Here is a 228,285-nt window from a genome sequence, read left to right as displayed (position 1 = left end):
GCCGAGGCGCTGGTCGGCGAGCACCTGGCCGCCTGTGTCAATCGCGTACCCGGAATCGGCTCGACCTATCGCTGGCAAGGCGTGGTGACCACCGACAGCGAGGAGCTGCTGCTGATCAAGACCACCGCCGCATGCTTCGACGCATTGAGAGCCCGAGTGCTGGAATTGCACCCCTACGACCTGCCGGAGCTGATCGCCGTACCGGTGGAACGCGGCCACGAAGCCTATCTGGACTGGGTCCGCACCAACGCACACGCCTGACGGCAACGCCACGCCACCGGCGCGGCGTAATGAGGCAAGGCCGCGGTCCCGATGCCGATCCTGGGCCATAATGCCGGCCTCCCTGGTCCCCGCAGGTTTTCGCCGCTGGAGTCGTGATGCGACCGTTGTTTACCGGCCGAATGGCCGTTCGTCTGCTTGTCTGGCTGAGCCTGCTGCTCGGTGCGCTGCCTGCGTTCGCACAGGACACCGCCGACCTGCTGCCGGTGACCGAGGCGTACAAGCTGAGCGCCGACGCCGCCACGCCCGGCGTGCTGAAGCTGCACTGGACGATCGCGCCGGACTACTACCTCTACCGCGGCCGCATGAAGTTCAAGGGCGGCGACGGCGTCACCCTGGGCGAGGCGCAACTGCCCGACGGCGAGAAGCACCACGACGAATACCTCGGCGACGTGGAGACCTACCACCACGGCGTCGATGCCAGCGTCCCGTACACCGTCGCCGCCGGTACCACGCGGTTGCAATTGAGCGTGCAGTACCAGGGCTGCCACGAGGTCGATCCGAAGATCTGCTACCCGCCGCATACCGAGAAGCTGGATCTGCCGCTGCCGGCCAATACCGGCGTCGCGGCCACGCCGGCGGCCGGCAACGCGTTGGGCGCGGCGCTCAGCCAGCTCGGTAGCAACACGGGCACCGGCACGACCGGAGCGCCGCTGCCGGCCGAGCAGGCGTTCCGCTTCGAGGCGCTGGCGCAGGGTCCGCAGCAGTTGCTGCTGCGCTGGACGATGCCGAAGGGTTACTACCTGTACCGCGACCAGACCACGCTGAAGCTCCAGGATGCTGCCGGCCTCGCGTTGAAACCCGCGTGGCCGGCCGGCACCGCGCACCACGACGAACACTACGGCGACGTCACCGTGTACTTCGACCAGGTCGAGCTGCCGGTGACGCTGGAAGGCGATCTGGCCGGCCGCCAGCAGCTCACCCTGCAGGCGAGCTTCCAGGGTTGCCAGGACGGCGGCCTGTGCTATCCGTTGATGACGCGCACGGTGAACATCGACCTGGACAGCGGTGCGGTGGCGTCCGGTGCCGTGGCGCCGGAACTGCCGCCGGCCGATCTCGCCGGCGGCCCGCTGCAGGTCAGCCTGATCGCCGCGCTGCTGCTGGCGCTGGGCGGCGGGCTGGTGCTGAATCTGATGCCGTGCGTGCTGCCGGTGCTGTCGATCAAGGCGGTCAGCGTGCTGGAAAGCGGTGGTGACCGCGCCACGGCACGCCGCCACGCGCTGTTCTATACCGCCGGCGTGCTGTGCAGTTTCGCTGCGCTGGGAGTGGGCATCCTCGCCCTGCGTACGGCCGGCCACGCACTGGGCTGGGGCTCGCAACTGCAGCAGCCGCTGCTGGTCGGCGCGCTGGCCTGCGTGATGCTGGCGGTCGGCCTGTCGATGTCCGGCGTGGTGCAGTTCGGCGCCTCGCTGGGCAATACCGGCGCCGGCCTCGCCGCGCGTTCGGGCCCGGCGGGCGACTTCTTCACCGGCGTGCTGGCGGTGGTGGTGGCCAGCCCGTGCACCGCGCCATTCATGGGCAGCGCGCTGGCGTATGCGTTCGCCGCGCCGATGCTGTCCGCCCTGCTGGTATTCCTTGCGTTGGGCGTGGGGCTGGCACTGCCGTTCCTGCTGATCGGTTTCGTGCCGGCGCTGGCGCGCCTGCTGCCGAAGCCGGGGCGCTGGATGGAAACGTTGAAGCAGGTGCTGGCGTTCCCGATGTATCTCACCGCCGCATGGCTGGTATGGGTGCTGGCGAACCAGCGCGGTGCCGACGCGGTTGGCCTGGTGCTGGTGGCGATGGTGCTGCTGGCGATGACGCTGTGGTGGTTCGAGCGCAGCCGCTCGCGCGGCGCGCCCAGCAAGGTCGCGGTGGCGGTGCTGGCGCTTGCCACCCTGGTGCCGATGTACCTGCTCGCCCACGTGCCGCCGCCGTCGAGCACGGCCGCGGCCGAGGAAGGCGTGGTTGCCTACAGCCCGGAAAAGCTCGCCGAACTGCGCGCGGCCGGCACACCCGTTTTTGTCGACATGACCGCCGACTGGTGCGTCACCTGCAAGGCGAACGAGCACGCAGTGCTGGACACGCAGGCGTTCCGCGACCTGCTGCAGCGTACCGGCGCGGTGTACATGAAGGGCGACTGGACCGACGTCAACCCGACCATCAGCGCCTTCCTCAAGCAGTACAACTCGCCCGGCGTGCCGCTGTACGTGGTGTTCCCGAAAAACGGCGGCCCCGGCAGGCAGCTGTCCACCGTGCTGACCTCCTCGATGGTCGAGCAGGCGCTGACGGAAGCGGCGCGCTGATGCTGAGCCGCAGCAACTGGCTGATCCTCGGCCTGGCGGTGCTGGCCGCGGCGCTCGGCGGCTATGCGCAGCACCGCAGCCAGCAGCCGGCGCCGATGGGTACGCCTGCGATCGGCCAGCCGCTACCGGCGATCAGCCTGCCCGATCTCGACGGCAAGCCGCACCTGCTGGGCGACTATCGTGGCCGCCGGGTGCTGCTGAATTTCTGGGCCAGCTGGTGCGTACCCTGCCTCGCCGAGATGCCTGCATTGACCAGGGCGCAAGAGAAGTTCGGCGAACATGCACCGATCGTGATCGGTATTGCGATGGACGAATCCGCTCACGTTCGGGCATTTTTGGCCGCACATCCGGTGAATTACCCGATCTTGATCGGCCAGATGAGCCCGCCAAGCACCTCGTTGCAACTGGGCAATATCCATCAGGTTCTCCCATATAGCGTGCTGATCGGTGCCGATGGGCACATCTTGGCGACACACGCCGGCCCGCTGTCTGCGGCCCAGCTGGAACAGTGGCTGGCGCCAGGGCACGAGCAGCGCTAAGCCCGCGCCGACATACGCTTACGCACGGAAACCCGACGCTTCTCCGGCAAACATCGCCGATCTGCGGCGAACTGGACAAGATTCCCGACTGCGCGCACACTGCGCCGGGTTCCGGGACCTCCGGACGTCGGCTGGACGATTTCGTGGCGAAGATCCTGGTCCTGCATGGACCCAATCTCAACCTGCTGGGTGCACGCGAGCCGCAGATCTACGGCCGCGAGACGCTGGCCGACATCAACCAGCAGCTGGCCGAGCGAGCGCAGGCGGCCGGGCACGAACTGGTCTGCTTCCAGTCCAACGCCGAGCACGAGCTGGTCGGGCGCATCCATCAGGGCCGCGACGACCGCACCGCGATGATCCTGTGCAACGCCGGCGCGTTCACCCACACCAGCATCGCGCTGCGCGACGCGTTCGCCGCGACGGCGATCCCGTTCATCGAGGTGCATCTGTCGAACGTGTTCGCCCGCGAGCCGTTCCGCCACCACTCCTACCTGTCCGACATCGCGCTCGGCGTGATCTGCGGCTTCGGCGGCGACAGTTACCGGCTGGCGCTGGACGCGGCGCTGCAACGGTTGCAGGCAAGCGCCGCACCCTGACGCCCCGGCCCGCGCGGCCACACCCCATTCACCCCCGGCCACCCAAGCGGTGGCATGACTGACCAAAGGCTGATCCGATGGATTTGCGCAAAATCAAGAAGCTGATCGACTTGCTCGAGGAATCCAACCTCGCCGAACTGGAAATCAAGGAGGGCGAGGAAGTCGTCCGCCTGTCGCGCGTGCCGAAGAACACCGCACCGGTCGCCGCTGCACCGGCGGCCCCAGTCGCCGTGGCCGCCGCCCCGGTTGCTGCCGCGCCTGCAGCCGTCGTCGAGGCGCCCGTCGCGAATGCGCTGCCGGCAGGCCACGTGGTGAAAGCGCCGATGGTCGGCACGTTCTACGCGTCGGCCACCCCCGGCACGCCCGCCTTCGTCAAGGTCGGCCAGCAGGTCAAGGCCGGCGAAACGCTGGGCATCATCGAGGCGATGAAGATGTTCAACCAGATCGAGGCCGACGTGGCCGGCACCGTACAGGCGATCCTGGTCGAGAACGGCCAGCCGGTGGAATTCGACGAACCCATGTTCGTGATTGCCTGAAGGGCCGGGATTCGGGAATGGGGATTCGGGATTCGTTCAAGCGGCCGCATGAAGGCCTGCAGGTCTGGCAAGATGCCATGGATCTCGTCGAAGCCATTTATCGAATCAGTACTGATTTCCCGGACTCCGAGCGCTTTGGTCTCACTTCGCAATTGCGACGCGCAGCCATCAGCATCCCGTCGAACATCGCGGAGGGTGCGGCTCGAAAATCCACACCCGAGTACCTTCGATTCCTGTCCATGGCCCGCGGCTCGCTGTCCGAGCTGGATACACAACTGCAGATCGCCGAACGACTCACTTACGTCTCCGACACACGAGGTGTAACCGAACTGGCCAATCGGGTCTTCGCCAAACTCAACGCGCTGATCCGATCCATCGAATCCAAGAGAGGCAGCTGATGCAACGCCAGATCCTGCTCTTACAAATCCCAAATCCCGAATCCCGAATCCCATGCTAGAAAAAGTCGTCATCGCCAACCGCGGCGAAATCGCGCTGCGTGTATTGCGCGCCTGCCACAGCCTTGGCATCAAGACCGTGGCGGTGCATTCCACCGTGGATCGCAACCTGAAGCACGTCGGCCTCGCCGACGAGTCGATCTGTATTGGCCCCGGGCCGTCGGTCGACAGCTATCTCAACATTCCGCGGATCATCGCGGCGGCGGAGATCACCGACGCCCAGGCGATCCACCCCGGCTACGGCTTCCTGTCCGAGCGCGCCGACTTCGCCGAGCAGGTGGAGCAGTCCGGCTTCATCTTCATCGGCCCTACCGCCGAGGTGATCCGCCTGATGGGCGACAAGGTCGAGGCGATCCGCGCGATGAAGGCCGCCGGCGTGCCGTGCGTGCCCGGTTCCGGCGGCCCGCTCGGCGAAGACGTCGACACCAACATCAAGATCGCGCGCGAGATCGGCTACCCGGTGATCATCAAGGCCGCCGGCGGCGGCGGCGGCCGCGGCATGCGCGTGGTGCGCACCGAGGCGCACCTGGGCAACGCGATCACCATGACCAAGGCCGAAGCGAAAGCCGCGTTCGGCAACGAACAGGTGTACATGGAGAAGTTCCTGGAGAATCCGCGCCACGTGGAAATCCAGGTGCTCGCCGATGGCCAGGGCCACGCGATCCACCTGGGCGAACGCGACTGCTCGATGCAGCGCCGCCACCAGAAAGTGGTCGAGGAAGCGCCGGCACCGGGCATCACGCCCGAGCAGCGCGCGGCGATCGGCAAGGTCTGCGTCGACGCCTGCCTGCGCATCAACTACCGCGGCGCCGGCACGTTCGAGTTCCTGTACGAGAACGGCCGCTTCTACTTCATCGAGATGAACACCCGCATCCAGGTCGAGCATCCGGTAACCGAGTTCATCACCGGCGTCGACCTGGTGCGCGAGCAGTTGCTGATCGCCGGCGGCGAGAAGCTCACGCTGCGGCAGGAAGACATCGTCGTGCACGGCCACGCGATCGAGTGCCGCATCAACGCCGAGGACCCGGACACCTTCATGCCCAGCCCCGGCACGGTGAAGCGCTTCGAGGCGCCCGGCGGCCCCGGCGTGCGCGTGGATACCCACCTGTACGACGGCTACCGCATCCCGCCGAACTACGATTCGATGATCGGCAAGCTGATCGTGCACGGCCCCGACCGCGAGACCGCGATCGCGCGCATGCGCCTGGCGCTGGCCGAGACGGTGATCGAGGGCGTCAAGTGCAACATCCCGCTGCAGCAGCGGATCATGGCCGATGCCGGTTTCCACCATGGCGGCCAGAACATCCACTACCTGGAGAAGCGGATGGCCGAGCAGAAGGAAAAGAATGCGGCAACGAGCGGGGAGCAGTGAGAAGCACGTAAGCGCGTCACCACCCACCCTTCTCACTCCTCATCATTCGTTCCTCGCCCATGCCCTTCCTTGAACTCTCCCTGATCGTCCGCACCGAGCAGCAGCCCGGCGCGGAGGAAGCGCTGGACGATCTCGGCGCACTGTCGATCACCCTGCAGGACGCCGATGCGGAGACGCCGGACGAGCAGGCGATCTTCGAACCGGGCGTGGGCGAGCTGCCGTTGTGGCCGACGATCACCCTGCACGCGCTGTTCGACGAACACGCCGACCGGCGCGGCCTCAGCGCCGCGTTGGGCGAGCTGCTGCCATGGCTGGAACCCGACCAGCTGAGCTTCGCCGAAGTCGCCGACCAGGACTGGGAGCGTGCATGGATGGACCAGTTCAAGCCGATGCCGTTCGGCCGCCGGCTGTGGATCTATCCGTGGAACATCGAGCCTCCCGTCGACGATGGCCTCGTGATCGTGCGCCTCGATCCCGGCCTCGCCTTCGGCAGCGGCACCCACCCCACCACCGCGCTGTGCCTGGAATGGCTGGACGGCCTGAACCTTGCCGGCAAGACCATTACCGACTACGGCTGCGGCTCGGGCATCCTGGCGATCGCCGCGCTGAAGCTCGGCGCGGCCAGCGCGGTCGGTGTCGACAACGACCCGCAGGCACTCACCGCCTCGGCCGACAACGCCGAACGCAACGGCGTGGCCGACCGCCTTGCACTGTTCCTGCCCGAGGATGTGGAAGCCGAACAGGCCGACGTGTTCATCGCCAACATCCTCGCCGGCCCGCTCGGCGAACTGGCGCCGACCTTCGCCGCCGCGGCGAAACCCGGCGCGCCGTTCGCGATCTCCGGCATCCTCGCCGGCCAGCAGGACGAACTGCTGCAGCGCTATGCCGAATGGTTCGACGAGTTGCGCGTGGACAGCCGCGAGGACTGGGTGCGCATCAGCGGCCGTCGCCGCGGCTGAGGCCACCGGACCGCCGGCTTGCCCGCGCGATCACCCTGCTAAGCTTGCCGGACACCGATTCAAAGCGGCCTGCATGTACACACAATGTCCCGAATGCCTGTCCGTGTTTTCGCTGGATGCGCAGACGCTAGCGAAAGCGCACGGCCACGTCGTGTGCGGACATTGCGAGGCCGGCTTTGACAGCCTCGCCACGCTCACCGAGCAATTGCCGCCGGAACCGTTCGCCGAGCTGCCGGTCAACGAACCCGCGTTCGAGCCGCCACTGCTCGACCTGGTGGTCTATCGGCCGCGGCCTGATCCGCCGGCGGTGGTCGTCGCCGACGAGATGGTGACGACGGCGGCACCCCGGCCGGCCGTCGAGGACTTCTCGCAACTGGTCTTCGCACCGCGTTTCGCCCGCGAACCACAAACACGCCAGCATGAACGACCGACCCGGCGCGAGCGGCGGCGGCACCGGCGTTCGTCCGGCGAACGGCGCTGGCCATGGGTCGCGGCGTGCCTGCTGCTCGCACTGCTGCTCGTCGCCCAGCTGGCCTGGGCCAAGCGCGACGACCTGATCCGCAACCCCACCGTGGGCGGCTGGCTGCGCGGCAGCTGTGCCATGCTCGGCTGCGAGCTGCCGCTGGTCGCCGCGCCGCAGCAACTGCGCCTGCTGGCCAGCAACGTGCAGGCGCATCCCAGCGTCGCCGGCGCGCTGATGATCAGCGCCAGCGTGCGCAACGACGCCACCTTCGCGCAGCCCTGGCCGGTGCTGACGATCACCTTGTCGAACGCACAGGGCCAGCGCATCGCGATGCGCCGCCTGCAGCCGGCCGAGTACCTAGACGACGCCACGATCCTGCGCCATGGCCTGGCGCCGGGCGGCAGCGCCGTGCTGCTGCTGGAAGTGGAGGACCCGGGCGACAAGGCGGTGGCGTTCGAGATCGGTTTCGAATAACGACGCCCGCGGTACTTAAAATTATCCGCCCGCGCGGGTAGACTCGGTCCCTCGCGCTGGCATGCCGTACGGCATGCGATACACGCCGCGACCCGCAAGATCAGTCATAACCATGAGCAGCGGCCTATGCAGTCGTCGCTTCGTACGTGAGGGAAGATGCCCGTGAATGCCGTAAGACTGCCTGCTGCCGAGGCCGCAAAACAGACCTCGTCGCAAAGCGCAGGCTCGTCCGGCGCCGGCTCCCAAGGCCAAAGCGCGCTGAGCGAATGCGTCACCCGCACGGTGCGCCGCTACCTTGCCGACATCGGCGACACCGAATGTTCCGAGGGCCTGCACGCGCTGGTGTTGCGCGAAGTCGAAGTGCCGCTGCTGCGCGAGGTGCTGGCGTTCCACGACGGCAACCAGAGCCGCGCCGCCAGCGCGCTGGGCATCAACCGCGCCACCTTGCGCAAGAAGCTGGCCGCGCACGGCCTGCTGTAACCCACCTCGCGCATTCGTGCAAAAGCCGCCCACCATCCGGGCGGCTATAATGAGCGGCTTTCCCCTTCTGGAAACCCGCTCATGTCCGCTCCCCAGCTCGTCCCGGTCCGTCGTGCCCTGCTCAGCGTCTCCGACAAGGCCGGCCTGATCGATCTGGGTCGGCGCCTCGCCGCCAAGGGTATCGAGCTGCTCTCCACCGGCGGCAGCGCGAAGGCGCTGCGCGAGGCCGGCATCGCGGTCACCGAGGTCAGCGACCTCACCGGTTTTCCCGAGATCATGGACGGCCGCGTGAAGACGCTGCATCCGAAGGTGCATGGCGGCCTGCTCGGCCGCCGCGGCACCGACGACAAGGTGATGGCCGAACTCGGCATCGCGCCGATCGATCTGCTGGTGCTGAACCTGTACCCGTTCGAAGCCACCGTGGCGAAACCCGGTTGCACGCTAAGCCAAGCGATCGAGAACATCGACATCGGCGGCCCGGCGATGCTGCGCTCGGCGGCGAAGAACTGGAGCGACGTCGGCGTACTCACTTCGCCGGACCAGTACGCCAATGCGCTGGCCGAGATCGAACAGCACGGCGGCCTCGGCCGCGCGACGCGCTTCAAGCTGGCCGTGGCCGCGTTCAACAACGTGTCCAGTTACGACGGCGCGATCAGCGACTACCTGTCCGGGCTGGAACTCAACGACGCACACGACGCGATCGCCGGCCACGCCGCCTTCCCGGGCCAGGTCAACGGTCGTTTCGTCAAGCTGATGGACCTGCGCTACGGCGAGAACCCGCACCAGCAGGCGGCGTTCTACCGCGACCTGTACCCGGCGCCGGGCACGCTGGCGACCTTCCGCCAGCTGCAGGGCAAGGAGTTGTCGTTCAACAACATCGCCGACGCCGACGCGGCGTGGGAGTGCGTGCGCAGCTTCAAGAAGCCGGCCTGCGTGATCGTCAAGCACGCCAACCCGTGCGGCGTGGCGGTGAGCCTGGACGGCATCGGCAAGGCCTACGACCTGGCCTTCCAGACCGACCCCACCTCGGCGTTCGGCGGCATCATCGCGTTCAACCGCGAGGTCGACGGCGCCACCGCGCGCGCGATCGTCGAGCGCCAGTTCGTCGAGGTGGTGCTGGCTCCTGGTTATGCGGACGACGCCCTGAAGGCGTTCCACAAGAAGGGCAACGTGCGCGTGCTGGTGATTCCGCTGCCGGCTGACGGTGCACTGCACCAGGCGCATCCCGGCAACAGTTCCAAGCGGGTCGGCTCGGGCCTGCTGATCCAGAGCGCCGACACCGGCATGATCAGCGCCGCCGACCTGAAAGTCGTCACGCGCAAGGCGCCGACCGAGGCGCAGATCCACGACCTGATCTTCGCCTGGAAGGTGGCCAAGTTCGTCAAGTCCAACGCCATCGTCTACGCGCGCGACCGCCAGACCATCGGCATCGGCGCCGGCCAGATGAGCCGCGTCTACAGCGCGAAGATCGCCGGCATCAAGGCCGCCGACGAGAAGCTCGAGGTGCGCGGCTCGGTGATGGCCAGCGACGCGTTCTTCCCGTTCCGCGACGGCATCGACGCGGCCGCCGAAGCGGGCATCAGCGCGGTGATCCAGCCCGGCGGCTCGATGCGCGACGCCGAGGTGATCGCTGCCGCCGACGAGCACGACATGGCGATGGTATTCACCGGGATGCGCCACTTCCGGCATTGAGTCTCGGCCTGCAGAGGCGCACGCTCGACATCCACCCTTCGCCCCGGGGGCTGCCATGCATTACGAGCTGTACTACTGGACCGGCGTCCAGGGCCGCGGCGAGTTCGTGCGATTGGCGCTGGAAGATGCCGGCGCCGGCTACGACGACGTGGCGCGCATACAGGGCGACGACGCCCTCGTGCGCTACCTCGACGGCGTGCACGAAGGCGCGCTGCCGTTCGCGCCGCCGTTCCTCAAGGCCGGCCGCTTGCTGATCGCGCAAACCGCGAACATCCTGCAATACCTCGGCCCACCGCTCGGCCTGGTGCCGGAGAGCGAGAGCCGGCGCTTGTACGCGCACCAGCTGCAGCTGACCCTTGGCGACCTCGTCGCCGAGGTGCACGACTCGCACCACCCGATCGCCGGCAGCCTGTACTACGAGGACCAGCGCGTCGAGGCGCGGCGCCGTGCGGCCGACCTGCGCGAGACGCGGCTGCCGAAGTACCTGGACTATTTCGAGCAGGTGCTGGAACGCGGCGGCGGCCATCATGCCCTGCACGAGCACTCCTACGTCGACCTTTCGCTGTTCCAGCTGATGAGCGGGCTGGAGTACGCGTTTCCGCGTGCAATGCAGCGCCTCGGGCACGAGCTGCCGCTGCTGCGCGCGCTGAGGCAACGGGTAGCGCAGCGGCCGCGCATCGCCGCCTACCTCGCCTCGCCGCGGCGGCTGCCGTTCAACGAGAGCGGCCTCTTCCGTCACTACCCGGAACTGGACGACCCCGCGTAACCGCGCTCAGAACAGCGCGATCACCATCGCACCGGCCACGATCAGCGCGCCGCCGACCAGCAGCGGCCAGCTTTCACGCAGTTGCATCGCGCCGCCCTCCGCCTGGATACCGGCCTGGCGTCGTCAACGCACCCGGCGCGGCCACGCGGTCAACACCCGACTCAGTGGCCGCCGTCGTCCGGCGGTGTCGTTTCGTTCGACCCGGCGGCGGGCGGGCGGCTCTTGCCCCACTCCAGCACCTTGTACATCACCGGCCCGACCGGCTTCATGCCGTGCTCGTCGACCAGCCGGCCCTGCGGATCGACCATGTAGGTCTGCGCGATGCCGCTCTTCGGGGTGATCACCACCATGTAGACGCGGCCGCTGCGGCTGTATTCCTGGATGCTGTTGTCGCCTTCCTGGCGAATCCGCACTTCCGGCGGCGGCTGGTCGCGACCGGTCTGCACGCTGCCTTCGTCGTGCATCGCCGGCAGCGCCTGCGGATTCAGGTTCAGCGGGTGACTGGAAGAAGACGGCGCGGCGTGGGTCGACCGGTGTTTGACCGCCGGTTTGGTGGCCGGCTTGGCCACCGGCTTCACCGCTTTCACGCCCGGGTCGTTGATCCCGGGCGGCGGCGGCACGCTCGTCGACGGAGCGGACTGCGCCAACACACTCGATGTGAACAGGACGCTGGCGGCAACCAGCAAGGTAGCGGTTTTCATGGCGGCAACCTCGTTCGGGGAGCGCAGCATAACAGCGCCTTCGCCGGGCTTTCGTGAAGCGCGACGTTTCGCCGTGCATGCGCGCCGTGCATGCGAGAATGAGGCATGCCCAAACTCATCCTGATCGACGGCTCCTCCTACCTGTACCGCGCGTTCCACGCGCTGCCGCCGCTGAGCAACGCCCACGGCGAGCCCACCGGCGCGCTGTTCGGCGTGGTCAACATGCTGCGCGCCACGCTGAAGGCCCGGCCCGACTACCTGGCCTTCGTCAGCGACGCGCCCGGCCCGACCTTCCGCGACGCGCTGTACGAGCAGTACAAGGCGAACCGCCCGCCGATGCCGGACGACCTGCGCTCGCAGGTCGAGCCGATGCTGGCGATCGTCGGCGCGCTGGGCTTTCCAATCCTGCGCGTGCCCGGCGTCGAGGCCGACGACGTGATCGGCACGCTCGCCCTGCAGGCACAGGCGCTCGGCATCGAGGTGGAGGTTTCCACCGGCGACAAGGACATGGCCCAGCTGGTCGGCCCGCACGTCACCCTGGTCAACACCATGAGCAACACGGTGATGGATCGCGACGGCGTGATGGAAAAGTTCGGCGTGTGGCCGGGGCAGATCATCGACTTCCTCAGCCTCACCGGCGACGCCATCGACAACATCCCGGGCGTGCCCAAGTGCGGCCCGAAGACCGCCGCGAAATGGCTGGCCGAGTACGCCACGCTGGACGGCGTGATCGCCAACGCCGACAAGGTCGGCGGCAAGATCGGCGAAAGCCTGCGCGCCGCGCTGCCGCAGTTGCCGCTGTCTCGCCAGCTGGCGACGATCAAGACCGACGTGGCGCTGGAGCTCGGCCCCACCGAACTGGCCCAGCGCGAAGCCGACACCGCGCTGCTGCGCGAGTTGTACACGCGCTACGGGTTCAAGGCCGCGCTGAAGGACCTCGATGCCGCCGAGCCGGGATCCGGGGCCCGCGATTCGGCATTCGAAACACCGCCCGCCACGGCTGCTTCGCCCGCGCGTGTCGCTACAGCCGATGCGCCCGCGGCGGCACTGTCCGCTCCCGGCGAATACGAGCTGATCACCACCCAGCCGGCCTTCGACGCCTGGCTGGAAAAGCTGCGCCGCGCCGAACTGATCGCCTTCGACACCGAGACCACCAGCATCGACGCGATGCGCGCGGATATCGTCGGCATCAGCTTCGCGGTGGAAGCGGGCAAGGCCTGCTACATCCCGCTCGGCCACGATTATCCCGGCGCACCGAAGCAGCTCGACCGCGACACCGTGCTCGCCGCACTCAAGCCGATCCTCGAAGACGCGGCGAAGCCCAAGCTCGGCCAGCACGCGAAATACGACATCAACATCCTGTCCAATTACGGCATCGTGGTGCAGGGCCTGAAGCACGACTCGATGCTCGAATCCTACGTGTGGAACGCCACCGCCACGCGCCACGACATGGATTCGCTGGCGAAGAAATACCTCGGCTACGAGACGGTGAAGTACGAGCAGGTCGCCGGCAAGGGGGCGAAGCAGATCTCGTTCTCGCAGGTGGATCTGGACACCGCCTGCCGCTACGCCGCCGAGGATTCGGACATCACCCTGCGCCTGCACCTGGCACTGTGGCCCAAGCTCGAGAGCGTACCGGCCCTGCGCAAGGTCTACGAAGACATCGAGATCCCGCTGGTGCCGGTACTGGCCGCGATGGAGCAGCGCGGCGTGCTGATCGACGGCGACGAGCTGCGCCGGCAGAGCCAGCAGCTGGGCAAACGCATGCTGGAACTGCAGCAGCAGTCGTACGCGCTGGCCGGGCGCGAATTCAACCTCGATTCGCCCAAGCAACTGCAGGCGGTGCTGTTCGACGAACTCGGCCTGCAGGCAAAACTGAAGACGCCGACCGGCCAGCCGTCGACCAACGAGGAAGCGCTGGAAGCGATCGCCGACAGCCATGAACTGCCGCGGCTGATCCTCGACTACCGCGGCCTGGCCAAGCTGCGTTCGACCTATACCGACAAACTCTCCGGCATCGTCAATCCGCGCACCGGCCGCGTGCACACCAGCTACCACCAGGGCTCGGTGGCGACCGGACGGATCTCCTCGTCCGATCCGAACCTGCAGAACATCCCGGTGCGCACCGAGGAAGGCCGGCGCATCCGCCAGGCCTTCATCGCGCCGCCGGGCTGGCAGGTGCTGGCCGCGGACTATTCGCAGATCGAGCTGCGCATCATGGCGCACCTGTCCGGCGACGAAGGCCTGCTCAAGGCGTTCCATGAAGGCGGCGACGTGCACCGTGCCACCGCCGCCGAGGTATTCGGCCTGAAGCCTGAGGAAGTCAGCGCCAACCAGCGCCGCGCCGCCAAGGCGATCAACTTCGGCCTGATGTACGGCATGAGCGCGTTCGGCCTGGCGCGCCAGCTCGGTGTCGACCGCGGCGAAGCCAGCGACTACATGGCGCGCTACTTTGCCCGCTATCCCGGCGTGCACGCGTTCATGGAAGCCACCCGCGAACGGGCCCATCGCGACGGCTACGTCGAAACCATCTTCGGCCGCCGGCTGTACCTGGAGAACCTCACCTCGCGCAACCAGGGCCTGCGCCAAGGCGCCGAGCGCGCCGCGGTGAACGCGCCGATGCAGGGCAGCGCGGCCGACATCATCAAACGCGCGATGATCGCCGTGGCGGCGTGGCTGAAAAACCGCGACGACGCCCACATGCTGATGCAGGTGCACGACGAACTGGTGTTCGAGGTGCGCGCCGACGCGGTCGACGCGGTGCGCGCCGCGGTGGTCGAACGGATGTCCGGCGCGGCGGAACTGGCGGTGCCGCTGCTGGTCGATGTGGGTGTGGGCGCGAACTGGGACGAGGCGCATTGAACGCGAGCCGGGGAATACCCTCTGCGCAACAACGACTTGGTGGTTAACTTTCCATGAGAATGAATCGTTTTTAAATTTCTTTGGAAATCCTGCAACTTTCCTCGCCAATCACGCACTAACACTACGGATGCACGCAACGGCATCCGCGGCGGGCTCACCTCCCTGAGCCGCCACAGGCGCGAACCTCTCCCCTGGGTCTTCGCGTCTGGCCCCCGCCCCGGAGGCTCCCCCTAGCCTCCGGGGCTTTTTTTGTCCGCGATCCGTGCGGCCTGTACATTCCATGCACGACGGCACCCGGCATACTCGATCCACATCCACCGAGGGGAGCATCCATGCGCGCAGGACTTTTCATCGCCGGCATCATCCTGCTGGTCGCCGGCATCTGGGTCATTGCAGGCAATGGCAGCTACAGGCAGACCGAGACCCTGGCCCAGCTGGGTTCGGCCAAGATCGAAGCCACCCACACCAAGGCCGTGCCCCAGTGGATCGGCATCGCCGGCATCGTGGTCGGCGGCCTGCTGATCGTCGGCGGCATCGCCAGCAAGAAACGCTGAGCAGCACCCGCCGCTCCGGAAACCGCCGCTTTCGCGGCGGTTTTCGTCTGCGCCCACTACAATGGACGCGATGGATGTCTCGTACCTGATCGACCCGCTCAACGAAGCCCAGCGCGAAGCCGTCTGCGCCCCGCCCGGCCACTACCTGGTGCTGGCCGGCGCCGGCTCCGGCAAGACCCGCGTACTGACCCACCGCATCGGCTGGCTGACCCAGGCCGAACGGGTGCCGCCGTGGGCGATCCTCGCCGTCACCTTCACCAACAAGGCCGCCGGCGAAATGCGCGCGCGCCTGGAAGCGCTGATTCCCGGCGGCACCCAGGGCCTCACCGTGGGCACCTTCCACGGCATCGCGCATCGGTTGTTGCGGCGGCACTGGCGCGAAGCCGGCCTGCCGGAAACCTTCCAGATTCTCGACGCCGACGATCAGCTGCGGCTGGTCAAGCGCGTGGTCGCCGGACTGGGCCTGGACGATGCGAAGTATCCGCCGCGCCAGGCCTGCTGGCAGATCAACAGCTGGAAGGACGAGGGCAAGCGGCCGGACGGCATCGAGCATCGCGACCATCCGGTCACGCACACCTTCGTGAACATCTACAAGGCCTATGAGGATGCCTGCCGCCGCGCCGGGCTGGTCGACTTCGGCGAGCTGCTGCTGCGCGCGCACGAACTGTGGCTGAAGAACCCGGCCGTGCTGGAGCACTACCAGCAGCGCTGGCGGCACCTGCTGATCGACGAATTCCAGGACACCAACACGCTGCAGTACGCGTGGATCCGCGTGCTCGCCGGCGCCACCGGGAAAGTCTTCGCGGTCGGCGACGACGACCAGTCGATCTACGGCTGGCGCGGCGCCAAGGTCGAGAACATGGCGCAGTTCCTGCGCGACTTCCCCGGCGCGCGCACGATCAAGCTGGAACAGAACTATCGCTCCACCTCGACCATCCTGAAGGCCGCCAACAGCGTGATCCAGCGCAACGGCAGCCGCCTCGGCAAGGAGCTGTGGACGGCCGGCGACGACGGCGAACGCATCGCTCTGTACGCCGCGTACAACGAGCAGGACGAGGCGCGCTTCGTGATCGAGCGCATCCGCGAATACATCGACGAGCACGGCCAGGCGAAGGATTGCGCAATCCTGTACCGCTCGAACGCGCAATCACGCAACTTCGAGGAACAGCTGGCTCAGCGCAACATCAAGTACCGCGTCTACGGCGGCCAGCGCTTCTTCGAGCGCGCCGAAGTCAAGGACGCGCTGGCCTACCTGCGGCTCACCGCGAACCGTCACGACGACGCCGCGTTCGAGCGTGTGGTGAACACCCCGCCGCGCGGCATCGGCGACCGCACACTGGATGCGCTGCGCCGCCGTGCCCGCGGCGAGAACATCTCGATGTGGGAAGCGGTGCTCGTCGAACTGAGCGGCGGCAGCGAGCTGGCCGGGCGCGCGAAGAATGCGGTGAAGGCGTTTCTCGTACTGATCGACGAGATGGCGCGCGCCTTCGCGGGAATCGGGAATCGGGAATCGGGAATCGCCAAAACAGAAGCTGCGACGGAGCCGGATGCGGTTGCCCTTGCGATTTCCGCCCTCACCCTCGCCGAACAGATCGACCACGCGATCACCCACACCGGCCTGCGCGACTTCTACGAGAAAGATTCGCGCGGCAACGCCGAGTCGCGGGTGGAGAACCTGGACGAACTGGTCAACGTGGCCAGCCGCTTCGAGCGCACCGTCGAGGACATCGACGCGGGCTTGAGCGAACTCTCCGCGTTCCTGTCGCACGCCACCCTGGAAGCCGGCGAGAACCAGGGCGAGGCCTGGGACGACTGCGTGCAGCTGATGACCCTGCACTCGGCCAAGGGGCTGGAGTTCCCGGTGGTGTTCCTGGTCGGCATGGAGGAAGGCCTGTTCCCCAGCCAGCGCTCGGTCGACGACGAGGGCCGGCTGGAGGAGGAACGCCGGCTCGCCTACGTCGGCATCACCCGCGCCCGCGAGAAGCTCATCGTCACGCATGCCGAATCGCGCCGCATGCATGGCGCCGAGATGCTGGCGCGGCCGTCGCGCTTCCTCGGCGAGATGCCGGCCGAGCTGATCGACGAAGTACGCCCGCGCGTCCACGTCACCCGTCCGCTGTACGCCGGCCGGCCGCACGAGATCTCGCCGTCGCTGGAAGAATCGCTGCCAGTGAAACTCGGCCAGCGCGTCAGCCACCCCAGCTTCGGCGAAGGCGTGGTACTCAGCGCCGAAGGCAGCGGCGCGCACACCCGGCTGCAGGTGAACTTCGAGGCCGCCGGCAGCAAGTGGCTGGTGGCGGCGTACGCGAACCTGACCCCGCTGTAGGCAACCTATTCGCGCAACCGCGGCACGCCATGCACGTCGCGTTCCTCGATCGCGATCGGGTGCGTGTCGGGTTGCAAGGGGTTGGCCGTCTGCGCCAGCGGGGTGACCGCGTCGCCGCGGGCGGACGCCAGTGCGTTGCGATAGCAGCGCTGCGCCTGTCCCGCATCGCCCTGGCCGGCGAACGCGTCGCCCAAGGCTTCCCAGGCGGCGCTGCCTGGCGCCAGCGCCAGCGAACGCTGCAGGTACTGCTTCGCCTTGCCCCACAGTTTCAGCCGCACGCACATGCGGCCGAGCGTGAGCAGCAGGTTCGCGTCGTTCGGGTGCGCGTCGAGCCAGCCTTCGGCGCGGCGCAGGCGCGCCTCGACGTCGTCGCCGGCCAGGGTGCCGTAGGTTTCGATCAAGAGCGGCGACCACTCGCGACGCAGCGCGGATTCCACTTCGTCCATCGCCGGCAGAGTCAACCCGAACGCGGCCGCGCGGCGGGCGTAGGCGTCGATCACCGCGGGCACGCGGCGCTGTGTCTTCGGCAGTTGCGACCACAGTGTGTTGAGGCTGACGCCGTCCGATGCGGCCTGGATGGTGGCGGCCAGCACCTGCGCTTCCAGCGTGGCATACGCGCGGTTGCCCAACGCGCCGCTCTTCTGCAACGGCGCCAGGGCTTCGCGGGCGCGCCGGATGTCGCCGTTCGCCATTGCCGCCTGCACCAGCTCGCGCCAGCCGCCCGGGGTCAGCGTGCCCTTGTCGGCTTCGGGAACCAGCAGCGCCAGCGCTTCGGCCGACTTGCCTTCGCGGCGCAGCACGCGGGCGCGCAGCACGCGGGCCGCACGCGGTGCGGATTGCGCAGCCTGGTCCAGCGCCTCCAGCGCGCGGCCGGGTTCGCCGCGACGCGAGGCCGCCTCGGCCGAGGCCAGCAAGGCCGGGCCGCGCAGGCTGTCCAGCCGCGAGGCACGGTTGAGGTCGCGCTCGGCGTCGCCGTGGCGGCCTTCCATCAAGGCGATCAGGCCGGCGCCAAGACGCTGCTGGCTGAGCCGCCGATGCCGCCGCGAGAACGCGCCGAACGGCCAGCGCGCCAGCCGCCACAACACGGTGAGCAGCGCCCACGCCAGCAGCAGGATGACCAGCGCCGCGACCACCGTGGTCTCCACCCGCCAGCCACGCAGGCGCAGCAGCACATAGCCGGGATCCTCAGCCACCCAGTGCCAGCCGAACGCGGCCAGCGCGGCGGCGACCACCAGCAAGCCGATCCCGTACCAGAGCCTCATGGCCGGACCCCGCCCGGCGCCGCGGGACCGGCCGGCGCGGGACTGAGCGCATGCACCGCGCGCAGGTTGCGCAGTTCGGTCAGCGCGGCACCCAGCTGCACCGGCGCGTTCGCCGGCAACTGGCTGGCGAGTTGCTTCAAGGTCCCGCGCGCCTGCCGTACCGCCGGCGCGCTGCCGTCGAACTGGCTGGCCAGCGCGGCATCCACCCGCTGCAGCGCGGCCGCATAGCCCTTGCTGTCATAGGCCAGCAGCGCAGCCTGCGCCTGGGCCAGGTCGAGCGCGGCCAGCTCGCGCGCGAAACGCGCATCGGCGACCGCCAGCGGCGCACCGTCGTCGCGCTGCACGCTGACCACGCCGGCCAGCGCGCGGCGGATGCGCGACCACGCGTCGGTGGCCTCGGTAGTACTGCTGTCGAGCGGCTTCAGCGGCAGGTCGGCCAGATTGCCGCGCAACGTCACCAGCTGCTGCAACGCACCGGCCTGACTGGCCGGCTGGCTCTTGGCCAGCGCTTCGCGTTCGGCGTTGACGCTCTGGCGCAGGCCGCTGAAGGCGCCGTCGTTGACCGCGGCCAGGGTCTGGTCGGCCAGCGCGTACGCGGCAGCCGCGCCTTGCGCGTCATGGAACAGCGTGTAGCGTTCGCCGGCCATGCGCAGCAGCGATTCGCTCTCGTCCAGCAGCATGCCGTCGCGGCCGCTCAGACTCTTCTCGGCGAGCTTGGCCACCGCGTCTTCGAGATGGCGCGTGCGCTCGGCCTGACCGAGCAGTTCCTCGCGCAGCGAACGGTTGACCTGGGCCGCATCGTCCAACCGCTGGTTCAGGCTGCTGCGCTGGTCGCCCAGGGTGATCAGCGTGGTTTCCAGCGTGGCCACGCGCTGCTGCAGGCTGGCGACACTCTGGTTGTCGGCGGCGCTGCCCTGTTCCTGCTGCCACTGGCGCCAGCCGATGTAACCGGAAGCACCCACCGCGATCAGCGCCAGCAGCACCGCCAGCGCCAGGCTGCCACCGCCGCGCGGACGCGGCGCGGGCCGCGTGGGCGCGGTACGGGTCGCGCGCACGGACGGTTCGATCAGCACCGCATCGGGCGCAGCGGGATCGGGACGGGCGCCCTCGGGCGCGGCGGACGCATTCGGCTTGTCTACGTTGCTCATGCGCGCATGCTAACAGCCCATACGGCCGCGTTCGTAGCACGCGGATGTGAAGAGCGCTCAGTGCGCCGACATGGCCGCAGCCAGCAGATCCGCCGACAACGCCGAGGCGGCCGTAGCGATGCGCTGGAAACCCGCCGCACGCGCGGCGATCGCCAGCCGTTCGCTGCTGACTACTGCAGTCGCCGCGCACAACCGCGCCCACGCCGCTGGCGGCAGCAACTGCTGCAGGTTGTGCAGCGCTTCGGCGCTGGACAGCAGCACCTGCGCCGAGGCCGGCAATTGCAGCAGCGCATCGACATGGCGCCGGTCCAGCCGCGGCGGTACCCGCCGGTAGACATGCAGTTCGTGCAGTTGCGCGCCGCGTGCGGCGAGCTGTTCGCGCAGCACGCCGCGGCCGCCGGGCGCGCCGATCAGCGCCACCCGACGACCGCGCAGGTCATGCAGCGCAGGATGTTCGAGCAGACCTTCGCTGTCCTGCCGGCGCGGCGCCAACGGTGCGGCAATGCCATGCCGGCGCAACGCCCGCGCCGTGCCCTGGCCCACCGCCAGCACGGTCGCCGCCGTCTGCAGCGGCGACAGGGCCGCGGCGTAACGCACTGCGGCGGGGCTGGTGAAGACGATCAATTCGGACGTCAACACCGCACGCAGGCCCGCACGTGCAGCGGCGGCGTCCGCCACGCCACGCAAGGCCAAGCCCGGCAGCAGCAGCGGCACGCCACCGAGCGCGCGCACCCGGCGCGCCAACGCCGACGCGGTACCAGCCGGGCGGGTGATCACCACGGTTCGACCGCGCAAGCCCTGGTTGTCCCGAGAGGGTTGTTGCTGCATCCGCGCACCGCGTCCGGTCACTGTCATGGCCCCAGTGTAGCGGTGGCCCTACACTGGGGGGTCTCCCTTCCCCGCGGACCCTTAACCACGTGAGCACGACCGACGACGCAATATCGCACGCGCAGCAACTGATTCAGTTCATCCGCGACGAAATCCCGCTGGCCCACGCGATGGACCTGCAACTGGCCGGCTGCGACGACGCCAGCCTGAGCCTGCGCGCGCCGCTGGCGCCGAACGTCAACGACAAGGGCTGCGCGTTCGGCGGCAGCCTGGTCAGCCTGATGACCCTGAGCGGCTGGGCGCTGGTGGAACTGGCGCTGCGCCGGCGCGGCCATGACTGCGACGTGTTCGTGGCCGAATCCAGCGTGCGCTACCTGGCGCCGTTGTGGCAGGACTTCCGCAGCGAGGCGCGGCTGGCCGTGGACGCGGGCTGGGACACGTTCTTCAACACGCTGGGCGCACGCGGCAAGGCGCGCATCGGCGTCGACTGCGTGGTGCCCGGCGAGCACGGCAAGCCTGCCTGCACCTTGAGCGCGCGTTTCGTCGCCAAACGCCGCGGCTGAGTCGTCCGCTTCCGCTTGAGGCAGAATGGGCGGGTATCCATCGGGGGAGGAACCACCATGCGCCGTATCCTGAGCATCCTTGTCGTGCTGTCCGTGTTGTTGCTGGCCGGCTGCGCCACCAAGACCCGCAGCGACGCCCTGACCACCACGCTCAAGGCCTACGGCAGCGCACTGCGCTGGGGCGATTTCCAGAGCGCCGCGCAGTTCATCGACCCGGTGGTACGCGCCGCGCATCCACTGAGTTCGCTGGAACTGGCGCGCTACCAGCAGGTCCGCGTGAGCGAATACGACGACGGCGCCGGCCCGGTGCCGAGCGGCGACTTCGACGTGCAGCAGACCGCCATGATCAGCCTGGTCAACATCCACACCCAGTCCGAACGCAGCATCGTCGACCACCAGACCTGGCATTACGACGAGAAGGCCAAGCACTGGTGGCTGACCAGCGGCCTGCCGGACATCACCCAGGACTGAGCGCCGGCCGGTGATCGGCAGGTGCCCCGCGTCGATCACCGCATACCCGTATAATCGCCGGTTTACCCGAGCAGATGCCATCAGGGCACAGTGGACTGACGATGAACGATTTCCTGCACAAGCTGCCCGAATTTATCGGCAACCATGTGGCCTTGTCGGCCCTGTTCGCGGTTCTGCTGGTGGCGTTGATCGTCATGCAGCTCAGCACCCTGTTCAGCAAGATCAAGGAACTCAGCCCGACCGGCCTGACCCAGCTGATCAACCGCGAAAGCCCGCTGCTGATCGACCTGTCGGCGATCGCCGAGTTCGAGAAGATGCACGTCCCCGGCGCCAGGCATGTGGCGATGAGCCAGTTCGACCCGGAACACAAGGAGCTGGCCAAGGCGAAGGAATTGCCGGTGGTGGTGATGGACAAGGACGGCCGCGGCAATTCGCTGAAGGCCGCGCAGCGGCTGGTCAAGGCCGGCTTCGGCAAGGTCTATACGCTGGGCGGCGGCGTGCTGGCATGGCACGCGGCGCAATTGCCGGTCGCCAAGGGCTCCAAATAGGCAGGAGCGAGTGGAGAAAAGTGAGAAGCGCCGCTGCTCAGGCTCTTCCCGCGCTTCTCACTCCTCTCCACCCACTTCCCTGCGGTCGTGAATGCCGGCGCGCCCGGCCATGATCGCCGCCAGCACGTCCGGCGCGTACTCGAACGAGTCGTAGTACAGCCGCTCTTCCGGCAGCCCGGCGTCGAGGAACAGCTGATGCCCGGCGTCGATCATCGCCGGCGGACCGCTCATGTACAGGTCGTGGCCGGACAGGTCGGGCTGGTCTTCCAGCACCGCTTCGTGCACCAGCCCCGTGCGCAGGCCGGCGGCCTGCTCCGGGTCGGACACCACGGCGTGAAACGCGAGGTTCGGCACCTCGCGTGCCCAGTGTTCGGCCAGCGCGCGCAGGTACAGATCCGCCGCGCTGCGTGCGCCCCAGTACAACTGCATCCGCCGGCGCGTGCCCAGCGCGATGAAGTGCTCGACGATCGCCTTGACCGGGGCGAAGCCGGTGCCGCCGGCCATGAAGATCATCGGCCGCTCGGAATCCTCGCGCGGCACGAAGGTGCCCAACGGCCCCTCGACGCGCAGGCGGTCGCCGACCTCGAGCACGTCGTCGACCCATGAGGTGAAGCCGCCGCCGGCGACATGGCGCACGTGCAGTTCGATCGTGCCGTCCGGTTGCGGGCGATTGGCGATCGAGAACGGCCGGCGCTTGCCGTTCTCCAGCAGCACGTCCAGGTACTGGCCCGGCAGCCGCCGCAGCCGACGCTCGCCGTGATCCGGGCGCAGACGCAGGCCGATCACGTCCGGCGTCAGCCGCCACTTGTCGACCACCACCACGCCGAGCTGGCGTCGCGCGATGTCCTCCACCGAGGCGACTTCGCGCGCCTCCAGCAGCAGGTTGCTGGCCGGCACGGCTTGGCACAGCAGCACCGCGTGCTGGGCCAGCGCGCTGGCGTTCAGTGCCAGTGGCGGGTTGCGCGGATACTCGCAGCGCCCTTCCAGCAGGGTCGCCTTGCAGCTGCCGCAGACGCCGGCGCGACAGGAATACGGCAACGCCACGCCCGCGCGTTGCGCCGCTTCCAGCACGGTTTCGCCGGCCGCCACCGGAAACTGGCGGCCGGTAGATTTGAGGGTAACGGTAAACACCAGGTGCATTGTCGCGGCGATCGCAGCGGACAACAATGCGGGCTCGCATCACGGGAATCAATGATGAGCCTCTGGAAACAACCCGCCGACCTCGCCCGCCTCAACGGCTGGAGCGCCAACACTATGATGGAGACGCTGGGCATCCGTATCACCGCGGTCGGCGACGACTGGCTGACCGGCAGCATGCCGGTCGATCAGCGCACCCACCAGCCGTATGGCCTGCTGCACGGCGGCGCCTCGGTGGCGCTGGCCGAGACCCTGGGTAGCACCGCGGCGATGCTCACGCTGGACCCGGAGAAGGAACTGGCGGTAGGCCTGGACATCAACGCGAACCACATCCGCGGCGTGCGCAGCGGCACGGTAACCGGCACCGCGAAGGCGCTGCACATCGGCCGCACCACCCAGGTGTGGGAGATCCGCATCGAGAACGAAGAGGGCGCGCTGGTGTGCATCTCGCGCATCACCATGGCGGTGATCCCGGCGCGCGGCATGGGCGTGCGTTGAACAACACGCCGTACGCCAGCCTCACCCCCGACCTGGTGCTCGACGCGGTGAGCGCCTGCGGCCTGTGGCCGGACGGCCGCCTGCTGGCGCTGAACAGCTACGAGAACCGGGTGTGGCAGGTGGGGCTGGAAGACGCAACACCCGTGATCGCGAAGTTCTACCGGCCCGGCCGCTGGAGCGACGCGGCGATCGCCGAGGAACACCGCTTCACGCAGGAGCTGGCCGACGCCGAGTTGCCGGTGGTGGCGCCGCTCGCCTTCGGTGGTTGCACCCTGCTGCATCACGCCGGCTTCCGCTACGCGCTGACGCCGCGCCGCGGCGGTCGTGCGCCGGAGCTGGAAGCCATCGACCAATTGCAGTGGCTGGGCCGGCTGATCGCGCGCATGCACCTGATCGGCGCGCGTGCGCCGTTTGCCCATCGCGGCAAGCTCGACCGCGACACGATGGTGCAGCAGCCGATGCACGCAGTGCTCGGCGCATCCCTGTTGCCGGTCTCGCTGCAGACGAACTACCGCGCCGCCGCGACGCGGCTGGATGCGGCGATCGCCGCACGCCTGGAGGCCATCGGCCCGGTGCGCCAGCTGCGCCTGCATGGCGACTGCCACCCGGGCAACGTGCTGTGGACCGACGCCGGCCCGCATTTCGTCGACTTCGACGACGCGCGCACTGGTCCGGCGGTGCAGGACCTGTGGATGCTGGCGAACGACGCGCGCGCGATGGAAGCCGTGCTGGAGGGCTACCAGCAGTTCCGCGATTTCGACCACGCCGAGCTGGCGCTGATTCCCGCATTGCGCGCGATGCGCCAATTGCACTACGCCGGCTGGATCGCCGCGCGCTGGCACGACCCGGCGTTCCCCGCCGCCTTCCCGTTCGCCGCCGAATCGCGCTGGTGGGAACAGCACATCGCCGACCTGCACGAACTGGCCGACGAGCTGGAATGAGGGGGCGCTGCGGCATTCGATCGCAAGAACTTCCCTCCCCACGCGCAAGCAGGCATGCTTGGCCGGATATCTTGCCGAGCGTGCCCATGAAACGATCCCGCACCGCCGCCCTGCTGCTGATGAGCACGGCCCCGTTGTTGCTGACCGCCTGCGACCGCAGCGAAAGCGCGTCGCGCGAAGGCCTGTACACCTCGGTCGAGGCCTGCGTGGCGCAGACCAACGACAGCAACACCTGCCAGCAGGCATTCGCCAAGGCGCAGCAAGATGCAGTGGCCACCGCGCCGCGCTTCGCCAACCGCGAGGAATGCGAAGCCAGCTACGGCAAGGAAAAGTGCGCCGAGCGCAACGATGGCGCCAGCCATTCGTTCTTCGGCCCACTGATGACCGGCTTCTTCCTGTCGCAGATGATGTCGCGCAACGGCGTGGCGGCCAACGGCTTCAACAGCGCGCCGGCGTTCCGCGACAACAACGGCGGCTGGCAGCGCCCGGCCACCGGCGCCGGCGGCGTCTATCGCGGCGGCGCCGGTACCGCGATGGTGCCGGTCAACGCCACGCCGAACCGCGCGGTCACCAGCAGCCGTGCCGGCTTCGGCACTTCCGGCAGCAGCCGCGGCATCGGCGGCTGATGCGCCGGGTCGCCACGGCCGAGCGCCCCGACTGGCGCGCCAAAGCCGCCGCGTGCGGCTTCGGTTTCCACACCATCGACGACGCGCCGTACTGGGACGAGTCGGCGTACTACGCGTTCAGCCTGCGCGAGATCGAGAACGACATCGAGGCGCCCAGCGAAGAGCTACACGCGATGGCACTGGACATGGTCGAGCGCATCGTCGGCAGCGAGCAGCACATGCAGCAGCTGGCGATCCCGGAGCCGTACCGCGACTGGATCGCGCAGAGCTGGCGCGAGCGCCAGCCGCACCTGTACGGCCGCATGGATTTCGCCTACGACGGCACCGGTCCGGCCAAACTCTATGAGCTGAACTACGACACCCCGACCTCGCTGTTCGAAGCCGCGTTCTTCCAGTGGCAATGGCTGGAAGACCAGCTCGCGCGCGGCCGGCTGCCGGCCGGCAGCGACCAGTTCAATTCGATCTACGAATCCCTGGTGGAAGCGTTCGGCACGATCGCGCGCGGCATCGCGCGGCCGTTCCACTTCGCCGCGGTGCGCGACTCGGTGGAGGACCAGGGCACGGTCGCCTACCTGCGCGACTGCGCGCTGCAGGCCGGCATCGACTGCGGCGCGCTGGCGATCGAGGACATCGGCATCTCCGCCGACGGCCGCTTCACCGACCTCGACGACCAGGTGATCGGCTGCCTGTTCAAGCTGTATCCGCTGGAGGACATGTTCCGCGAGTCGTTCGGCCAGCATTTGCCGCATTCCGGCCTGCAGCTGATCGAACCGCCGTGGAAGGCGCTGCTGAGCAACAAGGGCATCCTGCCGCTGCTGTGGGACGCCCATCACGGCCACCCCAACCTGCTGCCGGCCGAGTTCGACGCCGGCGGTGAGTTGCCGCGGGGCTGGGTACGCAAGCCGCTGCACTCGCGCGAGGGCGCCAACATCGCGATGCACCTGGACGACGGTCGCGAGCTGCGCACCGACGGCCCGTACCGCGATGGCCCGTGCATCCGCCAGGCCTGCCACCCGCTGACCGGTTTCGACGGCCACTATCCGCTGATCGGCAGCTGGGTGGTCGGCGACCGCGCCTGCGGCATCGGCATCCGCGAAGACAGCTCACTGGTCACCCAGGACAGCGCCCGCTTCGTGCCGCATGCGATCGTCGAGGAAGCGCGCGGCGTGCTGATGGCCTGACGGCTCGGCTAAGCTTGCGTCTTCTCCGAACGAAGGACCCCGCGTGCGCAACTTTCTCTTCCGCTTGATCGGCATTTTCGAAGTCGCCGGCGGCCTGTACGGCGTGACCGTGATGCTGCGCCGCCTGCTGCCGCTGGGCTCGACCCACGACAGCATCGTCGCGCTGATCGGCCTGCTCCTGTTCGGCTTCGTGCTGGTCGCCGGCGTATTGCTGCTGGAAGGCAGCGAGAGCGGCGTGCGGCTGTCGCGCTGGGCGCAGCTGCTGCAGCTGCCGCTGATCGCCACGCCGGTATTCAGCTACGCGCTGCACAGCGGCGCCTTCGTCAACGTGTTCGCCACCTTGCAGGCCGCGCCGCGGCTGGGCATCGACTGGCACTTCGGCACGCAGGGTTTTGTGCTCGCCGTCGCCGGCCCGGCCGTATCGCGGCTGGGCATCAACCTGCTGGCGCTGCTGTCGTGGCTGGTGCTGCGCCTGCGCTGATCGCTCGCTTTGCTCCCTCCCCTGCTTGCAGGGGAGGAGCACGGGCACCAGCTATCATGCGCGGATGAATATTCCCGCAGCCCTTCCCGTCATCCGCCTGAAATCCGATCGCAACCCCGGCCACCCGTGGGTGTGGTCGGCGCAGATCTACAAACCGGAGTCGAAACTGCCGCCGGGCAGCGTGGTCGAGGTGCAGGACGCCAAGGGCCGCTTCGTCGGCCGCGCGTTCTGGAACGGCCACGCGCGCATCGCGCTGCGCCTGCTCGACACGCATCCGGACGCCAGCATCGACGCCGACTGGATCGCCGCGCGGATCGCCCGCGCCGTGCAGTTGCGCCGCGACTGGCTGCAGCTCGACGCCGTCAGCGACGCCTGGCGCGTGGTGCACAGCGAGGGCGATGGCCTTTCCGGCCTGATCGTCGACCGCTACGCCGACATCCTGGTGATCGAATACTTCGCCGCCGGCATGTGGCGTTTCCGCGAGGCGATCCACGCTGCCCTGCTGACCCACTTCCCCGGTACACAGCTGTACTGGTTCGCCGAATCGCACGTGCAGAAGCAGGAATCGTTCGACTGCCGCAGCCCCGACGTGCCCGCCGCGTTCGAGGTGCACGAGCACGGCCTGCGCTTCCACGCCGCGCCCGGCTCCGGCCACAAGACCGGCTTCTTCGCCGACCAGCGCGACAACCGCAAGCGCTTCGCCGAACTGGCGAAGGGCCGCCGCGTGCTCGACCTGTGCTGCAACGCCGGCGGCTTCGCCGTGCACGCGATGGCGGCCGGCGCGCGCGAGGCGGTCGGCGTCGATCTCGATGCGGGCATCCTGGAAGTCGCCCGCGCCAACGCCGCCGCCAACGGCGTCGAGGCCAACTTCGAACAGTCCGACATCTTCGACTGGGTGCGCGCGGCGGTGGCGCGCGGCGAGCGCTACGACGCGGTGATCCTCGACCCGGCCAAGCTCACCCGCGATCGCAGCAAGGTGATGGACGCGCTGAAGAAATACTTCGCGATGAACCGCATGGCGCTGGACATCATCCCGCCCGGCGGCCTGCTGCTGACCTGCTCGTGCACCGGCCTGGTCGGCGAAGGCGAGTTCCTGGAGATGCTGCGCCGGGTGGCGCTCAACGCCGGCCGCGAAATCCAGGTGCTGGAAGTGCGCGGCGCCGGCGCCGACCACCCGTTCCGCACCGACGTGCCGGAAGGGCGTTACTTGAAGGCGGTGTTCTGCCGGGTGGATTGAGACTTCCGCTCACCGCGCAGGAGCCCGCTGGCGGGGTTCAGCTGCGCGGCAGCCGTCCGCGCAGCGACGCTGCGTCGAACGGGCCAGGTTGCGCGATCAACTCGCGCGCGGCATCCACCTGATCCCACGTGTTCCACAACAACACGCCGCGCACGCGGCCGGCTTCGAGGTAGTACACCACGCCCTCGCGGTTCGGCTCGCGCCAGTCCTCGACCACCTCCAGTCGCGTATCCAGCAGGCCGACCGCTTCATAGCCGAGATCGAACAGGTCGGAATAGAAGAACGGCAGCGTGGTGTACGCCCCCTCGACACCGGCCATCGCGCGGCCGGCGAGCCGGCCCATGCTGACCGCCGCATCTTCATGCTCGACGCGCAGGCGTCGATCCAGCGCCGCGCTGCGGAAATTCGCCACGTCGCCGGCGGCCCAGATGTCCGCATCGCTGCTGCGCAGGTGGGCGTCGACCACGATGCCGTTGTCGACGGTGAGGCCGGCCTGTTCGGCCAGCGCGGTGTCGGGCGTCACGCCGAGGCCGGCCACCACCGCTTCCACCCGCAACACCTCGCCGTCGGACAGCTTCAATTCCACGCCGCCGTCGGTCTTGCTGCCGCCAATCACCTTGATGCCGCTGCGCACATCCACGCCGTGGCTGCGGTAGTAGTCGTCGAGGTAGCTTGTCAGTCCGTCCGGATAACGCCCGGCACCGATCGCCGCGCCGGGAAACAGCATCGTCACCTTGCAACCCAGGCTGCTCAACGACGCTGCCAGCTCGCTGCCGATGAAGCCGCCGCCGACCACGGCGATGTAGGCACCGGGTTTGGCATAGCGGCGCAACGCCTGGTAATCGTCCAGCGTGCGGAAATGGATCACCCGCTCGCCGCCGTCGAACGGCAGCTGCCGCGGGGTGGCACCGGTAGCCAGCAGCAGGCGGCGGTAGCGGTAGGTATCGCCGTGGTCATCGCGCGCGGTGCGCGCCACCCGGTCCAGCGATTCGATGCGGCGGCCCAGGTGCAAGGTCGCGCCGCTTTGCGCGGTGGCCAGGTCGATGTCGGCGGGCGATTTGTCGCCCTTCCACAGCGCCTTGGACAGCGGCGGCCGCTGATATGGCGGCGGCGCCTCGGCGCCGACGATGCCGACGTTCGCCGCAGCATCGACCTCGCGGATCGCCTTGGCCGCCGCATCGGCAGCCATGCCGGCACCGATGATCAGGTAATCGTGAACATGTTCCATGACGCTCTCCCAGGCCAACGTATCAGCCCATGATGCACCGCCGCTGGCAGCGGTAACGTGAAATCCAGGCGCAGCCGATGAGACCGCCCGACGTACACTGGATGCATCGACCCGGGAAAACGTTCCATGCCACTCCATGAAATCCTGCTGATCGCCCTCGTCATCCTCGCCGCGCTGGTGCTGCTGTTGCAGGTCGCGGCGCTGCTGCGCGGCCGCGGCGATCCCGGCCTTCACTCGAAGCTGGACGCGCTGAAAGACGACAGCGCCCGCGTCGAACGCACCCTGCGCGAGGAGCAGCGCGCCGGTCGCGAGGAACTGCAACAGGGCTTCGACCGCTTCCGTGGCCACCTCGGCGAACAGCTCAACGGCATGTCGCAGCAGCAGGCCGAGCGCATCGACGGCTTCGGCCAGCGCCTTGCCGCGCTCACCGACGGCACCAGCCAGGGCCTGCAGACGCTGGCCCAGCAACTCACCGAGGACGCACGCAAGAGCCGTGCGGAAACCACGCTCGCGCTCAACCATTTCGGCGAGCAGCAGCAACAGCGCTTCGCCGCACTCAGCGCCGAGCACGAAAAACGCATGGGCGAAGTGCGCGCCACGCTGGAGGCCAAACTCGGCGCAATCCAGCTGGATAACGCGGCCAAGCTCGAACAGATGCGCGCCACCGTCGACGAGAAGCTGCACGCCACCCTCGAAACCCGCCTGGGCGAGTCTTTCAAGCTGGTTTCCGAGCGGCTCGAAGCGGTGCAACGCGGCCTTGGTGAAATGCAGAGCCTCGCCACCGGCGTGGGTGACCTGAAGCGCGTGCTCGGTAACGTGAAAACACGCGGTGTACTGGGTGAAACCCAGCTCGGAGCGCTGCTCGAACAGCTCCTGACGCCCGACCAGTACGCCGTCAACGTGGCCGTGGTGCCCAACTCCGACGCACGGGTTGAATACGCCATCCACATGCCCAACGGCGTCGATGGTGCCCCGCTGTGGTTGCCGATCGACGCCAAATTTCCGCTCGAGGACTACCAGCGCCTGCAGGAGGCTCAGGAAAACGCCAACGCCGCAGCCGCCGCGGACGCCGCCAACGCACTGGAGCGGCGCGTGCGCGACGAGGCCAAGCGCATACGCAGCAAGTACGTGGCACCGCCGCACACGGTGGACTTCGCCATCCTGTTCCTGCCCACCGAGGGCTTGTTCGCCGAGGTGCTGCGGCGGCCGGGCCTGTTCGAGTCGCTGCAGCGCGACCACCACATCACGGTCGCCGGACCGACCACGCTTGCGGCGATCCTGACCAGCCTCAAGGCCGGCTTCCGCACGCTGGCGATCGAGAAACGCAGCAGCGAGGTATGGCAACTGCTGGGTGCGGTCAAGACCGAGTTCGGCAAGTTCGGCGCGGTGCTGGACAAGGTCAAGAAGAATCTCGACCAGGCTAGCAATCAAATCGACGCGACAGGCCAGCGCACCCGTGCGATCGAACGCAAACTGCGCGGCGTGGAAACCGCGCCGGGCGAAGTCACCCAGCAATTACTGGGTGACGACGTACCAGCGCCGGACGACAGCGACGACCCGGAGGTCTGAGCGTCCCGCCACGCCCACGCCTGCACCGGCTTGACGCTGCCGTTAAACTGACCCGACCCGCAATCCCAAAGGCATCCGCATGAGCGACCAGCCCCATCCGAACGACGTCAGTCGCGAACAGGCCGAAGAAGCCGTGCGCACCTTGCTGCGTTGGGCCGGCGAAGACCCGGCGCGCGAAGGCCTGCTGGACACGCCCAAGCGGGTGGTCAAGGCGTACCGCGACTGGTTCTCCGGCTACGCCTCCGACCCGGCCGAGTACCTGCGCCGCACCTTCAAGGAAGTGGCCGGCTACGACGAGATGGTGGTGTTGCGCGACATCGAATTCGAAAGCCATTGCGAACACCACATGGCGCCGATCATCGGCCGCGCCCACGTCGGCTATCTGCCGACCAATCGGGTGGTCGGCATCAGCAAGCTGGCCCGCGTGGTGGATGGTTTCGCACGCCGCTTCCAGGTGCAGGAGAAGCTCACCGCGGAAATCGCCCAGTGCATCCAGGAAACCCTGCAACCGGCCGGCGTGGCGGTGGTGGTCGACGCCAGCCACGAATGCATGACTACCCGTGGCGTGCACAAGCGCGGCGTGTCGATGGTGACCAGCCAGATGCTGGGCACGTTCCGCGACGACGCACGCACCCGCGCGGAGTTCCTGCAATTCATCGGCATCCACGGCAGCAACCGCTGAACGTGCGGCTGGCCGCTGCACTGGCGCTGCTGCTGGCGGCGTCGGCCGCACTGGCGCAGGAAACGCGTTCGCAATACCTGCAGATGTTCGACGGCGATGGCGACGGTCGGGTCAGCGAGGCCGAATACCTGGCATACATGGATCGGAGCTTCCGCAGCATGGACAGCAACGGCGACGGCATCCTCGAAGCCGAGGAGCTGCCCGGCAACCGCGGCCGGCCGATCACGCTGACCGGCTTCCAGGACAACCTGCGCAGCCAGTTCCACAAGCTCGACCGCAACCACGACGGTTATCTCAACGCCCGCGAACTGACCGCGCCACCGCGCTGAGTGCCGTGCTTCCTCCCCTGCTGGCAGGGGAGGGTTGGGGTGGGGTCGCTCTCGCTCAGGCCGAGATCGCCAGCTTCTCGGAGCGGTACAGCTGGATCGTCGCCAGCACCGCAAGCAGCCCCGCGGCCAAGCTGCCGGCCAGGCACAGGCCGAGCTGCTCGCCGGTGACGCCGTCGCCGCGCAGCAGCTGCATGATGCCGAGGTTCTGGCCCAGCAGCGGCACCGCGTACATCCATGCCTGTGCCTTGATCGGCATGAACGACAGCAGCAGGCTGGGGATGATCGGCACCAGCATCAGCAGCGAGATGTAGGTCTGCGCCTCGCGGTAGCTCTTGGCGAACGCGGCCACCATCGACTGCAGCGCCGCCAGCAGCAGCACCAGCGGCAGCATCAGCAGCAGCACGTAAGTGGCGAAGTGCAGGCCCAGGTCCAGCTCCATGCCGATCTTTTCGGTGGGAATGAACTGCCCCACCACGGCGAACGCCAGCAGGGTGATCAGCAGGCTCGCGGCGGAGAACGCACAGATCGCCGCCAGCTTGCCGCACAGGATCTTCCAGCGCGGCACCGGGTTGGCGAACAACGGTTCCAGCGACTGCCGCTCGCGCTCGCCGGCGGTGAGGTCGATCGCCAGGTACATGCCGCCCATGAAGATGGTGATCACGAAGAAGTACGGCAGCATCGCGAACATCAGTACCGCGCGCGACTGCGGCGTGGCCTGGTCGCGCTTGGCTACCTGCAGCGGCCACGCCGTGCCCGGCGACATGCCGCGCGCAACCAGCCGCATCGCCCCCTGTTGCCGCGCGTAGCCTTCGACCAGCTGGGTCACCCGCTCCACCGAGGTATTGGCATCGCGTTGCGAGGAGTCGTAGAACAATTCGACCTGCACCGGCTCGCCCTGGCGCCAGGCTTTGCCGTAGTCGGCGGCGATGCGCAGCACCACGTCGGCGTCCTGCTTGCGCACGGCCTGTGCGGGGTCGGCCACCGCCGCGCCCGGCACCACACCGCCTTCCTTCAGCGCATTGAGCAGGTTCGGCGCGTACGCGGCGCCGATCACCGGCACCGACAGCGGCTTCTCGGCCTTCTCCAGTTCGCGGCTGAGGGTGAGGTTGAGCAGCATCACCAGCAGGATCGGCCCCAGCAGCGGGCCGGTGAGGAAGGCGCTCATCAGGGTGCGGCGGTCGCGCAGATTCTCCTTCACTTCCTTCAGGAACACGGTGAGGAAGGCGCGGCCGCGCCGGGTTTTCGCAACGGCGGTATTCATGCGGCCAGGCCCTCGTCGGTGCCGATGATTTTCACGAACGCATCCTCCAGGTTGGTCGTGCCGGTCTGCGCGCGCAGCGCGTCGGGCGATTCGTCGGCCACCACGCGGCCGTGCGCGATCACCACGATGCGGTCACACAGCGCGGCGACCTCTTGCATGATGTGGCTGGAAAACAGCACACAGCGACCTTCGCCCTTCAGCCGCAGCATGAACTGGCGCAATGCGCGCGTGGCCATCACGTCGAGGCCGTTGGTCGGTTCATCGAGGATCACGTTGCGCGGGTCGTGCACCAGCGCGCGGGCGATCGCGGTCTTCACCCGCTGGCCCTGCGAGAAACCCTCGGTACGCCGGTCGGCGATGTCGCGCATCTCCAGCGCCTCGACCAGCGCCTCGCGCCGACTCGCCAGCAGGTCCTCCGGCAAGCCGTGCAGGCGTCCGAAGTAGTCGATGTTCTCGCGCGCACTGAGCCGCTTGTACAGGCCGCGCGCATCCGGCAGCACGCCAAGCTGGCGGCGCACGCCGAGCGGGTCGACCGCCGCGTCGATGCCGTCCACCAGCACCTGACCGCGATCGGGCGTCATCAGCGTGTAGAGCATGCGCAAGGTGGTCGTCTTGCCGGCGCCGTTGGGGCCGAGCAGGCCGGTGATCTCGCCGTCGCGGGCACTGAAGCTGACGCCGTCGACGGCTTTCACCGTGCCGAACGCCTTGTGCAGGTCCTTCACTTCGATCATGGTGTGGCTCCGTTGAAGTCGATGAAGATCGGCGTGGGTTGCAGCCGGTCCAGGCAGCTCGCGTCCAGCGTCTTCGGGTCGAGCTTCTCGACGAAGTGCTGGATCAGCTGCGGCGCGCAGCCGGCCGCCATCACGCTGTGCGCCTGGCCCTTGAGCACCAGCACGCGCGCGTTCGGCAGGCCCTTGGCCACCTCGTCGGCGTAGCGCGGTGGGGTCACCGGATCGTACTGGCCGGCCAGCAGCAGGACCGGCTTGTCGGTCTTCAGCGGCTGATGGAAATCGGTCGGGCGCGTGCCTTTCGGCCACACCGAGCAGACCGCCTTCAGCGCGTCGACCATGCGCGTGCCCAGGATGGTGTGCGCATCCTGCGGGCGCGCCGTGAGCAGGTCGGCGTCCTCGCTGCAGATCACCGAGTACTGCATGCCGCTGCCCATCAGCTCGGACAATTCGCCGGACAGCAATTTGGCCTGGCCCAGCAGCGGACCGACGTCGCCATGCGCGGCCGCGTCGATCGACAACGGCAGCAGCGCGGCGGTGGCCGGCGTGTAGGCGAACATGCGCACCACGCTGGCCAGCGAGTCCTCGTCCAGCATCCGCTTCACCGTCTGGTAGCTCTGCGGGTCGCGGAAGCTGACCTCGTGCGGGTTCGCCCGAAGCGCATCGCGCAGCTGGTACAGGGTCTGGTCCGGGTCGCCGAACTGCTTCTTGCAGGCCGGTTCGGCGGTGCAGCGGGCGAACTGCGCCTTCAGCGCGTCGTCCAGGTTGCGCGCGAAATCCTCGCCCAGCGCCAGCGAATTCGGCACCGCGCTGTCCAGCACCACGCTGCGCACGGCATCCGGGAAGCGCATCAGGTACTGCTGCGCCATCCGCGTGCCGTACGACACGCCGACCAGGTCGAGCGGCGGCGAGCCCAGCGCCTTGCGCACATCCTCCAGGTCCTGCGCCGCGATCGTGGTGGTGTAGTAGCGCGGGTCGGCGCGGCCGGCCAGCTGCCGCAGGCAGTCGGTGGCGGCGGCGCGCAGCTTGTCGGCGTCGAACGTGCTGTCGTCCGCCGGCGTGACGGTTTCGGCGGGCTCCTTGCAGCTGAGCGCATTCGAACCGCCGGTGCCGCGCTGGTCCAGCAGCACGACATGGCGATGCGCCAGCAGCGGCTTCAGCACCGACGCCACCAGGCCCGCCGAGTCAGTCGCCGCCTGGCCGGGGCCGCCGGCGAGGAACGCCAGCATGTCGGGATTCGCCACCTGCGCGCGCGAACGCAGCACCGCCAGTTTCAGTTTGATCGTGCGGCTGTGCGGGTCGGCGCGGTTTTCCGGCACCGGGAAGTCGGCGCACCACGCCGCCGTACTGAGCCCGCTGTTCGGCTGCGCCAGTTCGCACGCGGCCAGCGTCAGCGAGCCCAGCCGCCAGGTCGGCGCCTTCGCGGGTGGCTGCGACGTGGCCGCGACCGTCGAAGCGGGCGCCGATGCGGCAGGCGCCGTGGCCGGCTCCCTGCCGTGCATCTGGTTCCACGCCAGGAAACCCAGGCCCACGACCACCGCACCGATGCGGATTGCGGTACGTCCATTCAATGCCATGCCTTACTCCTCACCCGGTACGAAAATCGATTCAATTGGACGGCCAAACAGTTTCGCGATCCTGAACGCCAGCGGCAGGCTGGGATCGTACTTGCCGGTCTCGATCGCGTTGACCGTCTGCCGCGACACGTCCAGCCGCTCGGCCAGATCCGCCTGCGACCAGCCGTGTTCGCCGCGCAGTTCGCGCACGTGGTTGTTCATCGATAGCGCCGCGCGGTCAGCGGGCTCCTCGTCACGGCAACTCCTCGCCGTGAGAATGACGCCGGCGCCAGCGCGCGATGCCCAATATCAGGCCGAGCACGGCGAACCCCACGGCGATGCCGCACAGCGTGCCCAGGCCGCTGTCGTCCAGCGATCGCCGAAACCACAACGCAAGCACACCCAGCATGATGGCCATCAGCAGGAAGCGCTGATACAGCGGCACGCGGCTTTCGTCGTCGCAGGACAGGCTCACGCCATAGCGGCGCGCCACCCACCAGCGCGTGAAGCCGTAGCAGAACATCAGCGCCGGAAAGACCCAGATCAGGATCGTGCCGTCCACATGCCAGACCCGGGCCGACGCGAGAAATCCGCCGATCATGCTGAGCGCACCCACCAGGCCCGTGGCCGCGCCCAGCGCGATCAGGTGCGTACGCTGCTCCAGTTCGTCGCTGTCGCGGATGCGCCGCGCCATCAGCCCGATCATGTAGAGCATCGGCAACACCGGCGCCAACGCCAGCAGCATCTTCAGCGGCAGCCCGGTCACTGTGCGCACCAACGGCCACACTCCCAGCATGACGGCGACGTAGGCAGTCATCGCCAGCATCGACTGCCGCTGGTACTGCTTGTCGGAAAGACGAGGCATCGCGTACTCCTTCAGAGCGACTTCAGAAAGTCATCCGGCGCTTGCCGGAATTTCGCCGGCTGGTCGAGCCTGCAGCAGCGAGGCAACGGTACGGCCAAACAGGTTGCTGCCCGTGCCAGGCCCAATGCCGGCAGCGGGGAAATCATTCGACGCGGCCACGTGTTCACGGCGACCCTCCTTGCCAGTAAATGTCAAGCAAACTTGACAAATGAAAGGTAGGGAAGATAACGCCACATGTCAAGCAAGCTTGACTAAATTCGTGAAAACTGCGTGATATGCTCGTCAGAATAGAGTGACGCAGTTCGCACTTCTCGGTGCCGAAATTCGTCAGGGATTGCCTACACGCCGCGTGCAAGCATTGCCCTGACTCAATCCTTGTCCAGCTGTGACAGGCCTAGCACCTAAGGTAACCGTTTGCACACCTTATTTGGCACGTGTATTGCTTAGTGCCAATCAGCCGCAACGGAATTCGCGGCAAACATTCCGTCCGGGGGGACTTTTCAAGGCGCGACACGCGCCGGGCCAAAGCCTGTCGATCCAGGCAACCGCCCGCCTCCCTCCGCCAGCAGCGCAAGCCATCACCAACCAACACCCATCAAGGACACCCGCAATGAACAAGACCCTGCTTTCCACTGCGCTGGTCGCCATCCTGGCCGCCGCCGGCTTCGCCCCGACCGCCCAGGCCGTCGACGGCACCATCAACATCACCGGCCAGGTGGTGGGCCAGACCTGCAAGGTCGAGAACACGACCTACGGCACCCAGGCCAGCAAGAACGTGACCCTGCCGCTGGTGCTGGCGCCGGTGCTCGGCACGGCGGGCAACACGGCCAACAAGACCCCGTTCACCCTCAACATCAGCGGCTGCGATTCGGCCCTGAGCACGGTGCAGACCCAGTTCTCCGGCGCCAACATCGATTCCGTCACCGGCAACCTGATGCTCACCGGCGCTGGCGCCGCCACCAACGTGGAAATCCAGCTGCTGAACGCCAGCGACGTCGTGATGCCGTTGAACGCAGCCAACGCCACGGCGCAGAACTCGCAGGTCGTCTCGCTCTCGGGCGGCGCCGCCACCATGAACTACTCGGCGCAGTACGTCGCCGTCGGCGGCGCGGCCGGCGCGGGTTCGGCGAATACCGCCGTCGAATTCACGATGAACTACCTGTAAGCCGCTTGCAGCCGCGGCCGGCAACGCCGGTCGCGGCCTTACTCTCCGGACCCGCCATCCCATGAACAAGTTCGTCTGCGCTCTCGGCGCGGGGCTGCTGACGCTTTGCCTGGCCCTGACCAACGCCCACGCCAGTGTCGTGATCGCCGGTACCCGCGTGGTATTCCCGGCCGCGAACGGCGAAGTCACCGTGCGCCTGAGCAACGATGGCGGCCAGCCGGCGCTGGTCGAAGCGTGGATCGACGATGGCAACCCGGCGTCGACGCCCGATACGGCGAACGTGCCGTTCCTCATCACGCCGCCGCTGTTCCGCATGAATGCGGGCAAGGGCCAGAGCCTGCGCATCGTCTACACCAACCAGCCGTTGCCGAAGGATCGCGAATCGCTGTTCTGGCTGAACGTGCTGGAGATCCCGCCCAAGCCCGCGACGAAACCGGGCGAGGCGCAGAACACCCTGCAGTTCGCCGTGCGCTCGCGGCTGAAGCTGTTTTTCCGTCCGGCCGGACTGGTCGGCGATTCGCTCGACGCCGCCAAGCAGGTCACCTGGACCGTGGCCGCCGACGGTGCGGGTTACGCGCTGGTGGCGCACAACCCCACGCCGTACCACATCACCTTCAGCCAGCTGTCGCTGAACGTCGACAACGTGGCGTACGCACCCGGCAACGGCATGGTCGCGCCACTGTCGACGCTGCGCCTGCCAATCAAGAACCTGCGCCACGCACCGGCGGCCGGCACCATGGTCGCCTACACCGTACTCAATGATTTCGGTGCCGCGACCGCCTACCAGGGCACGATCGCGCCGTGAAGCCGGGGCGCGCCAGCGCCGCGCTTGCGGACGGGCGCCAACCCGTCGCCCATCGCCGGCTGCTGTCCGCAGTGATCGGCCTGGCGCTGTGCGGTTGGGGCGGCCATGTTGCCGCCGCCGCGACGAATGCGGATGCCGGCGCGCCCGCCGTCGACGCCATGGACGCCAGCTTCGACCGCAGCCTGCTCTCCGGCGCGGGCCAGAACACCACCGACCTGGCCCGCTTCGAACACGGCGATTTCATCCCTGCCGGCAGCTATAGCGTCGATATCTTCCTCAACGGCGGTGCGGTCGGCCGTACCGACGTGCGCTTCGCCGCGACATCGGCCGACGCCAGCGCCACGCCTTGCGTGACCCCGGCGCTGCTCGACCGGCTGGGGCTGCATCCGGACAAATTGTCGGCGCGCGTCAGCGCCGGCCTGGCCGACGAGCGCGTCTGCGTCGACATCGCCAGCGTGATTCCCGGCGCCAGCATGAGCTTCGCGATGTCCGACCTGCGCCTGGACACCAGCGTGCCGCAGGCCTACCTGGGGCAGCAGGCGCGCGGCTACGTCGATCCGAAGTACTGGGATGCCGGGGTGAACGCCGGCCTGCTCAACTACAACTTCAACAGCTACCGCACCCGCAGCGGAGGCTTGACGCAGACCTCGTCGTACCTCGGCCTGAACGCCGGGCTGAACCTGGGCCGCTGGCACCTGCGCCACAACTCCTCGCTGAACTGGCAAACCGGCGCCGACGGCATGCGTTCCGGCCGCCACTGGCAGAACATCGCCACCTACGCGCAGCGCGACCTGCCGCAGCTGCACGCGCAGCTGACCCTGGGCGACGCCTGGACCAGCGGCGAAATCTTCGACAGCTTCGGCCTGCGCGGCGTGCAACTGGCCACCGACGACCGCATGCTGCCGCAATCGCTGCGCGGCTACGCGCCCACCGTGCGCGGCGTCGCCGACAGCAACGCCAAAGTGACCGTGCGCCAGAACGGCATGCTGATCTACCAGACCACGGTAGCGCCCGGCCCGTTCGCCATCGACGACCTCTACGCCACCGGCTACGGCGGCGACCTCGAGGTCAGCGTGGCCGAGGCGAACGGCCGCGTGCACACTTTCTCGGTGCCGTACGCCTCGGTGCCGCAGCTGCTGCGTCCGGGTGTGATGCGCTTCGGCGTGGCCGCCGGCCAGCTGCGCGACGAGACGATCGAACACAAGCCGAACGTGGTGCAGGTCACCGTGCAGCGCGGCTTCACCAACCTGCTGACCGGCTACGCCGGCGCGGTGGGCTCGGCGGGCTACGGCGCCCTGCTGCTGGGCAGCGCGCTGAATACGCGTTATGGCGCATTCGCCATGGACGTCACCACCGCACGCACGCGCATCCCCGGCCTGGACACGCTGTCCGGCCAGAGCGTGCGCCTGAGCTACAGCAAGACGCTGGCGCAAACCGGTACCTCGCTGAGCGTGGCCGCCTACCGCTATTCGACCAGCGGCTACCTCGCCCTGGGCGATGCCGCGCGGGCACGCGACTACGCGCGCCGCGGCCTGCCGGTGTTCGCCGCCGGTCGTGCCGTCCAACCGCTCACGATCAACGGCGTGCCGGTGTCGGACCTGCTCACGCCGGCACAGCAGGCCGCGCTGGCCGGCGGCGACTACCGCGACTATCTGGTGCCGACTGGCGTGGACCGCCAGCGCAACAACTTCAGCCTCACCCTCAGCCAACGGCTGGGCAGCCGCGGCGGCTCGCTCTACGTCAACGGCTCGGCCCGCGACTACTGGAACCGCGGCGGCACCGACAGCCAGTTCCAGATCGGCTACAACAACTCGATCGGACGGATGAACTACAGCCTCTCGGCCAGCCGCGAGCGCGACCTGTTCGGGCGCAGCGACAACCGCTACATGCTCAACCTCACGATCCCGCTGGGCAGCAGCCAGCACACCCCGAACCTCACCGGCACGCTCACCCGCGACGGCAACGGCGGCGTGCAGGAACAGGCCACGCTGGGCGGCACCGCCGGTGTCGACGACCGCTTCAACTACGGCGTCACCGCCACGCACGACAGCGGGCAGACGGCCGGCGCGGGCAGCACCGGCAGCGTCAACGCCGGCTACCGCGGCAGCTACGCACAACTCAACGCCGGCTTCGGTGCGGGCAGCGGTTACTCGCAGGCTTCGCTGGGCGCGACCGGCGGCATCGTCGCGCACCCGGGCGGCGTCACCTTCGGCCAGCCGCTGGGCGACACCGTGGCGATCGTGCAGGCGCCGGACGCCGCGGGTGCGCGCGTCGGCAACGCGGCCGGCGTGCGCATCGACCACGCCGGTTACGCGCTGGTGCCGTACGTCACGCCCTACATTCTCAACACGATCAGCCTCGACCCCACCGGCCTGCCGCTGGACGTGCAGCTGGACAGCACCAGCACCGAGGTGGCCCCGCGCGCGGGCGCCGTGGTGATGGTGAGGTTCAAGAGCGAGAGCGGGCATTTCGTGCTGATCCAGGCACACCTGCCGGACGGCGCAACGCTGCCGTTCGGGGCGGAAGTCACCGACGAGCAAGGCCAGCCGATCGGCGTGGTCGGCCAGGCCGGCCGCATCATGGTGCGTACCGCCCGCGAGGCCGGACGCCTGAACGTACGGTGGCAGGATGAGCAGACCGCCGGAACCTGCTCGTTCCCATACCACCTGTCGCCACGCGGCAAGAGCCGGCACGGCATCGGCGCCATCGAACAGATCGACGCGACCTGCGAACAACCCCACGACGCGACGCAGGTCGCCGGGAGCGGAACATGATGCGCACTGCGATCTTGTGGACGACGCTGCCGGTGCCGGTGCCGCCGGGGGCTCGCGCCGAATGCCGTTACGACGTTGGCGGCAACACCCCGGCGACATTCAATCTTCCTTCGACCATCACGATCCCGGCGAACCATTGCCAGACGACGTCCCCCACCAGAAATACCGCTGTCGGCGATCACCGGCAGATCAAGAGCGTCTGCGTGCAGCCTGACACCGTCCGATCCGGCGGGAGTTCCATGTGAAGCATCAACCCTTCATCCATTTTCCCCGAGCGCTGGCCGGTCTCTTGCTGCTTGCTGGCTTGCTGGGCTGGGCGCCGAATGCCGCCGCAGATGGCAACGGAAATGGCACGACGCAACCATGCACTCCGACACCCACGGCAGCTTTTCTCCCGGCCATTTCCAACTTCGCGGTCTCCTCCACCGCGTACGGCCCGATCGGTTCACCGGTTCGGGTATCGATTACCTTTAACTGCGGCAACAATGTGTTTGCCGGACAGGTCCAGCAGATCAGCATCTTTGCGCAACCGGCGGCCGGCGGAATCGTCGACCCCACCTACGGGCTACTGTTTCCGACCAGCGTAAGCAACATCTATCTGCAGCTGACCGCGCTCGCGCCGGCCCACCCGCTCACCAACCAAAAATCGGCGCTGATCGACGTCGTAAAGAGCAGTCCATCGGCCACCGTGCGGTTCCAGGCCCAGTACATCAAGCTCGGCATCGGCGCGGTCAATTCAGGCACGCTATCGACCATCAATCCCGTCATCACCAGTTTCAACAATGCGGACACTGTCAGTCCCGGCGGCAGCAGCACTTACGGCTCCCTGAATGTGGCTGGCAGTACCACCGTGACGTCCGTGTCATGCACCGCGACGAGCCCGACGGTAGTACTTCCCACAGTTTTGAAGAACGCTCTGGCAAGCGCCGGTGCCACCTCCGGCCGCACGCCATTCGCGATCAACATCAGCGGTTGCCCTACGGGCGTCCAGGTAGCGATCTCCCTGTCCGGAACCCCCGCCAGTTCGTCCGGCACGCCGTTGCCTGCGGCCTCCGGCATTGCGCAGTCGTCGGGTTCGGATCCCAACGTCGCGGTGCAAATCCTCGACGGCGATACGCTCGCTCCGGTGGATATCAGTGGCACGCAAACCAAGTCGCTCGGCACCACGCAATCGGGCGTGACCCTGGTCAGCCGCTACTACGCACAGTATTACGCGGTACAGCCAGCAGCCGGGGGGACGGTCGCCTCGCACCTGACGTACACCTTGTCCTATCCGTGACAGCGCGGGATTCATCCCGGCAAATGCCCATGGCGACGAACAGTCCACGCGACCGGCATCGCGGACGCGTCTGCAAGGAACGGATGACGATGTGTAAAGGTCCCTACTGTCGCAGTATTTCCAGACCGCGCCGACAGTCACCAGCGGGCCGGTGAAGGCTACGGTGACCTTCGACGTTTTCTACCAATAACCACGCGGCCCGCGCTGCACCGGGGCGGTATCCCGCGGCGACTATTCGTAGGTGTACACGATGAGCCTTGCTTGTGTCCCGCCGGCATTTGCAGCGTTTGCATAGCTGGTGAAATAACCGAGCAATCGATCGCTCGCGATGGCTGCGGCATCGAGACTGATCACGGTGCGTGAATAGGACCGACCGGGGTCGGCTGCCGTCTGGCCACAGGTCAGATGACGCGGCACAAGTTCATCGACTGAACCCGAAGAGGTACCCGCGCCAAGCACGACATCAACGGTGGAACAGGTCGGCTCCACGACGGCGCCCGAGAACACGACACGGCCGGTTTCCGCATTCGCGCTCGACATGCTCGCGAGCATGGCCAACGCGATCCATGCACAACCTGCCAACCTGGTGCCAAGCGGACTTGCCATTCCATTCACCTCTTGAGGCACCCCCGACCATATATGGGGTTCCTTAGATGGCTTTCGGCGCGCTCCGCCTGGGCTTTACCGGTTTGAACCAGCCCATGCCGCGAAACGTGATGCGCGTCACACTAAGTGACGCATCGGGACCGGACTTCGCCGCAGCCACCTATCCAGCCCGCTGATTTACCCCTCTTGTTGTGAGCCGCGCGTGAGATGACACGCACGAGGAACAAGACCGCCCTGGCTCGTACCCATGGCGTGATGCCGAGCCAGACGTCGTATCGGCCTGAAAGCGGCAACCTTGATATCAGCGCGACGAGATGTACTTCTCGCGCCGGATCTGCGGCACCGGCAAGCCGAACTCCTTCAGCGCGGTGAAGGCCGCGTCGACCATGTTCGGGTTGCCACACAGGTAGGCGATGTCGCGCTCGGCGTGCGGTCCGAGTTCGGCCAGCACGTGCTGCACGTGGCCGCTGCGGTCGGTGGGACGCGGGGTGGCGCGCACTTCGCGGCTGAGGCAGCCGTGGAAGATGAAGCCGGGGTGGGTTTGCGCGAACGCCTCGAACTCGTCGCCGTAAAGCAGCTCGGCTTCGCTGCGGGCGCCGTACAGCAGCACCACTTCGCGATCGCCCTTGGCCAGCAACTTCTCGATCTGCGGCAGCATCGCGCGGTAGGGAGTGACGCCGGTGCCGGTGGCGAGCAGCAGGTAGCGCGGATGGCTGTCGGTTTCCTGCAGGCAGAAACGGCCGTACGGACCGCTGGCATCGACTACGCCGCCCAGCGGCAGTTCGCCGAGCAGTTTGGTGGCGGCGCCGCCTTCGACGTAGCTCACCGCGATCTCGACGCGTTGCACCGGCGAGTGGCCGTCGCCGATGGTGGCCACCGAATAGCTGCGCTTGGTTGCCGTGCCGTCGTCGTAATGGAAATGCACCTGCAGGAACTGGCCGGGCTGGAACGTCAGCGGCTGGCCGTCGGCGCGCTCGAACACCAGGTGGCGCACTGCGGGCGCGAGCATGCGGCTGTCGACGAGACGTAGCTGGAAGTGGTCGGCCATGAAAGATTTCCGGAAACAGTGTGTGCCGTCGGACAGGGCCGAACGGCTGGGCGTGGCCCGCTATAATAAGGGCTAACCCCCTCGGTGCAGCCCATGTCTCCGCAGTATCCAGATACAGCCCCCGCGCTTGTCGTCGACAATCTGCGCAAAACCTACAGCAACGGCGTCGAAGCGCTGAAGGGCATCAGCCTCACCGTGCAGCCCGGCGACTTCTTCGCCCTGCTCGGCCCGAACGGCGCCGGCAAGTCCACCCTGATCGGCATCCTGTCCTCGCTGGTGAACTCCACTTCCGGCGACGCGCGGGTGTTCGGCGTGTCGGTGAACCGGCAGCGCAGCGCGGCAATGCGGCTGATCGGCCTGGTGCCGCAGGAGATCAACTTCAACCAGTTCGAGAAGCCGTTCGACATCTGCGTGAACGAAGCGGGTTTCTACGGCATCCCGCGGAAGATCGCCGCCGAACGCGCGGAGAAGTACCTCAACGAGCTGCGCCTGTGGGACAAGGCGCAGATGCAGGCGCGCACGCTGTCCGGCGGCATGAAGCGGCGGCTGATGATCGCCCGCGCGATGATGAACGAGCCGAAGCTCTTGATCCTGGACGAGCCCACCGCCGGCGTCGACATCGAGATTCGCCGCTCGATGTGGCAGTTCGTCAGCGGCATCAACGCCGCCGGCACCACGGTGATCCTGACCACGCATTATCTGGAGGAGGCTGAGTCGCTGTGCCGCAACATCGCGATCATCGACCACGGCGCGATCATCAAGAACACCAGCATGAAGCGCCTGCTGGCGACGCTGGACGTGGAGACCTTCGTGCTGGACGTGGCGGCGATGCCGGGCGAACTGCCGACACTGCCGAACGTCACCCTGCGCCGCCGCGACGAACACACGCTGGAAGCCGAGATGGCCCGTTCGCATGACCTCAACTCGCTGTTCGCGACTCTGTCCACGCACGGCATCATGGTGACTTCGATGCGCAACAAGACCAACCGGCTGGAGGAGTTGTTCGTTCGGCTGGTCGAGCATGGCCGCCAGGAGCTGGACCACCACGGCGTGGAGCGCGCCGCATGAGCAACGCCGCCGCCAACCTCGTCGCGCTGAACACCCTCATCCGCCGCGAGATCGTGCGCATCGTGCGCATCTGGACGCAGACGCTGATTCCGCCGGCGATCACCATGACGCTGTACTTCGTGATCTTCGGCAAGCTGATCGGCAGCCGCATCGGCAGCATCGAGGGCGGCTTCAGCTACATGCAGTACATCGTGCCGGGCCTGGTGATGATGAGCATCATCACCAACAGCTACGGCAACATCTCCAGCTCGTTCTTCGGCGCCAAGTTCAGCCGCGCGGTGGAGGAAATGCTGGTGTCGCCGATGCCGAACTGGGTGATCCTCGCCGGCTATGTCGCCGGCGCGGTGGTGCGCGGCCTGGTGGTCGGCATCCTGGTGCTGCTGATCGCGCTGTTCTTCACCGACCTGCACGTACTGCATCCGCTGATCACGTTCGCCTCGGTGCTGCTGGGCGCCACGATCTTCTCGCTGGCCGGCTTCGTCAACGCGGTGTACGCGAAGAAGTTCGACGACATCGCGCTGGTGCCCACCTTCATCCTGACCCCGCTGACCTACCTGGGCGGCGTGTTCTATTCGGTGAACATGCTGGGCGAACCGTGGCAGGCGATCTCGCGCGCCAACCCGATCCTGTACATGGTCAACGCGTTCCGCTATGGCGTGCTCGGCATCAGCGACGTGCACGTGGGCTGGGCGTTCGTGGTGATGATCGGATTCGTGATCGCGCTGTCGGTCGTGGCGCTGCAGCTGCTCAAGCGCGGCGTCGGCTTGCGCTCGTGAAAGCCGGGAATCGAGATTGGGGATTCGGGATTCGCAGAAGCCGCAAGCTCGCGGGAACGCGCCTTGCCGAATCCCTAATCCCCAATCCCCAATCCCGGCCCTGACCCATGCGCGTCAACAAATACATCAGCGAAGCCGGCCTGTGCTCGCGCCGCGAGGCGGACGAGCTGCTAGTCGCCGGCCGCGTCACCATCAACGGTGACGTGGTCACGACCGGCGCGAAAGCGCTGGACGGCGACGAGGTGCGCGTCGACGGCGAGGTCGTACGTGCGCGCATCCTGGCCGCCACGCCGGCGGCAAAGAAGGCCATCTACATCGCGCTGAACAAGCCGGTCGGCGTCACCTGCACCACCGACCACGGCGTGGACGGCAACATCGTCGACTTCGTCGACCACCCGCAGCGGATCTTCCCGATCGGCCGGCTGGACAAGGATTCCGAGGGCCTGATCCTGCTCACCAGCAACGGCGACATCGTCAACGAGATCCTGCGCGCGGAAAACCACCACGAGAAGGAATACCTGGTCGGCGTGAACAAGGCGGTCACCGACGAGTTCCTGGCCGGCATGGCCAAGGGCGTGCGTATCCACAACCAGATGACCAAGCCCTGCCGCACCCGCCGCATCGCCAAGTTCGGTTTCTCGATCGTGCTGACCCAGGGCCTGAACCGGCAGATCCGCCTGATGGCCGCCGCGTTCGGCTACCGCGTGACCCAGCTGCGCCGCGTGCGCATCGACAACGTGAAGCTGGCCCACCTGAAGGTCGGCCAGTGGCGCAACCTCACCGAAGCGGAGTTGAAGGGACTGTTGCCCGCACGCACGCAGTGGTGAGCGCGCGCTAGGCGGCAGGCAGGCTTTGCAGATCCCAGCGCGGGCGCACCTGCACGGTCTCGTCCTGATGCTGGCCGCTGGCCAGCCGGATCGCGCCGGCCAGCGCGATCATCGCGCCGTTGTCGGTGCAGAAGTCCAGCCGCGGGAAATACACCTGAAAACCGTCTTTCTCGCCGGCCCTGGCCAGCTCGCTGCGCAGTCTTCGGTTCGCACCGACGCCGCCGGCGATCACCAGCCGCTGCGCGCCGCTGGCCTCGAGCGCGCGCCGGCACTTGATGATCAGCGTATCGACGATCGCTTCCTCGAACGCGCGGGCGACGTCGGCGCGGGTCTGCTCGCTCTGGTCGGAATGCTGCCAGGCCAGCAGCACCTGAGTCTTCAGGCCGGAGAAGCTGAAATCCAGTCCCGGCCGGTCGGTCATCGGCCGGGAGAAGCGGAAGGCGCCGGCGCGACCCTGTTCGGCCAGTTTTGCCAGCGCCGGGCCGCCGGGATACGGCAGGCCCATCATCTTGGCGGTCTTGTCGAACGCCTCGCCGGCGGCGTCGTCCAGGGTGTCGCCCAGGATCGTGTACTGGCCGATCGCCTTCACCTCGACCAGCATGGAGTGCCCGCCGGACACCAGCAGCGCCACGAACGGCGGCGCGGGCGGGTTTTCCTCCAGCAACGGGGCCAGCAGGTGGCCTTCCATGTGGTGCACCCCGATCGCCGGCACCCCCAGCGCCCAGGCCAGCGCGCGCCCGGCGGAGGCGCCGACCAGCAAGGCGCCGACCAGGCCCGGGCCAGCGGTATAGGCCACCCCGCCCAGGTCGTGCACGGTCAGCCCGGCTTGGGCCAGCGCCTCGCGGATCAGCGGCAGCAGCTTGCGCACATGGTCGCGGCTGGCCAGCTCCGGCACCACGCCGCCGTAATCGGCATGCAGCTTGATCTGGCTGTACAAGGTGTGCGCCAGCAGGCCGCGGCCCGGTGCGGCCGGCTCCCAGCGCAGCAGGGCCACCCCGGTCTCGTCGCAGGAGGTTTCGATGCCCAGCACCGGCTTGTTCGCCGGCTTTGAAAATTCTGTGATATCCACGGTATAATTCGCGGCTCGCCCTATTTGACAGTCCCGTACCAGCGGGCAGATTACCACTCGGAGTTTCCATGCCCAACGTAAAAGTTCGCGAGAACGAGCCGTTCGAGATCGCACTGCGTCGTTTCAAGCGTACCTGCGAAAAGGCCGGCGTCCTCGCCGAAACGCGCAAGCGTGAGTTCTACGAAAAGCCGACCCAGGAGCGCAAGCGCAAGCGCGCGGCCGCGGTGAAGCGTCACCTGCGCCGTCTGTCCCGCGACGTCTCGCGCAAGGTCCGTCTGTACTGAGTTTCCCCGATCCGCCGCCCGGCGGTGGATCATGCGGCGCCCCGGCGCCGCGCATCGAAGGAAACACGGTCGGCGCGGGTTCTCGCAGCCACCGCAAGCTCTCGGATTCGACATTGGCCGGTGTTGTCCCAAGGACAACGCCGGCTTTGTCGTTTCCGTAGAATCAATATCCCACCTCAGAGGCCCCACCCATGACCCTCAAGCAGCAGCTCACCGAAGACATGAAGACCGCCATGCGCGGCGGCGACAAGCAGCGGCTGGGCGTGATCCGGCTGATGCTGGCGGCGATCAAGCAGCGCGAAGTGGACGAGCGGATCGAGCTGGACGACATGCAGGTGCTCAGCGCGCTGGAAAAAATGCTGAAGCAGCGCAAGGACTCGGTGAGCCAGTACGCCGCCGCGAACCGCGAGGATCTGGCCGACGTCGAGCGCGCCGAGATGGTGGTGATCGAGACCTACCTGCCGGCCAAGCTCGGCGACGACGAGATCGACGCCCTGATCGCCGCCGCGATCGCCGAAACCGGCGCCAGCTCGCCGCGCGACATGGGCAAGGTGGTGGCCGCGGTGAAGGAAAAGGCCGCCGGCCGCGCCGACATGGGCGTGGTTTCGGGTCGGATCAAGGCACGCCTGGCCGGCTGAGGGGCGAACCCTCGCCGCAGTACCAGCAGACCCGCGACGATCCCCGGCGCGATGCGCCGGCGCAATCCCCCGCACCGCCACTGGCAAGCGGCACGATGCATCGCGTTCACGCCCACCCCGCTACAAACGGCGTGACCCGCCGGGCACCCCGCCGCGCGGGCGATCATCGCTGCGGGAGAAGTACATGCTGAAGTGGGCCATCATCTTCGCCATCATTTCGCTGGTCACCGGCTGGCTCGGTTTCGGCAGTGTCTCCGGCGCCACCGCCACCATCGCCAAGGTGCTGTTCGTGTGCTTCGTGATCCTGTTCCTGCTGGCCGTGCTGGCGGTGATCGGCGTGATCAGCCTGTTCTAGCCGCGATTCAAGCCGACGCCTGCCATTGCATGCGCCGGTGATCCGGCACTCGCCCGAGCGCATTGGCCAGTGTCGAGCGGCGTTCGCCGATCACCGCAAAACCCAGCCGCCGGTACAGCCGCTGCGCATCCGGATTGGTCGCCGCCACATCGAGGATCACCGGCCCGCCTGAACCGGCGGGCCGAGCCGCCAGCAGATGATCGACCAGGGCCGAGCCGACACCCTGGCCGCGCAGCGACGGCGCCACCCCCAGGTGCCCCAGGTAGTACATCGCGCCGGCCGGCGGCGGGATCACCGACTCCACCTTCAGCCCGCGCGCGATCACCGCCGCCGCATGGCGCCAGCCGTAGTGGCCGAGGATCTGCCGCGCCGCCGCCAGCGTGAACCGCCACTTCATGGCGCCGCCGTAACCCGCCCCGACCGCCACCACCGCGCCGTCCAACTCGCCCACCACATGGTTGCGCCAACCGAACTCGCCCGCGCCGTCGACGAACGCCCGGCGCAGGAACGCCTGCGCATCACCCATCCCCGGCAGCGCAAACACATAGTCGAACGCGGCCGGGCCGGAGCTGTGGATCATCGGCACGGCAGCCGCCACGTCCGCCGCCGACGCGGCGCGAAAGCTCAGTCCAGCGCGGTTCATCGCCCCTCCCCTGTGACATTTCGCCTCAGAGTAGCGCAATCCGCCCGAGCCTCCCCGGCGGCGACCGACTAGACTAGGCGGTCTATGCGCGGCCTGATTCCCGACAGCTTCATCGATGAACTGCTTGCCCGCGTCGACATCGTCGACGTGATCGAGCGGCGCGTGCCGCTGAAGAAGGCCGGGCGCGAATGGACGGCCTGCTGCCCGTTCCACAACGAGCGCACGCCGTCGTTCTACGTCAGCCCGGCCAAGCAGTTCTTCCACTGCTTCGGCTGCGGCGCGCACGGCAGCGCGGTGAAGTTCCTGATGGACTACGAGCGGCTGGAGTTTCCGGACGCGGTGGAGGAGCTGGCGCAGACGGTGGGCCTTACCGTGCCGCGCGAGGGCGGCCGCGACGCGGCGCCGCGCGAGGACAAGACCGACCTGTACGCGCTGCTCGACGCGGCCGCGCTCTGGTACGAAAGCGAGTTGCCGCGCAACGCCGATGCCCAGGCTTATTGCAAAAAGCGCGGGCTGGACGCGGAGACGATCAAGCGCTTCCGCCTCGGCTGGGCGCCGGCCGGCTACGACGGCGTGATCAAGGCGCTGGGCAACACGCCGCGGCGGATGGAGCTGCTGAACGAGGCCGGCATGGTCGCGTCGAGCGAGCGCGGCAGCAAGTACGACCGCTTCCGCGAGCGGCTGATGTTCCCGATCCTCGACCGCCGCGGCCGCGTGATCGCTTTTGGTGGACGCATCATTTCCAGCGCGCCTCCTGCGCGCGAAGATCAAGAAGCGGGCATCCCTGCCCGCACTTCTCAACAAAGCCCGGGTCCAAAATACCTCAATTCCCCAGAGACCCCGCTGTTCCACAAGGGCCGCGAGTTGTTCGCGCTGTGGCAGGTGAAGCAGGCCAACGCGAACCTGGTGCGGATCGTGGTGGTCGAGGGTTACATGGACGTGATCGCGCTGCACCAGGCCGGGTTGCCGATCGCGGTGGCCACGCTGGGCACGGCGACCACGCCGGAGCACACCGAGGTGCTGTTCCGCGCCGCGCCGGACGTGGTGTTCTGCTTCGACGGCGATCGCGCCGGCCGCGCTGCGGCGTGGAAGGCGCTGGAATCGGCGCTGCCGCGCCTGCGCGACGGCCGCCAGGCGTACTTCCTGTTCCTGCCCGACGGCGAGGACCCGGATTCGCTGGTGCGCAAGGAAGGCCGCGAGGGCTTCGAGAAGCGCATCAAGGAAGCGATGCCGCTGTCCGACTACTTCTTCAACGAGCTGTCGCACGACGTCGACATGGCCAGCCTCGACGGCCGCGCCCGGCTGGCCGAGCGCGCGCGCCCGTTGATCGCGAAACTGCCCGACGGCGCGTTCCGCGACCTGATGGCGCAGGAACTGGAGAAACGCAGCGGTGCGCGCGCCATGCTGCAGGCCGACCCGGCCACGCACCGCGCCGTGCAGCGCCCCACCGCCGTGCAGCGCAGCCTGGTGCGCAGTGCGATCTCACTGCTGCTGGGGCAGCCGGGCCTGGCCGACCAGGTCGAGAAACCCTATCGCTTCCTGCGCCTGGACAAACCCGGCGTGGACCTGCTCGCCGAACTGCTCGACATCGCGCGCGCTCGCCCCGGCATCAACTCCGCCACGCTGGTGGAGCACTTTGCCGAGCGGCCGGAGTATCCGTCGCTGCAGAAACTGATGGCGGCGATGGCGGTCGGCGAGCTGGAAAGCCAGCGCACCGAGTTCTTCGACGCGCTCGCGCGGATGGAGGATCAGGCGATCACCCAGCGCCGCGATGCGCTGACCGCGAAGAGCCGCGAAGGCGCGCTGGACAGCGCCGAGAAAACGGAATTGCGCGAACTGCTGGCCGCCCGCGCGCGGCCGCCGGTAGCCTCGGCCTGACCGCGATGACGTGCTGCCTGCCCATGGACGCCCCGCGTCATCCTGCCTGGCTCGACCGCCATCCGACTGTGGGATCATGCCCGGCTGCGGCCGGGCAGGTTTCGCAAGACGCGCAAGGACACTGATGGATCTGCTGCAACAACTGATCACGATCTTCGCCGAGAACGGCTACGTCGCCGTGTTCATCGCGCTGATGATCTGCGGCGCCGGCCTGCCCTTGCCGGAAGACATCACCCTGGTCGCCGGCGGCGTGATCGCGGGACTCGGCTACGCCAACGTGCATGCGATGGTCGCGCTGGCGATGTTCGGCGTGCTGCTGGGCGATTCGGCCATCTTCCTGCTCGGCCACCACTACGGCGCGCGCATCCTGCAGTGGCGTTTCGTGGCCCGCGTGCTGACCCCGGAACGCTACGTCAAGGTGCAGGAAAAGTTCGACCAGTACGGCAACCGCATGTTGTTCTTCGCGCGTTTCCTGCCCGGCATGCGCACCACCGTCTACCTCACCGCCGGCACCACCCATCGGGTGTCGTTCCTGCGTTTCCTGCTGATCGACACGCTGGCGGCGCTGATCAGCGTGCCGTTCTGGGTCTACCTGGGCTTCTTCGGCGCCGACAACCACGAATGGCTGGTGAAATGGCTCCATCGCGGCCAGAGCAGCCTGTGGGTGCTGGTGGGGGTCCTGCTGCTGACCGTGCTGGTGCTGTGGTGGAAACACCGGCGCCGCACGCGCTGCGGGCTGGATTGAGCCGGCCGCATGTCGCTGCGTCGCGTTCGCCCGGACAACTTCACCCTCGCCCTGCTCGCCACCGTGCTGCTGGCCTCGCTGCTGCCATGTCGCGGCGGGACCGCGCGGGTGTTCGACGGGATCACCGACGCGGCGATCGCGCTGCTGTTTTTCCTGCACGGCGCCAAGCTGCCGCGCACGGCGATCGTGCAGGGCCTGACCCACTGGCGGCTGCACCTGACCGTGTTCGCCGGCACCTTCGTGCTGTTCCCGCTGCTGGGGCTGGCGCTGCAGCCGGTCGGGCATGCGCTGCTGACGCCCGAGCTTTACCTCGGCGTGCTGTTCGTGTGCACGTTGCCGTCCACCGTGCAGTCGTCGATCGCGTTCACCTCGATCGCCGGCGGCAACGTGTCGGCCGCCGTGGTCAGCGCCTCGATGTCGAACCTGCTCGGCATCGCGCTGACCCCGCTGCTGGTCGGCCTGCTGCTGGCCAGCCATGGCGGTGGCGCCTCCTGGCAGGGCGTGCTGGACATCATGCTGCAGCTGCTGCTGCCATTCGCGCTTGGCCATGTAGCGCGGCGCTGGATCGGCGGCTTCGTCGACCGCCACAAGCCGCTGCTCGGCTACACCGACCAGGGCACGATCCTGCTGGTGGTGTACACCGCGTTCAGCGCCGCGGTGGTCGAGGGCCTGTGGCGCGACACGCCGATCTCCGCCCTGCTGTCCACCCTGGCGATGTGCGCGCTGCTGCTGGCGCTGGTGATGCCCACGCTGACCTGGGTCGCGCGCCGGCTCGGCTTTTCGCGCGAGGACGAGATCACGATTGTCTTCTGCGGCTCCAAGAAGAGCATGGCCAGCGGCATCCCGATGGCGAAGATCCTGTTCGCCGGCCAGCTCGGCGGCCTCGGCGCGCTGGTGCTGCCGCTGATGATCTTCCATCAGTTGCAGCTGATGGTATGCGCGGTGGTGGCGCGCCGGTACGCGCTGCGTGGCGGGCGCGCTGTCGCTGAAGACAACCGCGAAGCCGACTGAGACAGGCCAACCCGACTACAGCCAGCGGCCGTAGCGGCGGATGTAGATGACCTTCATCAGCTGGGTCAGCACGCAATAGCTCGCCAGGGTCAGCGCCAGCCAGGCGAAGTACAGCGGCGGCAGCGGCACCATGCCGATCTTCGCGCCCAGCGCACTGAACGGGATCAGCATGCCGATCACGATGATCGCCAGAGTCAGCCCCAGCACCGGTGCGGACGCCACACTCTGCAGGAACGGGATGCGCCGGGTGCGGATCATGTGCACGATCAGGGTCTGCGACAGCAGGCCTTCGATGAACCAGCCGGAGTGGAACAGCGACTGCCGCGCCGGCGTGTTCGCGCCGAACACGTGCCACATCAGCCAGAACGTGGTGATGTCGAAGATCGAGCTGACCGGGCCCACCCACACCATGAAACGGCCGATGTCGCCGGCGTCCCAGCGGCGCGGCTTGCTCAGGTATTCCTCGTCCATGCGATCGAACGGGATCGACAGCTGCGAGATGTCGTACAACAGGTTCTGCACCAGGATCTGCATCGGCAGCATCGGCAGGAACGGCAGGAACGCGCTGGCCACCAGCACGCTGAACACGTTGCCGAAGTTCGAGCTGGCGGTCATCTTGATGTACTTCATGATGTTGCCGAAGGTGACGCGGCCTTCCAGCACGCCCTCCTCCAGCACCATCAGGTTTTTCTCCAGCAGGATGATGTCGGCCGACTCCTTGGCGATGTCGGTGGCGGTGTCCACCGAGATGCCGACGTCGGCGTCGTGCAGCGCCGGCGCGTCGTTGATGCCGTCGCCGAGGAAGCCGACGGTGTGGCCGATCCGCTGCAGCGCGCGTACCACGCGCGCCTTCTGCAGCGGCGACATCTTGGCGAACACGGTGACCCGCGCCACCAGCGCATCCAGCGCGGCGTCATCCAGTTCCTCGATCTCGCGGCCCAGCACCGAGTGGCTGACGTCCAGCCCGACTTCGCGGCAGATCTTGCGGGTCACCACTTCGTTGTCGCCGGTGATTACCTTCACTGCCACGCCGTGCTGGTGCAGCGCGCGGATCGCGGTGGCGGCCGAGTCCTTCGGCGGGTCGAGAAAGGCCAGGCAGCCGACCGCGACCAGCCCGCCCTCGTCGGCCACGCCGTAGGCATGCTCGTGCGCGGCCTCGCGCCGCACCGCCACCACCAGCACGCGCAGGCCGTCCTCGTTGAGCCGGTGCGTCATCGCCCTGATCTCGTGGCGACGCGCCTCGGTCATCGGTTCGATCGCCTCGCCGGTCTTCGCGAACGCGCAGATCGACAGCATCTCCTCGACCGCGCCCTTGCAGATCAGCAAGTGTTCGCCGTTGCCGCTGGTCACCACCACCGACATGCGCCGACGCTGGAAATCGAAGGGAATCTCGTCCACCACCCGGTAGCACGTCGCCGCGGCTTCCAGGTCGCGATGTTCCAGCACCGCCTTGTCCATCAGGTTCTTCAGGCCGGTCTGGAAGCGGCTGTTGAGGTAGCCGTATTCCAGCGCCTCGTCCGACGCCTCGCCGTCGAGGTCGAGGTGGCGCTCCAGCACGATCTTGTCCAGCGTCAGCGTGCCGGTCTTGTCGGTGCACAGCACGTCCATCGCGCCGAAGTTCTGGATCGCGTTGAGCCGCTTCACCACCACCTTGCGCCGGGACATCGCCAGCGCGCCCTTGGCCAGGTTCGCGGTGACGATCAGCGGCAGCATCTCCGGAGTCAGCCCGACCGCGATCGACAGTGCGAACAGGAGCGCCTCGGCCCAGTCGTGCTTGTCCAGCCCGTTGATCAGGAACACCACCGGCACCATCACCGCCATGAAACGCAGCAGCAGCCAGCTGACGCTGCTCACGCCGCGGTCGAAGCTGGTCTGCACGCGCTGGCCGCTCATGCTGTGCGCCAGCGAGCCGAGATAGCTGCGCGCGCCGGTTGCCACCACCACCGCGCTGGCACTGCCGCTGACCACGTTGGTGCCCATGTAGCAGACCGTGGGCAGGTCCAGCGGATTGGCGTGGCTGTCGTCGGCAACGCTCGCGCGGGCAGGCGCGAACTTCTCCACCGGCAGCGACTCGCCGGTGAGGATCGCCTGGCTGACGAACAGGTCCTTCGCGCCGAGCAGGCGCAGATCGGCCGGCACCATGTCGCCCGCGCCCAGGTGCACGATGTCGCCGGCGACCAGCTCGGCCACCGGCACCTCGATCCGCTCGCTGTGACCGTCGGAGGCACGCCGCGTCACCGTGGCGGTGTTGCGCACCATCGCCTTCAATTTCTCGGCGGCGCGGGTGGAACGGTATTCCTGGGTGAAGCTCAGCAGCACGCTGATCGCCACCATCACCGCAATGATGATCGGCCCGGTCAGATCATTGCCATCGGTGAACAGCTGCACGCCGGCCAGCACCAGCAGCACCACGATGAACGGGTTCCTGAAGGCGCGCAGCAACTGCAGCGACCAGTGCGGCGGTTTCTCGTGCGACACCTCGTTGGCACCGTCGCGATGCAGCCGCGCGCCGATCTGCGCCGCGTCGAGACCGCGCAGCGACGTATCCAGCCCGGCCAGCAGCGCCTCGGCCGGGCAAAACGCCTGCCCGGCCACGACCACCGGTCGCGGCGTCGCCTTGCCCGCCAGCCTGGCGGCGGGAGTTTGAAAAATCTTGCTCATGCTTCGCTTCCGTGAGGCGGAATGCCGATGCTGCGAAGCGCTGGTGGCGTCAGGCCACCATCACGCTAGCCCGTGCGGCCGCAGACGCGGCCCGTGCCGGCGGACGCTGGCGGAGGCCAACCCTTGCGCGGGATCACGGCAGCCATCAGCGAGCGGAGCCCAGCCGCCGATGGCGCGGCGCTTTCAGGAACGACGCCGGCTCACGCCGCACGGGCGCGGCAGTGACGCGCTCGACGCCGCCACTAGCCGGCTCGGCCAGCGGTGCGGGCACGGTCACGCTGAATTCGGGCGACACGGCGGCGCCGCGAACGGAGGCGGTGCGCGGGCCTGCAAGGCGCAGGCGGAAAAAATCGTGAAGGAGCTTCATCAGCCCATCTCCTCATGACGACGCCGTCGGCGTCCTCAGGAGTGGGCCGGACTTTCCCTAGCGGAAAGCACCAGCCGACCGCAGGCGGTCGCCGCAGGCGTTCAATTTGTTATGCGGCGCCGGCACCCGAAGCGGGCGGATGTCGACGTTGCGACTAGGGTAAACGTCCATATGCCTTGGTTAGTCAGGACAGGAAGCCGGCCGACGCAGCGCGCCGGAGGGCGCGCGCATTGTCGTGCGGCGCCGCGAGAGTGTCAACGTTCAAGCTGAATTTTTCCGCACCCGCGTGACGGCGGCACGGGCCGGTCAGACGACCGGCTGCAGCGCCAGCCCCTGCTGCACGATCGGCTCGACCAGCCAGTGGTCGACGAGCAGGAACGCGAACAGCGCCATCAGGTAGACGATGGAGTAGTTGAACACCTTCATCGCGTACAGCTCGTCCGGCGGATTCAGCAGGCGCACGGCGTAATACAGGAACGCCCCGCCCAGCACCGCGGCGCCGCCCAGGTAGACCAGGCCGCTCATCCCGGTCAGCGCCGGCAGCAGGGTCACCAGCACCAGCAGCACGGTGTAGAACAGGATGTGCCAGCGGGTGAACACCACGCCGTGGGTCACCGGCAGCATCGGCACCTGGGCGCGCGAGTAGTCGTCACGGCGGAAGATCGCCAGCGCCCAGAAGTGCGGCGGCGTCCACACGAAGATGATCAGGCACAGCTGCAACGCGTACGGGTGCAACGCACCGGTGACCGCGGTCCAGCCCAGCACCGGCGGAATCGCGCCGGCGAGGCCGCCGATCACGATGTTCTGCGGCGAGGCGCGCTTGAGGAACGCGGTGTAGATCACCGCATAGCCGATCAGCCCGGCGAACGTCAGCACCGCGGTCAGCGTGTTGACCAGCAGCACCAGCACCAGCATCGAGGCGATGCCCAGCAGCAGCGCGAACACGAAGACCTGGCGCGCATTGAGATGGCCGGTGGCCAGCGGCCGGTGTGCCGTGCGCACCATCACCTTGTCGATGCGCTGGTCGATCAGCTGGTTGAACGCGGCGGCCGACGACGACGCCAGCCAGATGCCCAGCGTGCCGAACACCAGCGCGCGCCACGGCGGCATCCCGGGTACGGCGAGGAACATGCCGATCACCGCGCAGAACACCAGCAGCGCGACGATGCGCGGCTTGGTCAGTAGCAGGTACTCGTGAAAAACGCTCATCTTCAGTGTCGCCCCAACGACAGGAACATCGATTCGTCATGCCGCCGCTGCGTGCGCGCCAGCGTGGCCAGCAAGGTGCACAGCAGCAGGGCCGCCACGCCATTGTGCGCGGTTGCCACGGCCAGCGGCAGGCCGAAGTACACGTTGCTGATGCCCAGCAGCACCTGGCCCGCCAGCGCCAGCGCGATCGCCAGGCCGCACACGCGCAGGCCACGCCGCGCTGTTCTGATCGACAGCCAGCCGAGGTAGCAGAACACCACCAGCGCGCCGAGCCGGTGCGCGATCTGGATCGCGCTGCGCGCGGCCATGTCGAGCACGCCGCCTTCGTAGTTGACGCCGATGCCGCGCCACAGCACGAAGCCTTCATGGAAGTCCGTCGGCGGCGCCCATTGGCCGAGGCACTGCGGGAACGAGCCGGGGCCGTAGCCGCAGGCCAGCGCCGCGTAGTTCGCCGAGGTCCAGCCGCCCAGCGCGATCTGGCACAGCAGCAACACGATGCCGATCGTCACCAGCCGGCGCAGGTCGGCGTGGCGTTCGTCCGCCGCCGCCACGCCGGCGAAACGCAGCGCCGCGTACGCCAGCAGCGCGAACGTGGCCATGCCGCCGAGCAGGTGGCCCATCACCACCACCGGCTTGAGCAGGAGCGTCACCGTCCACATGCCGAGCATCGCCTGGAAGATGATCACCGCCAGCGCGAGCACGCAGATCCTCCACGCGCCGGGACGCTGCAGCCGGATCGCGGCGAACAGCGGCAGCGCGATCGCGCAGGCCGCCAGCGCGGACGACCACATATGCTCGCCGCGCATGTACAAGCCCACCCCGAACGCCGCGAACAGCGCGCCGACGACCACCGCCAGCAACGTGCCGCGCCGGCGCCAGCTGGCGATCAGCGCCAGCAGCAGCACCAGCACGCCGAGCGTGCCGGCGAGGAAGCGGTGCACCTGCTCGCGCCAGGCCTTGTGTGCCTCGTACGGGCGATCCGGGAACGCCGCGTCGGCGTGCGCCACCGCCTGCGCGTGCTGCGGCCAGGTGACCTGGCCGTAGCAGGTCGGCCAGTCCGGGCAGGACAGGCCGGCGTTGGACAGCCGCACGAACGCGCCGAACATCACCAGCCCGAACGCGAACACCGCCGCGAACAGCGCCAGCCAGCGCAATACCCGCAGGGAGCGCGGCGAGATCACTTGATCACCTTCTGCAGGTCCTTGCGCAACCCGGACGGGTCGAACCCGGCGCGGTACAGCGACAACGCGGTGCCGTTGGATTCCACCAGCAGCGCACTCACGCTGTCCGGCGCGCTCGGCCGGAAAGCGGCCAGCTTGCCGTCGACATCCTCGCCGAGCTGCCAGTAGTTGCGCATGCCGTCGCGCGCGTCATTCGCCGGCGGCGTGCCCAGGTAGAGCAGGCGCAGGCGCGACTGGTTGCGGTTCAGCGTGACCCGCGCGGCGGCCATGCTGGTCAGCGCGGCCAGGCATTGCGTGGCGCAGTCGGGGCCGGCCAGCGCCACCAGGGTCAGCCGCGGCTCGCTGTCGCGCCAGGCGTAGGGCTGGCCATTCGCCAGCTGCACGCGCAACTGTTCGTCGACGAAATTGCGCTGCGGCAGGATCGGCTCGCCGTTGCCCTTGGTGCCGGGTTGCCAGCCGCTCCAGCTGAGCAGGCCGGCGACGATCATCGGCGCGACAAACGCCAGCACGATCAGCAGCAGGAAGATTCGGCTCTTGCGCACGGCGGCGGGATCAGCAGCTTTCATGGGACTTCATCAACCTTCGTGGAATCAGGATTTGCGCGGTTTGCGCTTGCGATGCACGACCAGCAGGATGACCACCGCGGCAAGCGCAAAGGTGAACCACTGGAACGCATAGGCGCGATGCCGCGCCGGCGGCATCGAGGAAACATCGAGGCTGCGCTCGCGCTCGTAGATCGCCGCCGGATCGGGATCCAGCGCAAGCACTCGCGGATACAGCCGGCGCCCGAGGTCAGCGGCGACCTGCGCCGGGTCCAGGAAGATCGCGCTCTTCGGCCATCGGACCTGTCGCGCCAGCGCGTTGCCACCCATCTCGAACCCGACCGGCGGCGGCGGCACATACAGCCCCCGCAAGCTCACCTTGCCGGTCGGCAGCGGCGGCACCTGGGGCGCCTTGTCGCTGCCGTTGCCGGGCAGAAAGCCCAGGTCGACCAGCAGCAACGACGAGCGACCGTCCAGCGCCAGCGGCGCGAACACCTGGATGCCGCCACGCCGGTCATGCTTCGGGTTGTCCAGCAGGTACAGGCGGTCGGCCAGGTAATGGCCGTCGACTTCCACCCGCGGGAAGCCGTCGGCCGGCGGCGAGTCGGCCACCCTGGCAAAGTCCTGCACCGGCGCGACGGCGGCCGCGGCATACCGTCGCAGAAGCGCTTCCTTGAAGTCGGCGCGATGCAGCTGCCAGACGCCCAGACGTATGAACAGCAACGCTCCGGCCACGGTCAGCAGCAGCGCCCACCACGAAGGACGGCGAAATCCGGTCACGCCGGGCGCCTGCCAGCGGCCGTTATACTGGCCATGTCGAACTGGATCGGATCAATCACGTGGAAACCATCTATAAAATTGCGCTGGTCGTGGTGCTGCTGGTGGTGATCTTCAGCCTCGGCCAGGCGCTGTACTTCATGATGACCGACAAGGACGACGACAAACGCACGGTGTGGGCGCTGACCCGTCGCATCGGCCTGTCGCTGCTGTTCATTGCCATGGTCGCGTTCGGCATCTGGATGGGCTGGCTGCACCCGCACGACGTCGGCCAGTGATTGTACCGGTTGTACCGCCAGCGCGCTCCCTCGGCACGGCCGGCTGAATCCCGCCGCCGCCGCGTCGGAACCAACAAAAAACCCGCCAATGGCGGGTTTTTTGTTGGTCTTCGCGAGAGGGATCCCCCGTCAAAGAATGTAGACGAACATGAACAGGCCGAGCCAGACCACGTCGACGAAGTGCCAGTACCACGCCACCGCCTCGAAGCCGAAGTGGTGGTCCTTGTCGAAATGCCCCTTCAGAACGCGCAGCCAGATCACCGCCAGCATGATCGTGCCCAGGGTCACGTGCATGCCGTGGAAGCCGGTGAGCATGAAGAAGGTCGAACCGTAGACGCCGCTGTGCAGGGTCAGGTTCAGTTCCTTGTAGGCCTCGATGTACTCGTGCGCCTGGAAGTACAGGAAGGTGGCGCCCAGCAGCACGGTCAACCCCAGAAACAGCAGGATCTTGCCGCGATGGCCGGCGCGCAGCGCGTGGTGGGCGATCGTCACGGTGACGCTGGAGGTGAGCAGGATCACCGTGTTGAGCAGCGGCAGCCCCCACGCCGGCACGGTGCGGAACGCGCCGCCGGCCTGTTCCGGGCCATTGCCGCCGTTGGCGCCCCAGGCGGCGGTGTAGTCGCTCCACAGGAATTCGTGGGTCAGCACGCCGTGGCCGTGACCGCCCAGCCACGGCACCGAGAACATGCGGATGTAGAACAGCGCGCCGAAGAATGCGCCGAAGAACATCACCTCGGAGAAGATGAACCACATCATGCCCATGCGGAACGAGGTGTCCACCTGGCTGTTGTAGCTGCCGGCCAGCGACTCGTTGATCACCGAGCGGAACCAGCCGAAGAACATGCCCAGCACGCCGATCACGCCGATGATCAGCACGGACTTGCCGAAACCGGTCTCGCCGGGCTCCGCGTTCAACCAGTGCGCGGCACCGAACACGGTGGTGAACATGACCACTGCGGCCACAAACGGCCAGTAGCTCTTGGCCGGAACGAAGTAAGCGTCGTGTTGCTGACCCATGGTGTAACCCCGTGGATTTCTCTTGATGACTTTGCCCCGTCACGCCGACCGGGGAACTGCACGCCGGTCGTCGAACACCCGGCCGGTTGAAGAAAACGTGTGACGCGTGGAACGCTATTTCATCAGCAGAATTTGCAGGAACGTCGACAGGTAGACCGCCAGCGCGACCACGGCAAGTATCGTGACCGTGCGCCGCACGCCACGACGGGACTTCCCGTCCGGCTGGACCGTTGCCGCATGAATCGTCTGCTGCGCCATGTCACTTTGCTCCCGAGATCATGCCGGCCGCGCGACCGGCATGACGGATGGACGATCAATCGTTGACGTGGCCGTGGGCCAGTTCATCGTCGTTGATCACCGGCGGCACTTCGAAGGTGTGGTGCGGCGCCGGCGACGGAATGGTCCACTCCAGGCCCTTGGCCCCTTCCCACACGCGATCGGTGGCCTTCTTCTTCGAGAAGAACGCGCAGTGGATCAGCACGCCCACGAAGATCAGCTGGGTGGCGCCGAACAGGAAGCCGCCGATCGAGCTGATCATGTTGAAGTTGGCGAACGCCACGTTGTAGTCGGGGATGCGGCGCGGCATGCCGGCCAGGCCCAGGAAGTGCTGCGGGAAGAACAGCACGTTGACCCAGACCACGCTGTTCCAGAAATGCACCTTGCCCCAGAACTCGCTGTACATGTTGCCGGTCCACTTCGGCATCCAGTAATACGCGGCGCCGATGATCGCGAACAGCGCACCGGTGACCAGCACGTAGTGGAAATGCGCCACGATGAAGTAGGTGTCGTGATACTGGAAGTCGGCCGGCACCAGCGCCATCATCAGGCCGGAGAAGCCGCCGATGGTGAACAGGATGATGAACGCGATCGCGAACAGCATCGGCGTCTCGAACGTCATCGAGCCGCCCCACATGGTCGCCACCCAGTTGAACACCTTCACGCCGGTCGGCACCGAGATCAGCATGGTGGCGTACATGAAGAAGATTTCGGCGCCCAGCGGCAGGCCCACCGCGAACATGTGGTGCGCCCACACGATGAACGACAGAAACGCGATGCAGGCGATCGCGAACACCATCGCCTTGTAGCCGAAGATCGGCTTGCGCGCGAAGGTCGGCACGATCTCCGAGATGATCCCGAACGCCGGCAGGATCATGATGTAGACCTCGGGGTGGCCGAAGAACCAGAAGATGTGCTGGTACAGCACCGGGTCGCCGCCGCCGCCCGGGTTGAAGAAGTTGGTGCCGAAGTACTTGTCGGTGAGCAGCATCGTCACCGCGCCGGCCAGCGCCGGCATCACCGCGATCAGCAGGAACGCGGTGATCAGCCAGCTCCACACGAACACCGGCATCTTCATCAGGTCCATGCCGGGCGCGCGCATGTTGAGGATGGTGGCAATGATGTTGATCGCGCCCATGATCGAGCTGATGCCCATCAAGTGGATCGCGAACACCGCGTAGGCCAGCGAGCTGCTCTGCAGCGACAGCGGCGGGTACATCGTCCAGCCGCCGGCCGGGCCGCCGCCGGGCAGGAACAGCGTGGACAGCAGCAGCGCGAACGCGAACGGCAGGATCCAGAACGACAGGTTGTTCATGCGCGGCAACGCCATGTCCGGCGCGCCGACCATCAACGGGATCATCCAGTTACCCAGGCCCACGAAGGCCGGCATGATCGCGCCGAAGATCATCACCAGCGCGTGCATGGCCGTCATTTCGTTGAAGAAATACGGCTGCATCAGCTGCATGCCCGGCTTGAACAGCTCGGCACGGATCAGCATGGCGAAGCTGCCGCCGATGAACAGCATCGTCAGCGAGAAAATCAGATACAGCGTGCCGATGTCCTTGTGGTTGGTGGACATGCACCAGCGCTGGAAGAAACCTTTCGGCGCGCCGTGGTGATCGTCGTGCTGATCATGGGTGGCTGCGTAGGACATGGCCTTGCACCTCTAACCTGGAATATGGAATGCGACTGCAAAAAAACTGTGCCGGAAAGGCGGCAAGCGGCCTCAGCCCTGCTTGCCGGCAACCGGAGCGGCGACCTGTGCGGTTTGCGGCGCCGGAGCAGGTGCCGCGGATGGCGCCTCCTGCTCGGCCAGCCACTTGGCGAAATCGGCCTTGGACTTCACCACCACCACGATCGGCATGAAGGCGTGGTCCTGGCCGCACAATTCGGCGCACTGGCCGCGATAGGTGCCCGGCGTGGTGAAGTTGGCCCACGCCGCGTTGATGATTCCGGGGATCGCGTCGATCTTCCAGCCGGTCGCCGGCACCCACCAGGAATGGATCACGTCGCCGCTGGTGATCACGAAGCGGATCTTGGTGTCGACCGGCACCACCAGCGGCTTGTCGACGTCAAGCAGGTAGGTGTTTTCGTCGCCGACCTTGACCGCGAACGGATCCATGCCCGAGCCGAGCTGACGGGTCTGATCGCTGCGCGTATCGAGCTTGGACATGAAGCCGACCTTGTCGATCGACTTGCCCATGTAGTCGACATAGTCGTAGCGCCACTTCCACTGGTAGCCGGTGACCTTGACGGTCATCTGCGAGCCGGTGGTGTCGGCCCAGGTGGTGAGGCCACCGGTGGCCATGTAGGCCAGGGTGATCAGGATCAGCACCGGGATGGTCGTCCAGACGACTTCCACCGTGGTGTTGTGCGACCACTTCTCGGCCACCGCGCCGCGCGATTTGCGGAAGCGGAACATCGCGATGAACATCGCGCCGAACACCAGCATGCCGATCACCGTACATACGGCCAGCGCGGTGTTGTTGAGGTGGTACGGCACGTGCGACCAAGTGCTCGCGCCGCGCTCCATGTTCAGCTGCCACGGGCCGGGAGCGGCCAGGGCCACGCTGCCGAACGATGCAAGGGCGAGCGCCGCCGTTGCCGTGAATGATCGCCTGATGCCGCCAGATGTCATGTCTTGCACCTTAGAGTCTGTATTCATAATCCAAGTACGTCGCGTTGCCCTGCAGCGGCTGGCAGGTGGTAGTCCGTGGTGAAGCCCATGCTGGTTGCATGGGCAAGCCGCGGGCTGCCGCATGACGGCCGCTGCAGGGCAACCCGCAGGGCCGGGTCTGTTTGCCCACGGAGCGGCGTCATCGCTCGGTCATGTATCGACATACATTCCCTCTCTCTTCCTTGCCCCGCGGGCAAACAGCTCCCGGCGCGGCGTACTTGGATTGTGAACACAGACTCTTTTGAACCTACTTGCGTAGCTGGTTGAAGTCGGCCAGCAACACCATGAGTTTCTTCGACAGCGCGACGCGCTCCTGGTCCGCCAGGAACGCGCCGATTTCCAGCTCGCGTCCGTGCGACGACAGCAGCAACCGCTGGCGCCCGTTGCCGGGCTCCAGCAGCACGCGTACCCAGTACGACTGGAAACGCATGCGGCGCGGGCCAGGCAGGGACTGCACCTCCAGCGACACGACGTCGAGGGTGATGCGCTCACTGCGGTCGCCGGCCCGCCAGGCCACGCTCAAGGCGATGGCCACGGCGGCGGATTCCACCAGGGCAAACAGCGGAGCGAACACGTTCCCCTGCCACACACCCAGTCCAGCCGTCATCAGCACCAGCGCTACCAGAACCACGATCAGTCGACGCAAACCGCGCCGGCTGAGCGTGCGATTGGGCTTGAGCCATATCGTCACGCGCGGCAAGCCGGCGGTAGCTGGTCGAAGCACGATCATGGGGATCCGGCGTGCCTGGAACGCCGGAATGATAGGCCGCGGCGGCGCAGCGGGCAAGAATGTCGCACCGAGTTGACTTGGATCAAGCGATCGGGCTAGGCCGCCGGGGCGTCTTCTAACGGCGTCCCGGCTCCCGCGAATCGCACGGCACGCGTACAATTCCACGTTTACCTCCGCATCCGCGGATCTTTGCGATAGACCCGTGACCCAGCCCATTCTCAGCCCCGAACTCCCCATCGACAGCACGCCCGCGCGCGCGCGCATCACCGCCGCCTGGCTGCGCGACGAGACCGAGGCCGTCAACGACCTGCTCGCCCAAGCCACCCTGCCCGCGACCGAACGCGAGCAGGTGATCGACCTCGCCGCCGGCCTGGTGTCGCGCGTACGCGCACGCGCCAAGGATCAGAGCGCGGTCGAATCCTTCATGCGCCAGTACGACCTGTCCTCCGAGGAAGGTGTGCTGCTGATGTGCGTGGCCGAGGCGCTGCTGCGCATTCCCGACAAGGCCACCGCCGACAAGCTGATCCGCGACAAGCTCGGCGAGGCGGACTGGAAGAAGCACCTGGGCCAGAGCGAGTCGCTGTTCGTCAACGCCTCGACCTGGGGCCTGATGCTCACCGGCCACCTGGTGAACCTCGCCGAGGACACCCGCCACGACGTCACCGGCGCGTTGAAACGGCTGGTCGGCCGCGCCGGCGAGCCGGCGATCCGCCTGGCGGTGCGCCAGGCGATGCGCATCATGGGCCACCAGTTCGTGATGGGCCGCAGCATCGACGAAGCACTGGACCGCTGCGCGAAGAAGGAATACGCGGTGTACCGCTACTCCTACGACATGCTCGGCGAGTCCGCGCTCACCGCCGAAACCGCCGAGCGCTACCAGGAAGACTACCGTCGTGCCATCGCCGCGATCGGCGCACGCGGCCCGTTCGCAAACCACACCGACGCCCCCTCGATCTCGGTGAAGCTGTCCGCGCTGCACCCGCGCTACGAGGTGGCCAAGCGCGAACTGGCGCGGCGCCAACTCACCGAGAAGCTGCTGGAACTGTCGCAGCTGGCGATGAAGTACGGCATCGCGCTGTCGGTCGACGCCGAGGAAGCCGATCGGCTCGAACTGTCGCTGGGCATCATCGGCGACGTCTTCGCGCATCCCTCGCTCGCCGGCTGGAACGGTCTGGGCATCGTGGTGCAGGCGTACGCCAAGCGCACCCCGTTCGTGATCGACTGGCTGATCGAGACCGCACGTGCGGCAAATCGTCGCTGGTACGTGCGCCTGGTGAAGGGCGCCTACTGGGACGCCGAGATCAAGCGCGCGCAGGAGAATGGTCTTGCCGGCTACCCGGTGTACACGCGCAAGCCGAACACTGACGTGTCCTACCTGGCCTGCGCGCGCAAGCTGTTCGACGCCGGCAACGAACTGATCTACCCGCAGTTCGCCACTCACAACGCGCACACCATCGCCGCCGTGCATCACATCGCGCGCGGCCGGCCGTTCGAGTACCAGCGCCTGCACGGCATGGGCACCGACCTGTACAGCGAAGTGATCGGCCCGCAGAACTTGAACGTGCCGTGCCGCGTGTACGCGCCGGTCGGCACGCACGAGGACCTGCTGCCGTACCTGGTGCGCCGCCTGCTGGAGAACGGCGCCAACACCAGCTTCGTCAACCGTGTCGTCGACGAGAGCGTGCCGGTGCGCACGCTGGTCGCCGACCCATGCGAGACCGTGCGTGCTTTCGCTTCGATCCCGCACCCGCGCATCCCGCTGCCGGTGAATATCTACAGTGAGGGTGCTGCGCTCGCGCAGCATTCGAATTTTGTATCCAGGAAGAATTCCATGGGCGCCAACTTCTCCAACGACAACGAACTGAAGGCGATGGCCGACGCGGTCAACGCCAACGCCGGTCCGTGGGCTGCTGCTCCGCTGGTGCCGGGCGCGAGCGCCAACGGCCCGACCGTGCAGGTGACCAACCCGGCCGACCGCCGCCAAAACGTGGGCAGCTACGTCAGCGCCGACAGCGCCACCGTCGACAAGGCACTGGCCAACGCGGTCGCCGCGCAGCCCGGCTGGGATCGCCTGCCCGCGGCCAGCCGCGCCGCGATCCTCGAACACGCCGCCGAGCAGCTCGAAGCGCGCCGCGGCGAGTTCATCGCACTGTGCGTGCGCGAGGCCGGCAAGAGCCTGCCCGACGCGATCGCCGAGATCCGCGAGGCGGCCGACTTCCTGCGCTACTACGCCGCCATGTCGCGCCGCCTGTTCGGCCAGCCCGAACAGCTGCCCGGCCCGACCGGCGAAAGCAACCAACTGTTCCTCAATGGCCGTGGCGTGTTCGTCTGCATCAGCCCGTGGAACTTCCCGCTGGCGATCTTCCTGGGCCAGGTCAGCGCCGCGCTGGCTGCCGGCAACAGCGTGATCGCCAAGCCGGCCGAGCAGACTTCGCTGATCGGTCACGCCGCGGTGAAGCTGTTGCACGACGCCGGCATCCCGCTCGACGTGCTGCAATACCTGCCCGGCGACGGCGCCACCGTCGGTGCGGCCCTGACGAAGGATCCGCGCGTATCCGGCGTCGCCTTCACCGGCTCCACCGACACCGCGTGGGCGATCAACCGCGCGCTCGCCGCGCGCAACGCGCCGATCGCCGCGCTGATCGCCGAGACCGGCGGCCAGAACGCGATGATCGCCGACTCCTCCGCCCTGCCCGAGCAGATCGTCAAGGACGTGATCGCCTCCGCCTTCCAGTCCGCCGGCCAGCGCTGCTCCGCCGCGCGCGTGCTGTTCGTGCAGGAAGACATCGCCGACAAGGTCTGCGCGATGCTCACCGGCGCGATGGCCGAGCTGAAGGTCGGCGATCCGGGCCAGCTGTCCACCGACGTGGGCCCGGTGATCGACGCGGACGCGCTGAAGATCCTGGTCGACCACGCCGCGCGGATGGACACCGAAGCGAAGAAGATCGGCGAAGTCGTACTCGATCCGGCGACCACCGCGCACGGCACCTTCTTCGCCCCGCGCGCCTACGAAATTCCCTCGCTGGCCACGCTGACCCGCGAAGTATTCGGCCCGGTGCTGCACATCGTCCGCTGGAAGGGCAGCGAGCTGGCTCGCGTGGTCGAACAGATCAACGCCACCGGCTACGGCCTCACCCTGGGCGTGCACAGCCGCATCGACGACACCGTCGAGTACATCGCCAGCCACGCCCGCGTCGGCAACTGCTACGTCAACCGCAACCAGATCGGCGCGGTGGTCGGCGTGCAGCCGTTCGGCGGCGAGAACCTGTCCGGCACCGGCCCCAAGGCCGGCGGCCCGCACTACCTGCTGCGCTTCGCCGGCGAACGCACGCTCACCATCAACACCACCGCCGCCGGCGGCAACGCCTCGCTGCTGACGATCGGCGAGTAAGCCGTCCAAGAATAGCCTCGCATCATTGTTACGACGCGAGGCTACGAGTACGGTTCATGCGGTCACAGGGAGCGTCCAGCGTGTCGAAACCCAAGAAAGGCCAAACCGAATTCGTCCAGTGGATGGAACCGCTGCTTGATTGCCTGCGCGCGCTTGGCGGCTCGGCCAGGCCAAAGGAAGTTTCCAACTGGATCGCGCGTGAGCTACGCCTGCCACCAGAGATCACCGAAGTTACGATCAAATCCGGCGCTAACCGCTTCCATAATCAGGTTCAGTGGGCACGCCAGTATTTGGTCTGGGAAGGCTTGTTGGACGACAGCAAGCGCGGCATTTGGGCACTGAGCCCACTGGGCTGGAAAACCAGGATTGATGACGACGCGGCGCGAACCATATTCCTGAATCGGGTGAGGGCAAGCCAATCTCTACGCAAACAACACGCCTCAAGTGATGCTCTGCCAGTACCTGAAACCGCAGATACCGCACCGCCCGAAGAGTCGCAAGAGCTGGATCTTCTGGATGTCCTCAAAGGCTTGCCACCTTATGGCTTTGAGCTGATCTGCGGTCGGTTGCTTCGCGAACATGGGTTTGAGGATGTTGAGGTTACTCAACGCTCGCGGGACGGCGGTATCGATGGTTACGGACTACTCCGATTAAGTCCGTTCGTAAGCCTGCGTGTGGCATTCCAAGCCAAGCGGTTCAAGGATGTGGTTTCGCGCAGCTCCGTAGGTGAATTCCGCAACGCCCTGCTTGGCCGTGCTGAGAAAGGCGTATTTATCACCACAGGTCGCTTCACCACAGATGCAGAGAGCGAAGCATCTCGCGACGGCGTGGTTCCCATCGAGCTGATCGACGGTGAACAGTTGGTACAACTCTTCCAAGATGCAGGTATCGGCGTGAAGCCGAAGACCATCTACGAAATCGATCACGCGTTTTTCGATCAGTTCCGGCACGAACCGTAGCCCGCTGTAATTCAGTCCGCACGCGGCTGGCAATCAGTACGGCGTGGTGCTGATCAGTGCCTGCTCCACCGCGCACTGCCCGGCATCTACCGCTGCTGTCGACTGGCGATACACCGCCAGCTCGCGCCGTGCCGATTCCGCGTCCTGCCGGAACGCCGGCGACGCGTGCAGCGCCGCCACCACGATCGCGGCATTCATCGCGCCGGCCTCGATCGCGCTGTGATTGTGCGCGCCGCAGACCACCCGGCTGTCGGCGTAGGCGCGGGCGCGCAGGTCGATGCCGGTGGCGCGGTCCGGCGCCAACTCGGCCAGGATCAGGCCGATCGTCCAGCTCCAGGTCGCATGGCCGGACGGATAGTCGAAACTTTTCGCCAGGTGTTCCTTCGATTCGCAGACTGCGCCGTCGTCGATCTGGAATGGCCGCTGGCGGCGGTTCGCCAGCTTCACCGGCGTGTTGACGTGGTTCGCATCAGCACCGGCGCGATCGAGCAGGTTCACCAGCTGCGGCAGTTGCGCCGCGTCCAGCGGCACGCCGACCGCGCAACTGAAACCGCGCAGCATCGCCGGCGTGGCGCCGTCGACATCGCTGGTCGCCAGCGTCCAGCGCGGCGTGCCCTGCCACTGGCGGGTGGCCTTGAAGATCTGCCGATCCGCTTCGTAGCGGGCCGAGCCGGCTCGCGGCGCTGCCGGCAGCACGGCCGTGGCCTGTGGTAACTGCGCCGCGGCCAGATAGCCGACCGGCTCCTTCGTACCGCCGTCGGCAGTCCGGGTCGGCCGATCTGCGCTTGCACAACCGCCAAGGATCAGCGCGCCTGCCAGCAGCAAGCCAAAACGGTATGACAACGGACAGTGTGTGTGCTGCGGCATGCGATGACCTCCGGGGCGTTGGCGGCGCGGATGTTGTGCGGCGCGCAAACGGCACGGCACCCGTGCATGTTATAGAAACCCCTTCGCCGCCGGCCTGTGCCGGCAGGCCTACGTCGGAGCATTCGCAGCATGGCACGTCCCGCCGGCATGATCGGCCCACCTCTTGTCGCCAGCCCGCCCAACGCGACCGACGACCCGCGCTACACCGCCGCGGAATTCCCGCCGAACAAGCTGCTGTACCTGGTGCAATTGGCGGATGCGCGCGGCATCGACAGTCGCCCCTGGTTCGCCGGACTGGCGCTGAATCGCGCGCAGATCGCCGACCCCGCGCTGCGCGTGTCGTATCGCCAGGCCGCCAGTTTCGTGCGCCGCGCGCTGCAGGCGCTGGACGTGCCCGATGCGGGCCTGCGCATCGGCCGCGAGGGCACCATCGGCGGCTTCGGCCTGCTCGGCCTGGCGATGATGACCTCGCGCACGCTGGGCGACGCGATGTTCGCCGGCATCGCCCATCACAAGATCTGCGGCTGCCTGCTCGACGTCGGCGTCGAACCGATCAGCGAGCGCGAAGTGGCGCTGGTGGCGTGGCCGCGTTTTGGCGACACCGAACTGATGCCGTTCTTCTGCGAGGAACTGTTCGCCAGCTGCCTGATGATCGCGCGTGAACTGGTCGGGCCGGAACTGCGTCCGCTGCGCGTCGAATTCGCCTATCCGCAACCCGCCTACGCCGCCGAGTACGCCACGCTGTTCGCGTGCGCGGTGCGCTTCGGCGCGACACGCAACCGGCTGATCCTCGACACCCAATGGCTGGCCCGCCCGCTGCCGGGCTACAACCCGCTCACCGCGAAACAGGCGCTGGCGCTGTGCGCGCAGCAACGCACGCCCGACGGCGGCGAGCCGCATCAGGAAATCGTCGCCGCGGTGGAACGGCTGCTGCGCAGTCAGCTGTCGCAACAGCCCAGGCTCAACGACGTGGCGCGCACGCTCAACCTCAGCGAGCGCTCGCTGCGGCGCAAGCTGGCCGAGAGCGGGCGCATCTTCCGCGAGATCCACGACCGCGTGCGCGCCGAACGTGCGCTGCAACTGCTGCAGGCCGGCACGCTGAGCGTGGCCCAGGTCGGCAACGAGGTCGGTTTCAACGACCCGCGCGAGTTCCGTCGCGCGTTCAAGCGCTGGACCGGCATGCCACCGCAGGATGCCCGCCGCGCCACCGCCTGACGGACCGATTTCACCCATCTGGCCGTTGTGCCCCCCACGCCTTGGCCGTTTTGCCCTCCCCCTTGGCGGCGGATTGAGGGACAGTGGACCCATTCGCGGCATCCGATCCGAATGGGGAGTTCAAGATCATGCGCAAGCTGTTCATCAGCGTGGCCATCGCCGTCGCGCTCGCCGGTTGCGGCAAATCCGAACCGGCACCACAGGCTGCCGGCGACGCCAGTTTCGAGGCGAAGCTGCAGGAGCAGTTGCTGGACGCCAAGCCCGGCAGCGTGATCGACATTCCGGCCGGGCACTACGCGCTCAAGCGGGGTTTGAGCCTGCGCACCGACGGCGTCACCATCCGCGGCGCCGGCATGGATAAGACCGTGCTGTCGTTCAAGGGCCAGGTGGTGGGGCCGGAAGGCCTGCTGGTGAACGCCAGCGACTTCACCATCGAGAACCTCGCGCTGGAAGACACCAAGGGCGACGCGCTGAAGATCAACCAGGGCAAGAACATCACCATCCGCGGCGTGCGCGTGGAATGGACCGGCGGCCCGCAGACCACGAATGGTGCCTACGGCCTGTACCCGGTGAAGACGCACAACGTGCTGATCGAGAATTCGGTGGTGATCGGCGCCTCCGATGCCGGCATCTACGTGGGCCAGTCGGACAACATCATCGTGCGCAACAACCGCGCCGAGTACAACGTGGCCGGCGTGGAGATCGAGAACTCGGTGCACGCCGACGTCTACGGCAACACCGCCACCAACAACACCGGCGGCATCCTGGTGTTCAACATGCCGAACCTGTCGCAGGAAGGCCACAGCACCCGCGTGTTCAAGAACAAGGTGTATGCGAACAACACCGACAACTTCGCCGCCAAGGGCGCCGCGGTGGCCAGCGTGCCGGCCGGCTCCGGCGTGGTGGTGAACTCCAACGACAAGGTGGAGATCTTCGACAACGACATCGCCGACAACAAGACGGCGAACGTGATCGTGGCCAGCTACTTCTCCACCAACTACTACAACACCCGCGGCGTGGCGCCGAACTACAACCCTTACCCTAAGGGCATTTCGATCTACGGCAACCGGCTCAAGGGCGGCGGCGACTCGCCGGACGGGATCAAGCTGAAGACGCTGAAGACCGCGATGTACGGCCTCACCGGCCACTTCCCGGACGTGCTGTGGGACGGCTACGTCGACCCGAAGAGCCTGGTCGACGGCCTGCCGCCGGCAGCCGACCGCATCTGCATCCAGGACGTCAACGGCGTGATCAACGCCGACGGCCCGCACGACTACAAGAACCCTGGCACCGACATGAAGCCGTATCAGTGCACGCTGCCGAAACTGTCGGTGGTGGTGCTGGACCCGGAACCGAAGGCATGACGGTGATGAAGTTCGCAAGGCATGCATGGACGCTGTTCGCGCTGTTGCTGCTGGCCGGCTGCCAGCGCGGCATGCCGCCGGTGGCGTTCCACGCCGACGGCCGCCCGGCGAAGCTCAGCGACTGGCACGTGGTCGAAGTGCGCGACGGCAAGCTGCAACTCAACGACGGCGTGGTGCCGTACGACCTCAACACGCCGCTGTTCACCGACTACGCGCACAAGCTGCGCACGGTGTGGATGCCGAAGGGCACGACGGCGAAATACCACCCCACCGACACGCTGGACTTTCCGGTCGGCACGGTGATCAGCAAGACGTTCTATTACCCGCGCGCAGCCGACGGCAAGTTCGGCGACGTGGCGCGCAACGACGACTACTCGCGCGACTTCGCCGGCCAGGGGCTGGACATGGCGAACGTGCGCCTGATCGAGACGCGCATCCTGGTGCATCGCCAGGACGGCTGGGCGGCGATCCCGTACGTGTGGAACGACGCGCAGACCGAAGCCACCCTCGCGCGCACCGGCGCGGTGTTGCCGCTGACCCTGGTCGACGCGGACAGCGCGCGCGAGGACTTCAACTACGTGGTGCCCGACGAGAGCCAGTGCCAGAGCTGCCACGCACAGGACTGGATCGACCGCAAGGTGCACCCGATCGGCCCGAAGGCGCGCCACATCAACAAGGACTACCACTACGCCAGCGGCGCCGAGAACCAACTCGCCCACTTGGCGAAGCTCGGCTACCTCAGTGGTCTGCCCGCGCCGGCCGACATTCCGCGCGAGGCGAACTGGGAAGACACCCACGCCACGCTGGACGCCCGCGCACGCGCCTACCTCGACATCAACTGCGGCCACTGCCACAACGCGAACGGCGCGGCGAACACCACCGGCCTCACCCTCGACGTCGGCACGCCGGAAGACCGCCACCTCGGCATCTGCAAGCCGCCCACCGCGGCCGGCCAGGGCACCGGCGACCACTTCTTCGACATCGTGCCGGGCCAGCCGGACGAGTCGATCCTGCCGTACCGGCTGGCCTCGAACGTGCCGGGCGTGATGATGCCGGAGATCGGCCGCAGCACCGTGCACCGCGAAGGCGTGGCGCTGATCAAGGCGTGGATCGCGGCGCAGCCGGGGAGCTGCGTGGCGATCCACTGATTCCACCATGACACCCGTGCGCGGCTGCCCGCAGCCGCGCGATCCGATGCAAGGGGAGAGCACCGAATGAGCATGCGCCAACGTCCACTTTCGATCAGCCTGCGCCGGCTGTTGTTCGGCGGCAGCGCCCTGCTGTTGCTGGGCAGCCCGCTGCTCGCGTTCGGCGCCGATGCGCCGCCGCAGGATGCCGCCGACGCCACCAAGCCGGCGACCGCCGCCAAGGACGTCACCCAGCTCGGCAAGATCACGGTGACCGCGCAAAGTCGCTCGCAGGAGATGCAGGAGGTGCCGATTCCGCTGCAGATCGTCACCGCCAGGCAGGTCGACACGCTGGCCGCCACCGACCTGAGCAAGATGAGCCTGTTCGTGCCCGGCCTGGTCGTCGGCGGCGATCAGCCGACCCAGCCCAACTATCAGCTGCGCGGCATCAGCACCGACGACTTCGGCATCGGCACCGAGTCGGCCGTGGGCGTGTACATCGACGGCGTCTACGCTGCGCGCTCCGGCGGCGCGCTGCTGGCGTTCAACGACATTCAGCGGATCGAGGTGCTGAAGGGCCCGCAGGGCACCCTGTTCGGCCGCAATGCGGCCGCCGGTGCGATCTCGATCGTCACCAACGAACCCAGCGACCGATTCGAGGCCAAGGCACGCCTGCGCTTCGGCAACTACGGCAAACGCTACGGCGATGCACTGGTCAACATTCCGCTGAACCGGGACATGGCGCTGCGCGTCAGCGTGCTGGACAACCAGAGCAGCGGCTGGGTCAAGGATGCCGCCACCGGCCGGCACTACGGCAAGGACAACGACTGGGGCACACGAGCAGCCTGGCGCTGGAATGTCGCCCCGGACACGCGCGTGCTGCTGTCGTGGGATCACGAAAAACTGAAGCAGCCGCCGCACCCGGCTTTCGGGCTGATTGCGCAGTCGGATTACGTGCTGCGACCCGGCACGACCGACACCCTGGTGCCGCCGTTCCCGGCCAATCCGGCGAACTACCTCAACCCGCTGCATGCACCGCTGTACAACGACGCCGTCGGCGCGGCCGAAACGCGTCGCTTCGACGGCGCCACGCTGAGCGTGGACCACAGCTTCAGCTGGGGCAGCCTCACCTCGACCACCGCGTGGCGCAACTTCGATACGCTCAACCGTGGTGACTATGACGGCACCAGCAACATCAACACCTACCTCGACACCGCCAACATCGAGCACAACAACAGCTGGTATCAGGAGTTCAAGCTGTCCGGCAACACCGATCTGGTCGACTGGGTCGCCGGGGCCAGCTGGTACAACGAGCAGGCGCGACAGACCAGCCAGACCAACGTATACACCGACAGCATCGACACGCTGGCGTTGAATCTGGGCGTTCCGACCGGCACGCCGACCGGCACCATCTACGGCTATTTCGATTCGTTGCTGCGAGCGTTCGACCTGCCGTATCGCCTGCTCGACGATCCATGGCGCGAGGCGATCAGCAACGATGGCCATTTCAAGGCCTACGCCGCCTACGGTGACGTGATCTGGCACCTCACCGACCGGCTCAACCTCACCACCGGCATCCGCTACACGCGCGACCAGAAGACGTTTTCCTGGTACAACGCGCCGCGCTACGCGCCGGAGTTGGACCGGACACTGGACCAGCTTGACCAGGCCGGCCTGCTCGACTTCGCCGCGGCGCTCGCCGGCACGACCAAGGATGCGCTGCGCCAGAGTCTCTCGACGAACCTGATCTTCACCGACGCGGTCGGCACTCCGGTCGCCTTCCACGACACCTGGAACGACCTCAGCCCGCGTGCCGTGCTGGATTACAAATTCACCCCCGACACGATGGGCTACGTCTCGGTCACCAAGGGCTACAAGGCCGGCGGTTACAACAGCGTGCAGATCGGCTCGCGCTTCGCGCCGGAGAAGGTGATCAACTACGAGGCCGGCATCAAGACGCTGCTCCCGCAGCAGAACCTGCTGCTCAACGCGTCCGTTTACCACTATGTCTACAACAACCGCCAGTCGCTGACGCTCGATCCGAACAGCGCCGGTTCCGGCGTGCCACGCTACCTGGTCAACAGCAGCGACCAGCAAGCCAGCGGAGCGGAAGTGGAGCTGCAATGGCAGCCGAGCGACGCGTTCCAGCTCGGACTCAATGGAGCCTACATCGACGCCACTTACCGCCAGGCCACTGCAGCATCCGGGGTGCAGCTGGACGGCCAGCCGACCGGCGAGCCGAAGTATTCGTTCGCCGCCACACTGGCCTATACCTGGCACGACGTGGCGAACGGCAAGCTGGAGTTCGACCTCAACCACGCTTATCGCGGCCGGTCGCGCTGCAACCGCGATTCGCAGCTGCAGGGCACCTGCCAGATCAGCCCGAACTTCGACACTGGCACCGCGCAGCAGCGCACCGACGCGCGGCTGGACTGGAGCTCCGCCGACGACCACTGGGGCATCGCGCTGTTCGCCAGCAACGTGTTCGACAAGCGCTACGTGACGGGGGTGAACAATATCTCCACCAGCGTGTTCGGCACGCCGTACGCCAGCATCTCGCCACCGCGTATGGTAAGCGTCGAATTGCGCGCGAAATTCTGAGAGCACCATGACCCAAAGCAGCCACCTGACCGCCGACCTGCAACGCCTGCGCGAGGCGCAGGCGCGCGAGCCGATGCCGACCTGGCCGCAGCGCGCGCAACGCCTGCGTGCGCTGGAAACCATGCTGCTCGAACAACGCGCGGCCTTCGCTGCGGCGATCAACGCCGACTTCGGCCAGCGCCCGGCCGAGGAAACCGACCTGCTGGAGATTTTCCCCAGCCTGTCGGCGATCCGTCATGCGCTCGGCCACGGCCGGCGCTGGATGAAGCCGCGGCGGCGCCTCGCCGGTCTGCTGTTCCTGCCCGCGCGCACCGAGCTGCGGCCGCAGCCGCGCGGCGTGGTCGGCATCATCGTGCCGTGGAACTACCCGCTGTACCTGGCCGTCGGTCCGCTGGTCGACGCGCTGGTTGCCGGCAATCGCGCGATGCTGAAGATGAGCGAGTTCACCCCGCGCTTCTCGGCGCTGTTCGCCGAACAGGTGGCGAAGTACTTCCCGCCCGATGAAGTGATCGTGGCGAACGGCGACGCCGCGGTGGCGCAGGCATTCTCCGCACTGCCGTTCGACCACCTGCTGTTCACCGGCTCCACCGCGGTCGGCCATCACGTGATGCGCGCGGCCGCGGCGAACCTGACCCCGGTGACGCTGGAGCTGGGCGGCAAGTCGCCGGCGATCATCGGCCCGGGCGCGCGCTTCGAACACGCGGTGGAGCGCATCGTGTTCGGCAAGCTGGTCAACGCCGGGCAGACCTGCATCGCGCCGGACTACGTGCTGCTGCCGCGCGCGCGCGAGGCCGAGTTCATCGACCTGGCCGGCAAGGCGATGGCGCGGATGTATCCGCAGCTGGGCCAGAGCACGCAGTACGCCAGCATCGTCTCCGACCGCCAGTACCAGCGCCTGACCAACCTGCGCGATGGTGCGCTGGCCGCTGGCGCGCACGCGCATCCGCTCGGCGAGGCGACGGAAGATCCGGCCCGCCGGCTGCTGCCGCCGCAGCTGCTGACCGGGGTCGACGACAGCATGGCGGTGATGCGCGAGGAGATCTTCGGCCCGCTGCTGCCGCTGCTGCCGTACGACTCGCTGGACGAGGCGATCGCCTACGTCGGTGCACACGCGCACCCGCTGGCGCTGTACCTGTTCGAACACGATCAGGCCCGCATCGACCGGGTGCTGGCGCGCACCCACGCCGGCGGCGTCAGCGTCAACGACACGCTGTACCACATCGCCCAGCACGACCTGCCGTTCGGCGGCGTCGGCGCCTCCGGCATGGGCGGCTACCACGGCGAGGCCGGCTTCCGCACGTTCTCGCACCTGAAGCCGGTATTCCGCCAGGCCCGCTGGAACGGTGCCGGCCTGCTCAATCCACCGTACGGCGCACGCTTCCGGCGCATGCTGGCGTTGTTGTTGAAGCGCGGTTGAACCGGCGGCCGCGGCCCGCCGCCGGCCGGCCGCGCTCCTGCTACCCTCGCGGATGGTGCCGGGACCGGCCCGGCCATGCCTCCGATGGGTCTCGCCATGCAATGTTTCGTCTATGCCAGCCTGCGCAAGACCGACAGCTACCTGTGGCTGGCGCAGCGCGACGCGTTCGACACGCTGCCCGAGCCACTGGTGCTGCTGCTGGGTGAACTGCGCTTCGTGATGGAAGTGCAGCTGGACGAGCAGCGCAGGCTGCCGGTCGAGGACACCGAGCAGGTGCTCGAACACCTGCGCGCGCAGGGCTGGCACCTGCAATTGCCGCCGCAGGAAACCCTGGCCGCCGCCAATCATCCCGCCTATACGCATTCGCCGAGGAATGATCGGGACGAGTGAATCGCGCATCATGTCGCCGGCGTTAACACTTGGTTACCGTCTGCACATCCAACGATTTCTATACTGTCCCCATGACCCAGCCCAAATCGCGCCGCCGCCCTCCGTTCCTGCATGCCTTGGCCTGGTTCATTCCGGGCCTGCTCGCGGTCGCCGTCGCCGGCCTGGTCACCCATCCGCTGACCCTGCTGCCGCTGCTGCTGGCGAACGCGCTGACCATGGCGGCGATCTGCCACGCGATCGGCTTCGACCCCGAGCCGCGCTTCGGCCGCACCGTACTGCGCCGCGGCGCCGCGCACCTGGTGATGTTCACCGGCTACACCGTGCTGGTATTCGTGCTGGTCGCCTGGCCGATGCTGCAGCTGACCCATGAACCCAGCCTCAGCGCGGCGCTGGTGCTGGCCGCGGCGCTGGTGCTGGCGCTGGTCGCGCTGTGGCGGCTGTGGCCGGCGTTCGGCCTGGTGTTCGTGTGGGACGACGCCTACCCGAGCCAGCGCGACGGCTCGTGGATCTTCACCGCCACCTTGCGCAGCATCGCGTTCGGCCGTCACCTGTCGCGCGAGGAACGTTTCTTCAGCCACTTCCTGCCGGCCGCGTTCGCGCTGCTGGTGCTGGCGTTCGGCGCGATCGCGCTGACCGGCCTGTACGGCGTGCTGCCGGCGGAGCCGCGCGTCGCCGCGCTGGCGATCTACGGCGTGCTGCTGTTGCCGCTGGGCTGCCTGGTGATCGCCAACCGCACGCTGCGCGCGCTGCTGTGCGAACGCCACCAGCCGCGCCGGCGTGCCGATCGCGCGCCGGCCGCCGCACCGCGTCCGGTGCTGAGCGAGCAGGAACGCACCGCCGGCACGCCGGAACAGGCCGCCGCCCTGCTGGCCGCCACCCGCGACGGCGACATCGAGCGCGCGCTGGCCCTGGTCGAGGCCGCTGCCGACCCCGACACCGCGCCCGCCGCCGACGACCGCGACCAGCGCCCGGTGCTGATGCTGGCCGCGCTGCTGCCCGATACCCGCCTGCTGCGCGCGCTGATCGCCAAGGGCGCCGACGTGAACCGCGCCAGCGGCGGCATCACCCCGCTGCTGGCCGCCACCCGCGACAGCTGGCACGGCCGCGCCGAGGCGGTGCTGACCCTGCTCGCCAACGGCGCCAGTCCGCTGGTCACCGACGCCGAGGGCAACACGCCGCTGCACGGCGCCGTGCTCAGTGCCGACGCCGGCGTGGCGGCGATGCTGCTGGACGCTGCCGCACCGATCAATGCGCTGAACAAGGCCGGCATCAGCCCGCTCGCCACCGCCTGCCGCGCCGCCAACTGGCCGCTGGCGAAATTCCTGCTGGAGCACGGCGCCAAGCCGGCCCCGGCCAACGGCGAGCCGGCGCTGGTCGCCGCCGCCGGCATCGCCGACGATGATGTGGAAGGAGTGAAGCTGCTGCTCAAGCATCGCGCCGCGGTCAACGCGGTCGATGCGCGGCAACGGCATGCGCTGCTCGGCGCCGCCGCCGAAGGCCACGAGCAGATCGCCCGCGCGCTGTGTGCCGCCGGCGCCGACGTCAACCTGGTCGACCGCCACGGCAGCAGCGCACTGATGGAAGCGGCGCGCGCCGGTGCCGGCGGCATCGTGCAGCTGCTGGCCGAGGCGAAAGCCGACGCCGGCCTGCGCGACAGCCACGGCCGCGACGCACTGACCCTGGCTTGCCAGTCGCCGCGTGCGCACGGCGAAACCGTGCGCGCGCTGCTGGCGCTGGGCGCCGAGCCGAAGACCGCCGGCAGCGACGGTCGCAGCGCGCTCGATCACGCCGCCGCCGCCGGACGCTGGGACCTGGTCGCCCTGCTCGATCCGGACACGCCGCTGCCGGCCAGCCTCAGCCAGGACGTGCTGGGCGAAGGCAGCGACACCCCGGCGCACTTGCTCGACGCGTTGCGCTTCGGCCACTGGGCGATCGTCTCCGGCTTCGTCGAGCGCGTGCGCGAATGGCCGCAGCCGGAGCTGGCCCGGTTGTACCTGGAGCTGGCCACGCCGGGCCTCGACGCAGCCCGCCGCTGGCTGCTCGACCACGGCCTGGATGCCGAAGCCCGACTGGAAGCGCCGCGCATCGACGACGCCGAAACCGCCGACGCGCCGCCCCTGCCGCCACTGGGCCAGCGTCTGTTCGACGCCTTGCTGCAGCAACTGCCGGACGCCACCGAAGCGCTGGACGACCTGCTGCAGGCCGGTGCCAGCCCGGCCGGCACCGGCCTGCTGGCGCAGGCGCTGGTGCACTTGAACGGAGCCGCCCAGGGCGCCGCGCTGCCGCTGAACCTGCTTGAACGCGGCGCCGATCCGTTCGGCGCGGACGCCCGCGAACGCACCCCGCTGCAGCTGGCCGTGGTCAACGCACAACTGCCGCTGCTGCAGGCCCTGCTGGCCCGCGGCTGCGATCCGAACACGCGCGACCGCGACGGTTGCACGCCGCTGTTCGCCGCGCTGGAACACGGCGCGCAGGCGCTGCCGCTGGTGCGTGCGCTGATCGCCCACGGCGCGAATCCCGAAGCGGCCGACGCGAACGGCGAAACCCCGCTGGGTCTGGCACTGGAGCATCCGGCGGTGGAGCGCTGGCTCGACTGGCGCGACTGGCCGCGGCCGAACCGTGCGCTGCGCGCCGACGACCTGCCCGCCGCCGCCAAGGCCGGCGCACTGGCCAGCGTGCAACGCCTGCTGGAACTGGGCTTCGCGGTGGACACCCGCGACGGCCAGGACGCCACCGCATTGCTGCATGCGTGCGGCGCCGGCCATCGCGACATCGCCGCCTGCCTGCTCGACGCCGGCGCCGACCCGTCGCTGGCCGCGCGCAGCGGCGTGACCCCGCTGGCCGCCGCAGTGGCCGCGCGCCGCGAGGCCCTGGTCGCGCTGCTGCTGCAACATGAAGTCGCGGTCGACCAGCGCCTGCCGAACGAAGCCACCGCCTTGATGGTGGCCGCGGCCATGGGTTATCCGGACGTCGCCGAGCAGCTGCTGGATGCCGGCGCCGACGTCAACGCGGTCGACGACGCCGGCCGCAGCGCGCTGCACGCGGCCGCCCAGTTCGGCTTCGAACACAACGACAGCCTGCGCGCGCGGCGCCTGTTCGACGGCCTACTCAAGCACGGCGCCGACATCAACCACGCGGACAACGAAGGCAAGACGCCGTTGCTGCTGTTGCTCGGCGCACAGCTGCGCCCGGGCAGCGAATGCGACGCCACCCACATCGGTGCACTGGTGCCGCTGCTGCTGGATGCCGGCGCCAGGGTGGAACACGCCGACCAGCGCGGCGTCACCGCGCTGCACGCCTGCGCCATGCACGCGCTGCTGCCGCCGGCGCGCGTGCTGCTGTCGCGCGGCGCCGACCGCAACGCGGCCGATGCGTTCGGGCGCACCGCGGCCGACGTGGCGCGGCAGCTGGGCTACGTCGACATCGCCCACGAACTGGCCGCGCGCAGCGGCGCGATCCCCAGCGTGCGGCAGACCCTGCGCCGGCCGGCGCAGCCGTCGGATTAGGGACGCCCGGAAGCGCCGGTCTTACTCCTCTTCCTCGCTGGTCAGCGGCGTGCCCGCGTCGCGCTGGCGCTCACGCTGCGCGCTGCGCTCGGCATCCGCGTCGAACAAACGCTGCAGGTCGACCAGCGCGTCGCGGGTGCTCTGGATCAGCTTGGTCTCGTCGTCGTAGACCAGCGCCTGCTTCTTCAGCAGTTCCTCGTCGTAGCGGCGGAAGCGCTCGACCCGGTCGGCCGCCAGCTCGTGCGGCAGGCCCAGCGCCTCCAGCGTCTTGCGGGTCATCTTGAGACTGGAGTGGAAGGTCTCGCGGATCGGTTCCGCGACGCCCATGTCCATCAGCCGGAACACGTGCTGGCGGTTGCGCGCGCGGGCGATGATCTTCAGGTGCGGGTACTGCCGCCGCACCAGCCGCGCGGTGCGCAGGTTCGCCTCCGGGTCGTCGGTGGCCAGCACGAATACCTCGGCCTTGTCGGCCCGCGCCGCGCGCAGCAGCTCCGGCCGCGCCGGGTCGCCGAAGAACAGGTTGACGCTGCCGAAGCGGCGCGACTGGTCCACCTGGTCGGCCGAATGCTCCAGCGCCACGAACGGAATGTTCTGCGCGCGCAGCACGCGGGCGATGATCTGGCCGACCCGGCCGAAGCCGGCGATGATCACCCGCGGCGTGTCGGCCTCGATCGCATCGAACTCGCGCGTCGGCTTGTTCGGCCGCACGTTCAGCGCCTTCGCCGCCAGCACCACCAGCAATGGGGTCAGCGCCATCGACAAGGTGATCGCCAGCACCAGCGCGTCGCGCTGGGCCACGCCGATCAGGCCTTGCTCGGCCGCCTGGCGCAGCACCACGAACGCAAACTCGCCGCCGCAGGCCAGCAGCACCACCAGGCGCAGCGTGTCGGAACGGTTGAGCCCGCCCAGCAGCCGCCCCAGCGGCCACAGCAGCACGCTCTTCAGCAGCAGCAATGCGCCGACCAGGCCGAACATCAGCCCGGGCCGGTGCAACAGCAGCGACAGGTCCATCGACATGCCGACGCTGATGAAGAACAGCCCCAGCAGCAGGCCCTTGAACGGCTCGATGTTCGATTCCAGTTCGTGCCGGTACTCCGAATCGGCCAGCAGCATGCCGGCCAGGAACGCGCCCAGGGTGGCCGAGACGCCGGCCATCTCCATCAGCAGGGCCACGCCCATCACCACCAGCAGCGCGGTGGCGGTGAACACCTCCACCGAATCGGCCTTCGCCACGAAACGGAACACCGGGCGCAACAGGTAGCGGCCGCCGACGATCACCGCCACGATCACCCCGACCGTGCGCAGCACCGCGAACAGGTTGAAATCCTGCGCGGTGGAGGAAGCCAGCAACGGCACCGCGGCAATCAGCGGGATCGCCGCCAGGTCCTGGAACAGCAGGATCGAAAACACCTGGCGGCCATAAGCGGAACCGGCCTCCTTGCGCTCGGCCAGGATCTGCAGGCCGAACGCGGTGGAGGACAGCGCCAGGCTGCCGCCCACGATCACCGCGCCCTTGCCGGTAAGACCGAACAGGAAATAGCCCGCCGCGGCGATCGCCACGCTGGTCGCCAGCACCTGCAGCAGGCCGGTGCCGAACACCGAGCGGCGCATCACCCACAGGCGCTGCGGCGACAATTCCAGGCCGATCACGAACAGCATCAGCTCGACGCCGAACTCGGAAATCGTGGCGACCCCTTCGGTATCGCTGACCAGGCCCAGCAGCTGCGGCCCGATCGCCACGCCGGCGATCAGGTAACCGAGCACCGCGCCCAACCGGAAGCGCTTGGTCAGCGGCACCACGATCACGGTGGCGAGCAGGAACACCACCGCGGTCTGCAGGAAATGATGGCTGTCCACGCGCTGGGCGACTCCGGTCGGCGATGCCCGATTATTCCACGCGAAGGATGACCGCACGGCATCCCCGCAGCGTTTCCATGACGGGTTGCCGAAAAAGATCAGGCCCGCACGAGGCGGGCCTGATCTGCATGCAGAAGCGGCGTGCCGCTTACGGCTTTGGCGCGTCCTTCAGGCCGCGGTTCTCCAGCATCGGCTCGATCTCGGGATCGTGGCCGCGCCAGTCCTTGTACATCTTCGCCAGCTCCTCGGTGTTGCCGCGCGAGAGCACCATCGCGCGGAAGCGGTCGCCGTTCTCGCGGGTCAGGCCGCCGTGTTCCTTGAAGCCCACGAAAGCGTCGTCGGCCAGCATCTGCGTCCACAGGTAGGCGTAGTAGCCGGCGGCGTAGCCGTTGCCCCAGATGTGCTGGAAGTAGCTGGAGCGGTAGCGCGGCGGCACGTAGCCGAGGTCGATGCCGTCCTTCTTCAGCGCGGCGGCTTCGAACTGGTCGGCGTCCTGCAGCGGCGCATCGGCGCCGAGCATGTGCCAGTTCATGTCGAGCAGGGCGGCGGAGACCAGTTCGGTCATCTCGTAGCCCTTGTTGAACTTGCCGGCCTTCTTCATCTTGTCGACCAGCGCCTGCGGCATCGGCGCGCCGGTCTGGTAGTGCTTCGCGTAATGGGCGAACACCTTCGGATCGGTCGCCCAGTGCTCGTTGAACTGCGACGGGAACTCGACGAAGTCGCGTGCCGTGTTGGTGCCGGACAGGGTCGGGTACTGCTCGTCGGCGAAGATGCCGTGCAGCGCATGGCCGAACTCGTGGAACATGGTGATCACGTCGTCGAACGACAGCAGCGCCGGCTGGCCCGCGGCCGGCTTGCTGAAGTTGCACACGTTGAAGATCACCGGCTTGGTGCCCAGCAGCTTGGACTGGGTGACCAGGTTGTCCATCCAGGCGCCGCCGTTCTTGTTGTCGCGCTTGAAGTAGTCGGTATAGAACAGCGCCATCGAGCGGCCGTCCTTGTCGAACACCTCGAACACGCGCATGTCCGGCTGGTACACCGGGATGTCGTGGCGTTCCTTGAAGGTCAGCCCGTACAGCTGATTGGCGGCGTAAAACACGCCGTTCTGCAGCACGTCGTCAAGCTCGAAGTACGGCTTGATCTGGTTTTCGTCGAGGTCGAACTTCGCCTTGCGCACCTGCTCGGCGTAGAAATTCCAGTCCCACGGCTGCAGCTTGAAATCGCCGTGCTGTTTGTCGATCAGCGCCTGGATGTCGCCCGCCTCGACCTTCGCGCGGGCGGTGACCGCGGGCACCAGGTCTTGCATGAACTTCAACGCCGTCTGCGGCGTCTTCGCCATCTGGTCGTCCAGCTTCCACGCCGCGTAGTTCGGGAAGCCGAGCAGCTTGGCCTGCGTGGCGCGGATCTGCGCCAGCCGCTCGATCGTCTTGCGGGTATCGTTCGCGTCGCCCTTTTCGGCGCGGTTCCACGAGGCCTCGAACAGTGCCTGGCGGGTGGCGCGATCGGTGAGGTCCTGCAGCTCGGGCTGCTGGGTGGTGTTCTGCAGAGTCAGCACGTACTTGCCGTCCTGCTTGCGGTCCTTGCCGGCCTGGGCCGCCGCGGCAAGCTCGGCGTCGGACAGGCCGGCCAGCTTCGCCTTGTCGGCGATCACCGGCGCGGCGTCCTTGGTGGCGGCCAGCAGCTTGTTGGTGAACGCGGTGCTCAGCGTCGACTCTTCCTTGTTGAGGTCCTTCAGCTTCGCCTTGTCGGCGTCGGAGAGTTTCGCGCCGGCGTGCACGAAGTCCTTGTAGACCACCTCGACCAGGCGCGCCGACTCCGCATCGAGCTTGAGCGTGTCGCGCTGGTTGTAGACCGTCTCGACGCGCTGGAACAGCTTGCTGTCGAGATGGATCGCATCCTCGTGCGCGGCCAGTTTCGGCGCTTCCTCTTCCTGCACCTTCTGCAGCGTGTCGTTGGTGTTCGCGCCGGTGACCGCGTTGAACGCGGCCATCACGCGATGCAGCATGGCGCCGGATTTCTCCATCGCCACGTAGGTGTTCTCGAACGTGGGCGGTTCCGGGTTGTCCGCGATCTTCTCGATCTCGGCCAGGTGCTGTTTCATGCCCTCCTCGATCGCCGGTTGATAGTCGCCGTCATGAATCTTGTCGAACGGCGGCGCCTGGAACGGCAGCGTGCTGGCGGCGTAGAACGGGTTGCTGGTCATGTCGGTGGTGGCCGTTGCGGTACTGCTGGCGGACGCGGTCGAGGCCGCCGGTGCGGGCGGGTTGGCGGCCTCGTTCGGCGGCTGCGAGCAGGCAGCCAGGACCATCGTGGTGGCGATCACAATCATGCGCAGACGAAGCATCGGGTTCCCCAAGTGGTGTGCCCGTTGCCGGGTACGGAAGTCATAGCCGCCGACTGTACCGACAGCGCGGGTACTTTCCAAACGGCGCAGAATCCTGCGCTCAAGCCGCGCGCAGGTCGCGCAGCTGCCACGCCGCGCCGATCAGCAGGTACAGCCGATGGCGCACCACGCTCATCGGCAAGTCGGTGACCAGGTCCACGTCGGTACGCAAGTCGGCGACCCGGGCATTTACCTGCGCCGCCGGGTCGATGGCGCCGAGGCTGTCGTCCACCGCATCCGGATCGGGTTGCACCGCGCGCCAGCGCTGGAACAGGCCGTCGTCGCGCAAGGCCTGCTGCAGTGCCACGGCGAAATCGTTCGGGCCGGCGCCGTCGTACGCAAAGCGCGGATCGGCGCCGCGCGCGTGAGCCAGGTCGGCGATCGAAAGGTAGTAGTGGTTGCGGGCCATGTTGCCTCCGACGATGGGAACCGGTGCCTATCCAAGCACGACCGATGTGAAGGCCGACACCGCTGCCGCCAGCTCGCCAGCCGCCTGCGCCGGCGCCACTCCATGCGGCAGCACGCCCAGGCACGGCGCCGGCAGCAGTTCGCGCAGCGTGGCCAGGTTTTCCTCCGGCGCGTCCATCGCCGGATCGACCCGGTTGCCGATCCAGCCCAGCAAGTGACAGCCATCGGCCAGGATCGCGCGTGCGCTGAGCAGGGCATGGTTGAGGCAGCCCAGCCGCAGCCCGACCACCAGAATCACCGGCAATCGCCACTGCTTCGCAATGTCCGCCGCGAACAATCCCGGCGCCAGCGGCACCAGCCAGCCGCCCACGCCTTCGATCACCACGCGTTGATGGCCGGCGCTCAACCGGTCGAATGCCGCACGCATCGGCGCGAGAGAGATTTCCACGCCATCGTGCGCTGCCGCCAGATGCGGCGACAGCGGATCGCGCAGCGCCACCGGGTTGATCAGCGCATACGGCAGGTTTGCATCGCTGCTCGCCGCCTGCAGCGCCAGCGCATCATCGTTACGCAGGCCGTTCGCGGTTTCCACGCAGCCGCTGGCGACCGGCTTCATGCCGCAGGCGCTGTATCCCGCCGCACGCAGCGCGTGCAGCAGCGTACACGCCGCATGGGTCTTGCCGATGCCGGTGTCGGTGCCGGCGATGAACAGCGCAGCCGTTATGCCTGCGTGCTGCGCCGGTCGAAACGGTTCGCCACCACGGCGCCGCTGATTTTCGCGCTGTTCGGCTGGGCTCACAGCGCATCTCCGTCATGATCGCCCGGCGCATAATACGGGTTTTGCTGCCGGACACGCCGCATGTTCGAACTGAAAGCCCATACCTACGCCAGCAAGCGCGAGCACTACGAGGACCTGGTGCAGCAGGCGCGCGGCATCCTCGCCGGCGAGCGCGACCTGATCGCAAACGCGGCGAACTTCGGCGCGCTGGTCTACCACAGCCTGCCCCAGCTCAACTGGGCCGGCTTCTACCTGTACGACGGCACCGAGCTGGTGGTCGGCCCGTTCCAGGGCAAGCCGGCGTGCATCCGCATCGCGCTCGGCCGCGGCGTCTGCGGCACCGCCGCGCAGACGCGCGAAACCCAGCTCGTGCGCGACGTCAACGCGTTCGCCGGGCACATCGCCTGCGACGCCGCCTCGCAATCGGAAATCGTGGTGCCGCTGATCAAGCCCGACGGCAGCCTGCTCGGCGTGTGGGACGTGGACAGCCCGGTCACCGACCGCTTCGACGAAGACGACCGCGCCGGGATGGAAGCGCTGTGTGCGGTGTTCATGGAATCCGTGCGCGGTTGATCGCCCTGTCTCCGACGGGACAGTCCGTGTCGCGCCCGCACAAATTTCAGCGCTCGCGAGCCTGATGCGCGCCCTCGCGCGGCTGCTGCAACAAGGTCACCACCGCCTGGCGTGCCTCGTCCACGCCGGTGCCGGCGGACGACGAGAAGATCTGCGCGGTGGCGTGCAGGCCTTCGGCGGCGAACTGCTTGCGCAGCGCGGCCAACGCCTGGGTGGCCTGGCCGCGCGAGAGCTTGTCGGCCTTGGTCAGCAGCAGGTGGCAGGGCAGCTGGGTGGCGAAACAGAACTCCAGCATCATCCGGTCGAATTCCTTCAGCGGATGGCGGATGTCCACGATCAGCACCAGCCCGCGCAGGCTGCGGCGCTGGTGCAGGTAGGCGTCGATCTCCAGCTTCCAGTGCTCGCGCATTTCCAGCGGCACCTTCGCGTAGCCGTAGCCGGGCAGGTCGATCAGGCGCAGATCCAGCGTTGACTCGCCGGCGGTTGCGGCAGGCGGTCGCTCCTGCGCATCCTGCGCCCGCGACACTGGTACATCCCTGTACGGCGGCAGGCTGAACGCGACCATCTGCTGGGTGCGGCCGGGGGTCTTGGACGTGCGCGCCAACCCCTTGTGCCCGGTCAGCGCATTCAGCGCGCTGGACTTGCCGGCATTCGAGCGTCCGGCAAACGCCACCTCGGCGCCCTGGTCGGCAGGAAGCTGGCTGATGCGGTGGGCGGCGAGCACGAATTGCGCGCCCTGCAGGGGATTCGACATGGGGATGGTTTGACCAAGGTAGGGTGGCACGGGATAATTCTGAGGTTTCTGCCTGTTGCAGGCCGCATGGCCGCAATCCCTGGCAGTGTTCGCAAGTCTCTCGGGAGTCAAGTGTATGAGTTTTCGGTCCGCTGGTTTTCGACCCACGCTTCTCGGGTCTGCCCTGGCCCTTGTGCTGGCGCTGTCCGCCAACGCCGTGATGGCACAAGACGCCCAGCCGGAGACTGCCGCGCCAGCCGCCGCCAGCACTGCGGCAACACCCGCCAGCGCGGTCACGGCCCCGGCGGTTGCCGCCGCGGTGAAGCCCGGTGACGCCACCGCCGGCCAGGCCAAGGCCGCGGTCTGCGGCGCCTGCCACGGCATGGACGGCAATTCCGCCGACGCGCAGTACCCGAAGCTGGCCGGCCAGAGCGAGCAGTACATCGTGCGCCAGCTGACCAGCTTCAAGGCGGCCAAGCGGCAGAATCCGATCATGATGGGCATGGCCGCGCCGCTGTCCGAGCAGGACATGCACGACCTTGGCGCCTACTTCGCCAGCAAGACCGCGCTGCCCGGCGTGGCCGACCAGGCGCTGGTGGAGCACGGCCAGACGCTGTTCCGCCAAGGTGACGCCACGCGCGGCATTCCGGCTTGCATGGCCTGCCACAGCATCGACGGCCGCGGCAATCCGGGCGCGATGTACCCGCAGCTGACCAGCCAGCACGCGCAGTACATCGAAGCCACGCTGAAGGCCTGGCACGACGGCACCACCTGGGGCGACGACGCCCACTCGCAAGTCATGCCGGCGATCGCCAAGCAGCTGAGCGCCGACGACATCGCCGCCCTGGCCAGCTACATCGAGGGCCTGCACAGCGCCGACGGCCAGCCGGCCGCCACGCCCTGATCGAATCCGCGCCGACCGCAGTGTCGGCGCTGTCGTTTTGTGTTCCGTCTTTTCGAGGTCTGCCATGTTGAAGCGTCTGCCGTTCCTGTGTGCCGCCCTGCTCGCGCTTGCCGCCTGCAGCCATGACAGCGACACCAGCGGCACCGCCCAGCAGGCCGCGCCAGCCGTCACCAGCAGTGCCGAAGCCGCGCCGGCCGGCACCGCGACCAGCAGTGCCGCACCGGCAGCTGCCGGCAGCGCTGCGCCCGCCGCCGCCAGCACGGCTGCCGCCGCACCGGCCGCGACCACTCCCGGCGCGCCTGCTCCGGCCGTGGCCGCGGCGCCGTTCGTCGACAACGGCAAGTGGGTCGAGGGCAAGAACTACTTCCTGATCGATCCGGCGCAGCCGACCAGCCACCCCGGCAAGATCGAGGTGACCGAGGTGTTCTCCTACGGCTGCCCGGCCTGCAACGGCTTCCACTCCACCGCCGAGCAGATCGCCAGGAGCCTGCCGCCGGGCGCGGTGATGAACTACCTGGCCGCCTCGTTCCGCCCGGACGAGAACTGGCCGATGTACCAGCGCGCGTTCTACGCGGCGCAGGCGCTGGACCTGGTCGGGAAGACCCATGACGCGATGTTCGACGCGGTATGGAAGAGCGGCGAACTGTCCACCTACAACCTGAAAGCCAGCGGGCTGAAGCAGCATTCGGCATGGCCCACGATCGAGGACGCAGCGAAGTTCTACGCCAAGTACGGCGTCGATCCGAAGGAGTTCGTCGGCGTCGCCAACTCGTTCACCGTCAACACCAAGATGAAGCGCGCCGACGACCTGATGAAGGCCTACGGGGTGGACAGCACGCCGACCATGATCGTCAACGGCAAGTACCGTTTCACGGCAAGCTCCGCCGGCGGCTACGCGCAGTCGATCGAGTTGACCCAGTGGCTGGTGGCCAAGGAAGCCGCCGGCAAGTAAGCCGGTTCGGTTAATCTGATCCGCACGGCGACTCCACCGCCACCACGCGAAGAGAAACCCCATGTTCAAGCGATTCGCCCACCCGCGCGTACTCACCCTGCTCGCCGGCCTGCTGCTGGCCAGCGCCTGCACCGCGCAACCCGGTGCGCCGGCGCCGTACACCGAGGGCAACGAGTACGTCACCCTGCCCGCCCCATACCAGCGCTACAGCAGCGCGGGCAAGGTGGAAGTGGTCGAGGTGTTCTCCTACGGCTGCATCCACTGCGCGCAGTTCGCGCCGGCCGCCGAGGCGTTGCGCAAGCAGCTGCCGGCGGGCGTGGAATTGAAACTGGTGCCGGCACCGTTCAGCGCCGAGTGGCTGCCGTATGCGCGCGCGTACTACGCGGCGAAGCAGCTCGGCGTGGTCGAGCGCACCCATCTGAAACTGTTCGACGCCAAGTTCGCCCAGCACTACCCGATCAGTTCGATGGACGAGCTCGCCGACTTCTACGCCCGCGAGGGCGTCGACCGCGCCGAGTTCCTGCGCGTGGCCACGTCGCCCGAGGCCACCGCAAAGCTGAAGGAAGATCTCGCGTTGATCCAGAAGTGGCAGGTGGACGGCACCCCGACCATCGTGGTCAACGGCAAGTACCGCGTGGCCACGGTGCACTCGTTCGACGAGATGGTCGCGGTGACGCAATGGCTGGTCAAGCGCGAGCTGGCCGGCAAGTAAGCGCCGCACGCGGCGCCCGGCAACGCGGCTGGTGCACCATTCACGTCCGGTGGATCATGCTGGCCGCCGTGTCCGGCGCGTGAGCATGATCCATGATCGTGGGCGCCGGCATCCCCTTCCCGTGTAGTGTGTTGCAATGACCCGCGCCGCCACTTCCCAAGCCGCCCCTGCCGAGCGTCGCCTGCGCCTGCTGAGCTGCAACATCCTGGCTGGCGCCAGCGTGCAGCGCTACCGCGAATACGTCACCCGCAGCATCAACGCGGTGCTGCCGGGACGGCGCAAGATGGACAACCTCGACCGGCTCGCCGAGGTACTGTCGCAATTCGACGTGATCGGCCTGCAGGAGGCCGACGCCGGCAGCCTGCGCTCGGGCTTCCTCAACCAGACCCGCTACCTCGCCGAAACCGCCGGTCTGCCGTTCTGGAGCCACCAGCCGAACCGCGCGATGGTCAAGCTAGCACACTCGGCGAACGGCCTGATCAGCCGGCTGGAACCGCACTCGGTGCTGGACTACCCGCTGCCCAGCCGAATCCCCGGCCGCGGTGCGCTGCTGGCCCAATTCGGCGAAGGCGACAACGCGCTGGCGGTGATGATCGCGCACCTGTCGCTGAGCGCACCGGCGCGCGCGCGCCAGCTCGGCTTCATCGCGGAACTGCTGCAGGATTTCCCGCACGCCGTGCTGATGGGCGACCTCAACACCGAACCAGGCAGTGCCGAAATGCAGCAGCTGTTCGCCAAATCCACCCTGCAGCCACCGGCACAGGCGACGCCGACTTTCCCCAGCTGGAAGCCGCGGCGCGCGCTGGACCACATCCTCACCTCGCCGGCGATCCAGCTGGAGAAGACCTGGGCGCTGCCGCAGGCGTTCTCCGACCACCTGCCGCTGGCGGCGGAGATCCGGTTGCCGGCGCACGTCGGCGGCAAGGCCACGCCGAGGCACCGGCGATGACCTCGACGACATGGCAGCGGGCATGGCCATGGCTGTTGTTGCTGCTGGTGGCGCTGTTCACGGCGTGGTTGCGCTACGGCGTGATCGAACCCGCCACGATGGCGCAACAGTGCGGCGGCGGCCACGCGCCGTGGTGGTGCCGTTGGCGGCAGTGGCTGGTGCTGGGCTTCCTGCACGACGTCTACGGCATCGCGGCGCTGCTGGCGACGGCGCTGGCGTTGTTTTGGAAACGCATGGGACTGGCCTGGTTGGCCGCCGCGCTCGGCATCATCGCGCTGCAATTGTACTGTTTCGAGAGCGGCGCGCTGGCCGTGCTGATCGGCTGCCTACGCCTGCTGCGCCTGCAGGCGACGCGCGCGCCACCAGTCGACCAGCACCGGCACGGCCAGCAGCAGGTTCACTCCCAGCCATAGCCACGCCACCGCGGTGAGCCCGGCCTCCTGCACCAGCACGGTCGCCGCCAGCAGCGGCAGCCAGGGCGCGAGAAAACGTTCCTCCAGCAGCGGCATCGTCGATGCGCGCCGGTCGCCCAGCCAGCCGAGCAGCGCATAGCCGACGCACGGCAGCAGGAACAGGCCCAGCGGGAAATCCCGGTAACGGCCATCGACGACCAGCAGCAGCCCGTAGAACGCCAGCCCGAACAGCCAGCCCAGCCGCAGCCAGCGTGGCGGCGCGGTCGGCGCGGCCACGCCGGCCAGCCGCGCGGCGATCCAGCGCGCCAGCCGCAGCGCGGTGAACAAGGCCAGCGCGCAGGCGGCGAACGACACCGCCCATTCCCAGCCATCGCGGCAGGCGTACAGCATCTGCCGATACTGCCAGGCCAGCGCGCAGCCGCTGGCCGCACCGGCCAGCGCGAGTGCGCTCCAGCCGCGCCCGCCATGCCAGCGTCGCCGCCAGGCGCCGACCAACGCAAACAGCGCGGCACCACCCGCGCCGGCGAGCCAGCCGGCCCACCAGCGCGGTTCCTCGGTCACCGGCCCCTGCATCGCGAACTTCGGCCGTGCCTGCACGTCGAAGATGCCCCAGTAGCCGCCCACGGTGCCTTCCTGCGCGCGTTTCCACGGCTGGTCGAACGCCTCGATCACGTTGTACGGCATGTGCACGGTAGCCGCGTAGCGCAGGAATTCGCGCAGGTAGCGCGCCTCGTTGACCACGCTGGCGCTGGCCGCCTGGCGCGGCCGCCCGGCGCTGGGCCAGCCGGTCTCGCCGATCATCACGCGCCGGCCGGGAAACGCCTGCTGCACCTGCGCGTACACCGCCGCCACATGCTGCACGGCGCGTTCGGGCGGCACCGGCTGGTCTTCCCAGTACGGCAAGATATGGATGGTCAGGTAATCCACCGAACCGGCCAGCTCGGGATGACGCAGCCAGAACTCCCACACGTCGGCATACGTCACCGGTACGTGGACCGCCGCGCGCACCTGGCCCAGGTAGCCGGCCAGTTGCGCCGACGACAGCTCGCCACGCAGCAGCACCTCGTTGCCCACGATCACCCCGCGCAGCACCTGCGGGTATTTGTTCGCGGTGGCGATGCCCAGCGCGACCTGCTGCGCGTTCGCCTTCGCGTCGCCGCCCAGCCAGATGCCCAGCAGCACCTTCATGCCGTAGCGCTCGGCGATCCCGGGCACCGCGCTGAGACCTTGCCCCTGCGAGTACGTGCGCACACAGTCGAAGCGCTGCGACAACGCGCGCAGGTCCGCGTCGATGCGTTCGGGGCTGATGTAGGCGTTCGCATCCAGCGGCGTCTCGCCGGCCTGGCGGAACGGCGCGTACGAGACGCAGGCGATCCGTGCCGACGGCGCATCCGGCAGCGCCACCGGCCGGCCGATCGCCCACCACCAGGTCGCCCCGGCCAGCGCCGCCAGCAGCAACACCATCCAGGCCAACCCGTTTCGACGAAAAGCGGGCGAAGCTGCTGACGACATGCCGATCCCGGAGAGGCTGAAGATGAAGCGTGCCAGCTTAGCAGGCGCGTCCACACTCACCGAATCGCGACAAGCCGGCCCGGACCATCGACTACACTGCCAGTGATCCATTGCAGGAGTTCCCATGTCTGTTTCCGCTTCATCGCGGCGTGTTCCGCTGGCCTGGCTGCTACTGGCCGCCGGCTGGCTGCTGACCAGTGCGATGGCGCACGCCGCCGAACCCGACGCCGCCCAGCGCGCCGCCTTCAAACAGGCCTATGCCGCCGCCCAGCAAGGCGGCGACGGCTGGCAATCGCTGGCCAGCGGCCTGCGCGGCTACCCGCTGTATCCGTATCTGCAGGCCGCGGCGCTGCAACACGACATCCAGCAGACCGATCGCGCCAGCGTGGAGGCATACCTCGCGCAATACCCGGACTGGATTCCTGCCGCCGACCTGCGCCGCGCGTTCCTGTTGGAACTGGCGCGCCGACAGGATTGGGGCACCTTCCTCGCGCTGTACCAGCCCGGCCTCGGCGACACGCTGGCCTGCGACGCCTTGCAGGCGCGCCTGGCCGGCGGCGCCACCCTGGATTTCGAGTCGAATCTGGCCGGCTTGTGGGCCAAGCCGAACCTGCCCGACGCCTGCGACCCGGTGCTGGCCGCCGCGCACGACCAGGGCCTGCTGACCGCCGCGCGCTTGTGGACGCGGATCGACCGCGCCGCCGACGCCGGCCAGGCCAGCACCATCGCCAACCTCACCGGCTGGTTGCCGGCAGCCGAGCGCGCCACTGCGCAGCAACTGGCACTGGCGCTGCGCGACCCGGCCGCCGCACTGGCGGCCGCGTCCGACTGGCCCGACGGCACACGCCAGCGGCAGGCCGCCACGCTGGCGCTGACCCGGCTGGCCCGGCGCCAGACCAGCAGCGCCGATACGGCCTGGCAGAAGCTGCAATCACGCTTCCATTTCAGCGAAGCGCAACGCAACCGGATCCTGCAGACCCTGGCGCTGTACCACGCTACCGATTTCGACGACGGCGCACTGGCCCGGCTGATCGCCCTGCCCGCCGCCGCGCAGACTGACGGCACCCGCGAATGGCGGGTGCGCGTGGCGCTGGCGCAGCAGGACTGGAGCGCGGTGCTGGCCGGCCTCGACGCGATGCCCGCCGGCCAGCAGCAGGACGGCGAATGGCAGTACTTCCGCGCCCGCGCGCTGACCGCGCTGGGCCATGACGACGAGGCCCGCCAGCTGTTCGAGGCCCAGGCCGACAAACCCACGTTCTTCGGCTTCCTGTCCGCCGACCGGCTCGACCAGCCGTACGCGATCTGCCCGTTGACCCTGGCCGACGACCCGCAGCGCGAACAGTCCCTGTTGGCCAACCCCGGCCTGCTGCGCGCGTTCGAGCTGTACGCCGTGGACCTGCCGAAGCTGGCCCGGCGCGAGTGGACACGCGCGCTGCAGGATGCCGACCCGGCCACTCAACGAATGGCCGCCGACATGGCCAACCGCCGCGGCTGGTACGACCGCGCCGTGTTCACCATGAGCAGCGGCGACGCACTGCGGCTGTACGACCTGCGCTTCCCGCTGGCCAGCCAGGACGGCCTGGTGCCGCAGGCCGGGCAGGCCGGGATCGAGCCGGCCTGGGCCTACGGCATCCTGCGCGCGGAAAGCGCCTGGATGAGCGATGCGCAATCCGGCGCCGACGCGCGCGGCCTGATGCAGCTGCTGCCGGCCACCGCCGCACTGGTGGCGAAGCGCAACGGCCTCGACTGGGGCGGCGGCGACACGCTGTACGACCCGGTCATCAACATCGCGCTGGGCACGCGCTACCTGGCGCAGATGGCTGCGCGTTTCAACGGCTCSCCGTGGCTGGCCAGCGCCGCCTACAACGCCGGCCCGAACAAGGTCGACCAGTGGCTGGCCGCGCGCGGCACGCTGGCGCCGGACCTGTTCGTCGCCACCATCCCGTTCAAGGAAACCCGCGAGTACGTGGCGCGGGTGATGGCGTTCAGCGTGATCTACGATTGGCGCTTGAGCGGCGACACGGTGGTGCCGCTGGCCACCCGCATGGGCCCGATCGGCCAGCCGTACGCACTGCCGACCGCCGCGACGGCGCGCCGTGCGGTCGCCTGTCCCGCCGCCGAGGCGGTGCCGGCCGTCGCCGGCAGCGTCTCGCCCTGAGACCGACCCACCGATTCACCGAGGTATTGATCCCATGGCCGCACAGCAACTCGTCATTCTCGGCGGCACCGGTTTCGTCGGCAGCCACCTGGTGCCGCGCCTGGCCGCCGACGGCCACCAGATCGTGCTGCTCAGCCGCAACCGCGAGCAGCACCGCGAACTCGGCGTGCTGCCCACGGTGAGCGTGCGCAGCGCCGACATCTACGACGACGACGTGCTGCGCCGGCAGCTGGCCGGCGCCGACGCGGTGATCAACCTGGTCGGCATCCTCAACCCGCGCGGCCGGCACACATTCCAGCGCGCGCACGTGGAACTGGCGCGCCGGCTGATCGCCGCCTGCCACGCCAGCGGCGTGGGTCGTCTGCACCAGATGAGCTCGCTGAAGGCCGGCCAGGGCCTGTCGCAATACCTGAAAACCCGCGGCGAGGCCGAGGCGCTGGTCAAGGCGTCCGCGCTGGACTGGACGATCTACCAGCCCAGCGTGATCTTCGGCCCCGGCGACGGCCTGGTCAGCCGCTTCGCCAAGCTGCTGCGGCAGATGCCTGCGCTGCCGCTGGCGCGCGCGCAGGCGCGGATGGCGCCCACCTGGGTCGGCGACGTGGCCGAGGCGATCGCCCGTTGCGTCGATCACGCGACACTGGGCCAGCGGCGCAGCTTCGAGCTGTACGGCCCCGAGGTGCTCACGCTGGGCGAGATCGTGCACAAGATCCGCGCCGCCGCCGGCCTGCGCACGCCGGTCGTCGCGCTGCCCGACAGCCTCGGCCGGCTGCAGGCGCAGTTCGCCGAGCTGCTGCCCGGCAAGCCTTTTTCGCTGGACAATTTCCGCTCGCTGCGCACCGATTCGGTCGGCAAGCTCGACGGCTACGCCGCGCTCGGCATCGTGCCGCAACCGTTCACTCCGTGGCTGCCGGTGCTGCTCGACGAGCCGCCGCGGCAACGCCGGCTGGCTGCGGCGCGCTCGCTGCAACGCTGAACGCCGCGCGGATCAGCGCACGCCCAGCAGCAGCCGCAAGCGATCCAGTTCGGTGCCATAGCGCGCGACCAGGGCCGGCTCGCGCTGCCAGGGCTGGCGCGTGCGCGGCGCCGTGCGCGCACCCGCCGGCTCGTGCTGGAAGCCCAGACAGGCCGGGTCATACTCAAGCCCGCAGAACGCCAGCAGCCGGCGCACCTGGGTCTCAGGATCGGCCAGCAAGGCCTCGTAGTCGTGTTCGAGGAAACGCTGCGGGAACAGCCGCTGCCAGTGCCGGCCGAGCCGCTCGTGGTCGCGCCAGTAGCCGACGATGTCGTCCAGGTCGTAGCTGAAGTCGTGGCCGCCGGCGAACAGCTGGCGGTAGCAGGCGAAACAGGTTTCCAGGGCATCGCGCCGGCAATGCACCACCCGCGCGCCCGGCAGCATCGCCAACGCCACGCCCACCACGCGCCAACTGAACCGGTTCGCGTCGATGAAGCGCGGCAGGCCGCGGCGCCAATGCCCGGTGCGCGCCAGGTAGTCCTGGCCCAGGCGCGCCCAGTCCGCCGGCGTGGCCGAGCCGACCCACTGCAGCAGCGGCTGTCCGCGTCGGGCCGATTCGTCGCTGATCACCCGCTGCAGGTCGGGCGACTCGTCGACGCCGCCCACGTACGGGTGCGCGGCAAGGATCTGCCGGGTCAATCCGGCACCGGCATGCGGCAGCGCCATGAGGAAGATCACCGGCTCGCCCAGCGCGGCATCCGCGGCCCCGGCCAGCGGCTCGGCGAATGCCGCGAGCATGGCGTCGGCACGCGCCCGCATGCCCGCTGCGTTCCAGTTCAGCTGCCGGTGCTGCCATGCGTTGGCCTTGCGCAGGGCGCGGAAGGCCGCACGGTAGTCGGCTTGGTCTTCCAGCGCGCGCGCCAGTGCGAAGCCGAGCTGGACGCGCGCCAGCGGCGCCGGCTGCGGCATCTGCAAGGCCTGCTGCAACCGGGCCACATCGTCCTTGCCGAAGCGCTCGGCATCCAGCCCGGCCAGGCCGCTCCAGGCTTCCGGATGGCCGGGCTGGCGTTGCAGCACCTCGCGGTAATTCGCCGCCGCCGGAGCCACGGCACCGAGGCCGGTCTGCGCCGAGGCCAGCACCAGCCGCGCGGCGAGATGGTCCGGATCGAGATCCAGCGCGCGATGCAGCGCGGTGATCGCCCCGGCCGGCCGACCCTGCAGCTGGAACATCCGGCCCAGGTTGAACCACGCCGGCGCGAAGTCGGGCGCCAGTTCACAGGCCCGCTGCAACGCCGACAAGGCCGCCTCGTTCTCGCCCTGGGCCTGCAGCGAAACGCCCAGGCCGATGTGCACCAGGGCGTCGTGCGGACTCTTCGCCAACGCCTGGCGCAGGACCGCCACCGCCTGCGCGTGGTTGCCGCGCAACTGCTGCAGCTGGCCCGACAGGCGCAGCGCCTCCACGCCATCGGGCACCAGCGCCAGCACCGCGGCCAGCGCCGCTTCGGCGCGAGCCAGCTCGCCGTCGATCATCGCGCCGCTGGCTTCGTCGAGCAGTTGCACCGCCTCCGGCGACAGACCCGCGGCACGATCCCGCAGCAGCGGATGAGCCTGCTTTGCCACCATCGTCAAAGGCCCCCTGCCTGCCTGCCGTCGGTTTCAATCGCCAGCTTACGCGAGCACGGCGGCGGCATAAAGCGCCGCCAACCGGCAGCGTGCCATCACGGCTCGGCCACGCATGGCAGAATCCCCCCATGCACATCTACCTGGTCGGCGGCGCGGTCCGCGACAAACTGTTGAAGCGGCCGGTGGTCGACCGTGACCACGTGGTGGTCGGCGCGTTGCCGGAGGAGTTGCTGTCGCTGGGCTACAAGCCGGTGGGCAAGGATTTCCCGGTGTTCCTGCATCCCGAAACAGGCGAGGAGTACGCGCTGGCGCGCACCGAGCGCAAGAGCGGGCGTGGTTATCACGGCTTCGTGTTCCAGGCCGACCCGACGATCACGCTGGAGCAGGACCTGGCCCGGCGCGACCTCACCATCAACGCGATCGCCGAGGACGAGCACGGTGCGCTGACCGATCCGTTCGGCGGCGTGCGCGACCTCGAGGCGCGCGTGCTGCGCCACGTGTCGCCGGCGTTCGTCGAGGATCCGGTGCGGGTGTTGCGGGTGGCGCGTTTCGCCGCGCGCTTCGCGCCGCTGGGTTTCGGCGTGGCCGCGGAAACCATGGCGCTGATGCGGCAGATGGTGGCTGACGGCGAGGTCGACCACCTGGTGCCGGAGCGCGTGTGGGCGGAGACGCGCAAGGCGCTGGGCGAACCGCAGCCGTCCATGTTCCTGCGCGTGCTGCGCGAATGCGGCGCACTGGCCGTGCTGTTTCCCGAAGTCGATGCGCTGTACGGCGTGCCGCAACGCGCCGAGTTCCACCCGGAGATCGACACCGGCGTGCACGTGGAGATGGTGCTGGAGGCAGCGGCGCGGCTCGCGCCGGGCAATGACGTGGTGGGCTTCTGCGCACTGACCCACGACCTCGGCAAGGCGCTGACGCCGTCCGATGGGCTGCCGCGCCACATCGGCCACGAGCATCGCGGCGTGGCGCCGCTGCGCGCGCTGGCGGCGCGGCTGAAGGTGCCGACCGAGCATGCCGCGCTGGCCGAACTGGTCTGCCGCGAGCATCTGAACGTGCACCGCGCGTTCGAGCTGAAGCCGGCCACCGTGCTGAAACTGCTGGGCGCGCTGGATGCCCTGCGCCGGCCGGCGCGGCTGGAGCTTTTCCTCGCCGCCTGCGAGGCGGACAAGCGCGGCCGGCGCGGCCACGAACACGACGCTTACCCGCAGGCGGATTACCTGCGCGAGGCGCGCGCCGCCGCCGCCGCGGTCGAGTCCGCCGACTTCGTCGCGCGTGGCCTGGCCGGCCCGGCGATCGGCCAGGCGATGGATGCGGCGCGGATCCACGCCATCGCCGCGCTGAAAACTCATCCTTCGCCAGGCGGATCCGCGGTATAAAGCCCGGATGATGACGCCCGCTGCGGGCATCCGTTGATCACCTCTTGCTGGAGTTGCCCGTGTCGAGTGCATTCACCCCGACCTCTCCCCTGCGTCAGCGCTTCCGTCCGCTGCTGTGGCTGGCGATCACCTACCTGGCGATCTCGTTCGCCACCCGCGTGGTGCTGCTGGTGATGTCCGGCAGCGAAGTGCCGCACACGCCGCTGAACCTGCTGTACGCGTTCGGCGTGGGGCTGGGCTACGACCTGGTCACCTACATCTACGTGGCGTGGCCGCTGGTGCTGTTCCTGTGGCTGGTGCCGACGCGACGCGCCGCAGTGTCCGGGCTGGGCCAGTGGCTGCTCTACGTGATCGCGCTGGCGCTGCTGTACGCGCTGTGTGTGGGCGTGCTGTACCTGCTGTACCGCGCCCACCTGGGCATGACCTGGCCGCTGGTGCTGCTGTTCCTGCTGGTGTTGCCGCTGCCGGGCTTCGCCTATGCCTCGCGCACCGGCCAGTGGGTGCTGTACGGGCTGGCGCTGGTGCTGCTGTACGGGCTGTTGTTCGTGGCGGCGTCCGAGCTGGTGTTCTGGAACGAGTTCAGCGTGCGCTTCAACTTCATCGCGGTGGACTACCTCGTCTACACCAACGAGGTGATCGGCAATATCCGCGAGTCCTATCCGATCGGCCGCTGGCTGGCCCTGCTGGCGGTGGTCGCGCTGGTGCTGTTCGCGCTCGGCCGGCGCGCCCTGCGCGTGCGCGACGACGGCAGCCGTTTCTGGCAGCGCGGCAAGGTGGCGCTGCTGTGGCTGGTGCTGACGGTCATTTCGGTGGCCGCGGTGAATGGCGGCATGAAGGATCGCACCGGCAACAACTACGTCAACGAGCTGGCCGGCAACGGCATCTACCAGTTCTTCAACGCGTTCCGCAGCAGCCACCTCGACTACGCGAAGTTCTACCGCACGCTGCCGGACGACGAGGCGTTCCGCCGCGTGCGCGAGATGCTGAAGACGCCGGACGCGACCTACGTCAGCGACGACCCGCGCGACCTCACCCGCGCGATCCGCCGGGTCGGCCCGGAAAAGCGCCTCAACGTGGTGCTGATCAGCGTGGAGAGCTTCTCCGGCGACTACCTGGGCACGTTCGGCAACCCGGACCACATCACGCCGTACCTCGATTCGCTGGTCGGCCAGAGCCTGTTCTTCGACAACCTGTACGCGAACGGCACGCGCACCGTGCGCGGGCTGGAAGCGCTGTCGCTGTCGGTGCCGCCCACACCCGGCGACTCGCTGCTGAAGGAACACAACAACGAGAATCTGTTCTCGCTGGCCGGTGTCTTCAACGACCGCGGTTACCAGTCGGACTTCGTCTACGGCGGCTACGGCCAGTTCGACAACATGAACTACTTCTTCGGCCACAACGGTTACCGCACGGTGGACCGGCGCGACATCCCGAAGACCGCCACGATCCACAGCGAGAACGTGTGGGGCGTGGCCGACGAGGACCTGTACACGCTGGCGCTGGGCCAGATGGACCAGATCCACGCCGAAGGAAAACCCTTTTTCCTGCACATCATGACCACCTCCAACCACCGCCCGTTCACCTTCCCGGAAGGCCGCGTCAAGCAGGCCAACGGCACCCGTCAGGGCGCGGTGGCGTACACCGACTGGTCGATCGGCGATTTCATCAAGCGCGCGCGCGAAAAATCGTATTTCGACGACACCGTGTTCGTGATCACCGCCGACCACTGCGCCTCCAGCGCGGGCAAGACCAGCGTGCCGGTGAACCGCTACCACGTGCCGCTGTGGATCTACGCGCCGAAGCACATCCAGCCGCAGCGCGTGGACCGGTTGATGGGCCAGGTCGACATCGCGCCGACCCTGCTCGGCCTGCTCAACTTCAGCTACCGCTCGCGCTTCTTCGGCTACGACCTGTTCCAGTTGGAACCCGGCCGCGAGCGCGCGTTCCCGGCTACCTACGAGAAGCTCGGCTACCTGCACGACGACGTGCTCACCGTACTGGAGCCGCAGCGCAAGCTGGAGCAGATGAAGCCGGACTACGCCAGCGGCGACGCCACCCCGATCGTGCCGCAGAACGAAGAGCAGATCGACCAGGCGGTGGCCTATTACCAGGTCGCCAGCGAGCTGTTCAAGCGCGGCCAGCTGGTGCGCCGCCCGGAGGATTCGACGCCGGTGGAACCGTTGCCGGCGGAACCCGCCTCCGCACCAGCGCCGGCCAGCTCGACGGTGGTGCCGGCAGCAGCCGGTTCGGTCGGTTCAGTCCCCGCGCCGGCGCATTGAGCGCGCTTCCACGCTCGCCAGCACGCTGGCGAGCGATGTGCGCAGCAGCATCAGCGCGATGACGATGCCGACGCCATCGGCGAGCACGTCCAGCGCATCGGCGTCGCGCGGCGGGTCCAGCCACTGCGCGAATTCGATGAACACGCCGAACGCCAGGCAGCCCAGCGCAGCCCAGCCGCGCGGGCGGCGTTCGCGGTAGACGTTGCCCCACCAGCCCATCAGGCAGGTGAAAGTGGTGGCGTGCAGCAGCTTGTCGCCGTACGGGAAATCCAGCGCGATGCCGGGGTCCGGGCGCAGCGCCATCCACAGCACCCACAGCATGATCGCGCCACCCAGCGCGACCCAGGCGCGATGCCAGCGCAGCCGTCCGGACGGCTGAATCGTTTCGCGTTCCGTCAAAGCCGCTCGCCCTGGTCGGCGGCGAGCAACTCGGCCGGCAGCGGCAGCGCGTCGAGGCCGCGCGCCAACAGCATCGCCTGGAAGCGTTCGCCCATCTGCTCGGGCAACATCAGCCGCTTCGCCTGCTGGGCGAGCCGGTAGCGGCCGTGCTCGTCGGCGATCGCCGCGTGCTCGCGCTCGAACGCGTCCTGCAACCCGGCGCCAATCAGGAACTGCGCCTGCGGCAAATACCCCGCCACGCCGAAGCCGGCGCTGTTGCCGGCCTCGGCCAGCGCGGTGAAGTCGACCGAGGCGGTAAGGTCGTTCATGCCCGGCAGGTACAGCGGGTCGTTGTGTGCGTGGTGACGGTAATGCGCCATCAAGGTGCCGTCGTCGCGCTCGGGCAGGTAGAACTCGCGGCGCACGTAACCGTAGTCGATGAACAGCAGCAAGCCCGTCGTCAGCGAGCCGGCGACCGCCTGGATCCAGTACGGCAGCTGCGGCAGGATTTCCGAGCGGTAGCCATCGACGAAATCGACGCCGAGGTCGCGCTCGACGTGGCGCACGGCGGCGGATACCAGCGCATCGGCCGGGCGGTCGACGCGGACCAGGCGGCCTTCGCCATCGAGCGCCACGTACTCTTCATAAACTTCGCCCTGGCGCATCGCGAAGCGCGTGGCCGGCAGCGCGTCGATCACCTCGTTGGCGAACAGCACGCCGCGCCAGTCCTGCTCGGGCGGGCGATCCAGCCACTGCACGCGGGCGTTGAGCGCGGCCGGCAAGTGCGCCAGCAGGCGTTCGCGCTGGCGTTCGCGCAAGTCGGCGCTGGGCTCCAGGATCAGATACCGCCGCGGCAGCGTGCCGCTGGCGGCCAGCGCCTTCAACGCCGCCTCGGCGAATGCACCGCTGCCGCCGCCCAGTTCGAGGAAATCCGCCTCGTCGCCGAGCATCGCCAGCACCGGTTGCAGCGCATTCACCACGCAGTCGGCGAACAGGCCGCCCAGTTCCGGCGCGGTGACGAAGTCGCCGGCTGCGCCGAACTTGGTACGGCCGGCGCTGTAGTAGCCCAGCCCCGGCGCGTACAGGCAACGCTCCATGTATTGCGAGAACGGCATCGGTCCGTGCGAGGCAATCTGTTCGCGCAATAACTGCAGCAGGCGATCGGAATGGGCGCGCTCGTCGGCCGTCGGTTCGGGGAGGCGAGAAGACATGTTTGTTGCCGGTCATGAAAAACGCGGCAAGCATAGCGGATGGCGCCGCACGCCCTTCATCGGGCGCCCGCAGATCGACCCGCCCTGCAAAACCGCAGCACGTTCCTGCGCTCAGAAATCCTTCTGCACGCTAAGGTACACACCGCGGCGCGGGCCGAACTGCGGCGCACCGACGCCGATGCCGCTGCCGTCGCGCAACTCGTAGGTGCGGTCCAGCGCGTTGAGCACGGCGAGCTGGGTGTGCAGCTGGCCGAAGCGCTCGAACGTGAAGTCGTGCGACAGGTTGAGGTTCAACTGGAAGTACACCGGCAGCGAGGCGCCGTTCGGCACGTTGCCGTCCTTGCGCAGGCCGCTGCCGAACAGGTAGTCGGCGCCGACCCGGGTGCTGTCGTTCAACGCATAGTTGACGCCGCCGGACGAGGTGAGTTTCTGGTCGTGGTCGAGGAAGATCCAGTGGTCGTTGACGTAGGCCAGGTCGTCCGACGCGAAGTTGTACTGGCTGGTGATGATGCGCTTGCCGATCGCCTTGCCGAGCGACGCGTTGAAGTAGGCGGACAGCGGCCCCTGCTCGTAGTTGACGGTGAATTCCAGGCCCTTCACCCGGCCCGCGGCGTAGTTGAAGGTGGAGTAGACCAGGGCGGAGCCGAACTGGCCTTCGTCCTGCAGACGCTGCACCTTGCGGTAGTAGGCGTCCACGCCGACGGTCCAGGCCGAGCCGAGGTTCTGCGAGACGCCGACGTCGAAATAGTCCGAGCGCTCGGCCAGCGGCGTGTTGTTGCCCATGTCCGACACCGCGTTGGTGGTGCCGTCGAACTTGGCGATGTTGCTGCTCGCGATCATCTCGGTGGCCGGCGGGGTGAAGTAGCGCGAGTAGCCGGCGTGCACGGTGGTGCTGCCGGTGGCCTGCCAGACCAGGCCCAGCCGCGGGCTCAGCTGGCTCTCGCTGCGTGCCAGTTGGTAACGGTCGCCGCGCAGGCCGTAGTTCAGCGTCCAGGTGTCGCCGATGCTCCACTCGTCCTGCACGTAGGCCGACCAGGTCTTCGCGGTGAGGCGGCTGTTGTCGAGGATGTTGATCGGCGTGGTGCTGGCCTGGTTGCCGTCGGCGTCGGCCGGGAACACCCATGCGTCGTTGCCGCTGACCGCGCGCTCGAAGCTGCCGTAGATGCCGTAGCGCAGCGTGTGGCGGCCGCCCATCGGCATGGCGAAGTCGGCCTGCAAGGTGCTGGCGCGATTGCTGCGGGTGACCGCGGAAGCGACGCCGTTGAACATCAGCTCGCCGATCCGGTCCGGCGCATAGGCGAGGCGGCTGTAGCGCTGGCCCACCGACACCTGGTAGTCGGTCGCGCCCAGCTTGCCCTGCAGCGCCAGCACGCCGAAGCGGGTGTTCTCGCGCTGGTGTTCGTCGAGGTTGGCGGAGTTGAAGTCGACCGTATCCAGATAGCCGAATTGCGGCATATAGCCCGGCCGGTTCGGGATCTGGAAGCGGTTGTTGGCGACGCCGAACAGGAAGCTCAGCCGGGTGTCGTTGTCGATCAGGTAGCTGACGTCGCCGAAGCCCTTCACCTGGTTGGTGTGGTCGTGGATCGGCTTCCTGCTCGACGTGGGATTCTCGATGCCGGCATCGTTCTCCAGGTAGTTGCCGGTGAAGAACCAGCTCCAGCGGTCGTTGCTGCCCCAGACCGACGCGTTCGGATTGAGCGTGCCGTTGCTGCCGCCGGTGATGCCGACGCTGCCGCCGTTGCCGAGGTCATGGCCGCTCTTCGTGGTGATGTCGACCACCGCCGCCGTGCGCAGGCCGTACTGCGCCGGCAGCGCGCCGTCGAGCAGCTTCACGGTGTCGATCGTGCGCGCATCGAGGCTCTGGCCGAAGCCGCCGATCGACTCGGGGATGATCACGCCATTGATGCGGTACTGCAGGTTCGCGTGGTCGCCGCGCACGTGCAGGCCGCCGTAGGAATCCTGCACCACGCCAGGCGCCTGCAGCAGCACCTGGTTCATCGGCGTGGAGGCGCCCAGCGGCAGCTGCGCGATCGCCTTGTGGTCGATCACGTACTGGCTGCTGCCGGTATCCGGCGACAGCGCATTGCGCGCCTGGTCCAGCGCGGCCGAGACCGAGACCGCGCCCAGGTCCTGCACCTTGGCCGGCTGCCTGTTGCGGCCGCCACCGTCGACCGGATCGTCCCCGTTCGCGGTAACGGCGGGGGCGGCGGCATTCGTCGCCGGCGTCGTGTCGGTGGCGTGGACGGCGGTCGTCCCCAGGGCAACGGCAAGGCTCAAGGCGAGCAGGGAAGGTTTCATCGACAGTTCCAACAGGGGTGGAAAGAGGTTCTTATTTTGTAATGTTATAACATTACTGAAAAGTTTTCCGCCACGCCTGCGCCGGAAGTCATGCCCGACGGCGAAACCGTTGATCCCCGCTTCATGCGACGTCCCTAGACTGCCAACGACACATGCCGCGTCCAGCGCCCGATACGTCCCACGGAGCCACGCATGACCCAGCCCAGCCAGCAGGTAGCCACCGTCATCGCACCGGTCGAGCACGGCCGGATCACCGAGGCGATCCTGGATTTCGTCAGCCAGGTACCCGACAGCAAGATCGGCAACAGCCAGGACCCCGCCAGCGAGGCGCGCCGGCTGGCCAATCGCGCCGCCCAGCGTGCCGCACTCACCGCCGGCTCGCTCGCGTTGCCGCCGGGGCCGCTGGGCTGGCTGACCTTGCTGCCGGAGCTGATCGCGATCTGGAAAATCCAGGCGCAGATGGTCAGCGACATCGCCGCCGCCTACGGTCGTCACGCCACGCTGGGCCGCGAGCAGATGATGTGGTGCCTGTTCCGCCACACCGCGGCGCAGGCGTTTCGCGATCTGGTGGTGCGCATGGGCGACCGGCTGGTGTTCCGGCGGATGTCCTACGGCGTGGCCCAACGCGTGGCGAAACAGGTCGGCGTCAAGCTGACCCAGCGCACGCTCAGCAAGGGCGTTTCGCGCTGGCTGCCGGTAATCGGCGCACTCGGCGTGGGCGCCTACGCGTACTACGACACCGGGCAAGTTGCCGGCACCGCGATCGAACTGTTCGAAGGCGAAGTCACGCTCGAGGGCGACGCCGCCGATACGCCGAAAGCCAAGCCCCGCCGCCGCGCGGTGAACAGCCTGGTCGACAAGGCCGTGGCCGGCGCCGCACGCAAAGTGGCGAGTGCCGCACGCAAGGCCGCCAGCCGGAAGTCGCGCAAACCTGATTGAGCGCCGCGCCGGATGACGTGAAGCGGGCTTTGCGGCAAGCTGGAATCTGGATATCCGCCGGAGTCGCCCCATGCCGCCACGCCACGACCGCCCCGTCGCGCTGATCACCGGCGCCGGCCGTCGCGTCGGCGCGGTGACCGCGCGCACCCTGCACGCAGCCGGCTACGACCTGGCGCTGCACTACCGCCGCTCCGCCGACGACGCCCGCGCGCTGGCCGACGAACTGGAACGGCAACGCCGCGGCAGCACCTTGCTGCTGCAGGCCGAACTGGCCGACCTGCCCGCCTTGCCGGCAATGATCGAACAATTGCTGGCGCACTACGGCCGGCTCGACGCGCTGGTCAACAACGCCTCGGCGTTCTTCCCCACGCCGCTGGGCACGGCGACGCCGCAGCAGTGGGACGCGTTGTTCGCCTCCAACGCGCAGGCGCCGTTCTTCCTCAGCCAGGCGGCGATCCCGGCGCTGCGCGAAGCGCGCGGCGGCATCGTCAACATGGTCGACATCTACGCCGAACGGCCGCTGGCGGAGCACCCGCTGTACTGCATGGCGAAGGCCGCACTCGCCGCGATGACCCGCTCGCTGGCGCTGGAGCTGGGCCCGGAAATCCGTGTCAACGGCGTGGCGCCCGGCGCGGTGCTGTGGCCCAGCGACGGCAAACCGTACGCCGATCAGCAGACGATGCTGGCGCGCACGCCGCTGCAGCACGCCGGCACGCCCGAGGATGTCGCCGGCGCCGTGCTGTGGCTGCTGCGCGATGCGCCGTATGTCACCGGGCAGATCATCCGCGTGGACGGCGGGCGCACGTTGTCGGTGTGAGTTCTGCGGCTCGCGGCTACTTCTTCTTCGGCGCGAACGCCTGCTGCAGCAGCGCCTGGTCGAAGCCGACGCTGGCCTCGCCCGCTTCCGCGTAGCGGTACAGCGCGGCCGAGTAGATGCCTTGCAGTGACGCCTGGACCAGGCCGAGCAGGGTCAGCCCCAGCACCACCATGGCCACCGCCAGCACGATCGCCACGGCCGACTGCAACGCGACCGCGCCGCCGATCAGGATCGCGCCGAGCAGCACCGCCAGCACCATCAGCAGGCCGAACACCACGCCGATGCCGCCGTTGCCGATCAGGTTCTCGCCCCAGCTGCGCTTGAGCAGTTCCACGCTGCGCTTGACCGCGTCGACCGGGCCCACGTCCTGGCTGGCCAGGATCGGCACCACCAGGAAGGTGGCCACGGTCCAGGCCAGGCCGATGAAGCCGACCACCAACCGGCCGATCAGGCCAAGGCGCTCCTGGATCATCCGCAGCAGCAGGCCGACGGTGGCGGCGATCAGCGCGTAGCCGAGGATCTGCGGCAACTTCGCGCGGGCCAGCGCGAAGCCGGCGCCCACGCTGGTCGGCTCGCCGCGCAGGTGCATCAGCGCCACGCCGGTCAGCGCGGTCTGGAAAAAGATGATCACGAAGTACTGCACCAGGTAGAAGCCGAACATCAGCAGATACGCGCCCGCGGACATGCCCTGCCTGAACTGCTCGCCGGCGTGCTCGTTGCCGATCACCATCACCCCGACCGGGATCAGGAAACTCGCCGCCACCAGCAGCGTGCACAGCCCCGATAGCAAGGGAAACACCAGCAACGACTTGTCCGAACGCAACACCGCCGCGCTCGCTTTCAGCAACGCCCAACTGCGCGCAAATTTCCCGGCCATACGTGTCTCCCCCTTCATCCGTGGATCGTGAGTGTGCCCTTTCTAGCACCCGTCGCACGCATGCGACAGTGCTCAGTCCGGCAGCGATTCGACCTGCAGCGGTTCGTGCCCCGCCGGAAACGCCGCCCACAACTCGGCCATGCTCAGCCCGCTGACGGGATGCCGGAACGCCGGCGCGATGTCGGCAATCGGCCGCAGCACGAACGCGTGCTGCAGTTCCTTGCGCGGGATCTGCAGGTGACCCGGGCCGTCGAGCACCAGCGCGTCGTAGAACACGATGTCGACGTCCAGCGTGCGGTCCGAATAGCGCGGCACGTCGCGGCGGCGGCCGTGGCGATCCTCCAGCGCGTGCAGCCAGTCGTTCAGCGCTTCGGGCGACAGCTCGGTATCCAACCCCACCGCCAGGTTGACGAAGTCCGCGCTGTCGAAACCCACCGACCGGCTGCGATACGCCGGCGACACGGCGATCGCACCGAAACGCTCGCGCAATTCGCCGATCGCCGCGGACAGGTGACGCTGCGGTTCGAGGTTGGAACCCAGGCTCAGGTAGACCCGTGCCATCAGCGCGTTCGCATGCCGCGCTCGATGCACACGCCGACGGCCTTCGCGCCGCGCACCGCACCCGGCTTGGACAGCTTCAGGCGCACCCAGCCGACCCCGAACTCCTCGCGGATGATCGCCGCGCAGCGCTCGGCCAGCGTCTCGACCAGGCCGAAGCTGGACGCTTCCACGTAGCCGATCAAGCGCTTGGACACGTCCTTGTAGTTCAGCGTCAGCGCGATGTCGTCGCCGGCCGCCGGCACGGTGTTGTCGAACGCCATCTCGATGTCGAACGACAGCGTCTGCCGCACCCGGCGCTCCCAGTCGTAGATGCCGATGACGGCGTCGATGCGCAGATCTTCGATGAAAACGGTATCCATGGCGGTGATCACGAGAGGCGGAGCCGTACAGGGTCCGCGAGCCGGCGCGCGGATGCAAGCCTGTGGCGCGGTGGCCGCCATGCGATCATGTGCGGATGACCACGTTCAGCACGCTCCCGCTCAAACCCGCCCTGCTCGCCAGCGTCGACACGCTCGGCTACGCCGCCATGACCCCGGTGCAGGCGCAAAGCCTGCCGCCGATGCTGGAAGGGCGCGACGTGATCGCGCAGGCGCAGACCGGCAGCGGCAAGACCGCGGCGTTCGGGCTGAGCCTGCTGCAGACGCTGGACGCGGACACGATCCGGCTGCAGGCGCTGGTGCTGTGCCCCACCCGCGAACTGGCCGACCAGGTCAGCAAGGCGATCCGCAAGCTGGCCGCGAACATTCCGAACGTGAAGCTGCTGACCCTGTGCGGCGGCATGCCGCTGGGTCCGCAACTGGCCTCGCTGACGCATGACCCGCACATCGTGGTGGGCACGCCCGGCCGCGTGCAGGAACACCTCAAGCGCGGCAGCCTGCACGGCGGCGGCATCAAGGTGCTGGTGCTGGACGAGGCCGATCGCATGCTCGACATGGGCTTCAGCGAGGCGATCGACGACATCATCGGGCGCATCGCGAAACACCATCAGACCCTGCTGTTCTCGGCCACCTATCCGGACGAGATCCGCGCGGTGAGCCAGCGCGTGCAGAAGGATCCGGTCGTGGTGACGGTGGACGCGCCGGCCGAACAGAAACCGGCGATCGAACAGCAGTTCATCGAAGTGGATCCGGCGCAGAAACTTGATGCACTGGCGCAGTTGCTGGCCGGCGAGCGCGGGGAGCACGCGCTGGTGTTCTGCAACATGCGCCGCGATGTGGACGCAGTAGCGCAGGAACTCGACCGCCGCGGCTTCTCCGCGCTGGCTCTGCACGGCGACATGGAACAGCGCGACCGCGACGAGGTGCTGGTGCGCTTCGCCAACCACAGCTGCGCGGTGCTGGTCGCCACCGACGTGGCCGCGCGCGGGCTGGACATCGTCGCGCTGCCGCTGGTGCTGAGCTACGACGTCGCGCACGACCCGGACACCCACACCCACCGCATCGGCCGCACCGGCCGCGCCGGCGAAACAGGCCTGGCGATCACCTTGTGCACGCCGCGCGAGCGGCCGAAGGCGGCGAACATCGAGGAACTCAGCGGCGCGCCGCTGCCGTGGCGCACGCTGAAAGTGGCGTCGCCGCGCGGCAAGACGTTGCACCTGGCGCCGATGAAGACGCTGGTGATCGACGCCGGCCGGCAGGACAAGCTGCGCCCCGGCGACATCCTCGGCGCGCTCACCGGCGACGCCGGGCTGGAGGCGAAGGACATCGGCAAGATCGACGTGTTCGCCACCCGCGCCTACGTGGCGATCAGCCGCGCACTGGCGAACAAGGCGCTGGAGCGCCTGCGCGCGGGCAAGATCAAGGGCCGCAATTTCCGCGTGCGTCCGCTAGGCTGATCGCCCCAACCCGTCCGGAAGCCGACCCGATGCCGCGCTGGTCCACCTGCACCCTCGCCTTCGCCCTGCTCGCCTGTGCCGCGCCGGCCTCGGCGGCCATCCCGGTCTACGGCTACCAGGTCGTGCGCACCTACCCGCACGACACCGGCGCCTATACCGAGGGGCTGTTCTACAAGGCCGGTTACCTCTACGAGAGCACCGGCCAGGTCGGCCAGTCGACCGTGCGCAAGGTGGCGCTGGAAACCGGCGAAGTGGTGCAGCGCCATCGCCTGCCGAAGCAGTACTTCGGCGAGGGCATCGTCGACTGGAAGGACCGGCTGGTGCAGCTCACCTGGCAGAGCCAGACCGGCTTCGTCTACGACCTGGCCAGTTTCACGCCGCAGCGCAATTTCAGCTACCCCGGCGAAGGCTGGGCGCTGACCCGCGACGACACGCACCTGTACATGAGCGATGGCACGCCGGTGCTGCGCGTGCTCGATCCGGAAACGCTGCAAGTGATCCGCCGCATCACGGTGACCGCGGATGGCGCGCGGGTCACCCACCTCAACGAACTGGAGTGGGTCGACGGCGAGATCTACGCGAACGTGTGGTTGACCGACCGCATCGCGCGGATCGACCCGGCCAGCGGCCACGTGGTGGGCTGGATCGACCTCACCGGCCTGTTCGACATCAACCAGCTGCCGAACCCCGGCGACGACGTGCTCAACGGGATCGCCTGGGACGCGCGGCACAAGCGCCTGTTCGTCACCGGCAAGTGCTGGCCGCAGCTGTTCGAGATCAAGCTGGTGAAGCGGCCCGCGCAGTGAATCCGCGCCGCGGCCGGTAGCGTCACAAGGTATTCAGCCAGGTCGACAGCGCCTGCACGTCGGCGTCGCCGAGCGTGGCCGCCACGCCATGCATCACCTTCGCATTGCTGCTGCCGGCGCGCGCGCCGCTCTTGAAGTCGCCCAGCTGCTTGGCCACGTACAAGCTGGACTGGCCACGCAGACGCGGGTAGGTCGCCCATGGCGGCTGCGGTGCGCTGCTGGGATGCGGCTGCGGGCCCAGCCCGGCCGGGCCGTGGCAACCCTGGCAGGGCGGAATGCCCTGCGCCGGGTCGCCGGCCAGATACAGCTGCGCGCCGCGCGAGGCGGCATCGGCCTGGCCCGCCGGCTTCGGCGCCAACGAGGCGTAGTAGCTGGCCAGGTCGCGCATGTCGGCGTCGCTCAGCGTGGCGGCCTGGCCGGTCATCACCGGATCGCTGCGCTGGCCGTCATGGAACTCCTTCAACTGCACGTACAGATAGGTGGCCGATTGCCCGGCCAGGTTCGGAAAGTTCGGCGCGATCGCCACGCCCTGCGCGCCATGGCAGGCCGCGCATACCGCGGCCTTGCCAGCACCGGCCTGGGCATCGCCGCTGACCGGCTGCACGCGACGCAGGTCGAGCGCGGCGGACGGCGTGGTGGCGGGTTGCTGTGCGGCGGCGTCGAGCGTGGCGGTCGACAGCAGCAGGCAAGCCAACAGGAGACTGGTGCGATACGTCATCACGGCGCTCCTTGAGCCTGTTCATGATCTCCAAGTGCCCCGCGCCGGGAGCTGTTTGCGCGCAGGCCAAGGAAGAACGAAGGAGTGGACGTCGGTCCACGACTGAGTGATGACGCCGGCATGCGCGCAAACAGACCCGGCCCAAAGGGTTGCCATCGAGTGGCCGCCATGCGGCAGCGCACGGCTTTGACCCCTGCTTTCGCAGGGGCAGGCTCTGACGGCCAGTCAGACGCTGCGCCGCGCACTACCACCTGACGGCCACTCGATGACAACGCGGGGTACTTGGAGATCATGAACAGGCTCACAACTTCAGGTTCAACATGACGCCGACCAGGCTCACGTTGTAGTGCAGCTGGCCACCCTTGTCGGTGTAGAGGCGATGGTCGTAGCTGAGCGTGTTGTCGAGCCCGGCGTAATGCCAGTCGCTGAAGGCGCCGGTCTCGTAACGGCCGTACAGGCGCACGCCGACGCTGCGGTTGACGCGGAAGCTCAGGCCCAGGTCGAGCGTATTGGTGCGGTACTTGTTGTCGGGAAAACCGGCGTTGGCCGCGGCCACGCCGGCGGGATCGCGATAGGCCAGCGCGCCGATGGTGGCGTAGTTGTAGCCGACGTGACCGAACGAGCCGGTGTAGTTGTAACTGACATCGGCACGCGCGCGGCCGAAGTCGTGACTGAAGCTCAGCCCCGCATTGCGGTTGCTCTCGCGGTCGAACTCCCACCACTGGTTCGCGTACGGATACAGCGGCCCACCGAGGTCGGGGTCGACCTGGCCGGGCGTGCCGAAGACGGCGCCGTTGTCCGGCCCGTCCGCGTCGTTGACGTTGGAGATGCCCATGCGCGAGGTTTCCGCGCCGAGGTAGGCGTTCATCGTGGTCGCCGGAGTCGGCTGCCAGTCCCACTGCAAGGTGGCGCCGGTGGTGCGGGTGTTCTGCCGGCCGATCAGCGCATCGTACTGATCGCGGTTGCCGTAGAACGTGGCCGACAGCGTGGCCGAGTCGCCCCACGGATAGATGACGATCGCGCGCGCCTTGCTCTCGGTGCGGTCGGACAGGTCGTACTTGCGCATGTCGGCCACGGTATGCGCGGCGATGCCGTTGACCGGCTCGACGAAGCCGGGCAGCGACTCGGAGAAGAACTGCGCGTACGGATCGTAGTTGTACTTGTCGCCGTCGCGCTTGGCGTATTCCCAGCTCAGCCGCACGGTGGCGCCGATGACGTCGCGGCTGACCCAGTCGAACTTGATGCGCTGGTCGTCGACGCGCTTGCGTTCGCGGTATTTCGGCTGGTTGTGGTCGTAGGTGTAGGTGACGCCGAGCGAGGTCTTGCGGCCGAGTTGCCAATCGCCGCCCAGCTCGAAGATCGTGTCGGTGTAGCCGAACGGCACGTTGCGCACGCTGACCATGTACGACCGGTACAGCGGATTGGTCGGATCGAAGATGCCGGTTTCGCCCGGCACCACGCTGCCCTGCGAGCCGTTCTCGGAGATGTAGCCGTACTGCCCGGTGAGCGGGTTGTAGGCAAGGTAGCGAGTCTTGTTGTCCTCGCGATACCAGCGCAAGCCGGCATGCCAGCCGAACGCGGGCGTGGGATGGAAGGTGACCCGCGCATCGAACAAGCCGGTGTCGATGCGTGCATTGGCGCTCTTCTGCGACAGCGCCGTGGTGGTGTTCCAGTTCGCGCAGTTGAAGGTGTAGTCGACCGGCGGTGCGATGAAGATGCCGCCGGTGCCGGTGCAGGTGGTGGGCGGCAGCAGCGCATCGTTCTGGCGCATCGTGCCCCACGCGCCGGCCACGGTGAACTGGCCGTTGCCCTTCAGCTCGCGCGACAGGTCCAGGCGGAGGTTGTGGTAGTCGTTGTCCGGCTCCAGCGAGAACTGGCCGTCCTTGATGTCGGCCACCTGCGGCGTGCCGACCACGTTCCACAGGCCGAACGGGCTTTCGAAGTTCAGATGGTCCTTGTGGTTGCGGAAGAACGAGCCGTTGTAGGTGGCGAGGAAGTGCCACAGCTTGCCGACGTTGCGCACGCTGAGGTTGATGTCGGTGGTACGGAAGTCGATCGGCCGCACCGTTTCCAGGATGCCGCCGTTGTCCGGGAACGGGAAGTTGAAGAACATCGAGCCGCCCCACAGGCGGGTGCCGCTGCGCTTCTCGTTGGTGATCGCGGCGGAGCCGATCCAGTTGCGGTACAGCACGCCTTCGTAGCTGAGCCCTTCGCGCGTGCGGGTGAGCCCGATGCTGCGCCGTGGCGTGGCCGCCGACACCGCGGCCACCTGCGCCGGGGTGCTGGCGCCGGCCACCAGCGGGGCGGGCAGGGTCAGGTCGGTGCTGCCGACGCCATTCCAGATCGGGTAGGCGCTGGTCGACACCGTATGCGGCATGTCGCGATAGAAGCCCTCGATGCGGTAGCTGCCGTAGCGACCGCCGCGCAGGCGGTAGTACTGGTCGTCGCCGCTGAGGTGGCTGCCGCGGACCTCGACGTAGCTGCCGGTTTTGCGGTTATCGAAATTCAGTGCAAGCAAGCCCAGCACCGCGCCGCTTTTCCAGTCGTCGTACTGGCGGAAATATTCCGCGTTGCGGTCGCCGCCGACGTGCAGGTAACCGAACTCGATCAGCCCGGCGTAGGTCCAGTCCCCCTGGCCCAGCGGCTTGCCCGGATCGACCATCGGCGGATACGGATACAGCGCGCCGGTCGGCGTGCGCAGCATGCCGGCGTGCAGGTAGGAAGTGCCGTCGGGATCGGCCGGATACAGCATCGGCGTCCAGCCACGCGGGTCCAGGCCGTTGCCGAACTGCATGTCGCCCACGCGCATGGTGCCGCTGGTGTCACCCGCCAGCGCGCCCTGCGTGCCGAACAGCCCGCACAGCAGGGCCAGGGCCAAGGCTGTCGGCGTCGTGCGATTTCCTTTCAGCGCAAGCATCGTCCGCCTCCGTCACTTGTGGAACTTCGGTCCGGAAGGATTGTTCGAGCCGTGGATATTGCTGTGGCAGCTCAGGCAGCCGCGCCCGATCAGCCGCTCGTCCGGATACGGGCCGGTGCCGAGTCCGGCCGCACTCTGCAGATCGTTCGGGTGGCGCGTCATGGTGTGGCACTGCTGGCACAGCATGGGAATCGGTGCGACCAGCAGGGTCTGCTGGTTGGAGCCGTGCACGTCGTGGCAGTTGAGGCAGTTCGCGCGCACCGGCGCGTGCTCGAACAGGAACGGCCCGCGCTTCTCGGCGTGGCAGGTGTAGCAGGTCTCGTTGACCGTGTCGGTCTTCAGCAGCGGCTTGGTGATCGAGCCGTGCGGGTTGTGGCAGTCGGTGCAGGCCATCTGCCCTTCCGGCAGCGGCATGTGCGAGCGGCGGTTGAACTTGGCGCGGATGTCCTGGTGGCAGGTTGCGCAGACTTCGTTGATCGACGACTTCGCCAGCACGCCTTCGGGCGACAGCCGCGCCATCGGGTTGTGGCAGTCGGTGCAGGACAGCCCGCGGTTCTGGTGGATCGAGCCGATCCAGTGCTGGCGTGCGCCACCGGCATGGCAGGCGAGACAGACCCCGGCCTGGACTTGCGGCGAGGTTTTCGCATCGTGGGTGAAGGCGATGATCAGGCCCGGTGCGGTGGGGTCCTTGGCATGTTCGGAACCCGGGCCGTGGCAACTTTCGCAGGCCGCCTGCGGGCCGGTGTTCGCGGCACCGGCGCGGAACGAGGCCACGTGCAGCGTATGCGAGGCCTGCATGTTTTCCTGCGCGTGGCAGGCCACGCAACTCTTCGCGCCGATCGCGTCGGCCTGCGGCGCCAGCGGATTGGCCGGAATGGACGCGGCATCGAACGGCGTGGCCGGGCTGTCGCTTGCCGGCGGCAGGTGCGGATTGTTCGCCCGCGCCGCGCTCGCGCCCATGTCGGTGGCCGGCAACATCTTCGCGATGTCGTTCTGGCTGAGCGCGCTGGACGGGCTGTGCACGGAATCCGCCGGTGCAGGCGCCTGCTGGGCCTGCGCACCCCAAGAACCCGCCAGGATGCCAGCGGCACCCAGCACCACGCACAGCAAGGCGGCAGGAAACAACGAAATCACACGCATGGCTTGACGCCCCTTGGCTAGCGTGAACAAACCGCAATCGGCCGGCGACGCCCCTGCCCGGTGCAAACTCCCTGGCGGCCGGCCTTGTCCCAAGCCCGAGTATTCACCCGGAAGTGAAAGGTTGTTAAGCCCTTTTGGTTGCGTTAAATGTCCATGATCACAGAACAATTTCTGATGATTGTGCGTCGCAACAAGACATTGCGCCACAGCGCGCTAGCCTGACCCCAGCCGCAAGGACACGCCGTGCAGGACCTCAACGACATTTACTACTTCGTGCAGGTGGTGGAGCTGGGTTCGTTCACCGCCGCCAGCAAGGCGCTGGGCGTGGCCAAGTCGCAGCTGAGCTTCCGGGTGGCGCGGCTGGAGGCCAGCCTCGGCGTGCGGCTGATCCAGCGCACCACGCGGCGCTCGCACGTCAGCGAGATCGGCCAGCGCTACTACGAACAATGCCGGCAGCTGCTGGCCGCCGCCGAGCAAACCCAGCGCGTCATCGACGAAGCCCAGGCCGCGCCGCGCGGACGCATCCACGTGGCCTGCCCGGTGCTGTTCGCGCAATTGCTGCTGGCGCCGATCCTGGTCGACTTCCTGCGGCGCCACCCCGAGGTGCAGGTCGACCTCGACATCTGCCACCACCAGGTCGACGTGATCGCCGGCGGCTACGACATCGCGTTCCGCGTGCACGATTCGCTCAAGGATTCCAGCCTGGTGATGCGCAGCTACGGCATGGACCCGCAGGTGCTGGTGGCCAGTCCCGAGTTGCTGCGACGCCAGGGCCAGCCGACCCAGCCGCTGGAGCTCAAGCGTCTTTCCAGCGTGGGCCTGATCAGCGCGGAAGGGCGGCACTTCTGGCACCTGCAGGCTGCCGACGGCCGCACCCAGCAGGTGGAGCACCACCCCAGCCTGACCAGCGACGACCTGCAGGTGCTGTACCAGGCGGTGATCGGCGGCGTCGGCGCGGCGCAGCTGCCGCAGTTCGTCTGCCGCGAACCGATTGCCGAAGGCCGGCTGGTGCCGCTGCTGCCGGCGTGGTCGCTGCCGCCAGGCAACGTGCACGCGGTATACCCCTCGCGCCACGGCCACACCCCGGCGCTGCGCAGCTTCATCGAGTTCGTGGCGCAGCACATGCCGCTGGTGCTGCGCCGCACGCAGCAGGGCGTGCTGGCCGAGAACGTGAAACCCGCGCCGGCAGGCCTGATCGCCGGCTGAAACCGGCCGGCTACGCGCCCAGCCAGCGCGCCGCACCGCGCCCGGCAATCAGGCCGCTGGCGAAACAGGCGGTCAGCAGGTAGCCGCCGGTCGGCGCCTCCCAGTCCAGCATCTCGCCGGCGCAGAACACGCCGGGACGGGCGCGCAGCATCAGGTTTTCATCCAGCGCCTCCAGCCGCACGCCGCCGGCCGTGCTGATCGCCTCGGCGACCGGCCGCGGCGCGCGCAGGCGCAGCGGCAAGGCCTTGAGCCGCGCCGCCAGCGCGAACGGATCGGCCAGGGTGGGCTTGTCGGCGAGTTCGAACACCAGCGCGCACTTCGCCGCGTCCAGCCCGGCGCGGCGGCGCAGCCAGTCGCCGATGCTGTGCTTGCCGCGCGGCGCGGCCAGGCGTTCGGCGAGTGCCGCTTCGGTGTAGCCGGGTACCAGGTCCAGCTGCAACAGCGCTTCGCCGCGCTCGCGGATCTGCTCGCGCAGCTCGGCGCCGATCGCGTAGATCAGGCTGCCCTCGATGCCGTATTCGCTGAGCACGAATTCACCCTGGCGCGAGTGCGCCACGCCGTGACGATCCACCCAGTGCGCTACCACCGGCTTCAGCGGGGCACCGGCGAAGCGGCTGGAAAGATGTTCGCTCCACGCCAGCTCGAAGCCGCAGTTCGCCGGTTGCAGCGGTGCCACGTCGATCCCGGCCTGCTGCAACGGCGCCACCCAGCCGCCGTCGGAGCCGAGCTGCGGCCAGCTGGCGCCGCCAAGCGCGAGCATCACCGCCTCGGCCGATACCGTGCGCTCGCCCTGCGGCGTCGCGAAATGCAATGCGTCGCCACTCCAGCCCAGCCAGCGATGGTGCATGTGGAACGTCACGCCGGATTCGCGCAGCCGGCGCAGCCAGCCGCGCAGCAGGGGCGCCGCCTTCAGGTCGGCGGGAAACACCCGGCCGGAACTGCCGGTGAAGGTTTCCACGCCGAGCCCACGCGCCCAGGCGCGCAGCGCATCCGCATCGAACGCGTCGAGCCAGCGCCCCACCTCGTCACGGCGCGCGCCGTAGCGTTCGACGAAACGCGCGCGCGGTTCGCCGTGAGTGAGGTTGAGGCCGCCCTTGCCGGCCAGCAGGAATTTCCGCCCGACCGAACCCTTCGCGTCATACAGATCGACCGCCACGCCGGCCGCGCACGCGGCCTCGGCCGCCATCAGCCCCGCCGGACCGCCGCCGATGATCGCCAGTCGGAGAGAAGCTGTCCGGGTCATCCGCGCATGGTCGCATGCCGCTTGGGCGGAATGAACCGGCGGCTGCATCGCCACGGTGGCGAGCGAGCCACCGATCGCACCAGCATGCATACCCACTCGGGCAACACCACGCCACCGAGCATTTCAGGATGAATCGGACATGACCGGACACGGCCGCCACGAGTTGAAAGCTTGGGAACGGAAGGTGGCGTGTCGAGCAATATCTTTCGGAGCGCCTCTAATAATATAGTTCCAAACGTAACTAATTACGTCAATAAATAGCCACGCCTGCGAAATAAATGCGACGCAAGGACACCAACGGGCGCAGATCAGGATAATGCCGCTTCGATACGGTTTTTCCCTTGGAAGCCGGACTCACCGTGCAATCTTCGTCGCACAGGCCGCGGTACGAAGCCATCTGCAGGCAGATTCCTCGCGATTCATTCGCCCACTTGAAAATCGTATTTATTTACGCCATCCGGGCCTTTTCATAATCCGCGGATTGTGTGACGGCAATCACCGGATCCCTGAAAAAATCCTATTGAGGTTTTCGGTCGCCAACCCTACCGTCAACCGGTTCGCCAATGGGGAGTTTGACGAATGATCCCGTAATGAGGTTACGCCGCCGGCGTTTGTTTATCCGGCGGCAAAACAAAACTGCGCGACAACCCGGAGGGATTGGCGGGGGGAGGGTCGATCGCAGTACGCGCGGGATCGCTGGGCAATCCAAAAAAACCATGGCGCCGTGTCCGCGGCGCTCACTTCATGAGGTCCACGTGGCCCCAGCGGCTTCGTTCGCCTCGAAAAAACCTTTTGGGAGCTTCACAAATGCCAAGCCATTTTCGTCTCACCTTGCTGACTGCCGCCATCGGCATGGCCGCCATCGGGTCGGCCAGCGCCACGTCGGCGAACAGCCAGGCCTTCGTTGCACTGAACCAGCACGCCACCCAACTGCGCCAGGGCGACGTGGTCAGCGGCGCACTGGCGACCTCGCAGCCGATCCACATCGAGGTGGCGCTGAAACTGCGCAATCCGGACCAGTTGCACGCGTTCCTGGCCACGGCCAGGACCTCGACGCTGTCGATGGCCCAGCACAGGATGTCGACGCAGCAGTTCGTGGCCGCTTATTCGCCCACATCGGATCAGGCGAACAAGGTTGCCGCCTGGCTGAAGGCCGCCGGTTTCACCAACGTCACGATCGCGCCGAACCGCATGATGATCTCGGCCGATGGCCGCGCGGATACCGCACAGGCCGCATTCAAGACCTCGTTCGTCAAGGTCAGGACCAAGGAAGGCCGCAACGCCTTCATGAACAACAGCGGCGTGCAGATTCCGGCCGCGCTGCAGGACAGCGTGCTCTCGGTGATCGGCCTGCAGAGCGTGCACCAGGCGCACACCTTCGCCAAGCCGGTGCAGGCTGGCTACACCACCCAGGCGGTGACCGGCCACAACCCGACCGAGTTCTCCTCGATCTACGGCGGCAACGGCGTGACCACGGCGGCCGGCGTCCCGGTGGGCATCGTCACCCAGGGCAAGATCACCCAGACCATCACCGACCTGAACACGTTCACCTCGCAGAACGGCCTGGCCACGGTCACCACCCAGACCGTCAACACCAACGGCACCAGCACCGACACCAGCGGCCTGGGCGAGTGGAGTCTGGACAGCCAGGACGTCGTCGGCATGGCCGGCGGCCACGTCGGCAGCCTGATCTTCTACAACATCCCGACCCTGTCCAACGCCAACCTCACGGCCGACTTCAACACCATCGTCAACGCCAACGCCACCAAGATCATCAACGTGTCGCTGGGCGAGTGCGAGACCAGTGCGCAGGGCGACGGCTCGGCGGCGGCGCAGGATCAGATCTTCCAGCAGGCAGTGGCGCAGGGGCAGACCTTCTCGATCTCCACCGGCGACTCCGGCGCCGACGAGTGCGGCGACGGCGGTGTCACGCCGAGCTGGCCGGCCGCGTCGCAGTACGTGGTGGCGGTGGGCGGCACCACCCTGAATGCCTCCACCACCACCTGGAGCAGCGCCACCGTGTGGACCAGCGGCGGCGGCAGCTCCAGCACGTTCGAGCCGCAGCCCAGCTGGCAGAACGGCGTGGCTCCGGGCAGCAAGCGCGGTCTGCCGGACATCGCCTACGACGCCGACCCCAACTCGGGCTCGAAGATCATCGTCAACGGCGCCACCCAGCAATACGGCGGCACCAGCCTGTCCGCCCCGCTGTTTGCCGGTGCCTGGGCACGCGTCATCGCGATCAAGGGCTCCAGCGTCGGCTTTGCCGCACCGCTGCTGTACCAGCTGCCGGCGTCGGACTTCCACGACATCACCTCGGGCAACAACGGGGGCGAGACCGCCAGCGCCGGCTATGACCTGGCCACCGGCCGCGGCGAGCTGATCATCAGTGGCGCCGCCAACGACATCGGCGGTGGTTCGCCGCCCGCCAACGTGCCGCCGGTCGCCAACTTCAGCGATTCGATCAGCGGCCTGAGCGTGAACTTCACCGACAGTTCCACCGACAGCGACGGCTCGATCGCCTCGCGCTCGTGGAACTTCGGCGACGGCAGCACCTCGACCGCGACCAACCCCAGCCACACCTACAGCGCCGCCGGCACTTACACCGTGTCGCTGCAGGTGACCGACAACGACGGCGCGACCAACACCAAGACGCAGTCGGTGACGGTCTCCGGCGGTGGCGGTGGCGGCAACGTGCTGCAGAACGGCGTGGCGCTGACCGGCCAGGCCGGTGCCACCGGCGCGCAGCTGTCCTACACCGTGGTGATCCCGGCCGGCGCCAGCAACCTGGTGATCTCCGAGTCCGGCGGCACCGGCGACGCCGACCTGTACACCAAGTTCGGCTCCGCCCCGACCCTGTCCAGCTACGACTGCCGCCCGTACCTCACCGGCAACAACGAGAGCTGCACCGTGGCCTCGCCGCAGGCGGGCACCTACTACGTCATGCTGAACGGCTACGCCGCGTTCTCCGGGGTCAGCGTCAAGGCCACCTGGAGCACCGGCAGCGGCGGCGGCAACGTGCTGCAGAACGGCGTGCCGGTGAGCGGCCTGAGTGCGACCACGGGCAACGCCCTGTACTACACGATGGTCGTGCCGGCCGGTGCCAGCAATCTCAACATCAAGATCGCCGGCGGCACCGGCGACGCCGACCTGTACGTCAAGCTCGGTTCGACGCCCACCACCAGCAGCTACGACTGCCGCCCGTACGTGACGGGCAACACCGAAAGCTGCACCGCGACGGCGCCCACGGCCGGCACCTACTACGTCATGGTGCGTGCCTACAGCAGCTACACCGGCGTCACGCTGACCGGCAGCTACACGCCGTAAGCGGCTGACTGCCGCACCGGCACGCAAGGAAGCGTGCCGACGGCAACCCGAGGCCCGGCCGGCAACGACCGGGCCTCGTGGTTTTCGATGGTGCGAACGCACATCGGCAGGTTGCGCCAACGTTGTATCGTGCCGGCTTTGTCGCCAGAGAATGCACGCGATGCCCCGGATCACCTCCCTGCTTTTGTTCGCCCTGCTGGCCACGGCGACTGCCGCGCCCGCGGAACCGGCGCCGGCGATGCCGCACGAACAGCCGGCGCTGCACGCACTGGCCCACGCCCCCAGCGAGACGGAACTGCGCGCCACGATCACGAAGCTGGTCGGTTTCGGCACCCGCCACACCTTGTCGGATACGAAGTCCGATACGCGCGGCATCGGCGCCGCACGACGCTGGGTGAAGTCGCGCTTCGAGGCGATCTCGCGCGAGTGCGGCGGCTGCATCGAGGTGATCACCCCGTCGCAGATGTTCACCGGCAAGCGCGCACCCAAACCGACCGAAGTGATGGACGTGGTCGCGATCAAGCGCGGCAAGCACGATCCGAACCGGGTGATCGTGATGACCGGCCACCTCGACTCGCGCGTCACCGACGTGATGAACGCCACCAGCGACGCGCCCGGCGCAAACGACGACGCTTCCGGCGTCGCCGCCCTGATCGAGGCGGCGCGGCTGCTGTCGAAGCAGGACAACGACGCCACCCTGGTATTCGCCGCCTTGTCCGGCGAAGAGCAGGGCCTGTACGGCGGCAAGGTGCTGGCCGACTACGCCGTCGCGCACGGCTGGCAGGTCGAGGCCCAGCTCAACAACGACATCGTGGGCAACAGCCAGGGCCAGAACGGGGTGATCGACAACACCCACGTGCGCGTGTTCTCCGAGGGCACCAAGAGCAACGAGACGGCGGCCCAGGCGGACTACCGCCGCTACCACGGCGGCGAGGTGGATTCGCCCTCGCGCAACCTCGCCCGTTACATCGACCGCCTCGCCGACAGCTACCTGCCCGACTTCCAGGTGCGCATGGTCTACCGCACCGACCGTTACGGCCGCGGCGGCGACCAGGTGCCGTTCCTGGAAGCGGGCTACCCCGCCGTGCGCGTCACCGAGGCGCACGAGAACTACACCCGCCAGCACCAGGACCTGCGCAACGAGGGCGGTGTGCGCTACGGCGACACCATCGACGGCATCGACTTCCGCTACCTCGCCCGCGTCACCGCGTTGAACGCCATCACCATGGCCGCGCTGAGCCGCGCGCCGGCGCCGCCCACCGGCGTCGACAGCAAGGGTGCGCTGGCCACCGACACCACGCTCAGCTGGCACAAGGTGCCCGGCGCCGCCGGCTATCGCGTGCACTGGCGCGATACCACCGCGGCGCAATGGCAGCATCAGCGCGCGGTCGGCGACGTCGACCAGGCGGTACTGCAGGACGTGGTGATCGACGACTGGTTCTTCGGCGTGTCGTCGGTCTCGGCCGACGGCTACGAGAGCCCGGTGGTGTTCCCCGGCTATGCCGGCAGCTTCGAGCGTTCGCCGGCAGCGGCATCGAGCAGCGCCGGTCGCTGAAGCGGCGCGGCGGCGCCCGCTCAATCCAGCGACACGCCCAGCAGGCCAAGCCGGCGCAGGCCATCGGCGCTGGGTTGCAGCGCGCGACCGCGCGGCAGCGGCCGCAACCAGCCGGCCTCGAGCATCGCTGCGGTCAGCGTCACGCCGAGCGGTCCGCCCAGATGCATGCGCCGCTCGGTCCAGTCCAGGCAGCTGCGGCCGTACAGCTTCGCCACGTTCGGCAACGGCAGTCCGCTGCCGGCCAATGCGTCGACGCCGGCCGGCAACAGTTGCAGGCCGCGCGACCCGGTGTGCAGCCAGTCGCGCTGCAGCAACGTGGCGCAGAACGCCACGCCCAGCGCGCCGGCCAGGTGGCGGTAGCAGCAACGCGCGCGGCGTAGTTGCGCATCGCCCTTGGCCGGCAGCGCGTGCAGCGCCGGGGCGCGGGCCAGCGACAACGATTCCAGCATCGCCGCGACGCGCTCGTCGGCGAGCCGGTAGTAGCGATGCCGGCCCTGCGCCTGCAACGCCAGCAGGCCGCCGTCGAACAGCCGACGCAGATGCGCGCTGGCGGTGGCCGGGCTGATCCCGGCCGCCTGCGCCAGTTCGCCCGCGGGCCGCGCGGTGCCGTCGACCAGGACCAGCAGCATGGCGGCACGCGCCGGCTCGGCCAGCAAACTGCCGAGTTCGGCCAGCTGGTAGCGATTGAGCGGTGCGGCTTCGTCCATGCACGCAGTCTAGCCAGCGCGTTGCCCGGACGCTTCGCCGCGCGGCGAAACGTCGACGCCTCAGTCGCGCTGGAACAGCGCCAGTTCGGGCCGGTGCAGGCTGAAGCCCTGCACCCGGTTCACGCCCAGCGCCGCCAGCGCCTGCACGGTTTCCGCGTCGGCCACCCATTCGGCGACCACTTCCAGGCCAAGCCGGTGGCCGATGTCGGTGACCGCCCTGACCATCAGGTGGCTGACCGGGTCGGTGAGCATGTCGCGCACGAAGCCGCCGTCGATCTTGATGATGTCCAGCGGCAGGTTCTTCAAATAGGTGAACGAGGACATGCCGGCGCCGAAATCGTCCAGCGCGATGCGGCAGCCGGCCGCGCGCAGGCGCTCCATGAAGCGCACCACTTGCGACAGGTTGCGCACCGCCACGGTCTCGGTGATCTCGAAGCACACCCGCGACGGCTCCACCCGGTAACGGCGCAGCAGCTCGATGATCAGGTCGGCCAGCGCCTCGTCCTCGACGCTGGCGCCGGACAGGTTGATCGCCACCATGCGCAGCGCGCTGCCGGTCGGGTGCAGCCGGTCGAAGTTGGCCAGCGTGGTCTCGATCACCCAGCGGTCGACCACCGGCATCAGGCCGTAGCGCTCGGCCGCCGGCATGAACACGCCGGGCATCACCAGTTGGCCGGATTCCTCGCGAAAGCGCAGCAGCACCTCGATGCCGGGTTCGCCGCCGGCAGTCAGTGGCAGCGGCCAGATTTCCTGATAGGTGAGCATCAGGCGATGCTCGTCGACCGCCCAACGCAAGCGGTTCGCCCATTCCATCTCGCTGTGCCGGCGTACCGTCTCGTCGTCGCGCTCGGAATAGAAATGCACGCGGTTGCGGCCGAGTTCCTTGGCCATGTAGCAGGCCGTGTCGGCCTGCGCCAGCAGGTCCTTCACCAGGATTCCCGGGCGGTCGATCATCACGCCGCCGATGCTGGCGCTGATCATGTAGCTGCGCTGTTCCCAGATGAACACGTAGCCGTCGATGCAGCGACGCACGCGCTCGGCGATCCGCTCGGCCTCCTCGCGGTCGGCCACGCCGGCCACCAGCACGCCGAACTCGTCGCCGCCGAGTCGCGCCAGCACGTCGGTGCCGCCCAGCTGCTTGCGCATCACGATCGCCAGCTGGGCCAGCAACTGATCGCCGGCAAGGTGGCCGGAAGTGTCGTTGATCAACTTGAACTGGTCGAGGTCGATGTACAACAGCACGGCCGGCGGGGTACCGATCGCGGTCGCCGCCAGCGCGCCGTGCAGGCGGCGTTCGAACTCGCGCCGGTTGTACAGCTCGGTCAGCGCGTCGTGGCTGGCCTGGTGGCTCAGCAGCTCGGTCAGCTGGCGCTGCTCGCTGATGTCGGTGGCCACCATCAGCAGTTTGTCGTGCCCGCTCAGCAGCACCCGCGAGATCGCCACGCTGGCCCAGAAGCGGACGCCCTCGCCGTTGCGCAGGGCCGCCTCGATCCGGCTGCAGCCACGGGTATCGGCATCCTGCAGTTGCGCGCGCAGGTCCGGGTCTTCGAACAGGTCGGGCAGCTGCCGTTCGGTCACGCGTTCGCCGAGGCGGTCGCGCGAGGCCTGGTTCGCGTAGGTGACCTGTCCGCCATCGACCTCGGCCAGCAGCACCAGCGCCGGCAGCAGTTCGTTCAACGCACGGAAGCGCTCCTCGCTCTCGCGGTAGCGGCGGCTCATCCGCCAGCCCAGCGCGAGCGCACGCTGGCGGGTGCTCACAACGGAATACACCAGCAGCGCCAGCAGCAGGCTCGCCAGCAGGCCGGCGGGCAAGGCGGACTGGCGCCAGTCGATCGCGGCCGGGCCGGCATCGCGCGACCGCATCGACACGTTCCACACCCGCCCGCCATAGGCCAGCCGGCGCTCGAACCGGTAGCCGTCCGGCACCCTCGCCGCACCCGGCTCCGAATCGAACAGCGGCAGCACGTGCCGGGCATCGGTGACGTCGCTGAGGCGCAGGCGCAGTTCGCGGGTCGCCCGGTCCGGCAACGCATTGCCGATCAGGCTGCTCACCCGGAACGACACCGCAATCGAGCCGCGCATGCGCTGCCGCCGCTCGTCGACTGTTTGCGGCGGATTCCCCGGACTGAACACCGGCAACCGTAGTGTGATGCCGTCATCCGCTGCCGCGGCGGCGGGCTGCTGCACCGGGTGGAACGGCGCCGACAAGGTCGCCTGGTCGCTGTCGCGCGAAGCCAGCAGGCCGGCGAGATTGTTCGGCTGTGCGCCCACGTCGAGCCCGACCACCGCCCCGTTCCCCTCTATCGGCTCGACCCAGCGGGTCATGTAGTGCCAGCCACCGGGACCCGCTTCACGCTGCGCATAGGCCAGTGCAAGCAGGCTGGGGAACTGTTCGCGGGGGCGCAGGTTGGTGTAGAAGCTGCTGAACTCCGGTGCGGTCACCTCTTCCGAGGCGAGGAACAGGGTCTGCACCGCGCGCAGCATCGACTCCGCCAAATGCAGCTTGGTCTGCAGCGCCGCATAGGTCTTGTTGGCCAGCTCGTCGTGGACGAAGGTCTGTTCCACCTCCCGCCGCTGCTTCTGCTGATGGTGCACGGCCAGCGCCAGCGCCACCCCCGACAGCAGGGCGAGCAGACCCCACAGCCAAGCCGTCAGCCGCCATGGCGAGGGCATCGGAATCACGGGATCGGGCTCGTCGCGACCGTCCGCCGCCGCCGAATGGAATTCGTCGAAATCCTCTTTTCCGGACAAGGGATCCACCACGCGGTGCCGTGACTGCCGATGGTACACAACTGCGACGTGGTTGCCCCGTCACCCGGGTCGCGACGCCCGCCGACGACTCAACGCCGCTCGCGCGGCTTCGCCCGATGGGTCGGCGTGGCGGTCCATGGATCGTCCGGCCACGGGTGGCGCGGGTAGCGACCCTTCAGTTCCTTCTTCACTTCCGGATACGTGCGTTCCCAGAACCCCTTCAAATCCTGGGTCACCTGGATCGGCCGGCCGGCCGGCGAGAGCAAGTGCAAGGTGACCGGGATGCGCCCGCCGCCGATGCGCGGCGTGTCGGCCAGGCCGAACAGTTCCTGCAGTTTCACCGCCAGCACCGGCGGCTCGCCTTCGGCGTACTCGAGCCGGCGGCTCTGCCCGCTCGGCACCACCAGGCTTTCCGGCGCTTGCGCGTCGAGCGTGCGGCGCTGTTCGTAGTCGAAGCGCGACGCCAGCGCCTGCGACAGTTCTTCCGCGCCCAGCGCATCGAGCCGATGCCTGCCGTCGAGATGCGGCGCCAGCCAGTCTTCCAGCGTAGCGAGCAGCGCCGCCTCGGAAACATCCGGCAACCCCAGTTCGGGCATCCACGCGCGCAGCGCCTGCATGCGTGCGCGCAACTGTCGCGCATGGTCGCTCCACGGCAGCGCGTCGAGGCCGCGGGCGCGCACGGCGGCAAGCAGGGCCGGCAGCGCGTCGGCGGGTTTCACCGGCACGCTGCGGCGCTCCAGTACGATCGCGCCGAAGCGCCGCTCGTCGAACGCCTCGGCGGCGCCGCGCTCGTCGTTCCAGTGCAGCGTGCGTTCGCGGGAGAACTGCGCGGGATAGTCGCGTTCGAGCACGCGCGGATCAAACGGTGCAGCGGCCAGGATCAGGCTGTCGCGCGCCTCGAAACGCAGGTCCAGCGCGACCAGCCACGGCTCGCCCAGCAGCGCGGTGTTTTCGTGCAGGCGCGCGCCGCGGCCATTGGCCAGCGTGTAGCGCAGCGGGTTGCCGTCGTCGCGATGTGCGACGCGGTCGGGGAACGCGTGCAGCAGCAGCTCGCCAACCGCGTGGCTGTCCGGCGCGCCGCTGGCCGCAGTACGGACGTCCAGACGTCGGCGCCAGCCCTTGCTGGCCTGCTCGATCGCGGCCAGTGCGCCGCCGTCGACGTCACCGCGCAAGGACGGACCGCGCCGGTCGCGCCACGCATGCAGCGCGGTCACGCGCGCACGGAAGTCGTCGTTGTACGCGTCACTGCCGCGCAGCGGCGAGCGTGCGTCCATCAGCGCGAGCAGGTCGGCAACCAGCGCGCGCAGTTCGACAGGTGCACGCAGTGCCGCCGCGGCCAGCCGCGGGCTGGTGCCCAGTTCCAGCATGCGCCGGCCCAGCGCGGTGATGCGGCCGTCGTCATCCAGTGCGGCCAGCGCGACCAGCAGTTCACGCGCCTGCGCGAGCGCGCCGGACGGTGGCGGGTCGAGCCAGCGCAGAGTGTCGCCGCCTTCTGCGCTGACGCCCCAGCCGGCCAGCTCCAGCGCCAGGCCGGACAATTCGGCCTGGTTGATTTCCGCGCCGCGCGCCGGCTCCAGCCGCCGGCTTTGCGGCCACAGCCGGTACGCCGTACCCGCCGCCACGCGGCCGGCGCGGCCGGCGCGCTGGTCGGCCGAGGCCTGCGAAATGTTGACGGTCTGCAGGCGGGTGAAACCGGAGTTCGGATCGAAGCGCGGCTCGCGCGCCAGCCCGGCGTCGACCACCGCACGGATGCCCGGCAGGGTGACGCTGGACTCGGCCACGTTGGTGGCGAGCACGATGCGGCGCAAGCCCGGCTCGACAGGTGCCAGCGCGGCCTGCTGTTCGGCCAGCGAAAGCTCGCCATGCAGCGCAAGCACGTCGACATCGTCGCGGCTCAGGGTTTGCCGCAACACACTTTGCGTGCGCGCGATCTCGCGGCGGCCGGGCAAGAACGCCAGCACGTCGCCGTCGTTTTCTTCCAGCGCCTGTCGCGCAACCCGGGCCAGCTGATGCTCGACGGTTTCCTGGGTGCGCGCCGGCGGATGCTCGATGCGTACCGGAAAACTGCGGCCGGGGCTGGACAGGCGCGGCGCATCCAGCCACGCCGCGATGCGCTCGCCATCCAGCGTGGCCGACATCAGCAGCAGGCGCAGCTCCGGTCGCAGCGTGGCCTGCACGTCCAGCGCCAGCGCGGCGCCGAGATCGCCGGCGAGATGCCGTTCGTGGAACTCGTCGAACACGATCGCACCGATGCCGGCCAACTCCGGATCGTGCTGGATCAGGCGGGTGAGGATGCCTTCGGTGACCACCTCGATGCGGGTCGCCGCGCTCACCTTCGACTCGAAGCGGATGCGGTAGCCGACGGTCTGCCCGACCGCTTCGCCGAGCTGCTGCGCCATGAACTGCGCGGCGGCGCGCGCGGCGATCCGGCGCGGCTCCAGCATCACGATCTTCTGCCCGGCCAGCCACGCCGCGTCGAGCAGGGCCAGCGGCACCTGGGTGGTCTTGCCCGCGCCCGGCGGCGCCTCCAGCACCAGCCGCGGCTGCGCCGCCAGCGACGCACGGATCTGCGGCAGCAGCGGGGTGATCGGGAACGAAGGCGGCGCACTGCTCATCGCCCGCATGATAGCGGGCGCCGTCGTGCGCCTGCTCCGATAGATCAGAACATCCCTACGGTTTCGTGCCGGTGCCGGCCGGTGCGCGCAGCGGCTCCAGCGATTCGAACTTGCTCTGGTAGTCGTCGGTGATCTGCTTCGCATCCGCACCGCCGCGAATCACCCGCGGCGTGATCAGCACGATCAGCTCGGTGCGGTTGCGGCTGCGGTTGGTGCTGCCGAACAGCCGGCCCAGCACCGGGATGCGGTTGAGCCCCGGGATGCCGGTGTCGGTGTTGCCCTCGGCCTGCTGGATCAGGCCGCCCAGCAGCACGGTCTGGCCGCTCTGCACCGCAACCTGGGTGGCCAGCTTGCGCTGCGAGATGGCCGGGTTGCCGTTGACCAGCGGCACCGACTTGTCGGCCTGGCTGACTTCCTGGCTGATGTTCATGTAGACCAGGCCGCCGGGATTGATCCGCGGCTGCACGTTGAGGATCACGCCGGTGCTCAGGTAGTTGACCTGGCTGTAGCTGGTGGTCGTGCCGATGCCGGTGTTCACGCTGGTCTGGTTGATCGGAATCTGGTTGCCGACCGCGATGCTGGCCACCTGGTTGTTCATCACCACCATCGACGGCGCCGACAGCGTCTTGGTGTTGCCGCTGGTCTCCATCGCGCGCACGGCAACCTGCAGGTTGCTGTTGAGGAAGGAATAGAAGAACGGCTCGCCGCCGAACGCGTTGCCGCCCTGGCCCAGCCCGAGCTGGCGATGCCGGTACGGCTGGCCCGGCTGGAACGTGCCGTCCGACGTGCTGCCGGTGCTGCCGGTCAGTCCTTCCAGGTACCACTGCACGCCGAACTGGAATTCACCGGTGAGGTTGACCTCGAGGATGCGCGTCTCGATCTGCACCTGCAGCGGCACGTTGTCGAGCTTGTTGATCGCGCCCTTGATCTCCTCCCACTGCGACGGACGCGCGCGCACCAGCAACTGGTTGCTGCCGTCGACCGAGCTGATCCGCACGCTGCCGTCGCTGGAGCTGTACTGCTGGTCGCTGGCCGCGCCGTTGTTGCCGCCCGCCGGGTTGCTGCCGAAGCCGGTCGAGCTGCTGCCGAAACCGCCGCCGGCCGCGGCGCCGCCCTCGCGGCCGCTGCCGCTGGTGCCGCCGAAGCCGCTGCCCGCGCTGGCGTTGTTCTGGCCGCCGTTGCGCGACGCGTCGGCCGGGCTGCCGAAGCTGCCGGCGGTACTGCCCATGCTGGTCGCGCCGGCGTTTTCGGCGCTGCCCAACGTGGCACCGACCAGGCCCGGCCCGACCTGGCCGCCGTTGTCGCCGCCGCTGCCGGCGCCGTTGGTGTAGATCTGCGCTAGATATTTCGCCAGGTCCGACGCCTTGATGTTGCGCACGTCGTAGACGAACAGCTGCGGCTCGTTGCCGCCGCCGCGGTCGATGCGGGCGATCCAGTCGCCGACTTCCTGCAGGTACTCGGGCTGGGTGCTGATCACCACCAGCGCGTTGGTGCGCTCGATCGGGATGAAGCGCAGCATGCCGGCCAGCGGAGTGTCGCCGTGCACGCCGAACATGCCGTCCAGCTTCGGCATCAGCTCGCCCACGTTCGCGTACTGCAGGTTGAACACGCCCACCGACATGCCGCGCAACCAGTCGACGTCGAACGTGCGCACCATGCTCTGGTAGTTCGCCAGCTCCTGCGGCGTGCCGGACATCACCAGCAGGTTGCGCGCCGGGTCCACCAGCAAGATGGCGTCCGGCCGCGCGAACGGCTTGATCAGTTTCTGCATCTCGCTGGCGGAGATGTAGCGCAGCGGGAACAGCCGCGCCTGCATGCCGCCCTGCGGCGCGGCGGCGCCGAGGCTGGGCACCAGGTTGCCGGCCACCGCATCCTTCTGCGGCATCACCACGTAGCCGCCGTCGCGACGCACCAGCGCGTTGCCGGTCCACGACAGCAGGGTCTCCAGGATCGGCAGCGCCTGACTCGAATCGACCGGCTCGGAGGTGGAGAACGAGATGTTGCCCTGCACGCCCGGCACGATCGTGTAGTTCTGCTTGAGCAGATCGCCGAGGATCGCCTTGACCACCGCCTGCACCGGCTGGTTCTCGAAGTTGAACGTCACCGCGCCGTTGCCGCTGGCCGCCGGTCGCGGCGTGGCCAGCGCGCCGGGGCGGATGAACTGGCCGCTGCCGTGGCTGACCTCGGCGGTGGCCGTGGTTGCACTGCGGCTGCCGCCGTCGTTGTTCAACGGCAGCGGTGCCGGTGCCGGGTTCTGCGTGCCGGCCATCGCCTCGCGCTGCAATGCGCCGTCGTCATGCGGCTGCGGCAGGCTGGCGCAACCGGCCAGGCCCACCGCGAGGGCAAGCGCGGCGGTGCGCAGGATTTGCTGGGTGAGCGTGCGGGACATGGGTCAACGTACTCCTTCGTGGGCCGCGGCGGCACGGGCGGCCCGACGTTTCTGGATGTTTTTGCGCAGCCGCTCGGCGGCCGATTCCCTGGCAGATTCCGGTGCGGCCGCCGAGGCGGGAGGCACCGGCACGATCGTGGCGCGACCGGAGCCGCTGCGGCCGGCCGCTGGCGCCCCGGCTGCGCCCGGCGCGACCTGCATCGCCGCATCGCCGGCAGCCTGGCCGCGTGCGTCCGGCCCGGCCCGCGGTTGATCGATCGGCGCGCCGGCCGGCAACTTCAGTTCGGTGCGTCCCGCCGCCGAATCGAACAGCGCCGAGCGCGGGCGCAGCTCGACCAGCTTCACGCTGCCGTCGGGCAGCGCCTCGCCTTCGCGCAGGCGCACCTGCTTGTCGCCGTTGCGATCGTGCAGCAAGGCCATGCGCAGATCGGGGGTGAGGATGATGCCGGTCAGTTCGAGATCGCCGAGGTTGCTGCCGCCGTCGGCGGCGTGCGCGACCGGCTTGCGGTCGGGGCTGAACAACGGCTTCTGCCAGACCAGCGCGAACTGCTGCAACGGCACCGGCTGCGGCAGGTTGGCCGGATTGCCGGCCGGCGGCAGCGGCGCCAGCGATCGCGGCTCGTCCCACTGCGCACCGCGGCCGATGCCGGCCAGCAGCAACAGCAGCACGGCGCCCAGCAGCAGCACGAACACCACCAGCCACGGGGTCAGCTGATGCTGGTTGGCGGCGTTCATGGCGCGGCTCCCGCGGCATCGGGCGAACGGCTGGACGGCGCCGGCGCAGTGCGTGCCGGGCGCACGTAGCCGGACAGGGTGAACTGCACTTCCAGCGGCACGGCACTGTCCTGCTGCGCGGCGACCGGGTTGCGGTAGACGCTGAGGTCGTCGACGAACAGGTATGGCGTGCCCTGCTCCAGCGCCTGCAGCACCGCCGCCAGCGGCTCGACGTCGCAGCTCAGGCTGATGCTCACCGCCGCCTTGCGGTACGGCTCGCCGGCGGTGGCCGGCGGATTCGGCAGCGGCATCTTCTGGCTCACCACGCAACGCCCGCCCGTGGTGTTGCCGGCGACCACGTCAACCACGCGTTGCATCAGGTCCGCCGCGGCAGTGTTCGGATCGGCGGCGGCGAGGAACGCGCTGCTGGCGGCCTGGCCGGCGCCGAGCGCGGCGATGCGCTGCTGCAGTGCCGGCTTCTCCGCGATCGCGGCGGCGTAGCGGCTGTGCGTGTCGCGCAGATCGACCATCTCGCTGCGCACCTGCTGCAGCGGCGCCACGAACCACCAGTGCAACAGCACGAAGTAGGCCAGCAGCAGCGCCAGCAGCAACAGGAGGATCGCCGCGATGCGGCTGTCGCGCGGGCTCAGGGCGATCATCTTCATGGCGTACTCCCGCCGGGAGCCGGAGTCGTCGCTGGTGGCTTCGGCTGGTTCACGCGGGCGGTCAGGTAGAAGCGCTCCTTGCCGGTGGTCGGATCGGGCTGGATGCTGCCCTGGAAACTGGCGTCGGTGATCAGCTTCGAATCCTTCAGCGCGTCGAGCAGTTTCGCGGCCTGCTGGCTCTGCCCCTGGAAGCCGACCTGGCCGGTGTTGTCGACGCTGAAACGTTCCAGCCACGCGCTGTCCGGCAGACGTGCGGTGACGTCCTGCAGCAGGCTGAGCATGGCCACCGTGTTCTTCTTGCGCTGGGCCAGAAAGCCGGCCGCACCGGCGTTGTCCTGCAACTGCTGGCGCAGCGCGGCCACCTGCTGCGCCTCGCCGCGCATCGCCTCGACCTCGGCCTGCATCTGCGCCAGCGCCACCTGCCGGTTGTGCAGCCACTCGCCCAGCACCAGGGTCAGCAACAGCACGCACGCGGCCGCCAGGATCAGGTTCAGCCGGCGGCGCGGACGCGCGCGATGCGGCACCTGCTCCGGCGGCAGCAGGTTGACGCCGAGACGGCCGTCGCCCACCGCCAGGTCCGCCGCATCGACCGCGATGCCCTGCGCACGCAGGCGCGCCAGCAAGGGATCCAGCGTGTCGCGGGTGACTACGACCAGCTCCGCGTTGAAGCGCCCGGGCGCGGCCGGCGTGCCCAGTTCGCGCGCGGCGTAGTACACCTGCGCCACGCCGAACGGGGTCTGCCGGTCCATCTCGAAACCGGCCACCTGCAGCAGGTTGTCGCGTGCGGCCAGCGGCAGCGCCAGCGAGCGCCGCAGCACCACCGCCGGCGGCAGCAGCAGCGCCAGTCGCAGATCCTCGCGATCGACGCGCTGCAAGGCGGCGTTCAGCGCGAGCGGGGTGACGCGCCCTTCATCGGCCACCGCATCGGCGGCGTCACCCCAGCTCGCCAGCACGTCGCCGTGGCCGCTGCGGCGCAGGCTCCACTGCGTACCGGCGTGCTGCAGCAGATGCCAGTCCGCGCCGCTGCCGAACCAGCCGCGCCAGCGTGGCGGCAACATGCCGCGCAGCTCGCCACCCCACCAGCCGAGGAACCCCGGCAACGGCGAGGCACGCCAACTGCGGCGTACACGATCCACCCACGGCCGCAGCGACTGCGTTGCCGTATTCATTCTGCCTCCCCCTCCTGCCAGCGCAGCACGCCATACGGTTGCGCCTGCCCCGCCTGCAGGCGAATCGTGGCGCGCAGGACTGCGCGCGTGCCGTCGGCCAGCGTGGCCTCGGACCGGATACTATGCGTCGTTCCGTTGTTCAGGACCAGCTGCGGATCATTCGCGTTCCGCTGCCGCGCCGCCTCGACCATCTTGCGCTGCTCCGGCGTCATTCCCGGGATCGCCGCCAGCGCCAGCGGCGGCGCGGTGTTCGGGTCCGGGCTGGCGCCGCCGGCCCAGATCGTCACCACCGGCGCCACCTGCCGGTACAACGCCGGCGTCATGCCCAACACCATCTGCAATTCCTCGACGCTGGCGAACGGGCCGTGGCGCGGGCCGTAATCGCGCCCGTCCGCCACATAGGCGGCACGCTGGCTGGCGGCCTCCCCTTCGAGGCCGACCGGGTTGCGCCAGTCGACCACGCGGCCGGCCAGCGCTTGCGCCTGGTCCGACTTCAGCCCGGCAGCCTGGAACAGGCCCTGCAGCACCTCGGGCGAGGCGGCGTTGAGATCGACCTTGCCGCCTTCGTCGATCGCACGCACGCTGACCGTGGCGCCGTCGTAGCGGAATGTATAGGGCCGCCCATCGGCGACCCAGCGCTGTTGCTGCTGCGGGCTCTGCAAACCGTAGACGGCACGCATCAGGCCAGCCTCGGCAGCGTAATGCGCCTGGGTCTGGGCGAACTGGTAGCGCGCCTGCAGGCCTTCGGTGCGCGCCAGCGCGGCGTAGCCGCCGAGCAGGATCGCCAGCAGCGTGCACGCCCACAGCACCAGCAGCAGGGCGACCCCGCGCTGGCTGGCCGGTGACCGCCATCCACGCTTCATCGTATGCTCCCGCCGCGCATGCGCAGCTGCGGCAAGCCAGTCTGCGCCGGATTCACCCGCAGCGGCACGTCCAGTTGCGGCCAGCCCACCGTGCCCAGTGCCTGCAGCTCGACGCGCACCAGCTGCGGCAGCAGGCGGCCATCGGTCCAGGTCGGCGACCACGGCAGCGCGGCGCCTTGCTGATCGACGCCGCGATAGCTAAAGCCGCCGGTCTTGATGTGATCGAGCAGCACCTGCGGCTCGCCCAGCGGCTGCGGCGGCTGGCCGTCCGGCGGTAGCAGGGCCAGGCTCAGCTCCAGCCGCAGGCCGCCGTGGCCGTCGTCGACCAGCTGCAGCCGCTGCAACTGCGGGCCCAGCTTGCCGAGATAACCGGGCAGCGGCGCCACGTAACGCATCTCGCGCGCGCTGCCCTCGAAATAGATCGGCTCGCCCTGCTCGGTGTGGCCGATCGGCTGGGTCAGGCTTTGCGCCAGCTCGCGGCGCAGGAACTGCTGGGCCGAACGCACCTGGTCGATCCGCTCGATCGCCGCGGTGCCTGAGCGCACGCTGTGGGTGGCGGTACGGATGCCCGAATACACCCCGACCAGCAGCAACGCCAGCAGCACCAGCGCGGCCAGCACTTCCAGCAGGGTGAAGCCGGCGGCGCGTTTCACGGGGACACCTGCGCATCGTTGGCAAGCACCGGCCCGCCCAGCCGCAGCGTACGGAAATGCGCCGAACGCGGATGCGCCGGCGGCCCCCACGATACGGCCAGGTCCAGCTGATACAGCTGCAGCGGCGCACCCGGCAGCGCCGGCCCGGCCTGGTTCCACGGGGTCACGTCGAGTTGCCAGCGGTACTGCGGATTGAAGCGGCCGGAGCGGCTGCCCGGCTTGACCGGCTCGCCCACGAACGCGCTGTCGAGCAGGCTGCGCGCCCACATCGCCGCTTCGCTGTGCTCGGCCGCGTTGTGGGTCAGGCTGATCGAGGCGCCGGCCACCTTCATCAGCGCGGTGAACGCGATCGCCAGCAGCATGATCGCGGCGATCACTTCGAGCAGGCTGAAGCCGTTTTGGTGACGGGATTGGGGATTCGGGATTGGGGATTCGGCAAGGCGCGCCAGCGCCGGCCGCCCGCTTTTGCGAATCTCGAATCCCGAATCCCCAATCCCGGCTCTCATCGCTTCGCCACCGCATCGACCACGCGCACTTCGCCGGTCAGCCACGACACGTTGACGTGCCACTCGCGCCGGCCGCTCTGCAGCGTGATGCGCCCGCCGGTGGAACTGCCGTCGGGGAAGAAGCGGATGCGCCCGGTGTGGTCGTTCGGCTGATCATCCTTCGCGCTGGTGATGCTCACGCGCAGGCCCTTCGGCAGGCGCACGTCCTGCCGCTTCGCGCCGTCGTAGCTGTTCGCGCGGGTATCCACGTCGAAATGCTGTTCCTCGCCGCGCACGATCGCCTGCGCGCGGGTGGCGCGCAGCGCGCCGGCCAGCTCGCTGCTGGCCGCGCGCACGCGGGCACTGGCCAGGCCCTGGGTCACCGAGACCGACACCGCTGCCACCGCGATCCCGATCAACAGGATCACCGCCAGCATTTCCAGCAGGGTGAAGCCGTGGGCGCGCGATACGCGCCCGGGATTCGGGATTCGGGATTCGGGATTCGCAAAAGCGGGCGGCCGGCGCTGGCGCGCCTTGCCGAATCCCGAATCCCGAATCCCGAATCCCGGCTTCATTGCCAGTTACCCACGTCCTTGCTGTAGCCGTCGCCGCCCGGCTTGCCGTCCTGGCCGTAGAAGATCAGGTCGAAGCTGCCGTTCTGGCCCGGATACTGGTAGCCGAACGCGTGGCCCCACGGGTCCTTCAGGTCGGACGCCTTCGCGTACGGGCCCTGCCAGTTCGGCGCGTTCGCCGGCTTCACCGCCAGCCCTTCCAACTGTGGCGGCGGCGCGCCGTTGTCGAGCGCGTAGTTCTCGATCTTCTGGCTCAAGGTCATCAGCTGCGCCTTGCCGGCGCCGTACTTGCCCTTGTCGACGTTCTTGCCGACCTGGGTCACCACCACCGCGCCGATGATGCCGATCAGCACGATCACCGCGAGCATCTCCAGCAGGGTGAAGCCGGCGTTCGAACCGGGGCGTCGTGGTTGCCTTTGCTGCATGTGGATCACCTCGGATATGCGAATGGAATGTCTACTGGATATTGCTGGTCAGGCTGAGCAGCGGCAGCAGGATCGCGGCCATGATGATCGCCACCAGCACGGTCATCACGATGGTCAGCGCCGGCACCAGCGCCGCCAGCAGGCGGTCGATCGCGCGCTTGGACTCGAGCTCGAAGGTGTCGGCGACTTTCAGCAGCATGGTGTCGAGCTGGCCGGCTTCTTCGCCGACCTGCACCATCTGCATCGCCAGCCGCGGGAACAGCTTCGACTGGCTCAGCGCCAGGCTCAGGCCTGCGCCGCTCTTGACCTGCTCGTGCGCCGCGTCCAGCGCCGCGTCCAGCGCGCGGTTGCCGGTGACCTGGCGCGCAATGGTCAACGCGCTCAGCAACGGTACGCCGTTCTTCAGCAAGGTGCCCAGCGTGCGTGCGATGCGCGCGGTTTCCACCTTCAGCAGCAGCGGGCCGACCAGCCGCAGCCGCAGCAGGCGGGCGTGCCAGGCCAGCCGCGCCGCCGGATCGCGCAGCCGCGCACGCCAGGCGAACACGCCGCCGCCGAGCAGCAGCAGGATCAGCCACCACCACGATTGCAGCGCGTTGCCGAGCGCCAGCACCGCGGCGGTGATCCATGGAATCGGTACCTGCATGTCCTCGAAGATCGGCACGAACTGCGGCACCACGTAGGCCAGCAGCAGCACCAGCGAGCCGAGCACGCCGACCAGCAGGAACGCTGGATAGATCAGCGCATTGACGATGCTGCCGCGCAGCTGCTGCGCGCGCTCCAGGTAATCGGCCAGCCGGCGCAGCGTCTCTTCCAGCGAACCGCCCGCCTCGCCGGCGCGCACCAGGCTGACGTACAGCTTGGGGAACACGCCATGTTCCTCGTCCAGCGCCGACGACAGGCTGTTGCCGCCGCGCACGCGATCGCGCACGCGCTCGACCAGCTTCTTCGCGTGCTCGCCCTCGGGCAGTTCGAGCAGGATGCCGAGCGCACGGTCCAGCGGCTGGCCGGCGCCGAGCAGGGTCGCCAGCTGATGGGTGAACTGGGCCAGCTGATCGCCGCTGAACGGACCGCGCTTGAACAGCGCGGCGAAGCCGCTGCCACCGCCGGCACCGTCGGCCGGCAGGGCTTCCAGCGGCGTGTGGCCCTGGTCCTGCAGGCGGCCGATCACTTCCTCGACGCTGGAGGCTTCCATCTGCCCCTGCAGCGTCTCGCCGGCGTCGTTGACCGCCTTGTAGCGGAACTGGGTCACGGGGAGGCCGGGAATCGGAAATGGGGAATCGGGAATCGTAAAAAGCACGATCGACTCGCCCCGGTAGCGTCAACGCCATGATTCGCTACGGCCAAAGTGCAAGGAAGCATCGCAGGCGACGCTCTGCGATTCCCGATTCCCCATTCTCGATTCTCAGCCTTCCTGCGTGACACGCAGAACCTCCTCCAGCGTGGTGATGCCGGCCACGGCCTTGGCGATGCCGTCCTCGTACATCGTGCGCATGCCTTCGGCGCGCGCCTGCCGCTCGATCTCGCCTTCGTTGGCGCGCTGCATCACCAGGCGGCGCAGCGGATCGCTCATGGTGAGGAACTCCATGATCGCGCGGCGGCCACGGTAGCCGGTGGGATTGGCCGCGCTGCTGCCCGGCTTCCACAGGCGGATCGGACGCTCGTCGGTGTACTTGTGCAACTCGAACTGCTCGATCACCTCGGGCAGCGCTTCATAGGGAATCGCCGTTTCCGGATCGAGCCTGCGTACCAGTCGCTGCGCCAGGATGCCGTTGATGGTGGAGCCGAGCAGATAATCCTCCACGCCCATGTCGAGCAGGCGCGTGATGCCGCCGGCCGCCGAGTTGGTGTGCAGCGTGGACAGCACCAGGTGGCCGGTGAGCGCGGACTGGATCGCGATGCGGCAGGTTTCCAGATCGCGCATTTCGCCGATCATGATCACGTCCGGGTCCTGGCGCATGATCGAACGCAGCGCGCCGGAGAAATCCAGCCCGATCTGCGGCTTCACCTGGATCTGGTTGATGCCTTCGAGCTGGTACTCGACCGGATCCTCGACGGTGATGATCTTCACGTCGTTGGTATTGATCCGCGACAGCGCGGTGTACAGCGTGGTGGTCTTGCCGGAACCGGTGGGGCCGGTGACCAGCAGGATGCCGTGCGGCTTTTCCAGCACGTCGACGAAGCGCTGCTGGAAGCTGTCGGTGAAGCCGAGCGAGGCGAAATCAAACACCACCGATTCGCGGTCGAGGATGCGCATCACCACCGACTCGCCGAAGCTGGTCGGCACGGTCGACACGCGCAGGTCGAGCTCCTTGCCCTGCACGCGCAGCTGGATGCGGCCGTCCTGCGGCAACCGGCGCTCGGCGATGTTCAGCCGCGCCATGATCTTCACGCGCGAGATCACCGCGGCGGTCGATGACGACGGCGGCGCTTCCACTTCATGCAGCACGCCATCGATGCGGTAGCGCACCTTCAGGCGGTTCTCGAACGGCTCGATGTGCACGTCCGACGCACGCTGCTCGACCGCGCGCTGCAGGATGAGATTCACCAGCCGAATCACCGGCGCCTCGGAGGCGAGATCGCGCAGGTGTTCGACGTCGTCCTCTTCCGCCGCGCTGCCGTCGAGGTTCTCCACGATGGTGCCCATCGCCGAACGGCCGCTGCCGTAATAGCGTTCGATCAGGCCGTCGATTTCCGAACGCAGACCGACCCGCAACGCCACCGGTCGACCGGCGGCGAGTTCCACCGCCTGCAGCGGATACGGATCGGCCGGATCGGCCACCAGCAAAGCCAGGCCATGCGCGTCATCCTGCACCGGCACCACGTGTTGCTGCTTCAGGAAGCGCAGCGATACATCGAGGTCGGTCGGCGGCAGTTCCGGCGCGTCGCGCGCCGCCAGCAGCGGCACCTGCAGCAGGTCGGCCCAGGCCTCGGCCAGGTCGCGCTCGGACACCAGCCCGAGCCGCGCCATCAAGGTGGTCAGCGTGCCCTCGGCCGATTCCTCGTGCAAGCGGCGGGCGCGGCCCAGGTCGCTGTCCTTCAGGCGGCCGCGCGCGACCAGCCACGCGCAGACTTCCGCCTCACGGTCGCCCCCAACCATGCCTGTCCCGCTGACCGCCGGCTCAATGGCTGCCGACATCTTCCACCCCGCTCGATACCTGCAAAAGTCGCCGACGCCCCCTGCAGCGAAACGGCGGTCGTCATTGTTATCACATACGCCAGCCGGCAAGCGAGCATCACTCGCCGCCATATCCTGCCCGTTCATGCTGCCTGCTTGCCGCGAGCACCTATTGTGATGGCTGCACCCGGTCTCATGGGCGTCCGCGGCCTAGGAAAATTTCCCGATCCGCGCCGGGTCCGGGATGCCCCCGGGATCGAGGCGGTGGCCTGCGCTCGCCGGGGTCTGGGACAATACCGGTCTTCGATGACCGGTCACCCACCATGCAACTGCTCGACATCGGCGCCAACCTCACCCACGAGTCGTTCCATCACGATCTCGATGCCGTGCTGCAGCGCGCACGCGCGCAGGGTGTGACGCGGATGGTGGTGACCGGTGCGTCGCGCGACGGCAGCGAGCATGCGTTGGCGCTGGCGAAGGCGCACCCCGGCACGCTGTTCGCCACCGCCGGCGTGCACCCGCACCACGCGATCGACTACGACGACGCCACCGATGCAACGCTGCGCGAACTGGCGCGGGATCCTGCGGTACGCGCGGTCGGCGAAACCGGACTGGACTACAACCGCAACTATTCGCCGCGCGACGTGCAGTTGCAGGTGTTCGAACGCCAGCTGCAGATCGCGGCCGACCTGCAGATGCCGCTGTTCCTGCACCAGCGCGACGCGCATGCGGATTTCGTCGCGCTGCTCGGGCGCTACCGCGACAAGGTGCCGGGCGCGGTGGTGCACTGCTTCACCGATACCGGCGAGGCGCTGCGCGACTACCTGGCGCTGGACTGCCACATCGGCATCACCGGCTGGATCTGCGACGAACGCCGCGGCACCCATCTGCGCGAACTGGTGCGCACGATTCCGGCGAACCGGCTGATGATCGAGACCGACGCGCCCTACCTGCTGCCACGCACGGTGCGCCCGCCGCCGGCGCACCGGCGCAACGAGTCGATGTACCTGAAACACATCTGCGAAGAGATCGCGCGCGACCGCGGCGAGCGCGTGGAAATCACCGCGGCGAACAGCACGGCGACAGCCGAGGCGTTCTTCGGATTGGCGTGAGCTGCCGTACTCCCGCCCCTGCGTGTACATGCAGGGGCGGACCGGGTAGGGGCTCTCAGTCCGCCAGTACCCGCGTTTCGCCCGGCGCCAGCCCGTCCAGCGCGTATTCGCCGATGCGTACGCGGATCAGCCGCAGGGTCGGGAAACCGACCGCCGCGGTCATCCGGCGCACCTGGCGGTTGCGGCCTTCGCGCAAGGTGAGGCTGAGCCAACTGGTGGGAATCGCCTTGCGGAAACGCACCGGCGGATCGCGTGGCCACAGCCAACCCGGCTCGGTGAGGGACGTGGCTTCGGCCGGCAGGGTCGGGCCGTCGTTCAACACCACGCCGCGGCGCAGCACCATCAAGGCCGCTTCGTCAATCGTGCCGTCGACCTGCGCCAGGTAGGTCTTGGCCTGCTTGTGGCGAGGGTCGGTGAGCCGGTGCGCCAGCCGGCCGTCGTCGGTGAGCAACAGCAATCCTTCGCTGTCGTGGTCCAGCCGTCCAGCCGCATAGACGTCTTTTTGCCCGACGAAATCCGCCAGCGTGGCGCGGCCGCGATCGTCGGTGAACTGGCACAGCACGCCGTACGGCTTGTTCAGCGCAATCAGCACGGCGTGCGTCGGGTCAGGGCGTCGAAGCCGCTGCCGGCACCACAGGCTTGACGAAGCGCAGGGTCATCCGGTCGGACTCGCCGATGGCCAGGTACTTGGCCCGATCCTGCTCGCCCAGGGTAAGCGTGGGCGGCAGCGTCCACACGCCCTTCGGGTAATCCTTGGTGTCCTTCGGGTTCGCGTTGATCTCGCTGCTTTCGTCCAGCGTGAAGCCCGCGTCGGTGGCCAGCTTCACCACGTAGCTGGTGGGCAGGTAGCCGCTGCGCTTCACCGCTTCCAGCGAGGCGCCGTCGTCGGCGCGGTGATCGACCACGCCGAGTACGCCGCCGGGCTTGAGCACGGCGAAGAACGCCTTGAACATCGCCGGCGCGGTGTCGGACCCATCTTTACTGGTGGCGATCCAGTTGTGCACGTTGCGGAAGGTCAGCACCAGGTCGGCCGAAGCCGGCGCGCCGAACACCGGCGCCTTCGGATCGAACTGCACGATGCGGGCGTTGCCGTAGTGCGCTGCGTCGGCGGCGAATTTCTTGCGCAGGGCGCTGTCGTCGCTGCGTGCCTCGCTGTCGGCGCCGGGCGCCTTCTCCGCCGCGACATAGTGGCCGTTGTCGTGCAGCAGCGGCGCCAGGATCTCGGCATACCAGCCGCCGCCGGGGGTGATCTCGATCACCGTGCGGTCCGGGCGCACGCCGAAGAACTGCAAGGTGGCCTTGGGGTGGCGATACACGTCGCGGGCGCGGTTCGCCGGCGAACGCCAGCTGCCGGCCAGCACGCTGTCCAGCTGCGAGGCGGTGAAATCACTGGCGCTGGTGGGGGGCACCAGCATGTCGGCCGGCTGGTCCGGCTCGGCCGAGGCGGTGTGCGCCACTTGCGCGCCGGCCACGGCGGGCAGACCCAGGCAGGCCGCCAGCAGCAGTGCCGCGACCAGGCGCGCCGTACCCATCCTTGCCACTTGTGTCCCGCGGTTCATCGTTGACTCCTTGGCGCGTTGGCCGTCCGGATTTGACGCAATATCACGAAAATCATGTGCAGACTGGGTAGATAACTCAAAACGGCCGCGGGCACACCGATTGCAGACCGTCGATGTGTTCGTGCAGATCCGGCGCGATGCCCTGCCACATCGGGTCGAGGATGAAGTCGACGCCTTCGTAGCGGGCCAGCTTCGCGGCCGGGATGAAATCCGCGTCGCCGGCGATCAGGATGATCTGGTCGACCAGCTTCTTGTAGGTCAGCGCGGCGATGTCGATGCCGATCTTCATGTCGACCTGGGTCTGCCGCATGTCCGGCTCGAAATGTTCGTCGCCCAGATCGTCCCAGTGCAGGCTGCCGTCGCGCAACTGCTGGTAGGCGTTGCGCTTCAACTGCCACTCGCCACGCTCGGCCAGCCGGCCCAGCCGCAGCGCCATCTTGCGCTGGCGGCGCAGCTGGTCGTGCAGCTCGCGGCGGAACGCGGCGGCGCCGGTACGACCGAAGTCGATGCTGTCGCCACTGATCGGCTTGATGAAGCTCTTTTCCAGCGGCGGGCAGTCGTAGAAGAAGATGCGGTACAGCTGCTCGCGCGGCCGGTCGACCGCCTTCAGATGCTCCAGCGCCATGCTGAACACGGTCTTCGCCACCGCGCGCGCGTCGCCGGCGTCGCGCTCGCCGTAGACCTTGCGGTAGCGGGCAAGAAAAAAAGCGCCGTCGACGAGGATGGCGGTGCGGTTCATGGAACAACCTTATGCATGGCGTGTACGGATATAAAAACGATGGCCGCCGCCGGCAGGATGGGGCCGGCGGCGTGTGCGCATTCTACGTCAGTAGTGGATCACCGAGCGGATCACCTTGCCTTCGTGCATCAGCTCGAACGCCTCGTTGATGCGTTCCAGCGGCAGCACCTCGGTGATCATCTCGTCGATCTTTATCTCGCCGGCCAGGTAGCGCTCGACGTAACCGGGCAGCTGCGAGCGGCCCTTCACCCCGCCGAACGCCGAACCGCGCCAGACCCGTCCGGTAACCAGCTGGAACGGTCGCGTGCTGATCTCCTGCCCGGCACCGGCCACGCCGATGATGATCGACTCGCCCCAGCCCTTGTGGCAGCACTCCAGTGCCGAGCGCATCACGTGCACGTTGCCGATGCACTCGAACGAATAGTCCACGCCGCCGTCGGTGAGCTCGACGATCACCTGCTGGATCGGCGTGTCCGGGTAATCCTTCGGATTGATGAAGTCCGTTGCGCCGAGCAGCTTCGCCATCTCGAACTTCGCCGGGTTGGTGTCGACCACCACGATCCGCCCGGCCTTCGCCATCACCGCGCCCTGCACCACCGACAGGCCGATGCCGCCCATGCCGAACACCGCCACCGACGCGCCCGGCTCCACCTTCGCCGTGTTCAGCACCGCGCCGATGCCGGCGGTGATGCCGCAACCGAGCAGGCACACCTTCTCCAGCGGCGCCGCCTTGTTGATCTTCGCCACGGAGATTTCCGGCAGCACGGTGTATTCGCTGAACGTGCTGGTGCCCATGTAGTGCAGTAGCGGCTTGCCGTTCAACGAGAAGCGCGAGGTGCCGTCCGGCATCAGGCCCTGGCCTTGGGTGACGCGGATCTTCTGGCACAGGTTGGTCTTGCCGGAGCGGCAGAATTTGCACTCGCCGCACTCGGGCGTGTACAGCGGAATCACGTGATCGCCGACCTTCAGCGAGGTGACGCCTTCGCCGACTTCCTCGACGATGCCGCCGCCCTCGTGGCCGAGGATCACCGGGAACAGGCCTTCCGGATCGGCGCCGGACAGGGTGAACGCATCGGTGTGGCACACACCGGTCGCCACGATGCGCACCAGCACCTCGCCGGCCTTCGGTCCCGCCACGTCGACCTGTTCGATGCTGAGCGGTTTGCCTGCTTCCCAGGCGACGGCGGCACGTGACTTCATGATTCAACTCCTTGGGGGGGACGGAGGGCATTAAGTTGCAACTTAATGCCCTCCGTCCCCCATGGTAAACCGCATCAACTCACCGCCGTGTCATCGGGCCGAAACGCCGACATCTGCCGGCGGTAGTCGTCCGCCTCGGCCAGCAGCCATTCGCGGAACAGCTGCAGGCCGCGATGCTCTTGCGAGCGTGGCGGATACACCAGCCAGTACGCCTCCTTCACCGCCAGGTAGTTTTCACCCAGCACCTGCAAGCGCCCGGCGTCAATCAGCGACTTCGACGTCACCATCCGCCCCAAGGCCACGCCGAGGCCTTCCAGCGCCGCGTGACGCAGCGCATCGAGGCTGTCGAACTGCGCCACGTAGCGCGTCGGTGCCGTGCCGCCGGTGCGGTTGAACCAGTCGTTCCAGCGCGTGGAAGGATTCGGTTCGCCGAGCAACGGCCAGCGCGACAGGTCGTGCGGATCGGCGCCGGCCATCCGCGCGATCAACTCGGGCGCGGCCACCGGTGCGATCCATTCGCCGAACAGCCGTTCGCAATGCAGGCCGGCCCATTCGCCGCGACCGTAACGCAGGGCCACGTCGACCGGTTCGCGCGCGAAGTTCACCAGCGTCGAACCGGACTGCAAGCTGAGCTCCAGCTCCGGATGCGCGGCAACCAGTTTCGGCAACCGCGGCACCAGCCAGCTCGACATGATGCCGGGGCTCGCGCTGAGCGTGAGCGCATCGTGGTGGCGCGTGCGGTAATGCGACAGCGCGTGTTCGATGCCGTCGAAATGTTCGCCGACCGCCTCCAGCAGACTGCAACCTTCAACCGTCAGCGTCACCCCGCGTGGGCCACGTTCGAACAGACGCCGCTCCAGGCGTTCCTCCAGCTGACGCATCTGATGGCTGAGCGCGCTGACGGTGAGGTTGGCCTGCGCCGCGGCGCGCGACAGATTGCCCAGCCGGGCGACCAGCACGAACTGTTGCAGCAGCCCCAGCGGCAGCTTTCCCATCTTGAATATCCCTCAAGGCTGGCTTGCGAATATATCGCTTTTTGGCGACCTCCGACACGCGTACCTTGAGCGCACCCCAAGTCCAAGGCTTCCCAAGGAGGCTTCCCCCATGAGCTCGATCTGGAAAGATTTGCTGTTCCTGCACGGTCACCTCACCAACATCGATCCGTCCTGGCGGCCCGACCCACCCGACGATGCGGGCGAACGCAAAGCCATCGCCGACAAGGCTGCCGCCAAGAAGGCCAAGTCGATCGCGGTGATGTGCTGTGCATCGACCTGGCCGCGACTCGTCCGGCCCCGTTGACCCGCACCACGGCGGCCGGCGCTTGATTCCGGCGCCGGCCGCAACCACCTCGGATGGAGTGTCCCCCGCCCCATCCGAGGTTTCTCCATGCAGCAGCGTCCGCTCGGCCATTCGCCGCTTTCCATCGCCCCACTCGCCCTCGGCGGCAACGTGTTCGGCTGGAGCGTGGACGAGAAGCGCGCGTTCGAACTGCTCGATGCCTTCGTCGACGCCGGCGGCAACCTGATCGACACCGCCGACGTCTATTCGGCCTGGGTGCCGGGCAACGCCGGCGGCGAGTCGGAAACCATCATCGGCAAGTGGCTGAAGAAGAGCGGCAAGCGCGACCAGGTGTTGATATCGACCAAGGTCGCCAAGTGGGCCGAGCATCCCGGCCTGTCGCCGGTGAACATCCGCCAGGCGGTGGATGGTTCGCTGCAGCGCCTGCAGGTCGACTGCATCGACCTGTACCAGGCGCACCAGGACGACGCCAGCGTGCCGATGGAAGACACCCTGGGCGAATTCGCCCGGTTGATCGAGGCCGGCAAGGTACGCGTGATCGGCGCGTCGAACTTCAGCGCCGCCCGCTTTGCCGATGCGCTCGCAGTATCGAAACGGCACGGCCTGCCGCGCTACGAAAGCCTGCAGCCGGAATACAACCTGGTCAGCCGCGCCGGCTACGAGAAGGAACTGGAGCCGCTGATCCGGCGCGAGAACATCGGCGTGATCGGCTATTACGCGCTGGCCAGCGGATTCCTCAGCGGCAAGTACCGCAGTGAGGCCGACCTGGCCAAGAGCAGCGCACGCGGCGGCGCGGTGAAAAAATTCCTGAACCCGCACGGCCTGCAGGTGCTCGCCGCACTCGATGCGGTGGCTGCCGCGCACCACGCCACACCGGCCCAGGTCGCGCTGGCCTGGCTGATCGCCCGCCCGGGCATCACCGCACCGATCGTCAGCGCCACCAGCGTGGAACAGTTGCGGGAATTGCTCGGCGCCACCTCACTGCCATTGAGCGACAACGAGATCGCGCAACTCGATCTGGCCAGCGCCTGACCAATCCGGCTTCAGTAGGGCTGGAGAGTGCCCACCCTGCGAAAGGCCGTTTACTCCGGCACGTCGACCTGATAACCATCGGCCCGCAGCGCAGCCAGGTAGCCATCCGGCTTCAGCAGCTCGTCCATCGGCAGCAGCGCGAAGGTCTGCGCGTTGCCGGTCAGCGCCTTGCGCGCGGCGGCCAGCCACACGGCGCGCTGCTTCGCCGGGACGTCATCGAGGCCGAGCGCCTGCGCAAAGCCGGCGCCGGCGACCGCCGCCACGCAGGCATCGTGGCGGTCGCTGTCGGGCAGTTCGCGCAGCGCCTGCAGGTCGCCGGTGGCCCAGGCATTCGCGCGCGCGGTCATCGCCGGCATGTCGTGCTCGACGCTGTCCAGGGTGCGGATGAAGCAGGTGGTGTCGCGCGGCGCGGCCTGCTTGAACGCCTTGATCGCCGCACGCGGGTGCTCGATCAGCACGTGGTAGTCGGTCGGCAGCTCAGGCACGCCGTGGCGCTTGGCCAGTGCGTCGATGTTCGCCTTGATCCCGCCGGAACGGCTCAAGCCATTCGCCTTCAGCGCCTTGCGGTACAGCTCCTGCGACGCGAACAGCGGCCGCCAGCGCTCGATGCCGCGATCGTCGCCGATGTACTTCTGCTTCAGCGTTTGCCAGCGCGCATACACCGGCGGCGGCAGCACCTGCTGCAGGGTTTCGCCATCGGCGTTCTTGCGCGCGCTGTAAGCCGAAGGCAGCAGGAACATCTTGCCGAGAAAGCCGACGTCGGCCTTCAACTGCACCGAAGGCGCCAGCAGCACCTGCTGCGAGGCGCCGATCACCTCATCCACTTCGCGCGACTGCCATTGCATGGCGCGCGGCAGCGGCGACAGCGTGCCGAGCACCCACATCACGTGATCGCCCTTGCTCACCTTCCACAGGCCGGGGCCGGGCTGCACGCCGCTGACCACCACGGCAGGCAGGTCGGCCACATCCGGTGCCGGCGGCATGGCCGCCGATTGCGCGAACGCCGGCAGCGGTGCGCCCAGCGCGAACAGGAAAGCGAGGTGCAGCAGACGCATGACGGACGGCTCCGGCTTCGACAGTCGCCATTGTGGCAGGGCGATGCTGAGTCGCAGATGGCCGGCGCGGACAAAAGAACGGGGCGCCCCGCGGCGCCCCGTTCCGCAACGCAACGTCACATCACGCCGACAGCTTCGCCAGCGCGGCGTTGAAGGTAGCGCTGGGGCGCATCGCCGCGCTCACCCGCACCAGGTCGGGGTGGTAGTAGCCGCCGATGTCGACCGGCTTGCCCTGCACGCGGTTGAGCTCGTCGACGATGGTCGCCTCGTTTTCCGTCAGCGCCTGCGCCAGCGGCGCGAACTTCACCTTCAGCGCGGCGTTCACGTCCTGCGCGGCCAGCGCCTGCGCCCAGTACAGCGCCAGGTAGAAGTGGCTGCCGCGGTTGTCGATGCCGCCGACCTTGCGCGAGGGCGACTTGTCGGTGTCGAGGAACTTGCCGTTGGCCTGGTCCAGCGTCTTGGCCAGCACGTCCACCTCGGCACTGCCGTAGCGGCTGCCCAGGTGTTCCAGCGACGCGGCCAGCGCGAGGAATTCGCCCAGCGAATCCCAGCGCAGGTAGTTCTCTTCCAGGAACTGCTGCACGTGCTTCGGCGCGGAGCCGCCGGCGCCGGTCTCGAACAGGCCGCCGCCGGCCATCAGCGGCACGATCGACAGCATCTTCGCGCTGGTGCCCAGCTCCATGATCGGGAACAGGTCGGTGAGGTAGTCGCGCAGGACGTTGCCGGTGACCGAGATCGTGTCCAGACCTTGGCGGATGCGCTCCAGCGAGAACTTCGTGGCCGCCACCGGATCCATGATGCGGATGTCCAGGCCGCTGATGTCGTAATCCTTCAGGTAACGCTCGACCTTGGCGATCACCTGCGCGTCGTGCGCGCGTGCCGGGTCCAGCCAGAACACCGCCGGCGTGTGCCGCGCGCGACTCACCGCCAGCTTCACCCAGTCCTGGACCGGCGCATCTTTCGTCTGGCACATGCGCCAGATGTCGCCGGATTCCACGTCGTGCTGCAGCAGCACGTTGCCGGCCGCGTCGAGCACCTTGACCACGCCGTCGCCGGCGATCTGGAAGGTCTTGTCGTGCGAGCCGTATTCCTCGGCCGCCTGCGCCATCAGGCCCACGTTCGGCACGCTGCCCATGGTGGCCGGGTCGAACGCGCCGTGCGCCTTGCAGTCGTCGAGGGTTGCCTGATAGACACCGGCGTAGCTGCGATCGGGGATCACCGCCTTGACGTCCTGCAACTGGCCCTGCGCGTTCCACATCTTGCCGGAGTCGCGGATCATCGCCGGCATCGACGCATCGACGATCACGTCGCTGGGCACGTGCAGGTTGGTGATGCCCTTGTCCGAGTTGACCATCGCCACGCCCGGGCGCTGCGCGTACTCGGCGTCGATGTCGGCCTTGATCTGCGCCTGCTGTGCTTCCGGCAACGCGCCGAGGCGCGCGTACAGGTCGCCGATGCCGTTGTTCGGATTGAAGCCGACCTGCTTCAGCGCGTCGGCGTGCTTCGCCAGCACGTCCTTGTAGAACTCGCTGACCGCCACGCCGAACATGATCGGGTCGGACACCTTCATCATGGTGGCCTTCAGGTGCAACGAGAACAGCACGCCCTGCCGCTTCGCGTCCGCGATCTGCGCATCGACGAACGCCGCCAGCGCCTTGCGGCTCATCACCGCGCCGTCGATGATCTCGCCGGCCAGCAGCGCGGTCTTCGGTTTCAGCACGGCGTGGCTGCCGTCCTTGCCGAACCATTCGATGCTGACGTTGCCGGGCTGCCCGATCAGCGCGGATTTCTCGCTGCCGTAGAAATCGCCGCCGTCCATGTGCGCCACGTGGGTCTTCGAATCCTTGCTCCACGCACCCATCTTGTGCGGATGCTTGCGTGCGTAGTTCTTCACCGAGGCCGGCGCGCGGCGATCGGAATTGCCCTCGCGCAGCACCGGGTTCACCGCGCTGCCCTTGACCCGGTCGTAGCGCGTCTTGATGTCCTTCTCGCCGTCGTCCTTCGGCGCATCCGGGTAATCCGGCAGCGCATAACCCTGGCCCTGCAGTTCCTTGATCGCCGCCTTCAGCTGCGGCATCGAGGCGCTGATGTTCGGCAGCTTGATGATGTTCGCCTCCGGCATGGTGGCGAGCTGGCCCAGTTCGGCCAGGTCGTCGGCCAGCCGCTGGCCTTCTTTCAGCGCTTCCGGAAACAGCGCGACGATGCGTGCGGCCAGCGAGATGTCGCGCGTCTCCACCCGGATGCCCGCCGTGCCGGTGAACGCAGCGACGATCGGCAGCAGCGACTGCGTGGCCAGGAACGGAGCTTCATCCGTGAGCGTGTAGATGATCTTGGGCGTGGTGGACATTGTCTGCGTGGACCTCTTTAGCTACTGCATTGGCCGGAAGGGGACGGCGGGCGGCTTGATACCCGCGGCCCTTTGATACAAGCCTCCCATTGTCGCGTTTTCGTCGGGGAGGGGAAAGCGCGGCTGCGGCCATGCGGCAACATGCGGCGACGTACGGCACGCCACGCGAGGCAAAACGACGAGGGCGCGGCATGGCCGCGCCCTCGCGTTTCATCCGTCATCGCCGCAGCGACTTACTTCACCGAGAAATCCTTGCTGGCGACCTGGCTGCCATTCAGCGAGATTTCGACCTTGTAGTTGCCGGCCGGGAAACCGCTGGGCTTGCTGATCATGAACGCAGTGGTCTCCGGGCCCATGGCATTCAGGGTCTTGCTGTCCTCATGCACGGTCTGGCCGTCCTGGTAGACCCACTTCGCCGCCAGCGTGGCGTTGCCGCTGCCGCTGGTGTCGACCGAGGCGTAGACGGTGTCGGTCGGCGCGAAGCTGGTGCCGCTGGCGAGGATCTTGTTGCCGGCGTCGACGGTCGAGCCCAGCTCGACCGAGCCGAACGTGACCGCGGCGGCAGGCATGTCGCTCGCCGGCATCCCCGTCGCCGCCGTGGCGGCAGGTGCGGGCGCCGGTGCTGTCGCGGCAGGCGGCGTGGCGGACGGAGCCGGCGCGGCCGATTCATCTTTCTTGCCGCAGGCACTCAAAGCCAGCATCGCGGCCAGCGATGCGGCGAGGATCAAGGGTTGGCGAGTCATCTTCATGGGGTACCTCCTGCTTCAGGACTGGGCGGGAATTTTCAACGTCTGGCCGGGCTTGATCCGATCCGGATCGGTCAGCTGGTCGCGGTTGGCGTCGAAAATCCGCTTCCACGCATTCGCGCTGCCATAGAAGCGCTTGGCGATCTTCGACAGGTTGTCGCCTGCCACCACGGTGTAGGTCGTGGCCGCGTCGGCGGTCGAACTGACCTGCGACTGCACGTCACTGAAATCCGCCTTGGGCGGCGCATCCGGCGCGGTGGATTTCACCCCGCCCTGCACATCGGAAAAATCCGGTTTGCTGGTCCCGTTGCTCATCGCACGCAACTCCGTCTCGGAAGAGGAGTCAGTGATAACCAGCTTGCGGTTAACGGCTTGTGATTGCGTTGCCGGAGCATTCAGCTGGGTGACCACGTATGCGCCGACGATGCCGTGGATGGCGTGGCCGGCCCGGTCGTCGGCACGGCAGCTGAAGGCGCCAGGAAGGGCATATGAACTGACCTGCAGCTATATATTCTTGATATATGAGATGCAAAGCGCGCAGTCTTCGCGTCGTGAGCGCAACCAAATGCGCTCACTTCGCGACATTCGGGGGAAATCGATATGGACGAGTTCGGACCTACCGATCTCAAGTCGATACTGCATTCAAAGCGCGCCAACATTTACTACCTGCAGCACTGCCGCATATTGGTAAACGGTGGCCGGGTCGAGTATGTAACCGATCAGGGGAAACAGTCGCTGTACTGGAATATCCCGATCGCCAATACCACGACTGTGTTACTAGGCACCGGGACTTCGGTGACCCAAGCGGCGATGCGTGAACTGGCCAGAGCCGGCGTATTGGTCGGATTTTGTGGCGGCGGCGGAACACCCTTGTTCAGCGCGAATGAGATCGATATCGAAGTCGCCTGGTTCTCGCCGCAGAGCGAATACCGGCCTACCGAATACCTACAGGCTTGGGTACGGTTCTGGTTCAACGACGACTTACGTCTCGCTGCGGCCAAAGCTTTCCAGCACGCCCGCGCCGCGCGAATCCGTGAACAGTGGCAGCAGCGCGCGTTACGGGATGCCGGCTTTTCCGTTGACGCTGGTCGTCTGGACGGACTACTGGAACGCACCCGACGTCAGATCGATCTCGCGCAGGACAATACCTGCCTACTGACCGAGGAAGCACGCCTCACCAAGGCCTTATTCAAACTCGCGGTCGACACCGTCGCTTACGGCGATTTCACCCGCGCCAAGCGCGGCAGTGGTACCGACCCCGCAAATCGCTTCCTTGATCATGGCAATTACCTCGCCTACGGTCTCGGTGCCACCGCCACTTGGGTGCTCGGCCTGCCGCACGGGCTGGCCATCCTGCACGGCAAGACCCGTCGCGGCGGCCTGGTGTTCGATGTCGCCGATCTGGTCAAGGACGCCAGCATCCTTCCGCAGGCCTTCATTTCGGCCATGCGCGGCGACGACGAACAGGAATTCCGCCGGGGATGCATCGAAGCGCTGACTCGTAGCGAATCGCTGGATTTCATGATCGATACGGTGAAAACCGTGGCACTCGACACGGCAGCGCTGGCCACATGAACATCCTGCTGATCAGCCAGTGCGACAAGCGCGCGCTGACCGAAACCCGCCGCATCCTCGACCAGTTTGCCGAACGTCGCGGCGATCGCACCTGGCAAACGCCGATCACCGAAGCCGGCCTGGACACCTTGCACAAGCTGCTGCGCAAGACTGCGCGCAAGAACACGGCGGTGGCCTGCCACTGGATTCGTGGCCGTGATCATAGTGAGTTGCTGTGGATCGTCGGCAACGCCAGCCGTTTCAATATCGAAGGTGCCGTGCCAACCAATACCACCGTGCGCAACGTGTTACGTGCTGGCGATGAGAATGACTGGCACAGCGCACAGGATATCCGCCTGCTGGCACAGCTGGCCGCGCTGCTGCACGACCTCGGCAAGGCCAGCGTGGCCTTCCAGCAACGCCTGCAAGACAGGCTCGACGAGCGCAACCGTTATCGCCACGAATGGGTTTCGCTGCGCCTGTTCCTGGCCTTCGTAGGTGGCGACGACGACGGAAGTTGGCTCGCACGGCTGGCCAGCACGGATGAAGGCAGCGAAGCAGATTGGACCGCATCGGGGCGTTATCTGCGCGACGGCCTGGATGAGAACATCGAGCGCCATCCATTTCGCAATCTCGCAGCACATGCACCGCTGGCCGCCGCGATTGGCTGGCTGATCGTCACCCATCACCGTCTGCCGGTCATTCCCGAGGCCAGGAAAGACGGCAGCGGCCAGGACTGGCTGGGAAAACGTGCGGGACGCTTCGAGCCAGCCTGGCTGGAGACACCCTTGGCAAGGGTGGCCCACGACTGGAACGAAATCGACCAACGCTCCACGCCTGCGCAAACCCAACCCTACTGGCAACTGGCTGGAGAACTACCGGCGGTTGCGCCCGAATGGCGAGCTCAGGCGCGCCGCGTCGCCAAGGCATTGCTAGATCTCAAGTCACGCCACGACGCGGATTGGCTGGGCAATCCCTATGTGATGCACCTTTCGCGCCTGTGCCTGATGCTGGCCGACCACCACTACTCCAGCCTCGGTGTAGACAAGGACGGCAAGCCGGTGGCCGAGCGCCTACGCTTCGTGCAGCGCGATCAAACCGTGTTTGCCAATACTTTGCGCCCCGGCGTGATGAACCAGTCGCTGCTGGAACATCTCCTCGGCGTAGGTCATACCGCCAGCCTGATCGCCCACGCGTTGCCCAATTTCGAACGCCACCTGCCTCGACTGGCCAACCATCGCGGCCTGCGCAAGCGCAGCAGCGATGCGCGCTTTGCCTGGCAGGACAAGGCCTTCGATGCGGCCACCAGCCTGCGCGAGGCCGCGCGCGAACACGGTGCCTTCGTCGTCAACATGGCCTCCACCGGCTGTGGCAAGACGCTGGCCAACGCCCGCATCCTCTACGCCCTGGCCGACCCGCAGTTGGGCCTGCGAGTGAGTTACGCGCTGGGCCTGCGCACCCTCACCCTGCAGACCGGGCGTAGCTATCGCCACGACCTGCATTTGAACGACGATGAGCTGGCTGTGCTGGTCGGCGGCTCGGCCAGCCGTGCCCTGTTCGAGCATTACGAAGCGAAAGCCGAGGCCAGCGGCTCGGCGTCCGTGCAGGCGCTGATCGAGGAAGACAGCCACGTGCTCTACGAGGGTAATGTGGCTGACCACCCGCTGCTCTCGCGGGCACTGGCCAACCCCGAGATTCGCAAGCTGATTTCCGCGCCGATGCTGGTGTGCACCGTCGATCACCTTGCACCGGCCACCGAATCGCTGCGCGCCGGCCGCCAGATCGCACCGATGCTGCGGCTGATGAGCAGCGACCTGGTGCTGGACGAACTGGATGATTACGACCTCGACGACCTGCCCGCGCTGACCCGCCTGATGCACTGGGCCGGCATGCTCGGCAGCCGCGTGGTGCTGTCCTCCGCGACCCTGCCACCGGCATTGGTGGAAGGCATGTTCATGGCGTATCGCGCCGGCCGTCGCCATTACCAGCGCAACCGCGGGCGCGATGGCGGCGGCAGCGAGCGGCCCGTCGAAGTACCCTGCCTTTGGACGGATGAATTCGGTTCGCCCCAGATCGAAACCCTTGCCGACGATGGGGGCTTCGCCGCCGCCCATGCATGCTTCGTCGAGCGCCGCGTGCGCAAGCTGCAATCCGCCGAACCCCTGCGCCTCGCGGAACTGCTGCCGGTCGACACCGCTGCCCAACAGCCCGAGCGCATCCATGCCGAATTCGCCAGCCAGGTGCGCGACGCCTGCCTGCGCCTGCATCGCGATCACGCCCACGCCGATCCCCTCACCGGCAAACGCGTCAGCTTCGGCCTTGTGCGCATGGCCAACATCGATCCGATCTTCGACGTGGCCAGCGCGCTTTATACACATGCCGCGCCGGAAGGCACGCGCATCCACCTGTGCGTGTACCACGCCCGCTTTCCGCTGGCGCAGCGCTCGGCGATCGAGACCATGCTTGATGCCACGTTCAATCGCCGTAACGAAGATGCGGTGTGGCAACTGCCGCAAATTCGGCACGCGCTCGATGCGCATCCCGAACCAGAGCACCTGTTCGTGGTGCTGGCCTCGCCAGTGTGCGAAGTCGGCCGCGACTGGGATGCCGACTGGGCGTTGGCCGAACCTTCTTCGATGCGCTCGCTGATCCAGCTTGCCGGCCGCGTGCAGCGCCACCGCCGCAAACCACCACAGGCACCCAACGTGCTGGTGTTCGATACCAACCTCAAAGGCATCAAGCAGCGTGATGCACGCCAGCCGGTATTCGCCCGCCCCGGCTTCGAGACCGATCGCGACCATGGCCGCTTCCTGCTGACCAGTCACAGCTTGCGCATGCTGCTGGCCGAGGATGAATACCGTCACCTCGACGCCCAGCCGCGCATTCTGCCGCGCGCCACCGAACTTCAGCCACGCGAACGCTGGGTCGATCTGGAGCAGGCACGCATCCGCGCCGCCATGCTGCCGGCACCACCGCCACCCGCCACCCGCTCGGCACGCCGTAGCGCCGCACCAGCTCCACGACTGGAACGCGATTACGCGCCCGCGGCCTGGCAACACCCGCAAGCCGCGTTGATCGGCGTGCTGCCGCAACAGCAACCGTTTCGCCACGACGAGCAGCCTGGCACCACGCTGGCATGGTTGCCCGATGAGGACGAAGACAATCTGCTTCCGCACCGCGTGGAAGACGCGCCGGGCAGCAGGCGCGGCGAGAAACTCTATGTCCCCGCCAGAGAGCTGCTTCACGAGATCACGTTGAATGTTGCACTCGGTATCAGCTGCTGGGGCGAGTTCGACCTGTCGTCACTGGTGAGTGAACAGGCCGAAGCGCAAGACCTGTCGCTCGATCTCGCCGCCCGCCGGCTCACCACCGTGGAAGTGCCATCTCTCAAAGAGAACCATCAAGGCTGGCGCTGGCACCCGTGGTTGGGTTTCACCAAATGACGCTGAGGCAGATCAATGCCAGGGATCGATCAAGGGGATGCCGCAACCTTCGAAATCACGCACATTGCGTGTGGCCAGTGTGGCTCCGTGCGAGCGCGCGATACCCGCGATCATCGCATCGAACTGCTCAACCGGACGCCCCTGAACGCGCCGCGCCGCAGCGATGGCGGCATGCGCATCGGCAGCCGCCTCATCGTAAGGCAGCACGCGTCCCGCCATGTCAACGGCAAAGATCGCCTCGACCTCCTGGTGCATGCGTGTCTTGCGCCGACCTTCGGGCAGGATCAGCACCCCGTACAACATCTCGCCGCGCGTAACGGCCGTCGTGAACAGGTTCGAGCGTGTCTGCTGCTTCAGCCATGCCACTACCCGCTCGTCCGGCTGCGGGCGCATGAACTCCGACAGCACGTTGGTATCCAGCACGATCACTCGCCGAAGTCCGGCGGATCACGTTGGGGCTCACGCGGTGGCAATTCCAGGTCGACACCCCCGAAAGGTTCCACGTGGGCGCGGATGGCGGCATACAGCGACGCACCCGAATCGTCTTCGACACGGTTCGCCAAGGCGGCCCGCAAAATGCTGCGCGCCTCCTCCTCCATCGACTGCCCGTGTCGCGCCGCCCGCAGGCGCAGGCGCGCCTTCAGATCGTCGTCCAGATTTCGAATGGTCATGGTGGCCATGGGCAAGCCCTCCAGAAGTGATTGCAACGATTGCATTGTAATCACTTCTGAGGACACGGGCTGCCTATACGGCAGCAGACGCAGACGAACATTCATCAGAGTCACTTTCTGAGCTACCTGCTCGGTAGTTGCCATAGAGAGTTTTACATTAATCAGCATCACGGTTATAAGCCACTTATAGGATGAGATCGATGCCTCTCGGTGTCAACCGATGGCTCGCGTCGCGCGCCATGAGACTGAAGTTCAGTACCTCTTAGTGCTCAAGTGGAAAATGAGGGGATGGGATGCACACTTCTACGGATCGAAAATTGCTGTTCCAGTCGGCTATCACCGGCTTTATCGAGGTCAGGCGTTCGGCCAAGCTGAAAGGCAAGGACGACGATGCCGACACGGCATCGAAGTACGACTACGCCACCTGGTTAGCCGATGCGGCGCGACGGGTGGGCCAGATCCAAGCCGTGACCCACGTGCTCAAGGCCACCCACCCGGACGCGCGCGGCAGCAGCCTGCATATCGTTCCATCCCATCTGCCGCAACACACGGAGATCGGCAGCCACATCCTGGGCATGGACTACGCCGAGGATGTGGTGGGCAACGCCGCCGCGCTGGATGTGTTCAAGCTGCTCAAGCTCGACGTCGAAGGCAAGCGTCTGCTCGACTGGATGCAAGCTGGTGATGCCGACCTGCAGGAGGCGCTCTCCGACGACGCCGAACAGGCCGAAGCCTGGATGAAAGCCTTCGCCTCGCTGGTGCGCGAGGAACCACAGCCGTCCAGTCACCCCATGGCCAAGCAGCTCTACTGGCTCACCGGTGAAGACCCGCAGGATGATGCCCACTACCACCTGCTGCAGCCGATGTTTTCCAGCTCGCTAGCCCACGCCGTACACGCCGACATTCAAAATGCGCGCTTTGGCGAAGCCAACAAGGAAGCGCGACAAGCCAAGCGCGACAACAAGCCGGCTGATGCCACCTATCACGACTACCGCGACCTCGTCGCCCGCAAGCTGGGCGGTACCAAGCCGCAGAACATCTCGCAACTGAACAGCGAACGTGGCGGCATGAACTACCTGCTGGCCTCGCTGCCGCCACCAGCGTGGAAACCGCGCGACGGCGTGAATCTGCTCAAACTCGAATCGGTATTCGACGAAAAGCGCGGCACGTTCCTCGTTTTCGATGAGGTTCGCCAACTCGTTCGCGGGCTTGCGGACTTCCTCAAGGCTGACCCGGATCAAAACAAGGAAACCCGCGACCGGGTAATGGCTTTCTTGCAAGACATTACCGAAGCGCTGTCCCTGTTCGGCGCGGACGTGCGCGGGCGTGGCGGCGCCGGTTGGACCCGGAACGCCGACTGCCATCTGCTTCTGTGCGAACAACTCTGGCTCGATCCGGAGCGTACTGAATTGCCGGAACGCGACGACCCCGAGCACCCGGATTGGCGCGAAGCCGACCTCGCCTTCAACGATGCCTATGCACGCGGCGACTGGGCCGATGAAGTAGCCACCCGCTTCGGCCTCTGGCTCAACGGCCAGTTGCGCAAGCGCAGCGACAAGCTGGCCATGCTGGGCGAAGCGGAGATGCGCCACTTTGCCAGTAACGCCATCCTCGACGTTGCCTGGCCCATCCCCCGGCAACGCCGTGCCAAGGCAGGTGCCGCATGAGCTCGCTTCCGCACTTCACCCACCTGCTGGTGTTGCCGCACCTCAAGGTGCACAACGCCAACGCCGTCTCCAGCCCGTTGACCCACGGCTTCCCGTCCATCACCGCCTTTCTGGGCCTGATATGGGCGCTGGAACGCAAGACCCGCGCGGCCGGGCTGGATCTGGAGTTCGGCGCCGTGGGCGTGGTCTGCCACGACCGCCAAGAGCAAACCTCCGAGGGCGGCTTCGTCAAAAGCTTCCGTCTCACCCGCAACCCGGTGGGCAAGGACGGCAGTACCACCGCCATCGTCGAGGAAGGCCGCATCCACCTCGACCTCAGCCTGGTGCTGGCGGTGAATGCCGGGCCGTGGGATCAGGACGCGCAGCAACGTGACCTGAAAACCATCCTCGACCTGCTGCAGGGCATGCGCATTGCCGGCGGCACGCTGTTGCCAGCCACCCAAGCGCCAACCTCGCGCCATCGCCCGTGGCTGGCCAACTTCACTGGCGACAGCGACGACCAGGCCAGGGAGTTCCGCAAGCTTCGTGCCCGCCTGCTGCCAGGCTCGGCATTGGTGGCCCGCGATGACTTGACCGATGCGCGCCTGAAGGACTTGCGCAAGCAGTCGCCGCAAGCCTCTCGTCTCGATGCGTGGCTTTCGCTTTCGCGCATCAACTGGCATTACGACACCAAGGCCAACGCCGGCAACGATGGCTGGCAAAGCGACCGCAAGAAAGGCTCGGGCTGGGTGGTGCCCATCCCGGTCGGCTACGGCGCACTGGGCGAACTGCACGACGCCGGCAGCGTGGCCAATGCGCGCGACGCCACCACGCCCTTCCGCTTCGTCGAAAGCCTGTATTCGATGGGCGAATGGATAGGCCCGCACCGCCTGCACGCACCGCAAGACCTGCTCTGGTACGCAGACAGCCGTCCCGATGAGGGGCTGTACCGCTGCCGCAACGACTATCGCTTCGTCGACACCACTCTCTGACACGACAAGGAATTCCATCATGGCCAACGAACTCAAGACCGCTTCCGTCCTCGCTTTCGAGCGCAAGCTCGATCCTTCCGATGCCCTGCTGTCTGGCGGCAACTGGGCCGCGCGCAGCGAGTCGCAGAACTGGGCACCGATCACGCTGCGCGAAAAATCCGTACGCGGCACCATCTCCAACCGCCTGAAGGGCGGTGCGCAGGACCCAGCCAAACTGGATGCCGCCATCCAGAATCCCAACCTGCAAACCGTGGACGTGGCCACCCTGCCCGCCAATGCCGACACGCTGAAGGTGCAGTTCACCCTGCGCGTGCTGGCCGGTACCGGCCAACCCTCCGCCTGCAACGATGCCGCCTACCGGCAGAAACTGCTGGCCACAGTGGGCGGTTACGTGCAGCAGCACGGCTTTGCTGAGCTGGCCCGCCGCTACGCTGTCAACCTCGCCAACGGCCGCTTCCTGTGGCGCAACCGCATCGGTGCCGAGCAGGTGGAAGTGACCGTGGCCCACATCGAAAACGGCCAATCAAAGACCAGTTGGACCTTTGATGCGCTGACCCATTCGCTGCTCGATCTCACAGTGCCTTCCGCCGAAGCCCAGCCACTGTCCGAGTTGGCCTCGCTGATCGCCGACGGCCTTGCCGACAAGGCTCGCGTGCTGCTGCAAGTCACCGCCTTCGTACGCATCGGCGCCGGACAGGAAGTGTTCCCCTCGCAGGAGCTGATCCTCGACAAGGGCTCCAGCAAGAAGAGCAAGACGCTGTACGACGTCGACGGCGTGGCCGCCATCCACTCGCAAAAGGTCGGCAATGCCCTGCGCACCATCGACACCTGGTATCCCGAAGCGGCTGCGAACGGCCCCATCGCCGTCGAGCCCTACGGTTCGGTCACCACCCAGGGTAAGGCGTACCGTCAGCCTAGGGAAAAGGCCGACTTCTACAACCTCCTCGATAACTGGATCATCAAGGACAAGGCACCGGAAGCGGAACAGCAGCATTACGTCATCGCCACACTCATTCGCGGCGGTGTGTTCGGCGAAGCAGGCTGACCGCCATGACTACGCACTACATCGACATCAGCGTCAGACCCGATCCAGAATCCAGCGCACCGCAGTTGCTCGGTGCGCTGTACAACAGGTTGCACCTCACCCTGGTGCAACATCGACTGGACAACATCGGGATCAGTTTCCCGGGCTACACCATGAATCCACGTACTTTGGGTACCACGTTGCGTCTGCACGGAAGCGACCACGCACTGCAGCAACTGACGCAAGCAGACTGGCTCAAAGGCGTACGCGATCACGTCCGCATGACCGAGATTGCCGGTGTACCGGCAGGTGCATCGCACCGCACCGTTCAACGCAAGCAATTCAAGACCAGCGCCGAGCGTTTGCGCAGGCGACGCATGCGCCGCAAGGGAGAAACGGAGGAACAAGCAGCCAAGGCCATTCCATCCAGCATGGAGCATCGCCCCAATCTTCCCTACGTATACCTGCGCAGCCACAGCACCGGACAGCCGTTCTGCCTGTTCATCACGCTCGGCCCGCTCGCTGTCGACGCGACACCCGGCAGCTTCAACAGCTATGGCCTGGGTGGAACCACGACAATCCCCTGGTTCTAACCCTTTTTCCTGCCCTGCTATCCAACAATCGAAAAATCAATGATTTGGCGGCTCGTCTCTCAATAAGGGGCAGCCGCCTTTTTTTTGCCTTTATCGCCAATTCATCAAATACTTGGCCACGTTGAGCCCTAGTTCGCTGCCGCGCAGGCAGCTCAGAAATGAATGTTGGGCGCCTCGATGGTCACCTTCGTGTTCGCTGCCGCGCAGGCAGCTCAGAAATGCGAGTTGGCGAGGTATTCGGTCGACGCCTCGTTCGCTGCCGCGCAGGCAGCTCAGAAAGGGCGCTACGCCCAGTTGCAGGCGATAAAGAAGTTCGCTGCCGCGCAGGCAGCTCAGAAAATGTGCACGCGGCCGTCCAGCATCCGCTTCACGTTCGCTGCCGCGCAGGCAGCTCAGAAAATGATCGACCCTGAAGAAATCGAGGCCATCACGTTCGCTGCCGCGCAGGCAGCTCAGAAATTGACGGACTGCGTCACGTTCGAGACGACATTGTTCGCTGCCGCGCAGGCAGCTCAGAAACGCTCGCGTAACAGGTGCACATACCGCAGCAAGTTCGCTGCCGCGCAGGCAGCTCAGAAATCATAGACGATGTGCGCCGGGTTCATCGCCTTGTTCGCTGCCGCGCAGGCAGCTCAGAAAACCGAGGTAGCCGTTCGCGCCGGCTGGCTGCAGTTCGCTGCCGCGCAGGCAGCTCAGAAATTGACATCGTGCAGGTGCCTTGCGCGGCGATGGTTCGCTGCCGCGCAGGCAGCTCAGAAATGATGCCTGCCGTCTCGAAGGCGATGGACGAGGTTCGCTGCCGCGCAGGCAGCTCAGAAAGAGAAGGCGAAGAAGAATCAGCACGTCGCTGAGTTCGCTGCCGCGCAGGCAGCTCAGAAACGGATGCGAAGCAGGCGCTGCGCATGCAGATCGTTCGCTGCCGCGCAGGCAGCTCAGAAATGACGGAAGCGCAGAAGCGCGCGTACATCATCGTTCGCTGCCGCGCAGGCAGCTCAGAAATTGTTACGGCCGAACAGTGCCGGGATCGGCGCGTTCGCTGCCGCGCAGGCAGCTCAGAAAGTACGCGCCACGCATCACCTGCGAATGGTGCAAGTTCGCTGCCGCGCAGGCAGCTCAGAAAGCGTTGCTCATGTGCGTCTTGAGCCCGCGATCGTTCGCTGCCGCGCAGGCAGCTCAGAAAGGCGGGCAAGTCATCGGTGCGGCCGATGTAACGTTCGCTGCCGCGCAGGCAGCTCAGAAATTTTCGTTGAGCGGGCTGTTGTCGCCGATGGCGTTCGCTGCCGCGCAGGCAGCTCAGAAAGCCTGGCTCAGCGACGACGCCGGCGCCGCCCTGTTCGCTGCCGCGCAGGCAGCTCAGAAAAGCTCGAAGCGCCTTACGGCTGGATCCACACCGTTCGCTGCCGCGCAGGCAGCTCAGAAAGAACGATGACGACGGTAAGCACGCCAAGCATCGTTCGCTGCCGCGCAGGCAGCTCAGAAAAAGGGGCCAGCCATAGCGATCACCGGAGACACGTTCGCTGCCGCGCAGGCAGCTCAGAAAACCACCACCGCCGCCCGTGCCGCTGGTGGGGAGTTCGCTGCCGCGCAGGCAGCTCAGAAAAGCGCCGAAGCGCCGGCCACCCCGAAGGGCATGTTCGCTGCCGCGCAGGCAGCTCAGAAACGGCGTGCCCGGCACTTTTGAACTGTGGCTCAGTTCGCTGCCGCGCAGGCAGCTCAGAAATAACGTCGTGCCGATCTCGTTGCCGCCCGCATGTTCGCTGCCGCGCAGGCAGCTCAGAAAAGGAACATTGCCCTGCGCATCGAGCGGCAACTCGTTCGCTGCCGCGCAGGCAGCTCAGAAATACTGGTCCAGGCCAACTCCGGTGGAGGCAAGGTTCGCTGCCGCGCAGGCAGCTCAGAAAATCAACGGCGTCACCGGCATCAGCCGCGACGTGTTCGCTGCCGCGCAGGCAGCTCAGAAATCGCTGCCCGCCGGCGGCACCGCCAGCCTGGCGTTCGCTGCCGCGCAGGCAGCTCAGAAAAACGTCGGCGTCGATGCTTCCGGCCACGCCACGTTCGCTGCCGCGCAGGCAGCTCAGAAAAACGCCGAGCACCCGTGGGTGGTCAAGTGCGGGTTCGCTGCCGCGCAGGCAGCTCAGAAAGGCACCGCCGACGTAGCCGCCGCGCTGCTGGCGTTCGCTGCCGCGCAGGCAGCTCAGAAAAGCGCGGTGAGGTCATCGGCCATTGACCAACTGTTCGCTGCCGCGCAGGCAGCTCAGAAACAGCCATCCCGGCGCCTGCGCCTGCCCTTACAGTTCGCTGCCGCGCAGGCAGCTCAGAAAGAGCAGGATGCCGCTCGCCTGGCCGCCGCCGAGTTCGCTGCCGCGCAGGCAGCTCAGAAAGACGAGACCATCGACGGCTACCGCGGCATGAAGTTCGCTGCCGCGCAGGCAGCTCAGAAAGACCGAGGAATGCGGCCGGGTGGACAACCGATGTTCGCTGCCGCGCAGGCAGCTCAGAAAACGCCAGCCACGGCAGCAGCGGCGCCGGGCAGGTTCGCTGCCGCGCAGGCAGCTCAGAAAAGCGCCTGGTTCCACACGCTGACCTGCTCGCCGTTCGCTGCCGCGCAGGCAGCTCAGAAATGACCAGCGCGCTGCGGCAAACCTACATCGGCGTTCGCTGCCGCGCAGGCAGCTCAGAAAACCAAGATCAGCCGAATGGTCGACCTCGCCGCGTTCGCTGCCGCGCAGGCAGCTCAGAAAAGCATGGCCATGGCACCAGACGATTTCTCCATGTTCGCTGCCGCGCAGGCAGCTCAGAAAATGTTGTTCATCGCACCTGTCGCCGCCGGCGAGTTCGCTGCCGCGCAGGCAGCTCAGAAATATGGAGAAAGTCCGTGCGAGTCCCGGCGCGCGTTCGCTGCCGCGCAGGCAGCTCAGAAATTGTCGATGCGCTTGAACGTGGCCTTGAAGTCGTTCGCTGCCGCGCAGGCAGCTCAGAAAAACCCCGAGGCGAGCTACCAGCAAGACGTGCGGTTCGCTGCCGCGCAGGCAGCTCAGAAAACGCCGCTGGCCATGCCGGTGCCGTCGTACAAGTTCGCTGCCGCGCAGGCAGCTCAGAAAATGAACCAACGCCAGATCACCCACCCGGCCGGGTTCGCTGCCGCGCAGGCAGCTCAGAAAGGCAATGCCAGTGGTGCGGAAAGCGCAAACCCGTTCGCTGCCGCGCAGGCAGCTCAGAAATATCGAGACGGCGCCGAAGGATGGGACGCATAGTTCGCTGCCGCGCAGGCAGCTCAGAAAGGCATGCAGGTCACCGGCGAGGTGTTGCGCGAGTTCGCTGCCGCGCAGGCAGCTCAGAAAGACATCAACAATGCAGCACTGAAGCTGGTCGCGTTCGCTGCCGCGCAGGCAGCTCAGAAAAGTCGCACGCCTGGAAGCCTTACGGCCGCGCCGTTCGCTGCCGCGCAGGCAGCTCAGAAAGCCAGCGCGGCTTGCTGCGGATCCCAGGGGTCGTTCGCTGCCGCGCAGGCAGCTCAGAAATTCGACTATTACCGCACCGCACGCCGGATCACGTTCGCTGCCGCGCAGGCAGCTCAGAAATGCTGACGCCCTCGGCCGTCGCCGTGGGCACAGTTCGCTGCCGCGCAGGCAGCTCAGAAAGAGTTTCGGCAGGCGAAGTGGTTCGACCACGAGTTCGCTGCCGCGCAGGCAGCTCAGAAATGGTCGCACCGCGATCGCACCTTGCAGGCTGAGTTCGCTGCCGCGCAGGCAGCTCAGAAATGGATCTGATCCACCTCGACGAGTTCGAACACGTTCGCTGCCGCGCAGGCAGCTCAGAAAGGCGAGCGTGCACAGGCCCATGTAGCTGATTTGTTCGCTGCCGCGCAGGCAGCTCAGAAAGGCGGGCAGCACGCGCACCAGCAACGTGAACTGTTCGCTGCCGCGCAGGCAGCTCAGAAATTTGTCGGGCACTCGCAGTTCGGGAATGTGCGGTTCGCTGCCGCGCAGGCAGCTCAGAAAGTTAGGTGGCTCCGCGAGCAGTGCGGGCCGACGTTCGCTGCCGCGCAGGCAGCTCAGAAAAATGGCGAAAGGGCATTTCGTGGCCGTCAGACGTTCGCTGCCGCGCAGGCAGCTCAGAAAAACTTCTCCCGCGATGCCTTTACGTTCGTCGCGTTCGCTGCCGCGCAGGCAGCTCAGAAAAGAAAGATGGCTCATTGCCATCGCGGCAGACCGTTCGCTGCCGCGCAGGCAGCTCAGAAAGATCAGGTGACTGGCGTTTCCGCTCGTAAGTCGTTCGCTGCCGCGCAGGCAGCTCAGAAAGCGATCAGGGAGCGTTCGCATGATCGTCTTCAGTTCGCTGCCGCGCAGGCAGCTCAGAAAATCCGCTCACGGCTTGCTTTGACACTCGCAACGTTCGCTGCCGCGCAGGCAGCTCAGAAATCTACGAAGTCGTAATGCTGGCAGGCGCGAGCGTTCGCTGCCGCGCAGGCAGCTCAGAAAGTGTCCGCCACGTCGTCATGGCACTCACGCCAGTTCGCTGCCGCGCAGGCAGCTCAGAAACGAACGCTGCGCGCGCCAGTAGCGCTGCGCTTGTTCGCTGCCGCGCAGGCAGCTCAGAAATGGGCCACCGCGTTCGCGCCCGGCGTGCTGGCGTTCGCTGCCGCGCAGGCAGCTCAGAAATCGACGTAGAGCGTGACCGCCTCACCCTGGCCGTTCGCTGCCGCGCAGGCAGCTCAGAAAGATCCGCCCGAGAATCTGACGAAACGGACGCTGTTCGCTGCCGCGCAGGCAGCTCAGAAAACGAACACCGGCTATAGCAGCGCGGCCACGAAGTTCGCTGCCGCGCAGGCAGCTCAGAAAGCGCGTCGAGCGGGTCGATGCCGTCAAGCAGGGTTCGCTGCCGCGCAGGCAGCTCAGAAAGAAGGAAGATCGCAAACAGATCATTCGCGACTGTTCGCTGCCGCGCAGGCAGCTCAGAAAGCCGTGGCGATGGGGCGGGCGCCGCTGTCGATGTTCGCTGCCGCGCAGGCAGCTCAGAAAATGTTCAGGACGTCGATTTCCTGCACGACGCGGTTCGCTGCCGCGCAGGCAGCTCAGAAAAAACTCTTCCGGCACCACCCCGCGATCGAGCAGTTCGCTGCCGCGCAGGCAGCTCAGAAAGATGTGGATGATGGTGGATCGGTTCATGGGGTGTTCGCTGCCGCGCAGGCAGCTCAGAAAATGACGCTCGGCGCGATCCCCGATGTGGGCAGGTTCGCTGCCGCGCAGGCAGCTCAGAAAAGCGTCATGCCCACCGGCAACCGCTGCAGCACGTTCGCTGCCGCGCAGGCAGCTCAGAAACAGATGTTCTGGCTGCCGATGTATTTGTTGAGGTTCGCTGCCGCGCAGGCAGCTCAGAAAGACATGAAGGCCTTGCGCAGGCTCAGTCGGCCGTTCGCTGCCGCGCAGGCAGCTCAGAAAACCTGAGCCGGGCCGACAAGGGCGCGCTGGGCGTTCGCTGCCGCGCAGGCAGCTCAGAAAAATCAGCACACCCACCGGTGCCACGTCGAACTGTTCGCTGCCGCGCAGGCAGCTCAGAAAAGCAGCAGCGTCCACAGCGACGATCCGACCACGTTCGCTGCCGCGCAGGCAGCTCAGAAAGGCACCCAGCCGGCCGAGCTAGTGGAGTTCGGGTTCGCTGCCGCGCAGGCAGCTCAGAAAATCGTTCATTCAGATGGCTGCGCGTGCCCCATGTTCGCTGCCGCGCAGGCAGCTCAGAAAACCTTCACCCGGTTCAAGCGCGAGCTGACGATGTTCGCTGCCGCGCAGGCAGCTCAGAAAATGTTGTTCATCGCACCTGTCGCCGCCGGCGTGTTCGCTGCCGCGCAGGCAGCTCAGAAATGCACGTCCGCGCTTGCCCTGGCCGTCGCTATGTTCGCTGCCGCGCAGGCAGCTCAGAAAGGCGGCGACGAGCGCATGCCGCGCCTGCACCAGGTTCGCTGCCGCGCAGGCAGCTCAGAAAAGCCAGCAGCTTGGCTTCCTGGTGCAGCTGGTGTTCGCTGCCGCGCAGGCAGCTCAGAAATTCTTGGCGATGCTGTGGCGGATCAGCGCGGCGTTCGCTGCCGCGCAGGCAGCTCAGAAATGGTCGAGCCTGTACCAGCACCCGGTACCGTTCGCTGCCGCGCAGGCAGCTCAGAAAGGCAGCACGTGCCAGTCGGTTACTTCGAAGTCGTTCGCTGCCGCGCAGGCAGCTCAGAAACGGGTCAGGCGCTGCCGCGACTATGGCAACGAGTTCGCTGCCGCGCAGGCAGCTCAGAAAGTCGAGGCGTTGAACGCCCGCGACTTGGCCCGGTTCGCTGCCGCGCAGGCAGCTCAGAAATTCAACGGTGGCATGGTGGTGTTCTCCAGCTCGTTCGCTGCCGCGCAGGCAGCTCAGAAAGCTGCGAAGTCCTGCGCCGAGGCATAGACCGGGTTCGCTGCCGCGCAGGCAGCTCAGAAAGACAAGACCACGATCGACGACCGCTTGGTGTTCGTTCGCTGCCGCGCAGGCAGCTCAGAAATCGATCAGGAAGCTGTTGAGCAGAGCGTCCATGTTCGCTGCCGCGCAGGCAGCTCAGAAACGGTGGTGACCCGGGCGGCGGTTGAAGGCGAGGTTCGCTGCCGCGCAGGCAGCTCAGAAACGCAGCAGGAGAAGAGTGATGGGCAACCACCTGTTCGCTGCCGCGCAGGCAGCTCAGAAAACCGCCGACGGCCGCAAGCTGTCCATCAGCGCGTTCGCTGCCGCGCAGGCAGCTCAGAAATGCTTGTTCACGCCCGTGATGACCGCAGCCGTGTTCGCTGCCGCGCAGGCAGCTCAGAAAGTCTACTGATCCACCTGCCGCCGACCCCGTTGGTTCGCTGCCGCGCAGGCAGCTCAGAAAGCGAATGATGCCGGCGTGGCATCGGCTGCGAAGTTCGCTGCCGCGCAGGCAGCTCAGAAAGCCGGCACGGCCGGCACGCTGGCGTTCACCGTGTTCGCTGCCGCGCAGGCAGCTCAGAAAATCAAGCGGCCGATGTCCGATGGCACGATCAAGTTCGCTGCCGCGCAGGCAGCTCAGAAAATTGCCCCGGAACGCCCGTCCCACAAGCCTTCGTTCGCTGCCGCGCAGGCAGCTCAGAAAAGCTCGTGCAGTTGCAGGCGAGCCAGCGGAAGGTTCGCTGCCGCGCAGGCAGCTCAGAAATGGTGGACCGCTGGCTGGACCGGCTGGGGCATGTTCGCTGCCGCGCAGGCAGCTCAGAAAATGTTTCTCTACGCCCAAGACGGCCGCGTGCGGTTCGCTGCCGCGCAGGCAGCTCAGAAAATCGCGCGCTCGGTGGTGATGCCGTGGATCTCGTTCGCTGCCGCGCAGGCAGCTCAGAAAACGAAATGCGCACGCAGGTGCGCGTGCCCGCCGTTCGCTGCCGCGCAGGCAGCTCAGAAAAACGTCAATTCGCCTTCGAGCTGCTTCGCTTCGTTCGCTGCCGCGCAGGCAGCTCAGAAATTCCTGCCCTGCGAGTGGGATGTGCAGCCACGGTTCGCTGCCGCGCAGGCAGCTCAGAAATGCACTTTGCCGCGTGCCGCCGGCATGCGCGGGTTCGCTGCCGCGCAGGCAGCTCAGAAACCGTCGACCAGGCTGCCACGACGCGCGGTCGTGTTCGCTGCCGCGCAGGCAGCTCAGAAATCCACTTGACACCATGAGCGTGTAGTTGATGCGTTCGCTGCCGCGCAGGCAGCTCAGAAAAGCAAATCCTTGGCCCCGGATGTCGTTGAAACGTTCGCTGCCGCGCAGGCAGCTCAGAAAACCCTGGCCATCGAGGCGCCGCGCGACACCCTGTTCGCTGCCGCGCAGGCAGCTCAGAAAAAGTCATAGGCTTGGCCATCCACCCATGAACCGTTCGCTGCCGCGCAGGCAGCTCAGAAAGTCGGTGCCGGCCTTCGCGCGCAGGTCGTGGAGTTCGCTGCCGCGCAGGCAGCTCAGAAATCACGCCGCTGGCGATTGTGGCGGTGCTGATCGTTCGCTGCCGCGCAGGCAGCTCAGAAAAGTACCAAGCCGGCCGCAACGCCGTCATCGCCGTTCGCTGCCGCGCAGGCAGCTCAGAAAGTCGATCTTGACCGAGTTGGAGTTGAGGTTGAGTTCGCTGCCGCGCAGGCAGCTCAGAAACAGCATCGCCGCCTTGGTGTGCCACGTTTACCGTTCGCTGCCGCGCAGGCAGCTCAGAAATGTTCGAGGAAGGCCGTGATGACGCCCATGGCGTTCGCTGCCGCGCAGGCAGCTCAGAAACAGGCCAACCTTGCCGGCGCCATCCGCCATTGGTTCGCTGCCGCGCAGGCAGCTCAGAAAGACACGCTGCAGCCGGCCGCGCGCGCGCTGTTGTTCGCTGCCGCGCAGGCAGCTCAGAAATGCGCGTTGCGCGCATCCTCGTTGGCCTGCGCGTTCGCTGCCGCGCAGGCAGCTCAGAAAGGTCTGGTCGCAGATCTGGAACAGGCCCAGGTGTTCGCTGCCGCGCAGGCAGCTCAGAAAATGCCCGCCGCCGCGATCGGCAATGTCCTGGTGTTCGCTGCCGCGCAGGCAGCTCAGAAATTGAACGGCAGCGAGCCATAAACGACGGAGCCGTTCGCTGCCGCGCAGGCAGCTCAGAAAATGAACGCGTGGTCGTGCTCGGCCTCCCACACGTTCGCTGCCGCGCAGGCAGCTCAGAAAGAGCACCGGGACCGGATGCAGCACCCGAACGTGTTCGCTGCCGCGCAGGCAGCTCAGAAATGCAAAACAGTTCTTGGCCTGCTTTCCGTAGCGTTCGCTGCCGCGCAGGCAGCTCAGAAATGCCGCAAACCACGCATATGGCCGCGCAACCAGTTCGCTGCCGCGCAGGCAGCTCAGAAAACGTCGTCGCCGCGCGAGGTGATGGTGGCAATGTTCGCTGCCGCGCAGGCAGCTCAGAAAAGCAGGTCGATGCGATTGGCGCCGGCGACCATGTTCGCTGCCGCGCAGGCAGCTCAGAAATCACATCACCATCTTCTGTTGAAGCCCCTACAGTTCGCTGCCGCGCAGGCAGCTCAGAAAAGCTACGCCGACCATCCGCGCAAGCTGGTGAGGTTCGCTGCCGCGCAGGCAGCTCAGAAAAGCGGCACCATCAGCATCAATGCGCCCAACCTGTTCGCTGCCGCGCAGGCAGCTCAGAAAACGTACCTGCTGGCCCATGATCAGTGCTCCTCGTTCGCTGCCGCGCAGGCAGCTCAGAAACAGATGGACTTGGCGCCGCAGTTGCTGACGGCGTTCGCTGCCGCGCAGGCAGCTCAGAAAATCAGCAGCGCCTTGCGCACCGTGTCGATGCCGTTCGCTGCCGCGCAGGCAGCTCAGAAAACGTTGCCCTTGTCGGTTTGGATCAGCCTGTAGTTCGCTGCCGCGCAGGCAGCTCAGAAACAGCCAATGAAACCAGCACCACCACCGAAGCAGTTCGCTGCCGCGCAGGCAGCTCAGAAAACCTCGGCGCCTCGCTGGAGCTCGAACAGTCCATTCGCTGCCGCGCAGGCAGCTCAGAAAGAAGATCATCATGATCTCGCGACCGTCCTCCGGTTCGCTGCCGCGCAGGCAGCTCAGAAAACCGCGTGATGCTCGCCGCCGGCGCTGATGGTGTTCGCTGCCGCGCAGGCAGCTCAGAAAGACCCACAATCAAGGGCGAGCCAGCATGGGACGTTCGCTGCCGCGCAGGTAGCTCAGAAACAGTCCGCCACCTGCTTGATGATCGGGAACGTGTTCGCTGCCGCGCAGGCAACTCAGAAAACTCGACTTGGGTGTGATGTCAGAACCTGGTGTTTGCCTCCTGCACAAGCAGTGACAAATACATCCCAGCTAACCGCGATCTTTCCACTCTTCGCGCAGATGCCGTTGATGGTTTAGGCCATTGTCTTGCTGCCAGATTCCTGCAGTGCGGCTTAGCGCAGACTGCAGATTAATTCGGCTGTCGTTCTCGCGCTGGATGCGATAATCATGCACAGCTTGCTTTACCAGTTCGGCTACCGACAGATCGCGAGACCGTGCCTCACGATCCAGCCACGCTTGGTCATCTGTATCCAGGTTGATGGACACGCACGTCATGCAATATATCTAACATGAATTCCCGTTTATCGGCTCGTGCTTCTCGTACCCAAAGCGGAAAATGAGAGCGGGACCGTAAAGGAGCTTCACGCATACCTTCCGATCACACTCCCGCGAGCTGCCGCCGCCGCGCCACCTTGCGCTCACGCCGCCGCGTCCACCACGCCTTCCGCCGCTCGGCGAGGCACGAGAAGATCACGTAGAGCGCCGGGGTGCTGAGCAGGGTGAGGCTTTGCGAGATCAGCAGGCCGCCGATCAGGGCGATGCCGAGGGGGCGGCGCAGTTCGCTGCCTTCGCCGAGGCCGATCGCGATCGGCAATGCGGCGAGAATGGCGACCATGGTGGTCATCATGATCGGGCGGAAGCGCACGGTGCAGGCTTCGCGCGCGGCTTCCAGCGGACTCTTGCCGTGTTCGCGTTCGGCGACCAGGGCGAAGTCGATCATCATGATCGCGTTTTTCTTGACGATGCCTATCAACAGCACCAGCGCGATCTGCGCCACCACCGACAACTCGGTGCCGGTCAGCCACAGTGCCAGCAGCGCGCCCACGCCGGCGGCCGGCAGGGTGGACAGGATGGTGATCGGATGGACCAGGTTCTCGTACAGCATGCCGAGCACGATATAGACGGTGAGCACGGCGGCCAGGATCAGCCAGCCCATGCCGCTCTGCGACTGCTGGAAGCGGCGAAAGTCGTTGCCCATCTGCACCCGGATGTCGCCGGGCATGCGCATGTTCTTCACGGTGGACTGGATGATCGCCATCGCCTCGCCCATGCTCACGTCGGGCGCGAGGTTGAAGCTGAGGTCCATCGTGGTGTACTGGTTTTCGTGGGTGATCTGCGACGGCGCCAGCCCCGGCTCCTGCCGCGCGAACGCGGTGATCGGGATCATCTGGCCGCTGCTGGAGCGCACGTAGATGCGGTTGAGCGCCTCCGGCGTGGCGGTCTGTTCGGGCAGCGCGTTGACCACCACCTGGTACTGGTTGATGTCCGAGTAGATGGTGGATACCTGGCGCTGGCCGAACGCGTCGTACAGCGCGCCGTCGATGCTGCCGATCGACACGCCGAGCCGCGCGGCCTTGTCGCGGTCGATCACGATGTTCTGGCGCAGCCCGGCCTCGTCGACGTCGGTGCCGACGTCGCGCAGCTTCGGGTTCTTCTTCAGCTCGGCCTGCAGTTTCGGCAGCCACTCCTGCAGGCTGGCCAGGTCGTTGCCCTGCAGCGAGACCTGGTATTGCGCGCCTTGGCTGGTGCCGCCGCCACCGCCGCTGGGTAGGTCCTGCACCGGGCGCAGGCGCAAGTTGAGGTCGGGATAGTTCGCGGCCTTCGCACTGAGCCGCGCGAGCACCGCGAAGGTGTCGTCCTGGCGGCCTTCGGCACGGGTCTTCAGGTCGATGTTGAACGAGCCGCTGGTGCCCTGCCGGCTGCTGCCCAGGCGCGAGCCTACGGTGGCGACGTCGGGGTCGGCCATCAGCATCGCGGTGAGCCGTTCCAGCCGCTGCCTGCTTTCGGCGAACGAGACGGTGGCGCTGGAACTGGCGCGGCCCCAGATCAGGCCGGTGTCCTGCGCCGGGAACAGGCCGGTCTTGACCACGCCGAACAGGTAGAACGTGACCACGATCAGCACCAGCGGGGTCAGCGAGAACAGTAGCGCGTGGCGCAGCGAGAAGTTCAGAGCTCGGGTATACACGCGCAGCATGCCGGCGTGGAAACCGTCCAGCGCGCGCGCCAGCCGCGACGGCTGTGCCTTTTCCTTCGCGGCATGCCCGTTGAGGAAGCGCCCGCACAGCGCCGGCGTCAGCGTCAGCGAAACCAGCGCGGAAACCACGATCGCCGCCACCAGGGTCACCGCGAACTCGTGCATGAACATGCCGGTGACGCCGCCAGCAAACAGCAGCGGGATGAACACGGCGATCAGCGAGGCGGTGATCGAGACGATGGTGAAGCCGATCTCGCGCGCGCCGGCCTGGGTTGCCTGCATGCGCGACATGCCCGCGTCGATGTGGCGGATGATGTTCTCGATCACCACGATTGCATCGTCCACCACAAATCCTATGGCGATCACCAGCGCCAGCAGGGTGAGGTTGTTCAGTGTGTAGTCGAGGATGTACATCACCACGAACGCGCCGGCCAGCGACAGCGGCACCGCCACCGCGGCGATCAGCGTGGGCGCGAGCCGGCGCAGGAACAGCGCCATCACCAGGATCACCATCGCCAGCGAGATCAGCAGCGTGGCCTGTACCTCGTGCAGCGAAGCGCGGATGGTCGGCGTGCCGTCGAAGAACGGGGTCAGCACGGTGCCCGGCGGCAGGTAGTCGCGCAGCAGCGGCAGCTGATCCTTGACCAGGTCGACGGTGGCGATGACGTTGGCGTCGGCCTTCTTGTAGACGTACATCAGCACGGCCGGCTTGCCGTGGAACCAGGCGGCCTGGTACGCGTCCTGCTGGCCGGCATAGACGTTCGCCACGTCGGCCAGCCGCACCGGCGTGCCGTTGTGGCTGGCGACCACCAGCCGGGCGAACTCGTCCGCGCTGTGCAACTGCGTAGTGGCGCTGATCGACATGGTGGTGGTGCCGTTGGACAGGAAGCCCTCCGGCGAGGTCACGTTGGCCGCGCTCAGCGCGTTGCGCAGCTGGTCCGGCGACAGCCCCATCGCGTTCAGCGCGCGCAGGTTCACGTCGACGCGGATCGCCGGCGTGGCCGCACCGGCGATCTCCACCGACGACACCCCCGGCAACTGGCGCAGCCGCTGCGCCAGCAGGGTGTCGGACAGGTTGTACAGGTCGGCCGCCGACTGCGTGGCCGAAGTCAGCGCCAGCGCGATGATCGGGTCGTCGTTCGGGTTCGCCTTCTGGTAGCTGGGCGCGCCGTTGAGGCCGCTGGGCAGGTCCGGCGCGGCCGCGTTGATCGCCGCCTGCACGTCGCGCGCGGCGGAATCCAGGTCGGTGCCGTTGCGGAACATCATGAAGACGAAGGTGCGCCCCTCGGAACTGGACGAGCGCATCGTCTCGATGCCGGGCACCTGGCCCAGGTGCCGCTCCAGCGGTGCGGCCACGGTGGACGCCATCGTGCTGGCATCGGCACCAGCCTGGCTGGCCTGCACGAAGATCGCCGGGAACTGCATGTTCGGCAGCGCCGCCACGCCGAGCAGGAAGTAGCAGATCATGCCGGCCACGAACAGGCCCATCGCCAGCAGCGAAGTGCCGATCGGGCGGCGGATGAAGGTGCCGGAGATGTTCATGGATTCAACGTGGGCGGGGATGGGCGGGTGGTGCGTGAACGGATCATCCCACCCTCAACGTCCAGGCCGCGAAAAGGTTGATCGGGGCGAAGTGGCTTCCGACGAAGGGCGACCTCTCCCCAGCCCTCCCCTGCGTTGCAGGGTAGGGCGCAAGGCAAGACGTCGGCAGGGTCACGCCGCGCTGCGGGCCTGGGCGTGGGTCAGCGCGCGCCGTTCGCGGCGCGCGGCCAGCCAGTCGGAGAAGCGTTCCATGTACAGGTAGATCACCGGCGTGGTGTACAGCGTGACCAGCTGCGACAGCAGCAGGCCGCCCACGATCGACACGCCCAGCGGCCGGCGCAGCTCGGCGCCGATGCCGTTGCCCAGCGCCAGCGGCAGTGCGCCGAGCATCGCCGCGGCGGTGGTCATCATGATCGGGCGGAAGCGCAGCAGGCAGGCGCGGCGGATCGCATCGCGCGCGTTGAGGCCGGTGCGGCGCGCCTCGATCGCGAAGTCGATCATCATGATCGCGTTCTTCTTCACGATGCCTATCAAGAGCACGATGCCGACGATGCCGTCCACCGACAGGCTCATGCCGCAGATGATCAGCGCCAGCAGCGCGCCGACACCAGCCGGCGGTAGCGTCGAGATGATCGTCAGCGGGTGGATGTAGCTCTCGTACAGCACGCCCAGCACGATGTAGATCACCACGATCGCGGCCAGCAGCAACAGCACCTCGTCGCCGAGCGAGGAGGTGAACTCGGCCGCCTTGCCGACGAACTCGCCGCGCACCTGTGGCGGGAAGTTCAGCTGCTGCTCGACCTGGTGGATCGCCGCCACCGCATCGGACAGCGAGTAGCCCGGCGCCACGTTGAACGCCAGCGTCACCGCCGGCAGCTGCTGCTGGTGGCTGACCACCAGCGGCGCGCTGGTGACCTCGGCGCTGACCAGCGAGGACAGAGGGATGGTGCCGCCGCCGCCGATCTCGAAGCCGACGTTGCCGGCGTTGCCGATGCCCGACGGGGTCGCCGAGTTGCTCGACTTCAACTGGCCGAAGCTGGTCGCGTTGCTGCCGGTGAGTGCGCCGTTGCCGTTGCCGCGCACGGTGAGCTTGTTCAGCAGGTCGTCGCTGGTGCGGAACTCCGGCGCCACTTCCAGCACCACGCGATACTGGTTCAACTGGGTGAAGATGGTGGAGATCTGGCGCTGGCCGAACGCGTCGTACAAGGTGTCGTCGATGCTCTGCACCGGCACGCCGAGGCGGCTGGCCTTCTCGCGGTCGATGGTCAGCTTCAGCGCGTTGCCGTTGTTGGCCAGGTTGTTGTCGACGTCGGCCAGTTCCGGCCGCTGGCGCATCGCCTGGGTCATCTGGCTGGCGTAGCCGGCCAGCTCGACCGAGTTCACGTCGGACAGCGAATACTGGTATTCGGTGGCGGCGACACGGCTGTCCAGGGTCACGTCCTGCACCGGCTTCAGGTACAGCGCCACGCCCGGGATGCCGGCCACCGCGTGCTGCAGCCGCGGCAGCAGTTCGTCCAGGCCATCGCGGTCGCCGCGATCCTTCAGCACGATGCTGAGCTGGCCCTGGTTGAGCGTGGGGTTGATTGTGCCGGCGCCGATGAAGGCGGCCACGCCGGCCACCGCGGGATCCTTGCGCAGCGCTTCGGCGACCGCCTTGGTGCGGTCCTCCATCTGCGGGAACGCGATGTTGTCGTCGGCCTGCACCACGCCGGTGATCAGGCCGGTGTCCTGCTCGGGCAGCAGGCCCTTGGGGATCACGATGTACAGGAACACGGTGAGCACCACCGCGGCGCCGGCCACCAGCATGGTCAGGCGCTGGTGGTCGAGCACCCAGTCCAGCGAGTTCTCGTAGAGATGCACCGTGCGCGACCACACCGTGCGCTTGCCGGCCGCGGCGTGGCGCTCGTGCGCGTCGTCGCCCTCGGGCAGCTGGTCGGGCTTGAGCAGGTAGGCGCACATCATCGGCGTCAGCGTCAGCGACACCAGCATCGAGATGGTCACCGCGATCGTGAGCACCCAGGCGAATTCGTGGAACAGCCGGCCGGTGACGCCGGGCATCAGCAGCAGCGGCAGGAACACCGCCACCAGCGACACGGTCAACGACAGCACGGTGAAGCCGATCTCCTTCGCGCCGACCTCGGCCGCCTCCTTGCCGTTCTTGCCCTGCTCGATGTAGCGCACGATGTTCTCGATCATCACGATCGCATCGTCCACCACGAAACCGGTGGCCACGGTCAGCGCCATCAGCGACAGGTTGTCCAGCGACATGCCGGTGAACGCCATCACGCCGAACGTGCCCATCAGCGACAACGGCACCGCCGTCGCCGGAATGATGGTGGCCCACAGCCGGCGCAGGAACACGAAGATCACGCCGATCACCAGGAACACGGTGAGGATCAGGGTGAACTCGACGTCGTGCACCGAGGCGCGGATGGTCACCGTGCGGTCGGCGAACACGTCCAGGTGCACGTCGGCCGGCAGCGCACTGCGCAGTTCCGGCAGCACGTTGCGGATCTGCTCCACCGTCTGCACGATGTTCGCGCCGGGCTGGCGGCGCACGTCCAGCAGCACCGCCGGCTGGCCGTTCGCCCACGCAGCGAGCTGGTCGTTCTCGACGCCGTCGACCACCTTGGCCACGTCGGACAGCCGCACCGGCGAGTTGTTCTTGTAGCTGATGATGGTGCTCTTGTACTCGGACGCGTCGCTCAACTGGTCGTTGGTGCCGATCGAGTAGCTCTGCGTCTTGCCGTTCAGCGTGCCCTTGGGCGCGTTGACGTTGGCCTGGGTCAACGCGCTGCGCACATCCTCCATCGTGAGGCCGAGGTTGGACAGCTGCGCCGGGTTCACCTGCACGCGCACCGCGGGGCGCACGTTGCCGGCGATCGAGACCAGGCCCACGCCCTGCACCTGCGACAGCTTCTGCGCGATGATCGAGTCGGCCAGGTTGTTCACCTCGCGCAACTGAAGGCTGTCCGAGGTGAGCTTGAGGGTGAGGATCGGCGCGTCGGCCGGGTTCACCCGGTTGTACACCGGCGGATACGGCAGGTTGCCCGGCAAGGTGCCCTTGGCCTGGTTGATCGCCGCCTGCACGTCCTGCGCGGCGATGTCGACGTCGCGGTCCATCGCGAACTGCAGGATGATCGTGGACAGCCCGGCGGAGGAATCCGAGCTCATCATGGTGAGCCCGGAGATCTGCCCCAGGTTGCGCTCCAGCGGGGTGGTGATCAGCGAGGCCATGGTGCTGGCGCTGGCGCCCGGATACTGCGTGCTGACCACCAGGCTGGGCGCCTCGATCTCCGGCAACGCCGACACCGGCAGCTGGCGGTAGCCGAGGATGCCGAGCAGCAGCACCGCCACCATCAACAGCGAGGTGGCGATCGGCCGGCGAATGAAGAGGGTCGAGAATCCCATGGCTATCCGTAACGTGTAGGTGCGGGTTCAGCCGCGATCATGGCCGGGACACGGCCGGGTTCGCACGACTGCGGTGGCGTTGCGCTGGTCGGCACGCGGCCGCTCAGCCGCGACGGCGACCGCCACCCTTGCTGTTCTGCTTGGCTTTCTCCAGTTCGGCCGCGGTCGGCGCCGCCGGCACTTCGCCCGGCTTGAGCGCGTTGACCTTGCTGCCCGGCTTCAGCCGGAACTGGCCTTCGGTGACAACGCGGTCGCCGACCTTGAGGCCGCTGCCGATCATCACGTGGCTGTCGCCCACTTCACCGGCGATCGCCACCGCCTGCATCTTGACCGTGCTGTCGGCCTGCACCTGGTAGACGTAGTCGCCGTCCGGTCCACGCTGCACCGCCTGCGCCGGAATCACCAGGCCGCCGTCGACCGTGTTCACCAGCAGCTGCACGTTGACGAACTGGCCCGGCCACAACTCGTTCTTCGCGTTCGGGAACTCCGACTTCAGGCGGAACGTGCCGGTGCTGGTGTCGATCTGGTTGTCGATCACCTTGAGCACGCCGCCACTGGCGATCGGATGCGCATCGGTGCGATCCAGCGCGGTCACCTGCAGCGAGGCGCCCTGCTGGGCGGCGGCGGCACGCACCAGGTCGAGGTTCTGCTCGGGCAGGGTGAACATCACGTTGATCGGATGCAGCTGGGTCAGCGTGACGATGCCGGTGCTGGTGGTCACCACGTTGCCCGGATCCACGTTGCGGATGCCGGCGAGGCCGTCGATCGGCGAAATCACCTTGGTGTAGGCCAGCTGCACCTGGCTGTCGCGCACGCTGGCCGCATCGGCGGCTACCGCGGCCGCGTACTGGGCGGCCGTGTTGCGCAAGGTGTCCAGATCCTGTTTCGAGATGTAGCCCTTGGCGGCCAGGTCCTGGCTACGCGTCAGGTTGCTCTTCGCGGTTTCCAACTGCGCCTGGTCCTGGCGCTGCCTCGCCACGGCCTGGTCATAGGCGGCCTGGTAGGTGCGCGGATCGATCTGCGCCAGCAGCTGACCCTTCTTCACCGGCTGGCCCTCGGTGAACTCCAGGCTGAGCAGCTGGCCGCCCACCTGCGGGTTCACGGTGACCGTGTTGAGCGCCTGCACCGTGCCCAGTGCGGTCAGGTAGACCGGCACGTTCTGCTTGACCACCGGCACCACGGTGACCGGCACCGGCGGCGTTTCATCCTTGCCGTCCTTGCCGTCCTTGCTCTTGGTGGCGGATTGCGCCGACGCGGAACCGGCCGGGGTGGGCTTGTGCAGCAGGCGGAAACCTACCGCTGCCACGACGATCACGGCAATCACGATCAACGCGATCTTCCAAAAACGCGACATGTAAAACTCCTGGACTGAACGGTGCGCCCCACCGGCACACGACTGCGTGGCATGCGTCTGCAAAACAACGGACGCCCGCCGGGCCACGCCGGCACGCGTCTCTTGAGATGAAAGCATAGGGGCAGATCAACGAACTTGAACAATGCCGGTTGACATGGGTACAGCATGACCGATGGCAGGGGCGCCGCCCGCTGCAGGGCCATCCGCAGGCACCGCGCGGGCTGCCGCGGCAGGCACGGCTACCGCGACGGGTCGCCGCGGAGGCCTGAAACTTGCCGCGCGCTTCGTTTATAATCGCCGACTGTTGCCTGTCCGACCCCGAATCCGGGCCGAACGGCAAGCGTGATCCGTGCCGTGCATCCACGCACGGCAATCCGCACCGGGATGCGTCCATCGGGCCGGTGCGACAGCCACAGGCAATTCAGGCAGGCCGGAACAGCCATCGTGGCGCTCCGTCCCGCCCACTGACAGGAGTACGTGCGTGAGCGGTCCCATGAGCAAATCCGATCAGAGCGTCTTGCGCCAGTTTTCGATCATGATCGGCGGTCTGGCCGTGCTGACGGTGGTGCTGATCCTCGCGGCGCTGGCGATCCACGACCACGAGCCGAAGGAAACCAATCCGGACCAGCCGGCCAAGGTTGCCGCGCGGATCGCACCGGACGGCGCCGTCTACGCCGGCAACACCGGCCGCGCCGCCATGCAGGCCGCCGCCGATGCCGCGACCAAGGCCGCCGCGTCGCAGGTCGCCTACGGCGGCACCACCGACGGCAAGGCGATCTTCGATCACCTGTGCACCAGCTGCCACACCTCCGGTGTCGCCGGTGCCCCGAAGGTGGGCGACAAGGCCGTGTGGGGCCCGCGCCTCGCCGAAGGCATCGACACTTTGGTCAAGCACGCGATCGAGGGCTACCACGGCCCGGACGGCAACTTCATGCCGCCGAAGGGCGGCAACCCGGCGCTCACCGACGAACAGGTGACGAACGCCGTGCACTGGATCGCCGATCAGGCGAAATAGTTTCGCCTGATCCAACAAGCTTTCGCCAAACGCCGCCCACCGGGCGGCGTTTTCGTTTGCCCCTTCCCCCTTGGGGGAAGGTTGGGATGGGGAGGCCCGGCGTGCGGGAAGATCAAAAGCACCCCTCCCCAACCCTCCCCTGCTTGCGCAGGGGAGGGAGTACACCCGATTACTCCGCATGCTCCCCGATCCACTCCCGCGCAAACCCTCGCAGCTCCGGAAAGAACGCTTCGAAGCGCCTCTGCAATTTCGCTTCGCGTTCCAGCAGCACCGGCAACGCCGAATCCAGCGGATTGGCACGGCTCAGGCGCTGCCCGATCCCGCCCAGCGCGTCGTCCAGCACCGCGTCGTCGGCGTAGCCGGCCGGCAGGCCATGCGCTTCCATGTAGCTGCGGAAACGCCGTAGCGCCGGCGGCAGCAGCTCGTCCTGCCGCCACAGCAGGGCGCGCAGGGCGACGGAATACTCCGGCAGCGGTTGCGCGCTCCAGCGCGGAAAATCGCGCGCCAGGCAACGGTCGAACCACATGTCCAGCAGGATCCCGGCATAGCGCCGATACGGCGATGGCAGCAGCGCCTTCGCCGCCAGCACTTCGGGGTGGGCGTCGGTGTACACGTCGATCGCGCGATGCAAGCGGATGCCGGCGATCACGCGCGCCGGGAACAAGCTCACGTCCGGTTGTCCGTGCACGAAATCGCCCAGCATTCCGCCGAGCTGCAGGGCCTCGTCGTCGCCGGCCAGCAACGCATGCGCCAGGTGGTTCATGCGGAGCGTCCGCGGCAGCCGATCCGCCCGGCGGTTATCATCGTGTACATGAATCCCACCGAGCTCTCTGCCGAACCTGCCAGCTTTCCGGACGTGGCCGCCAGTTTCGTGCTCGACGGCCCCGCCGGCAAGCTCGAGACCATCAGCGACGTCGCCGAACCGGCCTGCGCGCGCCGCGGCGTGGCCGTGCTCTGCCATCCGCTCACGATCGAGGGCGGCACCATGCACAACAAGGTGGTGACGATGGCCGAGCGGGCGCTGCGCGAGTCCGGGCTGGATACGGTGCGCTTCAATTTCCGCGAAGCCGGCAACTCGACCGGCAGCTACGACCAGGGTCGCGGCGAAGGCGACGACCTGGCCGCGGTGGTGGCCTGGGTGCGCCGCACGCGCCCGGACGATGCGTTGTGGCTGGTCGGCTTCTCGTTCGGCAGCTACGTGGCCATCGCCAACGCGGTGCGCCTGCGCGCCGACGCGTTGATCAGCATCGCGCCGCCGGTCGGGCGCTGGCCGTTCGAAGCGATCGCGTTGCCGACCTGCCCGTGGCTGATCGTGCAGGGCGAGGCCGACGAGATCGTCGAGCCGCAGGCGGTGTTCGACTGGGTCGAGACGCTGGAGCACCGGCCCGAACTGGTGCGCATGCCCGAGACCAGCCACTTCTTCCACCGCCGGCTGATGGACCTGCGCGGCGCGATCAAGCACGCGGTGCGCGGCTGGCTGCCGCCGAAGCGGCATGGCTGACGCCTGCCCATCACTCCTTTCCAAGACCCACGCTCCATGAGTGAAACCCCCTCGCTCGCGCCCAGCGCGCGCTACCTCGAAGGCGTCGCCGCGCATCGTTGGGAGTCCGATCCGACCCAGCTCGCGCTGCTGCCGGAATTCGACCGCATGCATGCGGCGCTGTGCGCCGAGCCCGCGAACGGCAACGGCAACGGCAACGGCCTGTTCGACCGCCTGAAATCCCTGCTCGGCAACGACCCGCCCGAGGCGGTGCCGGGGCTGTACCTGTGGGGCACGGTGGGCCGCGGCAAGACCTTCCTGATGGACCTGTTCGTGGCCAGCCTGCCGCACGGCGTGGCACTGCGCCGGCACTTCCACCGCTTCATGGGCGAGGTGCACGAGAACCTGCGTGCGCTGGGCGAGCGGCAGAGCCCGCTGGTCGAGGTCGCCGCCGGCATCGCCGCACGCTGCCGCGTGCTGTGCCTGGACGAGTTCCTGGTCAACGACATCGGCGACGCGATGATCCTGTCCAACCTGCTCGACGCGCTGTTCGCGCGCGGCGTCACCCTGGTCACCACCTCCAACACCGCGCCGGCGAACCTGTACAAGGACGGCCTGCAGCGTGCGCGCTTCCTGCCTGCGATCGCACTGATCGAACGGCGCTGCCACGTGGTCGAGATGGCCTCTTCGCGCGACTGGCGCCTGCGCGCACTGACCCAGGCGCCGGTCTACCTCACCCCGCCCGGCGCCGAGGCGCACCGCGCGCTGGAACGCATCTTCGCCAGCCAGGCCAGCGGCAACGTGCAGGCGGATGGCGTGCTGCACGTCAACAGCCGCGACATCCCGCTGCACAAGCGCGCCGACAACATCCTGTGGTTCGACTTCGCCGCGCTGTGCGAAGGCCCGCGCGCGGTCGCCGACTACATCGCACTGGCCAAGGCCGGCCCGGCGATCATCGTCTCCAACGTGCCGCAGTTCACCCTCTACAGCGAGGACGCGGCAAAGCGCTTCGTGCAATTGGTGGACGAGTTCTACGACCGCCACGTCAAGCTGGTGCTGTCCGCCGCCGCGCCGATCACCGAGCTGTACGACGGCGAGCGCCTGCGCGCCGAGTTCGGCCGCACCGAGTCGCGCCTGATCGAGATGCAGAGCGAGGAGTACCTGGCGCTGCCGCACCGCCCGGAGTGAAGCGACGGCTCACAGCGCCGTCGCGGTACCGGAATGCGTCTGCTGGAAGCGGCGATGGTGGATCAGCAGGCCGCTGAAGTAGACGATGTAGTAGCCGACCAGCAGGCCGATCACCAGCATGGTCAGCGGACTGGCGGCGTAGCCCATCGGCGGCATCGCACCGGGCGCGGCCGACGCCTGCTGCATCTGCGGCCACACCACCATCAACCGCCAGCCCAGCCGGCCCAGCAGCAGCACGGTGAGCAGCGCACCGATCCACGGATTGGGCACGTAGCAGTCGCCCTTCGCCGGGTCGACCTCGAAGCGGGTCAGGCGCAGGCCGAGCAGGCCCAGCGCGCCACCGGTCAGTGCGCCACCGAGCAGGCCCTCGGCCAGTGCGACGTGGTGGAATCCGCTGAGCGCGAGCAGGCCGCCCATGATCGCGAACACCACGATGCGGAAGATCATCCGCTTGCGCCGGATCGGCTGACGACCGAACTGCCGGCTCACCCGCCGCCATACCATCCAGGCCAGCAGCGGCAGCATCACGAGGTATGGGGTCAGATGGGCGGGCATGGGCATCGTCACCGGATGGGTTGTGTCCAGCATAGTCGGCCGTGCCGTGGCTGACGACTGACGTTTGTCACCCCTCGTCCGTGCGGCAGGAGCGAGGCGTGCTACTTCGCCTTGCCCTGGTTCGCCACCGCGGCCATCTTCGCCGCGATCGCGTCGGCGTCGCCGAGGTAGTAGTGGCGCAGCGGCTTCAGTGCGTCGTCGAACTCGTACACCAGCGGCACGCCGTTGGGGATGTTCAGCTCCACGATCGCCTCGTCCGAAATGCCGTCGAGGTATTTCACCAGCGCGCGCAGCGAATTGCCGTGCGCGGCCACCAGCACGCGCTGGCCGGACTTGATCGCCGGCGCCAGCACCTCGTGCCAGTACGGCAGCACGCGCGCCACGGTGTCCTTCAGGCATTCGGTGTCGGGGATGTCCTTCGGATCGAGCGCCGCATAGCGCGGATCGTGCACCGACTCGTTCGCGGCCCGATCCAGCGGCGGCGGCGGGATGTCGTAGCTGCGCCGCCAGATCTTCACCTGGTCCTCGCCGTACTTCGCCGCAGTCTCGGCCTTGTTCAGCCCGGTGAGGCCGCCGTAGTGGCGCTCGTTGAGGCGCCAATCGGTGAGCACCGGGATCCACATCAGGTCCATCGCGTCCTGCACGCCCCACAGCGTGCGCACCGCGCGCTTGAGCACCGAGGTGTGCGCCACGTCGAAGCCGTAGCCGCCTTCCTGCAGCAGGCGGCCGGCCTCGCGCGCCTCGGCCATGCCCTGCTCGGTGAGGTCGACGTCGGCCCAGCCGCTGAAGCGGTTGTCGAGGTTCCACTGCGATTGGCCGTGGCGGATCAGGACGAGTTTGTGCATGGGGGCGCCCAACAGTGAGGAGTAAACCAGGAATGGTGCCGGCCGGCCCCCGGCAGCGTCAAATGCGGCCCCTGCCACAGGTCATGTCAAACCCTTGGCCCGCTGGCTGCATCCTAATGCGTGTACCCATCCACTGAAGACTCAAGGAGATTGCCATGCGTCGATTCCCGACGATCCTCATCCTGGCCGCACTGGTGCTGGGCCTGGGCCTGCCGCCGCTGGCCAGCGCGGGCGACAACGACATCGACAAGGTCAACGGCTCGGTGCAGGTCGCGGCCGGGCAGCAGGCCGGCGACGTCAGCACCGTCAACGGCGCGGTGCACGTCGGCGACGGCGCCAGCGTGCACGAGGCCAGCACCGTCAACGGCGAAGTCGAACTGGGCGACAAGGCGCAGGCGACCGAACTGGGCACGGTCAACGGTGCGATCAGCATGGGCGGCGCCAGCCGGGTCAGCGGCAAGGTGAATGCGGTCAACGGCAGCATCCATCTGGCTCGCGGCGCCGAAATCGGCGGCCGGCTGGAGAACGTCAACGGCGCCATCGTGCTGGACGGCGCCCACGTCGCCGGCGGCATCGGCACGGTTGGCGGCGACATCACGGTCGGTGCCGACTCGCGCGTCGAGGGCGGCATCCTGGTCGACAAGCCGAACAACGGCTGGTTCCACTGGGGCAGCGACCGCAAACCGGTGATCGTGATTGGCCCGCACGCCGTGGTGCAGGGCACGCTGGAGTTCCGCCGCGAGGTGGTGCTGAAGGTCAGCGACAGCGCGCAGATCGGTCCGGTCAAGGGCGCCACGGTGGAGAAGTTCAGCGGTGCGACGCCGTAAAGCTGGCTCCTACACCCAGTCGCGCGGCTTCAGGTAATCGGCCAGCTTCGCTTCGGCGGAGCCGGCTTCCGGCTGGTAGGCGTATTCGAAACGCACCCGCGGCGGCAGGCTCATCAGGATCGATTCGGTGCGCCCGCCGGACTGCAGGCCGAACAGGGTGCCGCGGTCGTAGACCAGGTTGAACTCCACGTAGCGGCCGCGTCGGTACAACTGGAATTCGCGCTCGCGCTCGCCGTACGGCGCGTCCTTGCGGCGCGCCACGATCGGCAGATAGGCATCGAGGAAACCCTGACCCACGTCACGCGTGAACGCGAAGCAACGCTCGAAGCCGCCCTCGTTCAAGTCGTCGTAGAACAGCCCGCCGACGCCGCGGGTCTCGTCGCGATGCTTCAGGTAGAAGTACTCGTCGCACCACTGCTTGTAGCGCGGATAGACGTCCGCACCGTACGGCGCGCACAGGTCGCGCGCCACCGTGTGCCAGTGCCGCACGTCCGCGTCCACCGGATAGAACGGGGTGAGGTCGAAGCCGCCGCCGAACCACCACACCGGCTCCACGCCTTCCTTGCTGGCCTCGAAGTAGCGCACGTTGGCGTGGGTGGTCGGCACGTGCGGGTTCTTCGGATGCAACACCAGCGACACGCCGGTGGCGATGAAGCTGCCGCCGGCCAGCTCGGGCCGATGCGCGGTGGCGCTGGGCGGTAGTGGGTGGCCGGACACGCGCGAGAAATTCACCCCGGCCTGCTCGAACACCGCGCCGTCGCGCAGCACGCGGGTGCGTCCGCCGCCGCCGGCTGCGCGTTGCCACGCGTCTTCCTCGAAGCGCGCCGTACCGTCGGCCTGTTCGATCGCGGCACAGATGCGGTCCTGCAGTTCGCGCAGAAAGGTTTCGGCCTGGTTGGCTTGCTCGCTCATCGTTCGACTCGTCGATTCAGTGGCGCAAGCTTAGCAAGTGCCCATGCACGAACGGCTGTGGCGCGGCGCCGCGCCGCCATGATCCAGCTCAACTGATTCGCGCCGCCATCCGCCGGTGCCCGATCAGCTGCGCCCAGCGCAGGCCCAGGTCGATCCACATCAGGTAGCTGGCTTCGAGCAGCAACAGGCCGAGGTAGCGCCGCTGCCGCGGCAGCGCCGGTTCGGCGGCAACCGGCAAACCGTCGAAGCCGAGCCGTCGCGCCAGCAGCAGGCAGCGCGCCAAGTGATAGCGGCTGGTCACCAGCGCCACCGGCGGCAGCCCGGCGTCGCCGGCCTGCGCCAGCAGCAGCCGGCGCGCGTGGCGCAGGTTTTCCAGCGAGTCGACCGAATCCTGCTCCAGTTCCACCCGCACCTCGCCGGCCAGGCCGTGCTGCTGCAACCAGGCGTGGCCGGCCGCCGCCTCGCTGCACTGGCCGCCGCTGCAGCCGCCGAGCAGCAGCAGGTGGTCGGTCTGCCGCTGCTCGGCCAGGCTCAGCGCGCGGCGCAGGCGCTGCTGGTAGTCGTGCTCCGGCAGATCGCACTCGAGCCGGCGGCCGAACACCAGCGCGACCATCCGTCGCGGCGGCACCAGCGGGCTGCGCGCGGCGACGCGGCAGACGTGGATCAGGTAGCCCAGCCAGACCAGGCCCGCGCTCAGCACCAGCGCCAGCACGGTCACCAGCGCGGCATGCTGCACGTCGCGGTCGCGCAGGTAGCGCCAGGGGCTTCGGGATACAGACATGGGCGGCGTGAAAAGGCGGTGGGACGAGCCAGCTTAGCCGGCCGTGCGGTTCGCGGCATCCTCATGCCGCCGGGGTTACGCTGAATACCCCGCTTGGCGTGGGCCAGCCGCAGGCTAGGCATTCTGCGGGGTCAACGTTAGGCTTTCCTGATGCCCACTCTCATGACACCCCTCGCGGTCACCGCGTATACCGCCACCTCCGCCATGGGCAGCGGCCTTGCAGCGCAGCTCGACGCGCTCGAACACGCGCGCAGCGGGCTGCGCCCGAACGACATCAGCAGCGCGCCGCTGGCCTGCTGGATCGGCCGCGTCGACGGCGTGGAAGACGTCGCCCTGCCCGCCACCCTGCGCGCATGGGACTGCCGCAACAACCGACTGGCCTGGCTGGGCCTGAACCAGGACGGCTTCCTCGAACGCGTGCACGCCGCGCGCACGCGCTACGGCGCCGACCGCGTGGCGCTGCTGCTGGGCACCTCCACCGCCAGCATCGGCGCCACCGAGGAAGCCTATCGCCGGCTCGATGCCGACGGCGGCTTCGCCGACGACATGCTACGCCCGGCGATCCACGCGCCGCACTCGCTGGCCGCCTTCGCCGCCGCCGCGCTGGAACTCGAGGGCCCGTGCCTGACCGTCTCCACCGCCTGCTCGTCCAGCGCCAAGGTGTTCGCCAGCGCCGAGCGGATGATCCGCCTCGGCCTGGTCGATGCGGCGGTAGTCGGCGGCGTCGACACCTTGTGCGACAGCGTGCTGTTCGGCTTCAACGCGCTGGAGCTGGTGTCGCCCGAACCGTGTCGCCCGTTCGACGCCGCGCGCAACGGCATCTCGATCGGCGAGGCTGCCGGCTTCGCCTTGCTGGAACGCGTCGACGTGGCGCCCGATGCGCCGCGACTGCTCGGCTACGGCGAGGCCAGCGACGCGCACCACATGTCCACCCCGCACCCGGACGGCCTCGGCGCCGAGCTGGCGTTGAACGACGCGCTGGCGCGCGCCGGCCTCGACGCGGCCCGGGTCGACTACATCAACCTGCACGGCACCGCCAGCCAGAAGAACGACGAAGTCGAGGCGGCGCTGGTCGGCCGCGTCTTTCCGGCCCGCACGCGGGCCAGCTCGACCAAGGGCTTCACCGGCCATACGCTGGGCGCGGCCGGCATCGTCGAGGCGACGATCGCGCTGCAGGCGATCGAGCACGGCCTGGTCCCCGGCAACCTCGGCGGCGGCACGCCCGACCCGATCTGCGGCGCGCACTTCGCCTGGCGCAATGAACGCCAGCGCGTCGACGTGGCGCTCAGCAACTCGTTCGGCTTTGGCGGCAACAACGCCTGCCTGGCGTTCGCCCGTGCGGGATCTGCCGCATGAATACGCTGCGCGTCCACGTCGAAGGCGTCGGCCTGTGGTCGCCGCAACTGGCCAACTTCGCCGCGCTGCGCGCGTTGCTGGCCGGCACCACCCCGCCCGTGCCGCCGCCGCGACCGGCCGCCGCCAGCCTGCCGCCGAACGAACGCCGGCGCGCGCCGGAAAGCGTGCTGCTGGCGGTCGAGGTGGCCGGCCAGGCGGTGGCGATGAGCGGCCGCGATGCCGCCGCGCTGGCCTGCGTGTTCGCCTCCGCCCACGGCGACCAGGCGATCACCGACTACATGTGCGCCACCTTGGCGCAGGCGCCCACCGAGCTGTCGCCGATCCGCTTCCACAACTCGGTGCACAACGCCGCGGTCGGCTACTGGACCATCGCCACCGGTTGCCACGCGCCATCCACCGCGATCTGCGCCCAGCGCGCCAGCTTCGGCGCCGCGCTGCTGGAAGCGGCCAGCCAGGTATTGGCCGAGCAGCGTCCGCTGCTGCTGGTGTGCAGCGACACCGCCGGCAGCGGCCCGCTGGGCGAAGTCACCGGCTGCGCGCAGGCGTTCGGCTGCGCGCTGGTGCTGGCGCCGCAAGCCGGCCCGGCGACGCTGGCCCGGCTCGACCTGCAACTGGGCACCGCGCCCACCGACGTACCCTTGCCGGAACCGCTGCACGGCTGGCGCGCCGGCAACCCGTCGGCCGCCAGCCTGCCGCTGCTGGCCCTGCTGGCCAGTGCGGGCGGACACTGCGAACTGGCCGCTGCCGCTACACTCGGCTTGCGGATCGACATGGAGAACGTCGCTTGAACACTGCCGTGGCGCGCTGGTGCGTGCTGATTCCCTGCCTCAACGAGGAGGCTGCGATCCAGTCGGTGGTCGAATCCGTGCTGGCGCTCGGTGCACCGGTGATCGTGATCGACGACGGCTCCGACGACCGCACCCCGGACATCGTCGCCGCGTTGCCGGTTACCCTGCTGCGCCACGAAGAACGCTGCGGCAAGGGCGAGGCGCTGCGCCACGGCTTCCGCGAAGCGCTGCGCCAGGGCTACGACGCGGTGCTGACGATGGATGGCGACGGCCAGCACCTGGCCAGCGACATTCCGCGCATCGTGGCGGCCGCCGCACAGTATCCCGGGCACATCGTGATCGGCGCGCGCCTGCTCGATCGCGAGCAGCAGCCGAAGGGCCGCCGGCGCGCCAACGCGGTCGCCGACTGGGGCATCTCGTGGGCCTGCGGGCAGCCGGTGGCCGACACCCAGAGCGGGCAGCGCTGGTATCCGCGCGCGGCGCTGCAGCTGGTCGACCTGCCGGCGGAAAACTTCGTGTTCGAGGCGGCGATCCTGATCGCCGCCTCGCGCGAGAAAAAGCTTGGCGTGGTCTCGGTGCCGATCGCCTCGCGCTACCACGGCACGTTCCGTCCCAGCCACCTCAAGCCGGTGCGCGACGTCACCCGCATCACCACCTACACGATCGGCCGGGTCCTGCACTACGGCCACATCGTCGCCAGCCATCGCCGCTCGCGCGCGGCACCGCTCATCGTCGACGATCCCGCAAACTGACGTTGCGCGGCGGCCATCGCCTCGGGGACGATGGCCTGGCGCCGACCCGGTTACTGCAGGTCGCCGAGCATGCCGTCCTTGCCGGGCTGGGCCAGCCAGCCGGCAATGTCTTCCCCAAGCGCCCGGACGGTGCGCCCGAGCACCGAGCAATTGCCCTTGAAGCCACCGAACGCGCCGCCCATCGAATTGCGCCGGCCGATGAAATTGCCGACCTCAACGCCATCCTGATAGAGCCTGCCCTTCACCGTGGTGTAGGTGTGATGGCCCAGGAATGCGTTGCCATCGGCCACCGAATCGGTGATCTCCAGCACCAGCGCACGGCCCGCCGAATCGGCGCTGACCTGCGCCGCCTGCGTCACGGTCACGCCGTTCTCCTGCCCGTACTTCTTGATGAAGCCAGACAGCTTCTCGCCAAGCTGGCATTCGCGCTTGATCGCACCCGCGATCACCGCATCCTGCGCGAAAGGAACCACCGTCGGCACGCTCACTGCGGCAGGCGCCGCGATGTTGTCGGCGGCATGGGCAACGGAAACAGCGCCGCACAGCAAGGCGGCGAAAACAAGAACAGTCTTGCGCATCAGACATCCTCCGTGATGGAGCCCCCTGGCTCCGTCCGCACAGTATGCCGGCTCGCTGCCGCTCAGCCCATCGCGCCGTTGACGCCGATCAGCTGGCCGTTGATGTAGCCGGCCGCGTCCGAGCACAGGAACGCGACCAGCGCGGCGACTTCCTCCGGCCTGCCGGCGCGCTGCGCGGGCACCAGCTCGCGGATGCGTTCGGGCGGGAACGCGGCATCGGCCATGCGCCCCTCGATCACGCCGGGCGCGACCACGTTGACGGTGATCCCGCGCGAGGCCATCTCGCGCGCCAGCGACTTGCTGGCGCCCACCAGCGCGGCCTTCGCCGCGGCGTAATTGGTCTGGCCGCGATTGCCCAGCTGCGCCGCCGCCGAGCCGATCGAAACGATGCGGCCGAAACGCGCGCGCGCCATCGGCAGCAGCAGCGGCTGGGTGACGTGGAAGAAACCATGCAGCGAGACGTCGATCACCCGGTGCCACTGCTCGTCGCTCATGCCGGCCATCGGCGCGTCGTCGTGGATGCCGGCGTTGTTGACCAGCGCGTGGACCGGCCCTTCGGACAGCAGAACGTCCAGCGCGGCACGGGTCACTTCCGCGTCAGTGACGTCGAACGCCAGCGCCTGCGCGCTGCCGCCCGCAGCAACGATCGCCGCGGCGGTTTCCTCGGCCCGGGTCAGGCTGTGATGGCCGTGCACGATGACGTGCCAGCCGGCCACGGCGAGCGCGTGGCAGATCGCGCCGCCGAGCTCGCCGCTGCCGCCGGTGACCAGGGCGCGGCGCGCGGGATGGGCTTCGGACATGGCAGACCTCGCAGGTAAATCAGCGGGAAGAATGAATGACCGCGGCGCGACCGCTGGCGAGCAGGCGGCCGCGGTGCTCGACGCGGAACGCATACTGCGCGCCGCCGTCGTCCGCGTAAAGGCATTCGGCATGGACGTCCAGATGGCCGCCGAGCCGATCGACGTATTCCTCGAACAACTGCACGTCGCGCAGGCTGACCAGCATGCCGGGACGCACCGTCTCGCTGCCGCGCGCACGTGCCAGCAGCGCGCCGTGCACTGCCATCGCCTGCGCGCCGTATTCGGCCAGGTGCACGGCGTGCAGGCCGTGCGCGCCGCGCAACGGGTTGTCCGCGCGCGCATGGTTTGCACTGATCGCGTAGATCGTGCGTTCGTCCCACGCCAGCACCGCATCGAGCAGGCACATCGTGCCCGCGTGCGGGATCAGGTGCGCCCAGTCAGTCTTGTCGAGCATGCGGCGCCATCAGGATCGACAGGCAGAAGTGGAACGCCACGCCCAGGCTCACGGTGAGCCCGATCGCACGCAGCACCGGGATCGTCGCCCACGCCAGCATGCCGAACACCAGCAGTGCGGACAACACACAGACAAGGGTGGCGTGCAGGGTGCGTCGCTGCTCGGCCGGGTCGCCGGTGTCGCGCTCGAAGAACAGCGCGTAGTGCAGACCGAGGCCGCCGGCGAGGATCAGCGCGACCAGGTGGAACAGCGAGATCTCGACACCGGCCACGCGCTCCACCGCCAGCACCAGGAAGGTGGCCAGGGTCATCGGCGCCAGCACGTGCCAGGCGCGGCGCAGGCTGCGCAGGGCGAACGTGATGGTCAGCACCAGCAAAATCGCGGCGACCAGCAGGGCCTGCAGGATGCGCGTGCGGTAGTCGACCACCAGCGACTCCGAGGCTGCCTTGAGGTCGAGCAGGCGCACCGTGCCGTTCGTGTTTTCGCCCAGCGCCTGCAGCGCGTCCGCATCGTGCACGCCGCTGACCGTGCCCAGGCCCAGCCAGTGCCCGTCGCGCTCCACCAGCATGGCGGCGAGGCGCTGGCCCAGCGGCGTCTGCGCGTAGCGTTGCGGCGTCAGTGGTGGCAGCGTGCGCGCGGTTTCCACATCGTCGACGAACGGCTGGAACAGGTCGGCACGGAACGGCAGGCCCTGCAAGGCTTCGTCCAGCGCGTGCTGCAGCGTGGCGCGATCAGGCAGCTCCTGCTGGCGTTCGCGCTGCAACGCTACTGTCGGCAGATAGCGCGACGGCAGTTCCAGCGCGTCGGCCGCGTGTTGCGCCAGCAGTGCATCGACGCGCGGCTGCAGTTGCTCCGACAGCGCCAGCACGCCCTGCTCGGTCGGCGCCTGCAGCACCAGCAGGTAGCGCACGTCGGGCGCGCCGAGCGCCTCGCGCAGGCGCGCGTCGTGCTGCAGCAGATCCTGCGGCAGCGGAGTCAGCGCGGCGAGGTTGTTCTGCCAGAACGGCGCCGGTGCGAGCGCCAGCATCAGCACGATCGCCACGGCGACCGCCACGGGAATCCAGCGCGGCCGCGGCAGCCGGTCGACCACATCGCGTGCACGCGCCAGCCAGCGCATGTCGGCGACGTCGCGCACGCGCCGCGGCAGCAGGTGCGGCAGCAGGTAGCGTGTGCTGAAGCCGGCCACCAGCAGGCCGACGATGGTGAACACGGCCAGCTGCTTCAGCCCGTTCACGCCCGACGCGTAGAACGCCAGGTAGGCGATGCAGGCCGAGGCGATGGCGGTCAGCAGCAGCGGCCACAACGCGCGCACGCTGTGCACCGCATCCTCGCCGGCGCGGCGGTGGCTGAGCACGCGGATCGGGTATTCCTGCGCCACGCCGAGCAGGGTGAAGCCGAACGCCAGGGTGATCCCGTGTACTTCGGGAAACGCCACGGTCAACGCGGCGATGCCGGCCAGCGCGGCGCTGGCGATCGGCAGCGCCGACAGCAGCAGCGAGCTGAAGCTGCGATACGCCAGCAGCAGCAGCGCGATGAAACCCACGGTGGAGATGCGCCCGATCCAGTCGGCCTGATGCCGCGTCTGTGCACCGACCACCACGCTGAAATAGCCCGGCCCGCTCAGTTCGAGCTTCGCGCCGGCACTGCCGGGCAACGCATGAAAGGCCTGGCGGATGCCGTCGATCGCCTGCTGCTGCGCGCCCGGGTCGAACCCGGCAGCCACCGTCTGCACCAGCAACAGCGCTTCGTCCTGCGGCGAGAACCACACGCCCTCGCGCAGCTCCGGCGATTTCGCCGGCGCCCACAACTCGGCCAGCTTCAGCACCTCCAGCGTGGGGTCGCGCGGCAACAGACCTTTCAGCAGACTGGCGGCCGGTGAGGAAAGATCGTCCAGCCGCTGCTGCAGCTGGTCGGCCAGATACGCCTCGTCCAGCGGCTGCGTGTCCAACGTGGGCGACAGCAGGTAGCGATACGGCAGCAGGCTGGCGTCCAGCGCGCCGAGATCGAAGCTGCCATTGAGCGCCTGGCTGTAGCGTTTGTCGTTCTTCAGCGCCGCGGCGAGACCCTGGCTCAGCGCCGCCAGCTGTTCGTCGGACTGGCCAGAGATGGACAACAGCAGCAAACGCGAACCCGGCCCCTCGCCGACCTGCTCCATCAGCAGGCGCTGGTCCGGCGTGGTCGGCGCGGGCATGAAGCTGCGCAGGTCGGTGCTGACGTGCAGCCGCTGGCTGACCATCCAGCCGAGCCCGGCCAGCGCCAGCAACCATCCGATCAGCAGTGCCGCGCGTGCGCCCCGACGCATGCTCAGGGCGCGCTCTGACACAGCGCCTGCAGCGCTTCACGGGTGGGCTCGGCCGGCATCTGCGCGGCCAGCGGGCCGAGCAGGTCGACCGCGAGATCGCCATCGGCTTCCTGCATGTGCATGCAGCGCGAGGCCTTCGCGTAGCCGTCGATGCGGATGCTGGCGACGGTCTTCGCCACGCGAGCGTCGCGCGGCACCAGGGTCAGCGTCCACGCGCCGGCGGCGGCGCCGCCCTGGCGGATCTCGAACGCCTGCTGCAATCGTGCGGCGTCGCCGCTGAGCAAGGCCACGAAGCTGTCCAGCAGCACCTGCAACTGCGGCGCACGCTTCAGCGAAAAGTGCCGCGGACTCTTGCCGGCGCGCTGCTGGGTCACCTCGCCGTCGGCGATGGTGGACGTTTCCTGCTGCGGGTGATCGACGCGCCGCTGCAAGCGGTCGCCGCCGAGCCACGACAATTCGCCGGAAACCACCAGCGGCCGGTCGAGCACCTGCAGGAAACGCGCTTCGGCGAAGGCGGTATGCGCGGGCGCGGGCTGGCCCAGGGCCGCGATCAGCGCCGGCGCGGACGACGCTGCCGGCGCCGGCTCAGACGCCGACGCGCTCGCCCACAGCGGCAGCAGCAGGCCCGTCAGCCACAGGCGCGTCTTGCCAGAAATCATAGAAGTTGAACCAGTTGTAGGGAGCGACATGGATGTAGTGTTCCAGCCGTTGCGCGTAGCGGGCAATCAACGCATCCAGCGCCGGGCCGCGATCCTGCCGCGGGATCTGCACCTGGTCGCTGAACGGCTCGAAGACCAGCTTGTAGCGGTTGCCGCCCAGGTACAGCCCGAAGCACAGTACCACCGGCACCTGCAGCGTATGCGCCAGCAGCCACGGGCTGATCGGGAACGGTGCGGAAGAACCGAGGAAACCGGTGCGCCGCAACACCTCGTGGCCGCGGCCGCGATCGGCCAGCATCGCCACCAGCGCGCCGTCGTGGCAGGCCTCGGCCATCGCCAGCGCGATCGTGGTGCCGTCCTGCGCCGCGTCGATCACGCAGGCGCCCACGTCGGGCGCCAGCGCTTCGAGCAGCTCGGTCATCGCCGGGGTCTTCTGCTTGTCCAGCACCACGCGCAGCGGCATCTCCGGCCGGCGCGCGCCGATCGCCCGCAGCGCCTCGAAACTGCCCTGGTGCGAGCCGAACAGCAGCACGCCGCGGCCCTGCGCGATGCGCTGGTCGAGCAGGTCCAGACCCTCGGTCTCGATCTGGAACGGCTGCTCGCCGTGCGCGAGCAGGAAGATCCGGTCCAGGATCGTCGCGGCGAAACAGTGGATGTGCTTCAGCACCTGCCACGTCGTGGCCGGCCGGCCGAACGCGCGCTGCAGGTATTGCCGCGAGGCCTGCCGTTCCGGCCCGCGACGCAGGAAGAAGTACAGCGTGATCGGGTACAGGCACAGCCGGCCCATGCGGCGCCCGCCGTACAGCGCGATCGTGCGGATCAGCCAGATCGCGAAACGTCCGCCGCCTTCCGGTCGGCTCTGCCAGTGTGCGTGCGTGCTCATGTCGTTCCCTCGACCAGGCCGCGCGCCAGCAGGATGCCGTCACGCCGGATCTCGAAACGCGCCCGCGCGCCGTCCGCGGCGGTCAGGCGCAACGTGGCGGTTTCTTCCGGCAGCAGCGGCGCCGCGAACTTCGCTTCCAGCACGCGGCCCAGCCGCTGGCCGCGCCAGGCGCGCAGGGCCAGCGCCACCTGCTCCAGCAGGACCACCCCCGGCACCAGCGGCGCACCGGGAAAGTGGCCGGGCAACGCCGGATGCCCCGCGCCGATGCATAGCGCCTGTTCGAAGCCGGCGGTCATGGCGCCACCGCGTGCTTGCCGCGCAGCAGTTGCGGCCAGTGCAGCACCAGCTGCAGCAACATGTCGTGCAGGCCAGGATGATGCAGATGGCGCAGGCGCCAGCGGCGATAGGCGTATTCCAGCAGGAACGCCACCGCCAGCAGGATGTAGCAACCCAGGTGCAGCCACGTCGCGGCCCAGCGCTCGGGCACCTGCAGTGGCGCGGCGATGCCGGCGCGCGCCAGCAGGCCGTTGTGGTCGGCGCACAGCAGCAGCACGCTCAGCAGCAGTGCCTGGGCGCCCAGCAGCAGCGTCCAGAACCAGGTGATCTGGCGCGCGTAGGCGGCCACGCCCGGTTGCTGCAGCCGTTCGGCGCCTTCGATGGCAATGATGAAACGCGCCACCAGCGGCTCGGACGTGCCCAGCGTGCGGCCGAACCAGCCCGCCAGCAGCGCATTGATCAGCACCGGCACCGCCTCCAGCAGCAAGTCGGCAAAGCCGTACCGCCACGTCCACAGCAAGCCGGCCAGTACGCCCGACCACCACAGCCACGGCGCGGCGCGGCGCGTCAGCAGGTGCGGCAGCATCAGCACGGTCAGCAGCAGGGCCAGCGCCAGCAGCGCGAAGACCTGCCGATGCGTCACCGCGCCGGCGATCGCCAGCAGCGGATAGGCCGGCAGCAACAGCAGGCCGTAGCGCCGCGTCGTGCCGTCAAGTGGTGAAGAGGACGTCATGCCGGGTTCCGCGCTGGCTCCGTCGAAGCCGCCAGCCTGCCACCGGCGCCGGAACACGGCGTGACAGAAGCGACGTCGATGCGTCGATGCGCCCGCTTCAACCGACGCGGTTCTTCTCGACATGCGCGGACAGCGTGCGCAGGCTGGTGAAGATCTGCCGGTTGTCCGGGTTGTCCGAGCGCAGCTGGAAGCCGTAGCGCTTGGACACGGCCAGGGCGATCTCCAGCGCGTCGATGGAATCCAGGCCCAGTTCGCCGCCGAACAGCGGCGCTTCCGGGTCGATCTGTTCCGGGGTCACGGTCTCGAGATTCAGGCATGCCACGACCAAGGTGGCCAATTCGTGCTGTGCCGCTGTCTGTTCCGCCATGCTCGATTCCGTACACTGGATACATTGCCTCCCCCCGGTGGCAGTGGGCGCGGAGTGTAACATAGCGCCCTTGTCGTCCCCGGTTGCACGCAATGATGCAGGGCTGTGAAAACCCCCAGATCGACCCGCAGCCGCGCCGCGCGCCGCGGGTGTCCTACCGCATGGCCGAGGTCGCCGCGACCCTGGCCGAACCCGGCACGCTGGCGCTGTTCGGCTTCGGCGCCGGCACCCCGGCCAGCAGCGACCCGCGCTACCTGCAGGTGGCGCTGGAAACCTTCGACGCGCCTGCGCCGCTGGAACTGTGGCAAGTCGACACGCCGGTCAGCAGCGGCAGCGACGGCGCGCTGCGCTGGTCGGCCGGCGGCGGCTGGCTGTTCGTCTCGATCGAACTGGACGAGCGCGAACACGGCGGCCCCATCGCCACCGCCCGGCTGGCCTACGAACAGCTGCACCGCTTCGTCGCCACGCGCGAGGCGCAGCACGTGCTGCGGGTCTGGAATTATCTCGGCGCGATCAACCACGGCAACGGCGACGCCGAGCGCTACAAGCACTTCTGCGACGGCCGCGCCAGCGGCATGGGCGACTTTTTCGCCGAAGGCTTCCCCGCCGCCACCGCGATCGGCCATCACGGCGACCCGCACCGGCTGCAGGTCTACCTGCTGGCCTGCGACCAGCCCGGCCAGCGGGTGGAAAACCCGCGCCAGGTCAGCGCCTGGCGCTACCCGCGCCAGTACGGCCGCACGCCGCCCAGCTTCGCCCGCGCGATGGCGCTGCCGGCGCAGGACGTGCTGGCGATCTCCGGCACCGCCGCCGTGGTCGGCCACGCCTCGGCGCACCAGGACGACCTCGACGCCCAGCTGGAAGAAACCCTGACCAACCTCGAAGCGCTGCTGGCCAGCGCCGGCATGGCTGCCGGCTTCGACACCCGCTCGCCGCTGAAGGCCTACGTGCGCCACGGCGCCGACGCCGCGCGCGTGCGCGACTTCCTGCAAACTCGCCTGCCCGGCGTGCCGGCGCTGCTGCTGCACGGCGACATCTGCCGCAGCGAGCTGCTGGTGGAGATCGACGGCTGGCGCTACGCCTGACAGCCGGGATTCGGGATTTGAGATTCGGGATTCGGGATTCGGAAAAGCGAGGACTTGCGCCGCGGCTTCTGACTTTTTCCGAATCCCGAATCCCAAATCCCTATTCCCGGCTTTTCACCGGCCGCTTCCAGCCCTCGAACGTCTGCTGCCTGCCACGCGCCACGGTGAGTTCGCCTTCCGGCGCGTCGCGGGTGATCACCGAACCGGCGCCGATGGTGGCCAGTGCGCCGATCGTCACCGGCGCCACCAGCGCGCTGTTGGAGCCGATGAAGGCGCCGTCGCCGATGCGCGTGGTGAACTTGTTCACGCCGTCGTAGTTGCAGGTGATGGTGCCGGCGCCGATGTTGACGCCGCGGCCCACCACGGTGTCGCCGAGGTAGGTGAGGTGGTTTGCCTTGCTGCCTTCGCCGAGGCGGGTTTTCTTGGTTTCGACGAAGTTGCCCACGTGCACGCCGCCATCGAGTTCGGTGCCGGGGCGCAGCCGCGCGAACGGGCCGATCGTGCAGGGGCCGTGGGTCACCACGCCGTCCAGGTCGCAGTGCGACTGCACCACGCTGCCGGCCGCCAGCTGCACGTCCTTCAGCCGGGTGAACGCGCCGATGCGCACGTCGTCGCCGAGCACCACGCGGCCTTCCAGGATCACGTCGATGTCCAGCTCGACATCGTGACCGGCCTCGACCGTGCCGCGCACGTCGATGCGCAAGGGATCAGCCAGGCGCACGCCAGCGGACATCAGCGCGCGCGCGGCGCGCTGGCGATACGCCGCTTCCAGCTCGGCCAGCTGCAGCGGATTGTTGGCGCCGGCGGCCTCGATCGGGTCGACGCACTCGACGCTGAGCGCGGCCCGGTTTTCCGCGGCAGCCATGCGGAAGATGTCGGTCAGGTAGTACTCGCCCTGCGCGTTGTTGCGATCGAGCCGGCCGATCCAGCCTCGCAAGGCCTGTGCCTCGGCGACCAGGATACCGGTGTTGACCAGGTTCACCGCACGCTGGTCGGCATCGGCATCCTTCTCTTCGACCACCGCGCGCACGCGGCCGTCGCCGCCGCACAACACGCGGCCGTAGCCGTGCGGATCGGCGAGCCGGGTGGTGAGCAGGCTGAAACCGCCTTCGGCCGCCACCAGCTGCTGCAGTGTCTCGACCCGGGTCAGCGGCACGTCGCCGTACAGCACCAGTACGCCCACGCCATCGGGCACGCCGGCCAGCGCCTGTTCCACCGCATGACCGGTACCCAACCGCTCCGCCTGCAGCGCCCAGCGCAGAGCCTGCCCCGGACTTGATCCGGGGTCGCCCTGGCCGGCAAACGCGGCCTGCACCTGCTCGCCGCCATGGCCGTAGACGACGTGGATCATCGCCGGCTGCAGCGCGCGCGCCGCAGCGATCACGTGCGCCAGCAAGGGCCGGCCGGCCAGCGGCATCAACACCTTCGGCCGGTTCGATTTCATCCGCGTGCCGGCGCCGGCGGCGAGGATGATGACGTGCAGCGGAGCATGGTTCATGGTCGTCGGCCTTGTCGCGTCTCGATCAAAAAGCATAGCAGCCAGATCTGTCCTGGCGATGGCAGGCCACGGCTCAGGGATGCGCGGCGCGCGATGCCTCGGTGGATACGGACGATTTGCCGCCGTGGCATTCGAAGCGGAACACGTAGCTCAGACTGAACGGCTTCGTCTCGCTGTCCACCACGTGGCTGTTGCCGTCGGCATCGGCAGCCCAGTGGTCGATCGTCAATGGACTGAACTGCCACTGCAACGCGGCCACGCGCACCGCGTCGATGAATGCGTGTCGGCCCGCATCGGCCTGCGCCTCACCCGTCACACGCACTTCGCCGACCTTGCCCTGCCCGTCGACGATCAGCAGTGCCGGCACTTCCTGCGGCGGCGGGCAGCGGGCGAGCAGACTGGGCGGATACGCCGGCGTCACGCGCTGGAACGGCGTGCCGCCACTGGAGACTTCGCCCAACGCCAGCTGGTAGCGTGTCGTGCCGGGCGGCACCACGGCGCGCCACGATGCCTCGCCCGTGGCGGACGGCGGCGGCGGCAGGGGCGGCGTGGTGGCGCAGCCGACAAGGGTCAGCAACAGTCCGCTCCATGCGTACTTCAGCCGCGTCATCGTCATCATCCCTGTCTGCCCAAAGCTGCATCGTGCCGATGCAAAAACGCCGGCACAAGGCCGGCGTCCTTTTCTGAAGTGTCCATCGAAGCGACCGCTTCATCCATGAGTGCGGCCACGGACGGCCGCCCGCTTGACCTTCGCGATCAGAGATGAGCGCAAAAATCAGTGCTTGAGGTTCTTGCGCAGGCGCTCCAGCGCCTGCAGCTGGGTCATCGCCTCGACCAGCTTGGCCTGGGCCTCGGCGATTTCCATCGCGTCGGTGCGGTTCGCCAGCGCGTCTTCGGCTTCCTTCTTGGCGCGCTGCGCGGAGGCCTCGTCCAGGTCGGCGGCGCGGGCCGCGGTGTCGGCCAGCACGGTGACCACCTGCGGCTGCACTTCCAGCATGCCGCCGGAAACCCAGAACTGCTGGCGCTCGCCACTGGCCAGCAGCACGTCGACGTGGCCCGGCTTGAGACGGGTGATCAGCGGTGCGTGGCGCGGCGTGATGCCGAGCTCGCCGATTTCGCCGGTGGCAACGACCATCGTCGCGTCGCCGGAGAAGATCTCGGCTTCGGCACTGACGATGTCGACGCGAATGGTGTGGGTCATGATTCTCTCTCGCTACGCTCGGTCGAACGGGATTCGGGATTAGGGATTCGGGAATCGTCAAAAGCGCGGTGATGCTGCTTTGCCGATTCCCTATTCCCTATTCCCGGCTAAAGGATCAGGCGGCTTTCTTGGCACCCATCTCTTCCGCTTTCTTGATCGCCTCGTCGATGCCGCCGACCATGTAGAACGCCTGCTCCGGCAGGTGGTCGACGTCGCCATCGACGATCATCTTGAAGCCGCGGATGGTTTCCTTCAGCGACACGTACTTGCCCGGCGAACCGGTAAACACCTCGGCCACGTGGAACGGCTGCGAGAAGAAGCGCTCGCACTTGCGCGCACGCGCCACGGCCTGCTTGTCCTCTTCGCTGAGCTCGTCCATGCCGAGGATCGCGATGATGTCCTTCAGCTCCTTGTAGCGCTGCAACGTGCCCTGCACCTTGCGGGCGACGTCGTAGTGCTCCTGGCCGATCACGTTCGGATCGAGCTGGCGGCTGGTTGAATCGAGCGGATCCACGGCCGGGTAGATACCCAGGCTTGCGATGTTGCGGCTCAACACCACGGTCGCGTCCAAGTGGGCGAAGGTGGTGGCCGGCGACGGATCGGTCAGGTCGTCCGCGGGCACGTAGACGGCCTGGATCGAGGTGATCGAGCCGGTCTTGGTCGAGGTGATGCGCTCCTGCAGCACGCCCATTTCTTCGGCCAGGGTCGGCTGGTAGCCCACCGCCGACGGCATGCGGCCGAGCAGCGCGGACACTTCGGTACCGGCCAGCGTGTAGCGGTAGATGTTGTCGACGAAGAACAGCACGTCGCGACCCTTGCCGTGTTCGTCCTTCTCGTCGCGGAAGTACTCGGCCATGGTCAGGCCGGTCAGCGCGACGCGCAGGCGGTTGCCCGGCGGCTCGTTCATCTGGCCGTATACCATCGCGACCTTGTCGAGCACGTTGGAGTCTTTCATCTCGTGGTAGAAGTCGTTGCCCTCGCGGGTACGCTCGCCCACGCCGGCGAACACCGACAGGCCTTCGTGCGCCTTCGCGATGTTGTTGATCAGTTCCATCATGTTGACGGTCTTGCCGACGCCGGCGCCGCCGAACAGGCCGACCTTGCCGCCCTTGGCGAACGGGCAGACCAAGTCGATCACCTTGATGCCGGTTTCCAGCAGGTCGTTCGCGGCGGCCTGGTCGGCGTAGCTCGGCGCCTCGCGATGGATCACCCACTGATCCTGCTCGCCGATCGGGCCGGCTTCGTCGATCGGATTGCCGAGCACGTCCATGATGCGACCGAGCGTCTTCTTGCCGACCGGCACCTTGATGCCTTCGCCGGTGTTGCGCGCCTGCAGGCCGCGCTTCAGGCCTTCGGTGGAACCGAGCGCGATCGTGCGCACGATGCCGTCGCCGAGCTGCTGCTGGACTTCCAGCGTGATCGCGGTGCCGTCGATTTTCAGTGCGTCATACACCTGCGGCACCTGGTCGCGCGGAAACTCCACGTCGACGACCGCGCCGATGATCTGAACAACTTTGCCCTGGCTCATTGGGATAACTCCACCTGGTAACTTGAATGTTTGTTGGGGATTCGGGATTCGAGATTCGGGATTTGGAAGAGCCGGAGCGCGCTTGACGCTTCTACGAATCCCGAATCCCGTCTCCCGAATCCCGTCTGGATCAGACCGCTGCTGCACCGCTGACGATTTCCGAGATTTCCTGGGTGATCGCGGCCTGACGCGCCTTGTTGTAGACCAGCGTCAGCTCGTCGATCACCTTGTTCGCGTTGTCCGACGCGCTCTTCATCGCGACCATGCGCGCGGCGTGCTCGCTGGCCAGGTTCTCCAGCGCCGCCTGGTACACCACCGACTCGATGTAGCGGGTCAGCACGTGCTCCAGCACGGTCTGCGCGTCCGGCTCGTAGATATAGTCCCAGTCGTGGCTCGCCTCCAGCTTGACTCCGGCATAGGCCGACTCGCCTGCTTCCTGGTGCGCTTCCATCTCCGAAGCCACCAGCGGCAGCGGCAGCAGCGCGTCGATGGTCGGCTTCTGCGTCATGGTGTTGACGAAGTCGTTATAGGCGAGGAACACGCGGTCCAGGCCGTTGGCCTGGTAGGCGTCCATCATGACCTTGATCACGCCGACCAGTTGCTCAAGCTTGGGCTTCTCGCCGAGGTGGCTGACGCTGCCGACCAGGTTAACGCCCTTGAGGCGGCGGAAGAACGCCACCGCCTTCTGGCCGATTGCCACCACGTCGACCTGCACGCCCTGCTTCTGCCATTCGGCGATCGTCGGCAGCAGGCGGCGGAACAGGTTGGAGTTGAGGCCGCCGCACAGGCCGCGGTCGGTCGACACCACGATGTAGCCGACCCGCGCCACGTTGTCGCGCTGGACCATGAACGGATGGCTGAAGTCGGTGCTGGCCTGCGCCACGTGCGCGATCACCTTGCGCATCGAGCGCGCATACGGACGCGAGGCCTTCATCAGATCCTGCGCCTTGCGGATCTTCGAGGCCGAGACCATCTCGAGCGCGCGCGTCACCTTGCGCATGTTCTGCGTGCTCTTGATCTTGGTTTTGATTTCGCGTCCGCTGGCCATTTTCTACTCGCTCGCTTTGCTCACTCGTGGGATTCGGGATTGGGGATTCGTAAAAGCTGCGAACTTGAGCTCTGCCGAATCCCGAATCTCAAATCCCGATTCCCGGCTTCTCTTACCAGCTACCGGTCTTCTTGTACTCGTCCAGCGAGGCCTTGAAGGTCGCCTCGATGTCCTTGTCCCAGTTGCCGGTGGCCACGATGGTCTTCATCAGGTCGGCGTGGTTCTGGTGCATGAACGCGTGCAGGCCCTTCTCGAACGCCAGCACCTGGTTCACCGGCAGGTCGTCGAGGTAGCCCTGCTCGGCGGCGTACACCGACAGCGCCAGCTCGGCGATCGACAGCGGCGAATACTGCTTCTGCTTCATCAGCTCGGTGACGCGCTGACCGCGGTCCAGCTGGGCGCGCGTGACCGGGTCCAGGTCCGAGGCGAACTGCGCGAACGCGGCCAGCTCGCGGAACTGCGCCAGGGCCAGCTTCACGCCGCCGGACAGCTTCTTGACGATCTTGGTCTGCGCGGCGCCGCCGACGCGAGACACCGAGATACCGGCGTTCACGGCCGGACGGATGCCGGCGTTGAACAGGTCGGTCTCCAGGAAGATCTGGCCGTCGGTGATCGAGATCACGTTGGTCGGCACGAACGCCGAAACGTCGCCGCCCTGGGTCTCGATGATCGGCAGCGCGGTCAGCGAACCGGTCTTGCCCTTCACTTCGCCGTTGGTGAACTTCTCGACGTACTCCTCGGACACGCGCGAGGCGCGCTCGAGCAGACGGCTGTGCAGATAGAACACGTCGCCCGGATACGCCTCGCGGCCCGGCGGGCGCTTCAGCAGCAGCGAGATCTGGCGATACGCCACGGCCTGCTTGGACAGATCGTCATAGACGATCAGCGCGTCCTGGCCGCGGTCGCGGAAGTATTCGCCCATCGCGCAACCGGAGTACGGCGCGACGTACTGCAGCGCGGCCGACTCGGACGCCGAGGCGACCACGATGATGGTGTTGGCCAGCGCGCCGTTCTCGTCGAGCTTGCGCACCACGTTGGCGATCGACGAGCGCTTCTGGCCGATCGCGACGTAGATGCACTTAATGCCGGAATCCTTCTGCGCGATGATCGCGTCGATCGCCAGCGCGGTCTTGCCGGTCTGGCGGTCGCCGATGATCAGCTCGCGCTGGCCGCGGCCGACCGGGATCATCGCGTCGACCGACTTGTAGCCGGTCTGCAGCGGCTGGTCGACCGACTTGCGCCAGATCACGCCCGGCGCGACCTTCTCGATCGGTGCGTTGAGCTTGGCGTTCAGCGGGCCCTTGCCGTCGATCGGGTTGCCCAGCGCGTCGACGACGCGGCCGAGCAGCTCGGGGCCGACCGGCACTTCGAGGATGCGGCCGGTGGTCTTGGCGGTGTCGCCTTCGCGCAGATGCTGGTATTCGCCGAGCACCACGGCGCCGACCGAGTCGCGCTCGAGGTTCAAGGCGAGGGCAAACGAATTCCCCGGCAACTCGATCATTTCGCCCTGCATCACATCGGCGAGGCCGTGGATGCGCACGATGCCGTCGGACACGCTGATGATCGTGCCCTCGTTGCGCGCTTCCGCGCCGAGCTTGAACTGCTCGATGCGGCTCTTGATCAGTTCGCTGATCTCGGACGGATTCAAAGTGGTGCTGGACATGGCAAGTTTTCCTGGGATTCGCGCCGCATCAGCGGCACCCGATAGTTTTTGATTCTTAGGTCAATGCGCCAGAGCGCTGGCCAGCTGCGCCAGGCGTCCGCGTGCGGAGCCGTCGATCACTTCTGCGCCGGTATCGATCACCACGCCGGCCAGCAGCGAGGCATCGACCCGGGTATCGAGTTCGATCTCGCGCTTGAAGCGGCGCTTCAGCGATGCCTTGAGTTGCTCGGCCTGGGTCGCATCCAGCGCCATCGCGCTGGTCACCTTGACCAGCAGCTGCGACTCGGACTCGCGCTTGAACGCCTCGAACAATTCGGCCACTTCCGGCAGCAACGCCAGCCGGCGCTGTTCGGCCATCTCGACGAGGAACTGCCCGAACGGGGCGTCGGCGGCCACACCGGTGGGTAGATGCAAGGCCACCAACTGCGCCGGCAGCACCCGCGGATCGTTGCCGAGCCCGGCCACGCGCGGATCCTTCGCCACCGCGGCGGCGAACGCCAGCGCCTGCGACCATGCGTCCAGCGTGCCGGCCGCATGCGCCACTTCGAAGGCGGCGCGGGCGTACGGACGGGCGAGGGTGATTGCCTGGGCCATGGATCAGATCTCGGCCGCGAGCTGGTCGAGCAAGGCCTTGTGCGTCGACGCATCAACCTCGCGCTGCACGATCTTGCTGGCGCCCTGCACGGCCAACGCGCCGACCTGCTCACGCAACTGGTCACGCGCACGCTGCGCCATCGAGGCGATGTCGTCCTGCGCCGCCGCCTTCAGCCGGTTGATCTCGCTGACCACTTCGCCACGGGCCTTCTCGATGATCTGGTTGGCCTGCTGCTGGGCCTTGTCGATGATCTCGGAAGCCTGCAGGCGGGCCTGCTTGATCTCGCCAGCCACCTTCACGTCCGCGCTCTTCAGCTCGGCATGGGCGCGCTCGGCCGCATTCAGGCCTTCGGCGATCTTGATCTGCCGCTCTTCGATGGCCTTGTTGATATGCGGCCAGATGAAGTGGACAGAGAACCAGATCAGGATGGCGAACGAAATCATTTCGCCAATCAGAGTGCCGTTGGGAAGCATCGCTGCGTTACCTGTAAATACGGAATAAAACGAACACGGGCATCAAATACCCGTGCCGGATACGCGGCAGCGCCACCACGGCGGCGCGCCGAACGATCAAATTACTGACCTGCGCCTGCAGCCGTCAGGATCTTGCCCAGCAGCGGGTTGGCAACGGCGAAGTACATCGCCAGCGCCACGCCAATCAGGAACGCGGCGTCGATCAGACCGGCGAGCAGGAACATGCGACCCTGCAGCAGCGGTACCAGCTCAGGCTGACGGGCAGCAGCTTCAAGAAACTTCGAGCCCATGACGCCGATACCGATACAGGCACCGAGTGCGCCGAGACCGATGATCAGGCCGAGTGCGATGGCGGTGAAGCCCTGGATTTGTGCAAACTGGACGAGATGTTCCACGGTAGTCTCCTGAGAAATTCAAACTGAAATAGATAAAAACGATTGAAGCAGATGATTCGAGAACGCGGATCAGTGGTGATCGTGCGCCATCGAGATGTACACGATCGTCAGCACCATGAAAATGAACGCCTGAATCGAGATGATCAGAATGTGGAAGATGCCCCACACCGTGTAACCGATGATGCCCGCGCCATACAACGCCCAGCCGGCCAGGCCCGCACCGGCGCTGAACAGGCCGGCGATCAGCATGAACACCAGCTCGCCTGCATACATGTTGCCGAACAGTCGCATCGCCAAGCTCACCGGCTTGGACAGCAGCTCGACCAGGTTCAGCGCGAAATTGGGGAGCCACAGCAACGGGTGCTTGCCAAACGGCGCAGTGAACAGCTCGCTCATGTAGCCGCTGAAGCCCTTGGCCTTGAAGCTATAGAAAATGATCAGCAGGAACACCGTGATCGACATCGCGAACGTCATGCTGGTATCCGCAGTGGGTACCGCACGGAAATGGCCGATGCCGAACTTCTCAGTAATCCACGGAATCAGGTCGACCGGCAGCAGGTCCATCGCGTTCATCAGGAACACCCAGACAAACACGGTCAGCGCCAACGGGCCGAGCACGCGGCGATCGCCGTGGAACACGTCCTTGACCTGACCGTCGACGAACTCCAGCACGATCTCGACAAAAGCCTGGCCCTTGCTCGGCACGCCGGCGGTGGCCTTGCGCGCCTTCAGCCAGAACCACAGGCAGAACATCACGCCCAACGCCAGCGACACGGTGATCGAGTCGACGTGCACCGCCCAGAAACCGCCCTCGCTCGTGTGCGGAGTCAGATGCTGCAGATGGTGCTGGATGTATTCGGTAAGACCGCCCTGCGGCTCGCTTGCCATGGATCAACCCTTGAATCTGAACGCCAGCAGATAAACCGCGTAAGCCGCCGCCAACCCCGTGATGGCGGCCAGCGGTGGCAACTTGAGTTGGAACAGGATCACGACCAGCCCCCCGACGATCACGATCCATTTCAGGAACATGCCCGTCAGCAGGCGGCTCAACGCCAGGCCCGCCCCGCCGAGGCCGCTGAAGAATCGCGCCGACACCAACGCGGTACCCAGCGCCACCAGCGCCGCACCTGCCGCTGCCGCCACCGCTTCACGGCGCCCCAGCATCAGGAAAGCCAGGCCAGCCAGCAGCGCCACAGCAAGCTGCAGCAAAATGATGCGCAAGGCGAGGCGTCGACCAGAGGCAAGACTGTTCAGCACGTAGCGTCTCCGCGCGGCCTGCATCAGGCGGCACCGATACAGCTGCGGGCCACGATCCAATCCGCAAAAGTATATCAGTGCGGCAATTGCGCGGACAAGCCGTGCAGCCTGCGGCATCGTGTCCGACCGTCCGGACTCCGCCCGCACGGACCGCATTCGCCCAGCCCACCACCGCCGGCATGTTCCTGCGAACCGTACATACAAACAGGGCCGAACACTCGGTTCGGCCCTGTTTCATCGCGTGAACTGCGACGTACGGCTGAATTACTTGGCGGCAGCCTTCTTGGCAGCGGCGACCGGCGCGACGACGGCGTCGTTGGCGGCCTGGCGCTGCTCCTGCACGAGCGCATTCAGCGACTCGGCAGTCTTCTGGGTAATCGCGAGCACTTCCTGCGAAACCGCCACCGCACGCTCGGCGTTGTCGCGGCTCAGGCTGGTTCCCTTTTCCCACAGGCTGCGCAGGCCGTTGATGTCGCGGGTTTCCAGCGCTTCGGCGACGAATTCAGCGGAGACCTTGGCCTGCTCCTCGAGCGCCTTGAGCTGCAGCTCGGCGACCGTCTCGAGACCCTTCAGAGCCAGCGACTGCGCCTTGAACGCGCTGTCGGTGAACTGCTTGGTGAAAGCGAAAAGCTGGTTGTTGAGTTGCTGCGTCATGACGTAGTCCTCGCTGAGGATGGGGTAGTGGCATGCACTTTAGCAACCCTTCTGTTGCAATGCAACATATATTTTCGTGTGCAAGCGGGCCCGTCGGTAAACATTCATGAAAAACTGTGACTTATGTCAATTTTAAGCACTGCCGCGGCGCGTCAAAAGCTGTCGCGACTGCAGCTGGCTCCCGAGGTGCAGGTCTCGTGCACCACGACCTTGTCCAGCCCGGCCAGGCGCGGTTGCAGCCGCTGCCAGATCCAGCGCGCCAGCATCTCGCTGGTCGGGTTCTCCAGCCCCTCGATCTCGTTGAGATAGTGATGGTCGAGCTGCTCGTACAGCGGCGCAAAGGCCGCCTTCACGTCGGCGAAGTCCATCACCCAGCCCAGTTGCGGGTCCGGCTCGCCCGTCACATGGATCTCGATGCGGAGCGAATGCCCGTGCAGTCGCGCGCACTTGTGCCCGGCCGGCACGTTCGGCAACCGATGCGCCGCCTCGATCTGAAACACCTTGAAGATATGCATGGCGAACGCCTGCGTGTTGTGGCGATGAACGGACCGGCGGAAAGACACACGCCCTGGTCCTGGTGGCTATGGGTGGACTCGAACCACCGACCCCAGCATTATGAGTGCTGTGCTCTAACCGGCTGAGCTACATAGCCTTGGGGAAACCCGCCATGCCGGATCAGAACGATGCGGGCGGGGCGCGGCAGTGTAGTTGGGTAACCCGGTCGGTTCAAGTCCGCCGCTTGCCGCCGCTTTGCGCGCCGTGGTTGAATCGACCGCAGGACTTCGCTGCGGTCTTGCCGGCCATGGCCGCGCCGTTCGACTCCAGGAGGCGACATGATCGATGTAGATGGCTACCGTCCGAATGTCGGCATCGTGCTGCTGAATGCAGACGGCCGGCTGTTCTGGGCGCGCCGGGTCAATCGCGACGGCTGGCAGTTCCCGCAGGGTGGCATGCGCTCGGACGAGACCCCGCTGGAGGCGATGTACCGCGAACTGGAGGAGGAGACCGGCCTCGCCGCGCACCACGTCGAGGTCATCAGCGCCACCCACGGCTGGCTGCGCTATCGCCTGCCGAACCGTTATGTGCGCCACCACCAGCGGCCCACCTGCATCGGCCAGAAGCAGGTCTGGTTCCTGCTCAAGCTGGTCGGCGGCGAGGAGGCGCTGAAGCTGGATGCCTGCGACAAGCCGGAGTTCGATCTGTGGCGCTGGGTCGACTTCTGGTACCCCGCCGCGCACGTCGTCAACTTCAAGCGGCAGGTGTACGAACGCGCACTGCGCCACTTCGCCCCGCTGGTGGAGGACCTGTTCAGCGTCCAGCTGGGCACTCTGCCGCCGCGCGACGACGCCGACACTCCGCCGACCGGGCCACGCGACGGCCGCGCCGCCGCCTGAACGGATGGCAGCAGCCCGTCAACTGCTTGTTGACAATCATTCGCATTCGCGTTCTTATACGCGCCATGTACATCTGCATGTGCAATGCCGTCACCGACCACGACATCCGCCGCGAAGCGGCCGATGGCGTGCATACCTTTGCCGAACTGCAGGCCCGCACCGGCTGCTCGGACTGCTGCGGCTGCTGCGAGCAGGAAGCCCGCGCCACGTTCGACCAGGCGGTGTTGCAGGTCCGTTGCCAGCTGCCGTTCGCCGCAGCCTGAGCCCTTCATCTTCTACTTGCCATGCGCGGATGTCCTCCCGCGCACAGGCAAACCATTGCCATTCTCATTCCGTCGATTCCCGCGTGGAATTCGTATAGTCCACGTTGTCTGTCGACGGGAGAACGACCATGAAGGGTGATGCCAAGGTCATCGAGTTCCTCAACAAGGTGCTCTACAACGAACTGACCGCGATCAATCAGTACTTCCTGCATTACCGCATGCTCAAGGACTGGGGCTACACCGAGCTGGCCGAGCACGAGTACAAGGAATCGATCGAGGAGATGAAGCACGCCGATCACCTGATCGAGCGCATCCTGTTCCTCGATGGCCTGCCGAACCTGCAACACCTGGGCAAGCTGCGCATCGGCGAGAATGCGCTGGAATCGATGCAGGGCGACCTGGACCTGGAACTGGCCGCGGTGAAGGACCTGCGCGAGGCGATCGCGTACAGCGAAGGCATCGCCGACTACATCAGCCGCGACCTGTTCAAGAACATCCTGCACGACGAGGAAGAACACATCGACTGGCTGGAAACCCAGTTCAGCCTGGTCAAGGACATCGGTGCGGAGCGCTACCTGCAAAGCAAGATGCAGAGCTGAGCCACGTCGGCTGCATCGAGGTCCGGCGCGCCGAAGCGTGCACCCGTTCCTTGACGCTTTCATCACGCCGGGGCTATACCTTCGGTTTTCCCCGGAACGCGCCGCATGGCCTCACGACCACCACCGCGTTTTGTCGTGCGCCGGCACGACGACGCCAGCCAGCGCCGACGCTGGTTGTGGCTGGGCCTGGCATGGCTCGGCAGCCTGCTGGTGGTCGGTCTGGTCGTTACTGCGCTAGGCCGGCGGGCAAATGCCCCGGCCGCGGTCGACAATCGCCAGCAGCGCGCCCTGCTCGGCCAGATCGACGACCTGAAGCAGCAGCTCGCGAACCTGCAGCGCGCGGCCCAGGTCAACGAAGTCGCCACCCGTTCGCTGCGCGGCACCCTGGCCCAGCGCGAGGAAGAGCTCAACGGCCTGCGCGCCGACCTGGGCTTCTACTCGCGACTGGTCGGCGGCGATGCCCAGCGGCAGGGGCTGAAGCTGCAGGAAGTGAAGCTGCAGCCGATTACCGGCTCGCGCGGCTGGAACCTCAGCCTCAGCCTGACCCAGAACGCCAAGCGCGGCAACGAGATTTCCGGCAACGCGCTGGTCAGCGTGGAAGGCCTGCGCGGCGACCAGGTGGCGCGGCTGGACTGGCCCGCGCTCGGCGATGCCGCGCAGAAGGACGGCCTGCCGTTCCGTTTCACCTATTTCCAGCAATTGCACGGCACCATCGTGCTGCCGGCGGATTTTCGCCCGACGCGATTGCGCATCAGCATTCAGCCCGCCAGCGGCGAGCCGGTCAACCGTGCCGTCGCATGGGGCGCCGCGCTGAGCGGAAACATCACCAACGCCGAAGGGGATCGCGATGCTCAACCGTAGACGCAACGAACGCAACGACCGCAACAACACCAGCCACGAGACCAGCCTGATCGCCCGCGGCACGGTGATCCGCGGCGACCTGCGCTTCAGCGGCGCGCTGCACCTGGACGGCCGCATCGAGGGCACCGTGCTGGGCGAGGGCGACGATGCCATGTTCACGCTCAGCGAGCACGGCCAGGTGCACGGCGAGATCCACGTGCCGCAGGCGGTGATCAACGGCCACGTGACCGGCGACGTCAACGTCAGCGTGCGGCTGGAACTGGCGCCGCAGGCGCGCATCGACGGCGACCTGCGCTACCACACGCTGGAAATGGCCGCCGGCGCCCAGGTCAACGGGCGCATCTCGCGCCAGGCCGAGGGAGCGCAGCGCGAATTGCCGGCACCGGATGCCGAACTCGACGAGGCCATGCCGGCCTGAAGCGGTATGCTTGGCTACAGTCCGCCACGCCCCCATCTAGATGACCATGGAAACTCTCGTCGCGATCCCCGATTACCGCAGCAGCGGCGCCCCGCTGGTGTTCACCGCCGCCGCCGCGCACAAGGTGCATGAACTGATTGCCGAAGAGGGCAACCCGGCGCTGAAGCTGCGCGTCTACATCTCCGGCGGCGGCTGCTCGGGTTTCCAGTACGGCTTCACCTTCGACGAGGCCCAGGCCGAGGACGACCTGGCGATCGAGCGCGAGGGCGTGACCCTGCTGTGCGATCCGCTGTCGCTGCAATACCTCGCCGGTGCACAGATCGACTACGCCGAGAACCTCAGCGGCGCGCAGTTCGTGATCAGCAACCCGAACGCGAAGACCACCTGCGGCTGCGGCTCCTCGTTCTCCGCCTGAGCACGCCGCCGATGGATCGGGCCAAACTGCCGCCGCCGAACACGTTCGCCGGGCTCAGCCTGGTGCTGGACCGTGTCGCCGAGTCGCGCGACGAATCGGTGTGGATCGTCGAGCAGGCGCGCGCGCCGGAAGCGCGTTACCTGCTGCTGGATGCCGGCGGCGAAGCCTTCCTGCGCCGCGACGGCGACGCGTTGCGCTGGCTCGACGTGAACGAACGCGAACAATGGCTGGGCGAGCTGCACGCCAGCCTGCTCGGCATCGCCTACGAACGCCCGCATTTCCTGCTGGTGGTGGACGACCCCGCGCGCATCGGCGAACTCGAAACTGCGCTGGACGCACGCCGCATGAATCTGCGCAGCGCCGGCCTGCAGCTGGCCGCCGACGAGGCCAGCCTGTTCGCCTACGCCAAGGGCCTGTCGCACTGGCAGCGCGAGACGCGCTTTTGCGCGCACTGCGGCGCACCGCTGCTGCTGGTCGCCGCCGGCCATCGCGCGCAATGCACCAACCCGGACTGCGCGCGTTTGCATTTCCCGCGCACCGATGCCGCCGTGATCATGCTGGTCGAGCACGACGGCGCCTGCCTGCTCGGCCGCCAAGCCGGCTGGCCGCCCGGCCGCTATTCCACCCTGGCCGGCTTCATCGAGCCGGGCGAGGCGCTGGAGGATGCGGTACGCCGCGAAGTGGCCGAGGAAGCCGGCGTGATCGTCGACGAAGTGCGCTACCACTCCTCGCAGCCGTGGCCGATGCCGGCTTCGCTGATGGTCGGCTTCATCGCCACCGCGGTGTCGCGGCGGATCGTCATGCGCGACCACGAGCTGGAAGACGCACGCTGGTTCACCCCGCAGCAGATCGTCGACGGCATCGCCGACGGCAGCTTCCTGCCTTCCACGCGACTATCGGTGTCCTATCAATTGCTGGCGCACTGGCTGCAACAGCGCGCGGGGCTGGACCTGGACGCGCTGGTCGCCGACAACCAGCCACGCTGATCCATCGGGGCAGTTCACGCGCACGACGAGCATGGCGAATCTCGGCATGGCGAGCGCATGATATTGGCGGTTGACGCCTTCGCGTGATGCCCGCACCAGTCCGTCGCTTACAATGGCAGCCACTGTCCGCGAGTCCGTTACGTCATGGCCATCAGTCTGCTAGTTGCCCTCACCGCCCTCGGCCTGTTGCACGTCGTGCCGCAACTGGCACGCTGGCGCGGCGACGGCCTGTTCCGCCGCTGGGTGGCGCAATTAGCGGACACCAGCGGTGGTGGGCGCGTGGTGCTGGCCCTGTTGCTCCCGCTGACCCTGTGCATGCTGCTGGAATGGTTGCTCGGACGTTCGCCGTTGGGCGAGTTGCTGCGGTTGCTGTTCGCGCTGGCGGTGCTGCTGTACTGCTTCGGCCCGCGCGAGTTCGAGGCCGACCTGGAAGCCATCCTGGACGCCCCGGATGGCGCCAGCCGTGAAGCCGCGGCACAGGCGCTGGCCGACGACGGGCGTCCGATCGCCTGGAACGCACCGGCGCTGGGCGAGGCGGTCGCCTATGCCGCGTTGCGCCGGCGCTTCGCCGTGCTGCTGTGGTTCTTCCTGCTCGGCCCGGCCGGAGCGCTGCTGTACCGGCTGGCGCAGACGCTGGGCCGCGACGACGCGCTGCGACTCGATCCGGACGGCCGTCGCGCCGCCGGCTACGTGGCCAACGCGCTGGACTGGCTGCCGGCGCAGCTGCTGACCTTCACCCTGGCCGTGGTCGGCCACTGGGAAGCGGTGATCGGCGCCTGGCGGCGCTGGCACAGCCAAGCCGCGCCGACCAGCTGGTACGACGCCAGCCCGGGTTTCCTGGGCGCGGCGGCACAGGCCGACGTGTTTATCGATATCGAGGCCGGCGACGGCTACGCCGAGGAACACAGCGACCCGCTGGCCGAACTGCGGCGCCTGCGCGGCGCCTTGCTGCGCGCCTTGCTGGCGTGGCTGAGCGTGGTGGCGCTGATCGTGATCGGCAGCTGGGTCGGCTGAAGAAAAAACCCCGACCTAAGCCAGGTCGCCGCGCAGCTCGCGCACCCGCGCCTCCAGCGTTGCCGCGGTGACCTGTTCGGGCGCACGCGGGGCATCGACCACCAGTTCCACCCGTGCCCGAAAACGCCGCGGCAAGCGTGCGCGATGCAGCATCGAGTCGCGCCGGCTCCACACGCTGCCCCACAGGCCGCGCAGCGCCATCGGCACCACCGGCACCGGCCGCCGCGCCAGGACCTTCTCCACGCCCGGCCGGAACGGCGCAATCCCGCCGTCGGTGCTCAACCCGCCTTCGGGGAAGATGCACACCACTTCGCCGGCCGCCAGCGCAGTGTCGATCGCATCGTAGGCCTGCTGCAGCACCGCGGGGTCTTCCTTGTGGCCAGCGATCGGGATCGCCTTCGCCGTGCGGAACACGAAGCTCAGCAGCGGGATGCTGAAGATCTTGTAATACATCACGAAGCGCACCGGCCGGCGCAGGTTCGCCATCAGCAGCAGCGGATCCATGAAGCTGACGTGGTTGCACACCAGCAGCACCGGCCCTTCGGCGGGAATCCGCTCGGCACCGTCGGCGCGCACCCGGTACAGCGTGTTCACCAGCACCCAGGTGATGAAACGCATCACGAACTCGGGCACCAGGGTGAAGATGTACCAGGCCACCAGCACGTTGAGCAGCGCCGCGGCGAGGAAGATCTGCGGCGCATCCATGCCCAGCGCGCCCAGCCCCAGCCCGAAGCCGGCCGCCGACACGATCAGCAGCGCGTTCAGGATGTTGGTGCCGGCGATGATGCGCGACAGCTTCTCGCGCGGCGCGCGCGCCTGCACGTAGGCGAACAGCGGCACCACGTAGAAGCCGGCGAACACGCCGATCATGGTGAGGTCGAGCACGATCCGCCAGCTGCCCGCGCCGTGCAGGAAGGCCAGCCAGTCCAGCCCGCGCACCGCCGCCACGCCGTGCCGCGCGAAGTACAGATCGACGCCGAACGCAGTCAGGCCGAACGCGCCCAGCGGCACCAGGCCGATCTCCACCCGCCGGCCCGACATTCGCTCGCACAACAGTGCACCGACGCCGGTGCCGATCGAGAACAGGGTGAGCACCAACGTGTTGACCGAACCGTCGCCGCCCAGCGTCTCGCGCGTGTAGATCGGCAGCTGCGCGATCAGTACCGTGCCGAAGAACCAGAACCACGAGATGCCGAGCACCGCGTTGAACACCGCGCGATCGGCGCGGGTGATCGCCAGCACCCGCGCGGTCTCGCTGAACGGGTTCCAGTTGAATTTCAGTTCCGGCGCGGTCGCCGGCGCCGGCGGAATGCGGCGGCAGGCCAGATAACCGGCGATCGCCACCGCGATGGTGGCGCCGGACGCCAGCAGCGGCCCCACGCCGGCCACCAGCATCAGCGAGTTGCCGGCGATCATGCCGACCAGCATCGCCATCTGCGTGCCCATCTCGACCAGCCCGTTGCCGCCGACCAGTTCGTCCGGTTTCAGCGCCTGCGGCAGGATCGCGTACTTGATCGGCCCGAACGTGGCCGAATGCATCCCCATCATGAACAGCACGATCAGCAGCAGCGCGGTGTGGTGCGTATAGAAACCGTACGCGGCCAGCGCCATCGCGCCAATCTCGAACAGCTTCACGTAGCGGATGATCCGGCTTTTCTCGTACTTCTCGGCCAGCTGGCCGGCGGTGGCGGAGAACAGGAAGAACGGAATGATGAACAGCGCCGGCGCCAGGTTGGTGTACAGCGACACCGTGTGATCGTCCAGCCCCATCTGAAACGCCACCAGCATCACCAGCGCATTGCGGAACGCATTGTCGTTGAAGGCACCCAGCGCCTGGGTCCAGAAGAACGGCGCGAAACGCCGCTTGCCCAGCAATGCGAATTGGCTCATGCGTTGGCCTTGGTGTGTATCGCCTCCGCCGCAGCTGTGGAGCCGCGGCGCCCGTTCCTGACCATTATTGCCGGTGACCACGGCCAGCGACAGCGTAGTTCCAGGCGCCCGATCATCCAGCACATACATAGCCGACATAAAAAAGGCCGCCGGGTCATCCCCGGCGGCCTTCTTGCAACTACAACATGCGTGCTACTTCAGATCATCAGAAGTCGTACGAGGCACCGAAGCGGACATAGCGTCCCGTCTGCATGCTGTACGGGCGACCAAAGCTCGAACTTGCCTCGATCGGGTAGGTCTGGGTGATCTTCTGGCTGTCAAACACGTTGTTGACCATCACGTTGAAGGCCAGCTTCTTGCCCGCCCACTCCGGCCGGTACTCTGCGCTCAGGCTGAGCGTGTAGGTCCACGGATTGCGCGTGGCACCCGGCGACGACGGCTGGCCCTTGCAGAAGTGGTAATACGGACCGTAACCGAGACCCGGGTTGGTCTGAGCTTCACCGTAGTAGCCGAGGCAGGTCTTCGGCGAACCGGACAGGATCGCCAAGTTACCCGACACCATCCATTCCGGCGCGATCTGGTACGAGCCGTATGCCTTGATCTGATGGCGACGATCGTTGGAGAGCGCACCGTTGGCGTAGTCCATGGTCGCGGCATAATCCCAGTCGACCGTCGCCGACACGTCATCCTGACCGATGTCGGAGCGCACCTGACCTTCGCTGTTGCCGTAGCTGCGCGACCACACGTAGTCGACTTTGCCGAACCACTTGCCGTCGAACGGATGCTCCAGATACAGGTTCAGGCCGTAGTACTTGCGCTTCATCGTGGTGTTGAAGTGGAAGTCGTTCTTCCAGTCCATCTCCACGGTGTAGTAGCCACCGCCCAGCTTCGGAATATTGAAGACGGAGGTGCTGCCCGGGTTGATCAGGATGCTCGCCGGCACTCGCGTGGCGTCATAGCTGTTCGGATCGATGCCCATCGCGTTCATCTTGGCGATGATCGAGATGTTGTCGCCGACGTCGTCAATGGCGTTGCGCAGGTTGCGGTAGGTCGCCTTGGCGCCATACACCCACGAATCGCCCAGCTTCTTGTCAAAGCCGAAGATGTACTCGTCCTGGTACTCCGACTTCAGGTTGGTCGAGGCCGAGGTCTTCGGGTCACGCGCCTGGCCGTATTCGCCGTTGGCCGACACCGGTGCTTCGGAACCGAGATAAGTGTCGATCGGCGTCAGGCCGGTCGGGATACCGTTGGCGTCGATGCCGGTGTAGGTGTAGTAGGCACGGGTGTACAGCGAGGTGCCGGCGGAACGCAGCGCCACGCTGGTGGGCAGCGCGAGGTAGTAGCGACCGGCGTTGCCGTAGACCTTGAAGCTGGAGTCGCCGTTGACGTCCCAGCTGAAGCCCACGCGCGGCGCCCACTGCGGGCTGGTCAGGCGCAGGTAGGGCTCACCGACGGCGTTGTAGTTGGTGAACTGGTCGTTGCGCAGGCCGAGCTTGACCAACCAGCGGTCGTTCACCTGCCAGCTGTCCTCGACGTACTGCGCACGCTGCGCCACGCGCACCGAGGCATTGTCGTGGTAACGGTAGCGGGCCACGTAGTAGCCGGTCTCGCCGCCCGGCTGGGAGCCGGTATTGGCCACCCACGGCGAGTTCTGCCAGTCGGCACCCGGCTGTGCGGTTCCCGGGCCACCCATGACGTAAGTGTCGGGATCGCCGAAGTCGTTGTATTCCCAAGCGTAGCCAAGGCCAGCGTCGGGGAACTTGGTGCCGCCGTCAATGTTCTTCTGATCCTGATTGTCGATACCGGCGGTCAGCGTGTGATCGCCGAGCTTGTAGCTCACGTCGACGCGCAGGTTGGTATTGGTCGAACGGTGACCCGGCAAGTTGACCGTCGACACCGTCTGGCTGTTGGTGATCGTCGAGCCGCCATTGAGATCGGGGTTCTGGTCCTGGGCGCCGAAGATATACGGGTAGGTCGGGTCGTAGTCGGCGACGCTGCTGTACCAGGTGCCCTTCATCTTGCCGTACAGCGCAGTTACTGTCAGGTCATCGGTGATGTAGCTGGTGAACTTGGCCGAATAGACGTCCGCACCATTCTTGGTGTGGGTGTCGTTGCTGTTGAAGCCGCCTTCCGTCTTGGTGGCATAGTCGAAGTCGTTGAATACGCCTTGGTACGACGACTTGCTCGATGCACCGGTCAGCTCGAGGATGTTGCTATCGGTGATGTTCCAATCCAGCTTGCCGTACCACTTCGGGTTGTCGTAGCGGTAATGGTCGACGAACGGTGCCACGTTCGCGCCGGTCGACTCGCCCTGCTGGCGCTCGGCCTCGACGGCCGCGAACAGGAACAGCTTGTCCTGGATCAGCGGGCCGCCGACGTAGGCGTCCACCGTGGTGGTCCAAGACTTGTTGTTCTGGCGATACTGGCGCATCTTGCCCTGCGAGCCGTCCTTGTTGACGTAGTACCAGTTCTTCGGATCTGCACGCAGAGTTTTCGGGGTCCACTGAACCTGGCCACCAAAGTGCCATTCGTTGGTGCCGCGCTTGCCGACCTGGCTGATCACGCCGCCGTCGGAACGACCGTAAGCCGCGCCGTAGCCGCCGCTCATGATTTCCTGCTGGTCGATGGCGCCGTACGGCAGGGTGATACCGCCGAAGCCGCTGAGCGGATCGGTAGTGTTGAAGCCGTTGATGTAGTACGCGTTCTCGGTCACCGAGGAGCCGCCGAACGACACCACCGAGCCACCGGTCAGATTGGTGAACAGGCCGCTGCCCTGAACCACGCCGGGAGCCAGCAAGGCAATCGCCTCGGCACTGCGTGCCAGCGGCAGCTTGGCCAGCTGCTCGGCCGTGATGACCGTGCGCGAGTCGACACCGCTGACGTCGATAGTCGGCAAGGCGTTGGCCTGTACCGTCACCGCCGACAGGTTCTGGGCGTCATGCGCACCGAAGGAAACTTCCGTACCCGAGCCCACGCGCAGGGTGACGTTCGAACGCGAATCGACGGCCTGGCCATCGTGCTGCAAGGTCACCGTGTAGTTGCCCAGCGGCAGGGAATCCACCGCGTAGCGGCCAGACGCATCGACAGCGACCTGACGAGTGATACCCGACGAGCTCTTGACAAGCACCGACTCACCGCTGCCGGCAGGAACCTGACCGAAAATGCTGCCGGTGGTCGCCTGGCCGAAGGCCAATCCGGTGAAGCCCAGTCCCAGTGCCAGAGCTAGCGCTGTGCGCTGCAATTGCTTGGTCTTGAAATTTTTACGCGAATTCATCGTGTGATTCCCCATGGTTCGGCCCGAACTATCCGGGCACAAGAAACTTTTTGTGTGTTCGTGATATCCAAGGACAACGTCCCAAAAACTATGCAAGCCCTGCTAAGCCACATGATTTAAACTAGGTTTCTTAACGCAAATAGCTACGCAAGTTAGGCCGACGTTAATTCAAGAAATTGCGAAGGTCAACACTCTCCTAACTTATTCCGAAAGTTTTTTCACTTGACATGCCGCCGTAATCTGGGCTAGCTCTACCCCTCTCTCACTAGGCAACCTCAATGGATATGCAAAAGCTCACGAATCCCTCACCTACTGGGACATTCGCCGAACGCATCAGATTGCTTATCCAGCGCGTCGGGAGTGCTACCGAGATCGCAAGAATGTGTGGCTTCTCCGAAGGCGTGGTGCGCAGCTGGCGCGACGGCAACACCGATCCGTCGCGCGCGCGCTGCGTCACGCTGGCCAAGACGCTGGGCATTTCACTGGTCTGGCTGGTGGCCGGAGAAGGAACGCTGCAAGTCGATCCCACCCATGCTGGTGCGGATGAACAGTACAGTTCGGAAAAAGTCGCGTCGCACCGTTCCCACAGTCGTGCGGGCCTTGAGCACAGCCATGCTGTCAACCCCATGGGGGTCGACGCGCAGCGGCTGGATACTGCCGTGCGCATCCTGCAGTCGGAGCTGAGCCTGGCCGACAGCCACCTTTCGCTGTCCGAGAACACCGATCTGCTGACCCAGCTCTACGAAATGCTCGGCCCGGGCGGCTCCCATGTGGATCCGCTCGCCATGGTGACGTTCAACCAGCAGCTCGCCGAACGGGTCCGCAAGGAGCGCGGCACGGCCTGATCCGCAACCTGGTCCGAGCGCAAAAAAACGCGGCAGCCATCTGGGCTGCCGCGTTTTTTGTGCGCTCAGTCAGAGCAGGGCTATGTCGGCGATGGCGCCGAACTGGGCCTTCAGCTGGCCCAGCAGGGCCAGCCGGTTGGCGCGCACAGCCGGAGCATCGGCGTTCACCAGCACGTTGTCGAAGAAGGCGTCCACCGGCGCCTGCAACTGCGACAGGCGCGTCAGCACGGCGGCGTAGTCGCCGGCGGCCAGGGCCTCGGCACTGTCGTGCTGTGCGGAGGCCAGCGCGTCGGCCAGTTCGCGTTCCGCATCCGCCTCGAAATGCGCCGGGTCGACGACCCGACCGACGGGCGGCGCGCCGGCCTCTTCGGCCTGCTTGCGCAGGATGTTCGCGACACGTTTGTTGGCGGCAGCCAGGCTGACCGCTTCCGGACAGCGACCGAACTCGGCCACCGCGCGCAGGCGGCGGTCGAAATCGGCCAGGCTGGCCGGCTGCACCGCCAGCACCGCCTCGAACTGGGCGTTGTCGAAGCCCTGTTCGGCGTAATAGCCGCGCAGGCGGTCGAGCACGAAGTCGTACAGTTCGTCGGTCAGGATCGCCCGCCGCTGGCCCGCGTTCAGGGCCGGCGGCTTGCCGTCCTTGCCCGGTTTCAGGCCCGCAGCCAGCGCCGCGTCCGGCAGCAGCTCCAGCGCTTCGACGAAGCTGCCGCGCAGGTCCAGTTCGAGGCCGCCCTCGATCAGGGTGCGTGCCAGGCCCAACGCGGCGCGGCGCAGGGCGAACGGATCCTTGTTGCCGCCGGGTTTCATGCCGACCGCGAAGATGCCGGCCAGGGTATCCAGCCGTTCGGCCACGGCCAGCACCTGGCCGAGCCGGTCGGCGGCGATCGCGTCGCCGCCGAAACGCGGCTGGTAGTAGCTGTCCAGCGCCTCGGCCACGGCCGCCGACTCGCCGTCATGGCTGGCGTAATAGCGGCCCATCACGCCCTGCAATTCGGGAAATTCGCCGACCATGCGGGTCAGCAGGTCGCATTTGCTCAGGGAGGCGGCGCGGGTGGCCGCACCGGCATCGACGCCGACCCGGTTGGCGACGATCCGCGCCAGCTCGGCCACGCGCACGCTCTTGTCCCACAAGCTGCCCAGCGCCTGCTGATAAGTGACGCCGTTGAGCTGTTCCTGGTAGCCGGCCAGCGGTGTCTTCAGATCCTCGTCCCAGAAGAACTTGGCGTCGGCGAAGCGCGGCCGGATCACCCGCTCGTAACCCTTGCGGATCTCGGCCGGGTCCTTGCTCTCGATGTTCGCGATGCCGATGAAGTGCTCGGTCAGCTTGCCGTCGGCGTCGAATACCGGCACGAACTTCTGGTTCGCCACCATGGTGGTGACCAGCGCCTCGGGCGGCACGCCGAGAAACTCGCGCTCGAACGTGCAGGCGATCGCCACCGGCCATTCGGTGAGGTTGGCCAGCTCGTCCAACAGCGCATCGTCGAGCCGCGGTACGCCACCGGTGACTCCGGCAGCCTGCCTGACCTGGTCGCGAATGCGCTGGCGCCGCTCGTTCGGGTCAGCCAGCACGTTGCAGGCGCGCATCGCATCCAGCCAGCCGTCCGCATCGGCCAGGTGCACCGGCTGCGGGTGCATGAAGCGATGGCCGCGCGACTTGCGGCCGCTGCTCAGGCCCAGCACCCTGCCGTCGATGATGTCGGCGCCGTGCAGGATCACCAGCCAGTGCGCCGGACGCACGAAACTGTAGTCATGGTCGGCCCAGCGCATCGGCCGCGGGATCGGCAGCGTCTTCAGCGCCTCGTCGATGATTTCCGGCAGCAGCGCCGCCACCGGCTGGCCCGGCTTGAGCGTCCGCCAGACGAACCAGCTGCCCTTGTCGGTTTCCAGCTTTTCCAGCTGCTCGACACCGACGCCACAGGATTGCGCGAACCCGAGCAACGCTTTCGACGGCTGGCCCTCGGCGTCGAGCGCGGCATTCAGCGCCGGGCCACGCCGTTCCAACGCCTGTTCCGGCTGTGCCACGGCCACCGCGGGTACATGTACGGCGAGGCGGCGCGGCGAGGCATAGGCCCGGGCCAGGTCGAGCCCGGCGTCGATGCCGCGCTTGGCCAGGCCGTCGCAAATGCCGCGCATGAAAGCGGCGGACAGTTCATCCAGCGCCTTCGGCGGCAGCTCCTCGGTGCCCAGTTCGATCAGCAGTGACTTGGCGGCGCTCATGCGGCCTGCTCCTTCGCGTTCTTCGACGGCGCGTGCTTCAGGCCCGGGAAGCCGAGCTTCTCGCGCTGCGCCACATAGGTCTCGGCCACGCTGCGCGACAGCGTGCGCACGCGCAGGATGTAGCGCTGGCGCTCGGTGACGCTGATCGCACGGCGCGCATCGAGCAGGTTGAAGGTATGGCTGGCCTTCATCACCTGCTCGTACGCCGGCAGCGGCAGGTTCGCCCCGATCAGCTGGTTCGCGGTGGCTTCGCAGACGTCGAACCAGCGCAGCAGTTCGGGCACGTTTGCGTGCTCGAAGTTGTAGGTGCTCTGCTCCACCTCGTTCTGGTGGAACACGTCGCCGTAGGTCACGATGCCGCGGGGGCCGTCGGTCCAGATCAGGTCGTAGACGTTGTCCACGTTTTGCAGGTACATCGCCAAGCGTTCCAGGCCGTAGGTGATCTCGCCGGTCACCGGGCGGCACTCCAGCCCGCCGGCTTGCTGGAAGTAGGTGAACTGGGTGACCTCCATGCCGTTGAGCCAGACTTCCCAGCCCAGTCCCCAGGCGCCGAGCGTGGGCGATTCCCAGTTGTCCTCGACGAAGCGCAGGTCGTGCACCAATGGATCAAGACCGAGTTCCTTCAGCGAGCCGATGTACAGATCGAGGATGTTCTCGGGGTTGGGCTTCATCACCACCTGGTACTGGTAGTAATGCTGCAGCCGGTTCGGGTTCTCGCCGTAGCGGCCGTCGGTGGGTCGGCGCGAGGGCTGCACGTAGGCGGCGGCCCAGGGCTCGGGACCAAGCGAGCGCAGGAAGGTGGCGGGGTGGAACGTGCCGGCGCCGACCTCGGTGTCGAGCGGCTGCAGCAGCACGCAACCCTGCGCCGCCCAGTAGCGGTTGAGGGTCTGGATCACATCCTGGAAAGTGCGTGCGGACATGGTTTTCCGTGACCTTGGGTAAAGCGCGTTAGTATAGCCGCAGCTCGCTTTTCCACCGGGTTCCGGTCGGAAAACGCACCGCGGGGGACGCATCCGGATGGCCGCTTCACCTCAAATCGCATCCCTGCTCGGCCGGCGTGGCCGACTGGAACTGGACGAACTGCTGGCGACGCTGGTGGTCGACGGTTACCTGCTGGCCGACGACGCCAAGCAGGTGCGCATGGGTGTCCGGGCCGGCCGCAGCACGGTCGAATTGCACCCGCTGGTGCTGATCGCGAACGCCAAGCTGGCGAACCAGCACGAAAAGGGCCGACCACTCAGCCTGGAAGCCCTGACCGAGTGGCTGGCCGGCCACGCCGGGCTGCCGTACCTGAAGATCGACCCGATGAAGATCAACGTCGCCGCGGCGACCCAGGCGGTGAGCCATGCCTACGCCAAGCGCCACCGGATCCTGCCGATCGCGGCCACTCCGGGTGAGGTGACCTTCGCCACCTGCGAGCCGTTCGAGGCTGGCTGGGCGCCGGATCTGGCGCAGATGCTGCGGCGGGACATCAAGCGCGTGGTGGCCAGCCCGATCGACATCAACCGCTACCTGCAGGAGTTCTACGGCGTCCAGCGCTCGATCCAGCTGGCGCAGGATGCCAAGGGCGGCAGCGATGCCTCTTCGGCGATCCTCAATTTCGAGCAGCTGGTCGAACTGGGCAAGAGCGGCGAAGTCGGCGCCGACGACCGCCACGTGGTGCACATCGTCGACTGGCTGCTGCAGTACGCGTTCGAGCAACGCGCCTCGGACATCCACCTGGAGCCACGCCGCGACACCGGCCACATCCGCTTTCGCATCGACGGCATCATGCAGAAGGTGTTCGAGCTACCGGCGCCGGTGATGACCGCGGTGACCGCGCGCATCAAGATCCTGGCGCGCATGGACGTGGCCGAGAAGCGCCGCCCGCAGGACGGCCGCATCAAGACCCGCTCGGCCTCCGGCCGCGAGGTGGAGCTGCGCATCTCGAACATGCCCACCGCGTTCGGCGAGAAGGTGGTGATGCGCATCTTCGACCCGGACCTGGTGGTGAAGGACTTCGCCCAGCTCGGCTTCTCCCCCACCGAGGGCGCCAACTGGCGCAGCATGGTGGAGCGGCCGCACGGCATCGTGCTGGTCACCGGCCCCACCGGCTCGGGCAAGACCACCACGCTGTATTCCACGCTGAAGCACCTGGCCACGCCGGAGCTCAACGTGTGCACGGTGGAAGACCCGATCGAGATGGTCTCGCCGGAATTCAACCAGATGCAGGTGCATGCGGCGATCGACCTGGACTTTGCCGCCGGCGTGCGCACGCTGCTGCGGCAGGACCCCGACATCATCATGATCGGCGAAATCCGCGACCTGGAAACCGCGCAGATGGCGGTGCAGGCCTCGCTCACCGGTCATCTGGTGTTGTCCACCTTGCACACCAATGATGCCCCCAGTGCGGTCACCCGCCTGCTCGACCTGGGCGTGCCGCACTACCTGATCCAGTCCACCCTCACCGGTGTGGTGGCGCAACGACTGGTGCGCACGCTGTGCCCGCACTGCAAGCAAGCGAGCGCACAAGAGCCACAGGCCTGGACCGTACTCACCCACGGCTGGGACATGCCGCTGCCGCAACAGGTGTTCCAACCGGTCGGTTGCCTGGAGTGCCGCAATACCGGCTTCCTCGGCCGTACCGGCATCTACGAGATGCTGAAGCTGTCGTCGCGGCTGCGTGGCATGATCTCGGCCCAGCTCGACCTCAGCGGGTTTGGCCAAGCCGCCTTGTCCGAGGGCATGCGTCCGCTGCGCATCTCGGCTGCGGACCAGGTGGCGGCCGGACTGACTACCGTGCAGGAGATCCTCACCGTGCTTCCGCCGATCGATGCGTTCGACGATGCTCGGCCGTAAAGACGTCCATACGACGCGTAACCGATTCCTCACATGAAACCCGTACTGATCATTCGCACCGGCCGCGCGCCGGATCGCATCCGGGCCCGCCACGGCGACTTCCCCCACTGGTTCCGGCTTGGCGCAGGATTGCACCCGCAGCAGCTGCGGATCGTCGACGTCGCGGCCGGCGAAGTCTTGCCGGCACCGCAGGAAGTCGCCGGGGCCATCATCACCGGCTCGGCGACCATGGTCACCGAACGTCTGGCATGGAGCGAGCGCACTGCCGGCTGGATCCGTGATGCGATGGACGTCGAACTGCCACTGTTTGGCGTCTGCTATGGCCACCAGCTGATGGCGCACGCGCTGGGCGGGCGCGTCGACTACCTGCCGGGCGGGCGCGAAATCGGCACCCGGGAAATCGAGTTGTCAGACGCCGGCGCGCAGGACCCGTTGGCGCGCGGGCTACCGGCCAACTTCCGCGCGCACACCACGCACGAACAAAGTGTGATCGAGCCCCCTGCAGGAACTGCCGTGCTGGCCCGATCGGCGCGCGACCCGCATCAACTGCTGCGCTACGGACCGCACGCGCTCAGCGCGCAGTTCCACCCGGAGTTCAACGCCGAGGTGATGCGCGCGTATATCCGGCGCAAGCATGCCGACATCCGACGCGAGGGGGCGGATCCGCAACAGGTCTTCCGCGCGGTGGCCGCCACGCCGATCGCCCGCCGGCTGCTACGCCAGTTCTCACGCCACCACCGCTGGACCGCAATCGCCGGCTGAGATCTCAGCCACGCAGGCGGCGGGCGATCGCATCGCGCGAGAACAACGCAAACACCACGCCGAACAGAAAACCGCCGATGTGCGCCCACCAGACATAGGCGCCATAGCTCGGCCCTGCATAGCTGAACAGCAATTGCAGCAGTACCCAGAGGCCGATCAGCAGGAACGCCGGCACTCGCACGAACTCCAGGTACAGGCCCAGCGGCAGCACCAGGCCGAGCCGGGCACGCGGAAACAGCGCCACATACGTGCCGACCACCGCCGATACCGCGCCACTGCAGCCGATGATCGGCAGGCGTACACCGGTCAGGGACAACGCACCGATCAGGTTCGCCACGATCCCGCCCACCACGAACAGCAGCAGGAACCGCAGCGAGCCCAACGCGCGTTCGCCCGGCAAACCGAAGATCGCCAGAAACAGCAGGTTGCTCAGCAGATGCAGCCAGGTCACATGGATGAACAGCGCCGTGAACAGACGCAGCAAGGCGGGATCGGTCAGCTGCGGCAGCAGCGCCTCGTGCGGATCGAAGATGTTCGCCGGTACCGTACCCCATTCCAGCAACAGGGAAACCCGTTGCATGGCAGGTGTCAGCGCCAGACCCACGAAACACATCACGCAGACCGTCACCACCAACAGGGTTGCCCAGTGCCAACGGGGACGGCGACGTGTTTCGACATGGACAAACAAGAGTTGCTCCCCCAGACATGCGCCAGGCCACGGCATGCCCGCCATCATAGGCGATGACAGATTGCCAACGATGATGGGATCGGCACTTCGATGCCAAAGAAAAACCCCCACCGTTGCCGGTGAGGGTGTTTCAGGATAAAGCCCCTGGCGGTGACCTACTCTTGCATGGCAAAGCCACACTACCATCGGCGCATGCGCGTTTCACTTCTGAGTTCGGGATGGGATCAGGTGGTACCACGCCGCTATGGCCGCCAGGGAAGGGGTGGGAGCAGC

At 67.5% G+C, this 228,285-nt stretch carries 201 protein-coding genes, 1 tRNA gene, 1 rRNA gene and 1 CRISPR repeat array (1 of these 204 only partly in view); of the genes, 96 read left to right on the top strand and 107 right to left on the bottom strand.

The genetic code is table 11. The annotated features are described in order from the left end of the window. The 12 genes from cutA to ASG75_RS14800 all read left to right on the top strand — a co-directional run. On the top strand, window positions 1-261 hold the 3' portion of the coding sequence (cutA, locus tag ASG75_RS14855; protein ID WP_056391236.1) for a divalent-cation tolerance protein CutA. It extends 75 nt beyond the left edge of the window; only the last 261 of its 336 coding nucleotides appear in the window; its start codon lies beyond the left edge, outside the window; it ends in the stop codon at window positions 259-261. A 116-nt stretch (window positions 262-377) separates the two neighbouring features. Beyond that, the gene (locus tag ASG75_RS14850; protein ID WP_056391233.1) at window positions 378-2,561 is read left to right on the top strand and encodes a protein-disulfide reductase DsbD; all 2,184 of its coding nucleotides are present in this window, start codon (window positions 378-380) and stop codon (window positions 2,559-2,561) included. After that, window positions 2,561-3,100, top strand: a complete 540-nt coding sequence (locus tag ASG75_RS14845; protein ID WP_056391230.1) for a TlpA disulfide reductase family protein — start codon at window positions 2,561-2,563, stop codon at window positions 3,098-3,100. The genes ASG75_RS14850 and ASG75_RS14845 overlap by 1 nt, the downstream gene beginning before the upstream one ends. Window positions 3,101-3,243: 143 nt before the next feature. After that, window positions 3,244-3,696, top strand: a complete 453-nt coding sequence (aroQ, locus tag ASG75_RS14840; RefSeq protein WP_056391227.1) for a type II 3-dehydroquinate dehydratase — start codon at window positions 3,244-3,246, stop codon at window positions 3,694-3,696. 77 nt (window positions 3,697-3,773) lie between these two features. Then, window positions 3,774-4,232: an acetyl-CoA carboxylase biotin carboxyl carrier protein gene (gene accB, locus ASG75_RS14835; RefSeq protein ID WP_056391224.1), complete on the top strand. Its 459-nt coding sequence runs from the start codon at window positions 3,774-3,776 to the stop codon at window positions 4,230-4,232. A gap of 17 nt (window positions 4,233-4,249) precedes the next feature. Continuing rightward, on the top strand, window positions 4,250-4,630 hold the full coding sequence (locus ASG75_RS14830) for a four helix bundle protein (protein WP_056391221.1): 381 nt from the start codon (window positions 4,250-4,252) through the stop codon (window positions 4,628-4,630). Between the two features lie 52 nt (window positions 4,631-4,682). Further along, window positions 4,683-6,059, top strand: coding sequence for an acetyl-CoA carboxylase biotin carboxylase subunit (gene accC, locus ASG75_RS14825; protein WP_056391218.1), 1,377 nt, complete (start codon window positions 4,683-4,685; stop codon window positions 6,057-6,059). A 59-nt stretch (window positions 6,060-6,118) separates the two neighbouring features. Then, window positions 6,119-7,018 carry a 50S ribosomal protein L11 methyltransferase gene (gene prmA, locus ASG75_RS14820; RefSeq protein WP_056391215.1) on the top strand — a complete coding sequence of 300 codons (900 nt, stop codon included), beginning with the start codon at window positions 6,119-6,121 and terminating at the stop codon, window positions 7,016-7,018. A 73-nt stretch (window positions 7,019-7,091) separates the two neighbouring features. Then, window positions 7,092-7,955: a zinc-ribbon and DUF3426 domain-containing protein gene (locus ASG75_RS14815; protein WP_056391212.1), complete on the top strand. Its 864-nt coding sequence runs from the start codon at window positions 7,092-7,094 to the stop codon at window positions 7,953-7,955. A gap of 156 nt (window positions 7,956-8,111) precedes the next feature. After that, window positions 8,112-8,435, top strand: a complete 324-nt coding sequence (locus ASG75_RS14810) for a helix-turn-helix domain-containing protein (protein ID WP_082547634.1) — start codon at window positions 8,112-8,114, stop codon at window positions 8,433-8,435. A gap of 81 nt (window positions 8,436-8,516) precedes the next feature. Beyond that, window positions 8,517-10,127: a bifunctional phosphoribosylaminoimidazolecarboxamide formyltransferase/IMP cyclohydrolase gene (gene purH / locus ASG75_RS14805; protein ID WP_056391208.1), complete on the top strand. Its 1,611-nt coding sequence runs from the start codon at window positions 8,517-8,519 to the stop codon at window positions 10,125-10,127. A gap of 55 nt (window positions 10,128-10,182) precedes the next feature. Continuing rightward, a complete protein-coding gene (locus ASG75_RS14800) occupies window positions 10,183-10,893 on the top strand; it encodes a glutathione S-transferase (RefSeq protein WP_056391205.1) in 711 nt (236 codons plus the stop codon). A 161-nt stretch (window positions 10,894-11,054) separates the two neighbouring features. Here the strand turns inward: ASG75_RS14800 and ASG75_RS14795 are convergent, their stop codons facing one another. After that, window positions 11,055-11,594 carry a DUF2782 domain-containing protein gene (locus ASG75_RS14795; protein WP_082547640.1) on the bottom strand — a complete coding sequence of 180 codons (540 nt, stop codon included), beginning with the start codon at window positions 11,592-11,594 and terminating at the stop codon, window positions 11,055-11,057. 105 nt (window positions 11,595-11,699) lie between these two features. Between ASG75_RS14795 and polA the strand changes: the two genes are divergently transcribed. The 3 genes from polA (at window position 11,700) to ASG75_RS14780 (ending at window position 17,336) form a co-directional block, all read left to right on the top strand. Next, the gene (gene polA, locus ASG75_RS14790) at window positions 11,700-14,456 is read left to right on the top strand and encodes a DNA polymerase I (protein ID WP_056391200.1); all 2,757 of its coding nucleotides are present in this window, start codon (window positions 11,700-11,702) and stop codon (window positions 14,454-14,456) included. A 332-nt stretch (window positions 14,457-14,788) separates the two neighbouring features. Next, entirely contained in the window at window positions 14,789-15,010 is a 222-nt protein-coding gene (locus tag ASG75_RS14785; protein ID WP_056391197.1) for a hypothetical protein, read from the top strand. 70 nt (window positions 15,011-15,080) lie between these two features. Continuing rightward, window positions 15,081-17,336, top strand: a complete 2,256-nt coding sequence (locus ASG75_RS14780) for a 3'-5' exonuclease (protein ID WP_056391403.1) — start codon at window positions 15,081-15,083, stop codon at window positions 17,334-17,336. Between the two features lie 5 nt (window positions 17,337-17,341). Here ASG75_RS14780 and ASG75_RS14775 read toward each other — a convergent pair whose 3' ends face one another. Genes ASG75_RS14775 through ASG75_RS14765 form a run of 3 tightly spaced genes read right to left on the bottom strand, consistent with a single transcriptional unit; the run spans window position 17,342 to window position 20,574 of the window. Then, window positions 17,342-18,598 (bottom strand): heme biosynthesis HemY N-terminal domain-containing protein, encoded by a 1,257-nt coding sequence (locus ASG75_RS14775; protein WP_056391194.1) that lies wholly within the window; start codon window positions 18,596-18,598, stop codon window positions 17,342-17,344. Then, on the bottom strand, window positions 18,595-19,746 hold the full coding sequence (locus ASG75_RS14770; protein ID WP_056391190.1) for a uroporphyrinogen-III C-methyltransferase: 1,152 nt from the start codon (window positions 19,744-19,746) through the stop codon (window positions 18,595-18,597). Before ASG75_RS14770 ends, ASG75_RS14775 begins: the two co-directional genes overlap by 4 nt. A gap of 57 nt (window positions 19,747-19,803) precedes the next feature. Continuing rightward, on the bottom strand, window positions 19,804-20,574 hold the full coding sequence (locus tag ASG75_RS14765; RefSeq protein ID WP_056391187.1) for a uroporphyrinogen-III synthase: 771 nt from the start codon (window positions 20,572-20,574) through the stop codon (window positions 19,804-19,806). Between the two features lie 89 nt (window positions 20,575-20,663). Between ASG75_RS14765 and ASG75_RS14760 the strand changes: the two genes are divergently transcribed. The 3 genes from ASG75_RS14760 (at window position 20,664) to ASG75_RS14750 (ending at window position 22,156) form a co-directional block, all read left to right on the top strand. Next, a complete protein-coding gene (locus ASG75_RS14760; RefSeq protein WP_056391185.1) occupies window positions 20,664-21,137 on the top strand; it encodes a YiiD C-terminal domain-containing protein in 474 nt (157 codons plus the stop codon). A gap of 57 nt (window positions 21,138-21,194) precedes the next feature. Beyond that, the gene (locus ASG75_RS14755; RefSeq protein ID WP_056391184.1) at window positions 21,195-21,608 is read left to right on the top strand and encodes a hypothetical protein; all 414 of its coding nucleotides are present in this window, start codon (window positions 21,195-21,197) and stop codon (window positions 21,606-21,608) included. A gap of 101 nt (window positions 21,609-21,709) precedes the next feature. After that, window positions 21,710-22,156 (top strand): rhodanese-like domain-containing protein, encoded by a 447-nt coding sequence (locus ASG75_RS14750; protein WP_056391181.1) that lies wholly within the window; start codon window positions 21,710-21,712, stop codon window positions 22,154-22,156. Window positions 22,157-22,213: 57 nt separating this feature from the next. Here the strand turns inward: ASG75_RS14750 and ASG75_RS14745 are convergent, their stop codons facing one another. Continuing rightward, window positions 22,214-23,296, bottom strand: coding sequence for a 2Fe-2S iron-sulfur cluster-binding protein (locus ASG75_RS14745; protein WP_056391178.1), 1,083 nt, complete (start codon window positions 23,294-23,296; stop codon window positions 22,214-22,216). Window positions 23,297-23,350: 54 nt separating this feature from the next. Here ASG75_RS14745 and ASG75_RS14740 point away from each other — a divergent pair, with 54 nt between their 5' ends. From ASG75_RS14740 to ASG75_RS14715, 6 genes are all read left to right on the top strand, one after another. Continuing rightward, window positions 23,351-23,791, top strand: coding sequence for a hotdog fold thioesterase (locus ASG75_RS14740; protein ID WP_056391175.1), 441 nt, complete (start codon window positions 23,351-23,353; stop codon window positions 23,789-23,791). Beyond that, a complete protein-coding gene (locus ASG75_RS14735; RefSeq protein ID WP_056391172.1) occupies window positions 23,788-24,732 on the top strand; it encodes a serine/threonine protein kinase in 945 nt (314 codons plus the stop codon). Before ASG75_RS14740 ends, ASG75_RS14735 begins: the two co-directional genes overlap by 4 nt. Window positions 24,733-24,818: 86 nt before the next feature. Next, on the top strand, window positions 24,819-25,358 hold the full coding sequence (locus ASG75_RS14730) for a DUF1190 domain-containing protein (protein WP_056391169.1): 540 nt from the start codon (window positions 24,819-24,821) through the stop codon (window positions 25,356-25,358). After that, window positions 25,358-26,539 (top strand): glutathionylspermidine synthase family protein, encoded by a 1,182-nt coding sequence (locus tag ASG75_RS14725; protein WP_056391166.1) that lies wholly within the window; start codon window positions 25,358-25,360, stop codon window positions 26,537-26,539. The genes ASG75_RS14730 and ASG75_RS14725 overlap by 1 nt, the downstream gene beginning before the upstream one ends. Window positions 26,540-26,582: 43 nt before the next feature. Beyond that, a complete protein-coding gene (locus tag ASG75_RS14720) occupies window positions 26,583-27,020 on the top strand; it encodes a hypothetical protein (protein WP_056391163.1) in 438 nt (145 codons plus the stop codon). A 64-nt stretch (window positions 27,021-27,084) separates the two neighbouring features. Continuing rightward, a complete protein-coding gene (locus ASG75_RS14715) occupies window positions 27,085-28,257 on the top strand; it encodes a class I SAM-dependent rRNA methyltransferase (protein ID WP_056391160.1) in 1,173 nt (390 codons plus the stop codon). Between the two features lie 37 nt (window positions 28,258-28,294). Here ASG75_RS14715 and ASG75_RS14710 read toward each other — a convergent pair whose 3' ends face one another. Further along, complete coding sequence (locus ASG75_RS14710; RefSeq protein ID WP_056391157.1) at window positions 28,295-29,485, bottom strand: FAD-dependent oxidoreductase; 1,191 nt, start codon at window positions 29,483-29,485, stop codon at window positions 28,295-28,297. Window positions 29,486-29,611: 126 nt separating this feature from the next. Between ASG75_RS14710 and rmuC the strand changes: the two genes are divergently transcribed. The 3 genes from rmuC to ASG75_RS14695 all read left to right on the top strand — a co-directional run bounded on the left by rmuC (window position 29,612) and on the right by ASG75_RS14695 (window position 32,065). Beyond that, the gene (gene rmuC / locus ASG75_RS14705; protein WP_056391154.1) at window positions 29,612-31,054 is read left to right on the top strand and encodes a DNA recombination protein RmuC; all 1,443 of its coding nucleotides are present in this window, start codon (window positions 29,612-29,614) and stop codon (window positions 31,052-31,054) included. A gap of 79 nt (window positions 31,055-31,133) precedes the next feature. Then, window positions 31,134-31,736, top strand: a complete 603-nt coding sequence (gene folE / locus ASG75_RS14700; protein ID WP_056391151.1) for a GTP cyclohydrolase I FolE — start codon at window positions 31,134-31,136, stop codon at window positions 31,734-31,736. Window positions 31,737-31,738: 2 nt separating this feature from the next. Then, window positions 31,739-32,065: an EF-hand domain-containing protein gene (locus ASG75_RS14695; protein ID WP_056391150.1), complete on the top strand. Its 327-nt coding sequence runs from the start codon at window positions 31,739-31,741 to the stop codon at window positions 32,063-32,065. Between the two features lie 55 nt (window positions 32,066-32,120). Here ASG75_RS14695 and ASG75_RS14690 read toward each other — a convergent pair whose 3' ends face one another. Genes ASG75_RS14690 through ASG75_RS14670 form a run of 5 tightly spaced genes read right to left on the bottom strand, consistent with a single transcriptional unit; the run spans window position 32,121 to window position 36,475 of the window. After that, window positions 32,121-33,326, bottom strand: coding sequence for an ABC transporter permease (locus tag ASG75_RS14690; RefSeq protein WP_056391148.1), 1,206 nt, complete (start codon window positions 33,324-33,326; stop codon window positions 32,121-32,123). After that, window positions 33,323-34,057 carry an ATP-binding cassette domain-containing protein gene (locus tag ASG75_RS14685; RefSeq protein ID WP_056391146.1) on the bottom strand — a complete coding sequence of 245 codons (735 nt, stop codon included), beginning with the start codon at window positions 34,055-34,057 and terminating at the stop codon, window positions 33,323-33,325. The genes ASG75_RS14690 and ASG75_RS14685 overlap by 4 nt, the downstream gene beginning before the upstream one ends. Continuing rightward, complete coding sequence (locus tag ASG75_RS14680) at window positions 34,054-35,631, bottom strand: alpha/beta hydrolase (protein ID WP_056391143.1); 1,578 nt, start codon at window positions 35,629-35,631, stop codon at window positions 34,054-34,056. The genes ASG75_RS14685 and ASG75_RS14680 overlap by 4 nt, the downstream gene beginning before the upstream one ends. A 3-nt stretch (window positions 35,632-35,634) precedes the next feature. Then, window positions 35,635-35,832, bottom strand: a complete 198-nt coding sequence (locus ASG75_RS14675) for a helix-turn-helix transcriptional regulator (RefSeq protein WP_200935717.1) — start codon at window positions 35,830-35,832, stop codon at window positions 35,635-35,637. A 31-nt stretch (window positions 35,833-35,863) separates the two neighbouring features. Beyond that, a complete protein-coding gene (locus ASG75_RS14670) occupies window positions 35,864-36,475 on the bottom strand; it encodes a hypothetical protein (RefSeq protein ID WP_056391140.1) in 612 nt (203 codons plus the stop codon). A gap of 610 nt (window positions 36,476-37,085) precedes the next feature. Here ASG75_RS14670 and ASG75_RS14665 point away from each other — a divergent pair. The 5 genes from ASG75_RS14665 to ASG75_RS14650 all read left to right on the top strand — a co-directional run bounded on the left by ASG75_RS14665 (window position 37,086) and on the right by ASG75_RS14650 (window position 42,498). After that, the gene (locus tag ASG75_RS14665) at window positions 37,086-37,640 is read left to right on the top strand and encodes a fimbrial protein (protein ID WP_056391137.1); all 555 of its coding nucleotides are present in this window, start codon (window positions 37,086-37,088) and stop codon (window positions 37,638-37,640) included. Between the two features lie 61 nt (window positions 37,641-37,701). Next, the gene (locus ASG75_RS14660; RefSeq protein ID WP_056391135.1) at window positions 37,702-38,445 is read left to right on the top strand and encodes a molecular chaperone; all 744 of its coding nucleotides are present in this window, start codon (window positions 37,702-37,704) and stop codon (window positions 38,443-38,445) included. After that, window positions 38,442-41,219: a fimbria/pilus outer membrane usher protein gene (locus ASG75_RS14655; RefSeq protein WP_056391133.1), complete on the top strand. Its 2,778-nt coding sequence runs from the start codon at window positions 38,442-38,444 to the stop codon at window positions 41,217-41,219. Before ASG75_RS14660 ends, ASG75_RS14655 begins: the two co-directional genes overlap by 4 nt. Further along, a complete protein-coding gene (locus ASG75_RS16415) occupies window positions 41,216-41,464 on the top strand; it encodes a hypothetical protein (protein ID WP_157616991.1) in 249 nt (82 codons plus the stop codon). Before ASG75_RS14655 ends, ASG75_RS16415 begins: the two co-directional genes overlap by 4 nt. Beyond that, the gene (locus ASG75_RS14650) at window positions 41,461-42,498 is read left to right on the top strand and encodes a fimbrial protein (protein WP_162253128.1); all 1,038 of its coding nucleotides are present in this window, start codon (window positions 41,461-41,463) and stop codon (window positions 42,496-42,498) included. The genes ASG75_RS16415 and ASG75_RS14650 overlap by 4 nt, the downstream gene beginning before the upstream one ends. Window positions 42,499-42,729: 231 nt before the next feature. On the opposite strand, the gene ASG75_RS16410 is transcribed toward ASG75_RS14650, so the two are convergent. After that, window positions 42,730-43,050 (bottom strand): hypothetical protein, encoded by a 321-nt coding sequence (locus ASG75_RS16410; protein WP_157616990.1) that lies wholly within the window; start codon window positions 43,048-43,050, stop codon window positions 42,730-42,732. Window positions 43,051-43,405: 355 nt separating this feature from the next. Next, window positions 43,406-44,152 (bottom strand): FAD-binding oxidoreductase, encoded by a 747-nt coding sequence (locus ASG75_RS14645; RefSeq protein WP_056391124.1) that lies wholly within the window; start codon window positions 44,150-44,152, stop codon window positions 43,406-43,408. Between the two features lie 93 nt (window positions 44,153-44,245). On the opposite strand from ASG75_RS14645, the gene ASG75_RS14640 reads away from it, so the two are divergent. From ASG75_RS14640 to ASG75_RS14630, 3 genes are all read left to right on the top strand, one after another. Beyond that, window positions 44,246-45,220: an ABC transporter ATP-binding protein gene (locus ASG75_RS14640; protein ID WP_056391120.1), complete on the top strand. Its 975-nt coding sequence runs from the start codon at window positions 44,246-44,248 to the stop codon at window positions 45,218-45,220. Next, window positions 45,217-45,996 (top strand): ABC transporter permease, encoded by a 780-nt coding sequence (locus tag ASG75_RS14635; RefSeq protein WP_056391118.1) that lies wholly within the window; start codon window positions 45,217-45,219, stop codon window positions 45,994-45,996. The genes ASG75_RS14640 and ASG75_RS14635 overlap by 4 nt, the downstream gene beginning before the upstream one ends. Before the next feature lie 107 nt (window positions 45,997-46,103). Then, entirely contained in the window at window positions 46,104-46,823 is a 720-nt protein-coding gene (locus ASG75_RS14630) for a pseudouridine synthase (RefSeq protein WP_056391115.1), read from the top strand. A gap of 7 nt (window positions 46,824-46,830) precedes the next feature. On the opposite strand, the gene tsaD is transcribed toward ASG75_RS14630, so the two are convergent. Further along, window positions 46,831-47,892 (bottom strand): tRNA (adenosine(37)-N6)-threonylcarbamoyltransferase complex transferase subunit TsaD, encoded by a 1,062-nt coding sequence (tsaD, locus tag ASG75_RS14625; protein WP_235580249.1) that lies wholly within the window; start codon window positions 47,890-47,892, stop codon window positions 46,831-46,833. Window positions 47,893-47,960: 68 nt separating this feature from the next. Here tsaD and rpsU point away from each other — a divergent pair, with 68 nt between their 5' ends. The 3 genes from rpsU (at window position 47,961) to ASG75_RS16065 (ending at window position 49,169) form a co-directional block, all read left to right on the top strand. Next, window positions 47,961-48,176: a 30S ribosomal protein S21 gene (gene rpsU, locus ASG75_RS14620; RefSeq protein ID WP_007081639.1), complete on the top strand. Its 216-nt coding sequence runs from the start codon at window positions 47,961-47,963 to the stop codon at window positions 48,174-48,176. Window positions 48,177-48,367: 191 nt separating this feature from the next. Beyond that, window positions 48,368-48,814 (top strand): GatB/YqeY domain-containing protein, encoded by a 447-nt coding sequence (locus ASG75_RS14615; RefSeq protein ID WP_056391113.1) that lies wholly within the window; start codon window positions 48,368-48,370, stop codon window positions 48,812-48,814. 184 nt (window positions 48,815-48,998) lie between these two features. Then, on the top strand, window positions 48,999-49,169 hold the full coding sequence (locus ASG75_RS16065) for a DUF1328 domain-containing protein (RefSeq protein ID WP_082547631.1): 171 nt from the start codon (window positions 48,999-49,001) through the stop codon (window positions 49,167-49,169). A 7-nt stretch (window positions 49,170-49,176) separates the two neighbouring features. On the opposite strand, the gene ASG75_RS14610 is transcribed toward ASG75_RS16065, so the two are convergent. Continuing rightward, the gene (locus tag ASG75_RS14610) at window positions 49,177-49,812 is read right to left on the bottom strand and encodes an N-acetyltransferase (protein ID WP_056391110.1); all 636 of its coding nucleotides are present in this window, start codon (window positions 49,810-49,812) and stop codon (window positions 49,177-49,179) included. Between the two features lie 84 nt (window positions 49,813-49,896). On the opposite strand from ASG75_RS14610, the gene dnaG reads away from it, so the two are divergent. The 3 genes from dnaG to ASG75_RS14595 all read left to right on the top strand — a co-directional run bounded on the left by dnaG (window position 49,897) and on the right by ASG75_RS14595 (window position 53,446). Continuing rightward, entirely contained in the window at window positions 49,897-51,690 is a 1,794-nt protein-coding gene (dnaG, locus tag ASG75_RS14605; RefSeq protein ID WP_056391106.1) for a DNA primase, read from the top strand. Between the two features lie 124 nt (window positions 51,691-51,814). Beyond that, a complete protein-coding gene (locus ASG75_RS14600; RefSeq protein ID WP_056391103.1) occupies window positions 51,815-52,435 on the top strand; it encodes a DedA family protein in 621 nt (206 codons plus the stop codon). 9 nt (window positions 52,436-52,444) lie between these two features. Further along, window positions 52,445-53,446 (top strand): bile acid:sodium symporter family protein, encoded by a 1,002-nt coding sequence (locus ASG75_RS14595; RefSeq protein ID WP_056391100.1) that lies wholly within the window; start codon window positions 52,445-52,447, stop codon window positions 53,444-53,446. Between the two features lie 15 nt (window positions 53,447-53,461). On the opposite strand, the gene mgtA is transcribed toward ASG75_RS14595, so the two are convergent. From mgtA to ASG75_RS14565, 6 genes are all read right to left on the bottom strand, one after another. Next, a complete protein-coding gene (gene mgtA, locus ASG75_RS14590) occupies window positions 53,462-56,107 on the bottom strand; it encodes a magnesium-translocating P-type ATPase (protein ID WP_056391097.1) in 2,646 nt (881 codons plus the stop codon). Between the two features lie 145 nt (window positions 56,108-56,252). Continuing rightward, entirely contained in the window at window positions 56,253-56,474 is a 222-nt protein-coding gene (locus ASG75_RS14585) for a hypothetical protein (RefSeq protein ID WP_056391094.1), read from the bottom strand. Window positions 56,475-56,780: 306 nt separating this feature from the next. Next, window positions 56,781-57,683, bottom strand: coding sequence for a heme o synthase (gene cyoE / locus ASG75_RS14580; RefSeq protein ID WP_056391092.1), 903 nt, complete (start codon window positions 57,681-57,683; stop codon window positions 56,781-56,783). A 2-nt stretch (window positions 57,684-57,685) separates the two neighbouring features. After that, window positions 57,686-58,861, bottom strand: a complete 1,176-nt coding sequence (locus ASG75_RS14575) for a COX15/CtaA family protein (protein WP_056391394.1) — start codon at window positions 58,859-58,861, stop codon at window positions 57,686-57,688. Beyond that, window positions 58,861-59,430: a hypothetical protein gene (locus ASG75_RS14570; RefSeq protein WP_056391089.1), complete on the bottom strand. Its 570-nt coding sequence runs from the start codon at window positions 59,428-59,430 to the stop codon at window positions 58,861-58,863. The genes ASG75_RS14575 and ASG75_RS14570 overlap by 1 nt, the downstream gene beginning before the upstream one ends. 24 nt (window positions 59,431-59,454) lie before the next feature. After that, window positions 59,455-60,186, bottom strand: a complete 732-nt coding sequence (locus ASG75_RS14565) for an SURF1 family protein (protein WP_056391086.1) — start codon at window positions 60,184-60,186, stop codon at window positions 59,455-59,457. A gap of 59 nt (window positions 60,187-60,245) precedes the next feature. Between ASG75_RS14565 and ASG75_RS14560 the strand changes: the two genes are divergently transcribed. Beyond that, window positions 60,246-60,461, top strand: coding sequence for a twin transmembrane helix small protein (locus ASG75_RS14560; protein WP_007514059.1), 216 nt, complete (start codon window positions 60,246-60,248; stop codon window positions 60,459-60,461). A gap of 129 nt (window positions 60,462-60,590) precedes the next feature. Here ASG75_RS14560 and ASG75_RS14555 read toward each other — a convergent pair whose 3' ends face one another. The 5 genes from ASG75_RS14555 to ASG75_RS14540 form a co-directional block, all read right to left on the bottom strand. Continuing rightward, window positions 60,591-61,478, bottom strand: a complete 888-nt coding sequence (locus tag ASG75_RS14555) for a cytochrome c oxidase subunit 3 (protein WP_056391083.1) — start codon at window positions 61,476-61,478, stop codon at window positions 60,591-60,593. 114 nt (window positions 61,479-61,592) lie between these two features. Beyond that, window positions 61,593-61,736: a hypothetical protein gene (locus tag ASG75_RS16590; protein ID WP_200935715.1), complete on the bottom strand. Its 144-nt coding sequence runs from the start codon at window positions 61,734-61,736 to the stop codon at window positions 61,593-61,595. Between the two features lie 55 nt (window positions 61,737-61,791). Continuing rightward, entirely contained in the window at window positions 61,792-63,408 is a 1,617-nt protein-coding gene (gene ctaD / locus ASG75_RS14550; protein ID WP_056391079.1) for a cytochrome c oxidase subunit I, read from the bottom strand. 72 nt (window positions 63,409-63,480) lie between these two features. Next, window positions 63,481-64,392 carry a cytochrome c oxidase subunit II gene (coxB, locus tag ASG75_RS14545; RefSeq protein ID WP_056391077.1) on the bottom strand — a complete coding sequence of 304 codons (912 nt, stop codon included), beginning with the start codon at window positions 64,390-64,392 and terminating at the stop codon, window positions 63,481-63,483. Window positions 64,393-64,678: 286 nt separating this feature from the next. Then, window positions 64,679-65,116 (bottom strand): DUF2244 domain-containing protein, encoded by a 438-nt coding sequence (locus tag ASG75_RS14540; protein WP_056391392.1) that lies wholly within the window; start codon window positions 65,114-65,116, stop codon window positions 64,679-64,681. A gap of 247 nt (window positions 65,117-65,363) precedes the next feature. On the opposite strand from ASG75_RS14540, the gene putA reads away from it, so the two are divergent. Together putA and ASG75_RS14530 are read left to right on the top strand one after the other, a co-directional pair. Then, window positions 65,364-68,552: a bifunctional proline dehydrogenase/L-glutamate gamma-semialdehyde dehydrogenase PutA gene (putA, locus tag ASG75_RS14535; protein WP_056391074.1), complete on the top strand. Its 3,189-nt coding sequence runs from the start codon at window positions 65,364-65,366 to the stop codon at window positions 68,550-68,552. Window positions 68,553-68,632: 80 nt separating this feature from the next. Next, window positions 68,633-69,511 (top strand): restriction endonuclease, encoded by an 879-nt coding sequence (locus ASG75_RS14530; protein WP_082547639.1) that lies wholly within the window; start codon window positions 68,633-68,635, stop codon window positions 69,509-69,511. A gap of 33 nt (window positions 69,512-69,544) precedes the next feature. Here the strand turns inward: ASG75_RS14530 and ASG75_RS14525 are convergent, their stop codons facing one another. Further along, the gene (locus ASG75_RS14525; RefSeq protein WP_082547630.1) at window positions 69,545-70,378 is read right to left on the bottom strand and encodes a phosphatase PAP2 family protein; all 834 of its coding nucleotides are present in this window, start codon (window positions 70,376-70,378) and stop codon (window positions 69,545-69,547) included. Window positions 70,379-70,507: 129 nt separating this feature from the next. Here ASG75_RS14525 and ASG75_RS14520 point away from each other — a divergent pair, with 129 nt between their 5' ends. From ASG75_RS14520 to ASG75_RS14490, 7 genes are all read left to right on the top strand, one after another. After that, a complete protein-coding gene (locus ASG75_RS14520; RefSeq protein WP_056391068.1) occupies window positions 70,508-71,593 on the top strand; it encodes an AraC family transcriptional regulator in 1,086 nt (361 codons plus the stop codon). A 128-nt stretch (window positions 71,594-71,721) separates the two neighbouring features. Then, window positions 71,722-72,957 carry a parallel beta-helix domain-containing protein gene (locus ASG75_RS14515; protein WP_056391386.1) on the top strand — a complete coding sequence of 412 codons (1,236 nt, stop codon included), beginning with the start codon at window positions 71,722-71,724 and terminating at the stop codon, window positions 72,955-72,957. After that, a complete protein-coding gene (locus ASG75_RS14510) occupies window positions 72,954-74,105 on the top strand; it encodes an SO2930 family diheme c-type cytochrome (protein WP_056391065.1) in 1,152 nt (383 codons plus the stop codon). The genes ASG75_RS14515 and ASG75_RS14510 overlap by 4 nt, the downstream gene beginning before the upstream one ends. 66 nt (window positions 74,106-74,171) lie before the next feature. Beyond that, the gene (locus ASG75_RS14505; RefSeq protein ID WP_056391064.1) at window positions 74,172-76,685 is read left to right on the top strand and encodes a TonB-dependent receptor; all 2,514 of its coding nucleotides are present in this window, start codon (window positions 74,172-74,174) and stop codon (window positions 76,683-76,685) included. A gap of 7 nt (window positions 76,686-76,692) precedes the next feature. Beyond that, window positions 76,693-78,102 carry a coniferyl aldehyde dehydrogenase gene (locus tag ASG75_RS14500; protein ID WP_056391060.1) on the top strand — a complete coding sequence of 470 codons (1,410 nt, stop codon included), beginning with the start codon at window positions 76,693-76,695 and terminating at the stop codon, window positions 78,100-78,102. A 96-nt stretch (window positions 78,103-78,198) separates the two neighbouring features. Continuing rightward, the gene (locus ASG75_RS14495; protein WP_056391381.1) at window positions 78,199-78,492 is read left to right on the top strand and encodes a YcgL domain-containing protein; all 294 of its coding nucleotides are present in this window, start codon (window positions 78,199-78,201) and stop codon (window positions 78,490-78,492) included. 71 nt (window positions 78,493-78,563) lie between these two features. Continuing rightward, window positions 78,564-81,998 (top strand): ankyrin repeat domain-containing protein, encoded by a 3,435-nt coding sequence (locus ASG75_RS14490; RefSeq protein WP_056391058.1) that lies wholly within the window; start codon window positions 78,564-78,566, stop codon window positions 81,996-81,998. A 21-nt stretch (window positions 81,999-82,019) separates the two neighbouring features. On the opposite strand, the gene ASG75_RS14485 is transcribed toward ASG75_RS14490, so the two are convergent. The 4 genes from ASG75_RS14485 to bioD form a co-directional block, all read right to left on the bottom strand. Beyond that, the gene (locus ASG75_RS14485) at window positions 82,020-83,855 is read right to left on the bottom strand and encodes a monovalent cation:proton antiporter-2 (CPA2) family protein (protein ID WP_056391055.1); all 1,836 of its coding nucleotides are present in this window, start codon (window positions 83,853-83,855) and stop codon (window positions 82,020-82,022) included. 148 nt (window positions 83,856-84,003) lie between these two features. Further along, the gene (dcp, locus tag ASG75_RS14480; protein ID WP_056391052.1) at window positions 84,004-86,199 is read right to left on the bottom strand and encodes a peptidyl-dipeptidase Dcp; all 2,196 of its coding nucleotides are present in this window, start codon (window positions 86,197-86,199) and stop codon (window positions 84,004-84,006) included. A 100-nt stretch (window positions 86,200-86,299) separates the two neighbouring features. Further along, window positions 86,300-86,647, bottom strand: coding sequence for a hypothetical protein (locus tag ASG75_RS14475; protein WP_056391049.1), 348 nt, complete (start codon window positions 86,645-86,647; stop codon window positions 86,300-86,302). A 27-nt stretch (window positions 86,648-86,674) separates the two neighbouring features. After that, window positions 86,675-87,370, bottom strand: coding sequence for a dethiobiotin synthase (gene bioD, locus ASG75_RS14470; protein WP_056391379.1), 696 nt, complete (start codon window positions 87,368-87,370; stop codon window positions 86,675-86,677). A 135-nt stretch (window positions 87,371-87,505) separates the two neighbouring features. Here bioD and ASG75_RS14465 point away from each other — a divergent pair, with 135 nt between their 5' ends. Next, the gene (locus tag ASG75_RS14465; RefSeq protein WP_056391045.1) at window positions 87,506-87,997 is read left to right on the top strand and encodes a GAF domain-containing protein; all 492 of its coding nucleotides are present in this window, start codon (window positions 87,506-87,508) and stop codon (window positions 87,995-87,997) included. Between the two features lie 46 nt (window positions 87,998-88,043). On the opposite strand, the gene ASG75_RS14460 is transcribed toward ASG75_RS14465, so the two are convergent. Then, a complete protein-coding gene (locus ASG75_RS14460; RefSeq protein ID WP_056391042.1) occupies window positions 88,044-88,751 on the bottom strand; it encodes a GTP-binding protein in 708 nt (235 codons plus the stop codon). A 115-nt stretch (window positions 88,752-88,866) separates the two neighbouring features. Here ASG75_RS14460 and ASG75_RS14455 point away from each other — a divergent pair, with 115 nt between their 5' ends. The 5 genes from ASG75_RS14455 (at window position 88,867) to ASG75_RS14435 (ending at window position 92,660) form a co-directional block, all read left to right on the top strand. After that, the gene (locus tag ASG75_RS14455) at window positions 88,867-89,634 is read left to right on the top strand and encodes a c-type cytochrome (protein ID WP_056391039.1); all 768 of its coding nucleotides are present in this window, start codon (window positions 88,867-88,869) and stop codon (window positions 89,632-89,634) included. 64 nt (window positions 89,635-89,698) lie between these two features. Further along, window positions 89,699-90,586: a thiol:disulfide interchange protein DsbA/DsbL gene (locus tag ASG75_RS14450; protein WP_056391036.1), complete on the top strand. Its 888-nt coding sequence runs from the start codon at window positions 89,699-89,701 to the stop codon at window positions 90,584-90,586. A gap of 61 nt (window positions 90,587-90,647) precedes the next feature. After that, window positions 90,648-91,298, top strand: coding sequence for a thiol:disulfide interchange protein DsbA/DsbL (locus tag ASG75_RS14445; RefSeq protein WP_056391034.1), 651 nt, complete (start codon window positions 90,648-90,650; stop codon window positions 91,296-91,298). 136 nt (window positions 91,299-91,434) lie between these two features. Beyond that, complete coding sequence (locus tag ASG75_RS14440) at window positions 91,435-92,247, top strand: endonuclease/exonuclease/phosphatase family protein (protein WP_056391030.1); 813 nt, start codon at window positions 91,435-91,437, stop codon at window positions 92,245-92,247. Further along, window positions 92,244-92,660: a hypothetical protein gene (locus ASG75_RS14435; protein WP_056391028.1), complete on the top strand. Its 417-nt coding sequence runs from the start codon at window positions 92,244-92,246 to the stop codon at window positions 92,658-92,660. Before ASG75_RS14440 ends, ASG75_RS14435 begins: the two co-directional genes overlap by 4 nt. Here ASG75_RS14435 and ASG75_RS14430 read toward each other — a convergent pair. Then, window positions 92,574-94,124 (bottom strand): glycoside hydrolase family 17, encoded by a 1,551-nt coding sequence (locus ASG75_RS14430; protein ID WP_235580247.1) that lies wholly within the window; start codon window positions 94,122-94,124, stop codon window positions 92,574-92,576. The genes ASG75_RS14435 and ASG75_RS14430 overlap by 87 nt on opposite strands. Window positions 94,125-94,296: 172 nt before the next feature. On the opposite strand from ASG75_RS14430, the gene ASG75_RS14425 reads away from it, so the two are divergent. Further along, on the top strand, window positions 94,297-96,330 hold the full coding sequence (locus ASG75_RS14425; RefSeq protein WP_056391022.1) for a transglycosylase SLT domain-containing protein: 2,034 nt from the start codon (window positions 94,297-94,299) through the stop codon (window positions 96,328-96,330). Between the two features lie 34 nt (window positions 96,331-96,364). Further along, window positions 96,365-97,303 (top strand): complex I NDUFA9 subunit family protein, encoded by a 939-nt coding sequence (locus ASG75_RS14420; protein ID WP_056391019.1) that lies wholly within the window; start codon window positions 96,365-96,367, stop codon window positions 97,301-97,303. A gap of 12 nt (window positions 97,304-97,315) precedes the next feature. On the opposite strand, the gene ASG75_RS14415 is transcribed toward ASG75_RS14420, so the two are convergent. Further along, window positions 97,316-98,905, bottom strand: a complete 1,590-nt coding sequence (locus tag ASG75_RS14415; RefSeq protein ID WP_056391016.1) for a sulfotransferase — start codon at window positions 98,903-98,905, stop codon at window positions 97,316-97,318. A 128-nt stretch (window positions 98,906-99,033) separates the two neighbouring features. Between ASG75_RS14415 and ASG75_RS14410 the strand changes: the two genes are divergently transcribed. Together ASG75_RS14410 and ASG75_RS14405 are read left to right on the top strand one after the other, a co-directional pair. Further along, window positions 99,034-100,281, top strand: coding sequence for a multifunctional CCA addition/repair protein (locus tag ASG75_RS14410; RefSeq protein WP_056391013.1), 1,248 nt, complete (start codon window positions 99,034-99,036; stop codon window positions 100,279-100,281). A 59-nt stretch (window positions 100,282-100,340) separates the two neighbouring features. Continuing rightward, on the top strand, window positions 100,341-102,560 hold the full coding sequence (locus ASG75_RS14405) for an LTA synthase family protein (protein ID WP_056391376.1): 2,220 nt from the start codon (window positions 100,341-100,343) through the stop codon (window positions 102,558-102,560). Here the strand turns inward: ASG75_RS14405 and ASG75_RS14400 are convergent. From ASG75_RS14400 to ASG75_RS14390, 3 genes are all read right to left on the bottom strand, one after another. Next, window positions 102,537-102,881: a VanZ family protein gene (locus ASG75_RS14400; protein ID WP_200935723.1), complete on the bottom strand. Its 345-nt coding sequence runs from the start codon at window positions 102,879-102,881 to the stop codon at window positions 102,537-102,539. The two genes, ASG75_RS14405 and ASG75_RS14400, sit on opposite strands and share 24 nt — an antisense overlap. 74 nt (window positions 102,882-102,955) lie before the next feature. Continuing rightward, the gene (locus ASG75_RS14395; protein ID WP_056391010.1) at window positions 102,956-104,149 is read right to left on the bottom strand and encodes an SAM-dependent methyltransferase; all 1,194 of its coding nucleotides are present in this window, start codon (window positions 104,147-104,149) and stop codon (window positions 102,956-102,958) included. 111 nt (window positions 104,150-104,260) lie between these two features. After that, window positions 104,261-106,447, bottom strand: a complete 2,187-nt coding sequence (locus tag ASG75_RS14390; protein ID WP_056391370.1) for a TonB-dependent receptor — start codon at window positions 106,445-106,447, stop codon at window positions 104,261-104,263. A 192-nt stretch (window positions 106,448-106,639) separates the two neighbouring features. On the opposite strand from ASG75_RS14390, the gene ASG75_RS14385 reads away from it, so the two are divergent. Both ASG75_RS14385 and ASG75_RS14380 read left to right on the top strand, forming a co-directional pair. After that, window positions 106,640-107,386, top strand: coding sequence for a hypothetical protein (locus ASG75_RS14385; RefSeq protein WP_056391007.1), 747 nt, complete (start codon window positions 106,640-106,642; stop codon window positions 107,384-107,386). A 70-nt stretch (window positions 107,387-107,456) separates the two neighbouring features. Continuing rightward, window positions 107,457-108,203: a pteridine reductase gene (locus ASG75_RS14380; RefSeq protein WP_056391004.1), complete on the top strand. Its 747-nt coding sequence runs from the start codon at window positions 107,457-107,459 to the stop codon at window positions 108,201-108,203. Window positions 108,204-108,219: 16 nt separating this feature from the next. Here the strand turns inward: ASG75_RS14380 and ASG75_RS14375 are convergent, their stop codons facing one another. From ASG75_RS14375 to folB, 3 genes are all read right to left on the bottom strand, one after another. Next, window positions 108,220-109,080, bottom strand: coding sequence for a DUF6159 family protein (locus tag ASG75_RS14375; RefSeq protein WP_056391001.1), 861 nt, complete (start codon window positions 109,078-109,080; stop codon window positions 108,220-108,222). A 72-nt stretch (window positions 109,081-109,152) separates the two neighbouring features. Further along, window positions 109,153-109,641: a 2-amino-4-hydroxy-6-hydroxymethyldihydropteridine diphosphokinase gene (folK, locus tag ASG75_RS14370; protein ID WP_056390998.1), complete on the bottom strand. Its 489-nt coding sequence runs from the start codon at window positions 109,639-109,641 to the stop codon at window positions 109,153-109,155. Then, complete coding sequence (gene folB, locus ASG75_RS14365; protein ID WP_056390995.1) at window positions 109,641-110,000, bottom strand: dihydroneopterin aldolase; 360 nt, start codon at window positions 109,998-110,000, stop codon at window positions 109,641-109,643. Before folB ends, folK begins: the two co-directional genes overlap by 1 nt. Window positions 110,001-110,095: 95 nt before the next feature. Here folB and dbpA point away from each other — a divergent pair, with 95 nt between their 5' ends. Both dbpA and ASG75_RS14355 read left to right on the top strand, forming a co-directional pair. Beyond that, window positions 110,096-111,475 carry an ATP-dependent RNA helicase DbpA gene (dbpA, locus tag ASG75_RS14360; protein WP_056390993.1) on the top strand — a complete coding sequence of 460 codons (1,380 nt, stop codon included), beginning with the start codon at window positions 110,096-110,098 and terminating at the stop codon, window positions 111,473-111,475. Window positions 111,476-111,504: 29 nt separating this feature from the next. Then, window positions 111,505-112,281: a glutaminyl-peptide cyclotransferase gene (locus ASG75_RS14355; protein WP_056390990.1), complete on the top strand. Its 777-nt coding sequence runs from the start codon at window positions 111,505-111,507 to the stop codon at window positions 112,279-112,281. A gap of 22 nt (window positions 112,282-112,303) precedes the next feature. On the opposite strand, the gene ASG75_RS14350 is transcribed toward ASG75_RS14355, so the two are convergent. From ASG75_RS14350 to ASG75_RS14340, 3 genes are all read right to left on the bottom strand, one after another. Further along, window positions 112,304-112,999 carry a c-type cytochrome gene (locus ASG75_RS14350; protein WP_056390986.1) on the bottom strand — a complete coding sequence of 232 codons (696 nt, stop codon included), beginning with the start codon at window positions 112,997-112,999 and terminating at the stop codon, window positions 112,304-112,306. A 301-nt stretch (window positions 113,000-113,300) separates the two neighbouring features. Then, complete coding sequence (locus tag ASG75_RS14345; protein WP_056390983.1) at window positions 113,301-115,916, bottom strand: MtrB/PioB family outer membrane beta-barrel protein; 2,616 nt, start codon at window positions 115,914-115,916, stop codon at window positions 113,301-113,303. Window positions 115,917-115,928: 12 nt separating this feature from the next. Continuing rightward, entirely contained in the window at window positions 115,929-117,056 is a 1,128-nt protein-coding gene (locus ASG75_RS14340) for a DmsE family decaheme c-type cytochrome (RefSeq protein ID WP_056390980.1), read from the bottom strand. A gap of 243 nt (window positions 117,057-117,299) precedes the next feature. Here ASG75_RS14340 and ASG75_RS14335 point away from each other — a divergent pair, with 243 nt between their 5' ends. Continuing rightward, window positions 117,300-118,262 carry a LysR substrate-binding domain-containing protein gene (locus ASG75_RS14335; RefSeq protein ID WP_056390977.1) on the top strand — a complete coding sequence of 321 codons (963 nt, stop codon included), beginning with the start codon at window positions 117,300-117,302 and terminating at the stop codon, window positions 118,260-118,262. A gap of 10 nt (window positions 118,263-118,272) precedes the next feature. On the opposite strand, the gene ASG75_RS14330 is transcribed toward ASG75_RS14335, so the two are convergent. After that, entirely contained in the window at window positions 118,273-119,505 is a 1,233-nt protein-coding gene (locus tag ASG75_RS14330; protein ID WP_082547638.1) for a TIGR03862 family flavoprotein, read from the bottom strand. A gap of 807 nt (window positions 119,506-120,312) precedes the next feature. On the opposite strand from ASG75_RS14330, the gene ASG75_RS14325 reads away from it, so the two are divergent. Together ASG75_RS14325 and ASG75_RS14320 are read left to right on the top strand one after the other, a co-directional pair. After that, window positions 120,313-122,829, top strand: a complete 2,517-nt coding sequence (locus ASG75_RS14325) for a pre-peptidase C-terminal domain-containing protein (RefSeq protein WP_056390974.1) — start codon at window positions 120,313-120,315, stop codon at window positions 122,827-122,829. Window positions 122,830-122,989: 160 nt separating this feature from the next. Next, window positions 122,990-124,384: a M20/M25/M40 family metallo-hydrolase gene (locus ASG75_RS14320; RefSeq protein WP_056390970.1), complete on the top strand. Its 1,395-nt coding sequence runs from the start codon at window positions 122,990-122,992 to the stop codon at window positions 124,382-124,384. A 20-nt stretch (window positions 124,385-124,404) separates the two neighbouring features. Here ASG75_RS14320 and ASG75_RS14315 read toward each other — a convergent pair whose 3' ends face one another. The 14 genes from ASG75_RS14315 to gspE all read right to left on the bottom strand — a co-directional run bounded on the left by ASG75_RS14315 (window position 124,405) and on the right by gspE (window position 141,489). After that, a complete protein-coding gene (locus ASG75_RS14315) occupies window positions 124,405-125,091 on the bottom strand; it encodes a helix-turn-helix transcriptional regulator (protein WP_056390966.1) in 687 nt (228 codons plus the stop codon). A gap of 60 nt (window positions 125,092-125,151) precedes the next feature. Then, window positions 125,152-127,764 (bottom strand): EAL domain-containing protein, encoded by a 2,613-nt coding sequence (locus ASG75_RS14310; RefSeq protein ID WP_235580250.1) that lies wholly within the window; start codon window positions 127,762-127,764, stop codon window positions 125,152-125,154. Between the two features lie 167 nt (window positions 127,765-127,931). Continuing rightward, window positions 127,932-130,457: an ATP-dependent helicase HrpB gene (hrpB, locus tag ASG75_RS14305; protein WP_056390960.1), complete on the bottom strand. Its 2,526-nt coding sequence runs from the start codon at window positions 130,455-130,457 to the stop codon at window positions 127,932-127,934. Window positions 130,458-130,512: 55 nt separating this feature from the next. Continuing rightward, entirely contained in the window at window positions 130,513-132,846 is a 2,334-nt protein-coding gene (gene gspD, locus ASG75_RS14300) for a type II secretion system secretin GspD (protein WP_056390957.1), read from the bottom strand. A 3-nt stretch (window positions 132,847-132,849) separates the two neighbouring features. Next, entirely contained in the window at window positions 132,850-133,581 is a 732-nt protein-coding gene (locus ASG75_RS14295; protein WP_056390954.1) for a hypothetical protein, read from the bottom strand. Beyond that, on the bottom strand, window positions 133,578-134,225 hold the full coding sequence (gspM, locus tag ASG75_RS14290; protein WP_056390951.1) for a type II secretion system protein GspM: 648 nt from the start codon (window positions 134,223-134,225) through the stop codon (window positions 133,578-133,580). The genes ASG75_RS14295 and gspM overlap by 4 nt, the downstream gene beginning before the upstream one ends. Next, window positions 134,222-135,394, bottom strand: coding sequence for a PilN domain-containing protein (locus tag ASG75_RS14285; protein ID WP_056390947.1), 1,173 nt, complete (start codon window positions 135,392-135,394; stop codon window positions 134,222-134,224). The genes gspM and ASG75_RS14285 overlap by 4 nt, the downstream gene beginning before the upstream one ends. Then, a complete protein-coding gene (locus tag ASG75_RS14280; protein WP_056390945.1) occupies window positions 135,391-136,257 on the bottom strand; it encodes a type II secretion system protein GspK in 867 nt (288 codons plus the stop codon). The genes ASG75_RS14285 and ASG75_RS14280 overlap by 4 nt, the downstream gene beginning before the upstream one ends. Then, window positions 136,254-136,910, bottom strand: coding sequence for a prepilin-type N-terminal cleavage/methylation domain-containing protein (locus ASG75_RS14275; RefSeq protein ID WP_056390942.1), 657 nt, complete (start codon window positions 136,908-136,910; stop codon window positions 136,254-136,256). The genes ASG75_RS14280 and ASG75_RS14275 overlap by 4 nt, the downstream gene beginning before the upstream one ends. Further along, on the bottom strand, window positions 136,907-137,416 hold the full coding sequence (locus ASG75_RS14270) for a prepilin-type N-terminal cleavage/methylation domain-containing protein (protein ID WP_082547628.1): 510 nt from the start codon (window positions 137,414-137,416) through the stop codon (window positions 136,907-136,909). The genes ASG75_RS14275 and ASG75_RS14270 overlap by 4 nt, the downstream gene beginning before the upstream one ends. Next, a complete protein-coding gene (locus tag ASG75_RS14265; protein ID WP_268793549.1) occupies window positions 137,413-137,883 on the bottom strand; it encodes a GspH/FimT family pseudopilin in 471 nt (156 codons plus the stop codon). The genes ASG75_RS14270 and ASG75_RS14265 overlap by 4 nt, the downstream gene beginning before the upstream one ends. An 83-nt stretch (window positions 137,884-137,966) precedes the next feature. Next, window positions 137,967-138,392, bottom strand: a complete 426-nt coding sequence (gspG, locus tag ASG75_RS14260; protein WP_082547626.1) for a type II secretion system major pseudopilin GspG — start codon at window positions 138,390-138,392, stop codon at window positions 137,967-137,969. A gap of 31 nt (window positions 138,393-138,423) precedes the next feature. Beyond that, the gene (gspF, locus tag ASG75_RS14255) at window positions 138,424-139,641 is read right to left on the bottom strand and encodes a type II secretion system inner membrane protein GspF (protein WP_056390937.1); all 1,218 of its coding nucleotides are present in this window, start codon (window positions 139,639-139,641) and stop codon (window positions 138,424-138,426) included. Window positions 139,642-139,794: 153 nt separating this feature from the next. After that, a complete protein-coding gene (gene gspE, locus ASG75_RS14250; protein WP_200935721.1) occupies window positions 139,795-141,489 on the bottom strand; it encodes a type II secretion system ATPase GspE in 1,695 nt (564 codons plus the stop codon). Window positions 141,490-141,830: 341 nt separating this feature from the next. Here gspE and ASG75_RS14245 point away from each other — a divergent pair, with 341 nt between their 5' ends. After that, window positions 141,831-142,619 (top strand): TatD family hydrolase, encoded by a 789-nt coding sequence (locus ASG75_RS14245; RefSeq protein WP_056390931.1) that lies wholly within the window; start codon window positions 141,831-141,833, stop codon window positions 142,617-142,619. Window positions 142,620-142,674: 55 nt separating this feature from the next. Here the strand turns inward: ASG75_RS14245 and ASG75_RS14240 are convergent, their stop codons facing one another. The 5 genes from ASG75_RS14240 to ASG75_RS14220 form a co-directional block, all read right to left on the bottom strand. Next, window positions 142,675-143,211: a pseudouridine synthase gene (locus tag ASG75_RS14240; protein ID WP_056390927.1), complete on the bottom strand. Its 537-nt coding sequence runs from the start codon at window positions 143,209-143,211 to the stop codon at window positions 142,675-142,677. Between the two features lie 13 nt (window positions 143,212-143,224). Beyond that, window positions 143,225-144,178, bottom strand: coding sequence for a class I SAM-dependent methyltransferase (locus ASG75_RS14235; protein ID WP_056390924.1), 954 nt, complete (start codon window positions 144,176-144,178; stop codon window positions 143,225-143,227). Between the two features lie 76 nt (window positions 144,179-144,254). Then, window positions 144,255-144,917, bottom strand: a complete 663-nt coding sequence (locus ASG75_RS14230) for an NYN domain-containing protein (RefSeq protein WP_056390920.1) — start codon at window positions 144,915-144,917, stop codon at window positions 144,255-144,257. An 87-nt stretch (window positions 144,918-145,004) separates the two neighbouring features. After that, a complete protein-coding gene (locus tag ASG75_RS14225) occupies window positions 145,005-146,117 on the bottom strand; it encodes an S-(hydroxymethyl)glutathione dehydrogenase/class III alcohol dehydrogenase (RefSeq protein WP_056390917.1) in 1,113 nt (370 codons plus the stop codon). A gap of 74 nt (window positions 146,118-146,191) precedes the next feature. Next, window positions 146,192-147,112 carry a LysR substrate-binding domain-containing protein gene (locus tag ASG75_RS14220; protein ID WP_056390912.1) on the bottom strand — a complete coding sequence of 307 codons (921 nt, stop codon included), beginning with the start codon at window positions 147,110-147,112 and terminating at the stop codon, window positions 146,192-146,194. A gap of 109 nt (window positions 147,113-147,221) precedes the next feature. On the opposite strand from ASG75_RS14220, the gene ASG75_RS14215 reads away from it, so the two are divergent. Together ASG75_RS14215 and ASG75_RS14210 are read left to right on the top strand one after the other, a co-directional pair. Then, window positions 147,222-147,416, top strand: coding sequence for a hypothetical protein (locus ASG75_RS14215; protein WP_056390908.1), 195 nt, complete (start codon window positions 147,222-147,224; stop codon window positions 147,414-147,416). A gap of 87 nt (window positions 147,417-147,503) precedes the next feature. Beyond that, window positions 147,504-148,448, top strand: a complete 945-nt coding sequence (locus ASG75_RS14210; protein ID WP_056390905.1) for an aldo/keto reductase — start codon at window positions 147,504-147,506, stop codon at window positions 148,446-148,448. Between the two features lie 50 nt (window positions 148,449-148,498). On the opposite strand, the gene ASG75_RS14205 is transcribed toward ASG75_RS14210, so the two are convergent. The 4 genes from ASG75_RS14205 to ASG75_RS14190 all read right to left on the bottom strand — a co-directional run bounded on the left by ASG75_RS14205 (window position 148,499) and on the right by ASG75_RS14190 (window position 152,911). After that, on the bottom strand, window positions 148,499-149,503 hold the full coding sequence (locus ASG75_RS14205) for a TraB/GumN family protein (RefSeq protein WP_056390902.1): 1,005 nt from the start codon (window positions 149,501-149,503) through the stop codon (window positions 148,499-148,501). 121 nt (window positions 149,504-149,624) lie between these two features. Then, window positions 149,625-151,850: an NADP-dependent isocitrate dehydrogenase gene (locus tag ASG75_RS14200; RefSeq protein WP_056390900.1), complete on the bottom strand. Its 2,226-nt coding sequence runs from the start codon at window positions 151,848-151,850 to the stop codon at window positions 149,625-149,627. Between the two features lie 233 nt (window positions 151,851-152,083). Continuing rightward, window positions 152,084-152,599: a hypothetical protein gene (locus ASG75_RS14195; protein ID WP_056390897.1), complete on the bottom strand. Its 516-nt coding sequence runs from the start codon at window positions 152,597-152,599 to the stop codon at window positions 152,084-152,086. Window positions 152,600-152,614: 15 nt separating this feature from the next. Next, window positions 152,615-152,911, bottom strand: coding sequence for a LysM peptidoglycan-binding domain-containing protein (locus ASG75_RS14190; RefSeq protein WP_056390894.1), 297 nt, complete (start codon window positions 152,909-152,911; stop codon window positions 152,615-152,617). A 285-nt stretch (window positions 152,912-153,196) separates the two neighbouring features. On the opposite strand from ASG75_RS14190, the gene cas1f reads away from it, so the two are divergent. Both cas1f and cas3f read left to right on the top strand, forming a co-directional pair. Then, window positions 153,197-154,171: a type I-F CRISPR-associated endonuclease Cas1f gene (gene cas1f, locus ASG75_RS14185; protein WP_056390888.1), complete on the top strand. Its 975-nt coding sequence runs from the start codon at window positions 153,197-153,199 to the stop codon at window positions 154,169-154,171. After that, window positions 154,168-157,593 carry a type I-F CRISPR-associated helicase Cas3f gene (cas3f, locus tag ASG75_RS14180; RefSeq protein WP_056390885.1) on the top strand — a complete coding sequence of 1,142 codons (3,426 nt, stop codon included), beginning with the start codon at window positions 154,168-154,170 and terminating at the stop codon, window positions 157,591-157,593. Before cas1f ends, cas3f begins: the two co-directional genes overlap by 4 nt. A gap of 12 nt (window positions 157,594-157,605) precedes the next feature. Here cas3f and ASG75_RS14175 read toward each other — a convergent pair whose 3' ends face one another. Together ASG75_RS14175 and ASG75_RS14170 are read right to left on the bottom strand one after the other, a co-directional pair. Beyond that, window positions 157,606-158,022: a type II toxin-antitoxin system VapC family toxin gene (locus ASG75_RS14175; protein ID WP_056390883.1), complete on the bottom strand. Its 417-nt coding sequence runs from the start codon at window positions 158,020-158,022 to the stop codon at window positions 157,606-157,608. After that, window positions 158,019-158,273, bottom strand: coding sequence for a hypothetical protein (locus ASG75_RS14170; protein ID WP_056391360.1), 255 nt, complete (start codon window positions 158,271-158,273; stop codon window positions 158,019-158,021). Before ASG75_RS14170 ends, ASG75_RS14175 begins: the two co-directional genes overlap by 4 nt. 284 nt (window positions 158,274-158,557) lie before the next feature. Between ASG75_RS14170 and csy1 the strand changes: the two genes are divergently transcribed. Genes csy1 through cas6f form a run of 4 tightly spaced genes read left to right on the top strand, consistent with a single transcriptional unit; the run spans window position 158,558 to window position 162,519 of the window. Further along, window positions 158,558-159,931 carry a type I-F CRISPR-associated protein Csy1 gene (csy1, locus tag ASG75_RS14165; protein ID WP_056390880.1) on the top strand — a complete coding sequence of 458 codons (1,374 nt, stop codon included), beginning with the start codon at window positions 158,558-158,560 and terminating at the stop codon, window positions 159,929-159,931. Further along, the gene (gene csy2, locus ASG75_RS14160) at window positions 159,928-160,902 is read left to right on the top strand and encodes a type I-F CRISPR-associated protein Csy2 (protein ID WP_056390877.1); all 975 of its coding nucleotides are present in this window, start codon (window positions 159,928-159,930) and stop codon (window positions 160,900-160,902) included. The genes csy1 and csy2 overlap by 4 nt, the downstream gene beginning before the upstream one ends. A 19-nt stretch (window positions 160,903-160,921) precedes the next feature. After that, complete coding sequence (gene csy3 / locus ASG75_RS14155; protein WP_056390874.1) at window positions 160,922-161,947, top strand: type I-F CRISPR-associated protein Csy3; 1,026 nt, start codon at window positions 160,922-160,924, stop codon at window positions 161,945-161,947. 5 nt (window positions 161,948-161,952) lie between these two features. Continuing rightward, the gene (gene cas6f, locus ASG75_RS14150) at window positions 161,953-162,519 is read left to right on the top strand and encodes a type I-F CRISPR-associated endoribonuclease Cas6/Csy4 (RefSeq protein WP_056390872.1); all 567 of its coding nucleotides are present in this window, start codon (window positions 161,953-161,955) and stop codon (window positions 162,517-162,519) included. Window positions 162,520-162,650: 131 nt separating this feature from the next. Then, window positions 162,651-172,279: direct repeats of the CRISPR family, unit length 28 nt; unit sequence GTTCGCTGCCGCGCAGGCAGCTCAGAAA. Between the two features lie 69 nt (window positions 172,280-172,348). Here the strand turns inward: cas6f and ASG75_RS16405 are convergent. The 4 genes from ASG75_RS16405 to ASG75_RS14135 form a co-directional block, all read right to left on the bottom strand. Further along, a complete protein-coding gene (locus tag ASG75_RS16405) occupies window positions 172,349-172,585 on the bottom strand; it encodes a hypothetical protein (protein ID WP_162253127.1) in 237 nt (78 codons plus the stop codon). 112 nt (window positions 172,586-172,697) lie between these two features. Then, on the bottom strand, window positions 172,698-175,835 hold the full coding sequence (locus tag ASG75_RS14145) for an efflux RND transporter permease subunit (RefSeq protein ID WP_056390869.1): 3,138 nt from the start codon (window positions 175,833-175,835) through the stop codon (window positions 172,698-172,700). Window positions 175,836-176,006: 171 nt separating this feature from the next. Next, window positions 176,007-179,246: an efflux RND transporter permease subunit gene (locus ASG75_RS14140; RefSeq protein WP_056390867.1), complete on the bottom strand. Its 3,240-nt coding sequence runs from the start codon at window positions 179,244-179,246 to the stop codon at window positions 176,007-176,009. A 103-nt stretch (window positions 179,247-179,349) separates the two neighbouring features. After that, window positions 179,350-180,600 carry an efflux RND transporter periplasmic adaptor subunit gene (locus ASG75_RS14135; RefSeq protein ID WP_056390863.1) on the bottom strand — a complete coding sequence of 417 codons (1,251 nt, stop codon included), beginning with the start codon at window positions 180,598-180,600 and terminating at the stop codon, window positions 179,350-179,352. A 493-nt stretch (window positions 180,601-181,093) separates the two neighbouring features. Here ASG75_RS14135 and ASG75_RS14130 point away from each other — a divergent pair, with 493 nt between their 5' ends. After that, window positions 181,094-181,615: a c-type cytochrome gene (locus ASG75_RS14130; protein ID WP_056390862.1), complete on the top strand. Its 522-nt coding sequence runs from the start codon at window positions 181,094-181,096 to the stop codon at window positions 181,613-181,615. 169 nt (window positions 181,616-181,784) lie between these two features. Here ASG75_RS14130 and ASG75_RS14125 read toward each other — a convergent pair whose 3' ends face one another. Next, on the bottom strand, window positions 181,785-182,378 hold the full coding sequence (locus ASG75_RS14125; RefSeq protein WP_056390859.1) for an ACP phosphodiesterase: 594 nt from the start codon (window positions 182,376-182,378) through the stop codon (window positions 181,785-181,787). A gap of 48 nt (window positions 182,379-182,426) precedes the next feature. Between ASG75_RS14125 and ASG75_RS14120 the strand changes: the two genes are divergently transcribed. Beyond that, window positions 182,427-183,116 carry an alpha/beta fold hydrolase gene (locus tag ASG75_RS14120; protein WP_056390855.1) on the top strand — a complete coding sequence of 230 codons (690 nt, stop codon included), beginning with the start codon at window positions 182,427-182,429 and terminating at the stop codon, window positions 183,114-183,116. Between the two features lie 36 nt (window positions 183,117-183,152). Then, window positions 183,153-184,283 carry a cell division protein ZapE gene (gene zapE, locus ASG75_RS14115; protein ID WP_056390852.1) on the top strand — a complete coding sequence of 377 codons (1,131 nt, stop codon included), beginning with the start codon at window positions 183,153-183,155 and terminating at the stop codon, window positions 184,281-184,283. 9 nt (window positions 184,284-184,292) lie between these two features. On the opposite strand, the gene ASG75_RS14110 is transcribed toward zapE, so the two are convergent. Both ASG75_RS14110 and gpmA read right to left on the bottom strand, forming a co-directional pair. Next, window positions 184,293-184,838 carry a hypothetical protein gene (locus ASG75_RS14110; protein WP_056390849.1) on the bottom strand — a complete coding sequence of 182 codons (546 nt, stop codon included), beginning with the start codon at window positions 184,836-184,838 and terminating at the stop codon, window positions 184,293-184,295. A 101-nt stretch (window positions 184,839-184,939) separates the two neighbouring features. Further along, a complete protein-coding gene (gene gpmA, locus ASG75_RS14105) occupies window positions 184,940-185,683 on the bottom strand; it encodes a 2,3-diphosphoglycerate-dependent phosphoglycerate mutase (RefSeq protein ID WP_056390847.1) in 744 nt (247 codons plus the stop codon). Window positions 185,684-185,838: 155 nt separating this feature from the next. On the opposite strand from gpmA, the gene ASG75_RS14100 reads away from it, so the two are divergent. Further along, window positions 185,839-186,510 carry a hypothetical protein gene (locus tag ASG75_RS14100; protein WP_056390845.1) on the top strand — a complete coding sequence of 224 codons (672 nt, stop codon included), beginning with the start codon at window positions 185,839-185,841 and terminating at the stop codon, window positions 186,508-186,510. A gap of 9 nt (window positions 186,511-186,519) precedes the next feature. Here the strand turns inward: ASG75_RS14100 and hemF are convergent, their stop codons facing one another. Further along, window positions 186,520-187,422 (bottom strand): oxygen-dependent coproporphyrinogen oxidase, encoded by a 903-nt coding sequence (gene hemF, locus ASG75_RS14095; protein WP_056390842.1) that lies wholly within the window; start codon window positions 187,420-187,422, stop codon window positions 186,520-186,522. An 88-nt stretch (window positions 187,423-187,510) separates the two neighbouring features. Then, the gene (locus ASG75_RS14090; protein WP_056390840.1) at window positions 187,511-188,203 is read right to left on the bottom strand and encodes a YdcF family protein; all 693 of its coding nucleotides are present in this window, start codon (window positions 188,201-188,203) and stop codon (window positions 187,511-187,513) included. A 162-nt stretch (window positions 188,204-188,365) separates the two neighbouring features. Here ASG75_RS14090 and ASG75_RS14085 point away from each other — a divergent pair, with 162 nt between their 5' ends. The 3 genes from ASG75_RS14085 to ASG75_RS14075 are packed head-to-tail and all read left to right on the top strand — an operon-like array spanning window position 188,366 to window position 191,099. Further along, the gene (locus tag ASG75_RS14085) at window positions 188,366-189,559 is read left to right on the top strand and encodes a beta-ketoacyl-[acyl-carrier-protein] synthase family protein (RefSeq protein ID WP_056390831.1); all 1,194 of its coding nucleotides are present in this window, start codon (window positions 188,366-188,368) and stop codon (window positions 189,557-189,559) included. Then, a complete protein-coding gene (locus tag ASG75_RS14080) occupies window positions 189,556-190,347 on the top strand; it encodes a beta-ketoacyl synthase chain length factor (RefSeq protein WP_056390829.1) in 792 nt (263 codons plus the stop codon). The genes ASG75_RS14085 and ASG75_RS14080 overlap by 4 nt, the downstream gene beginning before the upstream one ends. Next, window positions 190,344-191,099, top strand: a complete 756-nt coding sequence (locus tag ASG75_RS14075) for a glycosyltransferase family 2 protein (protein ID WP_056390826.1) — start codon at window positions 190,344-190,346, stop codon at window positions 191,097-191,099. The genes ASG75_RS14080 and ASG75_RS14075 overlap by 4 nt, the downstream gene beginning before the upstream one ends. Before the next feature lie 50 nt (window positions 191,100-191,149). Here ASG75_RS14075 and ASG75_RS14070 read toward each other — a convergent pair whose 3' ends face one another. From ASG75_RS14070 to ASG75_RS14030, 9 genes are all read right to left on the bottom strand, one after another. Next, entirely contained in the window at window positions 191,150-191,677 is a 528-nt protein-coding gene (locus ASG75_RS14070; protein WP_056390824.1) for a hypothetical protein, read from the bottom strand. Window positions 191,678-191,739: 62 nt separating this feature from the next. Beyond that, entirely contained in the window at window positions 191,740-192,477 is a 738-nt protein-coding gene (gene fabG, locus ASG75_RS14065; RefSeq protein ID WP_056390821.1) for a 3-oxoacyl-ACP reductase FabG, read from the bottom strand. 19 nt (window positions 192,478-192,496) lie between these two features. Continuing rightward, window positions 192,497-192,931: a hypothetical protein gene (locus ASG75_RS14060; protein ID WP_056390818.1), complete on the bottom strand. Its 435-nt coding sequence runs from the start codon at window positions 192,929-192,931 to the stop codon at window positions 192,497-192,499. Further along, a complete protein-coding gene (locus ASG75_RS14055) occupies window positions 192,915-195,233 on the bottom strand; it encodes an MMPL family transporter (RefSeq protein ID WP_200935713.1) in 2,319 nt (772 codons plus the stop codon). Before ASG75_RS14055 ends, ASG75_RS14060 begins: the two co-directional genes overlap by 17 nt. Before the next feature lie 2 nt (window positions 195,234-195,235). Continuing rightward, complete coding sequence (locus tag ASG75_RS14050; RefSeq protein WP_056390812.1) at window positions 195,236-195,892, bottom strand: LolA-related protein; 657 nt, start codon at window positions 195,890-195,892, stop codon at window positions 195,236-195,238. After that, window positions 195,819-196,775: an acyltransferase gene (locus ASG75_RS14045; RefSeq protein WP_056390809.1), complete on the bottom strand. Its 957-nt coding sequence runs from the start codon at window positions 196,773-196,775 to the stop codon at window positions 195,819-195,821. The genes ASG75_RS14050 and ASG75_RS14045 overlap by 74 nt, the downstream gene beginning before the upstream one ends. Continuing rightward, on the bottom strand, window positions 196,772-197,071 hold the full coding sequence (locus tag ASG75_RS14040) for a hypothetical protein (protein ID WP_056390806.1): 300 nt from the start codon (window positions 197,069-197,071) through the stop codon (window positions 196,772-196,774). The genes ASG75_RS14045 and ASG75_RS14040 overlap by 4 nt, the downstream gene beginning before the upstream one ends. Continuing rightward, complete coding sequence (locus ASG75_RS14035; protein WP_056391358.1) at window positions 197,068-197,784, bottom strand: hypothetical protein; 717 nt, start codon at window positions 197,782-197,784, stop codon at window positions 197,068-197,070. Before ASG75_RS14035 ends, ASG75_RS14040 begins: the two co-directional genes overlap by 4 nt. Window positions 197,785-197,881: 97 nt before the next feature. Further along, window positions 197,882-198,151 (bottom strand): phosphopantetheine-binding protein, encoded by a 270-nt coding sequence (locus ASG75_RS14030; protein ID WP_056390803.1) that lies wholly within the window; start codon window positions 198,149-198,151, stop codon window positions 197,882-197,884. A 92-nt stretch (window positions 198,152-198,243) separates the two neighbouring features. Between ASG75_RS14030 and ASG75_RS14025 the strand changes: the two genes are divergently transcribed. Further along, on the top strand, window positions 198,244-199,236 hold the full coding sequence (locus tag ASG75_RS14025) for a hypothetical protein (protein ID WP_056390798.1): 993 nt from the start codon (window positions 198,244-198,246) through the stop codon (window positions 199,234-199,236). A gap of 100 nt (window positions 199,237-199,336) precedes the next feature. Here ASG75_RS14025 and glmU read toward each other — a convergent pair whose 3' ends face one another. The 14 genes from glmU to ASG75_RS13955 form a co-directional block, all read right to left on the bottom strand. Next, window positions 199,337-200,734, bottom strand: coding sequence for a bifunctional UDP-N-acetylglucosamine diphosphorylase/glucosamine-1-phosphate N-acetyltransferase GlmU (gene glmU, locus ASG75_RS14020; RefSeq protein WP_056390795.1), 1,398 nt, complete (start codon window positions 200,732-200,734; stop codon window positions 199,337-199,339). Between the two features lie 73 nt (window positions 200,735-200,807). After that, window positions 200,808-201,344, bottom strand: a complete 537-nt coding sequence (locus tag ASG75_RS14015) for a hypothetical protein (protein WP_082547637.1) — start codon at window positions 201,342-201,344, stop codon at window positions 200,808-200,810. Between the two features lie 165 nt (window positions 201,345-201,509). Beyond that, window positions 201,510-201,935 (bottom strand): F0F1 ATP synthase subunit epsilon, encoded by a 426-nt coding sequence (locus ASG75_RS14010; RefSeq protein WP_056390789.1) that lies wholly within the window; start codon window positions 201,933-201,935, stop codon window positions 201,510-201,512. A 115-nt stretch (window positions 201,936-202,050) separates the two neighbouring features. Next, window positions 202,051-203,463, bottom strand: coding sequence for a F0F1 ATP synthase subunit beta (gene atpD / locus ASG75_RS14005; protein WP_056390786.1), 1,413 nt, complete (start codon window positions 203,461-203,463; stop codon window positions 202,051-202,053). A gap of 130 nt (window positions 203,464-203,593) precedes the next feature. Then, entirely contained in the window at window positions 203,594-204,511 is a 918-nt protein-coding gene (atpG, locus tag ASG75_RS14000) for a F0F1 ATP synthase subunit gamma (RefSeq protein ID WP_056390783.1), read from the bottom strand. A gap of 112 nt (window positions 204,512-204,623) precedes the next feature. Further along, window positions 204,624-206,174 carry a F0F1 ATP synthase subunit alpha gene (gene atpA / locus ASG75_RS13995; protein ID WP_056390780.1) on the bottom strand — a complete coding sequence of 517 codons (1,551 nt, stop codon included), beginning with the start codon at window positions 206,172-206,174 and terminating at the stop codon, window positions 204,624-204,626. 60 nt (window positions 206,175-206,234) lie between these two features. After that, entirely contained in the window at window positions 206,235-206,768 is a 534-nt protein-coding gene (locus tag ASG75_RS13990) for a F0F1 ATP synthase subunit delta (protein ID WP_056390777.1), read from the bottom strand. A 3-nt stretch (window positions 206,769-206,771) separates the two neighbouring features. Beyond that, on the bottom strand, window positions 206,772-207,242 hold the full coding sequence (locus ASG75_RS13985) for a F0F1 ATP synthase subunit B (protein ID WP_056390775.1): 471 nt from the start codon (window positions 207,240-207,242) through the stop codon (window positions 206,772-206,774). Window positions 207,243-207,343: 101 nt separating this feature from the next. After that, complete coding sequence (gene atpE / locus ASG75_RS13980) at window positions 207,344-207,637, bottom strand: F0F1 ATP synthase subunit C (RefSeq protein WP_056390773.1); 294 nt, start codon at window positions 207,635-207,637, stop codon at window positions 207,344-207,346. A 69-nt stretch (window positions 207,638-207,706) separates the two neighbouring features. After that, the gene (atpB, locus tag ASG75_RS13975) at window positions 207,707-208,525 is read right to left on the bottom strand and encodes a F0F1 ATP synthase subunit A (RefSeq protein WP_056390770.1); all 819 of its coding nucleotides are present in this window, start codon (window positions 208,523-208,525) and stop codon (window positions 207,707-207,709) included. A 3-nt stretch (window positions 208,526-208,528) separates the two neighbouring features. Continuing rightward, a complete protein-coding gene (locus tag ASG75_RS13970) occupies window positions 208,529-208,894 on the bottom strand; it encodes a hypothetical protein (RefSeq protein ID WP_056391355.1) in 366 nt (121 codons plus the stop codon). Window positions 208,895-209,158: 264 nt separating this feature from the next. Next, window positions 209,159-209,548, bottom strand: coding sequence for a phasin family protein (locus ASG75_RS13965; RefSeq protein WP_056390767.1), 390 nt, complete (start codon window positions 209,546-209,548; stop codon window positions 209,159-209,161). 152 nt (window positions 209,549-209,700) lie between these two features. After that, window positions 209,701-210,063: a 6-carboxytetrahydropterin synthase QueD gene (gene queD, locus ASG75_RS13960; protein WP_056390764.1), complete on the bottom strand. Its 363-nt coding sequence runs from the start codon at window positions 210,061-210,063 to the stop codon at window positions 209,701-209,703. Between the two features lie 60 nt (window positions 210,064-210,123). Next, a tRNA-Met gene (locus tag ASG75_RS13955) sits at window positions 210,124-210,200 on the bottom strand. Between the two features lie 181 nt (window positions 210,201-210,381). On the opposite strand from ASG75_RS13955, the gene ASG75_RS13950 reads away from it, so the two are divergent. The 8 genes from ASG75_RS13950 to ASG75_RS13915 all read left to right on the top strand — a co-directional run bounded on the left by ASG75_RS13950 (window position 210,382) and on the right by ASG75_RS13915 (window position 215,498). Further along, window positions 210,382-210,942, top strand: a complete 561-nt coding sequence (locus tag ASG75_RS13950) for an RNA pyrophosphohydrolase (protein ID WP_056390762.1) — start codon at window positions 210,382-210,384, stop codon at window positions 210,940-210,942. 65 nt (window positions 210,943-211,007) lie between these two features. Next, entirely contained in the window at window positions 211,008-211,205 is a 198-nt protein-coding gene (locus ASG75_RS13945; protein WP_235580246.1) for a (2Fe-2S)-binding protein, read from the top strand. Between the two features lie 128 nt (window positions 211,206-211,333). Beyond that, on the top strand, window positions 211,334-211,804 hold the full coding sequence (gene bfr / locus ASG75_RS13940) for a bacterioferritin (RefSeq protein WP_056390755.1): 471 nt from the start codon (window positions 211,334-211,336) through the stop codon (window positions 211,802-211,804). A gap of 105 nt (window positions 211,805-211,909) precedes the next feature. Further along, window positions 211,910-212,665, top strand: a complete 756-nt coding sequence (locus tag ASG75_RS13935; RefSeq protein WP_056390752.1) for a DUF6776 family protein — start codon at window positions 211,910-211,912, stop codon at window positions 212,663-212,665. Continuing rightward, on the top strand, window positions 212,652-213,083 hold the full coding sequence (locus ASG75_RS13930) for a polymer-forming cytoskeletal protein (RefSeq protein WP_056390748.1): 432 nt from the start codon (window positions 212,652-212,654) through the stop codon (window positions 213,081-213,083). Before ASG75_RS13935 ends, ASG75_RS13930 begins: the two co-directional genes overlap by 14 nt. Window positions 213,084-213,129: 46 nt before the next feature. After that, window positions 213,130-213,498 carry an iron-sulfur cluster insertion protein ErpA gene (gene erpA, locus ASG75_RS13925; RefSeq protein WP_056391351.1) on the top strand — a complete coding sequence of 123 codons (369 nt, stop codon included), beginning with the start codon at window positions 213,130-213,132 and terminating at the stop codon, window positions 213,496-213,498. Window positions 213,499-213,509: 11 nt separating this feature from the next. Then, window positions 213,510-214,484 (top strand): NAD(+) diphosphatase, encoded by a 975-nt coding sequence (gene nudC, locus ASG75_RS13920; RefSeq protein ID WP_056390745.1) that lies wholly within the window; start codon window positions 213,510-213,512, stop codon window positions 214,482-214,484. A 144-nt stretch (window positions 214,485-214,628) separates the two neighbouring features. After that, window positions 214,629-215,498 (top strand): hypothetical protein, encoded by an 870-nt coding sequence (locus ASG75_RS13915; protein ID WP_056390743.1) that lies wholly within the window; start codon window positions 214,629-214,631, stop codon window positions 215,496-215,498. A 15-nt stretch (window positions 215,499-215,513) separates the two neighbouring features. Here the strand turns inward: ASG75_RS13915 and ASG75_RS13910 are convergent, their stop codons facing one another. After that, the gene (locus ASG75_RS13910) at window positions 215,514-217,388 is read right to left on the bottom strand and encodes an MFS transporter (RefSeq protein ID WP_056391349.1); all 1,875 of its coding nucleotides are present in this window, start codon (window positions 217,386-217,388) and stop codon (window positions 215,514-215,516) included. Between the two features lie 205 nt (window positions 217,389-217,593). Further along, window positions 217,594-220,662, bottom strand: coding sequence for a TonB-dependent receptor (locus ASG75_RS13905; RefSeq protein WP_056390739.1), 3,069 nt, complete (start codon window positions 220,660-220,662; stop codon window positions 217,594-217,596). Window positions 220,663-220,940: 278 nt separating this feature from the next. Between ASG75_RS13905 and ASG75_RS13900 the strand changes: the two genes are divergently transcribed. Further along, on the top strand, window positions 220,941-221,507 hold the full coding sequence (locus ASG75_RS13900) for a helix-turn-helix transcriptional regulator (RefSeq protein WP_056390736.1): 567 nt from the start codon (window positions 220,941-220,943) through the stop codon (window positions 221,505-221,507). A gap of 69 nt (window positions 221,508-221,576) precedes the next feature. On the opposite strand, the gene glyS is transcribed toward ASG75_RS13900, so the two are convergent. After that, complete coding sequence (glyS, locus tag ASG75_RS13895) at window positions 221,577-223,724, bottom strand: glycine--tRNA ligase subunit beta (RefSeq protein WP_056390734.1); 2,148 nt, start codon at window positions 223,722-223,724, stop codon at window positions 221,577-221,579. After that, window positions 223,721-224,644 carry a glycine--tRNA ligase subunit alpha gene (gene glyQ / locus ASG75_RS13890; protein WP_056390731.1) on the bottom strand — a complete coding sequence of 308 codons (924 nt, stop codon included), beginning with the start codon at window positions 224,642-224,644 and terminating at the stop codon, window positions 223,721-223,723. Before glyQ ends, glyS begins: the two co-directional genes overlap by 4 nt. 97 nt (window positions 224,645-224,741) lie before the next feature. Between glyQ and ASG75_RS13885 the strand changes: the two genes are divergently transcribed. Together ASG75_RS13885 and ASG75_RS13880 are read left to right on the top strand one after the other, a co-directional pair. After that, window positions 224,742-226,562 (top strand): GspE/PulE family protein, encoded by a 1,821-nt coding sequence (locus ASG75_RS13885; RefSeq protein ID WP_056390728.1) that lies wholly within the window; start codon window positions 224,742-224,744, stop codon window positions 226,560-226,562. A 33-nt stretch (window positions 226,563-226,595) separates the two neighbouring features. After that, the gene (locus tag ASG75_RS13880; protein WP_056390725.1) at window positions 226,596-227,324 is read left to right on the top strand and encodes a glutamine amidotransferase; all 729 of its coding nucleotides are present in this window, start codon (window positions 226,596-226,598) and stop codon (window positions 227,322-227,324) included. A 4-nt stretch (window positions 227,325-227,328) separates the two neighbouring features. On the opposite strand, the gene ASG75_RS13875 is transcribed toward ASG75_RS13880, so the two are convergent. Next, window positions 227,329-228,012 (bottom strand): rhomboid family intramembrane serine protease, encoded by a 684-nt coding sequence (locus ASG75_RS13875; protein ID WP_056390721.1) that lies wholly within the window; start codon window positions 228,010-228,012, stop codon window positions 227,329-227,331. Window positions 228,013-228,154: 142 nt separating this feature from the next. Continuing rightward, a 5S ribosomal RNA gene (gene rrf / locus ASG75_RS13870) occupies window positions 228,155-228,268 on the bottom strand. Window positions 228,269-228,285: the final 17 nt, after the last annotated feature.

Origin of the sequence: Rhodanobacter sp. Soil772 (genome assembly GCF_001428385.1) — a bacterium.
Classification (GTDB): Bacteria; Pseudomonadota; Gammaproteobacteria; order Xanthomonadales; family Rhodanobacteraceae; genus Rhodanobacter.
This window is presented reverse-complemented; position numbering and strand designations above follow the sequence as displayed.

Bases quoted from the DNA above. Each gene is read 5' to 3' on its own strand.
- ASG75_RS14850 (WP_056391233.1), top strand. From the start codon at position 378: ATGCGACCGTTGTTTACCGGCCGAATGGCCGTTCGTCTGCTTGTCTGG.
- ASG75_RS14845 (WP_056391230.1), top strand. From the start codon at position 2,561: ATGCTGAGCCGCAGCAACTGGCTGATCCTCGGCCTGGCGGTGCTGGCC.
- accB (WP_056391224.1), top strand. From the start codon at position 3,774: ATGGATTTGCGCAAAATCAAGAAGCTGATCGACTTGCTCGAGGAATCC.
- ASG75_RS14830 (WP_056391221.1), top strand. From the start codon at position 4,250: ATGGGGATTCGGGATTCGTTCAAGCGGCCGCATGAAGGCCTGCAGGTC.
- accC (WP_056391218.1), top strand. From the start codon at position 4,683: ATGCTAGAAAAAGTCGTCATCGCCAACCGCGGCGAAATCGCGCTGCGT.
- prmA (WP_056391215.1), top strand. From the start codon at position 6,119: ATGCCCTTCCTTGAACTCTCCCTGATCGTCCGCACCGAGCAGCAGCCC.
- ASG75_RS14815 (WP_056391212.1), top strand. From the start codon at position 7,092: ATGTACACACAATGTCCCGAATGCCTGTCCGTGTTTTCGCTGGATGCG.
- ASG75_RS14810 (WP_082547634.1), top strand. From the start codon at position 8,112: ATGCCCGTGAATGCCGTAAGACTGCCTGCTGCCGAGGCCGCAAAACAG.
- purH (WP_056391208.1), top strand. From the start codon at position 8,517: ATGTCCGCTCCCCAGCTCGTCCCGGTCCGTCGTGCCCTGCTCAGCGTC.
- ASG75_RS14800 (WP_056391205.1), top strand. From the start codon at position 10,183: ATGCATTACGAGCTGTACTACTGGACCGGCGTCCAGGGCCGCGGCGAG.
- ASG75_RS14795 (WP_082547640.1), bottom strand. From the start codon at position 11,594: ATGAAAACCGCTACCTTGCTGGTTGCCGCCAGCGTCCTGTTCACATCG.
- polA (WP_056391200.1), top strand. From the start codon at position 11,700: ATGCCCAAACTCATCCTGATCGACGGCTCCTCCTACCTGTACCGCGCG.
- ASG75_RS14785 (WP_056391197.1), top strand. From the start codon at position 14,789: ATGCGCGCAGGACTTTTCATCGCCGGCATCATCCTGCTGGTCGCCGGC.
- ASG75_RS14780 (WP_056391403.1), top strand. From the start codon at position 15,081: ATGGATGTCTCGTACCTGATCGACCCGCTCAACGAAGCCCAGCGCGAA.
- ASG75_RS14775 (WP_056391194.1), bottom strand. From the start codon at position 18,598: ATGAGGCTCTGGTACGGGATCGGCTTGCTGGTGGTCGCCGCCGCGCTG.
- ASG75_RS14770 (WP_056391190.1), bottom strand. From the start codon at position 19,746: ATGAGCAACGTAGACAAGCCGAATGCGTCCGCCGCGCCCGAGGGCGCC.
- ASG75_RS14765 (WP_056391187.1), bottom strand. From the start codon at position 20,574: ATGCAGCAACAACCCTCTCGGGACAACCAGGGCTTGCGCGGTCGAACC.
- ASG75_RS14755 (WP_056391184.1), top strand. From the start codon at position 21,195: ATGCGCCGTATCCTGAGCATCCTTGTCGTGCTGTCCGTGTTGTTGCTG.
- ASG75_RS14750 (WP_056391181.1), top strand. From the start codon at position 21,710: ATGAACGATTTCCTGCACAAGCTGCCCGAATTTATCGGCAACCATGTG.
- ASG75_RS14745 (WP_056391178.1), bottom strand. From the start codon at position 23,296: ATGCACCTGGTGTTTACCGTTACCCTCAAATCTACCGGCCGCCAGTTT.
- ASG75_RS14740 (WP_056391175.1), top strand. From the start codon at position 23,351: ATGAGCCTCTGGAAACAACCCGCCGACCTCGCCCGCCTCAACGGCTGG.
- ASG75_RS14730 (WP_056391169.1), top strand. From the start codon at position 24,819: ATGAAACGATCCCGCACCGCCGCCCTGCTGCTGATGAGCACGGCCCCG.
- ASG75_RS14725 (WP_056391166.1), top strand. From the start codon at position 25,358: ATGCGCCGGGTCGCCACGGCCGAGCGCCCCGACTGGCGCGCCAAAGCC.
- ASG75_RS14715 (WP_056391160.1), top strand. From the start codon at position 27,085: ATGAATATTCCCGCAGCCCTTCCCGTCATCCGCCTGAAATCCGATCGC.
- ASG75_RS14710 (WP_056391157.1), bottom strand. From the start codon at position 29,485: ATGGAACATGTTCACGATTACCTGATCATCGGTGCCGGCATGGCTGCC.
- rmuC (WP_056391154.1), top strand. From the start codon at position 29,612: ATGCCACTCCATGAAATCCTGCTGATCGCCCTCGTCATCCTCGCCGCG.
- folE (WP_056391151.1), top strand. From the start codon at position 31,134: ATGAGCGACCAGCCCCATCCGAACGACGTCAGTCGCGAACAGGCCGAA.
- ASG75_RS14690 (WP_056391148.1), bottom strand. From the start codon at position 33,326: ATGAATACCGCCGTTGCGAAAACCCGGCGCGGCCGCGCCTTCCTCACC.
- ASG75_RS14685 (WP_056391146.1), bottom strand. From the start codon at position 34,057: ATGATCGAAGTGAAGGACCTGCACAAGGCGTTCGGCACGGTGAAAGCC.
- ASG75_RS14680 (WP_056391143.1), bottom strand. From the start codon at position 35,631: ATGGCATTGAATGGACGTACCGCAATCCGCATCGGTGCGGTGGTCGTG.
- ASG75_RS14675 (WP_200935717.1), bottom strand. From the start codon at position 35,832: ATGAACAACCACGTGCGCGAACTGCGCGGCGAACACGGCTGGTCGCAG.
- ASG75_RS14670 (WP_056391140.1), bottom strand. From the start codon at position 36,475: ATGCCTCGTCTTTCCGACAAGCAGTACCAGCGGCAGTCGATGCTGGCG.
- ASG75_RS14665 (WP_056391137.1), top strand. From the start codon at position 37,086: ATGAACAAGACCCTGCTTTCCACTGCGCTGGTCGCCATCCTGGCCGCC.
- ASG75_RS14660 (WP_056391135.1), top strand. From the start codon at position 37,702: ATGAACAAGTTCGTCTGCGCTCTCGGCGCGGGGCTGCTGACGCTTTGC.
- ASG75_RS16415 (WP_157616991.1), top strand. From the start codon at position 41,216: ATGATGCGCACTGCGATCTTGTGGACGACGCTGCCGGTGCCGGTGCCG.
- ASG75_RS16410 (WP_157616990.1), bottom strand. From the start codon at position 43,050: ATGCTCGCGAGCATGTCGAGCGCGAATGCGGAAACCGGCCGTGTCGTG.
- ASG75_RS14645 (WP_056391124.1), bottom strand. From the start codon at position 44,152: ATGGCCGACCACTTCCAGCTACGTCTCGTCGACAGCCGCATGCTCGCG.
- ASG75_RS14640 (WP_056391120.1), top strand. From the start codon at position 44,246: ATGTCTCCGCAGTATCCAGATACAGCCCCCGCGCTTGTCGTCGACAAT.
- ASG75_RS14635 (WP_056391118.1), top strand. From the start codon at position 45,217: ATGAGCAACGCCGCCGCCAACCTCGTCGCGCTGAACACCCTCATCCGC.
- ASG75_RS14630 (WP_056391115.1), top strand. From the start codon at position 46,104: ATGCGCGTCAACAAATACATCAGCGAAGCCGGCCTGTGCTCGCGCCGC.
- rpsU (WP_007081639.1), top strand. From the start codon at position 47,961: ATGCCCAACGTAAAAGTTCGCGAGAACGAGCCGTTCGAGATCGCACTG.
- ASG75_RS14615 (WP_056391113.1), top strand. From the start codon at position 48,368: ATGACCCTCAAGCAGCAGCTCACCGAAGACATGAAGACCGCCATGCGC.
- ASG75_RS16065 (WP_082547631.1), top strand. From the start codon at position 48,999: ATGCTGAAGTGGGCCATCATCTTCGCCATCATTTCGCTGGTCACCGGC.
- ASG75_RS14610 (WP_056391110.1), bottom strand. From the start codon at position 49,812: ATGAACCGCGCTGGACTGAGCTTTCGCGCCGCGTCGGCGGCGGACGTG.
- dnaG (WP_056391106.1), top strand. From the start codon at position 49,897: ATGCGCGGCCTGATTCCCGACAGCTTCATCGATGAACTGCTTGCCCGC.
- ASG75_RS14600 (WP_056391103.1), top strand. From the start codon at position 51,815: ATGGATCTGCTGCAACAACTGATCACGATCTTCGCCGAGAACGGCTAC.
- ASG75_RS14595 (WP_056391100.1), top strand. From the start codon at position 52,445: ATGTCGCTGCGTCGCGTTCGCCCGGACAACTTCACCCTCGCCCTGCTC.
- mgtA (WP_056391097.1), bottom strand. From the start codon at position 56,107: ATGAGCAAGATTTTTCAAACTCCCGCCGCCAGGCTGGCGGGCAAGGCG.
- ASG75_RS14585 (WP_056391094.1), bottom strand. From the start codon at position 56,474: ATGAAGCTCCTTCACGATTTTTTCCGCCTGCGCCTTGCAGGCCCGCGC.
- cyoE (WP_056391092.1), bottom strand. From the start codon at position 57,683: ATGAGCGTTTTTCACGAGTACCTGCTACTGACCAAGCCGCGCATCGTC.
- ASG75_RS14570 (WP_056391089.1), bottom strand. From the start codon at position 59,430: ATGAAAGCTGCTGATCCCGCCGCCGTGCGCAAGAGCCGAATCTTCCTG.
- ASG75_RS14555 (WP_056391083.1), bottom strand. From the start codon at position 61,478: ATGGGTCAGCAACACGACGCTTACTTCGTTCCGGCCAAGAGCTACTGG.
- ASG75_RS16590 (WP_200935715.1), bottom strand. From the start codon at position 61,736: ATGGCGCAGCAGACGATTCATGCGGCAACGGTCCAGCCGGACGGGAAG.
- ctaD (WP_056391079.1), bottom strand. From the start codon at position 63,408: ATGTCCTACGCAGCCACCCATGATCAGCACGACGATCACCACGGCGCG.
- coxB (WP_056391077.1), bottom strand. From the start codon at position 64,392: ATGACATCTGGCGGCATCAGGCGATCATTCACGGCAACGGCGGCGCTC.
- ASG75_RS14525 (WP_082547630.1), bottom strand. From the start codon at position 70,378: ATGCCGCAGCACACACACTGTCCGTTGTCATACCGTTTTGGCTTGCTG.
- ASG75_RS14520 (WP_056391068.1), top strand. From the start codon at position 70,508: ATGGCACGTCCCGCCGGCATGATCGGCCCACCTCTTGTCGCCAGCCCG.
- ASG75_RS14515 (WP_056391386.1), top strand. From the start codon at position 71,722: ATGCGCAAGCTGTTCATCAGCGTGGCCATCGCCGTCGCGCTCGCCGGT.
- ASG75_RS14510 (WP_056391065.1), top strand. From the start codon at position 72,954: ATGACGGTGATGAAGTTCGCAAGGCATGCATGGACGCTGTTCGCGCTG.
- ASG75_RS14505 (WP_056391064.1), top strand. From the start codon at position 74,172: ATGAGCATGCGCCAACGTCCACTTTCGATCAGCCTGCGCCGGCTGTTG.
- ASG75_RS14500 (WP_056391060.1), top strand. From the start codon at position 76,693: ATGACCCAAAGCAGCCACCTGACCGCCGACCTGCAACGCCTGCGCGAG.
- ASG75_RS14495 (WP_056391381.1), top strand. From the start codon at position 78,199: ATGCAATGTTTCGTCTATGCCAGCCTGCGCAAGACCGACAGCTACCTG.
- ASG75_RS14490 (WP_056391058.1), top strand. From the start codon at position 78,564: ATGACCCAGCCCAAATCGCGCCGCCGCCCTCCGTTCCTGCATGCCTTG.
- dcp (WP_056391052.1), bottom strand. From the start codon at position 86,199: ATGCTTCGTCTGCGCATGATTGTGATCGCCACCACGATGGTCCTGGCT.
- ASG75_RS14475 (WP_056391049.1), bottom strand. From the start codon at position 86,647: ATGGCCCGCAACCACTACTACCTTTCGATCGCCGACCTGGCTCACGCG.
- ASG75_RS14465 (WP_056391045.1), top strand. From the start codon at position 87,506: ATGTTCGAACTGAAAGCCCATACCTACGCCAGCAAGCGCGAGCACTAC.
- ASG75_RS14460 (WP_056391042.1), bottom strand. From the start codon at position 88,751: ATGTCGAATCCCCTGCAGGGCGCGCAATTCGTGCTCGCCGCCCACCGC.
- ASG75_RS14455 (WP_056391039.1), top strand. From the start codon at position 88,867: ATGAGTTTTCGGTCCGCTGGTTTTCGACCCACGCTTCTCGGGTCTGCC.
- ASG75_RS14450 (WP_056391036.1), top strand. From the start codon at position 89,699: ATGTTGAAGCGTCTGCCGTTCCTGTGTGCCGCCCTGCTCGCGCTTGCC.
- ASG75_RS14445 (WP_056391034.1), top strand. From the start codon at position 90,648: ATGTTCAAGCGATTCGCCCACCCGCGCGTACTCACCCTGCTCGCCGGC.
- ASG75_RS14440 (WP_056391030.1), top strand. From the start codon at position 91,435: ATGACCCGCGCCGCCACTTCCCAAGCCGCCCCTGCCGAGCGTCGCCTG.
- ASG75_RS14435 (WP_056391028.1), top strand. From the start codon at position 92,244: ATGACCTCGACGACATGGCAGCGGGCATGGCCATGGCTGTTGTTGCTG.
- ASG75_RS14430 (WP_235580247.1), bottom strand. From the start codon at position 94,124: ATGGTGTTGCTGCTGGCGGCGCTGGCCGGGGCGACCTGGTGGTGGGCG.
- ASG75_RS14420 (WP_056391019.1), top strand. From the start codon at position 96,365: ATGGCCGCACAGCAACTCGTCATTCTCGGCGGCACCGGTTTCGTCGGC.
- ASG75_RS14415 (WP_056391016.1), bottom strand. From the start codon at position 98,905: ATGGTGGCAAAGCAGGCTCATCCGCTGCTGCGGGATCGTGCCGCGGGT.
- ASG75_RS14410 (WP_056391013.1), top strand. From the start codon at position 99,034: ATGCACATCTACCTGGTCGGCGGCGCGGTCCGCGACAAACTGTTGAAG.
- ASG75_RS14400 (WP_200935723.1), bottom strand. From the start codon at position 102,881: ATGCTGTGGGTGCTGTGGATGGCGCTGCGCCCGGACCCCGGCATCGCG.
- ASG75_RS14395 (WP_056391010.1), bottom strand. From the start codon at position 104,149: ATGTCTTCTCGCCTCCCCGAACCGACGGCCGACGAGCGCGCCCATTCC.
- ASG75_RS14390 (WP_056391370.1), bottom strand. From the start codon at position 106,447: ATGAAACCTTCCCTGCTCGCCTTGAGCCTTGCCGTTGCCCTGGGGACG.
- ASG75_RS14385 (WP_056391007.1), top strand. From the start codon at position 106,640: ATGACCCAGCCCAGCCAGCAGGTAGCCACCGTCATCGCACCGGTCGAG.
- ASG75_RS14380 (WP_056391004.1), top strand. From the start codon at position 107,457: ATGCCGCCACGCCACGACCGCCCCGTCGCGCTGATCACCGGCGCCGGC.
- ASG75_RS14375 (WP_056391001.1), bottom strand. From the start codon at position 109,080: ATGGCCGGGAAATTTGCGCGCAGTTGGGCGTTGCTGAAAGCGAGCGCG.
- folK (WP_056390998.1), bottom strand. From the start codon at position 109,641: ATGGCACGGGTCTACCTGAGCCTGGGTTCCAACCTCGAACCGCAGCGT.
- folB (WP_056390995.1), bottom strand. From the start codon at position 110,000: ATGGATACCGTTTTCATCGAAGATCTGCGCATCGACGCCGTCATCGGC.
- dbpA (WP_056390993.1), top strand. From the start codon at position 110,096: ATGACCACGTTCAGCACGCTCCCGCTCAAACCCGCCCTGCTCGCCAGC.
- ASG75_RS14355 (WP_056390990.1), top strand. From the start codon at position 111,505: ATGCCGCGCTGGTCCACCTGCACCCTCGCCTTCGCCCTGCTCGCCTGT.
- ASG75_RS14350 (WP_056390986.1), bottom strand. From the start codon at position 112,999: ATGACGTATCGCACCAGTCTCCTGTTGGCTTGCCTGCTGCTGTCGACC.
- ASG75_RS14345 (WP_056390983.1), bottom strand. From the start codon at position 115,916: ATGCTTGCGCTGAAAGGAAATCGCACGACGCCGACAGCCTTGGCCCTG.
- ASG75_RS14340 (WP_056390980.1), bottom strand. From the start codon at position 117,056: ATGCGTGTGATTTCGTTGTTTCCTGCCGCCTTGCTGTGCGTGGTGCTG.
- ASG75_RS14330 (WP_082547638.1), bottom strand. From the start codon at position 119,505: ATGACCCGGACAGCTTCTCTCCGACTGGCGATCATCGGCGGCGGTCCG.
- ASG75_RS14325 (WP_056390974.1), top strand. From the start codon at position 120,313: ATGCCAAGCCATTTTCGTCTCACCTTGCTGACTGCCGCCATCGGCATG.
- ASG75_RS14320 (WP_056390970.1), top strand. From the start codon at position 122,990: ATGCCCCGGATCACCTCCCTGCTTTTGTTCGCCCTGCTGGCCACGGCG.
- ASG75_RS14315 (WP_056390966.1), bottom strand. From the start codon at position 125,091: ATGGACGAAGCCGCACCGCTCAATCGCTACCAGCTGGCCGAACTCGGC.
- ASG75_RS14310 (WP_235580250.1), bottom strand. From the start codon at position 127,764: ATGCCCTCGCCATGGCGGCTGACGGCTTGGCTGTGGGGTCTGCTCGCC.
- hrpB (WP_056390960.1), bottom strand. From the start codon at position 130,457: ATGAGCAGTGCGCCGCCTTCGTTCCCGATCACCCCGCTGCTGCCGCAG.
- gspD (WP_056390957.1), bottom strand. From the start codon at position 132,846: ATGTCCCGCACGCTCACCCAGCAAATCCTGCGCACCGCCGCGCTTGCC.
- ASG75_RS14295 (WP_056390954.1), bottom strand. From the start codon at position 133,581: ATGAACGCCGCCAACCAGCATCAGCTGACCCCGTGGCTGGTGGTGTTC.
- gspM (WP_056390951.1), bottom strand. From the start codon at position 134,225: ATGAAGATGATCGCCCTGAGCCCGCGCGACAGCCGCATCGCGGCGATC.
- ASG75_RS14285 (WP_056390947.1), bottom strand. From the start codon at position 135,394: ATGAATACGGCAACGCAGTCGCTGCGGCCGTGGGTGGATCGTGTACGC.
- ASG75_RS14280 (WP_056390945.1), bottom strand. From the start codon at position 136,257: ATGAAGCGTGGATGGCGGTCACCGGCCAGCCAGCGCGGGGTCGCCCTG.
- ASG75_RS14270 (WP_082547628.1), bottom strand. From the start codon at position 137,416: ATGAGAGCCGGGATTGGGGATTCGGGATTCGAGATTCGCAAAAGCGGG.
- gspG (WP_082547626.1), bottom strand. From the start codon at position 138,392: ATGCAGCAAAGGCAACCACGACGCCCCGGTTCGAACGCCGGCTTCACC.
- gspE (WP_200935721.1), bottom strand. From the start codon at position 141,489: ATGGTTGGGGGCGACCGTGAGGCGGAAGTCTGCGCGTGGCTGGTCGCG.
- ASG75_RS14245 (WP_056390931.1), top strand. From the start codon at position 141,831: ATGCAACTGCTCGACATCGGCGCCAACCTCACCCACGAGTCGTTCCAT.
- ASG75_RS14235 (WP_056390924.1), bottom strand. From the start codon at position 144,178: ATGAACCGCGGGACACAAGTGGCAAGGATGGGTACGGCGCGCCTGGTC.
- ASG75_RS14230 (WP_056390920.1), bottom strand. From the start codon at position 144,917: ATGAACCGCACCGCCATCCTCGTCGACGGCGCTTTTTTTCTTGCCCGC.
- ASG75_RS14225 (WP_056390917.1), bottom strand. From the start codon at position 146,117: ATGAAGTCACGTGCCGCCGTCGCCTGGGAAGCAGGCAAACCGCTCAGC.
- ASG75_RS14220 (WP_056390912.1), bottom strand. From the start codon at position 147,112: ATGGGAAAGCTGCCGCTGGGGCTGCTGCAACAGTTCGTGCTGGTCGCC.
- ASG75_RS14215 (WP_056390908.1), top strand. From the start codon at position 147,222: ATGAGCTCGATCTGGAAAGATTTGCTGTTCCTGCACGGTCACCTCACC.
- ASG75_RS14210 (WP_056390905.1), top strand. From the start codon at position 147,504: ATGCAGCAGCGTCCGCTCGGCCATTCGCCGCTTTCCATCGCCCCACTC.
- ASG75_RS14205 (WP_056390902.1), bottom strand. From the start codon at position 149,503: ATGCGTCTGCTGCACCTCGCTTTCCTGTTCGCGCTGGGCGCACCGCTG.
- ASG75_RS14200 (WP_056390900.1), bottom strand. From the start codon at position 151,850: ATGTCCACCACGCCCAAGATCATCTACACGCTCACGGATGAAGCTCCG.
- ASG75_RS14195 (WP_056390897.1), bottom strand. From the start codon at position 152,599: ATGAAGATGACTCGCCAACCCTTGATCCTCGCCGCATCGCTGGCCGCG.
- ASG75_RS14190 (WP_056390894.1), bottom strand. From the start codon at position 152,911: ATGAGCAACGGGACCAGCAAACCGGATTTTTCCGATGTGCAGGGCGGG.
- cas1f (WP_056390888.1), top strand. From the start codon at position 153,197: ATGGACGAGTTCGGACCTACCGATCTCAAGTCGATACTGCATTCAAAG.
- cas3f (WP_056390885.1), top strand. From the start codon at position 154,168: ATGAACATCCTGCTGATCAGCCAGTGCGACAAGCGCGCGCTGACCGAA.
- ASG75_RS14170 (WP_056391360.1), bottom strand. From the start codon at position 158,273: ATGGCCACCATGACCATTCGAAATCTGGACGACGATCTGAAGGCGCGC.
- csy1 (WP_056390880.1), top strand. From the start codon at position 158,558: ATGCACACTTCTACGGATCGAAAATTGCTGTTCCAGTCGGCTATCACC.
- csy2 (WP_056390877.1), top strand. From the start codon at position 159,928: ATGAGCTCGCTTCCGCACTTCACCCACCTGCTGGTGTTGCCGCACCTC.
- csy3 (WP_056390874.1), top strand. From the start codon at position 160,922: ATGGCCAACGAACTCAAGACCGCTTCCGTCCTCGCTTTCGAGCGCAAG.
- cas6f (WP_056390872.1), top strand. From the start codon at position 161,953: ATGACTACGCACTACATCGACATCAGCGTCAGACCCGATCCAGAATCC.
- ASG75_RS14145 (WP_056390869.1), bottom strand. From the start codon at position 175,835: ATGAACATCTCCGGCACCTTCATCCGCCGCCCGATCGGCACTTCGCTG.
- ASG75_RS14140 (WP_056390867.1), bottom strand. From the start codon at position 179,246: ATGGGATTCTCGACCCTCTTCATTCGCCGGCCGATCGCCACCTCGCTG.
- ASG75_RS14135 (WP_056390863.1), bottom strand. From the start codon at position 180,600: ATGTCGCGTTTTTGGAAGATCGCGTTGATCGTGATTGCCGTGATCGTC.
- ASG75_RS14130 (WP_056390862.1), top strand. From the start codon at position 181,094: ATGAGCAAATCCGATCAGAGCGTCTTGCGCCAGTTTTCGATCATGATC.
- ASG75_RS14125 (WP_056390859.1), bottom strand. From the start codon at position 182,378: ATGAACCACCTGGCGCATGCGTTGCTGGCCGGCGACGACGAGGCCCTG.
- ASG75_RS14120 (WP_056390855.1), top strand. From the start codon at position 182,427: ATGAATCCCACCGAGCTCTCTGCCGAACCTGCCAGCTTTCCGGACGTG.
- zapE (WP_056390852.1), top strand. From the start codon at position 183,153: ATGAGTGAAACCCCCTCGCTCGCGCCCAGCGCGCGCTACCTCGAAGGC.
- ASG75_RS14110 (WP_056390849.1), bottom strand. From the start codon at position 184,838: ATGCCCGCCCATCTGACCCCATACCTCGTGATGCTGCCGCTGCTGGCC.
- gpmA (WP_056390847.1), bottom strand. From the start codon at position 185,683: ATGCACAAACTCGTCCTGATCCGCCACGGCCAATCGCAGTGGAACCTC.
- ASG75_RS14100 (WP_056390845.1), top strand. From the start codon at position 185,839: ATGCGTCGATTCCCGACGATCCTCATCCTGGCCGCACTGGTGCTGGGC.
- hemF (WP_056390842.1), bottom strand. From the start codon at position 187,422: ATGAGCGAGCAAGCCAACCAGGCCGAAACCTTTCTGCGCGAACTGCAG.
- ASG75_RS14090 (WP_056390840.1), bottom strand. From the start codon at position 188,203: ATGTCTGTATCCCGAAGCCCCTGGCGCTACCTGCGCGACCGCGACGTG.
- ASG75_RS14085 (WP_056390831.1), top strand. From the start codon at position 188,366: ATGACACCCCTCGCGGTCACCGCGTATACCGCCACCTCCGCCATGGGC.
- ASG75_RS14080 (WP_056390829.1), top strand. From the start codon at position 189,556: ATGAATACGCTGCGCGTCCACGTCGAAGGCGTCGGCCTGTGGTCGCCG.
- ASG75_RS14070 (WP_056390824.1), bottom strand. From the start codon at position 191,677: ATGCGCAAGACTGTTCTTGTTTTCGCCGCCTTGCTGTGCGGCGCTGTT.
- fabG (WP_056390821.1), bottom strand. From the start codon at position 192,477: ATGTCCGAAGCCCATCCCGCGCGCCGCGCCCTGGTCACCGGCGGCAGC.
- ASG75_RS14060 (WP_056390818.1), bottom strand. From the start codon at position 192,931: ATGCTCGACAAGACTGACTGGGCGCACCTGATCCCGCACGCGGGCACG.
- ASG75_RS14055 (WP_200935713.1), bottom strand. From the start codon at position 195,233: ATGCGTCGGGGCGCACGCGCGGCACTGCTGATCGGATGGTTGCTGGCG.
- ASG75_RS14050 (WP_056390812.1), bottom strand. From the start codon at position 195,892: ATGATTTCTGGCAAGACGCGCCTGTGGCTGACGGGCCTGCTGCTGCCG.
- ASG75_RS14045 (WP_056390809.1), bottom strand. From the start codon at position 196,775: ATGAGCACGCACGCACACTGGCAGAGCCGACCGGAAGGCGGCGGACGT.
- ASG75_RS14040 (WP_056390806.1), bottom strand. From the start codon at position 197,071: ATGACCGCCGGCTTCGAACAGGCGCTATGCATCGGCGCGGGGCATCCG.
- ASG75_RS14035 (WP_056391358.1), bottom strand. From the start codon at position 197,784: ATGACGTCCTCTTCACCACTTGACGGCACGACGCGGCGCTACGGCCTG.
- ASG75_RS14030 (WP_056390803.1), bottom strand. From the start codon at position 198,151: ATGGCGGAACAGACAGCGGCACAGCACGAATTGGCCACCTTGGTCGTG.
- ASG75_RS14025 (WP_056390798.1), top strand. From the start codon at position 198,244: ATGATGCAGGGCTGTGAAAACCCCCAGATCGACCCGCAGCCGCGCCGC.
- glmU (WP_056390795.1), bottom strand. From the start codon at position 200,734: ATGAACCATGCTCCGCTGCACGTCATCATCCTCGCCGCCGGCGCCGGC.
- ASG75_RS14015 (WP_082547637.1), bottom strand. From the start codon at position 201,344: ATGACGCGGCTGAAGTACGCATGGAGCGGACTGTTGCTGACCCTTGTC.
- ASG75_RS14010 (WP_056390789.1), bottom strand. From the start codon at position 201,935: ATGACCCACACCATTCGCGTCGACATCGTCAGTGCCGAAGCCGAGATC.
- atpD (WP_056390786.1), bottom strand. From the start codon at position 203,463: ATGAGCCAGGGCAAAGTTGTTCAGATCATCGGCGCGGTCGTCGACGTG.
- atpG (WP_056390783.1), bottom strand. From the start codon at position 204,511: ATGGCCAGCGGACGCGAAATCAAAACCAAGATCAAGAGCACGCAGAAC.
- atpA (WP_056390780.1), bottom strand. From the start codon at position 206,174: ATGTCCAGCACCACTTTGAATCCGTCCGAGATCAGCGAACTGATCAAG.
- ASG75_RS13990 (WP_056390777.1), bottom strand. From the start codon at position 206,768: ATGGCCCAGGCAATCACCCTCGCCCGTCCGTACGCCCGCGCCGCCTTC.
- ASG75_RS13985 (WP_056390775.1), bottom strand. From the start codon at position 207,242: ATGCTTCCCAACGGCACTCTGATTGGCGAAATGATTTCGTTCGCCATC.
- atpB (WP_056390770.1), bottom strand. From the start codon at position 208,525: ATGGCAAGCGAGCCGCAGGGCGGTCTTACCGAATACATCCAGCACCAT.
- ASG75_RS13965 (WP_056390767.1), bottom strand. From the start codon at position 209,548: ATGACGCAGCAACTCAACAACCAGCTTTTCGCTTTCACCAAGCAGTTC.
- queD (WP_056390764.1), bottom strand. From the start codon at position 210,063: ATGCATATCTTCAAGGTGTTTCAGATCGAGGCGGCGCATCGGTTGCCG.
- ASG75_RS13950 (WP_056390762.1), top strand. From the start codon at position 210,382: ATGATCGATGTAGATGGCTACCGTCCGAATGTCGGCATCGTGCTGCTG.
- ASG75_RS13945 (WP_235580246.1), top strand. From the start codon at position 211,008: ATGTACATCTGCATGTGCAATGCCGTCACCGACCACGACATCCGCCGC.
- bfr (WP_056390755.1), top strand. From the start codon at position 211,334: ATGAAGGGTGATGCCAAGGTCATCGAGTTCCTCAACAAGGTGCTCTAC.
- ASG75_RS13935 (WP_056390752.1), top strand. From the start codon at position 211,910: ATGGCCTCACGACCACCACCGCGTTTTGTCGTGCGCCGGCACGACGAC.
- ASG75_RS13930 (WP_056390748.1), top strand. From the start codon at position 212,652: ATGCTCAACCGTAGACGCAACGAACGCAACGACCGCAACAACACCAGC.
- erpA (WP_056391351.1), top strand. From the start codon at position 213,130: ATGGAAACTCTCGTCGCGATCCCCGATTACCGCAGCAGCGGCGCCCCG.
- nudC (WP_056390745.1), top strand. From the start codon at position 213,510: ATGGATCGGGCCAAACTGCCGCCGCCGAACACGTTCGCCGGGCTCAGC.
- ASG75_RS13915 (WP_056390743.1), top strand. From the start codon at position 214,629: ATGGCCATCAGTCTGCTAGTTGCCCTCACCGCCCTCGGCCTGTTGCAC.
- ASG75_RS13910 (WP_056391349.1), bottom strand. From the start codon at position 217,388: ATGAGCCAATTCGCATTGCTGGGCAAGCGGCGTTTCGCGCCGTTCTTC.
- ASG75_RS13905 (WP_056390739.1), bottom strand. From the start codon at position 220,662: ATGAATTCGCGTAAAAATTTCAAGACCAAGCAATTGCAGCGCACAGCG.
- ASG75_RS13900 (WP_056390736.1), top strand. From the start codon at position 220,941: ATGGATATGCAAAAGCTCACGAATCCCTCACCTACTGGGACATTCGCC.
- glyS (WP_056390734.1), bottom strand. From the start codon at position 223,724: ATGAGCGCCGCCAAGTCACTGCTGATCGAACTGGGCACCGAGGAGCTG.
- glyQ (WP_056390731.1), bottom strand. From the start codon at position 224,644: ATGTCCGCACGCACTTTCCAGGATGTGATCCAGACCCTCAACCGCTAC.
- ASG75_RS13885 (WP_056390728.1), top strand. From the start codon at position 224,742: ATGGCCGCTTCACCTCAAATCGCATCCCTGCTCGGCCGGCGTGGCCGA.
- ASG75_RS13880 (WP_056390725.1), top strand. From the start codon at position 226,596: ATGAAACCCGTACTGATCATTCGCACCGGCCGCGCGCCGGATCGCATC.